This is a genomic window from Sorangium sp. So ce381 (assembly GCF_051473845.1).
GTDB lineage: Bacteria > Myxococcota_A > Polyangia > Polyangiales > Polyangiaceae > Sorangium > Sorangium atrum.
The window spans coordinates 3,830,515-4,061,200 of the sequence record NZ_CP150336.1; the positions used below are offsets into that span (position 1 = coordinate 3,830,515).

The 230,686-nt window shown below is 71.7% G+C and carries 181 protein-coding genes, 2 tRNA genes and 1 pseudogene (2 of these 184 running past the window's edge); 106 read left to right on the forward strand and 78 right to left on the reverse strand.

The window, feature by feature from the left end:
* The 3 genes in view from WMF29_RS14515 to WMF29_RS14525 are tightly spaced (at most 24 nt apart) and all read right to left on the reverse strand, a layout consistent with a single transcriptional unit that may run on beyond the window.
* Positions 1–433 carry the beginning of a hypothetical protein gene (locus WMF29_RS14515; protein WP_437329393.1) on the reverse strand. 1,925 nt of this gene lie to the left of the window's left edge, so 433 of the gene's 2,358 nt are visible here — the first part of the coding sequence; the start codon lies at positions 431–433; its stop codon lies off the left edge, out of view.
* Positions 434–457: 24 nt separating this feature from the next.
* The gene (locus WMF29_RS14520) at positions 458–1,117 is read right to left on the reverse strand and encodes a class I SAM-dependent methyltransferase (protein WP_437329394.1); all 660 of its coding nucleotides are present in this window, start codon (positions 1,115–1,117) and stop codon (positions 458–460) included.
* Positions 1,110–1,928, reverse strand: a complete 819-nt coding sequence (locus WMF29_RS14525; protein WP_272103694.1) for a class I SAM-dependent methyltransferase — start codon at positions 1,926–1,928, stop codon at positions 1,110–1,112. Before WMF29_RS14525 ends, WMF29_RS14520 begins: the two co-directional genes overlap by 8 nt.
* Before the next feature lie 400 nt (positions 1,929–2,328).
* Here WMF29_RS14525 and WMF29_RS14530 point away from each other — a divergent pair, with 400 nt between their 5' ends.
* The 4 genes from WMF29_RS14530 (at position 2,329) to WMF29_RS14545 (ending at position 8,804) form a co-directional block, all read left to right on the forward strand.
* Positions 2,329–2,904 (forward strand): hypothetical protein, encoded by a 576-nt coding sequence (locus WMF29_RS14530; RefSeq protein ID WP_437329395.1) that lies wholly within the window; start codon positions 2,329–2,331, stop codon positions 2,902–2,904.
* Positions 2,905–3,469: 565 nt separating this feature from the next.
* Positions 3,470–4,873 carry an SGNH/GDSL hydrolase family protein gene (locus tag WMF29_RS14535; protein ID WP_437329396.1) on the forward strand — a complete coding sequence of 468 codons (1,404 nt, stop codon included), beginning with the start codon at positions 3,470–3,472 and terminating at the stop codon, positions 4,871–4,873.
* 316 nt (positions 4,874–5,189) lie between these two features.
* Positions 5,190–6,587, forward strand: a complete 1,398-nt coding sequence (locus tag WMF29_RS14540) for a sigma-54-dependent transcriptional regulator (protein WP_437329397.1) — start codon at positions 5,190–5,192, stop codon at positions 6,585–6,587.
* A gap of 483 nt (positions 6,588–7,070) precedes the next feature.
* Complete coding sequence (locus WMF29_RS14545; protein WP_437329398.1) at positions 7,071–8,804, forward strand: glycoside hydrolase family 43 protein; 1,734 nt, start codon at positions 7,071–7,073, stop codon at positions 8,802–8,804.
* Between the two features lie 223 nt (positions 8,805–9,027).
* Here the strand turns inward: WMF29_RS14545 and WMF29_RS14550 are convergent, their stop codons facing one another.
* A complete protein-coding gene (locus tag WMF29_RS14550) occupies positions 9,028–10,449 on the reverse strand; it encodes a hypothetical protein (RefSeq protein ID WP_437329399.1) in 1,422 nt (473 codons plus the stop codon).
* Positions 10,450–11,281: 832 nt separating this feature from the next.
* Here WMF29_RS14550 and WMF29_RS14555 point away from each other — a divergent pair.
* From WMF29_RS14555 to WMF29_RS14585, 7 genes are all read left to right on the forward strand, one after another.
* On the forward strand, positions 11,282–11,539 hold the full coding sequence (locus WMF29_RS14555; RefSeq protein WP_437329400.1) for a hypothetical protein: 258 nt from the start codon (positions 11,282–11,284) through the stop codon (positions 11,537–11,539).
* Positions 11,536–12,351 (forward strand): hypothetical protein, encoded by an 816-nt coding sequence (locus tag WMF29_RS14560; RefSeq protein WP_437329401.1) that lies wholly within the window; start codon positions 11,536–11,538, stop codon positions 12,349–12,351. The genes WMF29_RS14555 and WMF29_RS14560 overlap by 4 nt, the downstream gene beginning before the upstream one ends.
* A gap of 454 nt (positions 12,352–12,805) precedes the next feature.
* Entirely contained in the window at positions 12,806–13,216 is a 411-nt protein-coding gene (locus tag WMF29_RS14565) for a hypothetical protein (RefSeq protein ID WP_437329402.1), read from the forward strand.
* Positions 13,213–14,046 carry a class I SAM-dependent methyltransferase gene (locus WMF29_RS14570; RefSeq protein WP_437329403.1) on the forward strand — a complete coding sequence of 278 codons (834 nt, stop codon included), beginning with the start codon at positions 13,213–13,215 and terminating at the stop codon, positions 14,044–14,046. Before WMF29_RS14565 ends, WMF29_RS14570 begins: the two co-directional genes overlap by 4 nt.
* 147 nt (positions 14,047–14,193) lie before the next feature.
* Positions 14,194–16,200 carry a type VI secretion system Vgr family protein gene (locus WMF29_RS14575; RefSeq protein WP_437329404.1) on the forward strand — a complete coding sequence of 669 codons (2,007 nt, stop codon included), beginning with the start codon at positions 14,194–14,196 and terminating at the stop codon, positions 16,198–16,200.
* A 19-nt stretch (positions 16,201–16,219) separates the two neighbouring features.
* The gene (locus WMF29_RS14580) at positions 16,220–16,576 is read left to right on the forward strand and encodes a PAAR domain-containing protein (protein WP_272103715.1); all 357 of its coding nucleotides are present in this window, start codon (positions 16,220–16,222) and stop codon (positions 16,574–16,576) included.
* Positions 16,577–16,590: 14 nt separating this feature from the next.
* Positions 16,591–17,415, forward strand: a complete 825-nt coding sequence (locus WMF29_RS14585; protein ID WP_437329405.1) for a DUF4123 domain-containing protein — start codon at positions 16,591–16,593, stop codon at positions 17,413–17,415.
* Between the two features lie 88 nt (positions 17,416–17,503).
* Here the strand turns inward: WMF29_RS14585 and WMF29_RS14590 are convergent, their stop codons facing one another.
* The 12 genes from WMF29_RS14590 to WMF29_RS14645 all read right to left on the reverse strand — a co-directional run bounded on the left by WMF29_RS14590 (position 17,504) and on the right by WMF29_RS14645 (position 30,406).
* Positions 17,504–19,861 carry a DUF2169 family type VI secretion system accessory protein gene (locus WMF29_RS14590; RefSeq protein ID WP_437329406.1) on the reverse strand — a complete coding sequence of 786 codons (2,358 nt, stop codon included), beginning with the start codon at positions 19,859–19,861 and terminating at the stop codon, positions 17,504–17,506.
* 248 nt (positions 19,862–20,109) lie between these two features.
* Entirely contained in the window at positions 20,110–21,138 is a 1,029-nt protein-coding gene (gene hypE / locus WMF29_RS14595; protein WP_437329407.1) for a hydrogenase expression/formation protein HypE, read from the reverse strand.
* Positions 21,135–22,298: a hydrogenase formation protein HypD gene (gene hypD / locus WMF29_RS14600; RefSeq protein WP_437329408.1), complete on the reverse strand. Its 1,164-nt coding sequence runs from the start codon at positions 22,296–22,298 to the stop codon at positions 21,135–21,137. Before hypD ends, hypE begins: the two co-directional genes overlap by 4 nt.
* The gene (locus WMF29_RS14605; RefSeq protein ID WP_272103886.1) at positions 22,295–22,540 is read right to left on the reverse strand and encodes a HypC/HybG/HupF family hydrogenase formation chaperone; all 246 of its coding nucleotides are present in this window, start codon (positions 22,538–22,540) and stop codon (positions 22,295–22,297) included. The genes hypD and WMF29_RS14605 overlap by 4 nt, the downstream gene beginning before the upstream one ends.
* A gap of 2 nt (positions 22,541–22,542) precedes the next feature.
* Complete coding sequence (hypF, locus tag WMF29_RS14610; RefSeq protein WP_437329409.1) at positions 22,543–24,918, reverse strand: carbamoyltransferase HypF; 2,376 nt, start codon at positions 24,916–24,918, stop codon at positions 22,543–22,545.
* A gap of 2 nt (positions 24,919–24,920) precedes the next feature.
* Positions 24,921–25,262, reverse strand: a complete 342-nt coding sequence (locus WMF29_RS14615) for a hydrogenase maturation nickel metallochaperone HypA (RefSeq protein WP_437329410.1) — start codon at positions 25,260–25,262, stop codon at positions 24,921–24,923.
* Between the two features lie 4 nt (positions 25,263–25,266).
* Positions 25,267–25,749 carry a hydrogenase maturation protease gene (locus WMF29_RS14620; protein WP_437329411.1) on the reverse strand — a complete coding sequence of 161 codons (483 nt, stop codon included), beginning with the start codon at positions 25,747–25,749 and terminating at the stop codon, positions 25,267–25,269.
* Positions 25,746–27,050: a Ni/Fe hydrogenase subunit alpha gene (locus tag WMF29_RS14625; protein ID WP_437329412.1), complete on the reverse strand. Its 1,305-nt coding sequence runs from the start codon at positions 27,048–27,050 to the stop codon at positions 25,746–25,748. The genes WMF29_RS14620 and WMF29_RS14625 overlap by 4 nt, the downstream gene beginning before the upstream one ends.
* Positions 27,040–27,816 (reverse strand): oxidoreductase, encoded by a 777-nt coding sequence (locus WMF29_RS14630; RefSeq protein ID WP_437329413.1) that lies wholly within the window; start codon positions 27,814–27,816, stop codon positions 27,040–27,042. The genes WMF29_RS14625 and WMF29_RS14630 overlap by 11 nt, the downstream gene beginning before the upstream one ends.
* A gap of 5 nt (positions 27,817–27,821) precedes the next feature.
* Positions 27,822–28,748: an FAD/NAD(P)-binding protein gene (locus tag WMF29_RS14635; RefSeq protein ID WP_437329414.1), complete on the reverse strand. Its 927-nt coding sequence runs from the start codon at positions 28,746–28,748 to the stop codon at positions 27,822–27,824.
* Entirely contained in the window at positions 28,745–29,212 is a 468-nt protein-coding gene (locus tag WMF29_RS14640) for a cyclic nucleotide-binding domain-containing protein (RefSeq protein WP_437329415.1), read from the reverse strand. Before WMF29_RS14640 ends, WMF29_RS14635 begins: the two co-directional genes overlap by 4 nt.
* A gap of 6 nt (positions 29,213–29,218) precedes the next feature.
* On the reverse strand, positions 29,219–30,406 hold the full coding sequence (locus WMF29_RS14645) for a 4Fe-4S dicluster domain-containing protein (RefSeq protein ID WP_437329416.1): 1,188 nt from the start codon (positions 30,404–30,406) through the stop codon (positions 29,219–29,221).
* A 165-nt stretch (positions 30,407–30,571) separates the two neighbouring features.
* On the opposite strand from WMF29_RS14645, the gene ppsA reads away from it, so the two are divergent.
* Positions 30,572–32,899, forward strand: coding sequence for a phosphoenolpyruvate synthase (gene ppsA, locus WMF29_RS14650; RefSeq protein WP_437329417.1), 2,328 nt, complete (start codon positions 30,572–30,574; stop codon positions 32,897–32,899).
* A 20-nt stretch (positions 32,900–32,919) separates the two neighbouring features.
* Here ppsA and WMF29_RS14655 read toward each other — a convergent pair whose 3' ends face one another.
* Positions 32,920–33,930 (reverse strand): proline racemase family protein, encoded by a 1,011-nt coding sequence (locus tag WMF29_RS14655; protein WP_437329418.1) that lies wholly within the window; start codon positions 33,928–33,930, stop codon positions 32,920–32,922.
* 231 nt (positions 33,931–34,161) lie between these two features.
* Here WMF29_RS14655 and WMF29_RS14660 point away from each other — a divergent pair, with 231 nt between their 5' ends.
* Genes WMF29_RS14660 through WMF29_RS14675 form a run of 4 tightly spaced genes read left to right on the forward strand, consistent with a single transcriptional unit; the run spans position 34,162 to position 38,767 of the window.
* Complete coding sequence (locus WMF29_RS14660) at positions 34,162–36,312, forward strand: ABC transporter substrate-binding protein (protein ID WP_437329419.1); 2,151 nt, start codon at positions 34,162–34,164, stop codon at positions 36,310–36,312.
* A 2-nt stretch (positions 36,313–36,314) separates the two neighbouring features.
* Positions 36,315–37,271 (forward strand): branched-chain amino acid ABC transporter permease, encoded by a 957-nt coding sequence (locus tag WMF29_RS14665; protein ID WP_437329420.1) that lies wholly within the window; start codon positions 36,315–36,317, stop codon positions 37,269–37,271.
* A gap of 4 nt (positions 37,272–37,275) precedes the next feature.
* Entirely contained in the window at positions 37,276–38,061 is a 786-nt protein-coding gene (locus WMF29_RS14670) for an ABC transporter ATP-binding protein (RefSeq protein ID WP_437329421.1), read from the forward strand.
* Positions 38,036–38,767, forward strand: coding sequence for an ABC transporter ATP-binding protein (locus WMF29_RS14675; RefSeq protein ID WP_437329422.1), 732 nt, complete (start codon positions 38,036–38,038; stop codon positions 38,765–38,767). The genes WMF29_RS14670 and WMF29_RS14675 overlap by 26 nt, the downstream gene beginning before the upstream one ends.
* Positions 38,768–38,831: 64 nt before the next feature.
* On the opposite strand, the gene WMF29_RS14680 is transcribed toward WMF29_RS14675, so the two are convergent.
* Entirely contained in the window at positions 38,832–39,464 is a 633-nt protein-coding gene (locus WMF29_RS14680) for a pyruvoyl-dependent arginine decarboxylase (RefSeq protein ID WP_437329423.1), read from the reverse strand.
* Positions 39,465–39,725: 261 nt separating this feature from the next.
* Here WMF29_RS14680 and speB point away from each other — a divergent pair, with 261 nt between their 5' ends.
* Positions 39,726–40,676 carry an agmatinase gene (gene speB / locus WMF29_RS14685; RefSeq protein WP_437329424.1) on the forward strand — a complete coding sequence of 317 codons (951 nt, stop codon included), beginning with the start codon at positions 39,726–39,728 and terminating at the stop codon, positions 40,674–40,676.
* Positions 40,677–40,853: 177 nt separating this feature from the next.
* Here speB and WMF29_RS14690 read toward each other — a convergent pair whose 3' ends face one another.
* Together WMF29_RS14690 and WMF29_RS14695 are read right to left on the reverse strand one after the other, a co-directional pair.
* Complete coding sequence (locus WMF29_RS14690) at positions 40,854–41,534, reverse strand: hypothetical protein (RefSeq protein WP_437329425.1); 681 nt, start codon at positions 41,532–41,534, stop codon at positions 40,854–40,856.
* 322 nt (positions 41,535–41,856) lie between these two features.
* On the reverse strand, positions 41,857–43,509 hold the full coding sequence (locus WMF29_RS14695) for a pyridoxal-dependent decarboxylase (protein ID WP_437329426.1): 1,653 nt from the start codon (positions 43,507–43,509) through the stop codon (positions 41,857–41,859).
* Between the two features lie 548 nt (positions 43,510–44,057).
* On the opposite strand from WMF29_RS14695, the gene WMF29_RS14700 reads away from it, so the two are divergent.
* On the forward strand, positions 44,058–44,375 hold the full coding sequence (locus WMF29_RS14700; RefSeq protein WP_437331119.1) for an acetyl-CoA hydrolase/transferase C-terminal domain-containing protein: 318 nt from the start codon (positions 44,058–44,060) through the stop codon (positions 44,373–44,375).
* Between the two features lie 34 nt (positions 44,376–44,409).
* On the opposite strand, the gene WMF29_RS14705 is transcribed toward WMF29_RS14700, so the two are convergent.
* Both WMF29_RS14705 and WMF29_RS14710 read right to left on the reverse strand, forming a co-directional pair.
* Positions 44,410–44,895: a hemerythrin domain-containing protein gene (locus tag WMF29_RS14705; RefSeq protein ID WP_437329427.1), complete on the reverse strand. Its 486-nt coding sequence runs from the start codon at positions 44,893–44,895 to the stop codon at positions 44,410–44,412.
* 268 nt (positions 44,896–45,163) lie between these two features.
* Positions 45,164–47,824 carry a cation-translocating P-type ATPase gene (locus WMF29_RS14710; RefSeq protein ID WP_437329428.1) on the reverse strand — a complete coding sequence of 887 codons (2,661 nt, stop codon included), beginning with the start codon at positions 47,822–47,824 and terminating at the stop codon, positions 45,164–45,166.
* Between the two features lie 800 nt (positions 47,825–48,624).
* Between WMF29_RS14710 and WMF29_RS14715 the strand changes: the two genes are divergently transcribed.
* From WMF29_RS14715 to WMF29_RS14730, 4 genes are all read left to right on the forward strand, one after another.
* Entirely contained in the window at positions 48,625–49,134 is a 510-nt protein-coding gene (locus WMF29_RS14715) for a hypothetical protein (protein ID WP_437329429.1), read from the forward strand.
* 383 nt (positions 49,135–49,517) lie between these two features.
* Entirely contained in the window at positions 49,518–49,931 is a 414-nt protein-coding gene (locus tag WMF29_RS14720; protein WP_437329430.1) for a sensor histidine kinase, read from the forward strand.
* Between the two features lie 215 nt (positions 49,932–50,146).
* Complete coding sequence (locus WMF29_RS14725) at positions 50,147–51,004, forward strand: 2-oxo acid dehydrogenase subunit E2 (RefSeq protein WP_437329431.1); 858 nt, start codon at positions 50,147–50,149, stop codon at positions 51,002–51,004.
* 128 nt (positions 51,005–51,132) lie between these two features.
* Positions 51,133–51,723, forward strand: a complete 591-nt coding sequence (locus WMF29_RS14730; RefSeq protein ID WP_437329432.1) for a DUF981 family protein — start codon at positions 51,133–51,135, stop codon at positions 51,721–51,723.
* 85 nt (positions 51,724–51,808) lie between these two features.
* Here WMF29_RS14730 and WMF29_RS14735 read toward each other — a convergent pair whose 3' ends face one another.
* Positions 51,809–52,303: an Hsp20/alpha crystallin family protein gene (locus WMF29_RS14735; protein WP_437329433.1), complete on the reverse strand. Its 495-nt coding sequence runs from the start codon at positions 52,301–52,303 to the stop codon at positions 51,809–51,811.
* 447 nt (positions 52,304–52,750) lie between these two features.
* On the opposite strand from WMF29_RS14735, the gene groL (WMF29_RS14740) reads away from it, so the two are divergent.
* Positions 52,751–54,370 (forward strand): chaperonin GroEL, encoded by a 1,620-nt coding sequence (groL, locus tag WMF29_RS14740; protein WP_437329434.1) that lies wholly within the window; start codon positions 52,751–52,753, stop codon positions 54,368–54,370.
* Between the two features lie 24 nt (positions 54,371–54,394).
* Here groL (WMF29_RS14740) and WMF29_RS14745 read toward each other — a convergent pair whose 3' ends face one another.
* From WMF29_RS14745 to WMF29_RS14775, 7 genes are all read right to left on the reverse strand, one after another.
* Positions 54,395–55,351, reverse strand: coding sequence for a cytochrome P450 (locus WMF29_RS14745; RefSeq protein ID WP_437329435.1), 957 nt, complete (start codon positions 55,349–55,351; stop codon positions 54,395–54,397).
* Positions 55,352–55,455: 104 nt separating this feature from the next.
* On the reverse strand, positions 55,456–56,688 hold the full coding sequence (locus WMF29_RS14750) for a class I SAM-dependent methyltransferase (protein ID WP_437329436.1): 1,233 nt from the start codon (positions 56,686–56,688) through the stop codon (positions 55,456–55,458).
* 302 nt (positions 56,689–56,990) lie between these two features.
* Positions 56,991–58,382 carry a glycoside hydrolase family 15 protein gene (locus tag WMF29_RS14755; protein ID WP_437329437.1) on the reverse strand — a complete coding sequence of 464 codons (1,392 nt, stop codon included), beginning with the start codon at positions 58,380–58,382 and terminating at the stop codon, positions 56,991–56,993.
* 416 nt (positions 58,383–58,798) lie between these two features.
* Positions 58,799–59,806 carry a universal stress protein gene (locus WMF29_RS14760; protein ID WP_437329438.1) on the reverse strand — a complete coding sequence of 336 codons (1,008 nt, stop codon included), beginning with the start codon at positions 59,804–59,806 and terminating at the stop codon, positions 58,799–58,801.
* Between the two features lie 176 nt (positions 59,807–59,982).
* On the reverse strand, positions 59,983–60,411 hold the full coding sequence (locus WMF29_RS14765; RefSeq protein WP_437329439.1) for a CBS domain-containing protein: 429 nt from the start codon (positions 60,409–60,411) through the stop codon (positions 59,983–59,985).
* Between the two features lie 93 nt (positions 60,412–60,504).
* Positions 60,505–61,974 carry an RtcB family protein gene (locus WMF29_RS14770; RefSeq protein ID WP_437329440.1) on the reverse strand — a complete coding sequence of 490 codons (1,470 nt, stop codon included), beginning with the start codon at positions 61,972–61,974 and terminating at the stop codon, positions 60,505–60,507.
* Positions 61,940–62,371, reverse strand: coding sequence for an archease (locus tag WMF29_RS14775; RefSeq protein ID WP_437329441.1), 432 nt, complete (start codon positions 62,369–62,371; stop codon positions 61,940–61,942). The genes WMF29_RS14770 and WMF29_RS14775 overlap by 35 nt, the downstream gene beginning before the upstream one ends.
* 166 nt (positions 62,372–62,537) lie before the next feature.
* Between WMF29_RS14775 and ligA the strand changes: the two genes are divergently transcribed.
* Positions 62,538–64,598 (forward strand): NAD-dependent DNA ligase LigA, encoded by a 2,061-nt coding sequence (gene ligA / locus WMF29_RS14780; RefSeq protein WP_437329442.1) that lies wholly within the window; start codon positions 62,538–62,540, stop codon positions 64,596–64,598.
* Between the two features lie 11 nt (positions 64,599–64,609).
* Positions 64,610–66,361 carry a DNA polymerase/3'-5' exonuclease PolX gene (polX, locus tag WMF29_RS14785; protein ID WP_437329443.1) on the forward strand — a complete coding sequence of 584 codons (1,752 nt, stop codon included), beginning with the start codon at positions 64,610–64,612 and terminating at the stop codon, positions 66,359–66,361.
* Positions 66,362–66,414: 53 nt separating this feature from the next.
* On the opposite strand, the gene WMF29_RS14790 is transcribed toward polX, so the two are convergent.
* From WMF29_RS14790 to WMF29_RS14800, 3 genes are all read right to left on the reverse strand, one after another.
* Positions 66,415–67,809 (reverse strand): glycoside hydrolase family 15 protein, encoded by a 1,395-nt coding sequence (locus tag WMF29_RS14790; RefSeq protein ID WP_437329444.1) that lies wholly within the window; start codon positions 67,807–67,809, stop codon positions 66,415–66,417.
* A gap of 423 nt (positions 67,810–68,232) precedes the next feature.
* Positions 68,233–69,006, reverse strand: coding sequence for a DUF72 domain-containing protein (locus tag WMF29_RS14795; RefSeq protein WP_437329445.1), 774 nt, complete (start codon positions 69,004–69,006; stop codon positions 68,233–68,235).
* Positions 69,007–69,082: 76 nt separating this feature from the next.
* Positions 69,083–70,291: an RNA polymerase sigma factor RpoD/SigA gene (locus tag WMF29_RS14800; RefSeq protein WP_437329446.1), complete on the reverse strand. Its 1,209-nt coding sequence runs from the start codon at positions 70,289–70,291 to the stop codon at positions 69,083–69,085.
* A 385-nt stretch (positions 70,292–70,676) separates the two neighbouring features.
* Here WMF29_RS14800 and WMF29_RS14805 point away from each other — a divergent pair, with 385 nt between their 5' ends.
* On the forward strand, positions 70,677–71,234 hold the full coding sequence (locus WMF29_RS14805; protein WP_437329447.1) for an HPF/RaiA family ribosome-associated protein: 558 nt from the start codon (positions 70,677–70,679) through the stop codon (positions 71,232–71,234).
* A gap of 295 nt (positions 71,235–71,529) precedes the next feature.
* Complete coding sequence (nusG, locus tag WMF29_RS14810) at positions 71,530–72,078, forward strand: transcription termination/antitermination protein NusG (protein ID WP_437329448.1); 549 nt, start codon at positions 71,530–71,532, stop codon at positions 72,076–72,078.
* Between the two features lie 214 nt (positions 72,079–72,292).
* Here the strand turns inward: nusG and WMF29_RS14815 are convergent, their stop codons facing one another.
* Positions 72,293–73,033, reverse strand: a complete 741-nt coding sequence (locus WMF29_RS14815; protein ID WP_437329449.1) for a CBS domain-containing protein — start codon at positions 73,031–73,033, stop codon at positions 72,293–72,295.
* On the opposite strand from WMF29_RS14815, the gene WMF29_RS14820 reads away from it, so the two are divergent.
* Together WMF29_RS14820 and WMF29_RS14825 are read left to right on the forward strand one after the other, a co-directional pair.
* Positions 72,930–74,240 carry a hemolysin family protein gene (locus tag WMF29_RS14820; RefSeq protein WP_437329450.1) on the forward strand — a complete coding sequence of 437 codons (1,311 nt, stop codon included), beginning with the start codon at positions 72,930–72,932 and terminating at the stop codon, positions 74,238–74,240. The genes WMF29_RS14815 and WMF29_RS14820 overlap by 104 nt on opposite strands.
* Positions 74,241–74,336: 96 nt before the next feature.
* Complete coding sequence (locus WMF29_RS14825) at positions 74,337–75,488, forward strand: CapA family protein (RefSeq protein ID WP_437329451.1); 1,152 nt, start codon at positions 74,337–74,339, stop codon at positions 75,486–75,488.
* Positions 75,489–75,521: 33 nt separating this feature from the next.
* Here the strand turns inward: WMF29_RS14825 and WMF29_RS14830 are convergent, their stop codons facing one another.
* On the reverse strand, positions 75,522–76,877 hold the full coding sequence (locus WMF29_RS14830) for a phosphoribosyltransferase family protein (RefSeq protein WP_437329452.1): 1,356 nt from the start codon (positions 76,875–76,877) through the stop codon (positions 75,522–75,524).
* Between the two features lie 64 nt (positions 76,878–76,941).
* Positions 76,942–77,397, reverse strand: coding sequence for a CBS domain-containing protein (locus WMF29_RS14835; RefSeq protein WP_437329453.1), 456 nt, complete (start codon positions 77,395–77,397; stop codon positions 76,942–76,944).
* Between the two features lie 255 nt (positions 77,398–77,652).
* On the opposite strand from WMF29_RS14835, the gene WMF29_RS14840 reads away from it, so the two are divergent.
* The 6 genes from WMF29_RS14840 to WMF29_RS14865 all read left to right on the forward strand — a co-directional run bounded on the left by WMF29_RS14840 (position 77,653) and on the right by WMF29_RS14865 (position 85,006).
* On the forward strand, positions 77,653–78,612 hold the full coding sequence (locus WMF29_RS14840; RefSeq protein WP_437329454.1) for a ribose-phosphate diphosphokinase: 960 nt from the start codon (positions 77,653–77,655) through the stop codon (positions 78,610–78,612).
* A 153-nt stretch (positions 78,613–78,765) separates the two neighbouring features.
* Positions 78,766–79,746: a pyruvate dehydrogenase (acetyl-transferring) E1 component subunit alpha gene (gene pdhA / locus WMF29_RS14845; protein ID WP_437329455.1), complete on the forward strand. Its 981-nt coding sequence runs from the start codon at positions 78,766–78,768 to the stop codon at positions 79,744–79,746.
* 46 nt (positions 79,747–79,792) lie between these two features.
* A complete protein-coding gene (gene mgtA, locus WMF29_RS14850; RefSeq protein WP_437329456.1) occupies positions 79,793–82,360 on the forward strand; it encodes a magnesium-translocating P-type ATPase in 2,568 nt (855 codons plus the stop codon).
* Positions 82,361–82,566: 206 nt separating this feature from the next.
* Positions 82,567–83,553: an alpha-ketoacid dehydrogenase subunit beta gene (locus WMF29_RS14855; protein WP_437329457.1), complete on the forward strand. Its 987-nt coding sequence runs from the start codon at positions 82,567–82,569 to the stop codon at positions 83,551–83,553.
* Positions 83,546–84,745, forward strand: a complete 1,200-nt coding sequence (locus WMF29_RS14860) for a dihydrolipoamide acetyltransferase family protein (RefSeq protein WP_437329458.1) — start codon at positions 83,546–83,548, stop codon at positions 84,743–84,745. The genes WMF29_RS14855 and WMF29_RS14860 overlap by 8 nt, the downstream gene beginning before the upstream one ends.
* Before the next feature lie 3 nt (positions 84,746–84,748).
* On the forward strand, positions 84,749–85,006 hold the full coding sequence (locus tag WMF29_RS14865) for an acyl carrier protein (RefSeq protein WP_437329459.1): 258 nt from the start codon (positions 84,749–84,751) through the stop codon (positions 85,004–85,006).
* Positions 85,007–85,008: 2 nt separating this feature from the next.
* Here WMF29_RS14865 and WMF29_RS14870 read toward each other — a convergent pair whose 3' ends face one another.
* From WMF29_RS14870 to WMF29_RS14910, 9 genes and pseudogenes are all read right to left on the reverse strand, one after another.
* Entirely contained in the window at positions 85,009–85,341 is a 333-nt protein-coding gene (locus WMF29_RS14870) for an AtpZ/AtpI family protein (protein ID WP_437331120.1), read from the reverse strand.
* On the reverse strand, positions 85,338–85,769 hold the full coding sequence (locus WMF29_RS14875; RefSeq protein WP_437331121.1) for a F0F1 ATP synthase subunit epsilon: 432 nt from the start codon (positions 85,767–85,769) through the stop codon (positions 85,338–85,340). Before WMF29_RS14875 ends, WMF29_RS14870 begins: the two co-directional genes overlap by 4 nt.
* Positions 85,660–87,184: pseudogene (gene atpD / locus WMF29_RS14880) on the reverse strand (F0F1 ATP synthase subunit beta); the annotation flags it as partial. The gene WMF29_RS14875 and the pseudogene atpD, both read right to left, overlap by 110 nt.
* 2 nt (positions 87,185–87,186) lie before the next feature.
* Entirely contained in the window at positions 87,187–88,062 is an 876-nt protein-coding gene (locus WMF29_RS14885) for a F0F1 ATP synthase subunit gamma (RefSeq protein ID WP_437329460.1), read from the reverse strand.
* Positions 88,049–89,608, reverse strand: coding sequence for a F0F1 ATP synthase subunit alpha (locus tag WMF29_RS14890; RefSeq protein ID WP_437329461.1), 1,560 nt, complete (start codon positions 89,606–89,608; stop codon positions 88,049–88,051). The genes WMF29_RS14885 and WMF29_RS14890 overlap by 14 nt, the downstream gene beginning before the upstream one ends.
* On the reverse strand, positions 89,595–90,347 hold the full coding sequence (atpF, locus tag WMF29_RS14895) for a F0F1 ATP synthase subunit B (protein WP_437329462.1): 753 nt from the start codon (positions 90,345–90,347) through the stop codon (positions 89,595–89,597). The genes WMF29_RS14890 and atpF overlap by 14 nt, the downstream gene beginning before the upstream one ends.
* Before the next feature lie 3 nt (positions 90,348–90,350).
* Entirely contained in the window at positions 90,351–90,593 is a 243-nt protein-coding gene (locus WMF29_RS14900) for a F0F1 ATP synthase subunit C (protein WP_437329463.1), read from the reverse strand.
* Positions 90,590–91,267: a F0F1 ATP synthase subunit A gene (gene atpB, locus WMF29_RS14905; protein WP_437329464.1), complete on the reverse strand. Its 678-nt coding sequence runs from the start codon at positions 91,265–91,267 to the stop codon at positions 90,590–90,592. The genes WMF29_RS14900 and atpB overlap by 4 nt, the downstream gene beginning before the upstream one ends.
* On the reverse strand, positions 91,264–91,545 hold the full coding sequence (locus WMF29_RS14910) for an N-ATPase subunit AtpR (RefSeq protein WP_437329465.1): 282 nt from the start codon (positions 91,543–91,545) through the stop codon (positions 91,264–91,266). The genes atpB and WMF29_RS14910 overlap by 4 nt, the downstream gene beginning before the upstream one ends.
* Positions 91,546–91,876: 331 nt before the next feature.
* Between WMF29_RS14910 and acsA the strand changes: the two genes are divergently transcribed.
* From acsA to WMF29_RS14925, 3 genes are all read left to right on the forward strand, one after another.
* Positions 91,877–93,664, forward strand: a complete 1,788-nt coding sequence (gene acsA / locus WMF29_RS14915; RefSeq protein WP_437331122.1) for an acetate--CoA ligase — start codon at positions 91,877–91,879, stop codon at positions 93,662–93,664.
* Between the two features lie 474 nt (positions 93,665–94,138).
* Positions 94,139–94,927, forward strand: coding sequence for a bacterioferritin (gene bfr, locus WMF29_RS14920; RefSeq protein WP_437329466.1), 789 nt, complete (start codon positions 94,139–94,141; stop codon positions 94,925–94,927).
* 23 nt (positions 94,928–94,950) lie between these two features.
* Positions 94,951–95,859, forward strand: coding sequence for a PLP-dependent cysteine synthase family protein (locus WMF29_RS14925; RefSeq protein WP_437329467.1), 909 nt, complete (start codon positions 94,951–94,953; stop codon positions 95,857–95,859).
* Between the two features lie 47 nt (positions 95,860–95,906).
* Here the strand turns inward: WMF29_RS14925 and WMF29_RS14930 are convergent, their stop codons facing one another.
* Positions 95,907–97,385 carry a ferredoxin reductase family protein gene (locus WMF29_RS14930; protein WP_437331123.1) on the reverse strand — a complete coding sequence of 493 codons (1,479 nt, stop codon included), beginning with the start codon at positions 97,383–97,385 and terminating at the stop codon, positions 95,907–95,909.
* 123 nt (positions 97,386–97,508) lie between these two features.
* On the opposite strand from WMF29_RS14930, the gene WMF29_RS14935 reads away from it, so the two are divergent.
* The 3 genes from WMF29_RS14935 (at position 97,509) to WMF29_RS14945 (ending at position 100,713) form a co-directional block, all read left to right on the forward strand.
* Positions 97,509–97,799 carry a hypothetical protein gene (locus tag WMF29_RS14935; protein ID WP_437329468.1) on the forward strand — a complete coding sequence of 97 codons (291 nt, stop codon included), beginning with the start codon at positions 97,509–97,511 and terminating at the stop codon, positions 97,797–97,799.
* Between the two features lie 271 nt (positions 97,800–98,070).
* Positions 98,071–99,873: an arsenical pump-driving ATPase gene (gene arsA, locus WMF29_RS14940; protein WP_437329469.1), complete on the forward strand. Its 1,803-nt coding sequence runs from the start codon at positions 98,071–98,073 to the stop codon at positions 99,871–99,873.
* A 171-nt stretch (positions 99,874–100,044) separates the two neighbouring features.
* Positions 100,045–100,713 (forward strand): phosphoribosyltransferase, encoded by a 669-nt coding sequence (locus WMF29_RS14945; protein ID WP_437329470.1) that lies wholly within the window; start codon positions 100,045–100,047, stop codon positions 100,711–100,713.
* Here the strand turns inward: WMF29_RS14945 and WMF29_RS14950 are convergent.
* Complete coding sequence (locus WMF29_RS14950; protein ID WP_437329471.1) at positions 100,676–102,937, reverse strand: heavy metal translocating P-type ATPase; 2,262 nt, start codon at positions 102,935–102,937, stop codon at positions 100,676–100,678. The genes WMF29_RS14945 and WMF29_RS14950 overlap by 38 nt on opposite strands.
* 162 nt (positions 102,938–103,099) lie before the next feature.
* Here WMF29_RS14950 and WMF29_RS14955 point away from each other — a divergent pair, with 162 nt between their 5' ends.
* The 7 genes from WMF29_RS14955 (at position 103,100) to WMF29_RS14985 (ending at position 113,072) form a co-directional block, all read left to right on the forward strand.
* Complete coding sequence (locus WMF29_RS14955) at positions 103,100–104,350, forward strand: NrdH-redoxin (RefSeq protein WP_437329472.1); 1,251 nt, start codon at positions 103,100–103,102, stop codon at positions 104,348–104,350.
* A 132-nt stretch (positions 104,351–104,482) separates the two neighbouring features.
* A complete protein-coding gene (locus tag WMF29_RS14960) occupies positions 104,483–104,887 on the forward strand; it encodes a hypothetical protein (RefSeq protein ID WP_437329473.1) in 405 nt (134 codons plus the stop codon).
* 111 nt (positions 104,888–104,998) lie between these two features.
* Positions 104,999–105,532, forward strand: a complete 534-nt coding sequence (locus tag WMF29_RS14965) for an LEA type 2 family protein (RefSeq protein ID WP_437329474.1) — start codon at positions 104,999–105,001, stop codon at positions 105,530–105,532.
* A gap of 545 nt (positions 105,533–106,077) precedes the next feature.
* Positions 106,078–107,043 (forward strand): sigma-54 interaction domain-containing protein, encoded by a 966-nt coding sequence (locus tag WMF29_RS14970; RefSeq protein ID WP_437329475.1) that lies wholly within the window; start codon positions 106,078–106,080, stop codon positions 107,041–107,043.
* A 1-nt stretch (position 107,044) separates the two neighbouring features.
* On the forward strand, positions 107,045–108,196 hold the full coding sequence (locus WMF29_RS14975) for an HlyD family secretion protein (RefSeq protein WP_437329476.1): 1,152 nt from the start codon (positions 107,045–107,047) through the stop codon (positions 108,194–108,196).
* Positions 108,193–110,964, forward strand: coding sequence for an ATP-binding cassette domain-containing protein (locus tag WMF29_RS14980; RefSeq protein WP_437329477.1), 2,772 nt, complete (start codon positions 108,193–108,195; stop codon positions 110,962–110,964). Before WMF29_RS14975 ends, WMF29_RS14980 begins: the two co-directional genes overlap by 4 nt.
* Entirely contained in the window at positions 110,961–113,072 is a 2,112-nt protein-coding gene (locus WMF29_RS14985; RefSeq protein WP_437329478.1) for an ATP-binding cassette domain-containing protein, read from the forward strand. Before WMF29_RS14980 ends, WMF29_RS14985 begins: the two co-directional genes overlap by 4 nt.
* Positions 113,073–113,190: 118 nt before the next feature.
* On the opposite strand, the gene WMF29_RS14990 is transcribed toward WMF29_RS14985, so the two are convergent.
* On the reverse strand, positions 113,191–114,519 hold the full coding sequence (locus WMF29_RS14990; protein WP_437329479.1) for an extracellular catalytic domain type 1 short-chain-length polyhydroxyalkanoate depolymerase: 1,329 nt from the start codon (positions 114,517–114,519) through the stop codon (positions 113,191–113,193).
* Positions 114,520–114,539: 20 nt separating this feature from the next.
* Here WMF29_RS14990 and WMF29_RS14995 point away from each other — a divergent pair, with 20 nt between their 5' ends.
* The 4 genes from WMF29_RS14995 to rnk all read left to right on the forward strand — a co-directional run bounded on the left by WMF29_RS14995 (position 114,540) and on the right by rnk (position 120,169).
* A complete protein-coding gene (locus WMF29_RS14995; protein WP_437329480.1) occupies positions 114,540–114,941 on the forward strand; it encodes a hypothetical protein in 402 nt (133 codons plus the stop codon).
* 342 nt (positions 114,942–115,283) lie between these two features.
* Positions 115,284–116,801, forward strand: coding sequence for a hypothetical protein (locus tag WMF29_RS15000; RefSeq protein WP_437329481.1), 1,518 nt, complete (start codon positions 115,284–115,286; stop codon positions 116,799–116,801).
* A gap of 41 nt (positions 116,802–116,842) precedes the next feature.
* On the forward strand, positions 116,843–119,152 hold the full coding sequence (locus tag WMF29_RS15005; RefSeq protein WP_437329482.1) for a family 43 glycosylhydrolase: 2,310 nt from the start codon (positions 116,843–116,845) through the stop codon (positions 119,150–119,152).
* Between the two features lie 477 nt (positions 119,153–119,629).
* The gene (rnk, locus tag WMF29_RS15010) at positions 119,630–120,169 is read left to right on the forward strand and encodes a nucleoside diphosphate kinase regulator (protein ID WP_437329483.1); all 540 of its coding nucleotides are present in this window, start codon (positions 119,630–119,632) and stop codon (positions 120,167–120,169) included.
* A gap of 156 nt (positions 120,170–120,325) precedes the next feature.
* On the opposite strand, the gene WMF29_RS15015 is transcribed toward rnk, so the two are convergent.
* Positions 120,326–120,481 (reverse strand): hypothetical protein, encoded by a 156-nt coding sequence (locus tag WMF29_RS15015; protein ID WP_272103759.1) that lies wholly within the window; start codon positions 120,479–120,481, stop codon positions 120,326–120,328.
* A gap of 370 nt (positions 120,482–120,851) precedes the next feature.
* Between WMF29_RS15015 and WMF29_RS15020 the strand changes: the two genes are divergently transcribed.
* The 3 genes from WMF29_RS15020 to WMF29_RS15030 are packed head-to-tail and all read left to right on the forward strand — an operon-like array spanning position 120,852 to position 123,211.
* On the forward strand, positions 120,852–121,505 hold the full coding sequence (locus WMF29_RS15020) for a hypothetical protein (RefSeq protein WP_437329484.1): 654 nt from the start codon (positions 120,852–120,854) through the stop codon (positions 121,503–121,505).
* Positions 121,502–122,515, forward strand: coding sequence for a hypothetical protein (locus WMF29_RS15025; protein WP_437329485.1), 1,014 nt, complete (start codon positions 121,502–121,504; stop codon positions 122,513–122,515). Before WMF29_RS15020 ends, WMF29_RS15025 begins: the two co-directional genes overlap by 4 nt.
* 3 nt (positions 122,516–122,518) lie before the next feature.
* Positions 122,519–123,211, forward strand: a complete 693-nt coding sequence (locus tag WMF29_RS15030; RefSeq protein WP_437329486.1) for a glycine-rich domain-containing protein — start codon at positions 122,519–122,521, stop codon at positions 123,209–123,211.
* 122 nt (positions 123,212–123,333) lie between these two features.
* On the opposite strand, the gene WMF29_RS15035 is transcribed toward WMF29_RS15030, so the two are convergent.
* Both WMF29_RS15035 and WMF29_RS15040 read right to left on the reverse strand, forming a co-directional pair.
* Positions 123,334–124,143 carry a class I SAM-dependent methyltransferase gene (locus tag WMF29_RS15035; RefSeq protein WP_437329487.1) on the reverse strand — a complete coding sequence of 270 codons (810 nt, stop codon included), beginning with the start codon at positions 124,141–124,143 and terminating at the stop codon, positions 123,334–123,336.
* A 151-nt stretch (positions 124,144–124,294) separates the two neighbouring features.
* Positions 124,295–124,612, reverse strand: coding sequence for a hypothetical protein (locus tag WMF29_RS15040; protein ID WP_437329488.1), 318 nt, complete (start codon positions 124,610–124,612; stop codon positions 124,295–124,297).
* A gap of 478 nt (positions 124,613–125,090) precedes the next feature.
* On the opposite strand from WMF29_RS15040, the gene WMF29_RS15045 reads away from it, so the two are divergent.
* Positions 125,091–126,590 (forward strand): M14 family metallopeptidase, encoded by a 1,500-nt coding sequence (locus tag WMF29_RS15045; RefSeq protein WP_437329489.1) that lies wholly within the window; start codon positions 125,091–125,093, stop codon positions 126,588–126,590.
* A 19-nt stretch (positions 126,591–126,609) separates the two neighbouring features.
* Here the strand turns inward: WMF29_RS15045 and WMF29_RS15050 are convergent, their stop codons facing one another.
* Positions 126,610–127,473, reverse strand: a complete 864-nt coding sequence (locus tag WMF29_RS15050) for a PAS domain-containing protein (protein ID WP_437329490.1) — start codon at positions 127,471–127,473, stop codon at positions 126,610–126,612.
* A 214-nt stretch (positions 127,474–127,687) separates the two neighbouring features.
* On the opposite strand from WMF29_RS15050, the gene WMF29_RS15055 reads away from it, so the two are divergent.
* The 13 genes from WMF29_RS15055 (at position 127,688) to WMF29_RS15115 (ending at position 145,088) form a co-directional block, all read left to right on the forward strand.
* Entirely contained in the window at positions 127,688–128,140 is a 453-nt protein-coding gene (locus tag WMF29_RS15055) for a VOC family protein (protein ID WP_437329491.1), read from the forward strand.
* The gene (gene scpA / locus WMF29_RS15060) at positions 128,133–130,781 is read left to right on the forward strand and encodes a methylmalonyl-CoA mutase (RefSeq protein WP_437329492.1); all 2,649 of its coding nucleotides are present in this window, start codon (positions 128,133–128,135) and stop codon (positions 130,779–130,781) included. The genes WMF29_RS15055 and scpA overlap by 8 nt, the downstream gene beginning before the upstream one ends.
* A gap of 1 nt (position 130,782) precedes the next feature.
* Positions 130,783–131,772 (forward strand): methylmalonyl Co-A mutase-associated GTPase MeaB, encoded by a 990-nt coding sequence (gene meaB / locus WMF29_RS15065; RefSeq protein WP_437329493.1) that lies wholly within the window; start codon positions 130,783–130,785, stop codon positions 131,770–131,772.
* A gap of 12 nt (positions 131,773–131,784) precedes the next feature.
* On the forward strand, positions 131,785–132,942 hold the full coding sequence (locus WMF29_RS15070; RefSeq protein ID WP_437329494.1) for a DTW domain-containing protein: 1,158 nt from the start codon (positions 131,785–131,787) through the stop codon (positions 132,940–132,942).
* A gap of 456 nt (positions 132,943–133,398) precedes the next feature.
* Positions 133,399–133,623: a hypothetical protein gene (locus WMF29_RS15075; RefSeq protein ID WP_437329495.1), complete on the forward strand. Its 225-nt coding sequence runs from the start codon at positions 133,399–133,401 to the stop codon at positions 133,621–133,623.
* A gap of 19 nt (positions 133,624–133,642) precedes the next feature.
* Positions 133,643–134,707: a hypothetical protein gene (locus WMF29_RS15080; protein WP_437329496.1), complete on the forward strand. Its 1,065-nt coding sequence runs from the start codon at positions 133,643–133,645 to the stop codon at positions 134,705–134,707.
* Positions 134,677–135,051 carry a hypothetical protein gene (locus tag WMF29_RS15085; RefSeq protein WP_437329497.1) on the forward strand — a complete coding sequence of 125 codons (375 nt, stop codon included), beginning with the start codon at positions 134,677–134,679 and terminating at the stop codon, positions 135,049–135,051. The genes WMF29_RS15080 and WMF29_RS15085 overlap by 31 nt, the downstream gene beginning before the upstream one ends.
* Before the next feature lie 391 nt (positions 135,052–135,442).
* Complete coding sequence (locus WMF29_RS15090; RefSeq protein ID WP_437329498.1) at positions 135,443–136,405, forward strand: macrolide 2'-phosphotransferase; 963 nt, start codon at positions 135,443–135,445, stop codon at positions 136,403–136,405.
* 100 nt (positions 136,406–136,505) lie between these two features.
* Complete coding sequence (locus tag WMF29_RS15095) at positions 136,506–136,781, forward strand: hypothetical protein (protein WP_437329499.1); 276 nt, start codon at positions 136,506–136,508, stop codon at positions 136,779–136,781.
* On the forward strand, positions 136,778–139,786 hold the full coding sequence (locus tag WMF29_RS15100; RefSeq protein ID WP_437329500.1) for an ATP-binding protein: 3,009 nt from the start codon (positions 136,778–136,780) through the stop codon (positions 139,784–139,786). The genes WMF29_RS15095 and WMF29_RS15100 overlap by 4 nt, the downstream gene beginning before the upstream one ends.
* Before the next feature lie 320 nt (positions 139,787–140,106).
* A complete protein-coding gene (locus WMF29_RS15105; RefSeq protein WP_437329501.1) occupies positions 140,107–141,489 on the forward strand; it encodes an MFS transporter in 1,383 nt (460 codons plus the stop codon).
* A gap of 977 nt (positions 141,490–142,466) precedes the next feature.
* Entirely contained in the window at positions 142,467–144,008 is a 1,542-nt protein-coding gene (locus WMF29_RS15110) for a cellulose binding domain-containing protein (protein WP_437329502.1), read from the forward strand.
* 360 nt (positions 144,009–144,368) lie between these two features.
* Positions 144,369–145,088 carry a hypothetical protein gene (locus tag WMF29_RS15115; RefSeq protein WP_437329503.1) on the forward strand — a complete coding sequence of 240 codons (720 nt, stop codon included), beginning with the start codon at positions 144,369–144,371 and terminating at the stop codon, positions 145,086–145,088.
* 236 nt (positions 145,089–145,324) lie between these two features.
* Here the strand turns inward: WMF29_RS15115 and WMF29_RS15120 are convergent, their stop codons facing one another.
* The 3 genes from WMF29_RS15120 to WMF29_RS15130 all read right to left on the reverse strand — a co-directional run bounded on the left by WMF29_RS15120 (position 145,325) and on the right by WMF29_RS15130 (position 150,398).
* Positions 145,325–145,669, reverse strand: a complete 345-nt coding sequence (locus WMF29_RS15120; RefSeq protein ID WP_437329504.1) for a hypothetical protein — start codon at positions 145,667–145,669, stop codon at positions 145,325–145,327.
* Between the two features lie 647 nt (positions 145,670–146,316).
* Positions 146,317–148,884 (reverse strand): polynucleotide kinase-phosphatase, encoded by a 2,568-nt coding sequence (locus WMF29_RS15125; protein WP_437329505.1) that lies wholly within the window; start codon positions 148,882–148,884, stop codon positions 146,317–146,319.
* Positions 148,881–150,398, reverse strand: a complete 1,518-nt coding sequence (locus WMF29_RS15130; RefSeq protein ID WP_437329506.1) for a 3' terminal RNA ribose 2'-O-methyltransferase Hen1 — start codon at positions 150,396–150,398, stop codon at positions 148,881–148,883. The genes WMF29_RS15125 and WMF29_RS15130 overlap by 4 nt, the downstream gene beginning before the upstream one ends.
* Positions 150,399–150,430: 32 nt before the next feature.
* Between WMF29_RS15130 and WMF29_RS15135 the strand changes: the two genes are divergently transcribed.
* Together WMF29_RS15135 and WMF29_RS15140 are read left to right on the forward strand one after the other, a co-directional pair.
* The gene (locus WMF29_RS15135; RefSeq protein WP_437329507.1) at positions 150,431–151,465 is read left to right on the forward strand and encodes a sensor histidine kinase; all 1,035 of its coding nucleotides are present in this window, start codon (positions 150,431–150,433) and stop codon (positions 151,463–151,465) included.
* The gene (locus tag WMF29_RS15140; protein ID WP_437329508.1) at positions 151,462–152,217 is read left to right on the forward strand and encodes a LytR/AlgR family response regulator transcription factor; all 756 of its coding nucleotides are present in this window, start codon (positions 151,462–151,464) and stop codon (positions 152,215–152,217) included. Before WMF29_RS15135 ends, WMF29_RS15140 begins: the two co-directional genes overlap by 4 nt.
* On the opposite strand, the gene WMF29_RS15145 is transcribed toward WMF29_RS15140, so the two are convergent.
* Positions 152,201–153,268 (reverse strand): serine hydrolase domain-containing protein, encoded by a 1,068-nt coding sequence (locus tag WMF29_RS15145; RefSeq protein ID WP_437329509.1) that lies wholly within the window; start codon positions 153,266–153,268, stop codon positions 152,201–152,203. The genes WMF29_RS15140 and WMF29_RS15145 overlap by 17 nt on opposite strands.
* 272 nt (positions 153,269–153,540) lie before the next feature.
* On the opposite strand from WMF29_RS15145, the gene WMF29_RS15150 reads away from it, so the two are divergent.
* The 5 genes from WMF29_RS15150 to WMF29_RS15170 all read left to right on the forward strand — a co-directional run bounded on the left by WMF29_RS15150 (position 153,541) and on the right by WMF29_RS15170 (position 160,277).
* On the forward strand, positions 153,541–154,656 hold the full coding sequence (locus tag WMF29_RS15150) for an STAS domain-containing protein (RefSeq protein ID WP_437329510.1): 1,116 nt from the start codon (positions 153,541–153,543) through the stop codon (positions 154,654–154,656).
* Positions 154,657–154,857: 201 nt separating this feature from the next.
* Complete coding sequence (locus WMF29_RS15155; protein WP_437329511.1) at positions 154,858–155,187, forward strand: hypothetical protein; 330 nt, start codon at positions 154,858–154,860, stop codon at positions 155,185–155,187.
* Position 155,188: 1 nt separating this feature from the next.
* Complete coding sequence (locus tag WMF29_RS15160; RefSeq protein ID WP_437329512.1) at positions 155,189–156,553, forward strand: efflux RND transporter periplasmic adaptor subunit; 1,365 nt, start codon at positions 155,189–155,191, stop codon at positions 156,551–156,553.
* Between the two features lie 10 nt (positions 156,554–156,563).
* Positions 156,564–159,695, forward strand: a complete 3,132-nt coding sequence (locus WMF29_RS15165) for an efflux RND transporter permease subunit (RefSeq protein ID WP_437329513.1) — start codon at positions 156,564–156,566, stop codon at positions 159,693–159,695.
* 3 nt (positions 159,696–159,698) lie between these two features.
* The gene (locus WMF29_RS15170) at positions 159,699–160,277 is read left to right on the forward strand and encodes a redoxin family protein (RefSeq protein WP_437329514.1); all 579 of its coding nucleotides are present in this window, start codon (positions 159,699–159,701) and stop codon (positions 160,275–160,277) included.
* 205 nt (positions 160,278–160,482) lie between these two features.
* Here WMF29_RS15170 and WMF29_RS15175 read toward each other — a convergent pair whose 3' ends face one another.
* Complete coding sequence (locus WMF29_RS15175) at positions 160,483–162,039, reverse strand: hypothetical protein (RefSeq protein ID WP_437329515.1); 1,557 nt, start codon at positions 162,037–162,039, stop codon at positions 160,483–160,485.
* Positions 162,040–162,195: 156 nt separating this feature from the next.
* Entirely contained in the window at positions 162,196–163,326 is a 1,131-nt protein-coding gene (locus WMF29_RS15180; protein WP_437329516.1) for a hypothetical protein, read from the reverse strand.
* A 274-nt stretch (positions 163,327–163,600) separates the two neighbouring features.
* Between WMF29_RS15180 and WMF29_RS15185 the strand changes: the two genes are divergently transcribed.
* Positions 163,601–165,499: a hypothetical protein gene (locus WMF29_RS15185; RefSeq protein ID WP_437329517.1), complete on the forward strand. Its 1,899-nt coding sequence runs from the start codon at positions 163,601–163,603 to the stop codon at positions 165,497–165,499.
* Positions 165,500–165,556: 57 nt separating this feature from the next.
* On the opposite strand, the gene WMF29_RS15190 is transcribed toward WMF29_RS15185, so the two are convergent.
* Positions 165,557–166,600, reverse strand: a complete 1,044-nt coding sequence (locus WMF29_RS15190; protein WP_437329518.1) for an MBL fold metallo-hydrolase — start codon at positions 166,598–166,600, stop codon at positions 165,557–165,559.
* 51 nt (positions 166,601–166,651) lie between these two features.
* Between WMF29_RS15190 and WMF29_RS15195 the strand changes: the two genes are divergently transcribed.
* Both WMF29_RS15195 and WMF29_RS15200 read left to right on the forward strand, forming a co-directional pair.
* Positions 166,652–166,786 carry a hypothetical protein gene (locus WMF29_RS15195; RefSeq protein ID WP_437329519.1) on the forward strand — a complete coding sequence of 45 codons (135 nt, stop codon included), beginning with the start codon at positions 166,652–166,654 and terminating at the stop codon, positions 166,784–166,786.
* An 839-nt stretch (positions 166,787–167,625) separates the two neighbouring features.
* Positions 167,626–170,406: an RICIN domain-containing protein gene (locus WMF29_RS15200; RefSeq protein ID WP_437329520.1), complete on the forward strand. Its 2,781-nt coding sequence runs from the start codon at positions 167,626–167,628 to the stop codon at positions 170,404–170,406.
* Positions 170,407–170,903: 497 nt separating this feature from the next.
* Here the strand turns inward: WMF29_RS15200 and WMF29_RS15205 are convergent, their stop codons facing one another.
* Both WMF29_RS15205 and WMF29_RS15210 read right to left on the reverse strand, forming a co-directional pair.
* A complete protein-coding gene (locus WMF29_RS15205; RefSeq protein WP_437329521.1) occupies positions 170,904–172,277 on the reverse strand; it encodes a FecR domain-containing protein in 1,374 nt (457 codons plus the stop codon).
* The gene (locus tag WMF29_RS15210; RefSeq protein WP_437329522.1) at positions 172,270–172,896 is read right to left on the reverse strand and encodes an RNA polymerase sigma factor; all 627 of its coding nucleotides are present in this window, start codon (positions 172,894–172,896) and stop codon (positions 172,270–172,272) included. The genes WMF29_RS15205 and WMF29_RS15210 overlap by 8 nt, the downstream gene beginning before the upstream one ends.
* Before the next feature lie 180 nt (positions 172,897–173,076).
* On the opposite strand from WMF29_RS15210, the gene WMF29_RS15215 reads away from it, so the two are divergent.
* Positions 173,077–173,253, forward strand: a complete 177-nt coding sequence (locus WMF29_RS15215; protein WP_437329523.1) for a hypothetical protein — start codon at positions 173,077–173,079, stop codon at positions 173,251–173,253.
* Between the two features lie 41 nt (positions 173,254–173,294).
* On the opposite strand, the gene WMF29_RS15220 is transcribed toward WMF29_RS15215, so the two are convergent.
* Positions 173,295–173,651 (reverse strand): hypothetical protein, encoded by a 357-nt coding sequence (locus WMF29_RS15220; protein ID WP_272103839.1) that lies wholly within the window; start codon positions 173,649–173,651, stop codon positions 173,295–173,297.
* 272 nt (positions 173,652–173,923) lie between these two features.
* Between WMF29_RS15220 and WMF29_RS15225 the strand changes: the two genes are divergently transcribed.
* The 3 genes from WMF29_RS15225 (at position 173,924) to WMF29_RS15235 (ending at position 177,182) form a co-directional block, all read left to right on the forward strand.
* A complete protein-coding gene (locus tag WMF29_RS15225; RefSeq protein WP_437329524.1) occupies positions 173,924–176,233 on the forward strand; it encodes a PilZ domain-containing protein in 2,310 nt (769 codons plus the stop codon).
* A 64-nt stretch (positions 176,234–176,297) separates the two neighbouring features.
* On the forward strand, positions 176,298–176,654 hold the full coding sequence (locus WMF29_RS15230; protein ID WP_012235381.1) for a hypothetical protein: 357 nt from the start codon (positions 176,298–176,300) through the stop codon (positions 176,652–176,654).
* Between the two features lie 12 nt (positions 176,655–176,666).
* Entirely contained in the window at positions 176,667–177,182 is a 516-nt protein-coding gene (locus WMF29_RS15235) for an HNH endonuclease (RefSeq protein WP_437329525.1), read from the forward strand.
* Between the two features lie 467 nt (positions 177,183–177,649).
* On the opposite strand, the gene WMF29_RS15240 is transcribed toward WMF29_RS15235, so the two are convergent.
* Complete coding sequence (locus WMF29_RS15240) at positions 177,650–178,936, reverse strand: patatin-like phospholipase family protein (RefSeq protein ID WP_437329526.1); 1,287 nt, start codon at positions 178,934–178,936, stop codon at positions 177,650–177,652.
* The gene (locus WMF29_RS15245) at positions 178,933–183,426 is read right to left on the reverse strand and encodes a serine/threonine-protein kinase (RefSeq protein ID WP_437329527.1); all 4,494 of its coding nucleotides are present in this window, start codon (positions 183,424–183,426) and stop codon (positions 178,933–178,935) included. The genes WMF29_RS15240 and WMF29_RS15245 overlap by 4 nt, the downstream gene beginning before the upstream one ends.
* Positions 183,427–183,916: 490 nt before the next feature.
* Here WMF29_RS15245 and WMF29_RS15250 point away from each other — a divergent pair, with 490 nt between their 5' ends.
* The 11 genes from WMF29_RS15250 (at position 183,917) to WMF29_RS15300 (ending at position 198,564) form a co-directional block, all read left to right on the forward strand.
* Positions 183,917–185,650, forward strand: coding sequence for a fumarate reductase/succinate dehydrogenase flavoprotein subunit (locus tag WMF29_RS15250; RefSeq protein WP_437329528.1), 1,734 nt, complete (start codon positions 183,917–183,919; stop codon positions 185,648–185,650).
* Between the two features lie 40 nt (positions 185,651–185,690).
* Positions 185,691–185,975 (forward strand): 4Fe-4S dicluster domain-containing protein, encoded by a 285-nt coding sequence (locus WMF29_RS15255; RefSeq protein ID WP_437329529.1) that lies wholly within the window; start codon positions 185,691–185,693, stop codon positions 185,973–185,975.
* Between the two features lie 21 nt (positions 185,976–185,996).
* Complete coding sequence (locus WMF29_RS15260) at positions 185,997–186,989, forward strand: HEAT repeat domain-containing protein (protein WP_437329530.1); 993 nt, start codon at positions 185,997–185,999, stop codon at positions 186,987–186,989.
* 4 nt (positions 186,990–186,993) lie between these two features.
* A complete protein-coding gene (locus WMF29_RS15265) occupies positions 186,994–188,433 on the forward strand; it encodes an ABC transporter substrate-binding protein (RefSeq protein ID WP_437329531.1) in 1,440 nt (479 codons plus the stop codon).
* Entirely contained in the window at positions 188,430–189,377 is a 948-nt protein-coding gene (locus WMF29_RS15270) for an ABC transporter permease (protein ID WP_437329532.1), read from the forward strand. The genes WMF29_RS15265 and WMF29_RS15270 overlap by 4 nt, the downstream gene beginning before the upstream one ends.
* Positions 189,374–190,222 carry an ABC transporter ATP-binding protein gene (locus WMF29_RS15275; RefSeq protein ID WP_437329533.1) on the forward strand — a complete coding sequence of 283 codons (849 nt, stop codon included), beginning with the start codon at positions 189,374–189,376 and terminating at the stop codon, positions 190,220–190,222. Before WMF29_RS15270 ends, WMF29_RS15275 begins: the two co-directional genes overlap by 4 nt.
* Positions 190,223–190,351: 129 nt before the next feature.
* Complete coding sequence (locus tag WMF29_RS15280; RefSeq protein WP_437329534.1) at positions 190,352–190,777, forward strand: DoxX family protein; 426 nt, start codon at positions 190,352–190,354, stop codon at positions 190,775–190,777.
* A gap of 232 nt (positions 190,778–191,009) precedes the next feature.
* Positions 191,010–193,391 (forward strand): PAS domain-containing sensor histidine kinase, encoded by a 2,382-nt coding sequence (locus tag WMF29_RS15285; protein WP_437329535.1) that lies wholly within the window; start codon positions 191,010–191,012, stop codon positions 193,389–193,391.
* A 354-nt stretch (positions 193,392–193,745) separates the two neighbouring features.
* Positions 193,746–195,533, forward strand: a complete 1,788-nt coding sequence (gene ftsH, locus WMF29_RS15290; protein ID WP_437329536.1) for an ATP-dependent zinc metalloprotease FtsH — start codon at positions 193,746–193,748, stop codon at positions 195,531–195,533.
* A 515-nt stretch (positions 195,534–196,048) separates the two neighbouring features.
* Entirely contained in the window at positions 196,049–197,185 is a 1,137-nt protein-coding gene (locus WMF29_RS15295) for a D-alanine--D-alanine ligase family protein (RefSeq protein WP_437329537.1), read from the forward strand.
* Positions 197,182–198,564: a GNAT family N-acetyltransferase gene (locus tag WMF29_RS15300; protein ID WP_437329538.1), complete on the forward strand. Its 1,383-nt coding sequence runs from the start codon at positions 197,182–197,184 to the stop codon at positions 198,562–198,564. The genes WMF29_RS15295 and WMF29_RS15300 overlap by 4 nt, the downstream gene beginning before the upstream one ends.
* 42 nt (positions 198,565–198,606) lie before the next feature.
* On the opposite strand, the gene WMF29_RS15305 is transcribed toward WMF29_RS15300, so the two are convergent.
* Positions 198,607–199,650 carry a serine/threonine protein kinase gene (locus tag WMF29_RS15305; RefSeq protein ID WP_437329539.1) on the reverse strand — a complete coding sequence of 348 codons (1,044 nt, stop codon included), beginning with the start codon at positions 199,648–199,650 and terminating at the stop codon, positions 198,607–198,609.
* 180 nt (positions 199,651–199,830) lie between these two features.
* Between WMF29_RS15305 and WMF29_RS15310 the strand changes: the two genes are divergently transcribed.
* The gene (locus tag WMF29_RS15310; protein WP_437329540.1) at positions 199,831–200,253 is read left to right on the forward strand and encodes a tellurite resistance TerB family protein; all 423 of its coding nucleotides are present in this window, start codon (positions 199,831–199,833) and stop codon (positions 200,251–200,253) included.
* 830 nt (positions 200,254–201,083) lie between these two features.
* Positions 201,084–201,977: a serine/threonine-protein kinase gene (locus tag WMF29_RS15315; RefSeq protein WP_437331124.1), complete on the forward strand. Its 894-nt coding sequence runs from the start codon at positions 201,084–201,086 to the stop codon at positions 201,975–201,977.
* 9 nt (positions 201,978–201,986) lie between these two features.
* On the opposite strand, the gene WMF29_RS15320 is transcribed toward WMF29_RS15315, so the two are convergent.
* Entirely contained in the window at positions 201,987–203,204 is a 1,218-nt protein-coding gene (locus WMF29_RS15320) for a hypothetical protein (protein ID WP_437329541.1), read from the reverse strand.
* A 247-nt stretch (positions 203,205–203,451) separates the two neighbouring features.
* Here WMF29_RS15320 and WMF29_RS15325 point away from each other — a divergent pair, with 247 nt between their 5' ends.
* The 3 genes from WMF29_RS15325 to WMF29_RS15335 all read left to right on the forward strand — a co-directional run bounded on the left by WMF29_RS15325 (position 203,452) and on the right by WMF29_RS15335 (position 207,257).
* The gene (locus WMF29_RS15325) at positions 203,452–204,564 is read left to right on the forward strand and encodes an S-(hydroxymethyl)glutathione dehydrogenase/class III alcohol dehydrogenase (RefSeq protein WP_437329542.1); all 1,113 of its coding nucleotides are present in this window, start codon (positions 203,452–203,454) and stop codon (positions 204,562–204,564) included.
* Between the two features lie 225 nt (positions 204,565–204,789).
* Positions 204,790–206,337 (forward strand): aminopeptidase, encoded by a 1,548-nt coding sequence (locus tag WMF29_RS15330; RefSeq protein WP_272097979.1) that lies wholly within the window; start codon positions 204,790–204,792, stop codon positions 206,335–206,337.
* A gap of 197 nt (positions 206,338–206,534) precedes the next feature.
* Entirely contained in the window at positions 206,535–207,257 is a 723-nt protein-coding gene (locus WMF29_RS15335; protein WP_437329543.1) for a type II toxin-antitoxin system RatA family toxin, read from the forward strand.
* A 31-nt stretch (positions 207,258–207,288) separates the two neighbouring features.
* Here WMF29_RS15335 and WMF29_RS15340 read toward each other — a convergent pair whose 3' ends face one another.
* Positions 207,289–208,344, reverse strand: coding sequence for an aldo/keto reductase (locus WMF29_RS15340; protein WP_437331125.1), 1,056 nt, complete (start codon positions 208,342–208,344; stop codon positions 207,289–207,291).
* A gap of 155 nt (positions 208,345–208,499) precedes the next feature.
* Between WMF29_RS15340 and WMF29_RS15345 the strand changes: the two genes are divergently transcribed.
* The gene (locus tag WMF29_RS15345) at positions 208,500–209,402 is read left to right on the forward strand and encodes a helix-turn-helix domain-containing protein (RefSeq protein WP_437329544.1); all 903 of its coding nucleotides are present in this window, start codon (positions 208,500–208,502) and stop codon (positions 209,400–209,402) included.
* A gap of 25 nt (positions 209,403–209,427) precedes the next feature.
* Here WMF29_RS15345 and WMF29_RS15350 read toward each other — a convergent pair whose 3' ends face one another.
* The 4 genes from WMF29_RS15350 to WMF29_RS15365 all read right to left on the reverse strand — a co-directional run bounded on the left by WMF29_RS15350 (position 209,428) and on the right by WMF29_RS15365 (position 218,092).
* Positions 209,428–211,119, reverse strand: a complete 1,692-nt coding sequence (locus WMF29_RS15350) for a right-handed parallel beta-helix repeat-containing protein (protein WP_437329545.1) — start codon at positions 211,117–211,119, stop codon at positions 209,428–209,430.
* 62 nt (positions 211,120–211,181) lie between these two features.
* The gene (locus tag WMF29_RS15355; protein WP_437329546.1) at positions 211,182–212,075 is read right to left on the reverse strand and encodes a LysR family transcriptional regulator; all 894 of its coding nucleotides are present in this window, start codon (positions 212,073–212,075) and stop codon (positions 211,182–211,184) included.
* A gap of 130 nt (positions 212,076–212,205) precedes the next feature.
* Complete coding sequence (locus WMF29_RS15360) at positions 212,206–213,444, reverse strand: choice-of-anchor L domain-containing protein (protein ID WP_437329547.1); 1,239 nt, start codon at positions 213,442–213,444, stop codon at positions 212,206–212,208.
* A gap of 76 nt (positions 213,445–213,520) precedes the next feature.
* Entirely contained in the window at positions 213,521–218,092 is a 4,572-nt protein-coding gene (locus tag WMF29_RS15365) for a DUF2339 domain-containing protein (RefSeq protein WP_437329548.1), read from the reverse strand.
* 295 nt (positions 218,093–218,387) lie between these two features.
* Here WMF29_RS15365 and WMF29_RS15370 point away from each other — a divergent pair, with 295 nt between their 5' ends.
* Positions 218,388–218,654, forward strand: coding sequence for a hypothetical protein (locus WMF29_RS15370; RefSeq protein WP_437329549.1), 267 nt, complete (start codon positions 218,388–218,390; stop codon positions 218,652–218,654).
* 28 nt (positions 218,655–218,682) lie between these two features.
* Here WMF29_RS15370 and WMF29_RS15375 read toward each other — a convergent pair whose 3' ends face one another.
* A complete protein-coding gene (locus WMF29_RS15375) occupies positions 218,683–219,570 on the reverse strand; it encodes a DNA adenine methylase (protein ID WP_437329550.1) in 888 nt (295 codons plus the stop codon).
* Between the two features lie 575 nt (positions 219,571–220,145).
* Here WMF29_RS15375 and WMF29_RS15380 point away from each other — a divergent pair.
* On the forward strand, positions 220,146–221,117 hold the full coding sequence (locus WMF29_RS15380) for a hypothetical protein (protein WP_437329551.1): 972 nt from the start codon (positions 220,146–220,148) through the stop codon (positions 221,115–221,117).
* A gap of 32 nt (positions 221,118–221,149) precedes the next feature.
* Here the strand turns inward: WMF29_RS15380 and WMF29_RS15385 are convergent, their stop codons facing one another.
* The 3 genes from WMF29_RS15385 to WMF29_RS15395 all read right to left on the reverse strand — a co-directional run bounded on the left by WMF29_RS15385 (position 221,150) and on the right by WMF29_RS15395 (position 222,198).
* Positions 221,150–221,860, reverse strand: a complete 711-nt coding sequence (locus tag WMF29_RS15385; protein WP_437329552.1) for an NUDIX hydrolase — start codon at positions 221,858–221,860, stop codon at positions 221,150–221,152.
* Between the two features lie 150 nt (positions 221,861–222,010).
* Positions 222,011–222,085, reverse strand: a tRNA-Glu gene (locus WMF29_RS15390).
* 39 nt (positions 222,086–222,124) lie between these two features.
* Positions 222,125–222,198 (reverse strand) — tRNA-Gln (locus WMF29_RS15395).
* Between the two features lie 625 nt (positions 222,199–222,823).
* Here WMF29_RS15395 and groES point away from each other — a divergent pair.
* From groES to WMF29_RS15415, 4 genes are all read left to right on the forward strand, one after another.
* Entirely contained in the window at positions 222,824–223,123 is a 300-nt protein-coding gene (gene groES, locus WMF29_RS15400) for a co-chaperone GroES (RefSeq protein WP_437329553.1), read from the forward strand.
* A 68-nt stretch (positions 223,124–223,191) separates the two neighbouring features.
* Positions 223,192–224,880, forward strand: coding sequence for a chaperonin GroEL (gene groL, locus WMF29_RS15405; protein WP_437329554.1), 1,689 nt, complete (start codon positions 223,192–223,194; stop codon positions 224,878–224,880).
* 196 nt (positions 224,881–225,076) lie between these two features.
* On the forward strand, positions 225,077–225,733 hold the full coding sequence (locus WMF29_RS15410) for a Crp/Fnr family transcriptional regulator (protein WP_437329555.1): 657 nt from the start codon (positions 225,077–225,079) through the stop codon (positions 225,731–225,733).
* 4 nt (positions 225,734–225,737) lie between these two features.
* A complete protein-coding gene (locus tag WMF29_RS15415) occupies positions 225,738–226,505 on the forward strand; it encodes an MBL fold metallo-hydrolase (RefSeq protein ID WP_272097994.1) in 768 nt (255 codons plus the stop codon).
* Between the two features lie 196 nt (positions 226,506–226,701).
* Here the strand turns inward: WMF29_RS15415 and WMF29_RS15420 are convergent, their stop codons facing one another.
* The 3 genes from WMF29_RS15420 to WMF29_RS15430 form a co-directional block, all read right to left on the reverse strand.
* Positions 226,702–227,520 carry a PP2C family protein-serine/threonine phosphatase gene (locus tag WMF29_RS15420; protein ID WP_012235416.1) on the reverse strand — a complete coding sequence of 273 codons (819 nt, stop codon included), beginning with the start codon at positions 227,518–227,520 and terminating at the stop codon, positions 226,702–226,704.
* A 238-nt stretch (positions 227,521–227,758) separates the two neighbouring features.
* The gene (locus WMF29_RS15425; RefSeq protein WP_437329556.1) at positions 227,759–229,396 is read right to left on the reverse strand and encodes an FAD-dependent oxidoreductase; all 1,638 of its coding nucleotides are present in this window, start codon (positions 229,394–229,396) and stop codon (positions 227,759–227,761) included.
* Positions 229,397–229,400: 4 nt separating this feature from the next.
* On the reverse strand, positions 229,401–230,686 hold the 3' portion of the coding sequence (locus WMF29_RS15430) for a polyamine aminopropyltransferase (protein WP_437329557.1). It continues 319 nt past the right edge of the window; the window shows 1,286 of its 1,605 coding nt (coding positions 320–1,605); its start codon lies beyond the right edge, outside the window — the gene reads right to left on this strand; it ends in the stop codon at positions 229,401–229,403.

Below are 230,686 nucleotides of genomic sequence, written 5' to 3' on the forward strand. Positions count from 1 at the left end.
GCAGCCAGCCGACCGGCGGGTAGTGCAGCGCGATCGGGAAGCCGCCGTTGTTCGTGGCGATCCACCCGTGCGGCAGGCCGCTCGTCGCGATGTCGTAGGCGATGGCGAGGTGCGAGATCGTGTCCTTCGACAGCGCGGCGCCGGGCCCGGCGAGCGCGGGCGCGTCGCGCAGCGCGGGCAGGAGCGCGACCGCCACCGCCACGACGGCGGCGAGCCAGGCGAGGCGCGGCGCGGCCCCGGGCGTGGCGGCCATGGCCGGCGCGGGCCCGGGCGCGGCGGCTACGGCCGGCGCGGGCCCGGGCGCGGCGGCTACGGCCGGCGAGGGCCCGGGCGCGGCGGCTACGGCCGTCGCGGCAGGGCCGGCGGCCGCGCCGGCGCGGAGCTCGGCCAGCCGGAGGACGAGGACGCCGAGCGCGAGCAGGAGGTAGAGCATCAACGGAGCTCGCCGGCGCCCGGGTCAGCCCGGGGCGCGTTGCCAGGTGCCGAGGAGCGACCAGCCGGTGAGCGTGCGCCGCACCGACACGAGCCGCATCCGCTCCCCGACGTCGAGCGCCGCGAGGCTGCGCTCGTCGAACTTGCTCGGGTGGATGTGCTTGCGCGAGAAGCCGTCGCGGCGCGCGATCCACTCGAGCACCGTGGCCTCGAGGAGCGGCAGCGTGGACAGCCGGCCGTAGTTCGGGGTCGTGAGCAGCAGCGCGCCGCCCGGCGCGAGGCGCGCCGAGAGCCCGCGCGCCCAGCGCGACGGATCGAGGGTGTGCTCGACGACCTCCTTCGCGAGCACGACGTCGAACGGGCCGTCGAACCCGCCGCCCGTCGGGAGCTCGTACGGGCCCGGACAGACGGCGAAGCGCTCCGCGCGCGCCGGGTAGAGGCGCCGGCACGCCTCGATGGCGCGCGCGTCGAGATCGCAGCCGTAGAGCTCGGTCGCGGGCGGGGCGCCGGGGATCTCCCCTTCGAGGCCGCAGCCGACGAGGAGCACGCGCGGGCGCGGGCCGCGCGCGGCGATGGCGCGCGCGAGGGAGCGGGTGAGCGCGCCGTGGTAGAGCGACCACGGGAACCGCTCGCGGCGGCGGTGGTTCGAGAAGTAGTCGCCGGGCGGCGCCGCCGGGTCAGCCATCGGGCCCTGCCTGCGCCACGAGCAGGTACTCGGCGGCCGCGTCGCCGCCCGGGGCTAGGCGCCCGAGCGCGTTGACCACGGCGCGCGCCACGTCGACGGTGAGCGGGCGGAGCGCTGGCATCGCGATCCAGCGGCCGGTGAGCTTGCGCATCACGTAGCCGAGCAGGCTCGGGTACAGCATGAAGTCGAACGCCCACGAGGTCGGCCGGCCCGCGATGGGGCGCGTCTCCACGAGGTCGAAGCCCGCGCGCGCGAGGTGATCGCGCCAGCCCGCCTCGTCGTAGAGGTGGACGTGCGAGAAGACGCGATCGAGCGCGTCGCCGTACGCCCGCGAGAGGCCGACAAGGCCCACGGAGCGGAGCGCCTCGGGCAGGGCGAGCTGGTACGTCCAGTCGGGCGTCGGCACGATGAGCACGAACCGCGCCCCGGGCCTGAGCGCGCGCCGGATGTTCACGAGGGCGCCGTGGAGATCGGGCACGTGCTCGAGGCTGCAGTTGGCGATGGCGCTGCCGAAGAACCCCTCCGGCAGGTGGACGTTGACGATGTTGCCGCAGATGAGCGTGCGGTACGACGCGGTCCGCTGCGCGCGCTGCACCTCGGTCGGGTTGATGTCGATGCCCCACGCCTGCTTGTCCGGGTAGGCGAGGCGCGCGAACAGGCCGTCGCCGCAGCCGACGTCGAGCAGCGGCTCCGGCAGATCGAGCTCGCGCACGGCGCGCAGCCGCACGCACTCGCGGATGGCGAGCGCCGCGGGCGCGAAGGCGTAGTAGGCGGAGAAGTCGTCCGCGTCGAGCGGCCACTCTCGGTCCATCGGAGCGCCCATCACCCGCGGAGGCGCAAGGAGCGCCGGTACGCGCGGACCGCTCCGGTCGGGTGCAACCCGTCGGTCGATTCGACGATGGCCTCGAGGGCTCCGGGATCGAGGTGCGGCAGGGACATGCGCCGCATCCTAACATCGGAGCGGCGCTCCTCGGGTGCGGCCGAGTTTCTCGGGCACGGGGATCGGCCCCTCACGACCGCGTCTGGGCACACCTCCACGGCGCCGGCGCGCTTTCGGTCGAGCCCCCACCTGCGCCGCCAAGCGCGACACCGCCTCCGCGATCTCCGCCGGCACCGGCACGGCGGTCGCGATCAAGAAGCCGACGGGCTGCCAGGTAAGGTGGCGTACGGCCGCCTTGCAGCGAAGAACGCGCGTCGATAGGCTGGCACACATGTGGATGCGTGTTGTGGCGGCGATGTCGATAACCGGCTGTGCGTCGAACGGGCAGACATACGCGTACGTCATCGAGTCGACCGACGCCGGCCTCGTCGTGGAGGCCAAAGGGATCTTCTTCGCCACTGAGAAGGACACGATCGCCAAGGCGCACGAGAGAGCCCGCGAGGCCTGTCCGGAGGGCTACACCGTGCTGTCCTCCAACGAGGGAATGGGCATGAGGACGGAGCGTGGCATCGTATTCCGGCTCCGCTTCCGGTGCGGTCGGGAACCGGTCGCGCGACCCGTTGACCCTCCCTGGTTCTGCGGCCGGCAGTCTCAGGAGTGCTTCTCTTCGAGCGACGGGTGCCAGCTGCGCCTCCGCGAGCGGTGCGAATCCCTACCACTCGACTGCCACGACTCGTGCGCATCGCAGGACGTCGCGGCGTGCTACGACGTGAGCGACCTCAGCAGCGGCGTTCGGGTAGCCACGCGGTGCAGCAGCGACCTGGGCATCTGCGAGCGCCGAAGGTTCGACGAGTTCAATCACGGAACAGTGCTTGCCCGGGTGAGCGAGTGCATGGAGCGCCGCTGACCCGTCGACCCAGCCGGCGCGAATGCCATCGCAGCCGGTCTCGTGGCGCGGTGCTCTTGCGACCTGCTCGGCGGCGGGCGCCTGGCTGGCCGGAGCGCCGCCCGCGCGACCCACGGCGGCCTCGGGTCATGGGCCGAAGCGCCTAGACGACGCGTCGTGCCGGGTGTTACCAAACGTAACGCGCGCGCATCGAAGCGTTACCGAACGTAACGTCACGTGGCCGGACGACGCCACCCGGGCGTCCTCCCGGCGATGAACCGAGTAGTATATTGAGTCCTCATGTGACACAGTCGACCGCGCGTGTGAGGGGCATGGCATCGGCCCGCGCTCTCCCGCGCGCCTCCGGACATCGACGGTGGGCAGCGCAGCCATCCAGACGAGCTCTTCGATGGATCCGAGCTCGATCCAGGCGACGCTGCGCGCACGAGCGAACCGGCGCGCTCTCGGCTGAAATCAAGGAAATTCGAAAGTTCGAATGCGCTGAAGGAGCTGCTGATCGGGGGCGGTGCGCCGAGGGGCAATTCGAACGATCGCGAACACGGCAATCTTTCGAGCGTCGAGGACCATGCGAAGAATACTTTGTGCTCTTCTGTTTTTGGCTGTCGCCGGCTGCGGCGATGACACGGACACGACGACTTCGAGCAGCACGTCCAGCTCGACGTCCAGCTCGAGCAGCGCGGCGGCGAGCTCCGGCGGGGGTGATGCCTCTGGCGGCGGCGGCGGCGGTGGCGGCGGCGACACCGGCGGGGGCGGCGCTGGCGCCACCGGCGGCGGCGAGGCCACGGGCGGCGGGGGCGGCGCCGGCGGCGGCGGTGGCGCCGGCGGCGCGGCGGAGGCGCACTGGGTCGGGACGTGGACGACCGGTCCGCAGCTGACCGAGACCAACAACAACCCGCCCGAGCCGGGCCTGGCCAACAACACGCTGCGCCAGGTGATCTATACCTCGATCGGCGGCAAGGGCGTGCGGCTGCTGCTCTCGAACGAGTTCGGCGATGGGCCGGTGACCATGGAGTCGGTCCACATCGCGGAGTCGACGACCGCCGACGGCATCAACGTGGCCACCGATCACGGCCTGAAGTTCGCGGGCGCCGATGCGGTGACCATCCCGGTGGGCAAGACCGTCTTCTCCGATCCGATCGAGTACACCATCAAGCCCAACACCAAGATGGCGGTGACCATCAAGTTCGGCGCCGTGCCGGCCGGGATCACCGGGCACCCGGGCTCGCGGACCAACTCGTACATCCAGACCGGCAACGGGGTCTCGGCGGCGAGCCTGACCTCCCCTGTGTCCACGGCTCACTGGTACTACATCACGGGCCTCGACGTCGATGCGGCTCCCGAGGCGGCGGCGGTCGTCATCCTCGGTGACTCGATCACCGATGGCCGCGGCTCGGACACGGACGGGAACACCCGCTGGCCGGACTTCCTGTCTCGCCGGCTGCGGTCCAATCAGGGGACCCAGCAGGTCGCCGTGCTGAACCTGGGCATCGGCGGGGGCACCGTGCTCGCCGGCGGGCTCGGGCCGACGGCCAAGGCCCGCTTCCAGCGCGACGTCCTGGACCAGCGCGGCGCGAAATGGCTGATCACGTTCATCGGCGTGAACGACATCGGCAACGACAGCCAGCCGCCCGTCGCCGACAACCTGATCGCGGCCTATGGCGAGTTCATCACCAAGGCGCACGACAAAGGGATGCTCGTTTACGGGGCGCCCATCACGCCGTTCGGTGGCAACGGGTACTACTCCGCCGCGCACGAGGCCACCCGCCAGACGGTCAACACCTGGATCCGCACGAGCAACAAGTTCGACAAGGTCATCGATTTCGAGCCGGCCGTCGTCGACCCCAACGATGCTACCAAGCTGAAGGCGGACCTCGACTTCCAGGATGACGGGCTGCACTTCAACCCGACCGGCCTGGAGGCGCTGGCGAACACCATCGACCTCTTGCTGTTCGTCCCCCAGCCCAAGTAGAGCGGAGGCCGCTCTGGGGGGCGCCCGATCGGGCGCGCGGAGCTCCGAGCTCCCGCGCGCCCGGCGAAGGCCACCTGCTCCCCTGGCGGAGAAAGCGCCTCGGCACCCGTAGGGCGCCATGGCCTGTAGCCCGGATAACTGAGCCGCCCATGTTGACGCGTTGCGCTATGCGTCCTCGCGTATTCAGCCGCAGCGGTCCTGAGTAGCCTTGTCCCATGCGCGGAGGAGACGACGCGGAGGCCAGCGCGACGGATGGCGCGCCCGTGCTCGTGGCGGCGGCCGCGATCGGGGCGAGGCGCGAGATCGAGGTGGCGCCGTGAGCCGGATCCTGCTGGTCGAGGACGAGGTCGTCATCCGGACGGAGCTCCGGCGGCTGCTCGCTCGGCATGGTCACGACGTCATCGAGGCGGGGTCGGTCGAGGATGCCTCGGCGGATCACGATCTGCGCACGTTCGATCTGGTGCTGGCCGACGTGCGCCTGCCGGGGGCGCCGGGCACCGCGCTCGTCGGGCAGTGCGGCGGCGCGCCGGTCGTGCTCATGACGAGCTACGCCACGGTGAAGGCGGCCGTGGACGCCGTGAAGCGCGGCGCCGCGGATTACCTGTCGAAGCCGTTCGATCACGCCGAGCTGGTCGCCCTCGTCGACCACCACCTCCCCGGCGCGCGCTCGGAGCGGGGCGCGCCGTCCGACGTCGCGCCGCGCGCCTCGGTGCCCGCGCCGCCCGTGCCGCCCGCGCCGCCCACATCGGAAGACGACGAGCTCGAGGGCATGGTCGGCGGCTCTGCGGCGATGCGGGAGGTGTTCGCGCGGGTGCGCAAGGTCGCGCCGAGCGAGGCGACGCTGCTCGTCCTCGGCGAGAGCGGCACGGGCAAGGAGACGCTCGCCCGCGCCGTGCACCGGCTGAGCCCGCGCCGGCAGATGGCGTTCGTTCCGGTCCACTGCGCGGCCATCCCCGAGGGGCAGATCGAGGGGGAGCTCTTCGGATACGAGCGCGGCGCCGTCCCCGGCGCGATCTCGGCGCGCGCCGGGCTGTGCGAGGCCGCGGAGGGCGGGACGCTGCTGCTCGACGAGATCGGCGAGCTGCCGCCGAAGGTCCAGGCGCGGCTCCTCCGCTTCCTCCAGACGGGCGAGGTGCGGCGCGTGGGCGCGACCCGCGCCCGGCGCGTCGACGTGCGCCTCATCGCGGCGACGCGCCGAGATCTCGTGGCGATGGTGCGCGACGGATCGTTCATGAGCGACCTCTACTTCCGGCTGCGGGTCCTCGAGATCCGCCTCCCGCCGCTGCGCGAGCGGCCGGGCGATGCGGTGCGCCTCGCGGAGTCGCTGCTGAGGCGGCGCGCGTGGGCGATGGGCCGCGCGCCGCTGACGCTGACGCCGGAGGCGCGCGCCGCCATCGCGGCGGCCCCCTGGCCTGGCAACATCCGGGAGCTGGAGAACGCCGTTCACCGCGCGACGGTCCTCGCCGATGCGAGCGAGATCGGGCTGGAGCTGCTCGGGCTCGACGCGCCCCCTCAACCGCCTCCGCCCGGGCCTGCCGCGGACGCGCACGAGGGAGAGCCCCCGTCCGACTCCCTCGAGGGCTATTTCCGCCGCTTCGTCCTCGAGCACCAGCACGAGCTGACGGAGACCGAGATCGCCCGCCGGCTCGGCATCAGCCGCAAGGCGCTGTGGGAGCGGCGCCAGCGGCTCGGGATCCCCCGGCCGCGATCCTGAGCCGCCATCGACGGCGACGCGCGCCTGTCAATTTGGGTTGACTCGCTTGATGTGAACGTTCACAATTGACTCAGGTGCGCTCGGGCAGGGCGGTGACCTGACCAGGCCCCTCCTGGGTTCGGCATTCTTGGCGGAAAATTGAACAGGGAGACGGGGAGGCGGGGAGATTGGTGGGAGTTGACTCCCCGTCTTCTCACCTCCCGGTGAACTCCCCCGAAAGACTTGTGGCGATGCTTCAGGGCGGCCGCCGCGCGACCACGGCGGGTCGTCCCGGCCAAGGAGCAGCGTCGCCTGGACGCGTTCATTTTCATTTTTCTGAAAGCCGCGCGCCGCGCGCTCAACGCTGACACCTCTTATCGGGCCATGACCATGCACTTCTCTTCCCAACCTCCCAGCACCCGCTCTCTCAACCGACGTGCAGGCGGTACGGCGTCCGCTGTCTGTCTTCTCGCTCTCCTTGCAGGGTGTAGCGGGGAGTCGCAGGTGGGCGACGGCGATGGCGGCAGCGGCGGCGGCGGCACCACGGGCGCGACGACCGGCCCCGGGATGGGCGTTTCGAGCAGCAGCGGCTCGGGCGGGAGCAATGGCCAGACGACGAGCGTCGGTTCGACGAGCGCCAGCGGAGGCTCGGACGCGACCGGAGGCGGTGACCCCGGTACCGGCGGCGGCGGTGACGGCGGCGACGGCGGCGGCGCCCCGGCTGTCTGCCCCGAGACCTACTCCAATCCTCTCCTCTGGCAGGACCTCCCCGACCTCGAGGTCATTCGCGTCGACGACACCTACTACTACACGGCGTCCACGTTCCACCATGCGCCGGGCGCGCCCCTGCTCCGCTCCTACGATCTGGTCCACTGGGAGTACGTTTCACACTCCGTTCCTCTGCTGGACGTCGACCCGTCGTACGACCTGAACGGGGGTCGATCCTATGTCAACGGCATCTGGGCGTCGACGCTCCAGTACCGGGAGAGCAACAAGACCTTCTACTGGATGGGCTGCATGCACAACAAGGGCGGCGGCTGGGTCTTCACATCCAAGTCCCCGGAAGGTCCGTGGGAAAAGCACAAGGGTGGCTGTTACTACGACATGGGGTTGTTGATCGACGACGACGACACCATGTACGTGGCCTCCGGAAACAACACGATCAGCGTGGCGCAGCTGAGCGCGGACGGCTTCAGCCAGGTCAAGAGTCAGACGGTGTTCCAGACGCCGGGCGACCTCTCCGGACCGCTGGAGGGCTCTCGCTTCATCAAGAAGGATGGAAACTACTACATCTTCACCACGCAATACGCGAACGGTGAGTATGTGCTGCGCTCGACGAAGGGGCCCTTTGGTCCCTACGAGCTGCGGCCCTTCGCGGTGAGGCTGCCCTACGCCGGCGCTCCGGGCTCCGGCGGCTCCCCGCACCAAGGCGGCATCGTCCAGACGCAGAACGGCGACTGGTACTACCTGGGATTCAATGACTCGTACCCGGCTGGCCGCATCCCGGTGATGGCACCGATGACCTGGAAAGACGGCTGGCCCTCGCTCACCCTGGTGGACGGCAAGTGGGGAGGTACGTACCCCTTCCCGAACCTGCCTTGCGGATCGAATCGAGTGAAGCCGCCTGTGACCAAGGACACCTTCGCGGAGGCGACCCTGCGTCCAGAGTGGGAGTGGAACCACAACCCCGACAGCACCAAGTGGTCCTCAGGGGCTGGGCTGACGCTGCAGACGGCGACGGTGACCGACGATCTGTACGCCGCTCGAAACACGCTGACGCGCCGTATCGAAGGGCCCGTCTCGATCGGGACGATCGAGCTCGACTACAGCAAGATGCAGAACGGCGACGTCGCCGGCCTGGCCGCCCTGCGCGACGTATCGGCGTGGATCGGGGTCAAGAAGACCAGCGGGGGAGCGCGCGTCGTGATGACCAACGGCGTCAACATGAACACCTCCTGGGCCACGACGGGCAAGGGCACCGAGGCGGCTGGCGCCGACGTGTCCGGCGGCAAGATCTGGCTGCGCGTGGAGGCCAACGTCCGCTCGGATGGCGGCGGCGCGCAGGCGCGCTTCTCCTACAGCACGGACGGCACCCGCTTCACCAACCTGGGCAACACGCTCAGCATGAACAAGAACTGGCAGTACTTCCTCGGCTACCGGTTCGGCATCTTCAACTACGCCACGCAGTCGCTGGGCGGCTCGGTGAAGGTCGCGTCCTTCGAGGTAACCAAGCCGTAAGATGCGAGCCGACCGCCTGCATGGTCATCGGCGTGACCGAGAGCGAGAGCCCCACGGGCCCGCTCGAGGGCGCGTTGGATCGCCAGCCGGCTCGTGCGCCGTGTGGGGCGGCGTCGAGCCGGCGGCGTTCATCGATGGCGATGGAGAGGCGCGTGTTGACGGGGGATTGCCCCCCAGGGGCCGCTCATGCAGCGGGCCGCGGGGAGGGCGGAGCGGGGCGAGCCTACTTCTTCGTCGGCGCGGGCGCGCCGCTCTGGATCCAGCTGCGGAGGGCCGAAAGCTCGGCGCTCGTCAGGCTCGGCTTGCCGTCCGCGGCCTGCGGCATGACGCCCGTCTGGCAGGTGCCGCCGGCGGAAGGCCTGCATCCGGCGTTCCCGGCCGTCCCTGCGACCTTGAGGTAGAGCCAGCTCTGGTCCGGGTTTCCCGGGACCACGAGCTTGAACTGCCCGCCGCCCTTGGCCGTCTTGTTGACGAGGCCCGCGACGATGTCCGCCGAGCTGATGTCGCCGCCGAGCGACAGACCTGCTTGCGGACCGGTCGACGGAGCAGCGTGGCAGCCGCTGCACTTGTGGATCGCGCTCTCGAAGATAGGACGGACGGTCTCGTGGAAGACGCCGGACTCCTCGGGCAGGGGATTTCCGGGATCCGGATCCGGCGTCAGGTCGGGATTGATGACCTGAGCGATCGCGTCCATCTCGTAACACTGGGCGGCGACCGCGTCCTTCAGCTTCTGATCGGTGGGCGACATGCCCTTGGCGACACGGTACTTCTCCCAGACATTGTCGATCCAGCCGTGCAGCTTCCAGAACATGTAGTTGTCGATGTTCGTGAACTGGTTGCCGAGGCCGTGGTCGGTGTTCTGGGAGCGCACCCACTTGAAGTGGAGATCGCCGTGCAGGCCGCTGGCCTGCTGGTTGGTGCCCGGGATGGCCTGGCCGGCGAAGCACTGGAGCCACATGCCGAGCGCGCCCTCGTCCGGGAAGCGGCTCAGGTTCTCCGGCTTGTCGATCTCGTCGCCGATCTTCGCGTTGGCGAGCGTCGTGGCGCTCCAGGGCTTGAAGTCCGATCTCCACTGCTGGGGCACCTCCTCCGCCGTCGTGGGGAACTTCTTGAAGCCCTCGAACTGCTCCGAGTGCTTCGGCCAGAGCTGCTTCAGCGACTGGATCATGTGCCGGTGCATGGCGAGAAACTGGAAGCCGTCGCCCGTGCTCTTGCACTCCTGATCCGCCGGGACCGGGACCGCGGATTTGCAGATATTGACCCTGCTCATGCCCATGCCGCCGGTGCAGCGCCGGATGCTATGCCACTCGAAGTGGGCGGCCTGCCATTCGTTCTCTTCCATCCAGGAGATGACTTCCGGCTGAACCGTGAGATCGATCTGGCCGTTCTTCACGAACTCCGCCGAACCGTCCTTCATCGTCGCGTCGGTGGGATGGGGATCGTAACCGTCCACGCAATGATCCTTCGGGTGCGTGTCGCCCGTTCCGCTCGATCCGCCGGTGCCGCCGGCGGGATCTCCGGTGGACGAGGAGGAGCCCGTCGTCGCGGTGGAGGTGGAGGGGACGCCGGCGCCGGCGCCGCTGGTGCTGGCGCCGGGACCGGTGCCGGTGCCGGTCAACGAGGAAGTCGAGGTGGAGGTGGGCACGTCGCTGCCGCCTGCTCCACCGGTGCCCCCGGCGTCGGGATCTTCGCCGCTACAGGCTCCCAGCACCAAGGCGGTAATGCACGAGAGTAATCCGAATGTGCGTTGCGAGATCTTGCCCAATGACACGGTGGACGGACCTGCCTGATCGTTGATTCGCATGGTGCTCCTCGTTACCGCTGGATGCCGGACCGCTGGGTGCCGGGCGCATGCTTCCGCGCGGCCGCTGAGCCAGACGCCAGATGGAGCATCGGCCAACCGCCGGTAGCATTTGCGTAGCACGAGGTTTTCGAGCGGAGAAGCGGGTGTAAATTTGCTGCGAAACGATCGTCGCCGTCTTTGAATGAGCCGCTGGGGAGGGGAAAGTAAAGAGTTTTTAATAAGTCAAGGGTGATTCGCCGCTCACCCCAGGTGATGAAAGGCGCGTTGCGCCATCCGGCTTCCGCCTGGAAAAGTGAAGCTGTACCGATGGCTGATCGTCGTCATGAGCTGTCGACCCCGCTCAGGCCGGTGACGGATCAGGTCATCGCGATGCCGCTGGTCGGCTCCCTGGACGCGCCTCGGCGGCCTCGTGACGCCTCGAACCCTGAAGGAGGGTATCGCGTTCACCCTGCGGCGCGAGCGCCGCGGCTCTCGGGCGCCGGCGCGCGAGTGGGCTGCTCGATGAGCTCTCGGCGATCGTCACGGAGCATGTCGGGCGGCCCGCGGGCGCATCTTCTGGCTCGTTGACCCTCTCGCGCGACGCGATCTACCGTGCGACCGCCCCCATGAACCTCCACGTCGTCTGCCAGGGCGAGCACCCGGCTGCCATGGCGCGTCGCTGCTGAGCGAGGCGATGCTTCCGGCGGACGAGGTCATCAAGAAGCTCGTGCACGTGCTCGCGCCGTACCTCGGCGAGAACATGGCGCGCGCGGCCGTGCGCAGCCAGGCGGACAAGCTGGGGTTCAAGCACGGGCGCCTGTCCCCGGCCGACGTGGAGCGCCTGCTCGCCGCGGTCGCGCCGGGGCTCGGCGTGTTCGTCGGGCGCGACAAGGCGCAGCGGATCCTCGACCAGGCGCGCGCCGCCATCGGCGCGCCGGGAGGAGCTCCATGACGCGAGTCCCCGTTCGCCGCGTGGCGCCGGTGGTGGTGACGATCGTGTGCGCGGTGTACGTCCCGCGCCTCGTGCCGCAGGCCGCGGCGCTCTCGGAGCGGCTCCTCCCCACGCCGGTCGTCGATACCGTGGGTCCGCTCGTGCGGCTCGCGTGCCTCGCGGTCGCCGCCGTGTTCGGCCTGCGCAGCGCCGCGCGCCTCGAGCGCGACAACCCGGCGCGCGGCCCGTGGTTCCTCCTCGGCGCCTGGCTCGCGCTCTTCACCCTGGGCCAGGTCGGGCTCGTGTACTACCCGCTCGTCGCGCGCGCGCCCACGCCGCTGCCGTCGATCGCGGACGCCGCGTTCCTCCTCGGATATGCGCTGCTGATCGCCGCGTCGGCGCGCTTCGTCTTCGTGTACCGCGCCGCCGGCTTCCCCGTCGGCAGCGCGCGCGAGCACCTCGGCATCGCCGCGGGCGCGGCGGCGGCGATGGCGATCGTCGGTTATCCCGTGCTCGCCCCCATCGCGCGCGCGCCGGTGCCGCTCGGCGAGCGGCTCATCAACATCGCCTATCCCATCCTCGATCTGATCGCGCTCGTCCCCGCGCTGGTGATGCTGCGGATCACCCGGGCCTTCCGCGGCGGCAAGGTGTGGGCCATCTGGGGATCGCTGCTCGCGGGCTGCGCGCTCATGGCCGCGGGAGACATCCTGTTCGCGTTCTTCTCCTCGGCGAATATGACGGCGTTCGGGCCGGGCGTGGACATGATGTTGCTCCTCGGGTATTTCGCCGCGGCGTGCGGGACGATGCTGCAATACGAGACGATCACCGACTGACGACGGGGGGGCGGTACATGCCGCAGGGGAGCCGTCGCCGAGGCGCAGACCGTTCCAGGCAGCGCGCGATGTCACGGTGAGGGCGTGACATCGGGTGTGACATGTCACGCCCCCGGCCGTGACATGTCGCGCCGCTGTCACGGCCGGGGGTGTGACATGTCACGGCGGCTCGCCGGGCGGAGAGGTCGACCCGCTGGCCAGCGCGCGCCGCGGCTCGCCTAGTTCGGCCGGATTTGCCCCATCGGTACGCGTGCGCTGCCCCAATCCACGTCACGCCGGCGAGGGCGCGCCTGGCGGCATGCGCGTTGCAAAGTCACTCGATGATTCGATGATTCGATGATTCGATGACTCGATGACTCGATGGCTCGCAACACCCGTCCAGGGGCGCGCGGCACCGCCGCGCCATCACACGGAGCGGAGCGTCATGATGTCTGCGCCGATACCGATGACGACAATGAATCTCCTCACGAGGTCCCTCTCTGTCGAAGAGCCGATCGACGGGGCGCTCCTCCGCGCCAACGTGCCGCGCCCGCTGTCCTCTGTCGCGTTTCATGAGGACGTCGAGTGCATCCGCAGGTCGTTCGCCGCGGGGTTCCCGGTTCACCTGGCGATCCACCGGGTGGACAGCGCCGAGGCGGCGCGCCGGGACTACACGGCGCTGCACACCCACGACGGCCCGGAGATCAACGTGATCCTCCCTGATCCCACGGGCCTCGAGTACCGCATCGAGCTCGGTTCCCGCGTCCACCACGTCACCGAGAGCACGAGCATCTGGATCCCGCCGGGCGTCCCGCACTCCGCGAACGTGGTCCGGGGCTCTGGCTACCTCATCGCCGTGCGCTTCGATGACGGGGGGGCGAGATGAGACGTGACCTTCCTCGGAACCTCGACAGGGACGCCGGCGTGAGGGGGCCCGCCGTGGCCGCGTCGAGCGCCGCGCAGGCCTACCGGAACGCGAGCCTCTGGCAGAGGGGGCGCGGCCAGCGCCTCATCGCGTTCGCCGGCGTGAGGCCGGGCGAGCTCGTGCTCGACCTCGGCTGCGGCACCGGCGGCCTCACGCGGCAGCTCGCCGAGCTCGTGGGCCCCGACGGGCGCGTCCTGGGGATCGATCCGGACGAGGCGCGGATCGAGCTCGCCCGGCGCACCGCCGGCGCGCCCAACCTGGAGTTCCAGGTGGCGGCGGCCGAGACCCTCGGCGAGGTCGTCCGGGACCGCCCCTTCGATCTCGTCTTCTCGAACTTCGTGTTCCACTGGATCCGCGACAAGCGAGCGGTCCTCCGCCTCCTGCGCGACCTGCTCCGCCCCGCGGGGCGCATCCTCGTCCAGTGCGTCTCGTCGCTCCCTGCGCTCGTCGGGGAGCTCTCGCGGCTCGCCGACCCTTCGGGGGAGCGGATCCTGCGGGACTTCGCCTTCGAGGAGGCCGCGGCGCTCGCGCACCACGTCGAGGGCGCCGGGCTGCAGCTGCTCCGCCTGGAGGAGCAGCATGGAACTCACGTGTATCCGACGCTCGACGCGCTGCTGAGGTGGTGGCAGGCGACGACCCACGACCGGTTCGACCCGCGGACCGTCGAGCCCGCGGCGCTCTCGCGGTTCGCCGAGCAGCACGGCGACGGCGGCGCGTTCCGGGTGCGCGAGACGTTCTGCTGGTTCGAGGCGCGGCTCGCCCCGGCGCACTCGTGGGGACGCGGCGGCTGACCCCGGCCCCGTGTTCGACGAGCGCGGCGCTCCGGTGCGGCCCGATTCGCTCGACCCCGTTGCCACGTCCCCGTTCTCTCCTGAGGTGGGCTACCATCCGCTCCCCGCAGCCTCCCGCGGCGGCGCTCGCACCCAGGACCGATCCGAATGTCGATCTTCGAGCTCTCGTTCCAGTCCGGGGAGGCCTCGCTCTCCGTGCGCCGTGTCGTGATCCAGGAGGCCGTCTCCGAGCTCTTCACCGTCTCGGTGTGGGCCCGGTCCAGGCTCTCGGATCTCGAGCTGGAGCCGCTCGTCGGCCAGAGCGCGTCGCTCCAGATCCAGCCCGACGCCGAGCACCTCCACTGGCTGAGCAGCAGGCTCTGGCAGGGCGTGTGCAGCCACGTGGAGCAGGTGCAGGCCGAGCCGACGGGGCTCTCGACATACTACCTCCGCATCGTGCCGCGCCTCTGGCTGCTCACCCAGCGCCGCGGACACCGCATCTACCAGCACCTCTCCATCCCCGACATCGTCGACGCGCTCCTCGGCGAGTGGGCGATCGAGCCGGCGTGGAAGATCGATCGCGGCGCGTATCCCAGGCTCGAGTACAAGGTCCAGCACGGCGAGAGCGACCACGCCTTTCTCTGTCGCCTCCTCGAAGAGGCAGGCATCGCCTACACCTTCCCGGACAGCGGGAAGGACGCCAAGCTCACCCTGAGCGACAAGCTCGAGTCGGAGCCGCTGCGGCCGGGGCCGCCGCTGCCTTACGTCGACAACCCCCTCGAGACATCGGAGCGCGAGTTCGTCACCAGGGTGCGGCTCGGCCACGAGGTCCGGCCCGGCGCGAGCACGATCCGCGGCCACGACTTCCGCAAACCCTCGTTCGCGCTCACCGGCGAGGCGCCCCCGGCGCCCGCGCCCGAGGCGAAGTACGAGCAGTACCGCTACGAGCCCGGCGCGTTCCTCGCCGCGAGCGCCGGGGGCGGCGCGCCCGTCGGCGACGCCAAGGGCGTTTACCGCCACGACCCGAAGCACGGAGCCGATCTGTCGACACGGGTCCTCGCGGCGATGCGCGCCGACAAGCGCGCCGTGCTCTTCGAGGCCAACGTGATCGACCTCTACCCGGGCCGGGTCTTCTCCGTCGATCAGCACCCGCACCCGGAGGTGGGAAAAGGGCCGCTGATGGTGGCCGAGCTCGAGATCGCGGCCTCGCTCGACGAGCCGTGGAGCGTGCGCGGGCGCGCGCTCTTCGCCGATTCCAAGGTCCCGTACCGGCCTGCGCGCAAGACGCCCAGGCCGGTCGCGCCCGGGCTGCAGAGCGCGACCGTGGTAGGGCCGCCGGGCGCCGAGATCCACACCGACGAGCTCGGGCGGGTGCGCGTGCAGTTTCCGTGGGATCGCGAGGGCAAGCTCGACGACAACAGCTCGTGCTGGATGCGCGTGAGCCAGGGCTGGGCGGGAGCCGGCTTCGGGATGTTCATGCTCCCCCGCGTCGGCCAGGAGGTGCTCGTGGCCTTCCTCGACGGCGATCCCGACCTCCCCATCGTGGCCGGGCGCGCCTTCAACGGCCGTGAGCTCGTGCCGTACAAGCTGCCCGATCACAAGACGGTGAGCACCTGGAAGAGCAGCTCGTCGCCCGGCGGCGCGGGCTACAACGAGATCAAGTTCGAGGACCAGGCGGGTCAGGAGCTCGTCTACATGCAGGCGCAGCGCGACAGGAACCAGCTCGTCAAGCGCGATGAGGTCGAGCGCACCGCGCGCCACAAGCGGAGCACCGTGGGAGGCGACGAGCACGTGGTCGTGAAGGGCGCGCGGAAACAGCTCGTCCACGGGGGCGACCACGTGCACGTGAAGCTGGATCAGCGACAGGCGGTCGACGGCTCGGTGTCGCTCACGGTCGCCGTGAACCGGGACGAGCGTGTGGGCGGGAACCACGCGCTCGAGGCCGGCGGGCAGCTCCACATCAAGGCGGGCGCGACCCTGGTGCTCGAGGCGGGCCAGCGGCTCACCATCAAGGGGCCTGGAGGCTTCATCGACATCCACCCGGGGGGCGTCGACATCGTGGGAACCGTCGTCAACATCAACAGCGGCGGCGCGCCGGGCGCCGGCCAGGGCGCGAACCCGGCGGCGCCGCTCCAGGCCGAAGAGGCGCACCCCAAGGACACGCCGTCTCCCTGAGACGAGGAGGAGCGAGATCATGCCCGCCGCCGCGCGCCTCACCGATCTGCACACCTGCCAGACGCACCCTGGGCCCACGCCGATCGTCACGTCGGCCAGGACGGTGAACATCGGCTTCCAGCCCGCGGCGCGGGTCGGCGACCGCGCCGCGTGCCCGGCCAGCGCCGCGATCGTCGAGGGCTCGGCGACCGTGTTCATCGAGGGCGCCATGGCCGCGCGGCTCGGCGACGAGACGGCGCCGAAGGGCGCGATCGTGACCGGGTGTCCGACGGTGAACATCGGCTCGACCCCTGAGATCGACGCATTGCTCGCCGCGTCCGCGTCGGGGACTCCATTCCTCGATTGCGAGAGCTGCCGGATGGGCGGCGCCGGGTGAAGGCGCTGCTCCACGTGACATCAGGGCTGCTCGCCGGGCGGCGCGTGCGCCTCCAGGCCGGCGAGGCGCTGCGCGTGGGGCGCCTCGGGCGGGCCGGACTCGTGATCTCGCAGGACGAGCAGATGGCGCCTGTGCACTTCGAGGTGGCCTGGGACGGCGCTGTCTGCAGGCTCCTCGATCGGAGCCGCCGGGGGACGCAGGTCGACGGCAAGGCGGTCGCCGAGGCCACGATCGGCGACGGCGCCCTCGTCGTCGCGGGGCAAACCCACTTCCTGCTGCGGCTCGTGCCCGACGATCAGGGCGCCGATCTCCCGCCCGCGCTGCCGCGCCCGCCGCCGTCGCAGGAGCTGCTCGCCGCGCGGGCCGCCGCGCTCGCGGCGCTGCAGAGCGAGCCGGAGCCGCTCTTCGCCCTCCTCGACGCCGCCCGCGACCGGCGCATCCTCACGCTGCTGCGCGCCTGCGAAGAGGAGAATCGCTCGCTCTTCGAGGGGGTCGCGGGCGAGGCGATGGCCCGGGCGGCGCCGCACCTCGTGCGGATCGAGAAGGGGTCGGCGCTCTTGCCGGTGCTTGTGAACGAGGGGTGGGGCGAGAGCTGGGGAGTCTACCTGACCGGGCGGAGGCCGCTCCGAGAAGTGCGGCAGAGACTGCGGCGGTCGCTGATCGTGAGGGATGAAGAGACGGGGAAGAGGCTCTATTTCCGCTTCTACGATCCGCGGGTGCTGCGGTCGTTCCTGCCGTCGTGTTCGGTGAGGCAGCGGAGCGAGATCGTGGGGACGGAGATCGGCGGATTCCTTGTCGAGGGCGAGGCGGGCGAGGTGCTGCGGCTCGGGTGCGGCTGACGGCGCTGGGCGCCGAGCGTCGAGGACCTCCGCCATCGCGGGCCGCGGACGGGCAGGGGGCGCGAGCGCCTCTCCCGCTGTCGTCACCTCATGATGCGCGGCTCTGCCTGACCTGCACCACCCGCCCCAGCGCGACCGCCTGGAGCGCCACCGGCTCCGCCTCCCGCTCGTCCATCGCCGGGTGCACCGCCGCGATCGCCCGCGCCCGGAAGCGCGCCGAGAGCGGCAGCGCCTCGGCGATCGAGGCCGGCAGGTAGATCACGAGCGGCTGCGTCTCTCCCGCCACGTGCAAGAGGGCGCGCAGGTGCGGCCCGCCCAGCACCTTGCGCTTCTGGTAGTGCCGCTGCTCCAGGAGCGCGCGCTCCACCTGCTCGCTCGCGAGCTCCACCCGGCCTCTCTTTCCGTGGGCGAGCGCCTCGCGGATCCTCCCGCACAGCGCTGCGGCCACGGCGGGCGCGGTCGAGACGCCCGGCGTGGCGAGGAATCTCTCGGCGGTCTCGAGCGCCGCCGCGAGCGCGTCGTCGCCGGTCGCGAGCGGCGTCGCGGTGGAGACCAGCGCCTTCAGCGTCTCGACCTCGTCGAAGGACAGCGAGAGCTCGCCCTCGACCAGCTCGAGCGGCGGCAGCGGCATGCCGCGCTTGCCGGCGGCGCGCGCGAGCGCCCCGTGCACGCCCGCGACGTCGGTGGCCGCGCCGCGATCGAGGATCTCGAAGACCTGCGCCCGATCCTCGATCTCGGCGGGCTCGTCGGAGAGGGCCGGATCGTCGGCCTCCGGATCGAGGGGCTCGTCCTCCATCGCGTCGAGCAGGCGCTGCCAGGCCGGCTTGCGGACGATGCGCGGCACGCTCTTCCGATCGAACCAGACGAGCGTCAGCGCGTCCCGCCGCGCCGCCGCCGGCGCGAACGAGGCGCTCGCGTCCGCCGCCCCGCCCGTGCCCGCGAACATCGCGCCGATGGTCTGCGGCGCCGCCGGCGCGTGCGGGATCATGCCCGCGGCGCCCGACCCGGGCTGCGGAGCGCCGGCCGCCCAGGGGCTCAACGGCTCGCCGGGCGAGGCCCTGGCGATCGGCGGGGCAGGGATCGGAGAAGGGGTGTTCGAAGGAGGGGTGTTCGAAGGAGGGGTGTTGGATGCGGCGGCGGGGGGCGGCGCCGAGGACGGGGCGACGAAGGGGAGAGGCACCTTCGTCGCCTCCTCGGTGATGTCGCCGGTCTCGCCCTCGATCGAGCTCCGCTTCGACCGGAAACGGGGCGGCTCGGCCGGCCGCGGAGCGGGCGCCTCGGGGGGGGGCGGCGCAGGCGGTCCCGCGCGAAAGGGCATGATCGTCGCCTGCGGCGCGTCGGGCGACTTCGCGTGGATGTCGAGGGTCAACGTCGACGGGCCGAGGGAGGGAGGCTTCACCTTGGGCCCGGCCGGGCCCACCCGCGGCGGCGGCTGGGGCCCCGGGGCCGAGGGGGTGGCTGCCTCGGCGGGCGCCTGCCTCGCCGGCCGCTCCAGCGAGACGCGGATCTGCCCTGACTCCTTGGGGGTCGCGAGCGGGAGCTGGCCTCGCCAGGTCAGCGTGCAGAGGAGGCGATCGGTGTCGATCAGGAGCGTGTCGCAGCGCATGGAGAGATCGCGCGGCCCGCCGGCGCGGCCGGTGACGGTCGCCCGCGGGCGGACGCCGGGAAGGCTGGTGACGAGGCGCGGGTGGCGGGGATGGAGGTTCTCGAGCACGAGCTGCTCGTCCTCGCGGAGCTGCAGCAGGCGCTGATCGAGCGGAGCGACGTTGAAGAAGGTGCGGTCGAAATCCTCCGGCAGCGGGCTCGAGAGGAGCGCTCCCGACGACCAGGCCGCCGCGTGTTTGCCGAGCCTGCGGTGCCGCAAAGGCCAGGTGGGGCCGATGGGCCCGAAGCCCACCGCCGCGATGGGGTCGTCCAGGCTGGTCACGGCCCGATCCACGGGGAGGAGGTTCGGGACGGCGGCCCTGCCGCGGGCGTCGCGCGCCTCGCGATGGATGCCCGCAGGGTTGTCCGTGTCCGGCCCGCCCGCGGCGCGCTCGTAGGCGAGCGGCATCGTCGTGAAGTGCGCTCCTTCCAGGAGCTCGCCCTCCTGGGTGAACAGGCGATCGCAGAACACCTGAATGGGTTTATCGATCTCGCCCACCGCCATCCGCGCGATCAGCGACCGCGCGGGGCTCCCGCCGGGCGCGTGGGCGTGGCCGACGAGGACGACATCGGCGCCCTGCTTGAGCGGCGCGAGATCGCTCGCCTCGATCAGGCTGCGCGCGGGGTCGTCGTCCAGGTGCGCGTCGCGCTCGCGGATCGGCTCCTGCGCGGGCGCGAGCGGCGACTCGCCCGGCGCGAGCGTGAAGGTCGCCTTGCAGACGACGGTGAGCACCCAGGTCAAGGAGCGCACCTGCCAGAGGAGCGAGGCGACGGGGAGCGGCCCGTCGGAGACGACATCCATAGGTGGGCCGACGGTACCACCACTCCGGCGGCTCGACTACGAGGCGACCGCCGACATCGCCGCTCGCCATGGCGGGGACACGCTCCTTCGGTGGACATAGAGCAAGATAGGTAAGAAGCGCGCACGACATGGGGTGATGAGGTCGTGACCAGCTCGACGGGCAACGATCTCGGCGCCCACGGCGCCGTGTCGCTCAGCCCTGCACGGCTCGCCCGACACGAATGCTCCGCGCGCTCCGATCCGCGGCCTCAGCAGATCCGCGGGAGCTGCTCGCCGGAGAGCAGATCGAGCGTGCGCCGGGTCCCGAGCCGGGTCCTCAGGACAACGCTCCCTTTCCCGTCCCCGACGATCCGACCGATGCGCGCGGCCCCCGGGCCGAGCGGGTGGTCGCGCAGGCTCGCCAGGGCGCGCTCCGTCTGGGCTTCCGGCAGGAACGCGACGAGCCGGCCCTCGCACGCCACGTAAAGCGGGTCGAGCCCGAGGAGCTCGCACGCCCCGAGGACCGCAGGTTCCACGGGGATCTGCGCTTCCTCCACCTCGACGTGGACGCCCGCGTCGAGCGCGATCTCGTTCAATACGGCCGCGAGCCCGCCCCGGGTCGGATCCCGCAGGCAGTGGACGTCGATCCCCGCGTCGATCAGCGCCGCAGCGAGGCCTTGGACCGGCGCGCAGTCGCTCTCCACGGGCTCCTCGAACGCGAGCGCCTCACGCACGGACAGCACCGCGATCCCATGCCGCCCCACGTCGCCGGACACGAGCACGGCATCGCCCGGCCGGACCCGGCGCGGCGCGATGACCACGCCCTCGGGCACCACGCCGATGCCGGCGGTGTTGATGAACAGCCCATCTCCCTTGCCCCGGTCGACCACCTTGGTGTCGCCCGTCACGAGCTCGACCCCGCACGCGTCCGCAGCAGCGCGCATCGACAGCGCGATCTGCTGGAGCTCGCCGATGGGCAGCCCCTCCTCGACGATGAAGCCGGCGCTCAGGTAAGCGGGCCGGGCGCCCGTCATGGCCAGGTCGTTCACCGTGCCATAGACGGACAGCTTGCCGATGTCGCCTCCGGGGAAGAAGCGCGGATGCACGACGTAGGTGTCCGTGGTGAACGCCAGGGACGCGCCGCCGAGCCGCACCACGGCGCCGTCATGACGGGTCGAGAGAGGAGCGCTGTCGAAGGCGGGCAGGAAGACGCGCTCGATGAGCTCACGCATGAGCCGCCCGCCGCCGCCGTGGGCAAGCTGGATCGTCCTCTCGCGCAGCGGCGCGGGGCAGCTCATCTCGAACCGCACGGCGGGGCCGCCCTCCGGTAACGGTAGTAGGCCGCGCACGCGCCTTCCGAGGAGACCATCGTGGCGCCCAGCGGGGTCTCCGGCGTGCAGCGTGTGCCGAACGCGGGGCAGTCCGGCGGCTTGATCACCCCCTGGAGCACGAGGCCGCTCTTGCAGTTGGTCGACGCTCGGGGCTCCGGGTCGCCTGACGGCGCCCTGCGCCCCGAACCGCGGTCCGACGCTCGGGGCTCCGGTTCGCCTGACGGCGCCCACCGCCGCTCTGCATCGTGGTCCGCGTACGGCGCCCGGAGCCGGAGCCCGCTCCCGGCGATGGGACCGATGCCTCGCCAGGTCCGGGGAACGATCTCGAAGACCTCCCGGATCATGCGCTGCGCGGCCTCGTTGCCGGCCTCGCGCACCGAGCGGGCGTACTGGTTCTCCACGTCGGTGCGGCCCTCCTCGAGCTGCCGGACGCACATGAAAATGCCCTGGAGGATGTCCATCGGCTCGAAGCCCGTGACCACGATGGGGACGCGGTGCTCGGCGGCGAGCGGACGGTAAGCGTCGATGCCCATCACCGTGCACACGTGGCCCGCGGCGAGGAACCCGTCGACGCGCCGATCCGGCGCCCGGAGGATCACCTCCATCGCGGGCGGCACGAGCACGTGCGACACGAGGAGCGAGAAGTTCCGGATGCCGCGGCGCCGCGCCTGGAACACCGCCATCGCGTTCGCGGGCGCCGTGGTCTCGAAGCCGACCGCGAAGAAGACGACCTCACGATCCGGCAGGCGCTCGGCGAGCGCGAGCGCGTCGAGCGGCGAGTAGACGATGCGCACGTCGCCGCCCCTCGACTTCACCGCGAACAGGTCGTCGCTCGATCCGGGGACGCGCAGCATGTCGCCGAACGAGCAGAACGTGACCTCGCGCCGCGAGGCGATCTCGAGCGCACGATCGATGAGCTCGACCGGCGTGACGCACACCGGGCAGCCAGGGCCGTGGAGGAGCGAGATCTCCGGAGGCAGGAGCTCGTCCAGGCCGAATCGGACGATGGCGTGCGTCTGACCGCCGCAGACTTCCATGATCGCCCAGGGGCGAGAGACCACCCGCCGGATCGCCTCCACGTACGGCCCGACGCGCTGAGCGTCGCGGTACTCGTCGATGAATTTCATCGCGGCTCCTCCCCCTCGCGCGCCGCGCCGAGCTCGTCGAGGTAGGAGAGCGTCCGTCGCGCCGACGCCTCGTCGATGCGGCTGATGGCGAAGCCCGCGTGCACGATCACGTAATCGCCGGCCTCCGCCTCCGGCACGTAGGCGAGGCAGATCTCCTTGACGATCCCGCCGAAAGCGACGCGGCCGAGCCGGAGATCGCCACCCGCGACGCCGAGGACCTTGCCGGGGATGCCGAGGCACATCGTCACATCTCCATCGCGTGCGATTCCACGTCCGATTCCACGTCTGATTCCACGTCCGATTCCACGTCCGATTCCGCGTCCGCACCGCGCCGCGCGGCCACGAGGACCTGGCCGAGCGACAGGCCGCCGTCGCCCGGCGGGTAGAGCCTCGGCGCGTAGACCTCCACGCCTCGCGCCGCGAGGCGCTCGCGGATCGACGCGGCGAGGAGCGCATTCTGGAAGCACCCGCCCGCGAGCACGATGCGCCCGAGGCCGCTCGCGGCAGCGAGCGCCTCGGCGACGTCCGCGAGCGCCGCGTGAAAGCGGGCCGCGATGACGCCCGGCGGCGCGCCGTCACGCCGATCGTCGAGCACCGCGTCGATCAGCGGTCCGAAGTCGAGCACCGCCGGCACACCGGGCGCGCCGGCGCGCAGCGGCAGCGGATAGCCCGCCTGCGCGCCGGCCGCCTCGGCCAGGCACTCCAGCTCCATGGCGGCCTGCCCCTCGAAGCTCGCCGCCCCGCGCAGGCCCGCGAGCGCCGCTACCCCGTCGAACAGGCGCCCCACGCTCGTCGTGCGCGGCGAGCTCGTCCCGCGCGCGAGCATGGAGAGCAGCGGGCCGAGCTCGGCCTCGCGGAACCAGGAGCGCGCGTGGTCCCGGGCGCCCTCGCCGCGGAGCTCCCACAGCAGGCCGAGCGCGGAGCGGCGCGGCTCCCTCATGGCGCGCTCGCCGCCCGGCAGCGGGAAGGAGCGGAGGTGCGCCGTGCGGCGGAACGACGCCCCGTCCACGACCAGCGCCTCGCCGCCCCAGAGGGCGCCGTCGAGCCCGTAGCCGGCTCCGTCCCACGCGAGGCCGAGGACAGGTCCGTCGAGGCCGTGCTCGGCCACGCAGGCGGCGACGTGCGCGTGGTGGTGCTGCACCCGGACGAGCGGCGCGCGGAAGGCCGCCGCGAGCTGCTCGGCGATGCGGCTGGACGCGTAGTCGGGGTGGAGATCGCAGGCGACGCGCTCCGGCCGCACCCGGAACAGGCGCGCGAGGTCGAGGGCCGTGCGCTCGATGAGCGCGGCGCCCTCCGCGGTGTGCGCGTCGCCGAGGTGCTGGCTGACGACCACCTGGCCGTCGAAGAAGAGCGCCGTCGTGCTCTTCAGGTGGCCGCCGAGGGCGAGGATCGGCGGGGCGTCGACCCGCAGCGGGAGAGGCAGCGGGGTGAAGCCGCGCGCGCGGCGGAGGAGCTCGACGCCGGCCGGCCCGACGCGGGCCACGGAGTCGTCGAGGGGGCGCACGATCGGCCGGTCGTGCACGAGGAACAGGTCGGCGATGCCGCTCAGGCGCTCCAGCGCGTCCGATGTGTCGGTGCAGATAGGCTCGTCCGAGAGGTTGCCGCTCGTGCAGACCACGGGCCGACCGACGAGCTGGAGCACCAGCCGGTGGAGCGGCGTGTAGGGCAGCAGCGCACCCAGGCGCGGCGTCCCCGGCGCGACAGCGTCGGCGACGGCGACCCGCGCGGCGGCGGGCGAGAGGCGCCGCAGCAGCACGATCGGCGCCTCGGGGCCGCGCAGCGCGTCCGCCTCCGCGGGAGACACACGGCAGGCGCCGCGCACGTCGTCGAGCGAGCCGAACATCACCGCGAACGGCTTGGCGTCGCGGCGCTTCCGCCGGCGCAGGAGCGCGACAGCGTCCGGCGATGTCGCGTCGACCAGCAGGTGGAAACCACCGAGCCCCTTCACGGCGACCACCTTCCCCGCCAGCACCGCGGCCGCGGCCTCGCGGAGCGCGCCATCAGGCGACCCGGAGCCCCGAATGCCGGGCTCCAGCGGGTCTCCGGCTGCGGCGACGAGCTGGACGCGCGGGCCGCATGCAGGGCAGGCGATGGGCTCCGCGTGGAAGCGCCGGTCCGAGGGGTCCGCGTACTCCGCGGCGCACGCGGGGCACATCGGGAAGCGATCCATCGTGGTCCTGGCCCGGTCGTACGGGATCCCCGAGAGGATCGTGTAGCGGGGGCCGCACTGCGCGCAGCTCGTGAAGGGGTAGCCGCGGCGGCGGCCGGTCTCGCTGTCCACCTCGCGGGCGCACTCCTCGCAGACGGCGAGATCCGCGGGCACCGACGGGCGCGCCCCGCTCCCCGCCTCGCTGGCGAGGATCTGGAACGGGCCGGCATCTTCCTCGGCCCGCCGCTCGATCTCGATGCGCTCGACGCGCGCGGGCGCGCTGGGCTCGCGGGTCAGGCCGGCGATGAAGGCGTGCAGGCTGCGCTCCGGCCCCTGCACCTCGATTTCGACCCCGCCGGGGCGGTTCCGCACCCAGCCGCCCAGGCCGAGCGCGGACGCGCGCCGGTACACGAACGGCCGGAAGCCGACCCCCTGGACGATGCCGTCCACGCGGAGCGCGAGGCGCGGCACGGCTACTCCACCTCCATGGCATCCAGGCCGAGCCCCAAACGCCCGAGGAGCGTCGCCTGGTCGCCGCCGCAGCGCGGGCAGAGCAGCACGTGATGGTCGGGCGCGTACGTGCCGCCGCAGGAGAGGCAGCGCGCCTCGACGCGGTGGAGCCGCAGATCGAGGCGCGCCCCCTCGGCCGGCGTGCCGCGCGCGTGCGCCGCGAAGTGGAGCGAGAGGCTCTCCGGCGAGAGCGCCTCGGCCTCGGCCACCCAGCCGCGCACCGAGACGACCCGCGTCGCCCCCTCGGCCGCGGCGCGGTCCAGCGCGGCGGAGAGCAGCTGTCGAGCGATGGAGGACTCGTGCACGGGGTCACCCTCCAAGGAACGAGAGGACGCGGGCGGCAGCCCGGGGGACCGCCGCGGCCACGTCGGGCGACAGGCCGGGCTCGTCCATCGATCCGGGCTCCGGGTCGCGTGACGGCGCCCTGCGCCCGCCGATGCTCACGCCGACGATGCGGATGTCGGGTGAGAGCCGGTCCGGCGCCGTGATGCGAGCGAGCTCGATGGCCTGCCCGACGCCGAGGCCGTGCGTCGAGACCGGGACAGGCGCACCGGCGGCGAGGTCCGAGGGCGAGAGATCGAGCACCTCCCCGGGCGGCGACGCGAGCACGGCGTCGACGACCACGACCGTCGAGGGCGTCTGGAGGAGCGCGACGAGCGCGGTCGTGTCCCTCGCCTCGACGACCTCCGCGTCGCTCGGCAGACCCCGGCGGCGCAGCGCCTCGAGCACGGCGAGGCCGGCAGCGTCGTCCCCGGCGGCGCGTTGCCCGAGGCCGATGATCCGCGTGGTCACCGCGGCGCCTCCTCGACGCGCAGGGTGAGGAAGTGCGTCGCGCAGGAGATGCAGGGGTCGTGGTTGCGCACGGCCTGCTCGGCGCGCGCGGTCGCCTCGCCGAGCGGCAGCGACGCCAAGGACGGCGACAGCGCGCAGAGGTCCTCCTCGATCGAGAGCTGGTTCTGCGACGTGGGCGGGACGATCTTGGCGTCCAGGATCGTCCCCTCGGCGTCGAGCGTGTAGCGGTGGTACAGGAAGCCGCGCGGCGCCTCGGAGCCGCCGTAGCCCGTGCCCGCGCGGAGCGCAGGAGGCGCGACGAACGGCGCCGGCGGGGGCGCGTACGCCTCGATGATCCGGATCGACTCCTCGAACGCTTGAAGGATCTCCACGAGGCGCACGAGCAGGCTCCGGAACGGGTTGCGGCACGGGAGGGCGAGGCCGGCGGCGCGCGCTGCGTCCTGGACCTCGGGGAGCAGGCGATCGAAGCTCAGGTTGAAGCGCGCGAGCGGGCCGCACAGGTAGCTGCCGCTGCCGTGGATCCTCGACCTCAGCGCGGTCGACCAGGAGACGTGCTCCTCGATGAAATGTGCGTCGTAGTCGCGCACCTCGATGCCGAGCCCGCCCGAGGAGACGAGGCGCCCCTCGGTGATCGCGTACACGTCGTCGCTGCGGAGCGCGACGAACTCGTAGGGCCGATCGAGCTCCGGGCACGGCAGCGTCGCCATCCAGGAGAGGCACGCGCGCGTGCGCTCACTCCCGGCGCGCAGCTCGGGGAGCAGGCCCTCGAGGTCCGCGCGGGACGGCGCGCTGTAGAAGCCGCCGACGCGGGTGTTGACCGGGTGGATCTCGCGGCCCCCGAGGAGCGCGACGATGGCGTTGCCCGCCTTCTTGATGGCGAGGCCCTTCGCGACCCAGTCGCGGTGATCGCGCGCCATGGCGACCGCGTCCGGGTAGCCGAGGAAGTCGGGCGCGTGCAGCAGGAAGACGTGCAGGGCGTGGCTCTCGATCCACTCGCCGCAGTAGAGGAGGCGCCTGAGCGCGCGGAGCTCGGGGCCGAGCTCGATGCCGAGCGCGTCCTCCATCGCGCGGCACGCGCTCGTGATGTACGCGACCGGGCAGATGCCGCAGATGCGGGACGTGATGTCGGGCGCCTCCGCGTAGCCCCGGCCGCGGAGGAACGCCTCGAAGAACCGCGGCGGCTCGAAGATCGAGAGGCGCGCCTCCTTCGCCCGCCCGTCCTCGATCACGAGCGTCAGCGAGCCCTCGCCCTCGACGCGGGCGAGGTAGTCGACCGCGATCGTGCGCGTCTCAGCGCTCATGCCGCTCGCTCTCCGCGCGGAACGCCGGGGCGTTCGCGTTGAAGGTGCGGTGGAGCCGCACGAGGTCGCGCTCCGGCACGCCCGCCGCCCGGAACGCGCGCGAGAGCGACTCCATGTTCGGCGCCTCCATGGGCCCGAAGCAGCCGTAGCAGCCGCGCTGGTAGGTCGGGCAGAGCGCGCCGCAGCCCGCGTGCGTCACCGGGCCGAGGCAAGGCGTCCCGGTCACCATCACGCACACGTTGCCGCGGCTCTTGCACTCGACGCAGACGCTGTGGCTCGCGACATTGGGCCGGCGCTCGTGGAGAAAGGCGCTGATCACCTCCAGGAGCTGGCGCTTGTCCACCGGGCAGCCGCGCAGCTCGAAGTCGACGGGGACGTGGTCGGCGATCGCCGTGGAGGTGGCGAGGGTCTCGATGTACGCGGGCGAGGCGTACACGACCGACAGAAACTCACGTACATCCGCGAAGTTGCGCAGCGCCTGGATGCCCCCGGCCGTGGCGCAGGCGCCGATCGTGACGAGCGACTTCGACAGCCGCCGGACCTCGCGGATCCGCTCGGCGTCGGCGGGCGTCGTGATCGACCCCTCGACCAGCGACAGGTCGAACGGCCCCTCGCGCTCGAGGCTCGTGGCCTCCTTGAAGTAGGCGATGTCGATCGCGGCGGCGAGCGCCAGGAGCTCGTCCTCGAGGTCGAGGACGCTGAGCTGACAGCCGTCGCACGAGGCGAACTTCCACACGGCGAGCTTCGGCTTCGCGCCGCGCGCCATGGCGCTCACAGCTCCCGGACCGCGAGCAGCGGTCCCACGCGGTCGTAACGGAGCACGGGGCCGTCCTTGCAGATGAAGCTCGGCCCGAGCTGGCAGCGGCCGCAGATCCCCACGGCGCACTTCATGTTCCGCTCCAGCGAGGCGTGGACGCGCTCGCCGGGGACGCCGCGGCGCTCGAGCTCGCGCGCCGTGAAGCGCATCATCACCTCCGGCCCGCAGACGAACGCGACCGCGCGGCCCGGCTCGAAGTCCGCGAGTCGCAGGAGGGCCGGCACGACCCCGACGTGCCCGCGCCACCCGGGCCCTGCGCGATCCACGGTCACGAGCACCTGCAGGTCGGCGCGACGGCTCCAGCGATCGAGCTCCCTGCGGTAGAGCAGGTCCTCGGGCCCGCGGGCGCCGTAGAGCAGCGCGACGCGGCCATAGGCGTCCCGGTGCCGGAGGATGTGGCAGAGCGCCGGCCGCAGCGGCGCCATCCCGAGCCCGCCGGCGAGGAGCAGCACGTCCGCGCCGCGCGCCTCGTCGACGGGCCACGGGCTCCCGAACGGGCCGCGCAGCCCGAGCGCCATGCCCGCGCGGAGGCGCCCGAGCGCGCGCGTGACCGGGCCGACCTCGCGGATCGTGTGCAGGAGCCGATCGGGCCGCGCGGGATCCCCGCTGATCGAGATCGCGACCTCGCCGACCCCGAAGGCGTAGAGCATGTTGAACTGGCCGGGCGCGAACACGAGGCCGCCCGGGCGGCCCGGCAGGTCGATCGTCGCCGTGAAGGTCGTCGCCGTGTCGCGGTGGACGCGCCGCACGCGCGCCGGCTCCGGCGCCCAGGGGTTCGGCGCCGCCGGGCGACCCGCAGCCCCAGGCGGCGAGCCGGGGCTCCTGGGGATGGCGGCGTCCGGCGCGAAGGGCAGCGGGATGTCCCGCGGCACGAAGGTCATGGCTCGGCCCTGTAGACGTCGAGCCGCTGCAGCCGCACGCGCTCCAGCCGCGCGTAGAGCTGCCGCAGGAGGCGCAGGGACACGGCGTACCCGAGCGCGGGATCGGCGTCCGAGCACGCCCGCAGGTGCGCCGCGTCGAGCCCGATCGAGCGGACCGGCGTGACCGCCCGCGCGTCGAGCACCCATCGCCGCGGCGGGAAGAGCCAGTGCAGGCCCAGGATGTCCCCGCCCACAAGGCTCTCGACCTGCACCGGATCGCGGCCGGGGCGGTGGATCTCGAGCGTCACGCGCCCCTGCGCGAGCAGGTAGAGCGTGTCCGCCTCGCCTCCCTCCCGGAGGAGGAACGCCCCCTCCGGGAAGCTCCGCGCAAACGCGCCCTCGGCCAGGCACGCGAGGTGCGCGGCCGGGAGCCCGTCCAGGAACGGGTGGGCTCCGAGAATGGAGAGGAGCTCCTCCGCCTTCATCGGCTCCTACCCCTTCCCGGCGGCGACGGCGCCGTCTCCGGCCCGGATGGCGGCCGCCTCTTCGGTGATGTCGATCCCGACGGGGCACCACGTGATGCACCGGCCGCAGCCGACACAGCCGGACGTGCCGAACTGATCGATCCACGTGGCCAGCTTGTGCGTGAGCCATTGCCTGTAGCGGGCCCGGAGCGAGGCGCGGACGCTGCCGCCGTGCAGGTACGAGTGGTCGAGGGAGAAGCACGAGTCCCAGCGCCGGAAGCGCTCGGCCGTCTCGCCGGAGGGACCCAGGTCCCCGCCCTCGTCGACCGGGAGATCTGTCGCGTCCTCGATCGTGCTGCAGAAGCACGTCGGGCACGCGAGCGTGCAGTTCGTGCATCCGAGGCAGCGCTCGGCCACGTCATCCCAGCGGGGGTGCTCGAGGTTGCGATAGAAGAGCTCCTTGATGCCGTCCGTATCGAGCTTCCTGCCCATCTGGGTCGCCGTGCGGCGCGAGATCTCGAAGGCTGCGCGGGCGTCGTCCTCGCCCGCGGTGGAAGCGCCAGCGCGAGCGAGCAAGGAAGCGCCGGCGTCGCTGCCCACCTCGACGAAGAAACGGTGGCCATCGTCGAGCAGCTCGGTCAGCGCGAGGTCGAAGCCACGCTCTGCGCGCGGCCCCGCACGCATCGACACACAGAAGCACGTCCCGCCGGCCTGTCCGCACTGCACCGCGATCACGAAGAGGCCCCTGCGGCGCGCCACGTAGTCGGGATCCGGATGCGGGCCGTCGATGAAGACGCGGTCCTGCACGTCGATCGCGGCAAGATCACACGCCCGAGCGCCGAGGACGGCGAGGCGCGGAGGGGCCTCGGCCTCGTCGGTCCGCGAGATGGATCCGCCTCGCCGCCTGAGCTGCACCAGGCGAAGCCGGGGGACGAACAGGAGGTGCTTGAGCGACCGAGGCCCGACCGCGTAGCCGAACAGAGCCTCGTCGGCGCGCCTGGCGAGCCGGTAGCGGCCGGCATCCTGCTGCTCGGTCCAGCCGGCTGGGAGCTCCTCCGCGCCCTGGATCTCGTCGTACACGATGGCCCCGCCGCGGAGCGTGGGACCGATGAGGCGGTATCCCTCCTCCCGCAGGCCCTGGAGGAGCGCCGCGATCCCCGGCCGGCCGAGCACCGCGTGATCGCCAGGATGAAAGCCGGTCTCTGCGCCGCTCATGCGGGGCCGGTGAGCACGGTACGTGCCGCTGGATTCGAGCAGCAGACGACCAACACCCGCACCGCGGCGGGTCCGCTTGTTGCTCCGATGCACGCACGGGCGATCGAGCGTCCGCCGGCGCAGTAGCGGCGAGCGGAGGCATCCAGATCTCGATGAGGAGACACGGTGACCGCACACGTCCTCTGGTTCGATTCTTTGTCTCGCGCGGATGTCGCGTCCGCCGGCGGAAAAGGCAGCAACCTCGGGGAGCTCACGCGCGCCGGCCTGCCCGTGCCTCCGGGCTTCGTCATCACCGCGGACGCGTACCTCGCGGCGATGGACGCCGCGGGCGTGCGAAAGCAGCTCGTCGCGCTCTTCACCGAGGCCGATCCGAGCGACCCGGCCGGGCTGCGCGCGACCTGCGCCGCGCTGCGGCGCCTCGTCCGGGCCGCGCCGCTCCCGGCAGCGATCCAGGCGGAGATCGTCGATGCCTACCGGAGGCTGGGGATTGACGGCATCGTGGCCGTCCGATCGTCCGCTACCTCGGAGGACTCGGCCTCGACCTCGTTCGCCGGCATGCACGAGACGTACACCCACGTGACCGGCGAGCAAGCGCTGCTGGATCGGGTGCGCGACTGCTGGGCCTCCGCCTTCGGCGAGCGCGTGGTCAGCTACCGGAAATCCCAGCGCCTGACGGAGGAGCCCGCCCTGGCGGTCGTCGTGCAGCGCATGGTGAGCTCCGAGCGCTCCGGCGTCATCTTCACCGCGGATCCCGCCACGAAGGACACGTCACGCATCGTCATCGAGGCGGCGTTCGGGCTCGGCGAGGTCGTGGTCGGCGGGCAGGTCGAGCCGGACACGTACACGGTCGCGAAGCGCGGACCGCGGCTCCTGGAGGCGCGCATCGGCCACAAGGCGTTCAAGCTGGTGCGCGCGCTGGACGGCGGAGAGCAGCGCGTGGATCTGCCGGAGGACGAGGGCGCGCGGCGCGTGCTCGACGACGACGAGGTGCTCGAGCTCGCGCGCCTCGCGCTGCAGGTCGAAGCGCATTACGACGCCCCCCAGGACATCGAGTGGGCCGTCGAAGGGGGGGCGACGTACCTGGTGCAAACCCGCCCGATCACCACGCTGGGCGCGCCGCACCCCGCCGCCGGAGAGCTCCTCGTCTCGGGGCTCGGCGCGTCCCCGGGCACGGCCTCCGGGACGGTGCGCGTGCTCCGCTCGCCGGAGGAGGGGCAACGGCTGAAGGCCGGCGAGGTCCTCGTGGCGCCCATGACGTCGCCCGACTGGGTGCCCGCCATCCGGCGCGCGGCGGCCCTCGTCACGGACAGCGGCGGGATGACCTGCCACGCCGCGATCGTCAGCCGCGAGCTCCGCATCCCCTGTGTCGTGGGCACGCGCGCCGCCACGCGGATCCTGCGGGACGGCGAGATCGTCACCGTCGACGGCGCGCACGGCAAGGTCCTCGAAGGGGCCCGGGCCGCCGCGGAGGCGCCCGGCGCCGCTCCGGACGGGGCGCCCGCGGATGCGGGAGCCGGGCCCGCCGCGAAGGCCGAGGCGCGGGTCGAACGCGCGCCGGCCGCCGCCGGCTCGCGCGCGGCTTCGCCGGCGGTGCTCGGCACGCGGCTCTACGTGAACCTGGCGATCGCCGAGCGCGCCGAGGAGGTGGCCGCGTTGCCCGTGGACGGCGTGGGGCTGCTCCGGGCCGAGTTCATGCTGCTCGACGCGCTCGGCGGCGTGCACCCGAAGGCCCTGATCGCGTCCGGCGGCCGCGACGAGTTCCTCCAGAAGATGTCGGCCGCGCTGCTCCGCATCACCCGCGCCTTCCAGCCCCGTCCGGTCATCTACCGGACCTACGATTTCCGTACGAACGAGTTCCGCGGGCTCAAGGGGGGTGAGCAATTCGAGCCCGCCGAGGAGAACCCGATGATCGGATACCGCGGCTGCTACCGGTATGTCCGCGAGCCGGAGCTGTTCGCGCTCGAGCTCGAGGTGCTCGCCCGCGTCCGCGAGGAGACGCCGAACCTGCATGTCATGATCCCCTTCGTCCGCACGCGCTGGGAGCTCGCCGCCTGCCTGGAGCTCATCGACCGGAGCCCGCTCGGCCGCCAGCGCGGGCTGCACCGGTGGGTCATGGCCGAGGTGCCCTCCGTCGCGTTCTGGATCCCGGAGTACGCGCGCATGGGCGTCGACGGCGTCTCGATCGGCTCGAACGATCTGACCCAGCTCATGCTCGGGGTGGACCGCGACTCCGCGGTGTGCGCCGAGCTGTTCGACGAGTCCGACGCCGCGGTGCTCGACGCCATCGGGCGGATCATCACGGCGTGCAGGGCGGCCGGGATCACCTCCTCGCTCTGCGGCCAGGCGCCGTCGAACCGCCCCGAGTTCGCCGAGCACCTCGTGCGGCTCGGCATCACCTCCGTCTCGGTGAACCCGGACGCCGAGCCCGCGGCGCGCCAGGTCATCGCGGCGGCCGAGCGGCGGCTCTTGCTCGATGCGGCGCGGCGGCCCTGAGGGCCGGAGAGGGGCGCCCGCTATCGTCCCAGGACGAAGCCGAACTTGAAGGGATCGAGCGGGTCGACGAGCAGCTGCTGGAGGCCGGTGAGGTACGCCCGTCCGATGAAGACCGGCTCGACCGCGCGCGTCTCGCCCAGCTGCGCTTGCCGGACGAGCCTCCCGACGAACCTCGTCCCCAGGATACTCTCGTTGACGAACTCGGCGCCCAGAGCGAGCTCCCCCCGCGCGTGGAGCATGGCCATGGCGGCCGAGGTGCCCGTACCGCACGGCGAGCGGTCGAGCTGGCCCGCTCCGAAGATGACGGCGTTCTTCGCGCGGCGGCCCCCGGGTGCCGCCTCGTAGATCTCGACCATCTCGACCGTGGTGATGTGCGGCGCCGTCGGGTGGTACACCCGGATCGCCTCGTTGACGGCCCTCCTCAGCCTCACGCCCAGCTCGATCAGCTTCGCTGCGTTCTCCGGACGGATCGAGACCCCGAGGTCCTCCGCCCTGACCAAGGCGAAGAAGTTGCCACCGAACGCCACGGCGACGCCGACCTCCCCGCAGCCGGGGACCTCGACCTCGACGCCGTCGGCATAGAGGAAGGATGGGACATTGACCACCTCCACATCGGCCACCTGCTGCCCTTCCACCCGCGCGTGCGTCTCTACGGTCCCTGCGGGCGTATCGAATACCAGGACGCTCTCCTGCGCGTGGTGCAGGGCTGCGCCGGTCTCGAGGAGCGCGGTCGCGACGCAGATGATCCCGTGGCCGCACATGTCGGGGTAGCCTCTTCCTTCCATGAAGATCACGCCGTGATGGGCGCCGGCCGTCACAGGCGGCGTGAGCACGGCGCCGAGCATGTCGCCGTGACCCCTGGGCTCCTGTACGACCAGCGTGCGGAGGTGATCCAGGTGCGCGCGCATGTACTCCTTTCTATCGGCCATGGTGGCTCCCGGTAGGGGCGGCAAACCGCTCATGATGATGCGGTTCGGCTCGCCACCGCTGTGGGTGTCGATGGCAGAGAGGACATGTGACAGACTTGCCATGGGTGCTCCTGGGTCCGCCTGCTCGCGCCAGCTCGTTCTGGCGTGCTCCGCTGCTGCGTAACCGCCAAGTGCGCATATGGGACGCGCCGCGGCGGACGTCACGTCGGGCGCGTGGCGACAGGCGTTCCGAGGCGCCGGACAGGCGTGGTTAAGAGGGGCGATGGATCTGCCCGGTCATGCGCGGCGGTCAGCTTGACATCCACGCCATGCGCTCAATAGGCGCTCGGCGATATGGTCCCTGGCCAACCCCCTTCGCCCCGTCGCCGGCTGCGCCTGTTTGCCGCCTGCGCGGCGCTCGCCGCCGGGGCGTGCGGCTCGAACCGCGGCGAACGCAGCTCGGGGGACGGGCGCGACGCCATCGTCATCGGCTCGGCGGTCCCGCTCACCGGCTCCAGCGCCAAGATGGGGCAGGACATGAGACAGGCCATCGAGATGGCCGTCGACGAGATCAACGGTCGCGGCGGCGTGCTGGATCGCAGGCTGGAGGTCAGGTTCGAGGACGACGCCTGCGACGCAGAGGCCGCGGTGGCCGCGGCCCACAAGCTCGCCGCGCGGGGCGCCGTCGCGGCCATCTCCGGCTATTGCAGCGGCGCCCTCCTGCCCGCCGAGCCTGTCTATCACGGCGCCCGCATGGGCGCTGTCGTCCCGGCGGCCAACGCGGTCAAGCTGACGATGCAGGGGTTTGACAACATCAACCTGATGCTCCCGAACAACCAGGTCCAGGCCCGCACGGCCGCCGACTTCCTCACCTCCACGCTGGGCAAACGGAGGATCGCCATCCTCCACGACAACTCCGCGTTCGCGAGGGAGCTGGCCGATCTCACGCGGGAGGAGCTCCGCGGAAAGGCCAGCGTCGTCGCCTTCGATGCGGTGACGCCCGGCGAGCGGGACTTCTCCGCCGTGCTGACGCACCTCAAGGCCAGGCGCCCGGACGCCATCTACTGGACTGGATACTACGCCGAGGGGGGCCTCATCATCAGGCAGGCCCGTGGTCAGGGCATCGACGCCTCAATCATGGTCGGCGACGGCTCGCGCGACGCCGCCCTCATCGCCACCGCCGGCCTCGCCAGCGCAGAGGGCGTGTTCGTCACGAGCCCCCCGAGCGCGGCCGAGCTCCCGGGCGCCGCGGGCTGGGCGCGGCGCTACGCGGCGGCTCACGGCGAGCCAGGCCCTTACAGCGCGCAGGCGTACGACGCCGCGCACATCGTCGCAGCGGCCATCCAGGCGGCGGGCTCCACCGACCGCGCCGCGGTCGCCGCGGCCATTCGCGCCATTCACCACGATGGCGTGACCGGCGCGGTCTCCTTCGACGCCTCCGGCAGGCGCCAGAACGCGGCCTTCGTGGTCCTCGAGATCAGGAAGGGCAGATTCGCGCTCGTCCAGGGGCCCGCCGCCCCGCGCGCCGATGCCGCGCCCTCTCCGCCGCCGCGCGCGGCGGCGGAGCCCGGGCCCCCCGCTCGCTCCACGAGCCGCCTCTCGAACGCGCTCGAGCAGCTCTTGAACGCGCTGGTCATCGGTTCGTTCTACGCCCTGGTCGCCCTGGGATACAGCATGGTTTACGGGATCATGCGCATGATCAACTTCGCTCACGGCGACCTCTACGCGCTCGGCGCCTTCGTCGGCTACAGCGCCCTCGCACTCGCGAGCGGGTCCTTCCTCGGCGCGGGCGCGCTCGGGATCGGCCTCGCCTTGCTCGCCGCCATGGCCGTCACGGGCGGCGTGGGCGCGCTGATGGAGCGGGTCGCCTATCGCCCGCTGCGCCGCTCTCCCAAGCTCGTCCTCCTCATCACGGCCGTCGGCATGTCGCTCCTCCTGGAGAATGCCATCATGCTCTTCGAGCCCTGGGGGCCCAGCTTCCGTGTATATCCCGTCACCCTGACGCGAGCCGGGACGTCGCTGCTGGGCGTCCACGTGGGATATGCCCACATGGCCATCCTGGCGACCGCGCTCGCGCTGATGTGGGCCTTGCGCAGGATCATCGGGGGGTCCACCGTCGGCCTGGCCATGCGGGCCACGGCCTTCGACGCCGAGACAGCCCAGCTGATGGGCATCGACGTCGACAGGATGATCTCCCTCGCGTTCCTCCTGGGAGCCGTCATGGCGGCGGCGGGTGGCGTGATGGCCGGCCTGTATTATGGCCAGATCAACTTCCTGATGGGCTTCATCGTCGGGATCAAGGCGTTCACCGCCTCGGTCCTTGGTGGGATCGGGAACCTCTCGGGCGCCGTGGTGGGCGGGATGATGCTCGGGCTCCTGGAGGTCATCGGGACGCGGAGCGTGGGCGGCCAGTGGAAGGATGTCTTCGCGTTCGCCGCCCTCATCGCGATCCTGCTCATCAAGCCCACCGGGCTGCTCGGCGAGCGCGTCGGCAAGAGGATGTGAGGGTGGGGCGCCTCGCTGCGCTCGGCTCCGGCGCAGGGCGGCTCGCCCGGCGGTGGGGGGCCGCAGCGCTGCTGTTGCTCGCGGTCGCCTTGCCGCTCGGGGTGCAGGATCCTTATTTCATGGACATCGCGGTCATGGCCCTCATTTACATGACGGTGGCCGTGGGCCTGAACGTCGTCGTCGGTTATGCCGGCCTCCTCGATCTCGGGCACGCAGCATACTTCGCCGTCGGCGCGTACACGGCGGCGCTCCTCACCCAGCGCGCCGGGCTTTCCTTCACGCTGGCCTTGCCCGCCAGCGGCGCCGTCGCCATGGCGCTGGGCTCCCTCATCGGCCTCCTCGTGCTCCGGCTCCGCCGCGATTATCTGGCCATCGTGACGCTGGGCTTCGGCGAGATCACCAGGATCACCGCCACCAACCTGGACGCGCTCGGCGGCCCCAGCGGCATCTTCGGCCTCGCTCCTCCGTCGCTCCTCGGGCTCCGGCTGGAGCGACCCGTGCACTACTACTACACGACGCTGGCATTGCTGGTCATCGCCGCGTGCGCCGCGGCTCGCCTGCGCGAATCCCGCATCGGACGAGCCTGGGCCTTCTTGCGGGAAGACGAGGAGGCCGCAGAGGCCATGGGCATTCGCACGTTGAGCTACCGGCTCCTCGCCTACCAGATAGGCACCTTCTGCGCCGGCGTCGCCGGCGCGATCTTCGCGATGAAGATGACCGCCGTCGCCCCGGCGAGCTTCGGCTTCATGCGCTCCGTCCTCTTTCTCCTGGCCGTGATCGTGGGCGGCGCCGGCAGCGTGCCCGGCGCCATCCTGGGCGGCGCGCTGGTCACGATCCTCCCCGAGCTCCTCCGGCCGGTCGCCGGGTTCCGCTATCTGATCTTCGGCGCGGCGCTCGTGCTGCTCATGCTCTTCCGCCCGACCGGGCTGTGGCCCGCTCCGAGGGGAGCAGAGGAGTAGCGCCGTGGCGCTGCTGGAGGTCGAGGAAATGAGCCTTCGTTTCGGCGGCCACACCGCGATCCGGTCCCTGAGCTTCTCCGTGGAGGCGGGAGAGACGCTGGGGCTCATCGGCCCGAACGGCGCCGGCAAGACGTGCGTGTTCAACTGCATCAGCGGCTTTTATCGTCCCTCCGCCGGCTCGATCGTGTTCGGCGGGAGATCGCTGTTGCGCCTGCGCCCCGACGAGCGCGCGGCCCTGGGGCTGGCCCGCACCTTCCAGAACCTGCGCCTGTTCCCCCAGCTCTCTGCGGAGGAGAACGTCCTGTCCGGCACGCACTGCCGCACCCGGGCCAGGCTCGTCTCCTCCGTGCTGCGCCTGCCCTCGCAGGTGCGCGAGGAGCGGGAGGCCCGAGCGCAGGCCCGGCGCTGGCTGGAGTTCGTCGGCCTCGCCGGCGAGGCCAGGCGGGCGGCCGGCAACCTGCCCTACGGCGCCCAGCGCCGCCTGGAGATCGCCCGCGCCATGGCGGTCCGCCCCACGCTGCTGCTCCTCGACGAGCCGGCCGCGGGGCTGAGCACGCCGGAGAAGATCGCGCTCACGGATGTCATCCACAGGATCCGCGACGCCGGCGTCACCCTCCTCCTCATCGATCACGACATGACCCTGATCATGTCGATCACCTCCAGGCTGATCGTGCTGGATCATGGAGAGAAGCTCGCCGAGGGGGCGCCGGCCGAGATCCGGCGCGACCCGAGGGTGATCGATGCCTACCTCGGGAGGGAGTCGGATGAGGACATCGAACAAGCTCCTTGAGCTGAAGGGCGTCCATGCCTTCCATGGCACGGTCGAGGCGCTCAAGGGCGTCGACCTCCACGTCGACGAGGGGGAGATCGTGACCCTCCTGGGCAACAACGGCGCTGGCAAGAGCACGGTCCTCGGGGCCATCTCGGGCATCGTGAAGCCCGCACAGGGCGAGATCTGGTTTCGGGGCAAGGACATCTCCGGGCGTCGCCCCGAAGACATCGTCCGCATGGGCGTCGTGCAAGCGCCCGAGGGCCGGCGCGTCTTCGAGCCGCTCACCGTCGAGGAGAACCTCCTCGTGGGGGCGTTCTCGGTCCGAGCGCAGCGGGAGCGCGTGAAGGAGGACATGCGCAGGATCTACGCGATGTTCCCCCAGCTCATCGGGCTGCGGAGCCACCTGGCAGGCACGCTCTCCGGAGGCGAGCAGCAGATGCTCGCCCTCGGCCGCGCGCTGATGGCCCGCCCCGTGCTCCTCATGCTCGACGAGTCGTCCATGGGGCTCTCGCCGAACCTGCGGCGCTTCATCTTCCGGACGGTCCGGGAGATCAACGAGGCAGGCACGACCGTGCTCATGGTCGAGCAGCACGCCCGCGCGGCGCTCCGCGTGGCGAGCCGCGCGTATGTCCTGGAGGCGGGCCGCATCACCCTGCAGGGCTCCGCTGGCGAGCTGAGCACGGACCTGGCCGTGAGCTCCGCCTACCTCGGCGGTCGAGGATAGCCCATAGCGTGCCTCCGCCGCGGCGCCCGTCCACGCGAATTCGAGCGCATCGGCCGGGGCGCCTTCACCGATTCGCGCGGGCCGGAGACCAACGATCCACCTTCGCCGCGGCGCGCAGCGCCTCGCGCTGCGGCTCGGTCAGCTGCGGGAGCGAATAGGTGAGCCAGCACAGCGCGGCGATGGCGGTGCCGTACCTGTTCTGTACCTGGCGCGAAGCGATCGCCGGCTCGGCGTACTCGAGGTCCACCTGCGCGGCGCCGTAGCGGCGCAGCGCTATTCCCTCCAGCTCGCGACGGAGCGTGCTTGCGGCCGTGGCGGCGTCGTCGTGCCCCTCGTACTCGGCGGCGAACCCGCCGATACAGGCGCCGGTCAACCGATCGCGGACGCGGACGCGGCCCAGCCCCGCCGTGACGGTCTCGCCGGCCCTCCCGTTCACCGAGGCCATGATCACCTCCATCACCGCGCCGTGGCGGAAGTGGGGCTTTGCGACCTCGATGGGGATCTCGTACGCCTCCGGCGGGATCACCGAGCTGCAGAGGACGATATTGAAGTTCTCGATCCCGCCCATCGCCAGGGCCAGATCGAACGACCCTGTATGCCATGGATCGAGCCCACCACCGTAGTCGGTGTCTCCATATCCAGAGGTGACGAAATAGGCCAGCGGCACGCGGGTGAGGTAATCTGGTTCTCGCTGCATCGTCCTCGCCTCCGGGACGTCCGGGTTCCGCGCGGCACGTCTCGGCGTTTGCGCGCGAGAGCCGTGGTGGTCGCGCGCACGCCCGGGCCCGCGCCCCGGCAGCATGAGATGCCGGCGCTGCCCCCCGCGTCTCCGGCGCCCGCGAGGACCAGGGCGACGGACTCGCGCTGTCCGCGCTGTCCGGCGCGTCGATCGGAGCGCTGGCTGGAGCGTGCGGGAGCGGTCAGGATGGCGCGGGTCCCCTCACCGCAGGAGCGCCTCATGACCACACCGGAATCCGGCTTTGGCGCCGAGCTCGAGCCCTTCGCCGGGATAACGTCGTTCATGCGCCTTCCGGTCACACGCGACCTGACCGGCGTGGACGTGGCCGTCGTCGGCGTACCGTACGACGGCGGCACGTCCTACCGCAGCGGCGCTCGCCTCGGGCCGCGACGGATCCGCGAGGCGTCCGTGGTGCTGTGGGGGTACAACAACGCTCTCGCGGTCAAGCCCCTCGACGTGCTCAAGGCGGTGGACTACGGCGACGTGAACGTCATTCCTCCATCCATCACCGAGTCGATGGCCAACATCGAGGCCAGAGCCGACGCCGTGCTGGCGGCGGGCGCGACGGTGCTGGCGCTCGGCGGCGATCACTCGGTCAGCCTGCCGCTGATGCGCGCTCACGCCAGGAAGTTCGGCCCGCTCGGGGTCGTGCACTTCGATGCCCACCCGGACACCTGGCACCGCGAGTTCGACGAGCAGCCCTACAGCCACGGGACGTCGTTTCGCCGCGCCATCGAGGAGAAGATCATCGATCCTTCGCGCTATGTCCAGGTGGGGCTGCGCGGTCCGACGCCCGAGGCGATAGACTGGCAGTGGGCGCGCGAGCGCGGCGTGCGCGCGATCACGATGGATGACGTCGTGGAGCTCGGCATGCCCGCCGTCGTCCGGATGATGCGAGAGGCCCTCCGCGGCCCGATCTACGTCTCGCTCGACATCGACGCCGCCGACCCGGCCTTCGCGCCGGGCACCGGCACGCCGGAGGTGGGCGGCTTCACCAGCCAGCAGATGCTGCAGCTCGTGCGAGGGCTGCGCGGGGTCGAGCTCGTGGGGTGCGATGTCGTGGAGGTGTCCCCGCCGTACGATCATGGCGATATCACCTCGATCCTGGCCGCCAACCTGGCGTTCGAGCTGCTGTCGCTGATGGCCGTCCGGCGGGCGCGGCGGTCCTGAAGGCAACGGCGAGCCCAGAGGATTCTCCATGCGAGCCGGCTGACGTCGCTCTAGCCGGAGGCGATCGCGAACGACGCGATCGGCGTCGGAGAGGTCGAGACGCCCTGAGCTCCGCATCGGCGCGAGCCCACCGGGCGCTCGACCTCGCGCAGGTCGAGCGCCTCGTGCGTCGCCCCGTCAAGCCGCGGGGTCAAGCACGCGCTCGAAGATGGCAAACGTCGTGTGCGGCTCAGGAATGGAGGCGAAGACCGGTCGCCCCTGGAACCGATAGTCCTTGTAGACGACGCGCGCGATTTCGCGAAAACCAACCTTGATGGCGCAACGCTGGGAGAAGTGGCCGGTGCATTCGGCGACGCAACGCTGGAAACCGTTGTGCCGCGCCACGTCGACGCTCGCCTGGAAGAGGGCGCCGGCGATTCCATGGCGGGCGAATCGGCTGCCGGGCTCGACGCCCATCATCCACAGGTCCATCACTTCGCCGCGCTTCAGTCCGGGGCGGAGAGCCTCGTACTGTGAATCGATGCTCGCCAGCGCGTCTATGGATGGGGCGAACCTGGGCAGCTCGTCGGGGAATCCCGGCGGGAACGGCTCCTTGAAATCACGGCTGATAAGGGCGCCGGCGAGCGAGCCCGGCTCCTGTTCAGGCACGGCGATGACGGACAGGCCGTTGGTCATGCACTCGTGGCTGAAGTAGGACACGAAGCGAGCCCAGTCCTCGACGGTGGCTCCAAGCGCGCGGCCCATGGGCTCGTGGAGAAAGCTGGCGCTCAGGAGGCGAGTGACGGCCTCGCCATCCTCTTCGTTCGCGATGCGATAAATGACGCCGCTTTCTCGGCGCACTTCCTCGGTGTACCCCATGGTGATATCCCTGGTTCAGCTGCGGCGGCCGCCCGTGGAGCTGCGCCGGGCCGCTCGCTTCCGCCTGGTATGAAACTTCAGCGAAGTCGCCGGCGAAGGCGCGCGAGCCGGCGCTTGCGCAGCCGGCGAGCCGATCCCAGCTCCAGGAGCGCAACGAGCTCCGATTCGGTCGGCGTTCACATGGCCCCAACCTGCGTCTACCGCCATGTCATGGCAAGGCCAGGACATGACGGTCGATCACTGGCTGTTCCATCCATTGTGGCAGGGCGCGCCTGCGGGTGGAAGCAGGCGCTTTACCGGCCAAACGGACGCGCGCGGTATGTCAGTCCCGGAAGCCGCGTCCGGTGTGCGGTACGTGGAGCAGCCCGCCGTGCTCGTTGGCGAGGTCAAGGTCGTTCGGCGGCGGGGGCACCGCGGTCTCTTGCGCCGGGAACGCGCCTGGCTGCGACAGATCTTCGATGAACGCGTCGAGCAGCTCGGCGGTCACGTGCTCCATCGCATAGATATGGTTGTAAGTCCGCTTCTCGCCCTCCACGTAGATCGTCTCGACCGCCAGGGTGTACTTGAATTCCAGCTCGGCGTTCACGGCCTTGAAGCGGATCGCCAGCGATAGAGGGGCACGCGCGACCCACAGATCCTGCCCGAGCCGGGCCTGGAGCTCGAGCAGCCTCCGGTGCGCGTATGCGGCGATGGACTCGGTGTAGAGCGCCTGGCCCACCAGATCCTCGTACGAGCGGCGCGCCAGGTTGTCCCAGAGGACGACGGCCGACAGCCCGTTCCTCGACCCGGCGAACGTCGTATCCGGCGAGCCGATGTACTCCGGGACGCTGGGAGGGCGCAGCAGGTACTTCGTCCTCGTCATGTAGACGCCGCAGGGCCAGGGCGCGCCGATCCACTTGTGTCCGCTCATCACGATCGAGTGCACGAATGGCAGACGAAAGTCGAAATTGGGCCCTCGTCGAGCGATCTTGCCCGAGTCGTGGGCCATCTCGAGGAAGGGCATGTAAGCGGCGCCGAGCGCGCCGTCGACGTGGAACCAGTAGCCCGTACGGACGTCGTACTTCTCCGGCCTCCTGGGATCGCAGTGGACCTTGCGCTCGTCGAGCCCGTACCTGCGCAAGATCGGGAGAAGCACGTTGCCCGCCTCCTCCACATCGTCGTAGGCGCCTTTGAAGGTCGTCCCGTAATTGAAGCACACGAGGATCGGGTGGCCCTTCGACGCGAAGAACTCCACGAGCCTGGCGAGCGCGGCGATGTCGATGACGCCGGGGCCGCCGGGGCCGCCGACGGAGGGCACCTCTCGCGGCCAGGGGCGCCCGGGCGCGAGCGGGTTGTCGTTCGGATAGCGCGTGGCGCCGATCTCGTAGAATGTCCGGATGTCGAGGGCCTGCACCGCCTTGACGATGGAGTAGTGCGTGTCCTCCGAGTAGAACGCGAGAGGAGCGTAGGCGTTCGGGCTTTCGGCCGGCGCCGGCGCCTGCGCGACCACGAGGCGCCGCGGCGCCGCGCGGCGCTCGCCGCTCACCTCGGCGCGCGATGCGTCTCGCTCCGCTTCCGGCTCCTCGAGCAGGCACCGCCCTGCCAGGTAGTCCCTGCCGCTCCACAGGCTGTAGAGGTTGCCCTCCGTCGACCCCATGGTCAGCACAAAGCCCCAGTAGGACTCGCCGTCGAGGCGATCGTGCGGCCAGCGCGCTCGCCACAGCGCGGCGTAGTAGTCGAGCACCGCGCGCTCTATCCACTTGACGTTCGTCGTGACCCTGCTGCCGCGGAACGGATCGCCGATGTTGTTCAGGTGATAATCGAGGAAGCGGCCCAGATCTTCTGCATAGCGGGGACGCAGGTTGTTCTGGTAGCCGAGGAAAGTCGCCTTTTGACGAGATTCATGCTCGTACAGCTGCCGGAGCGCCTCGGCGCGCTGCTCGGGCGACAGGCCCTGCCGGGAGAGACGGAATGCCTCACAGTCGATTCCTCGCATCGCGGGGTACACGGCGCACGGGTCCGCGACGGGAGGCGTGGGGGGCGGACCGCACGCGGCCTCGACCGCCGAGCTCGGGGCCGGTTCGCCTCCAGGGCAAGCCTCCGCGCCAGCTCGCGCCCTCTCCTTTTCATGGTCTGCGCTCATGCCTGCTCCCCCGCGCGTTCCGCAGCGCTGTCGAGCTGTCGGCAACGCATCACTGCACATACGGTTGAGCCCGCCAGCCATGTCGTCAATCGGTCGGAGGCGCGGGAATCTTCTCTTTCGCCTCGCATGGGCTCGCCCGGCGGCCGCGAGGCTCTTCCCCGCCGAGCCTCCCTGGCTCGGCGGCGGCCTGAGCCGCCGCGCGGTCCCGCCTGTCGAACGGCTTGCGCTCGCCCGCAGCCGCTGCACGCGCGCTCGGGGGCGGCGTGGCCCGATGTGGCCGGCGTGGCGCAGGATGCGCGCTGGATGCGGGTTATCGCCCCGCCCCGATGATGAAGAGGGGACCGGGCGCGCCGAGCTCCGGCCGGTGGACCGCTTCCTGCTGAAACCCGCGCAGCACGGGAATCAGCCGGATCCAGCCGGCGTTCGAGCAGGGCGCCGGCATCGTGACGAGCCGCGGAGACGTGCACTACGCGGTGACGGAGCACGGCGTCGCCGATCTCTGGGGCCGGAACATCCGGCAGCGCGCGCTCGCGCTCCCGGACCGCGCCAAGCGTGACTCGCCGCGCTCATCGCAACGATGTAGCCACGAAGCCCTCCGCCCTCTCGGCGCGAACAGACGATGCGGTATGTCGGCGCCGTGTTGGAGCCGGAGGGGTCCTGACGGGGCGCGCGCGCTGGCGGCGCTGCACGGAGGGGCCTTGACGGGGCGTGCGACCTGAAGCGGCGCGGTCCGGACGGGCAGCGCCGGCGCCCTCAAGGAGCCGGAGGTCCTGGCCTCGCCTTCGAGGACCGGTGAGCGGTGCGCTTCACTGCGTCGAGTGCCGCTGCGAGCCGCTCGTACAGGCGCTCCGCGACCGGCTTCGGCAGCTCCCGGTCAGCCCACGGGTACAGCCCCGCCTCCTCGTGGGCGGCGTGCTGCCGCAGCGCCCGGATGAACTTCTCCACCTTCTCCTCTCGCAGCGTGTGGAGATCGATCGCCGTCCCCATGTCGGCGAGCTGCGCGCGGATGCCGAGGTGCTCGGCGCGGATGGTGCCCGCCTCCTCCGGGTCGAAGCGATCGAACAGCGGCAGGAGCATCGTCTCCTCTGCCTCCATGTGCGCCAGCAGCTCGCGTTCGAACGTGCCCCAGGTCTCGCGCGCCGCCTCCACATCGCCGGCGTGCATCCGGTTGAGCAGGGTCTCGAACACTTCGTCCAGGCGCTGATGATCCCGGTGCAGTGTGTCGTAAAGGCCATTCATGATGTTCTCCCGCCCAGGGACACAGCATGATGCGTGCCGCCGCGGAGCCCCGCAGACAACGCCCGAGCGCGCGACGACGCGCAGCGCAGAGGCTGCGCTCCGGCGCAACGCGAGCCCCGCATGGCCGTCCAGGACCTCTTCGGCGAGCTCCTTGTGCCGGGGGAGCGTGCTCTACTCTCCGGCGCCGTCAGCCAAGAAACGGGGGCAACCGGACCTCGCGCGGCACCGGGAGGACTCCCCGCTGCGCAGCGCGCTGCGAGCTCCAGGCCTACGAGCCCGACGAAGGCGGCTCCGTCCTGACGCGCCGCAGGCCATCGATGAGCATCATCACCGCCGCGCCTCCGGGCAGCACGAGGAGCCACGCAGGCTCCACGGACGTCATCGCGAACAGCCCGTTCAGCCCCGGCACGTAGATGAGAGCGATGGCCAGCGCGACCTCGATCGAGAGCCCGGCGGCACCCCATGGGTTCGACCAGAACACGAGGCGCTTCCGGAGAGGCCCGTCGCGCTGAGCGAACAGACACCCTATCTGACCCGAGACGATTCCGATGAAGGTCAGGGTGGCAGCCTCTCGCTCCAGCGCGCGAAGCGGATCGAGCGAGTCGAACGGGCTCCAGCCATGCGCCCAATAAAAGCCGAAATACGCCAGAACGCCGAGCAGCGCCTCCACGGTCCCATAAAGGAAGAACGTCCGAAGCGCGAGCGCCCGGGTGAGGATCGGCTTGCGGGGCGGCTCCGGAGGGACGAGCAAGGTCGCGGGCGACGGGGGCTCCACGCCGAGCGCCAGCGCGGGGAGCACGTCGGTCCCCAGGTCGATCGCGAGCACCTGCACGATCGCGAGCGGGAGAGGGATCGGAAAGAAGATGTAGAGAAGGAACGGGACGAGCTCCGCGACGTTGCTCGTGAACACATAGCTCACGAAGCGACGGATGTTCTGCTTGATGGCCCGGCCTTCCTCGATGGCCGCGACGATCGTGGCGAAGTTGTCGTCGGACAGGATGATGTCCGACGCCTGCTTGGCCACCTCCGTGCCGCGCAGGCCCATGGCCACGCCGACGTCGGCAGCGCGGAGCGCGGGGGCGTCGTTCACGCCGTCGCCGGTCGCCACGACCACCTCGCCGGACCGCCGCAGCACCTGCACGACCCGCAGCTTCTGCTCCGGCGTCGTGCGCGCGAGGCTCGCGCCGGCCTGGAGCAGACCGAGCAGCGTCCGGTCGTCCATCGCGTCGATCTCGGGCCCCTCGACCATGCGACCCGCCGCATCCAGTCCGATGCTGGCGGCCACGGAGCGCGCGGTCGCAGGGTGATCGCCTGTCAGGATCACGACCCGCACGCCCGCGCGCCTGCACGCGGCGATCGCTGCGGGGACCTCCGGCCGCGTCGGGTCGTGCAGGCAGGCGAGGCCCAGGCACGTGAGCGGGCCGCCGGCCTCCCTCACGGCGAGCAGGAGGACGCGCTCGCCGCGCTCGGCCGCGCCCACGACCGCCTCGTCGAGGCCCGCGGGCGCCGGCGCGCCGGTCAGCGCGACGACCGCCTCGGGCGCCCCCTTCACGAAGTCCCGCGTGGCGCCGCCTTCCGCGCACGTCACCGCCATGTAGCGCCGGCGCGCGTCGAACGCGGTGTCGGCGATCCGCGGCCACCGGGCGCGCGCCTCGGCGAGGTCCACCCCGCCGGTCGCGGCCCAGTGCGCGAGGGCCACGTCCACCGGATCGCCCTCGTAATCGCCGCCCGCCGGCGCCGGGCGCGCGTTGTTGCACAGCGCGGCCGCGAGCCGCGCCGCCTGCTCCGCGTCCGGGGGCGCGCCGCGCGCGGGGATGAAGCAGCGCACCGAGAGCGCGTTCTGCGTCAGGGTCCCCGTCTTGTCCGTGCAGATGGTCGTCACCGACCCGACCACCTCGACCGCGGAGAGGCGCCGCACCGGGGCCCCGCGCGCCGCCATCCGCTGCGCGCCGATCGCGAGCGAGACGCTGAGCGTCGGGAGCAGCCCCTCGGGGACGAGCGCCACGATCACGCCGATCGCGAACGTGAGCGCGCCGAGCGCACCGACGCGGTGGAACGCCTGCGCGAGCACCAGCGTGGCCGCGCCGGCGATCACCGCGATGGCCGCGGTGACGTGCGAGAGCTGCGCGACCTGGCGCTCGAGCAGCGAGCCCTCGCGCCCGCCCTGCTCGAGGAGCCTGGCGATCTTGCCCGCGGCGCTCTCCGCGCCTGTCGCGAACACGAGCGCCTCGCCCGCGCCGGTCACCACGGACGCGCCGCTCGGGAGCAGGCTCGGGAGCGTGAGCTCCTCCGCGCCTCGGCCCGGCGAGGCGAGCGGCGCGGCGTCGCGATCGACCGGCGCCGTCTCGCCCGTGAGCATCGAGAGGTCGAGCGAGAGGCTGTCTGCGCCGAGCAAGATGCAGTCGGCCGGGACGATCTCGCCTGCCGCGAGCCGGACCACGTCGCCCGGGACGAGCTCGCGCGCCGGCACTCGCCGCTCGACGCCCGCCCGGACGACGCGGGCGCGCACGGCCACCCGGCGCATCAGGCTGCTCACGACCTGCTCGGCGCGGTGCTCCTGGATGAACGCAAACGCGCCGTTGAGCACCACGACAGCGACGATCGCGAACCCGAGCTCCGGGGCGCCCGCTGCGAAGGCCAGCCCGGCGCCGAGCCAGAGCAGCAGCGCGAGCGTGTGCGTGAACTGCGCGACCAGCGTCCGGAGCGGACGTGATCGCCTGGGCGGCGCGGGCTCGTTGTCGCCGCAAGCGAGCCGCCTCCTCGCCGCATCGACGTCCGTCAATCCAGTTGGATTGGATCGCAATGCCTGGATTCGCCCCTCGACGGAGAGCGCGGCGAGCTCCGAGGGATGGATGCGCGGTTTAGCGCCGGTGGCGTGAGACGGCTTTGCCTGTCCGGCCGCGGCGACAGGAGAGGACGATCGACTCACTTCCGAGGCCTCGGCAACGGCGTAGCAAGCAACAAGCCCCGAGGCTCTTCGCCCGCCATTACCGGACGAGCGAGGCGAAGGCAGGATGCGCCGCCGGGCTGGGCCTCGGGCTCTACGTCCGAGGGCTCGTTTACCGGGCCCACAGGTTGTCCGGATACCGCTGGTGAAGCGCGTGCGCGTGTCGTTCGCGTTGACGCAAGAACTGCAGGTCGCTGCCCATGATCACCGCTGCGGATCCTCGGCAACGCCACCTTGCCAGCTCGCGATGAAGCCCGGTGGGACGTCCGCGCGCGGGTTACCCCGGGCCTGGAGGTGGACACGGAGCCCAGGCCAGCGCGCTCCGGACGGCTGGGGTCAGGCAGCCCCGGCGTGGCTCGACGCGGCCGGGGCGATCGCTGGCACGTGCCCTGCAACACGGTACCGATACGATTGCGGAGCACCACGGTTCACGTGGGCGCCGCGTCAGGCTCCGTGGCACCCGGCGCGCCTCGCCTGCGCGGGGCGGCCCGGCAGCAGCAGGCTCCTCGAGCGACGCCGATGTGCGTGACCACGATCGCCGCATCGTGCGACTGCAACTAGCGACAAACGGGTTGAAATTGCCTGAAAAGCGAGGAATTTCGAACCGCCAAGACACCAAGAGCGCCAAGAAGAGAATCTTATCTTGGCGTCCTTGGTGTCTTGGCGGTTAATTTCTCGCTTGAACAACGTGATCGCTATTCTGGCAACACTGTACAGCGCACACAACATCGTCTCACAAGGGGCATGCCGTGAGTCAAGTGCGACCAACGCTTCTCGAGATCGTGGTCAAGACGGCCGTGGCCCACTCTGTCACCTACACCCTCGTGGGTCTTCTGGCGTCTTCGCTGCTCGATTATACACGGTTCTTCGCAGAGTCGAGCCTGAACCTCCTGATGCGGCCGACGAACGATCCCTGGGTGATGGCGGGACCGCTGTTTCAACCCATCCGGGGAGTGATGTTCGGGGGGGTCTTCCACCTGCTGCGCGAGCCGTTCTTCGGGGAGAGGAACGGATGGCTGGTGATGTGGATCTCCCTGGTGGTGATAGGCATCCTCGGCACGTTCGGACCGGCTCCGGGCTCCATCGAGGGGATGCTCTATACAACGTTGCCGACATGGGTCCACCTCAGGGGTCTTCCAGAGGTCCTCCTGCAGTCCCTGTCTCTGTCGCTGCTGCTGTTTTACTGGGTCCAACATCCGCAGAAGAGATGGATGCGCTGGATGATGGGAATTTCCTCCTCGGTCCTGCTCTCGTTCCCCATCATCGGCCTGCTGGCAGGTCAGCCACGGTAGCCCAGCCCACCTCCGTTGAGCGGCGAGCGGCCCAGGCTGGGTTCGCGCGCCTCCTCACCGCTTCGGCCTCGGTCAGGCCGTTCGGAGTGGACGCCAATGCTGGAGTCACCCCTCGAGGGAGGGGGCGGCGTGGCTGTGGGTCTCGTGCAACTATCGGCCGATCGAGGCGGGGTCATGGTGTGGACACATAATATGGATCCGTCGGGAGCCCGCGAAGACGAGGGGGCCTGCGCGTCCTCGCCCTGCCGGAGCGGGCCCCACGAGGCCGGCGCGGCGCCGCGCGAGGTCACGGAGCGCGCCGCACCGGAGGGGCGCGACATCAATCGCGTCGGCTGGATCTCAGGCACGTCGAGGTCGATCTGCCAGCGCTCATCCGGGCGACGGTGGAGCGGACGGCCGACGCGACGAAGGGACATCGGGTCGACGTCGAGGTGCTGGACGGCGTCCCGCCGCTTTGGGCCGATCCCGGGCGCCTGGAGCAGGTGCTCACCAACCTGCTGTCCAACGCGGCCAAGTACGGCGCGCCCGGGACGCCGATCCGGATCGGGGTGGAACGGCGGAGCGGCGAGGTGCTCGTGGCGGTCGAGAACGAGGGGAAGGGGATCGCCCCGGACGAGCTGCCGAGGCTCTTCGCCCGCTATTACCGGACGAGCGAGGCGAAGGCAGGAGGCGCCGCCGGGCTGGGCCTCGGGCTCTACATCGTGCGAGGGCTCGTCGAGGCCCACGGGGGGCGGATCTGGGCGGAGAGCGAGCCCGGGAAGGCGACCTTCCGGTTCACGCTGCCCTGTCCTGACTAGGCCCGGGCCGCTCGACGCGGGGGTGGCTTCGATCTCCGCGGCGTTCCGCCGGCTCCCGTGCTTCGGGGGGCGACCGGCAAGGCCGGCCAGGAGGCGCGGTGAGCAACGCTGGATGCTGACTCCCAGGCGCTGTTGCTCCGCTCGCGAGAGGACCCGGAGCGCGCTGCGCGCCTTGGCCCGAGCCGTGCAGCCCGCGGGCCATGGCCGGGTGGATCATGCCCAATCTTGATCTCGTGCCCCAACAGAAGATCTCCAGCTTCCGCAAGCTGGCCATAGGCACCTGGCGCACCGCGTACGATCCGTCGGTGTACGGCACGCTCACGCTGCGCATGGACCGCGCGCTCGACTACATCCAGGCGTTCCGGCGCAGCACCGGCCGCCGGCTCACGGTGACGCACCTGGTCGCCAAGGCCTGCGCCGAGGCGCTGCGCCGCTGCCCCGACGCCAACGCGATCTTGCGCTGGAACAAGATCTACCTCCGGCGCGGCGTCACGGTCTCGGTGCTGGTCGTGCAGGCGGCCAGCGGCGACGGCGAGGTGGATCTCACCGTGACCACGATCGAGCGGGCCCATGAGAAGAACCTGGTGCAGATCGTCGACGAGCTGGACCGGACGATCGAGCGTGCACGCCAGCGGCGCGACAGGGCGGTGGAAGAGACGAAGCGAACGATCCGACACGTCCCGTTCCTCTTCATGAACGTCTTCCTGCGCCTGCTCTCGTTCGTGATGTACACGCTCAACCTGGACCTGTCGAAACTCGGGCTTCCGCGCGATCCGTTCGGCGCGCTCACGGTGACCAACGTCGGCTCGCTCGGCCTGGAGAACGCCTATGTGCCGCTCGTGCCCTATACGCGGACGCCGGTCCTCGTCGTCCCGGGCATGGTGAGCGATGAGCCGGTGGTCGAGGACGGCAAGGTGGTGCCCGGCAAGGTGATGCGCGTGAGCGCCACGTTCGATCACCGCTTCATCGACGGCTTCCACGCCAGCGTGCTGGCGCGCACCGTGCGCGAGATGCTGGAGGACCCGTTCCGTTGCTTTGATCGGCTGGACGCGGACGCGCCCACGCCTGGCTGACGTACGTCGCGTCTCCCGCGGGCGTCGCCGCGCTGCCGGCACGGCTACGCCGGCGCTACGTTCTCCGGCGCGGCTCGGCAGCGTCGGGTGCTGGCTCGGCGACGACCAGCTCGCACGACGAGGAATCCATGTATATCAACTATCTCACGCTTCCGCTCGTCACGGCGGCGGCGGCGCTGGCGCTCGGGGCCTGGTATCTCTTCGGCACGCCCGCCCCCGGTGACTCGCAGGCTCGCCGCCGCAGCTTTGCCTGGGCGTTCGGGGCGTGCGGGCTCATCCTGCTCATCACGGGCCTCCACCTCGTGCTGACATGGCCCATCCCGGGCGGGTACAACATCGTCTTCGGAGAGCCGCTCGTTTATTTCGGGACATTGCTCGTGATCGGCGCACCGGCGCTGTCGCTCGGCGAGCGCCTGGGACCCCTGCTCCTGCTCGGAGCCCTCGGGGGCATCACCAACCTGGTGCTCGCGCTGGCCATCGCGCGCCACGGGATGACGCAGAACCCGGCGCTCGCCGCGGCGATGTACAGCGCGAGCGGCCTCGGGTTGCTGATCGCTCCGGCGATGGGCAGGTCCGCGCTGGCGCGGCGCGCAGCAGGCGCGCTGCTCGCCGCTTCGGCGGCGCTGTTCGCGCTGTTCGGCTATGTGGCCTACGTGAAGCACACGGGCCTCGACGCGTTCGGGAAATGGGTGCCGCTCGAGATGCGCTTGTGGCGATAGCCCGCACGGCGAGCGCCGCGCCTGCAGCAGCGTCGAGGATGCGGACAGGCCCACCGTGACCGCGCGCGATCGCCGGGACGGCTCTTCAGGCGGCCTTCTTGGCCTCGCCCTTCTTCGCCTCGACCGCCCCTTCCGCGCTCGGCTCCTTGGCGGCGCTGATCGGGATCTGCTTCGGCTGGACCCCGGCTGCCTTGGGTACGACGATCTCGAGCACGCCGTGCTTCAGCTCTGCCTGGATCTTGTCGAGATCGGCGCCCTCGGGCAGCGTGAACGAGCGGCAGAAGCTGCCGTACGCGCGCTCGTACGTGTAGAAGCGCTCGCCTTCCCGCTCCTCCCGCTCCTCATCGCGCTTGCCGCTGATCGTCAGCTGGCGCCCGCTCACCGAGATGTCGACGTCACTCTCCTTCACGCCCGGCAGGTCGGCGCGGAACACGAAGCGGTCCTTGGTTTCTCTGAAATCGATGTCCGGTGAGAACCAGCCTTCCGGCTGGCGGAGCTGGGCGAAAGGCGCCATCTCCGCAAACGGATCCCACTGCAACATCTCGCGCATCATGCGCTCCGGGTCGAGCGCACGCATCATCGATCCGATTCTACGGGGCTCTCGCCAACGTGCGAGCAGCGTCATGGGTGACCTCCTTTGAAATCCAGATGACCTTTCTCGTTCACCTGCAACACGCAGAGCTTCACACGCCCGGAGCGCCTTCACCCGAGCGACAGAGCCAGGCTCATGCCTGACGGCGGCTCGTGCAGTTGTTGCCGAGGATGGAGGTGCAGGATCCGTGCTCGGGAGGCGTGTACCAGGGTGGGCCGGGTCGCCGTATCCGAGGATGAGCCCGTGCCCTGATGGCGCCTCCGACAGGAATCACGGCAGCCGGCGCCACGGTCCCAGGCGAGCCGTCGATCTCTCGGGCGCTCGTGAGACGACGAACGGAGCGCGCGATCGGCACCCGAAAAAGCAGGCCCTGAGGTTGCATCCTGGAGGGCGGCCACAGAAGGGCGGCCGGAGCCGCCCAGGAGATCTTCCGCGATGCCCCACAAGCAACTCCTTTTCCACGCCGCTGCTCGCGAAAAGGTCCTGCGCGGCGCCACGGCGCTCGCCGACGCGGTCCGCGTGACGCTCGGCCCGAAGTCGAAGAGCGTGCTCATCGGACGCGCGTGGGGGCGCCCCACCGTGTGCAACGACGGCGTCTCGATCGCCAAGGAGCTGAGCCTCAAGGACCCCGAAGAGGACGTCGGGGTACAGATCATCCGCGAGGCGGCCGAGCGCACGGGCGATGCGGTCGGCGACGGCACGACGACGTCCACGCTGCTGGCTCACGCGATCTTCGCGGACGGGCTCCGCAACATCGCCGCGGGCGCGAGCGCGATCGACCTCAAGCGCGGCATCGAGCGGGGGCTTCACGCGGCCGTCGAAGCGGTGCGAACGCTCTCCCGCCCTGTGCAGAGCCGCAAGGAGAAGGTCCAGGTCGCCACGGTCGCGGCGCACAACGACGCGACCATCGGCGAGCTCGTCGGCGACGCGGTGGAGAAGATCGGTGGAGAGGGCGTCATCAGCGTCGAGGAGGCGAAGGGGACAGAGACGGCGGTCGAGGTCGTGCAAGGCATGCAGTTCGACCGCGGCTATCTCTCGCCGTATTTCGTGACCGACCCGGAGCGCATGGAGTGCGTGCTGGAGGAGCCGCTCATCCTGATCCACGAGAAGCGGATCGGCGTGATGAAAGACCTGCTCCCCCTGCTCGAGCAGGTCGCAAAAGAGGGACAGAGCTTCCTGCTCATCGCGGAGGAGGTCGAGGGCGACGCGCTGGCCACGCTCGTCGTGAACAAGCTGCGCGGGACGCTCGCGTGCGTCGCGGTCAAGGCGCCCGGCTTCGGGGACCGGCGCAAGGCGATGCTCGAGGACATCGCGATCCTGACCGGTGGAGAGGTGATCGCCGAAGAAGCGGGGGTGAAGCTGGAGCACGTGACGCGGGACCAGCTCGGGCGGGCGGCGCGGGTCGTCGTGAAGCAGGAGAACACGACGATCATCGGCGGCGCCGGCGACCCGCACGCCATCCACGCGAGGGTCGAGCTGCTCCGGCGGCAGATGAGGGAGACGAAGAGCGACTACGACCGCGAGAAGCTGGAGGAGCGCCTGGCGAAGCTCGTCGGCGGCGTGGCGGTCGTCCGGGTCGGGGCGCCGTCCGAAACGGAGATGAAGTCTCGGAAAGAGGCTATCGAGGACGCGATCAGCGCGACCAAGGCGGCGGTGGTCGAGGGCGTCGTGCCCGGCGCGGGGCTCGCGCTCCTGCGCGCGAGCGTCGCGGTGGAGCACGAGGAGCAGCGCTGCGACGGCGACGAGCGCACCGGCGTGCGCATCCTGCGCCGCGCGCTCGAGGCCCCGACGCGGCAGATCGCGGAGAACTCCGGCGTCGACGCCGGCGTCGTGATCGAGCGGATGCGCGCCGGCAGCGGAAATCTCGGGTTCGACGCGGCGAGCGGCGCGTACGTCGATCTCGTCGAGTCGGGCATCATCGACCCGACCAAGGTGGTGCGCGTCGCGCTCGAGAACGCCGTGTCGGTGGCGAGCGTGCTGCTCTTGACGGAGGCGACGATGACCGATGTGCCCGAGCCGGCGAAGGAGCGGGCGGCCGCGCCACCGCTCGAATGAGCGGCGCGTCGGGTTCATCAGCCATCAGGCGATCTTGTCCGTCTGGGCTCTCGAGAATACGACCGGCAATCTACGAAAACCGCGGAACATGACGCTCTCGCATCTCCGCACCGACGGGCTCTGGTCGTCGAGCTTCAGGCCTGGCATGCGGCGAATCAGGCTGACGAGCCCTATCTCGAGCTCCCGGCGCGCCAAGCCGGCACCCAGACACCCGTGCGGACCAAAACCGAACGCAATGTGCTTGCCCGGCGCGCGCGTGATGTCGAAACGATCGGGCTCGTCGAAGATCTCTGGATCCCGGTTTGCCGATGCTATGCCGAGGAAGACCGTCTGGCATCGCTGGATGTGCTTATCGCGGATCTTCAAGTCTTCTGCCGCGACCCGGCAAACGAACGGCACCGATCCGTCGTAGCGCAGGCACTCCTCTACAGCGCACATGATGAGCGCCGGGTTCTCACGCAGCTGATTCAACTGGTCTGGGTGCATGAGGAGCGCATGGACCGCATTGCCAAGCTGGTCGATGGTCGTGACGTGTCCGGCCGCGAGGACCAATATGCACTGAGCCGTGACCTCCTCCGCGGACAGCTTTTCATCCTGCTGCCCGGCCACGAAGATGCTCACCAGGTCGTTGCTCGGGCGCATGCGCCGCTCGTCGATGATGGTGAGAAAATAGCGCTCCAGATTGCATGTCGCTTCGTTGGCTGATTTGGCGTCCTCCTCGGCGTCCAGAGTCGTGTCGCCGAAGAACCGCGCGGCGTCCTCAGACCACTTCTGGAACAACCCCCGATCTGCGTCAGGGATGCCGAACATGTTGGCGATCGCCGTGGCTGGCAATGGCTGAGCCAAGTCGCGCACGACATCCATGCGACCGAGCGGCTCTACCTTGTCGAGGATCTCGTCCGTCACGCGCTGGAGGATCGGCCGGAACCCGTCGAGAACGCCCTGCGTGAACCCCTGTATGCTTGCTCGCTTGGCGCTCATCGCTGCTCCTCCCGACGCAGTGCGCCAGGTTCTCGCTGTCCGAAGGCGATCGAGGGAGACCTGGTGACGCGACGCCTCGCTGTCATCGGCTGGACGAGAGCTCCCTACGCCGCGCGCTCCAGCCGGGCTTCCTGCGAGCACGCGGCCTCGAACAGGTAATCGCGGGTGAGCGGCACGGCGTCCATGCGCTTCGCGAGCTGCACCTGGAACACCATCAGCCGGCACCGGCGGAAGCCCACCTCGCTCGAGGCGAGATAGAACTCCCACATCCGGCGAAAGCGCGCGCCGTGGGTCCTGGCCACCGCCTCGGCATTGGCGAGGAAACGCCGGCGCCAGTGCCGCAGCGTCTCGGCGTAGTGCAGCCGGAGGATCTCCAGGTCCGTCACCCACAGGCCCGCACGCTCGATCGACGGCAAGACCTCGGAGAGGGCGGGGATATGCGCGCCCGGGAAGATGTGCTTCTGAAGCCACGGGTCCATGTCGCTCGGCCCCTCCATGCGCCCGATCGCGTGCAGGACGGCCACGCCGTCATCGGCCAGCAGATCGCGCACTTTCCGGAAAAAGGAGTCGTAGTGCGGGATGCCGACATGCTCGAACATGCCGACCGAGACGATGCGATCGTACTCGCCGACCTCACCCCGGTAATCGCAGAGATGGAAGCGCACCCGGCCCTCGAGGCCCGCCTCCGCGGCGCGCCGGCGCGCTGCCGCGACCTGGCGGGTCGAGAGCGAGATCCCGGTCACGTCGACGTCCGCGACCCGGGCGAGGTGCAGGCACAGGCCGCCCCAGCCGCTACCGATGTCCAGCACCCTCTGCCCGGGCCGGAGGAGGAGCTTGGTCGTGAGATGGCGCTTCTTGGCTTCCTGCGCCTCCTCGAGCGTCATGTGGGGGGCGGCGAAATAGGCACATGAATATTGTCGATCCGGATCGAGGAAATGGTCGAAGAGGGCCTCGGGTAGATCGTAGTGATGGGCGACGTTGCGACGCGCGCGGACGGGCGGGTTGTACTGCTGGAGGAAGGTCCACGATCGACCCAGGATGCGGCGGAGGCGCGCCGCCTGGAGCGGCTTCAGCCGGGCGATGTTCCTTGCGCCGAGATCGAGCAAGTCGTACACGCTGCCGCGCTCGACGGTGAGTGAGCCGTCCGTGTACGCCTCGCCCAGGGACAGGCCCGGGTTGAGCAAGAGCTTCCAGTGCAGGCGCCGGTCGGAGAGCCTCACCACGACCTCGCCGCTGTCATCGGCGCACCGACCGAACCGGTGGGCCACACCGCGCGCGTCGATCAACGTGAGCGCGCCCTCGTCGATGAGCATATCCAGGATCTTCACCAGGAGCATCGACCCCCCTCGGACATTGCCTGCCAGCGATCTACCTCGCGCCGCTTCTCCCGGCTCACGAGAGCCCGTCCGGCCGACGTTGACCATCAGCGACGTTGACCATGAGCGCCTCCCCGGTGGGTACCTAGGTCGCGGAGGCCGCGCCGAGAAGCCCTCGCCCGGGGGGCGGGGCAGGCGCTGGCCGAGGTTGCCGAGGAGGCTGGCGCACCCATGGTTGAAGCGCGCCGGGAGCCCCGTCCACGCGAGGCACGTACGCAACCTCCTGATGCGCGCGACGCGCGACGACCGATTCTCTTCGAAGATCAACGAGAAGAGGGCTGATGCCCGCCGATTTCAGCTGCAAGAATGTAGGCGGCATAGTTCATGCTCAGATCGGGGGCTCCTTGTTGGCAACCGGTGTATCGATTCATTTGCTCTGACAGCGATCCATCGGGATTGATGTGGTGATGCACTCGTTCCAGGAACGCATCTCCTTTGCGCCGGAGCGCATCGACGACCTGGTCGAAGCGCGGGGCGCCGAGGAGGAGCTCCTCGCCTGGGTGGAAGCGCGCATCTTCCAGCGGCAGCCTCTGGAAGAACGGCAGGTTCGTGGAGGTCAGGGCGGCCCTCTCCAGCCTCAGGTAGCGTTCGGCCAGCTTGTAGTAATACGACGCGAAGCCGATCGTGAGACTTGGCCACGGATTACCGAGCGAATCCGTGCGATATCCATCGTATCGGTCTTCCGGATAGCGGCCGATGGCGATCCCCTCGATCCGCTTCGACGGATCGTTGATCGGGTACATGGCCTCGAAGGTCCTCTCCAGCGCTGCGGCCGTCGCGAGCACCTGCTCCTGGTCCACTGGATAAGCACAGCCTCCTTCGAGGTGAATATCTTCTTCCGTGGCATATCCGCCCAACGTCGCGACGATGACCGAGCTGTCCAGGCCGCTCCGAGGGCTCGGCCATCCATCCTGATCACGCGTCGCGACGAGGTGATTGCGCCCGGGATCCCAATGCAAGAACAATTCATCGCGCAGCGCCCGGGACTGCTCGAGATACCAGCGAGCCGCGCCAGCATCCTCGAGCCTCGTCGCCAGCGCGGCTCCCTCGACGAGCGCCGTTCGCTCCAGGAGTCGCGGGAAGAAATGGTGTCCCCACACCTCTTCCCAGGGATCGAAGCAGGGCTCGCGCCAGTGGTGCGAGATGTATTCCAGGTCCGTCTTGATCGCCGAGTCTGTCGGCAGCTTCGCATCATAGAGCTTTTCACGCACCAGCTCCCGTTTGCCCTCGTTCAGGAGGACGAAGGCCAGACGAGTGAGCTCGATGGCTCGAATGGCAGGTCCGTCGTGCTGCGGACGTCCCCATGGCCCGGAGTAGGGCTCTCCGTCTATCGTGAACTTCGGTTCACCCAGCCCGGCAGGGCTGCGAGCGGCAGTTCGCTGAATGTGCCTGGAAAAATCGACGAAGTCCATCAGCAGGTTGAAATACCGTTGCCGAGCCGCGGGCTGCGCCGCCGACTGGTACAGGGAGAGGACGGCCTTTACCGCGATGCCAGAGTCTCGAACCCAATGGAAATAGTAGTTCGGGTTCGATCGAGATGGGGAAGCCACGATGGCTCCGGGGATGGCTCCCGGAGGCGACACATTCTTCAGCAGGAGCTCCCTGGCGCGCTCCGTGTCCTGATGGAGGCATTTTCGCAGGCTCTGTGCTCTCACGTCGATCTCCTGGCCATCTCGCACGGAGGCGATCTCGCTGCGCCCGGCCTCGAAGCGGTCAATCCACGATGATTCGAAGGGCGATCCGGGAGGAGCCGCCCTCTCGGACGTCGGGGCGTGATCCGAGGGGAGCCATCGTTCTCGAGCCTTGCAAGGGCTGGGCTTGGCCGGCGGCCTCCTGATGTCCACGGAGAGCCCTCGAGAGGGTGTCTCAGACGTGACGATGGTCGCGGCCGCGCCGTCAGGGATCTCCGTGATCTCGAGATCGTACAGCGTCGCGGCTCGACCAGGGTTCGCGCCTTGGGAGCGCGCGCGCCACGGAGCCAGGCATCGCGGTCGCGGTCTGCGAAGCGCGTGAAGCGGAGCTCGCCGAAGACCCTGCCGTCGGCGCGGAAGATGAGGTCGTCCGCCGAGGTTCAGCGCATCTGATAGCGCCCCGTCTTCTCCACGGGCTCGATGCAACCGACGACCGCGCCGCGCGCCCCCACGTAGGCCCGGTGGCCAAGCCTGTCGTCGGCGGACGCCTCGGACGGGCGGGGCCAGGCGTCCTCGGCGAGGGACGCCAGCCGGTCGTGGATGCGCCGCAGGCCTTCGACCGCCTCCTGGGCCGTGAGCTCGCGGAACACCCCGAACACGATGACGCTCTCCCAGTCAGCGAGGCTCTGGATGTGGTCGACCTGGAAGCAGACCTCCGGATTTTTACGCATCATCCGGACCTTGGTCCCCTCCGCCGAGCGCAGGTAAAGGAGGCCTTTCTCGTAGGCGTAGCTCATCGGCACGACGTACGTCCGTCCTTCGGCGTGGCAGCCCAGCCGGCCGAAGGCGCCGCGCTCGAGGAGCGCCTCGATCCGCTCCGCGCTGAGGGTGCCCGCCGCAGGACCCTCCGGAGGCCCCCCTCGTGCGGGCACATCGAACATGCGGAACTCGGCGCGGCACGCGGCGCAGAACTGGTACTCCGAGCGCACGCCGCAGCGCAGGCAGCGAAACCGCGAGGCGTACGGCGGCGGACCCATGATCACCCTGGTCCCGCGGGCTTCCTTCTCCGGGGGCACCACCAGCACGGGGCGGCTCGAGGTCCGCGCGACGCGCTCGGCGACGCTGCCCAGCAGTACGGCCGTGGTGCCGGTGTGCCCGTGGCGGCCCATCACGATCAGCTGGACGTCGTCTTCCTCAGCACACCTGACGATCTCCTCCGCGGCAGATCCCACCCGGACGAGCGGGACGATGCGAACCCCATCGCCGAGCTCTGCGACGACGCCGCGCAGCGCGTCTGCCGCGCTCGGCTGTGCCTGCGCGGACGCTGCGACGTGGAGGATCCGGAGCTCGGCGCTCCAGGAGCGCGCTTGTTCCAGGGCGACCCTCACGGCCGCGGCCGAGAGCTCCGAGAGATCCGTGGTGGCCAGAATCCGCTGCACAGGCTGCATGCTGCCCCCCTGCGGGGCCATGTCCCATCGCCGTGGGACCGGCGCTTTGCGTGTCGTATCCACCAATCGCAGCAATCGCCGTGCCCTGCCTCACCCCACCCGCACCTCCTGCTCTCGCGGCGTCCGCGGCGCAGCGGGTGGCTTCAGCGTGTCCTGCGCGCCAAGAAGACGACGGGTCACTCCTCCTCCTCGAGGAGCCCGCGAAAGACGTCCACATAGCTGACGATGCCGACCAGCGCACCTTCTCCGTCGACGACCGGGAGCGCGCCGATCTTGTTGTCGAGCATGAGCTCCATGAGCTCGGTCACGTCCGCGTCCGGACTGGCGCTCACGACATTGCCGCTCATGATCGTGGACACCGGCCCGCGGGCCTTCCGCAGCGCTCTGTCGACCACGGCGGCGTCCTCCGAGTAGGGCAACTGGAGCGCGCGCAGGTCGCGATCGCTGAGCATCCCGACCAGCTCACCCTGGTCGTCGACGACCGGCACGTGGCGGAAGTCCATCGTCTGGAGCACGTCCACCGCCTCGCCGATGGGGTCGTCGACCCGCACGGTCCGGGGGTTCTCGGTCATGAGCTCGGCGGCGCAGATCTTGGGTAACGACATCTCCTCCTCGCACAATGCAACTCGCGGACCAGCCGATCCCGCGACGATTTCGCCTGTCGAGATCGGCTCGCTGCCGCGCGGGCACGCCGGGCCTCACCCCTTCACGACGCCCATCGGCCGGAGCCGCGCCACCTTCCGCGCGATGCCCGCGCGGTGGACGACCTCGACGACGCGCTCGACGTCCTTGTAGGCGACGGGCGCCTCCTCCGCGAGCTCGGCGTTCGAGGGGCAGCGGACCACGATGCCGCGCCGCTCAAGCTCCTTGCGCAGCTCGTGGCCCGTCACCTGGCGCTTCGCCGCGCCGCGGCTCATGGTCCTGCCCGCGCCGTGGCAGGTGCTGCTGAACGACACCGCCGCCGACGCGTCCGTGCCCACGAGGACGAACGAGGCCGTCCCCATGCTGCCGGGGATGAACACGGGCTGGCCGAGCCCCCGGTAGCGCGCCGGGATCTCGGCGCTCGAGGGGCCGAGCGCGCGCGTCGCGCCCTTCCTGTGGACGCAGACCTCGTGGCCGGCGGCGCGCTCGATCTTCGCCGTGTTGTGGGCGACGTCGTAGACGAGGGCGAGCTCCCCGTCGCCCACGACGCGCGTGAACACGCGCCGCGCCGTCTCGGCGATGACCTGCCGGTTGGCGAAGCCGAAGTTCGCCGCGGCGCACATGGCCGCGAAGTAGCGGCGGCCCTCCGGCGAGGACAGCGGCGCGCAGGCGAGCTGGCGGTCCGGAAGCTCGATCCCGAGGCGCCCGGCCGCCTCGTCCATCAGGCGCACGTGGTCGGTGCACACCTGGTGGCCGAGGCCGCGCGAGCCGGTGTGGATCAGCACGGCGACGCGGCCGCTCGCGAGGCCGAGCCGCGCCGCCGCGGCCTCGTCGAAGATCTCCTCGACCACCTGGACCTCGAGGAAGTGGTTGCCGCTGCCGAGCGAGCCGAGCTGACCGCGGCCTCGCTGCTTGGCGCGCGAGGAGACGTGCGCCGCGTCGGCCCCGGGCAGGCAGCCGCCCGCCTCGATGACCTCCAGATCTTCGGGCCGACCGAGGCCGTGCGCCCGGATGAGCCAGGGCACGCCCTCGTTGAGCAACCGATCGAGCTCGTCGTCCGACAGCATCAGCGGGCCGCCGCGCCCCGCGCCCGTGGGTACGCTGCGGCTGAGCTCGTGCACGACCGCCTCGAGGTGCGGCGCGAACGTCGCCTGGTCGATGCGTGATACGAGCAAGCGGACACCGCAGTTGATATCGAAGCCGATCCCGCCGGGCGAGATCACCCCGTCGGGCAGGAGCGTCGCGGCGACGCCGCCCACGGGGAAGCCATACCCCTCGTGCATGTCCGGCATGCCCAGCGCGGCGCCGACGATGCCGGGGAGGGTGGTGACGTTGACGAGCTGCTCGAGGCTCCGGTCGCGCTCGATCGCCGCGAGCTGCTCCGGATCCGCGAACACGCGCGCGGGGACGCGCATGTCGCGGCGGTAGGAGGTCGGTATCTCGTACGCGAAGGGGCCGAGCCGCGTGAGCGGGACGCCGCGGGCGGGCGCCTCAGACGTCGAGGACGACGGTTGCGGATATGCCATGAGAGGTCTCCGTGATCTCGAGATCGTGCAGCGTCGCAGCCTTGACCAGCGCCCGCGCCTCGGGCGCTCGCGCGCCGCGGATCCAGGCGTCGAGATCGCGATCGGTGAGGCGCGTGAAGCGGAACTCGCTGAAGACCCTGCCCTCGACCTCGGTGCGGAAGACGAGGTCGTTCAGCCAGTCGACGAGCAGGGCCGCTCGATCGCGCGATCGCAGGCTGACCGGCTGGGCTTCGCCCTCGGGCGGGGGCGGCGGCCGATCGCCGCACGCGATCCGGGCGAGCGCGCGGCCGGCCTCGGCGAAGAGCTCTGCGAGCGCGGGAGCGTCGATGCGGAGGCGGAGCTCGCCCGTGTGCTCCTCGAAGGCGTGCGAGGCAGCAGGGGTCGGATGCGGCGGCACGGGCAGATCACCTCCTCCGCGAGGAGCATGGTCGCGCCGACCGCGCCGACAAGGTGGTGGCGGCCGCGCGGGCCGGCCTCGTGGCACACCGCCTGCCTACGTGAACGGCGAACGGCACGGCGGCGAGCGCGATCGAGCGCGCCGCCGGCTGGAAGGGATCCGACGCATGAGCACGGCATCGCCGGCCGGGGTTACGCGCCAACCGCGCGAGGACACGCGCCGTCGGATCGAGGCGTTGCGCCGCGAGATCCGGGTCCACGACCACCTCTATTATGTGCTCGATCGCCCGGTCATCCCGGACGCCGAGTACGATCGCCGGCTCGACGAGCTGAAGCGGCTGGAAGGGCTCTATCCGGAGCTCGTGACCCCGGACTCGCCGACGCAGCGCGTGGCCGGAGCCCCGCTGCCGGCGTTCCCCGAGGTCCGCCACCTGGCGCCGATGCTCAGCCTCGACTCGGTGGTCCACGAGGAGGACGTGCGGCGCTTCATCGACCGCCTTCGCCAGGCGCTCGGCCAGGGCCGGCCCACGTTCGTGGCAGAGCCGAAGCTCGACGGCGCGTCGATCGAGGTGGTGTACGAGCGCGGCGCGCTCGTCCGCGCCGGGACGCGGGGGGACGGCGAGCGCGGCGAGGACGTCACCGCCAACGTGAAGACGATCCGCTCCGTGCCCCTCCGGCTCGTCGATGACGGACGGCCGCCTCCGGAGCGGCTGTCCGTGCGCGGCGAGGTGCTCATGGCCACGGCCGCCTTCCGCCGCCTCAACGAGCAGCTGGCGAGGGAGGGAAAGCCGCTGTTCGCCAACGCGCGCAACGCCGCCGCGGGGTCGCTCCGGCAGCTCGATCCGCGCGTCACCGCCGCGCGCCCGCTCGAGATCGTCTTCTACGATGTGCTGGCCATGGCGGGCGGCCCGGCGCTCACGAGGCACTGGGAGCGGCTGGAGGCCCTCCGCGGGTGGGGCCTCCGCGTCAGCCCGCACAACCGCCAGGTCGCGAGCGACGAGGAGATCCTCCGGTACCACCGCGAGATGGATCGGCGCCGCGACGCGCTCGGCGTCGAGGTCGACGGCATCGTCGTCAAGCTCGACGACCTGCTCGCGCGCGAGCGCCTCGGCACGACGGCGCGTCACCCGCGCTGGGCGCTCGCGTTCAAGTTCGCGCCGCGGCGCGAGGCGACGACGATCGAGGACATCGTGGTCCAGGTCGGCCGCACGGGCGTGCTCACGCCGGTCGCGGTGCTCGCGCCCATCTCGATCGGCGGCGTCACCGTGGCGCGCGCGACGCTCCACAACCGCGAGGAGCTCCGGCGCAAGGACCTGCGGGTCGGCGATACCGTGCGCGTGATCCGCGCCGGAGATGTCATCCCCGAGGTGATCGAGCGCATTCCCCGGGCGGGCGAGCGGCGGGGCCCGCCGTTCGCGATGCCGGCGCGGTGCCCTGCGTGCGGGGCGGTCGTGGAGCAGGACGGGCCGCTCGATCGGTGCCCTGCCGGCCTGGCTTGCCGTGCCCAGCTGGAGCGGTCGATCTGCCACTTCGCTTCGCGCAGCGCGCTCGACATCCGCGGCCTCGGGCGGGAGACCGTGACGGCCCTGATCGAGGGCGGCCTCGTCGAGAGCGTCGCCGACCTCTTCGCGGTGGAGGAGCAGGATCTGCTCCGGCTCCCGCGCTTCGGGGCCCGATCCGCGCAGAACCTGGTGCGCGCCATCGAGCGCGCGAAGCAGACCGAGCTGTGGCGCTTCCTGCACGCGCTCGGCATGCCCGGCGTCGGCGAGCGCACGGCGCAGGATCTCGCCGATCACTTCGGATCGATCGAGGCGGTGATGGCGGCCGACGAGCGCGCGCTGCAGCAGATCGAGGGGATCGGACCGAACGTTGCGGCCGGCATCGCCGGCTTCCTGGGGCGCCCCCAGCACCGGCGGGTCATCGCGCGCTGCCTCGAGCGCGGGGTCCGTCCGGCGCACCGGCCCCGCCGCGCAGGCGCCGCGCCCGCCGCAGCGGCCAGCCCGCTCGCCGGAAAGACCGTGGTGTTCACCGGCGCGCTCCCGTCGATGACGCGCCCCGAGGCCGAGGAGCTCGTCCGCCGCGCCGGCGGACGCACGTCCGGAAGCGTCGGAGCGTCGACGGACTACGTCGTGCTGGGCGAGAGCCCCGGCGAAAAGCTCCAGAAGGCAAGGGCGCTCGGCGTCGCCCTGCTGACGGAGGGCGAGCTCCGGAAGCTCGTCCAGGCGTGAACGGGGGGCGCATGGAGAACGTCGACATCGCGCGCATCTTCGAGGAGGTGGCGGATCTGCTCGAGATCCAGGACGAGAGCCCGTTCCGCGTGCGGGCCTACCGCACCGCGGCGCGCACGCTGGCGGCGCTCGGTGAGCCCGTGGCCGGGCTCGTGGAGCGCGAGGGCGCGGGCGCGCTCACCGCGCTGCCTGGAATCGGCAAGGATCTCGCGGGCAAGATCGTCGAGCTCCTCGAGACCGGCGAGCTGCCGCTGCTGAAGCAGCTGGCGGCGAAGACCCCCGAGAGCCTCGTCGAGATGATGCGGATCCCGTCGCTCGGGCCGAAGCGCGCGCGGCTGCTGTACGAGAGGCTCGGCGTCGAGACGGTGGACGAGCTCGAGCAGGCCGCGCGGTCGGGTCGCCTCCTCGAGGTGCGCGGCTTCGGCGAGAAGCTCGCCGCGACGATCCTCGACGGCTGCGTGAAGCGGCGGGCGACCGCCGGGCGCGTGCGGCTCGCGGACGCCGAGGCGCAGGTCGCGCCGCTGCTCGAGCACCTCCGGGCGGCGCGCGGGGCCCTGGCCGTCGAGGTGGCTGGCAGCCTCCGGCGCCGCAAGGAGACGGTGGGCGACGTCGACATCCTCGTGTCCGCCAGCCAGGGCGAGCCCGTCGCGTCGCGCCTGATGGCGTACCCGGACATCAAGCAGGTGCTCGCCCACGGCGCGACGAAGTGCTCGGTCGTGCTGCGGTCCGGGCTCCAGATCGACCTCCGCGTCGTGCCGCCGGAGTCCTACGGCGCGGCCCTCCATTACTTCACGGGCTCGAAGGCCCACAACATCGCCGTCCGCACGCTGGGCGTGAATCGCGGGCTCAAGATCAACGAATACGGGATCTTCCGGGACGATCGGCGGATCGCGGGGCGGGCGGAGGCGGACGTCTTTCGCGCGGTCGGATTGCCCTGGATCCCGCCCGAGCTGCGCGAGGACGCCGGCGAGATCGAGGCCGCGCGCGAGCGCCGGCTGCCCGAGCTCGTCGAGGTCGGCGCCATCCGGGGTGACCTGCACGTGCACACGACGACCACCGACGGGCGCGACGAGCTCGAGGCGATGGTCAGGGCGTGCAAGGCGCGCGGGTACGACTACGTGGCGATCACCGATCACACGCAGGCGGTCCGCGTGGCGCGCGGGCTCGACGCCCGCGGGCTCCGCGAGCAGGCGAGGGCGGTCGACAGGCTCCGCCGGACGATCGGCGGGATCGCGATCCTTCACGGTGCCGAGGTCGACATCCTCGAGGACGGGTCGCTCGACCTCGACGACGCGGCGCTGGCGGCGCTCGATTACGTCGTCGCCAGCGTGCACTCGAAGCTCACGATGCCGGAGCCCGCGATGACGCGCCGCGTCCTCCGCGCGCTCGAGAGCCCGTTCGTCACGGCCCTCGGCCACCCGACCGGGCGCCTCCTCGGCAAGCGCGAGCCGTACGCGCTGGACGTCGCGCGGATCGCGCGCGCCGCGCGCGAGCTCGGCGTGCTGCTCGAGATCAACGCGCAGCCCGAGCGCCTGGACCTCTGCGACGTCCACGTCCGCCTCGCGCGCGAGGCAGGCGCGAAGCTCGTTGTCGCCACCGACGCGCACGCCGTGGGGGAGCTCGACTTCATGCGCCACGGGATCGATCAGGCGCGGCGGGGCTGGTGCGCCGGGGCGGACATCGCGAACACCGCGCCTCGCGCGGAGTTCCTCGAGCTCATCGGCCGGCGCAGGCGCGACGCCTCGCTGTCATCGGCTGGATGAGCGCCCCCCACGCCGCGCGCTGCGCGGCGGCGACGACCGATTCTCTCCGCGGTTCAGCGAGAAGACGGCAGATGCCCGCTCATCTCGGCTGCGAGCATATAAGCAGCATAGTTCATGCTCAGATCGGGGGCCCCTTGTTGATGACCGGTGAATCGATTCGTCTGCTCTGACAGCGATCCTCCGGGATCGATGTGGTGATGCACTCGACCCAGGAACGCATCCCCTTTGCGCCGGAGCGCAAGGACGACCTCGTCGAAGCGCGGGTCGCCGAGGAGGAGCTCCTCGCCTGGGCGGAAGCGCGCGTCTTCCAGCGGCAGCCTCTGGAAGAACGGCAGGCTCGTGGAGGTGAGGACGGCCCTCTCCAGCCTCAGGTAGCGTTCGGCCAGCTTGTAGTAATACGCCGCGAAGGCGATCGTGAGACTTGGCCACGGGTTGCCGAGCGAATCCACGCGGTATCCGTCGTAGCGGTCTTCCGGGTAGCGGCCGATGGCAGTGCCCTCGATGCGCCTCGACGGATCGTTGATCGGGTACATGGCCTCGAAGGTACGCTCCAGCGCCGCGGCCGTCGCGAGCACCTGCTCCTGGTCCACTGGATAAACAGAGCCCCCTTCGAGGTGGAGATCTTCTTCCGTGGCATATCCGCCCAAGGTCGCGATGACGACCGAGCTGTCCAGGCCGCTCCGAGGGCTCGGCTGTCCGTCCTGCTCACGGGTCGCGACGAGGTGATTGCGCCCGGGATCCCAGTGCAAGAGCAATTCATCGCCCAGCGCTCGCGACTGCTCGAGATACCAGCGGGCCGCGCCGGCATCCTCGAGCTTCATCGCGAGCGCGGCCCCCTCGATGAGCGCCGTCCGCTCCAGGAGCCGCGTGAAGAAATGGTGTCCCCACACCTCTTCCCAGAGATCGAAGCAGGGCTCGCGCCAGTGGTGCGAGATGTATTCCAGGTCCGTCTTGATCACCGAGTCGGTCGGCAGCTTCGCGTCGTAGAGCTTTTCACGCACCAGCTCCCGCTTGCCCTCGCCCAGAAGGACGAAGGCCAGACGAGTGAGCTCGATGGCTCGAATGGCAGGTCCGTCGTGCTGCGGACGTCCCCAGGGCCCCGAGTAGGGCTCTCCGTCTATCGTGAACTTCGGCTCACCCAGCCCTGCAGGGCTGTGCAGGGCAGTTCGCTGGATGTGCCTGGAAAAATCCACGAAATCCATCAGCAGGTTGAAATGCCGTTGCCGGGCCGCGGGCCGCGTCGTCGCCGACTGGTACAGGGAGAGGACGGCCTTCACGGCGATGCCGGAGTCCCGAACCCAATGGAAATAGTAGTTCGGGTTCGATCGAGATGGGGACGCCACGATGGCTCCTGGGATGGATCCCGGAGGCGATACATTCTTCAACAAGAGCTCCTTGGCGCGCTCCGTGTCCTGCTGGAGCCATTTTCGCAGGTCCTGTGCTTTCACGTCGATCTCCTGGAGCTGCAAGCGGGTTAAAACCGCATGAAAAGCGCAGGACTTCGGACCACCAAGCGCACCGGGTACGCCAAGAACGGAGAGCTATCTTGGCGTCCTTGGTGTCTCGGCGGTTCATTTCTCGCTTGGTCAACGGGACCGGTGTCCTATCCACCTCGCACGGAGGCGATCTCACTGCGCCCGGCCTCGAACCGGTCGATCCACCATGATCCGAAGGGCGACCCGGGAGGAGCCATCGTTCCCGAGCATTGCAAGAGCTGGGCTTGGCCGGCGGTCTCCTGGGGGCCGCGGCGCGCCGTCGAGAGGGCGTCTCAGACGTCGAGGCGACGGTCACGGCTGCGCCGTGAGGGATCTCCGTGATCTCGAGGTCGTGCAGCGTCGCGGCCTCGACCAGGGTTCGCGCCGTGCTCTGCCTCACCCCACCCGCACCTCGCGCCGCGGGGGCACCCTGGTCGCCGTCAGCCCAGCTCGTTCCGCCGCACGTGCGAACACGATGGCATCGCGCACGGCGCACCCGGCGCCGTCGTTGTTGAAGAAGACGTAGGCGTCTGCGCCAGGGCCCCACGTGGAGGCGAGCCGCTCGGCCGCGGCGCGGAGGGCGGCCCCGCCGTAGCACGGGCTCGGCGTGGCGCACCCCGCATGGAATCTCAGGTAGGCCCACGTCGCCGTGCGATGGAAGGGTGTCTTGAACCACGGGCTGTCGGCGATGCACAGCGCGGCGTCATGCGCGGAGAGCAGCGCCGATATCTCCTCGGTGAACCACGAGGCGTCCCGGGGCTCGACGGCCACGCGGACGCACCGCGGGAAGCAGTCGAGGGCGGCCGCGAGCCGGCCCGCGTCGGCCTTCATCCGGGGCGGGAGCTGCAGCAGCACCGGGCCGAGCTTGCTGCCCAGGTGCCGCACGCGATCGAGGAACCGCGCCACCGGCTCGGCCGGCGCGCGGAGGCGACGCATGTGCGTGAGGAAGCGGCTCATCTTGACCGCCATTACGAAGTCCTCGGGCGTGCGGGCGGCCCAGTCTTCACATGTCGATGCCTCGGGGAGCCGGTAGAACGCGGCGTTCACCTCGACGGCCTGGAAGCGCTGGGCATAGTGCTCGAGCCAGCGCGAAGCGCTCAGGCGCTCGGGGTAGAAGCGCCCTCGCCAATGGGGATACTGCCACCCCGACGTGCCCACGAGCACCGGCATGACAAGCAAGAGCCATGGGCACGGAGGCGGCCGCCCTCGACCCGCCCTCCGCCCAGGGGGCCACGCGCCCCGAGCCTCACTGGGTGAGGTAGCTGCCGAGCTGCGCCTGCTTCGACCTGGCCTTGAGCTTGCGCAGCGCGCTCGCCTCGATCTGGCGGATGCGCTCGCGCGACAGCGACATCGACGCGCCGATCTCCGCGAGGGTGAGCTCGGGCGCGCCGTCGAGCCCGAACCGGCGCCGGAGCACGTCCTGCTCTCGCGGCGTGAGCTCGCCGATCAGCCGCATCGCCTGCGCGCGCATCCGGCCCTCGGCGACCTGCTCGTCCGGCGCCGGCGCGCTCGGGTCGGGGACGAAGTCGCCGACGCACGCCTCGCGGTCCTCACCGGCGGGGGCGTCGAGGCTGAGCGGCGCGGGCGCGAGCCCGAGGGCGAGCTCGATCTTCGCCTGGGAGAAGCCGGTCCGCTCGAGCAGCTCATCGCCCTCGGGCTCGCGTCCGTGCTCCTGGGCGAGCGCGCGCCGCGCGCGGAGGAGCTTCCGGCGGCTCTCCACCATGTGCACCGGCACGCGGATGGTCTGCGCCTGATCGGAGATCGCGCGCGCGATCTGCTGCTTGATCCACCACGCGGCGTAGGTGGAGAACCGGACTCCGCGGCGGAAGTCGAACTTGTCGGCCGCGCGGAGGAGGCCGATGTTGCCCTCCTGGATGAGGTCGTGGAGCGACAGGCCCGTGCGCGGGTACCTGGTCGCGAACCTGACCACGAGCGGGAGGCACGACGCGACAAGCTCGGCCCTGGCGAGATCGGCTGTCCGCCGGCCCTCCTCGACCGCCTCGATGGTGGCGCGCGCGGCCCCGTCCCTCGCCGGGGCTGCCCGGAGGGCGTCGACGACGCGGTCGAGGACGCGGCGGTGCAGCCGGGCGCGCTCGATCCCGGAGGCGAGCGCGTCGCGATCACGCCGCCGCGACCGGCCGGCCTCGAGCGCCCGGGCGAGCGTGCCGGCGCGCTCGAGCAGCGCGACGAGCGAGGCCTCGATCGGATCGGCGGCGGCTTCCTCCTCGTCGGCGGCGCGGAGGACGTAGCGCGCACGCAGCTTGTGCGCCGCGAGCTCTTCGCCGATCCTGGCGAGCTCCCGGAGCGCGACGGGCGAGCCCACCAGCGCGCGCAGGATGGCTGCCTCCCCCTCCTCGATGCGGCGGGCGAGCGCGATCTCTTCCTCGCGCGTCAGGGCGGGGCGCGCGCCGAAGCCGCCGAGATAGCGGCTCGCGCCCTCGCGCCCAGGCGTCACGCCGCGGCGCGGCCGGGCCACGCCCAGGGGCCATCGGGAGCGCGGCGCGGCAGGGGTGCGCCGGCGCGGCTCGCTGAACTCTTCAGGTCGGATAGCACTTTTGTTGGTGTCGAAAATGGAAGCGGTCTGTCTCATCGTGGGTAATTTGCGCGCATGCGCAGCGCGCAGCGTGTGGCGATTGCGGCGGAGCGTGCGCGGGCGCTCTGTCGTCCGACGCTCTACGCCGTGATGCATGATAACCACGTGAACGCCTCACGGAAGGCCCCGCGCGGTGGGCACGGTGGTTGCCGGTGTGGACCGGAGTGCTGAGGGTCGAAGCACGGTCGGGAGCACCTTCCAGACCGAGCGGACGCCGGGGCGGCGGCCTGGACGAGGGGGGCGACTCATGATCATCCCGCCTGAAGTGACCTTTCGTAACCTGGAGCGCTCGGACGCCATCGAGGCGGCGGTGCTCGAGCGCGTCGAGAAGCTCGACAGGTTCTACCCGCGCATCACGTCCTGCCGCGTGATCGTCGAGGCGTCGCACCGCCGAGCGAGGACGGCGGGCACCGTGTACCACGTGCGCGTCGATCTGACCGTGCCTGGCGGCGAGCTCGTCGGCCAGTACGAGCCGCAGCCGCAGCGCTTCCACGAGGACGTCTACATCGCGATCCGGGAAGCGTTCGACCAGGTGCGCCGGGAGCTCGAGGAATACGCGCGACGGCAGCGGGGAGACGTGAAGGCCCATGAGGAGCGGCCGCACGGCCGGGTCTCGAAGCTCTTCCCGGAGCGGGGGTACGGCTTCATCGAGACGCCCGACGGCCGCGAGGTGTATTTCCACGGCCATTGCGTCCACGGCCACGGGTTCAACCGGCTCTCGGTCGGCACCCAGGTGCGGTTCGTGGAGGAGGAGGGCGAGCAGGGGCCGCAGGCGAGCGTGGTCTTCATCGCCGGCAAAGGCTGACGACCGCCTGCGGCTCGGGTCCGTCGTCGATTCACGGCCGGCAGCCGCGCCTCGAACGGCTGCCGGTACGATGGGACCGCCGATTGGCGAGGTCGACGGCGATGGTTATCCTGTCCGGAGACGATCGCTCGCCGCGGGAGCGGCTCGAGCGAGCGCAGGCGAGACGCGGTCGAGCGCGCCACCGAGAGGATAGCCGCCGAAGCGCCCGACGTGGGCGCCGCCGACGTCGCGGTCCGGAGCGAGGACCGCCTGCGCGCGACAGGGGCCTCGTCATGCCCCAAGAGGTACGCGCACTATGAAGAAGTGGTATGTGATCCAGACGTATTCGGGCTTCGAGACGAAGGTGCGCGATGCGCTCCAGCAGCGCTTCAGGCAGCATGGCCTCGAGAGCGCGCTCGGCGAGATCCTGATCCCCAGCGAGGTGGTCAGGGAGCCGGCCTCGCGAAGCTACAGGGCGGGGGTCAAGCCGCGACGCACCTTTCCAGGCTATCTCTTCGCAGAGCTGGAGATGAACGACCGGGCGTTCGATCTCGTGAAGGGCACGCCGCGCGTGGTTCGCTTCCTCGGCGACCGGGCGCCGCGGCAGGTGCCGCGCGCCGAGATCGATGCCGTGCGGCGGGGCATCCGGGAGGGTGCGCTGAAGGCGAGGCCGCGGGTGGTATTCGCCGTCGGCGACGCGGTCCGCGTGAACGAGGGGCCCTTCGCGAACTTCACGGGCAAGGTCGAGTCGGTGGATCCGGACAAGCTCAAGCTCAAGGTCACGATCTCGATCTTCGGTCGACCGACGGCCATCGCTCTGAACACCACCGCGGTCGCGAAGCTCGAGGATCGGGCCGCAGCGTGAGCGTCCGAGTGCAGGGCGGATCGACGGCGATCCGGCATGTGAGGGCGCAGTCGCCGGGCGTCGGAGCGGCGAAGGCTCGGCGGCTGGGCGGCGGGTGGACGAGGAGCGGGCCGCCCGCGGAGGTCGACCATGGCGATCATTGGCATCGATCTGGGAACTTCGAATTCGGCCGCAGCGGCGCTTCGAGGCGGCCGCCGCAGCAACGGGAGACGGGTCACGCCTCCCCGAGGATCCCGCGAAAGACGTCCACATAGCTGACGATACCGAGCAACACACCTTCTCCGTCGACGACCGGGACCGCGCCGATCTTGTTGTCGAGCATGAGCTCCATGAGCTCGGTCACGTCCGCGTCCGGACTGGCGCTCACGACATTGCTGCTCATCATCACGGACACCGGCACGCGGGCCTTCTGCAGCGCTGCGTCCACCGTCGTGGTGTTCTCCGCGTAGGGCACCCATAGCGCGCGCAGGTCGCGATCGCTGAGCATCCCGACCAGCTCACCCAGCTCGTCGACGACCGGAAGGTGCCGAAAATCCGTCGTCTGGAGCACGTCCACCGCCTCGCCGATGGGGTCGTCGACCCGCACTGTCCGGGGGGTCTCGGTCATGAGCCTGGCGGCGCGGATCCTGGGCAATGGCATCTCGCTCCACGCTCGGTGCAACTCGCGGACCGATCGATCCGTCGATGAGCCGCGCCGCCCCTGTCCGGACGTTGCCTTTGCGTCGGGCCCCGCTGGTCGCTCCCGGAGGACGCGCCCGCATGCTGCGTCTCGCTCGAGTTGCGGATGCGCCGCGCCGCCGCCAAGAAACGTCGGCGGCGGCGCGGCGCTCGCGATCCGGAGCAAGCTGGCGATGACAAGCGCGGACTGGGCGGGCCTCGGGGCGGTGGCGGTCCTGATCCTTCTGGCGGCGCTGATGGCGGCCGCCGAGGTCGTGATCACGCGCATGAGCCGCATCCGCGCCTACCGGCTGCGCGAGGAGGACCGGCGCGGGGCGGCGTCGCTGGTGCGGCTGGTCGACGACCCAGCGCCTCACCTGAACGTCGTCCTCCTGCTCACCCTGCTCTTCCAGCTCGCGGGCACCACCCTCGCCGGCGCCGTGGCGCTGCGGGTCCTCGGCGGCTACGGCGACCTGGTCGCCACGCTGATCATGACGGTGCTCTTGTTCGTGCTCGCCGAGGCGATGCCCAAGACCTTCGCCGTGCAGCACACGGACCGGATCGCGCTCCGCCTCGCGCCGATGGTCGTCGCCCTGGGCGCAATGCTCGGGCCGGTCGCGCGCCTGCTCATCCGCGTCACCAACGTCATCCTGCCCGGCAAGGGGCTCAAGGAGGGGCCTTTCGTCACCGAGGCAGAGATCCGAGCCATGGCCGACGTGGCGTCGAAGGAGGAGGCCATCAAGGAAGAGGAGAAGCGGCTCATCCACTCGATCTTCGAGTTCGGCGACACCGTGGTCCGCGAGGTGATGACGCCGAGGCCCGACATCGTGGCCGCCCCCGCGAGCACGCCTCTGCCGGAGGCGATGAGCCTGTTCATCAACAGCGGCTACTCGCGCATCCCGATCTACGATGCTGGGCTCGATGATATCGTCGGTGTGCTGTATGCGAAGGACGTGGTGCGCGAGTTTCACGCCGGCCACGTCGAGCGACCGCTCTCCGGGATCGCCCAGGCGCCCCGCCTCGTCCCCGAGTCGAAGAAGGTCGCCGAGCTGCTCAAGGAGATGCAGCGCGACAAGTTCCACATGGCGCTCGTCGTGGACGAGCACGGGACGCTGGGCGGGCTCGTGACGTTGGAGGATGTGCTCGAGGAGATCGTCGGCGAGATCGCCGACGAGTACGACCGCGAGGAGCCGAACGTGAAGCCCGTCGGCGAGAAGGCCTATCGCGTGAACGCGCGCACGTCGGTGGACCAGCTGAGCGAGGTGCTCGACGTGAAGCTGCCGACGACCGAGTGGGACACGGTGGGCGGCCTCATGCTCGGCGTCCTCGGTCACCTGCCGGCCCAGGGGGAGCAGGTGGAGCTCGAGAGCCTGAGGTTCACGGCCGAACGCGTCCACGGCCGTCGGATCGCCGAGATCCTCGTCGAGGAGCTCGATCACGAGGGTCAGGAGGAGCGAGGGACGACCGACTCCGCCCGGGAGGATGAGGAGCCTCGCTGTCTGTGACGTCGCCGAGCGCGCTCACGCGGTCCGGAGGCCAAGGCCGCGCGCCGCACCTGGTCTCTTCCTTGCAGCTCGTGCAGCTCGATGGAGCGGCGACCCATGATGCAAGGCGTGGCGAGGGAGCGGCCCCAGGGCACGTCGGCTGCGGGTGCTGTCACCATCTCTCTCTGCGGTGACGTGATGACCGGCCGGGGGATCGATCAGATCCTGCCATGTCCGAGCGATCCGGTGCTGTACGAGCTGGCCGTGGAGGACGCGAGGGGGTACGTCGAGCTCGCCGAGCGCGCGAGCGGCTCCATTCCCCGGCCCGTCGATTCCTCGTACGTCTGGGGGGCCGCGCTCGAAGCGTGGAGCCGGCGGGCGCCCGCCGTCCGGCTGGTCAACCTCGAGACGGCGATCACGACCAGCGATGAGCCGTGTCTCAAGGGTATCAATTACCGGATGCACCCAGGGAACGTCTCGTGCCTCACTGCGGCGCAGATCGACTGCTGCGCGCTGGCCAACAACCACGTCCTCGACTGGGGAGTCGCCGGGCTGATCGACACGATCGCCGCGCTCCGGTCGGTGAACGTGACGACGGCCGGCGCGGGCCGCGACCTCGATGAGGCGGCGGCGCCGGCGCGCATCGAGATCGAGGGCAAGGGGAGGGTCCTCGTCTTCTCGCTCGGCTCGGAGACCAGCGGCATCCCGCGGCGCTGGGGCGCGTCGGCGGACCGTCCGGGCATCCACCTGGTCGATGAGTCATCTCCCGCGGAGGTCCGTCGCGTGCTGGACATGGTGCGGGCGGCCAGGCGGGAGGGCGACATCGTCGTGGCCTCGATCCACTGGGGCCCCAACTGGGGATACGAGGTCCCGGAGGAGCAGGTCACGCTCGCCCACGCCCTCGTCGACGTCGCCGACGTCGACGTGGTTCACGGGCACTCCTCGCATCATGCGAAGGCGATCGAGGTCCACGCGGGGCGGCTGATCCTCTACGGCTGTGGCGACTTCGTGAACGACTATGAGGGCATCAGCGGACACCAGGCCTATCGAGGCGATCTGGCCACGATGTACTTTGCCACGCTGCGCGCGGGGACCGGGGAGCTCGTCGGTCTGGAGCTGGTACCGCTGCGGATGAGCAAGTTTCGCCTCCACCGCGCCGCGCAAGAGGACGCGCTCTGGCTGAGGGACGTGCTGAGCCGAGAGGGCGCGCGGTTCGGGACGCGCGTCGAGCTCGGGGAGGAAGGCAGCCTGCTCCTGCGCTGGAGCTGATTCCGCGAGCATCGCGCCGCTGCCCTCGTGCAGCTACGCGGTCGCCTCGAGCGCCTGGGGCGCCAGGTAGCGGACCAACCAGGCGCTGGCCGCGCGCGCGACCTCTTCCAGCGTCCCTGGCTCCTCGAACAGGTGCGTCGCTCCCTCCACGATCGCGAGCTGTCGCGGTCCGCGCAGGAGCTGGAGCGCCTGCCGGTTCAACGCGAGCACCTCGGTGTCCGCGCTCCCGACGATGAGCAGCGTGGGCGCGCGGACCTGCTCGAGGTACGCGCCGGCGAGATCGGGGCGCCCGCCCCGCGACACCACGGCGTCCGCGAGATCCGGACGCCTCGCCGCGGCGATCAGCGCGGCCGCGGCGCCGGTGCTCGCGCCGAAGTAGCCGATCCGGAGCGCGCTCGTCTCGGGTTGCTCGCGCGTGGCCAGGGCCGCGCTCATGACCCGCCCCGCGAGGAGCTCGACGTCGAACCGGAGGTGGCCAGTCCGCTCGTCCACCGCCTCTTCCTCGCCGGTGAGGAGGTCGAAGAGCAGCGTGGCCAGCCCGGCGCTCTGGAGCACCTCGGCGACGTACCGGTTGCGCGGGCTATGCCGGCTGCTGCCGCTCCCGTGAGCGAACAGGACGAGGCCTGTCGCCCCGGCGGGGATCGTCAGGCTGCCCTGAAGGCGCGCGCCGTCATCGAGCTCGAGCTCGATGGGGAGCTCGTCTGCCGGCTCCGGCGGGCCCGCCGGCCCCTCCTCGCCTTCCGCGCCCGCGCCGCCGGTGCGCGCCCGCTCGAGCAGCTCCACGACATCGTCGTCCGTGGTCTGGCGGAAGTCCTGGTAATAGGCGCCTATCGCGAACAGCTGCGGATCCGCGTCGAGGCAGACCACCTCATCGACCTCGGGGCGCAGCGATTCGAGCGTCGTCGCAGACGCGACCGGGACCGCGAGGACGAGGCGCCTCGGCCCGCGCCGCCGGATGGCCCGGAGCGCGGCGCGCACGGTCCCGCCGGTCGCGATGCCGTCGTCGACGACGACGACGGTGCGGCCCTCGACGTCGACCGGCGGCCGGCCGCGCCGAAAGCGCCGCACGCGGTCCTCGACCTCGGCGACCTTGCGGTCCACGATCTCCGCGACCTCCTCCTGGGGGACGTCGATCTCCGCGAGCACCTGCTCATTGAGGTACACCTCTCCCCCCTCCGAGATGGCGCCCAGACCCAGCTCTTCGTACCCCGGAACGCCGAGCTTGCGCACCACCCAGACGTCGAGCGGCGCCTTGAGCGCCCGGGCGACCTCGTAGGCGACCGGGACGCCGCCGCGCGGGAGCCCGAGGACGACGGGCGCCTCGTCGCGGTAGCGCCTCAGCGCGAAGGCCAGGCGGCGCCCTGCATCAACGCGATCTCGAAACAACATGAACCCCCCTGCGCCGGTCGCGTGCTGACCGTGACCTCCTCGCCCCTGTGGATACACCCGGCACTCAGATCCTCCTCTGCGCTTCCCGCCGCTGCTGCCTCGTCACCAGCGCGCTCAGCTCGGAGAGCTCGTCCGACAGGAGCTCGAGGAGATCGTCGAAGGCGATGATCCCCTGGAGCACCCCCTCGTCGTTCACCACCGGCACGCGGCGGATGCCCTCGGCGCGCATCCTGCCGAGGACGTCCAGGAGGTCCTCCTGCTCTCGCGCTGTGACCAGCGGCTCGGTCGCGACATCCGCCACCTGGAGAGACTCCAGGTAGGGACTCGCGTTCGCCACCACGCCGACCACGATGTCGCGATCGGTGATGATGCCGGCAGGCACGGTCCTCCCGGCGGGCTCGTCGACGATGACCAGGCTGCCGACGTGATGCGCCCGCATGCGGCGGGCCGCCTCGATCACGGTCTCGGTCTTGCCGATGGTGACGACGCGCCGATTGCAGAGCTCTCCCGCAGTGGTCACGGCATTCCTCCCAACGAGCGCTCCATGGAGCCGGCGTCGGCTCCGGGAAGCCCATACCCAAGGGTCATGGAGGCCGGTGCGCTCCTATGGCACGTGGCGAGCAAACAGAGCAGGCGCAGAGGCGTGATGACGGCGGAGGCGAGCGGACGTCACCGGAGACATCAGGCCCTGGGGTTGCATCTGGAGAGCGGTCACAGCTCGAATGAGCGGCGCCATGAGCCCCCACGACACGGCAGGCGGCGCAGCGGAGCAGCCATGGAGATCTGCCTCTTCGCGGGCAACGCGAACCTCCCTCTCGCACAGGCCGTGGCGGAGCGCCTCGGCGTCGGCCTGGGCGACGCCCTGGTGCGCCGCTTCGCGGACGGCGAGCTTCACGTGCAGATCCGGGAGAGCGTGCGAGGGCGGGACGTGGTTCTCCTCCAGCCGACGAGCCCGCCGGTCGACGAGCACATCGCCGAGCTCCTGTTCCTCGCGGACGCGTGTCGCCGCGCAGGGGCTCCGCGCGTGACGGCCGTCGTGCCGTATTTCGGCTATGCCCGCCACGACCGCCGCGCCTCGGGAAGGGAGCCGGTAGGGGCCCGGCTCGTCGCCGATCTCTTCACGACGGCGGGCCTCTCGCGCGTGGTGGCCGTCGACCTCCACAATGCCGCGCTCGAGGGGTTCTTCTCCATCCCGCTCGAGCACCTGAGCGCGGTGCCGCTGCTCTCGGACGCGGCGAGACCCTGGATCTCCGAGCGCAGCGTCATCGTGGCGCCGGACCTGGGCGCCGCGAAGCTCGCGGATCGCCACGCCCGGCTCCTCCGCTTGCCGGTCGCCGTCGTGCACAAGACCCGCCTGAGCGGCGAGGACGTCAGCGTCCACGCCATCACGGGCGAGGTCCGGGGACGGTCGCCCCTCCTCGTCGACGACATGATCAGCACCGGCGGGACGATCGAGGCCGCCGTGAACGCCTTGCTCGCGGCGGGCTGCGCGCCGGACATCGCCGTCATCGCGACGCACGGCCTCTTCGTCGGCCCGGCGATGGCCCGGCTCTCCGCGCTCCCGGTGCGCCGTTTCCTCGTGACCGACAGCGTCGCTGCCGCCACGGGCGCGGCGATCCCCGTCGAGCTCGTCCGTCTGGACGTGCTCCTGGCCGAGGCGATCCGGCTCCTCCATGACGGCCGGTCGCTGGAGGCGCTGCTCGCGCGCGGCGAGGCCGCGAGGCCGCCGCGCTGAGCCAGCGTCCGAGCAGGAGGACCCATGAGCGGCATCGACGACGGGAGCGCCCGCGCCGGTACGATCGTTGCCCGAGCCGAGCCCTGTCGCGGAGGTGTGTTGGATGGAGGCGCTTGTGCCGAGCAGGAGGCTGCGTCGTTCGAAGGAGCCCTCATGAGCTCGCTCGGGATCCCTCCTGCCGAGGCGCTCGCCGTGCTGCGGGCGATGCTGCTCATCCGCCGCTTCGAGGAGCGGTGCGCCGAGCTGTACACGCTCCAGAAGATCCGCGGCTTCCTCCACCTGGTCATCGGCGAAGAGGCGGTCGTGGTCGGGGCGATGCGGGCGCTCGAGGACGACGACGCCGTGGTCGCCGCCTACCGCGAGCACGGCCATGCGCTGCAGCGCGGGGTCTCGCCCGCCGCGGCGATGGCCGAGATGTACGGGAAGGCGACGGGCTGCGCCCTCGGGCGCGGCGGGTCGATGCACCTGTTCTGCGCGGAGCGGCGCTTCTACGGTGGCTACGCCATCGTGGCCGGCGGCCTGCCCATCGCGGTGGGGCTCGCGCTCGCCGACAAGCTCGCCGGCCGGCGGCGGGTCACGGCGGTGTTCTTCGGCGACGGCGCGACCGACGAGGGGGAGTTCCACGAGTCGCTGAACCTCGCCGCGCTCTGGAGCCTGCCGGTGCTCTTCCTCTGCGAGAACAACCAGTACGCCATGGGGACGGCGCTCGCGCGCCACGCCGCCAACCCGCGGCTCATCGACGTCCCCGCGGCTCACCACGTGCCGGCCGAGCAGGTCGACGGCATGGATGTGCTCGCGGTGGAGCAGGCCACGCGGCGCGCGGCCGCGGCCGTGAGGGAGGCGGCCGGCCCCCGCTTTCTCGAGCTGCTGACGTACCGGTTCCGCGCGCACTCGATGTACGACGCCGAGAGATACCGGGACAAAAGCGAGGTGGCCGCCTGGCGGGAGCGCGACCCCATCGACCTGTTCGTCGCGCGGCTGCGCGCCGAGGGGCTGCTCGACGACGGCGCGCTCGCCCGGATCCTGGGCGAGGTCGCGGCCGAGGTCGAGGCGGCCGTGAAGGCCGCGGAGGAGGCGCCGCTCGAGCCGGTGGAGGACCTGACCCGCTTCGTCTACGCCCGGGAGGCGCCGTGATCGCGCCCGGGGAGTGCGGCGAGGAGAAGGCGGATATCGTGGGCGCATGGACGCGAATGCGCAGCGGCTCTCGGGCCTACCCCTCGCGGAGCTGCTCGAGCGGCTCGGGACCTCACCGGGCGGGCTGACGAGCGAGGAGGCGCGGCAGCGGCTCGGGCGGTTCGGCCCCAACGAGCCCGCGGCCACGACGAGGCGAGAGGCGGCCGTCGTCCAGGTGTTGCGCCGCTTCGCGAACCCGCTCGTGATCATCCTCCTGCTCGCCAGCGTGGTGTCGGCGGTCCTCGGCAACCTGACGAACGCGGCGGTCGTCGTGGTCATCGTGGCGCTGAGCGTCGCGGTCGAGTCGGTGCAGACGCGGCGGTCCCACCGCGCGGTCGAGCGGCTCCGCGCCCAGGTCGCGCCCACCGCGACCACGCTGCGAGACGGGGTGTTCCGCGAGCTCCCGCGGCGCGAGCTCGTGCCGGGCGACGTCCTGCGGCTCGCCGCGGGCGATCTGGTCCCCGCCGATGCGCGCCTGCTCACGGCCAAGGACCTGCACGTGCACCAGGCCGCGCTTACCGGCGAGCCGCTGCCCGCCGAGAAGAGCCCCGACCCTGGGCCCTCGACCGCGAAGAGCCCGGGCGAGATGACCCAGGCGGTGTTCCTCGGGTCGTCGGTGGTGAGCGGCACCGCGACCGCGGTCGTGTTCGCGACCGGCGCCGACACCGCCTTCGGCGGCATCGCCCGCGCCCTCGCGACCCGCCCTCCGCAGACCGAGTTCGAGCGGGGCATGGCGCAGTTCGGGGCGTTCATCTTCAAGCTCGTGCTCTTCCTGGTGCTCCTCGTCATCGCGCTCACGGCCGCGCTCGGGCGCCCGCCGCTCGAGTCGCTCCTCTTCGCGGTGGCCCTGGCCGTGGGGCTCACGCCCGAGTTCCTGCCGATGATCATCACCGTCACGCTCGCGCAGGGCGCCGTGCGGCTCGCGCGCGAGCGGGTCATCGTCACCAACCTCTCGGCCATCCAGAACTTCGGCAGCATCGACGTGCTCTGCAGCGACAAGACGGGGACCCTCACCACGGGCGAGATGGAGCTCGAGGCCCACGTGGACCCGCTCGGCGAGCCGTCGGAGAGGCCGTTCCTCCTCGCCTACCTGAACAGCTACTTCGAGAGCGGCGTGGACAACCCCGTCGACGCGGCCGTGCTCCGCAGAGCCGCGGTGAACCCGCTCGACGCGGCCGTGCTGCGCCACGAGCACCCCGACATCAACGGCTTCCACAAGCTCGACGAGCTGCCGTTCGACTTCGAGCGGCGCCGCGTGAGCGTGGTCGCCGAGCGCCAAGGAGAGCGGCTGCTCGTGACCAAGGGCGCGCCCGAGAGCGTCCTCGCGATCGCGACCTCGTACGAGGCCAGCGGCGAGGTGCGGCCGCTCGACGACGGCGCCCGCGCGCGGTGCGAGGCGGCGTTCCATGCGCTCGGCCAGCAGGGCTACCGGGTGCTCGCGGTCGCCTACCGCGGCGTGCCGGCCAGGCCGGCGTACCGGCGCGACGACGAGGTCGATCTCACGCTCGCGGGGCTGCTCGCGTTCGTCGATCCGCCGCTCCCCGACGCCGCCGGGATCGTGGGCGCGCTCCGTGAGGAAGGGGTCGACGTGAAGATCCTGACGGGCGACAGCGAGCTCGTCGCCGGGCACGTCTGCCGGCAGGTCGGCCTCGATCCCGGCGAGATCGTCCTCGGCGGCGCGATCGATCGCCTCGACGACCCGGCGCTCTCCCACCTCGCCGAGCGCACCCGCGTGTTCGCGCGCGTCTCGCCGGCGCAGAAGAACCGCGTCCTCCGCGCGCTCAAGGCCCGCGGCCACGTGGTCGGCTACGTCGGCGACGGCATCAACGACGCGCCGTCGCTGCACACCGCCGACGTAGGGATCTCCGTCGCCGGCGCCGTCGACGTGGCCAGGGACGCCGCGGAGATCGTGCTGCTCGACCGCAGGCTCGACGTGCTGCGCTCGGGCATCCTCGAGGGGCGGAAGGCCTTTGGCAACGTGATGAAGTACCTGCTCATGGGGACGAGCTCGAACTTCGGCAACATGTTCAGCATGGCCGGGGCCTCGGTGCTCCTCCCGTTCTTGCCGATGCTGCCCCCGCAGATCCTCCTGAACAACTTCCTCTACGATCTCGCGCAGATCACGATCCCGACGGACAACGTCGACGCGAGCTTCGTCCGGAAGCCGCGGCGGTGGGACATCGCCTTGATCCGCCGCTTCATGATGGTGATCGGGCCGATCAGCTCCCTGTACGACTTCCTCACCTTCTACGTGTTGCTCCGCGTGTTCCGCGCGCCGGCCTCGCTCTTCCACACCGGCTGGTTCGTCGAGTCGCTGGCCACGCAGACGCTGGTGATCTTCGTGATCCGCACGATGGGCAGCTCCTTCAAGAGCTCTCCGAGCCGCGCGCTCGCGGCGACCACGCTCGGCGTCGTGGCCGTGGCCCTCGTGCTGCCGTACAGCCCCTTCGCCGGGCTGCTCGGCTTCGTCCCGCTGCCGCCCGGCTTCTTCCTGTTCCTCGCGGGCGCGACGCTGACCTACCTCGCCATCGTCGAGGCGATCAAACGCGCGCTCATGCGGCGCATCTTCGGGTGACACGGGGCCGCCGTTCGGGATGACCGCACGAGCGCGCTCTTCCGCCGCACCTCGGCGCCGGTACGCTCGTTGCTCGGCCGCGTCTCTCGGAGCCTGAATGTGATGAGGGGAGGCACCCGGCCAGACCAGGAACGCGCGCAGCACGGCAGGGCCCGCCCCGCCGTAGGCCCTGACCCGCTTGCTCTGCGCCCGGGAGGCGCCGTGACGTGAAGCGGACGGCGACCTACCGCGAGGCGGTCCGCTCCGGGCTGCGCGAGGCGCTCCGGCGCGAGCCGCGGGCCTTCCTGATGGGCGAGGACGTGGGCCGCTACGGCGGCGCCTACGCGTGCAGCGCCGGCCTGCTCGAGGAGTTCGGCCCGGAGCGGGTCCGCGACACGCCGCTCGCCGAGTCGACCTTCGTCGGCGCCGGCATCGGCGCCGCCCTCGGCGGGGCGCGCCCGATCGTCGAGGTGATGACGGTCAACTTCAGCCTGCTCGCGCTCGACCAGATCGTGAACAACGCGGCGGCGCTCCGGCACATGTCCGGCGGCCAGTTCTCGATCCCGCTCGTCGTGCGCATGGCCACGGGGGGCGGCCGCCAGCTCGCCGCGCAGCACTCGCACAGCCTCGAGAACTGGTACGCGCACGTGCCCGGGCTCAAGGCGCTCGCGCCCGCGACGGTGCAGGACGCGCGCGACATGCTGCTCGCCGGGCTCGACGATCCCGACCCGGTGGTCGTCTTCGAGCACCAGTACCTCTACCCCATGGAGGGCGAGCTCGACGACGAGGCGCCCCCCGCGACTCCCTTCCGCGCGGCGGTGCGGCGCGCGGGCCGCCACGTGAGCCTGATCGCGCACGGCGGCTCGGTCCCGAAGGCGCTCGCCGCGGCCGAGCAGCTCGCGGGCCGCGGCGTCGAGGCCGAGGTGCTGGACCTCCGGTGCCTGCGGCCGCTCGACGAGGAGGCGATCCTCGCGACCGTACGGCGGACGCACCGCGCCGTGCTCGTCGACGAGGGGTGGCGGAGCGGGAGCCTCGCCGCCGAGGTGAGCGCGCGGATCATGGAGGGCGCGTTCTACGAGCTCGACGCGCCCGTCGCGCGGGTGTGCAGCGCCGAGGCGCCGATCCCCTACGCGCGCCACCTCGAGGAGGCGGCGCTGCCGCAGGTCCCGCGCATCGTCTCCGCCGTGGAGAGGACGGTGCGGCGCGATGGCTGAGTTCCTGATGCCCTCGCTCGGCGCGGACATGGAGGCCGGGACGCTGGTGAAGTGGCGCCGCGCGGTGGGGGATCGCGTCGCGCGCGACGACGTGATCGCCGAGGTCGAGACGGAGAAAGGGCTCGTGGAGGTCGAGGTGTTCACGAGCGGCGTCATCGACCGGCTCCTCGTGGAGCCCGGGCAGAAGGTGCCCGTCGGCACGGCGATGGCCGTGATCCTCGAGGGGCGTGAGGCAGCGGTCGGCGCGCCCCCACCCGCCGCGCCTGCCGCGCCCGCCATGCCCGCGCCGCCGGTTCCTCCCCCGGCGGCCGCCGTGGCGCCGCAGGAGGCCGCCGCGGCGCCGCCCGCGGCCCTCGCGCAGGGGCCACGCGTGTCTCCCCGCGCGAGGCGGCGGGCGCAGGAGCTCGGGGTCGACCTCACGCGGGTCCAGGGGACAGGACCGGACGGCGCCGTCGAGGCCGCGGATGTCGAGCGGGCGGCGGCGGCCGGCACGAAGGACGCGGCGGCCGATGCCATGACGAAGGAAGCGTCGGCCCGCATGCGCCGGGCGATCGCGGCGGCGATGACCCGATCGAAGCGCGAGGCGCCGCACTTCTACCTCGGCACGACCATCGACCTCCGCACGGCGATGTCCTGGATCGAGCGGGAGAACGCGGAGCGCAACGTGGCCGGGCGGCTCCTGCCGGGCGCGCTCCTCCTCAAGGCGGCGGCGCTCGCCCTGCGCGACGTCCCCGAGCTGAACGCCCGCTGGGAGGGGGATGAGGCCCCGCCCGCCCCGAGGATCCACCTCGGCGTGGCGGTGTCGCTCCGGGGCGGCGGGCTCGTGGCGCCGGCGCTGCACGACGCGGACCGGCTGCCGCTCGCCGAGCTGATGGCCGCCTTGAAGGACCTGGTCCAGCGCGCCCGGGCCGGGACGCTCCGGAGCTCCGAGATGAGCGACCCCACGATCACCGTCACGAGCCTCGGGGAGCGCGGCGTGGAGACGGTGTTTCCCGTCATCTTTCCGCCGCAGGTGGCCATCGTCGGGTTCGGCAAGATCGCCGAGCGGCCGTGGGTCGTCGAGGGCCGTGTGGTGCCGCGGCCGCTCGTGAACGCGACGCTCGCCGCGGACCACCGGGTGACGGACGGCCACCGCGCGGCCGCCTACCTCGCCTCGCTCGACGCGCTCCTGCAACGACCGGAGGGACTTTGACCGATGAACAAGGACGAGATCGAGGCCGTCGTGCGCCGGGAGCTCCTGCGCATCGCGCCGGAGGCGGACATCGGGGCGCTCGGCGTGGACCGTGACTTCCGCGAGGAGCTCGACATCGATTCGATGGATTTCCTTCGCTTCGTGACGGCCCTCGACGGCGAGCTCGGCGTGAGCGTGCCCGAGTCGGATTACCGGCGGATCGCGACGGTCCGCGGCTGCACCGACTACCTGGCGAAGACGCTCGCGCAGCGGGCGGCGTAGCGTCAGCCGTGCCCGCGGTCACCGCGCCGGAGCTGGCGCGCGACGTACCGCCACGCGCTCGCGCAGCCGAGCGAGAGCCCGAGCAGACCGAGACCGGCCCGGAGCATGACGCCTGTCCGCAAGCGCGCGTCGAGCCAGCTCCCCGCGAAGAGCCCGAGCAGGGCCGGCAGCACGACGAGCCACCCGAGGCCGACCAGGGACAGCGCGAGCCCCAGCGGTCGCCCCCGCTCCCACGCCCAGCGCCTGCGCCGCTCGCCGAACCGGACGACGCCCTCGTGCAAGGGATCGCGCTCCCTCGGCGCGCGCCCCGGCCCCTCGCTTCCCGGGGACGTCACCGCGGCTCCAGCCGAGGGACCCCATGGCGCGGCCCTGTGATCCGCAGGTGGTCGGCCACCCTGCACAGCAGCGCTCCCTCCAGCCGGCGCAGGCCGCGGGCGGCCTCCTCCTCGGCGGCGGCCGTGCGGCGATAGCGGACGAGCACGTCGCGCTCGAGCTGGTCCAGGTCGTCGCTCGCGACGGCCTCGCGGGTGAGGACCTCGACCGCCCGCCGCTCGCGGACGGTCAGCACACCGCCGCGCACCGCCACGAAGCGCTCGCGCCCCGCGTCGTCCCGGTACACGAGCACCGAGACGACGAGCACCGTGAGCAGGTCCGCGTGCCCCGGGAGGATCCCGAAGGAGCCCGTCGGGTCCTCGGCGCGGACGTGGCGGACCGGATCCACCTCCGCGATCAGCGCCGCCGGCGTCACGATCGTGAGCCTCACGATCCCTTCACCCGCGCGCGCGCCTCGTCGAGCGTGCCCACCATGTACAGCGCGGCCTCCGGCCAGTCGTCGCACTCTCCGGCGAGGATCGCGTCGCACCCCCGGATGCACTCGGCGACCTCGACCATCGCGCCCGCGCGCCCCGTGAACTGCTGGGTCACGACGAACGGCTGCGTGAGGAACCGCTGGAGCCGCCGCGCCCGCGCGACCGTGCGCCGGTCCTCCGGCGAGAGCTCCTCGATCCCGAGCATCGCGATGATGTCGGCGAGCTCCCGGTACTCCGCCAGCGTGCGGCGGACCTGCGCGCTGGTCCGGTAATGGCCCGCGCCGACGACGAGCGGATCCATCAAGATCGAGCTCGAGGTCAGGGGGTCGATCGCCGGATAGATCCCCTCGCTCGACAGCTTGCGCGAGAGCACGATCGCCGCGTCGAGGTGCGTGAGGATCTGCGCGACCGCCGGATCGGTCATGTCGTCGGCGGGGACGTACACGGCCTGGATCGACGTCATGGATGCGCGCGCGGTGGAGGCGATCCGCTCCTCGATCTCGGCGATCTCCGTGGCGAGCGTGGGCTGGTAGCCCACCCGGGAGGGCAGGCGCCCGAGGAGGCCGGAGACCTCGCTGCCGGCCTGGACGAAGCGGAAGATGTTGTCGATGAGCAGCAGCACGTCCTGCCCGCGTTCGTCGCGGAAGAACTCGGCGTGCGCCAGCGCCGTCATCCCGACGCGGAAGCGCGCGCCCGGCGGCTCGTTCATCTGGCCGAAGACCAGCACCGTCCGGTCGAGCACCCCCGAGGAGCGCATCTCGAGCCAGAGCTCGTTCCCCTCGCGCGATCGCTCGCCGATCCCCGCGAACACCGCGATGCCGCGCTGCTTCGAGATCGTGCTCCGGATGAGCTCCATCAAGAGCACCGTCTTGCCGACCCCGGCCCCGCCGAAGAGCCCTGCCTTCCCCCCGCGCGCGAGCGGCGCGAGCAGGTCGATCACCTTGATGCCCGTGGGGTAGACCTCGCGCGCCCGCACCTCGGCCTCGAGCGGCGGCGCCGGGCGGGAGATCGGGCGGCGCGGGGTGTCCGGCGGGAAAGCGCCGCGCCGATCGAGCGGGTCACCAAGGACGTCGACCAGCCGGCCCAGCGCGGCCTCTCCCACGGGCACCGAGATCGGCGCCCCGGCGGCCACGACGCGCGCCCCGCGCTGCAAGCCCCCGGTGAACCCGAGGGCCACCGTCCGCACGTGCTCGGGATCGAGCTGCTGCTGCACCTCGAGCACGAGGCGGCGGCCGCTGACCTCGAGCGTCAGCGCCTCGCCCGTGCGCGGGAGCGCCCCGGCGGGGAACGCGACGTCGACCACCGATCCCCGCACCCTGCACACGGCGCCCTCGGCCCGCCCCGCGCCGGCTCCGCCGCCGCCCGCCATCGTCACCCCTCCGCCTCGCGCAGCGGCTCCGCGCCGGCGGCGATCTCGAGGAGCTCGCTCGTGATCGCCTCCTGCCGCGCGGTGCGCTCCGCGCGCGAGAGCTCGTCGAGCTCCTCCCGCAGGCTGCGCTGCGACGCCTCCATCGCCGCGAGGCGCGCCGCGCGCTCACACGCGAACGCCTCGCCGAGCGCCCAGACCACCTGGGCCAGGCAGTGCTCCTCGATGATCCGCGCGACGAGCGCGGCCGCCGGCAACGTGCGCAGCGGGGGCTCGCCCCGCGCCGCCCCCGCGCCGGACCCGCGCTCCGGCGGGAACAGCCGGAGCGCCTCGGGCCGCCACCCGAGCGCGCCGGCGCGCCGCGCGAACACCAGATCGACGCAGGCGATCGCGCCGCCGGCGATCGCGCCGAACAGGTCCCGCGTGAGCCGGTCCGCGGCCGGTCCGACGCCCGAGATCGTCGACGGCAGCGGGCCCGAGGCCAGCGCGGCGACGCCGCGGTCGCGGCAGAGCCGGAGCCCCCGCGTGCCCAGCGCGGCGAGCTCCGCCGGCCCCGGATCGTCGCGGGCGACGCGGAGCGCCGCGTCGAGCAGCCGCTCGTTGAGCGCGCCGACGAACCCGTGCTCCGAGAAGAGGACCACGACGCGCCGGGCGCCGGCGGCGCCGGCGGGCTCCTCGAAGGGCACACGCCCCTCCTCCGCGTCGAGCAGCTCGAGCGCCTGGCCGAGCGCCTCCCGCGTCGCCGCGGCGTAACGCTCGAACCCCATGAAGGCGTCGTTGGCCTGCCGCCGGTGCGACGCGGCGACCGAGCGCATCGCGTCGACCACCTTCGCCGCCTGCGAGAGCGTGCGGATCCGCGCGGCGAGCTCAGCCGCGTCCATCGCCTCGCCCCTCGTCGCCGCGAGCGCCGACCTCGGCCGCCATCGCGGCCAGCTCGGCGAGGAGCGCGCGGCGCTCCTCCGGCGTGGGCTCGACGCCCGCCTCGAGCCGCGCGAGCGTCGCGGGACACCGCGCCGGGAGCCCGCGGTCGAGCGCCTCGCGGAGCGCGTCGATCGCCGCCACCGGGAGCGGGTCGAGCAGGCCCTCCTGGAGCGCCATCAGCAAGGCGATCTGCCGCCCCACCGACAGCGGCCGGTGCAGCGGCTGCGCCATCGCCGCGCGCGCTCGACGACCGCGCTCGAGCGCTCGCTTCGTGGCCTCCTCCGCGCCCCCGCCGACGCGCGCGAACAGCTCGAGCTCCAGGAACTGCGCGTACTCGAGCCGGAGGCTCTCCGCGACGGCGCGCATCGCGGGCGTCTGCGTCTTGCCGCCGACGCGGGACACGCTCTTGCCGACGTCGATCGCGGGCTTCCATCCCTCGTTGTAGAGGCGCGGGTCGAGGAAGATCTGCCCGTCGGTGATCGAGATGAGGTTGGTCGGGATGTACGCGCTCAGGTTGCTGGCCTGCGTCTCGGCGATGGGCAGCATGGTCAGCGAGCCGCCGCCTCGCGCCCCGGTCAGCTTCGCGGCGCGCTCCAGCAGCCGCGAGTGCAGGTAGAACACGTCGCCCGGGAACGCCTCGCGCCCCGGGGGCTGGCGCAGCAAGAGCGAGAGCTGCCGGTGCACGAGGGCATGGCTCGTGAGGTCGTCGAGGACGAGCAGCGCGTGCCCGCCGCGCTCGACGAAGTGCTCCGCCATCGAGCAGGCCGCGTAGGGGGTGAGCCACTGGAGCCCGGCCGTGGCGTCCGGCGCGGCGACGACGCACGTGGTCCGGTTCTTCGGGCCGTAGCGGCGAACGGCGTCGATCACCGCGCCGACCGAGGACGAGGTCTGGCCGATCGCCGCATAGATGCACACGACGTCGGTCTCCCGCTGGCTCAGGATTGCGTCGACCGCGATCGCGGTCTTTCCGGTGCCGCGGTCGCCGATGATGAGCTCGCGCTGGCCGCGCCCGAGCGGGAGCATCGCGTCGATGAGGAGGATCCCCGTGAAGAGCGGCTCGGCCACGGGGTCGCGATCGACGATGGACGGCGCACGGCGCTCGATCGGCGCGCGCGCGCGGGAGACCGCCGCCCCGCCGAGCGGGCCGCCCCCGTCGATCGGCGCGCCGAGCGGGTCGACGACGCGCCCGAGCAGCGCCTCCCCGACGGGCACGTCGATCACCGCGCCCGTCCCCTGGACGGCGGAGCCCGCGGCGATGCCCCTGTCCGGACCGAGCAGCACGCAGCCGATCGCGCCGGGATCGAGCGCCACCGCGAGGCCGCGCGTGCCGTCCTCGAAGACGAGGACCTCGTCGAGCCTCGCGCTGGGCAGGCCGCTGACGGTCGCGATGCCGTCGGCCACGCGGAGCACGCGCCCGACCTCCCGCGCCTCCGGTCCGAGAGGAAGGCCGCGCGCGCGGTCCCTCGCCCGCCCGACCCAGCCGCCGAGGTCCTCAGCAAGCCCCATCCCGCACCTCGAGGGCGGCCGCGATCCGCTGGAGCCACGCCCGGTAGCTGAGCTGCCACACCCCGTGGGGGAAGCGCAGCTCCAGGCCCGCGACCATCGACGGATCGACCTGGAACACCAGAGCCACGGGGCGCGCGGCGACCCCCGAGAGCCACGCGCGGAGCCGCTGCTCCGCGTCCTTCCCGAGCGGGCTCGCCGAGACCACCTCCACGCGCGCCTCGTCGAGCTGGTCGAGCTGCCGGGCGACGAGCCGCCGCTGCTCCGGCTCGTCCAGGGTCTGCATGGCCCGGGCGACCAGGAGGGCGTCCTGCCCCGCCGACGCCTCGCGGAGCAGCCTCTCCGCGATCGTGATCGCGAGCTCGGTGGCCTGCGCCTCGAGCTCGCGGAGCGCATGCGCCCGCTCCTCCGCGATCTCGGCCCGCGCCTGCTCGATCAGGCAGCGCGCCTTCTGCTCCGCCTCCTCGCGGACCCGCTGCGCCTCCCCGTCGGCGCGGCGCAGCGACGCCTCGAGCTCGCGGCGCCCCTCCTCGGCGAGCGCCGCGCGCCTGACCTGCGCCTCCTGCTCGGCCCGCTGCGCCCGCGCGCGCTCCTCGCGCGCATCGCCGAGCACGGCCGCGGCGTCCCGCTGCCGCGCCTCGACGATCCTGGCCACCGGCTTCCACAGGAAGCGCTGGAGGAGCCAGGCGAGCACGAGGAAATTGACCGTCTGCAGCGCGATGTTCCAGCCGGAGACGTGCATGGCTCAGCGCACGAACGGGTTGGCGAAGAGCAGGACGAGCGCGACCACGAGGCAGTAGATCGCCGTGGCCTCGATCATCGCGAGGCCGACGAACAGGGTCCGCGCGATCGTCGAGCTCGCCTCCGGCTGGCGGGCGATCGCCTCCATGGCCGCGACGATCGCGCGGCCCTCGGCGAACGCCGGCCCGACGGCCCCGGCGCTGACCGCGAGCACGGCGCCGAGGATGCTCAGGCTCTCCGCGCTCACGCGGCCCTCCCGTCGACCTGCTCCTCGATCGCCGCGCCGACGTAGACGGCCGCGAGCACGGTGAAGATGTACGACTGCACGATCCCCACGAACAGCGCGAACGCCATGACGGGGATGGGGACGAGGAGGCCGGCCACCGAGACGACCACGGCGAGCACGAGCCCGTGGCTCATGATGTTCCCGAGCAGGCGCATCATCAGGGAGAAGGTCCGGGTCGCCTGCGAGAGGAGGTGGATCGGCGCCAGCAGCGGGCTCGGCTCGAGGAAATGCTTGAGATAGCCGAGCAGGCCGTGCGCGCGGACGCCGTAGCCCGCGACGGAGAAGAAGACGATGAGCGCGAGCGCGAGCGGCGTCTCGATGCGCTCGGTCGGGGCATGGACCATGGGGAGCACGCCGGCGCAGTTGGCGGTGACGAGGAAGAGGAAGAGCGTGCCGAGGAGCGGCAGGTAGGGCGCGGGATCGCGCCGGAGGATGGCGCGGATCTGATCGCCGATCGCGGCGACGACGACCTCCGTGGCGGCCTGGAGCCTGCCTGGCCTCACGGACAGCCGCCGTCCGATCAGGGCGCTCGCGCCCCCGAGCGCCGCCGTGATGGCGACGCTCGTGAGCATGGTCTCCGTGAAGGGCACCGGACCGACGTGGAAGAGGACGGGCTCGGTGAGCGGCGAGCTCATGCGCGCCTGTCCTCCGTCGGACGCAGGCATCCCCGTGCGACCATGCAAGCCACGGCCTGGACGAGCGCGAACCCTGCCACGACGGGCAGGAGGGCGCGGCCGTGGAGCCGCGCGATCGCGGTGAGCGCCGAGAGCAGCAGGAGCCACCGCCCCGCGTGCAGCAGCAGCGCCCGCGCGGTGGCGCCCTCGGCGAGGAGCCGGCGGACGGATCGGGCGAGCGCACCGAAGAAGGCCGCCGCGAGCGACGCGCCGACCAGGGACCAGATGAGGGACGACATGCCGTTCTCCTTGCGCTCCGGGCCGCCCGCTCCGCGCGCCGGCGGCGCGCCGGACCGAGTCGGATCAATAAGAGAGCGGCGCCCGATCGAAAGGCGTGATCCCACGGCCCCGGAACGGAGGTGACGGCGACCCCGAGCTCCGGGGCGCTCGCGGCGAAGGCCAGCCCGGCGCTGCGGAAGCGCCGCAGCGCGCGTGTGCGTGCGCTGCGCGAGCAGCGTGTGGAGCGGCCGTGGCCGCCTGGGCGGCGTGGGCTCTTTGTCGCCACTTCAGCGCCGAGGGCAAGAGCCCGCGCCGGGTACGGTGGTTGCGTGCCGGTCAGGGGAGGTGATGATGGAGGCGCCGAGGCAGATCAAGAAGCTTCGCGGCGCGGGAGAGCCGCCGCCGAACCTCGCCGACTACACGGAGGCGTGCCGCCGCTTCTCGTGGGCGGAGGCGCGGGCCGAGCTGACCGGGTTGCCCGGCGGACAGGGGCTCAACATGGCCTACGAAGCCGTGGACCGCCATGCTGCGGGCGCTGGCAGGGATCGCGTCGCGATCCGCTGGCTCGGCAAGGACGGAGAGCGGGTGGACATCCGCTACGGAGAGCTCGCCGAGCTCACGGCCCGCTTCGCCGGCGCGCTCGCCGGCCTGGGGGTCCGGCCGGGAGATCGCGTCTATACGCTGCTCGGCAGGACGCCGGAGCTCTACGTCGCCGCGCTCGGCGCGCTCAGGCACCGGGCGATCTTCTGTCCGCTGTTCTCGGCCTTCGGCCCCGAGCCGCTGCGCGCGCGGATGAGCATCGGCGAGGCGCGCGTGCTGGTGACCACTTCGCGGCTCTACGCGCGCAGGGTCGCGCCGATCCGCGGCGAGCTCCCGTGGCTCGAGCATGTGATCCTCGTGGACGGCGAGGCGCCGGGGACGCTCTCCTACCGGAGGTTGCTCGACGGGGCGCCCGCCGCGGCGCCGGTCCCGCCGACCGACCCGGAAACGCCGGCCCTGCTGCACTTCACGAGCGGGACGACGGGCACGCCGAAGGGCGCCCTCCACGTCCACGCAGCGGTGCTGATGCACCATGTGACCGGGAGGCTCGCCCTCGACCTCCATCCGGACGACATCTTCTGGTGCACGGCGGACCCGGGATGGGTGACAGGCACCTCGTACGGCATCCTCGCGCCGCTGACGAACGGCGTGACCCTGGTCGTCGACGAGGCCGATTTCGACGCCGAGCGCTGGTACGAGATCCTCGAGCGAGAGCGCGTCACGGTCTGGTACACCGCGCCGACGGCGATCAGGATGCTCATGAAAGCCGGCGTGGAGCCGCTCCGCGCCCGCGACCTCCGCGCGCTCCGCTTCATGGCCAGCGTGGGCGAGCCCCTGAATCCGGACGCGGTGTCATGGAGCAATGATGTGTTTGGTCGCCCCTTCCATGACGGCTGGTGGCAAACCGAGACGGGCGGGATCATGATCGCCAACCTCGCCTCCGTGGATGTCCGCCCGGGATCCATGGGGCGCCCGCTGCCTGGCGTGGAGGCGGCGATCGTCCGCCGCACGCCCGAGGGGGGTGTCGAGGTGATCGAGCAGCCTGACGTGGAGGGGGAGATCGCGCTGCGCCCCGGCTGGCCATCGATGTTTCGCGCCTACTGGAATAACCCAGAGCGTTATGCGAAGTGCTTCGCGGGCGGCTGGTACCTGAGCGGAGATCTCGCCCGGCGCGACGAGGATGGGTATTATTGGTTCGTCGGGCGCGACGACGACGTCATCAAGAGCGCTGGGCACCTCATCGGTCCCTTCGAGGTGGAGAGCACGCTGCTCATGCACCCCGCCGTGGCCGAGGCCGCCGTCATCGGGCGGCCGGATCCGATCGCCGGCGAGGTCGTCAAGGCGTTCGTCGCGCTGAAGCCCGGGCACGCTCCGTCCCCGGACGTCGAGCGGGAGCTCATCGGCTTCGCGCGCAAGCACCTCGGGCCGGCGGTCGCGCCGCGCGAGATCGCCTTCGCCGGCTCGGTGCCGCGGACGCGCAGCGGCAAGATCATGCGGCGGCTGCTCCGGGCGCGCGAGCTCGGTCTGCCCGAGGGCGACCTGTCCACGCTCGAGGCGGCCACGGGGGCGACCGGCACGGCCGGGGAGGAGGCGCCGTGAGCGCCGTGCGGGCACGACCCGTCTCTCCGGTCGGCCGCGCAGGTTAGCTCAGCCGCGCGCCGCGTCCGCGCTCGCGGTGCGCCCGGCCGCCGGGCTCACCGCGCCCGGCGAGCTCATTCCCCGCACCTCGGCGCCGGTAGGGTCGTGGCTCTGGATGAGGGACTTGCTTGGCCGAGAGGGCGCGCGGTTCGGGTCGCGCTGGCGTCGTACATGACGCCGGAGCAGGCATCGCGGCCGCAGCGTCGAGGAGGACGCCGGCGAGCTAGGGGCGGCCGTGCGGGTGTCGATGGCCACGTCGGGCGCTGGTGCGTGGACACCGGTGCTCAGCGCCGGCGAGCTCGGGGCCGCCCGAGGACGGCCGCGCCCTCCACCAGGAATTCTGCGTATTCAGCGCTGCGGACGAACTGGTGGATAGGATATTAACCGATCTTCTTGTCGGAGTGATACCCCAGAGTCACCGACGGATTGTCGAGGATGGCGATAGGCGGCATTGGAAACTCGGGACGATGGGGTCGGTCGCGAGAGCCCGTATCGGCGCTCTCGATCTCTGCCCGTTCGCGTCGTGGGGGACAGCGCGCCCCGCCCGGCGTAGACGAGGGTGCGCCGCCGGCACGAGCGTGCCGTGGAGTCGTAAAAGGCCTAATTGACACCGGGTCTTTGGCAACTCAGATTTGTAGAGCAGCGCCCGCAGACTTCGGCGCGAGGCGCATCGAGGCAGGGCTGTACGAGGGGGAGGTCTATATGAGAGGTTCCAAGCAGGTTGTTGATGTTCTGAACGACGTTCTCGCTGCCGAGCTGCTCGCTGTCAGCCAGTACTTCATGCATTCCAAGCTCAACAGGAACCGCGGGTTCATGCGCCTCGCCGATGTCCTGCAGAGGGAATCGAACGATGAGATGTCGCACGCCGGCCGCGTGACAGAGCGTATCCTCTTCCTGGAAGGCACACCGGAGCCGCGGATGAAGGATAACCCGAAGGTCGGCGAGACCGTCACCGAGCAGATGCAGAACGACCTCGCGCTCGAGCACCGCGCCGTGAAGCGCCTGAACGAGGGGATCGCGATCGCGCGCCAGCAGGGGGACAACGCGAGCGCGGAGCTGTTCACCAGGATCCTCACTGACGAGGAGGAGCACGTCGCCTGGATCCAGACGCAGCTCTTCCTCATCGAGAAGCTCGGCGAGAGCACCTACCTCCAGAGTCAACTCACGTCAGGCGGCGACGCAGGAACAGCCGCCCCGACTGGGGCAGCCGCCAAGGGCGGGTGACGGCGACGACCACATCTATCGACATGAAGACGATACTCGACGCGATAGGCAAAACGCCCCTGCTGACGCTCGACGGCATTCACGTGAAATGCGAGCACCTCAACCCCTCTGGATCCATCAAGGACAGGCTCGCCAAGTACGTCGTCGAGAGGGCGGAGATGGCAGGGCTCCTGAAGAAGGACACCACGATCGTCGAGGCCTCGTCCGGAAACACGGGAACAGCCGTCTCCATGGTCGGCGCCGTGAAAGGGTACAAGGTGACGATCTTCATCCCCGAGGGCCTGTCCGCGGAGCGCTACAAGATGATGAGGGCGTTCGGCGCCGACGTGCGGACCGTCCCGCGGGACCGGATGGATCTCGCGGTGCAAAGCGCGATCGCCCTGGGAAAGCAGGAGGATCACTTCCACGTGAACCAGTTCGCGAGCCCCTGGAACGTGGAAGATCATGAAGAGCACCTCGGCGGGGAGATCCTGCGCGCCCTCCGGCGCCGGCGGATCGACGCGGTCGTCGCGGCGATCGGCTCCGGAGGGACCCTGATCGGCCTCGCGAGGGCCTTCAGGCGGGTCAACCCGGACGTCATGGTCCTCGGCGTCGAGCCTGCCCGGTGCGCCCTCGTCCACGGGCGTCTGCATCGACTGCCCACGGTGTGCCGACCTCACCGGATCGAGGGCATCGGCGAAGGGTTCGTGCCCCCGCTCATCGAGGACAACATCGAGCTCATCGACGATGTCCTCCTGATCGAGGACGAAGACGCGATCCAGGAGGCGAGGCGGATCGCGCGTGTGCACGGCTGCTTCGTCGGGGTCTCCTCCGGTGCGAACCTCCTGGCCGCCAGGCGGGTCAAGGAGAAGCGCCCCGAGCTGAGGAACGTGGTCACCTTGTTCCCGGACGAAGGGGAGAAATACCTGAGCGAGCCGTGGTTCTCGCGCTGAGCGCGAGCTCGGCCCGCCCTCGGCGCCGGGCTCCTCGTCTGCTCTGGTCAATGTGGACTCGCGGAGCCCGCAGGCGCGGCGCGGAGCGCGGCGACGAGGAGCACGGCCACGAGAAGGATCAGCGCGATGCCCGCCGAGAGGGCGCGGATGTGCCCCTCCCGCATCGATCGCCGCCCGGGCGGCCTCGATCCGACGAGCACGAAGTGCTCTGCGTGCACGCGCCCGCCGGGCACGGCGCGGTCGCGGAGCGCCCGCTCCACGACATTCATCATCGGCTCGGGGCCGCACACGAAGACCTCCGCGCCCTCGTACCGGTCCGTCAGGTAGCGGTCGAGGAGCTCGCGTCCGATGAGCCCGCCCTGCCCGCTCCAGCCGGGGGCCGGTCTCTCGATGACGTGTACGACGCGGAGGTCCATGGCGCGGGCGAGCTCTTCGAGCTCCTGCGCGAACACGATCTTGTCGACGGTGCTGCTCGCGTACACGAGGAGGACCGGGCGCCGATCGCCCCGGTCGTGCAGCGTGCGGATCATGCTCATCATCGGCGTGACGCCGATCCCGCCGGCGATGCAGACGAGCGGGCGCCGAGCCCGGAGATCGAGCGCGAAGGCGCCGTACGGCCCGGCGAGGTACGCCCGCGTCCCCACGGGGGTCTGCCCGATCGTGCGCGTGAAGTCGCCGAGCTCCTTGATCGTGAGCTCCACGCGCCGCGGCGAGGCCGCGCTCGACGCGATGGTGAAGGGGTGCTGCCGGGGCGAGAACGGCGACCGGCCCAGCGTGAGCCAGACCGATTGGCCGGGCTGGAACCGGAGCCCGTCATGCCCGGCCGCCTCGAGGACCAGGGTCCAGACGCCATCCCGCTCGCGGCGCACCTCGGCGACACGCCACGGTCGCCGGAGCGCCAGCAGCGGACGCAGCAGGTGGGACGCGACCAGCGCCGCCGCCGGGACAGCGACGAGCGCCGTGACGGCGGCCTGCTTCGCCGGCGTCGCGCTCGAGCGTCCGATCATGAGCACGTGCCAGAGCGCGACGCCCACGACGATCACCGCCAGCAGCCCATGCCCGACGCGCCACGCCTCGTAGGGGATGCGCAGCCGGGTCAGCTGGCGCGGGACGAGCACGAGCAGCAGGAGACCCATCAGCGCGAAGGCGAGGGCCAGCGCGCGCGGCGCGCTCGCGGAGAGGTCCAGGAGGTGCGCGACGTACCAGGGCTCGGCGGCGGCGAGGAGCACGACGTGCGCGGCGACGAAGGCCGCGGTCCACAGCCCGGCCTGCCGGTGGAAGAGGAGCACCGCGTCCAGGCCGAGCGCGTTGACGACGCGCCGTACCCGCGCCCCCAGCGCGAGCTGGAGCGAAAGGAGCGCCAGCGCGACGTAGCCGAGCCCTGCCGCGATCTCCACCGCGAGATCTCGTCCTTTCGGGACGGCGCCGACGAGCAGCAGCAAGAGGACGCTCGCGGCGAGCGCCAGGTAGACGGCGATCCAGAGCAGCCGAGCGACGCGCGTGCGCGCTGCCCCCCACGCTTCCACGGCCAAGGCTACTCCGGCGCGCCCGCTTCGATCCACGCGCGCACCAGCCCGGCAGCGTCTCCCCACGCGGCCGGATGGCGCTCCGGCAGGGTGTAGTAAAGGCTCTCGTCGGGCTTGCCGGGCGTGACCAACGATCTCGCGGTGCGGTATGCCGCCATGGATCCGCCCGGCGCCGTGGCGTGGCATCCGTCACATCGCTCGGCGGCCAGCGGAGCGATCCGATCGGCGAACCGCGCCGGCTCCGGCGAGGGGGTCGAGTGGGTCTCGCTGCACGCCGCGAGACCTACGCAGGCCGCGCAGGCGATCAAGCCCCGCTTGAAAGGCATCGAGGTCGGCGCGACCGAGCGCCTGGCCTGCCGCGCAGCGGCCGACGGCTCGGCGGCGATCGGGCTCGGGCGGGTGGTCATCACATGAGCTCCGGGGCTACGCCGCAGACGTGCGTCCACGCCGTCATGCAGCCCGCGGGCCATGCATGAAGCGGTCACGCACGCTCAGCTGATGGCAGCGCGGATCGGATACCCGCGTCCAGCGCACCCGGCGAGTTCGGCAGACCTGCGTGTCGGGCTCCTCCGCTCCTCACTGGACGTGAGGTGGGGGAGATCGCCGCCTTGCCGTCTCGAATTCATGATGGCATCTCTCCCCGCGCAGCGGCGATGAAGGCGGCGCGCATCGAGGAGGTGGTCGCTTGACAAGCTTTCTGGAGCAGCCGAGCCGTTTCCTCTTCTTCACGGGGAAGGGGGGCGTCGGCAAGACAGCGCTTGCGTGCGCGGCTGCGATCCGGCTCGCCGACGCCGGTAAGCGCGTCCTCCTCGTCAGCACCGACCCAGCGTCGAACCTGGACGAGATGCTCGGCGCCGCACTCTCCCATCGCCCTACGCCGATCTCCGGCGTCGACGGGCTCTCCGCGTTCAACATCGATTCCGAGAGCGCGGCCGACGCGTATCGAGAGCGCGTGATCGCGCCGTACCGCGACGTCTGGACCGGGCCCCAGATCGCCGAGCTGCGCGAGCAGCTCGCCGGCGCCTGCACCGTGGAGATCGCGGCGTTCGACGAGTTCGCCGCGCTCCTCGCCGGTGACGAGCAGAGCGCGCCGTTCGATCACATCCTGTTCGACACGGCGCCGACCGGACACACGCTGAGGCTGCTCAGCTTGCCGCGCGCCTGGTCCAGCTTCCTCGGGTCGGCCGCGCACGGCGCCTCGTGTCTGGGCCCGCACTCGGGGTTGAAGATGCAAGCGACGCGGTTCGCCGCCGCGGTCGAGGCGCTGGCTGACGGTGAACGCACGACCATCGTCCTCGTGACGCGGCCTGATCGCGCTGCGCTGCGCGAGGTGGAGCGGACATCGGGCGAGCTCGAGGCGCTGGGCCTCCAGAACCAGCACCTCGTCGTCAACGCTGTGTTCGAGGCGAGAGACCCGGCCGATCCGATCGCCGTCGCGCTCGAGCAGCGGGGGCGAGCGGCGCTCCGCGAGCTGCCCCCGCGGCTGCGGCGACTGCCTATGACGCAGATCCCTCTGCGCGCCTTCAACATGGTCGGTTTGCCGGCTCTCCGCGCGCTTCTGGACGAGCGTGCGTCCGCAGCGCTCACGCGCGCTGTGCCTCCGCTCGTGACGCCATCGCTACCACCCCTTCGGTCGCTCATCGACGAGATCGCGGCGCCTGGCCGCGGGCTGGTGATGGTGATGGGCAAGGGCGGCGTGGGGAAGACGACGATCGCCGCATCGATCGCCGCGGAGCTCGCGTCGCGCGGCCACCAGGTTCATCTCAGCACCACCGATCCCGCTGCTCACGTCGCTGCGACGCTCGATGGCCAGCTCGACGGTTTGAAGGTCAGCCGCATCGATCCGGTCGCCGAGACGAAGGTGTACGTGGAGCGCGTGATGGCGAGCCGCGGGGCCAACCTCGACGAGGCGGGACGAGCCCTGCTGGCCGAGGATCTCCGCTCGCCCTGCTACGAAGAGGTGGCGGTCTTCACGGCCTTTTCCCGGGTCGTCTCCCAGGCGCGCTCGAGCTTCGTCGTCCTCGATACGGCACCTACTGGGCACACGCTCCTCCTCCTCGACGCGACGGGCTCGTATCACCGGCAGACGATGGCCGTCGACGCTGACGCGAAGCACGCGTCGGCGCGGCTCGTCACTCCTCTCATGAGGCTGCGTGATCCGCTGTACACCAAGATCCTGCTGGTGACGCTCGCGGAGACGACGCCCGTCTCGGAAGCGGCGCGGCTGCAGGCTGACCTGCGTCGCGCTCAGATCGAGCCCTTCGCCTGGGTCATCAACAGCAGCCTCGCAGCCGCGGGTGTCACGGACCCTTGCCTCAAGCAGCGCGTCGCGGCCGAGCTCGACCAGATCGAGGCGGTTTGCGAGCGGCACGCCCGAAGGATCGCGATCGTCCCCTGGATGACTGAGCAGCCGGTCGGCCCTGCTCGCCTGCTCGCCTTGGCAGGCGGCCGGGGAGCGGAGGAGCACCCGATCGTGGCGAGCACGTGAGGAAGAGGACCAGAGGTCGCGGTGAGTCGCGGCGCATGGGCGCCAGGGGGCGAGCAGGCCTCCACGCGAGCAGAGCGCCCCGGCGGTGTCAGGCGCGGCGCCTGGCGAGACAATTGCACCATGCACCGAGCGCCGTCGGGGATCCCTGCGACGCCGGATGGGGAGAACGACATGCCGTTTCGAGATCGGGCCGACGCCGGCCGCCAGCTCGCGTCGCGGCTGACCGCCTACGCGGGGCGGGAGGACGTGACCCTCCTGGCGCTGCCGCGGGGCGGGGTGCCGGTGGGCTTCGAGATAGCGAAGCTCCTGCGGGTGCCGCTGGACGTGCTGATCGCGCGCCGGATCGTGGCGCCGGACAATCATCACATGACGATCGGCGCCGTCGCGAGCGGCGGCGTTCGGGTCGTCGATGAAGAGCTCTGCCGAGCGCTGGGCGTCTCCGACAGGACGGTGCAATGGCTCGCCGATGTGGAGGCCCGGGCGGTGGAGCGCCTGGAGCGCGTCTATTACGGCTGCCACAGGGCGCCTGACATCCGGGATCGGACGCTCCTCCTCGTCGACGACGGCGTGGCGACCGGAGCGAGCATGCGCGCCGCCGTGACAGCCGTCGAGCAAGGCGGCCCGGCGGGCATCGTCATCGCGGTCCCCGTCGCATCGTATGCGGCGTACGCGCAGCTCTCGGGGCGGGCACGCGAGTTCGTGTACTGCTATATCCGCGATCCCGTCTATTCGGTCGGGCTCTGGTACGAGGACTACTCGCCGGTGTCCGAGCAGGATGTCTGTCGGCTGCTCCAGGAGGCCCTCAACCGGAGCGCGTCGCGTGCGCCAGAGGCGTTTTGAGGGTGCCCGGAGCCGGCTCGCCCGGGGCTCCTGCGTGGTAGCGCTCGCTCAGCGACGCATAGAGCTCCTCCTCCTGCGCGAAATGGAGCCGCAGCACCGCGTGGAGCCCATAGAGGATCCGCTGGAAATCCTGCACATCCGCGCCCGTGGGCCCGCGCGGGTCGAGCTCTCCGAGCAGCTGCTCGTACAGCCGGATCAGCCGGAAGATCTCCCGGTGCGTCGCGCTCATGGACGCCAGAGGATCCTCGCCGCCGAGCAGCCGGGAGATGACCGGATAGACCTCGGCGTCGTCGGCGCGCTCGTGCGGGAGGAGCCGCTCGCGGAGGAAGCGGTCGAGCGCATCGAGCTCCGCGCGCGCCGCCTCCCCCGCCAGGTGGTCGATGCGCTCGGCGACGACCCGCACCCGATCGAGCATCGGGATGAGCTGGTCGTGCTCGAGCTCCAGCCGGCGGCTCATGGCCTCCCCGAGGGCTGGCCTCCTCGCGCCGCGCCCGCCGCTCTGCGCCCGCAGCGCGCTGAGGATCGCGGCGACGTCGATCGCCTCCTGCAGGAGCGCGCCGGCGGCGGCTGGCAGGAAGCCGAACGCCGCCGCGCCCATCGCGAAGAGCGACAGCCCCATGCCGAGGATCGCGCTTTGCACAGCGATCGCGCGGGCGCGGCGCGCAATGGTCACGGCCTCGGCGAAGCGATCGAGCCTGTCCACCAGCAGCACCACGTCGGCCGCCTCGGCGGACGAGGTGGCCCCGCGCGCGCCCATCGCGACGCCGACGTCGGCGGCGGCGAGCGCTGGAGCGTCGTTGATCCCGTCGCCGATCATCACGGTCAGCCCCTCGGCGCGCGCCTCGCGCACGGCGGCGACCTTCTCCTCCGGCGAGCGCTGGGCGAGCACGCGATCCACGCCGAGCGTCGCGCCGACCGTCTCGGCGACGAGGGGGTGGTCGCCCGTCACCATCACGACGCGGCGAATGCCGACCCGCCGCAGCGCCCGCAAGGTCCGCGGGGCATCGGGGCGGATCGGGTCGTCGAGCGTCAGCGCGCCGATGACGCTGCCGTCCACGGCCACGAACACGGTCATCGCACCGGCGCGGGACGCGCGGCGCCGGAAGGCGCGGGCGTCCTCCGGAAGCGGCGCGCCCTGCGCCGCCCATTCGGCGCTCCCCACGCGGACGGCGCGCCCGTCCACCCGGCCCGTCATTCCGGCGCCGGGCGCCTCCTGAGCGCCCTCCGGGAAGGACAGCCCGAGGCGACGCTCGCGGGCAGCGTGCACAAGGGCCGCGGAGAGCGGGTGCGACGAGATCTGCTCGAGGGACGCCGCCAGGCGGAGCACCTCCGTGTCGTCCTCGATCGACCGGAAGCACGTCACTCCGGTCACGCGCGGGCCGCCGAACGTGAGCGTGCCTGTCTTGTCGAGGAGCAGGATCTCCGCCCGGGCGAGGGCCTCGAGCGCGGCGCCGCCCTTCACCACGATACCGCGCCGCGCCGAGCGCGAGATGCCGCCGACGATCGCGATGGGCACCGCGAGGAGCAGCGGGCAGGGCGTCGCGACGACGAGCACGGCGAGCCCGCGGCCGGCGTCGCCGGTGAGGCCCCACGCCGCGGCCGCCATGGCGAGCGAGAGCGCGGCGAACGCCAGGGCGTGGCGGTCCGCGAGGCGGGCGAGCGGGGCCTTCGAGGCGGACGCCTGCTGCACGAGGCGGACGATGCCGGCGTACGTGCTCTCGTCCGCGCTCGCGACGGCGCGGAGCTCGAAGGCCGCGCCGGCGTTCGTGGTCCCGCTGCCCACGCGGTCGCCGGGGGCCTTTTCCACCGGCCGCGGCTCGCCGGTCAGCGCCGATTCATCGAGGATCGCCTGAGGACCCACGACGACCCCATCGACTGGCACGATCTCGCCCGCCTTGACCAGCAGAAGGTCGCCGGGGGTGACAGCGCCGATCGGGACGGTCGTGATGTCGGCCCCCTCGCGGCGGTGCGCGACGCGGGGGGCGCGTGCGAGGAGGGCGGAGAGCTCGCGCCGGGCGCGCGCGGCCGCGTACCCTTCCAGGGCGCTGCCCGTCGCCATCATCGCGCCGATCAGCGCTCCGGCCAGGTACTCCCGGAGCAAGAGCGCGCCGCCGATGGCGAGGAGCGCGATGACGTCGACGCCGGCCCGCTTCTTCAGCACGTCCGCCAGGATGCGCGCGCCCACGATGGCGAGCGCGATCATCGCGCTGGCCGCCCAGAACATGTCTCCTAGACGCGCGTGTCCTTCGAGGTGCGCCGCGGCTCCGCCCAGCAAGCCGGAGAGCGTCGACACGACGAGCGCACCCCTCCTCAGAGACGGCCGCTCGAGTCGAGGTGTGTCGCGCTGTGACTGTGGACTGATCACGTGATCCGCTGAGCATGCATCGTGCGACAGCCGCTCTGCATGCGACCTGCCGTCGTCGTGCGAGCGCTGGTGATGTGCGCGCTCGCCTTCTCGCTTCTCTGGAGCGACTCCGGGCGAGCTGCGCCGATCGAGCCGCGCGCCGATGTGGAGCTGTTCGCGCGCGAGGGGTGCCCTCGCTGCGACGAGGCCAAGCGCTTCGTGGCCGAGCTCGCGGGCCGTCGACCCGGCCTGCGCACGATCGTCTCGGATGTTGTCGAGGACCGCACGGCGCTCGATCGGCTGAGGGCGATCGCCGAGGGGCAGTCGACCGCTGCCGTGAGCGTCCCCGCGTTCTATGTGCGCGGGGTGCTCGTCGTTGGGTACGCGGGGCGCGACGCGACGGGCCGGCGCATCGAGGCGTTGCTCGACAACGCGCCGCCGCCGCCCACCGCGGCCGGCGAGTCTGCTGCGTCATGCCCTCTCACGCCTCCGACGTCTCCCACGTCGGAGCAGCCACCGTGCCCGGCAGACGGCGCCGGCCCGAGCGCGGGAGTTGTCGATGTGCCCCTCTTCGGGCGGCTGGACGTCCGCGATCTTGGCTTGCCGGCGTTCACCGTCCTGCTGGGGCTCGTGGACGGCTTCAACCCGTGCGCCACGTGGGTGCTCCTCTTTCTCCTCTCCTTCCTCGCCACGCTGCGGAGCCGGGCGAAGATGCTGCTGATTGCCGGCGTATTCGTGCTCGTGAGCGGTCTCGCTTACTTCGCCTTCATGGCTGCCTGGCTGAACTTCTTTCTCCTGGTCGGCGCCTCGCGCGCCGTGCAGATCGCGCTGGGAGCCATCGCCGTGCTTGCCGGTTCGGTCCACGTCAAAGACTTCTTCGCATGGAAGCGAGGGGTGTCGCTCAGCATCCCTGAGTCGGTGAAGCCAGGGATCTACGCGAGGATGCGGGCCGTCGTCAGGGCGGAGAGCCTGCCCGCGGCGCTCGCCGCCGCGTGCCTCCTCGCCGTCATGGTCAACGTCGTCGAGCTCCTCTGCACCGCGGGCCTGCCGGCGCTCTACACCCAGCTCCTCGTCGAGAAGCGCCTCCCCGCGTGGAAGCACTATGCCTATCTCGGGCTCTACAACGTGGCCTATATGGCGGACGACATCGTCATGGTCGGCGTCGCGGTGGTGACGTTGAGCCGCCGCAGGCTGCAGGAAAAGGAGGGACGATGGCTCAAGCTGCTGAGCGGAGCGATCATGGTGCTCCTCGGTCTCCTCCTGCTGTTCAAGCCCGCCTGGCTGGCGACATGATCGCCCCGGAGGGCACAGCGGCCCTGAGACCCGCCACGCGGTAAGCCGGCGACCGTCTCGGGGCGCCTGCGTCCGGCACGCACCACCGCTCAAGCGAGGGCCCTGATACGTCAGGGATCGTTGATCCGGCCAATGAGCGGACGCGCGCTCCGACAGGCGATCGACGACCCCCGGCGGCCGCTGCACGCGGCGTCCGGGCGCGACATCGCGTTCGGTCCGCTGCTACGCTCGCGGGCGGAGGTCGCCGAGCGCGGGCCGGCGACGCGGGAGGAAGGGGAGTCCGTGATGGCCAGGAAGGAACTCGTCGGGCAATTCATCGAGCAGGGGCGAGCCGAGGGGATGGCGCAGGCGATGGCGCAGGCGACGATCGAGCTCTACGAAGAGCGGTTCGGCCTCATGCCGCCGGCGCTGAAGTCCGCCGTGGAGGCCACGCACGACCTGAAGACGCTCCAGACATGGCTGCTCGTCGCCGGCGCCGGGACACGCGAGGTGCTTCACGACAGCGTCTCCGCCAGCTCCTCCGGGCGCTCGTCCTGACCGGCGGCCGACGACCCCTGCGAACGTGGATCCGGCGCGCCGCCGTTCGACGCGCCGGCCCCGCCACGCCGCGAGGTGACGGCGTGGCCCTGCGCGGCTAAGCTCGCGCTCGTGCCGTTTCCCCGGAAGACCACCCGCCTGCGCCGCCTGCCCGCGCTCGCGCTCGCAGCGCTGACGGCGATCGCCGGCGCCGCCTGCGTGAGCAAGCCGACGATGCAGCTCGATCACGCCGAGATCACAGGGATCCGCATCGCCTTCCCGCCGAGCCTCGGCATCCTCATGACCATCGTCGTCAACGTCCACAACCCGAACTCGTACGACGTGGCGGTGCGCGCTGTCCGCGGCCAGGTCGTGCTCGCCGGCCGCTACCCGCTGCCGGTCGACTTCCGGGCCGACGGCGACGGCGTGTGGCTCCCTTCCGACCGCACGACGCAGGTCCGCGTCCCCGTCAGCGTCCCCGTCGATCTCGGCCTCCAGCTGCTCCGGGAGACGCTCACGTCGCCCGTCATCCCGTACCGCTTCAGCGGCAGGGCGGACGTGACAGCGACGCGCACCTTCCGGCTCGAGGCCGACGATTACTCGGTCGACGATCACGGCGTCGTCGCCCGCAACCAGATCGAGACCGCACTCGGCATCCTGCGATAACACCCGCCGCGCCCGGAGCCTGCTGGCTGCACGCCAGCGGTCCAGAAGGCGCCCCCGGGCGGACGGACACACGCTCGGCCTCCGGCGAGGACCATTCACCGAGGTGTCCACCACGCTGGCGCACTACGTGCCGATGTTGCGCAAGTCGCGCCGACCTGGCGCGGCTGCCCTCGACGTAGGCGCCCGCGCTGGCCGGCCGGCCGGCCAGATCGACGCTCGATGCAATAACAGGTCATGACAGCAGCGCGCTCGCGCCGCGAGCGTCTCCCTCGCTCCTGGTGGCGGCTCCCGCCATCAGGTGGAGGCTCCGGCCTCCAGGCGGCGCGGCGAGCCTCGTCGCGCGGCCTCCGCGCGGGACAGCCTGCGACTTCATACGCGCTCTCCTCGGCGATGCCTCGCGCCGCCGAGGAGCATGGAGGGCATCCTGGCCAGCTCGTTCATGGACGGAGCGGCGCGTTGGCCACCGACTTGCTTCGGCTCGCTCCTGAACTCGGTCGCACTTGCGACACGCGCGTCCCGCGCCTTCGGCGCGAGGGGGAGCTTTCATGGTGGATGACTGTTCCAGCGGTTTTCTCGCGCTCGATCCGGAGATGAGGCGCCTGCGCGAGGCCCTCGAGACCGTGGCGCCCACGCCGCTGCCGGTCCTGATCCTCGGCGAGACCGGGACGGGAAAAGAGGTGGTGGCGGAGTGGATCGCCGGCATGTCACGGCACCCGCGCGAGCGCTTCGTGAAGGTCAACTGCGCGAGCCTGTCGGAGTCGCTCGTCGAGAGCGAGCTCTTCGGCCATGAGCGCGGCGCGTTCACCGGGGCGGTGGCGCCGCGCGAAGGGCTGTTCGAGGCCGCCCACGAGGGCACGCTCTTCCTCGACGAGGTGGGGGAGCTGTCCCCGCGCACGCAGGCGAAGCTGCTCCGCACGCTGGAGTACGGCGAGATCGTCCGCGTCGGGAGCACGCGCCCGCGGCGCGTGGACGTCCGGGTGATCGCGGCGACGCACCGCGATCTCGAGCAGATGGTGGGGGAGGGGAGCTTCCGCCAGGACCTCTACTTCCGGCTCAACGCGATCACCCTGCGGATCCCGCCGCTCCGGGCCCGCACCTCCGAGATCCTGCCGCTCGCGGCGCTCTTCGCGGCGCGCCTCTCGCAGCGGCTCGCGCGCCCGGCGCCGCCGCTCGCGAAGGAGGCGACCGCCGCGCTCCTCTCGCACGCCTGGCCGGGGAACGTCCGGGAGCTGCGCCACGTGGTCGAGCGCGCGGTCGTGATGTCGAAGGGCGGGCCGATCGGCGCGGACCACCTGATGCTGGAGCCGCCGCGCGCGCCGGTCGAGGCCGGGATCAAGGGCGATCTGCGCTCCTTCGAGCGGGACCGCATCGTCGCCGCGCTCGAGCAGGCCCGCCAGAACCAGACGCGCGCCGCCGAGCTGCTCGGCGTCTCGCGGCGCACCCTCACCAACAAGCTCAACGCGTACGGCATCGCGCGGCCCCGCAAGAAGGTCGCGCTGGAGGAGTGCTGACGTGGCCTCGCCGTTCTTCCGCACGATGCGGTCGCTCGAGACCGAGCGCGGGCCGAGGACCTGGATCCGCCTCGCCGTGATCCTCGCGGTGCTCGGCGCCTGGGCGGCCTGGATGCACGCGGCGCGCGTCTCGGTTTACGCGACGACCGGGAAGGCGCGCCTGGAGGTCAGCCGGATGGCCCACCGCGTGGCCGCCGTCGAGCCCGGGCGCGTGTCGGTCGTGCAGGTCTCGCTCGGGCGCCACGTCGAGCAAGGGGAGGTGCTCGTCGAGGTGGACGCCTCCGTCGAGGAGAAGCGCCTGGAGGAGGAGCGGACGAGGGCGGCCGCGCTCGCGCCGAAGATCGAGGCGCTGCAGCACCAGATCACGGTCGAGGAGGAGGTGCGCGCGTGGCAGGTGAAGCTGTCCGACGCCTCTGTCGCGCGCGCCAGGATCGACCTGCGCCAGCGCGATCTCTCCGCCGCGCACGGCGAGGAGCTCCGCGCGATCTCCGAGCGCCTGCACGACGAGCGGCTCGCGTCGACGGCCGACCACCTCGAGGCGAAGAGCCGCGCCGCCGACGAGCGGCTCAAGGCGGAGGGGGCGCGCGCCGATCTCCGGCGGCTCTCGGTCGCGGGGCACCACGACGAGCGGCAGACGGCGGCCCGCCTCGCGGAGCTGGCGCGCGCGCTCGGGGATCTGGTGGCCGAGCAGCAGGAGGCCGAGGCGGCCGTGGCCACGGCGCTCGCGCAGATCGAGCGGCGCAAGGTCCGCGCCCCCATCGCGGGCAAGCTCGGGAACATCGCGGCGCTCCAGGTGGGGGACGTGCTCAAGCCGGGCGACCTCGTGGCGACGGTCGTCCCGGGCGACGACCTCCACGCGGTCGCGCTCTTCGCGCCGTCCGACGCCGTGGGGCGCATCGTCCCCGGGCAGAGGGCGCGGATGCGCCTCGACGGGTTCGCGTGGACGCAGTTCGGCATGATCGAGGGGGAGGTCTCCCACGTGGCGAGCGAGCCGTACGACGGCGCGATCCGCGTCGAGCTCCTGGTGCGGCCGGAGAGCGCGGCGTCGATCCCGGTGCAGCACGGGATGCCGGGGACCACCGAGGTCGAGGTGGAGCGCGTCTCTCCGTGGGCGCTCCTCCTGCGCGCCGTGGCGCCGGGAGGCGCGCGATGAAGCGCGCGTTCCTCGTCCCCGAGGTGCTGCAGGCGTCGCTCATGGACTGCGGCCCCGCCGCGCTCAAGGCGGTGCTGCAGGGGTTCGGCGTCGACGTGCACTACGAGTGGCTCCGCGACCGCTGCCAGACGGACGTGGACGGGACCTCCATCGACGCGCTCGCCGCGCTCGGGCAGGAGCTCGGGCTCGCGACCGCCGAGGTGGTGGTCCCCCACGACAGCTTCCTCCTGCCAGAGGCCGACTGCCTGCCCGCGATCGTGGTCAAGCGCGGCGCGGGCGGCGCGCTCCACTTCGTGGTCGTCTGGCGCCGGCTCGGGCCGTTCGTGCAGATCCTCGACCCCGGGAGCGGGCGCCGCTGGGTGCGCGCAGCGCGCTTCATGGAGGACATGCCGCACTTCCCGATCCCGATCTCGATCGAGCGGTGGCGTCGGTGGGCGTCGTCCGCGGACTCGCTCGGCCCGCTCCGCGCGAAGCTGCGCGCGCTGCGAGCGGACGGGGAGGCGCTGATCGCCCGGGCCGACGCGGACCCGGGGTGGAAGCCGTTCGCGGCGCTCGACGCGGCCGTGCGGATGGTGGCGCGCCTCGTCCGCGGCGGCGCGATCGCGCGCGGGGGCGAGGCGGAGCGCGTGCTCCACGGCGTCTTCGAGCGCGCCCTCGCCGGGGAGGCGGGCGCCATCCCGAAGGGGTTCTTCTGGGCCACGGAGGGCAAGGCGCCGGGGAAGCTCCTCGTGCACGGCGCCGTCATCGTCCACGTCGGCCCGCGTCAGCGCGGCGCGGGCGAGGTCAGCGAGGCCGCGCGCGCGCCTGCGCCCCCCGCCGCGGCGCCGCCGCCGAGCTACCGCGGCAGCGCCGCGGCCGAGGCCGCGCGCGGGGTTGCGCCGGGCCGGCCCGCGCCGCGCGCGACCGCGACGGCGGCGCTGCCGGCGTCCGTTCGCCGGGAGCTCGAGCTGCCGACGCCATCCCCCTCGCGCCTGTTCTTCTGGATGCTGCGCGCCGACGCGGGCGGGGCGCTCGCGCTCGTCGGGGTGGCGCTCGCGGCGAGCGCCGCCATCGCGGCGATCGACGTGGTCGTCCTCCGCGGGCTGTTCGACGCGGTGAAGAGCGTCACCGTCGCGTACCAGCGCGCGCTCGGGCTCCTCGCCCTCGTCGCGTTCGCCGTCGGGGGCCTGGCGCTCGAGATCTTCGTGGCCCACGCCGTGTCGCGCCTCGGGCGCGCCCTCGAGGTGCGCTTCCGCGCGGCGTTCCTGGAGAAGCTGCCGCGCCTCGAGGATCGCTACCTGCGCAGCCGGCCGACCTCGGACATGACCGCGCGCGGCCACGCGATGCACCTGATGCGCGAGGCCCCGGCGCTCTTCGCCCGCATCGCGCGCGCGGCGCTGTCGTTCGCCGCGACGCTCCTGGGCGTCGTCTGGCTCTACCCGGGCGGCGCGTGGCTGTCGCTCGTGGCAGCGGCGGTCGCGCTCGCCGCCCCGTACCTCGCGCGGCGGCCGCTCGTGGAGAGCCTCATGCGCCTGCGCACGCACGCGGCGTCGCTCGAGCGGTTCTACCTCGACGCCCTGCTCGGCGTCGTGCCCATCCGCGTCCACGGCGCGGAGCGGGCGGTGCGGCGCGAGCACGAGGCGCTGCTCGTCGAGTGGGCGCGGACCGGCCGGCTCGTGCACGCGCAGTCCACCGCCATGCAGGCCGCCCAGGGGATCGCGAGCACGGCCGTGGCGGTCGCGATCGTCGGCGGTTACGTCGCCTCCGGCGGCCCGGCCGCGGCGCTGCTCCTGCTCGTGTTCTGGTCGCTGCGCCTCCCCGCGGCGGCGCAGGAGCTGGTCGCGGCGCTGCTCGGCTGGAAGAACGTGCGCAACGCCTCCGTGCGCCTCTTCGCGCCGCTCGCGGCGCCGGAGGTGGACCTGCCCCGCGCGCCCGCCGAAGACGCTGTCGACGCAGCGCGCGCCGCGCAGGGCGCCGCGTGCGCCGCGTCGATCGACCTCCGGGGCGTGAGCGTGAAGGCCGGAGGGCACACGCTCCTGTCCGACGTCTCGCTGAGCGTCCCGGCGGGGGCGCACGTCGCGATCGTGGGGGCCTCGGGCGCGGGGAAATCGTCGCTGCTCTCGCTGCTCCTCGGGTGGCTGCGGGCGTCCGGGGGGGAGGTCCTCGTCGACGGGCGCCCCTTCGACGACGCGGCGGTCGAGCGCCTCCGCCGCGCGACCGCGTGGGTGGACCCGGCGATCCAGCTCTGGAACCGCACGCTCCTCGAGAACATCACCTTCGGCCACGCCGGCGACGCCCTCGCGCGCGTGCCCCTGTCCATGAGCCAGGCCGAGCTCACCGGCGTCCTGGAGAGCCTTCCCGACGGCTTGCAGGCGTCGATCGGCGAGGGGGGCGCGCGCCTGTCGGGCGGGCAGGGGCAGCGCGTCCGCCTCGCGCGGGCGCTCATGAAGGGCGATGCGCGCCTCGTGCTCCTCGACGAGCCGTTCCGCGGGCTCGAGCGCGAGCGGCGCCGGGAGCTGCTCGCGCGCGCGCGCGAGCACTGGGGGCGCTCGACGCTCGTCCTCGTCAGCCATGACGTCATGGACACGCTCGGCTTCGATCGCGTGCTGGTCGTCGAGGGGGGCAGGGTCGTCGAGGACGGCGCGCCGCGCGAGCTCATGGACGACCCGCGGAGCCGCTACCGCGCGCTCGCCGAGGCGGACGCGCGGGCGCGCGACGAGGTCTGGTCGAAGGAGCGCTTCAGGAGCGCGACGATGGAGGGCGGCCGGCTCATCCAGGGGGCGGCGTGAAGGCGGGCGAGGGCGCGCAGGCGGCGCTGGCGGGGCTCGCGTGGCAGCCGTCCGCGCTCGGCCACGCGATGAGCGCGCTCACGGCCGCGTGCGGGCTCGCGACCGGCGCGGTCCCGTCGCCCGGCGCGCCGCCGGAGGGCGACCCCACCGCGTGGATCGAGGCATACGCGGGGTGCATGGGCGTCGAGGCGGAGGCGGTTCAGTGCAGCTTCGCCGAGCTCGGGGGCACGCTCGCGTCCCTCGGCCCCTCGATCGTCCGCGTCGAGCAGGGCTACCTCGCGGTGACGTCCGCGGGCCGGCGGGGGCTCTCGGTGCTGACGCCGGCGCTCACGCCGGCGCGGATCCCGCTGGAGACCGTGCGCCGGGCGCTCACCGCCCACCTCGAGGACCGCCCCGCGTCGCACGTCGACAAGTGGCTCGCCGCGGCGCAGGTCCCGCCGCGGCGCGCCGCGCGGGCGCGCGACGAGCTGCTCGCCCAGCTCGTCGCGGATCGCCCCATCGACGGCGTGTGGCTGCTCCGTTCCGATCCGGGGTCGAGCTTCCGGCGCCTGCTCTCGAGGCGCGGGGTGCTCCGCCGGGGAGCGATCTTCCTCGCGGCCGCCGCCTCGCAGATCGCGCTCGGCGTCTTCGCCTGGTGGCTGATCGGCGCGGGCGCGCTCGACGGCGACGTGCAGCCGGGGTGGCTGTTCGCGTGGGTGCTCCTGTCGCTCTCGGCGCTCTTCGTGCAGCTGTTCGCCTCGTTCACGGGGGGCATGCTCACGATCGACGTCGCCGCGCTCCTCAAGCAGCGCCTGCTGTGCGGCGCGCTCCGCATGGATCCTGCCGCGATCCGGGCGCGCGGCTCGGGCGAGCTGCTGGCCATGGTCTCCGAGTCCGAGGCGGTCGAGACGGCCGGGCTCGGCGGCGCGCTCGGGGCGATCGTCGCGCTCGTGCAGCTCGCGAGCGCCGCGGCGGTCCTCGCCGCCGGCGCCGGCGGCGGCCTCCACGTCGCGCTGCTCCTCGGGTGGACGCTCGCCGTGGCGCTTCTCGGGCGCCGCTTCGCCCGGGAGCGGGCGGCGTGGACGGGCGAGCGGTTCGCGATCACGAGCGGCTTCGTCGAGCACGTCGTCGGGCACCGGACGCGCGTCGCCCAGCAGGCCTCGCACCTCCACCACCTGGAGGAGGACGCGGCGCTCGAGCGCTACCACCGCGCCGCGCGGGGGATGGATGGCGTGGGCGATCTCCTCGCGTCGCTCCCGGCGCGCGGCTGGCTCGCGCTCGGGCTGCTCGGCCTGGTCCCGGCGGTCCTGGGCGGGGTGGGCGCGGGCCCGCTCGTCGTCGCGACCGGCGGCATCCTCCAGGCGCAGGCCGCGTTCGCGACGCTGGCGACGAGCCTCGGCGCGCTCCTCTCCGCCGCCGTCTCGTGGCGCTCGATCGCCCGGCTCTTCACGGCGGCCGAGGGCCGCGAGCCCGCCGGGATCCCGCAGGCCGTGCTCGGGCGCCCCGCGACGTCGGGCGTCGTGATCGAGGCGCGGGGCGTCTCGTTCCGCTACGACGGGGAGCGCGGCGAGCCTGTCCTCCGCGGCTGCGACCTGGTGCTCTCGAAGGGCGACCGGCTGCTGCTCGAGGGGCGCTCCGGCGGCGGCAAGTCGACGCTCGCGGCCGTGCTCAGCGGCCTTCACGCGCCGTCGTCGGGGCTCTTGCTGCTGCGCGGCCTCGACCGGCGGACGCTGGGCGGGGCCGCGTGGCGCAGCCGTGTCGCGAGCGCGCCGCAGTTCCACGACAACCACGTGCTCTCCGGGACGCTCGCGTTCAACCTGCTGATGGGCCGCGCGTGGCCCGCGCCGCCCGAGGACCGGCGGGAGGCGGAGGTCGTCTGCCGCAAGCTGGGCCTCGGGCCGCTGCTGGACAGGATGCCCTCGGGGCTCGATCAGGTCGTGGGCGAGACGGGGTGGCAGCTCTCGCACGGAGAGCGGAGCCGGCTGTTCCTGGCGCGCGCGCTGCTCCAGCGCTCGGACGCCGTGATCCTCGACGAGAGCTTTGGCGCGCTGGATCCGCTGACGGCCCGCGAGTGCGTTGGCGCCGTGCTGGAGCGGGCGCCGGCGCTGATCGTCATCGCGCACCCGTGAACGTGAGGGAGCGGAGTACGGCCTCGACATAGGGGTGTCGTCGCCAGCGTGAGTGCTGCCGCGTCGCCCGCGGTGATCGGCGCGGGCCGTTCGCGGATCTCCCCTCGGTGGTCCCGGTTCAGGTGGACCCCACCGCCGTCCTCCGACGACGACGGATCAAGGTCGAAAGTGCGACTGCCAGAGCAACCAGGGAAGTCCCGACGGACTCCCCCGAATCGGCCCCGCCGACCGCGCACGATCCAGAATCAGCGCTACCGGCCGAGCCACCCGCCGTGACGGCTCCACCCGTTCCACTGCTCCCGCCTGCGGTGCCGCTTCCGCCTGCGGTGCCGCTTCCGCCTACGGTGCCGCTTCCGCCTGCGGAGCCGCTCGACCCCGTGCTCCCAGCGGTCCCGCCGCTCATGCCGCCCTGCCCCTGTCCGCCACCCGCACCATCTCCACCGGTTCCGCCTGCACCGCCGCTTCCGCCCGCCCCACCGCTGCACTGCTCTATCTCGGGATCGACCGGCCCGGTCTTGTCGAGACCCAGAAAGGGGATGACGTACTCAGCGGGGAATAACGCGTCGGATGGGCCGTGATCGCCGCCAATCGAGGTGAACGCGTCGAGGACCACGTAGCCGCACTCATTCTCCCAGCGCTGCCGCGTCGCATCGTGGTTGCCGAGCCGAACTCCCGTATCGGTCGACGTCGGGCTCGCGCCCACGCCCAGAACATTGGTCCATTGCTTGATGGCCTCCGTGTGGTTCGGGTACCTGATGATGGTGTCCGCGTCGCCGTGGAAAAGCTGCAGCCGCGGGCGATGTCCCGCATACCCCGGGGCCAGCGTACGGGCGATGTCGCCCCATTCTTGCGCTGTGTGGGTCACCGAGCCTCCCGCGCACGCTCCGCTATATCCGCCGTTGTTGCCTGATTCGTTGGCTCCGCGGCACCCGGCCGGCATGCCCGCCAACGCGGCGCCTGCTTTGAAGACGTCCGGGTAGAGGGCAAGCAGGAGCTCGGTCATCATGCCGCCGGACGAATCTCCCGTCGCATAGACGCGATCCGCGTTGCCTCCGTACGTGTCGAGCGCGTACTTCACCATCTGCCTGATGGCGTGACTGTCGCCACCGCCTTCGCGCGTGCGAGTCTTGTCCGACACGACGTCCCAGCATCTTCCGCTGCTGGGGACGACCATGATGAAGCCATGGTCGTCCGCCGCGTCGACGATGCCCCCGCCCCGCGCCTGACCAAACACTGCACTGGCGGTCCCGCCGCAGTAGTGCACCAGCGTCAGAATCGGAGGATTCGGCGCCACGCGGTCCGGGACATAGACGTACATGCTCACGTCACCAGGCAGACCGCTCACCCCCCAGCCGTTGACCTGATGCAACGTCGCCGCTCCCGCGGAGGGTACCGATCCCAGCATGGCTGCCAGCAAGGCGCCCCAGGCAGTCCAATTTCGGCTCATGATGGAGTTCTCTCCTGTGTGTGAACTGGCTCTGTCGAACCAAGCAAGGCCGCGACGACATGACGCCGGCGATGTCAATGGCGAATCGCCACGCTCACCTCAGGCGACAGAAGGTTCCTTACGGGATCCGCCTTCCTCTTGCTGATGATGGCGAAGCAGATCATCCGGACGGAGGCGGCGCCGAGATCGATCGGATGACGAAGGTCGCCGTGTTCACGACGACCCATCCATGGCGAAGCAAGAGGATACCGATCGGGTCGATTGTGAACGCTCACATGGGCAACGTCAATTCCAATCGACCGGCCCGCGGGGTCGTCCAGCTGGGCGAGCCGCGTCGGACCTGCGTCGAGGCGGATGGGCTCCAGGGGAACGGCGGCCGTGAGCTCGTCGTCGGGCCATTTCGGTTGACGCCGCCGATGTGAGCGCTCACAGTCGCTCGCGACCCACCCTTTCGCTTTTTCCAGGACAGGCCGTCGTGCGCGCAGGGCGCTCGTCCTCGGGATCGATCCCCGCACGGCTCCGCTCGCTCGGTCATCGCGGACAAAGGTGCGTGATTCACTGCGCCGCGCGACAGGGGTGGGCTCTCCGCGGTCCGACATCGTCGCACGAAAGCCCCTGAGCTCCCGAGACGATCGGGGTCAGGGGGCCCCCGGCGCGTCGAGCTACAGCCTGTTCGACGTCTGGACCAAGGCGTCGCGCAACATCGACAGAAACCGAGGAGCGAGATGGCACGTTTGGGAAGCAGATCGAGAGCACGATTCCTGGTGGCGCTCTTATGGACTTCCGGGTGCAGCGACCCGGTGACGACGACCGGCGGAGACGCAGGGCACGATGCCGAGCCCCCCGCGTGCTCCGAGGGCACCTGGGATCACGACGGCGACAGCGCGACGGGCTGCGTCGCATGGACAGGCTGCTCCGCAGGCACCTTCGCGAGCGCCGAGGGCTCGCCTACGGCGGACCGGCGGTGCACGGCGTGCCCGGAGGACACCTTCAGCGACACGATGAACGCGCCGAGCTGCAGGATGCACACGCCCTGCGCGCCTGGGACGAGGCAGACCGCGCCTGGGACGAGCACCACGCCCGCGCAGTGTGACGGCTGCTCGCCGGGCACGTACTGCGCAGGCGGGACCGCCGCGTCTGTCGAGTGCGCGGATGGCACTTGGGACGACGACGCCGATCCCGCGACGACATGCGTCGCGTGGACCGACTGCGTGCCAGGGGAGCGCGTCGGTACGGAGGGGAGCAGCACCGCGGACCGCAGCTGCCTCAAGTGTACGAACGGCGAGCTCACGGCCACGATGAATGCAACCAGCTGCTCCCCGGGTGCCTGGGTGATGAGCTACTTCGGGCCGAATCAGGACGTGGCGAGCGATTCGCTGCATCTCGCCTACAGCACCGACGGGCTCCACTGGTCGGCCCTCGCCGATGGACAGCCGGCGTACCAGCTCACCGGGATGGGCACGAATCACATCCGAGATCCGTTCCTGTTCCGCAAGAACGATGGAACGTACATCTATATCGCCACGGACTGGACGCTCTCGGAAAACGACTCGAACTACTGGAACCATCCGAGCTCCAAGATCTTCGTGGCCGACTCGACCGATCTCATCACCTTCACGAATCCCCGGTTGATCACGCTCACGAACCTCTCGGGCCCCAGCGCCACCCCGATGCACGCCTGGGCCCCGGAGGCTTACTACGATCCCGATCGCGAGCTCTATGCGATCATCTGGTCGGGGAACGACACCACGGGCGCGAACCGCATCTACGTCAGCTACACCGAGGACTTCGTCACCATCGTCAACCCGACCCCCGACGTGCTCTTCGATCCGGGCTACAGCGTCATCGACGCGACGATCACGCAATGGAATGACCGCAACTACCTCTTCTTCAAGGACGAGACGGACAGCAGCGGGAGCGCGCTCACCGGATCGGGCAAGGACATCCAGATCGCGCGCTCCTCGACGCTCGCGCTCGATCCGGCGACGTTCACGCGATGGAGTCCGGACTACATCACACGCGGGTCGACCCAGAGCAGGAGACGAGCGACCGAGGGACCGTTCGTCATCAAGGATCCGCGGGAGAGTCGATGGTACCTCTTCGCCGACTACTACCTGAACGGCGGTGTGTTCGGGTGCTGGAGCACGACGGATCTCGACACGGATCCGGGCTCTTGGACCGAGCTCCCGAGCGCGCAGTACCGCTTTCCGTCCGGCGTGCGCCACGCGAACGCGGTCCGGGTCACGCAGGCGGAGCTCGACGCGATCATCGCCCACTACTGAACATCCTACCGGACCCACGGATGGGTACAGGTTCCCTCATCATGCGCGCACCGAGTTCTTCCCATCCAGAGCGCACTTCCCTCTCTGCGCCACGCGTCGCGCTCACGGCGGCAGCTGGCGCCTTCGCCGCGCTGCTCGTGGTGGTCGGGTGCTCGGATGGGCCCTCGACCGATGCGCCGGACGCGTCGACCAATTCATTGCGGATCATGCCGGCGGTCACGGCGCTCAGCACCTCGGAGTCCGGCGGGCGGGTGACCGTGAGCGTGGCGCTCGACCGCGCGCCGAGCGGGCCTGTCATGGTGCCGGTCTCGAGCTCGGATGCGACCGAAGGCTCCGTCTCACCGGCGACCATCTCCTTCACGGTGGAGGATTGGAGCGTCCCTCGAGAGATCACGGTCACGGGGGTGGACGATGCGGACGGCGACGGGGATCAGATCTTCCGCGTCCGCTTCGGGCCCTCGGTCTCTGCAGACCCAGCCTGCGACGGCCTCGTCGCGGAGTCCGCTGACATCACGAACACGGACGACGACGGTCCAGGGACGGCGGCGATCGTCGTCAGCGACCCGTCGGGGACCCTCGCCGAGCGCGGCGCGCCCGTGACGTTCACCGTGCTCCTCGCGTCGCAGCCGAGCGCGCCCGTGACGATCGCCCTCAGCGTCAGCGACACGACCGAGGCGACGCTGAGCCACGCGGACCTGACGTTCACGGAGGCGAACTGGAGCACGGCGCAGACCGTTACCTTGAGCAGCGTCGATGACTGGCAGGCCGACGGAGCTCAGCCCGTACGTGTCGTCTTCGGCTCACCGGCCAGCGAGGACCCCGAGTATGCGGCCCTCGCCGCCCCCGCTGCTCTCGAGCTATCCAATCTCGACGACGATGTCGGAGGGGGGTACCAGCTTCGCACGACGCACGAGGAGGACGCCCCGCTCTACGTCGCGCACTCCTATTATCACGCGATGATCACCCACCTCGACGATAGGGCAAACAACCAGCTTCCTGCCGACTTCCAGTGGAGAGTGGTGCCCGGCCTGGCGAACCCGGATGATCCGACGCTGGTGTCGTTCGAGCCTGTGGGTTTCGGCGGTCGCTACCTGCACGTCGACAGGATGAATTCGACCCGGTACCCGCTGCAGAGCGAGACGGCCAACCGGGCTGGCGGGCTCTGGCAGACTCCACCCGAAGAGAGGAGTCACCTTCTGTGGATCGACGTGTTCACGGATACCACCACGTTCCGGAGCGACGCCACGTTCCGGATCGTGCCCGCGCTGAACGGGGATCCGACGATGGTCTCGCTGCAGTGGTACTCGGATCCGACACGTCATCTCCGGCGCCTGAACTACCAGATCTATGCGCACGTGCTCGACGGCACGGCGGTCGAGAACTCGGAGGCGTCGTTCGCGCTCGAGCCGCTCGGCTATTTGATCTCGCAGCGCGCCGATCCCCACATCAAGCGGCATACGGACGGGTACTACTACTTCACCGCGAGCGTGCCGACGTACGATCGCATCGAGATCAGGCGCGCGACCACGATACGAGGCCTGGCCAGCGCGACCCCGAAGGTCGTCTGGACGAAGCACGCGACCGGCCCGATGGCGGCGCACATCTGGGCGCCCGAGCTACATTTCATCGACGGCAAGTGGTACATCTATTTCGCCGCCGGAAGCTCGACCAACATCTGGGCCATTCGCATGTATGTGCTCGAGAACTCATCGGCCAACCCGATGGATGGCACGTGGATCGAGCGAGGGCAGATCGTGACGGACTCGGACACGTTCGCGCTCGACGCGACGACGTTCGAGCACGACGGCAAGCGCTATCTCGTGTGGGCGCAGGAGGACCCCAGCGTCGAGGGCGACAACAGCAGCTTGTTCATCGCGGCCATGATGAACCCGTGGACGCTGGCCGGGCCCAACGTGCGGATCGCCAGACCCGAGCACGCCTGGGAGACGGCGGGGTTCGCGGTCAACGAAGGTGCTGCCGTGCTCGAGCGGAATGGGCGGATCTTCATCAGCTACTCAGCGAGCGCGACGGACGATCGCTACTGCCTCGGCCTGCTCACGGCGAGCGCGACGGACGACCTGCTGAGCGCCAGCTCATGGACGAAGAACGAGAATCCAGTGTTCGTCAGCGCAAACGGGCTGTATGGCCCGGGCCACAACTCGTTCACGACCTCGGCGGATGGATCGATCGACGTGCTCGTGTACCACGCGCGGAACTACGAGAAGATCACGGGGGACCCGCTCTACGACCCGAACCGTCACACGCGCGTCCAGCGGCTCGAGTGGAATGCAGACGGAACGCCGAACTTCGGCGTACCGCTCCTGAACGGCGCGAATACGATTGGCGACTGACTGTTTCGCGGAGGAATCGAGCGCGAGCAGCGAGGTGGGGAGCTCGGCACGAGGCTCTCCCAAAATCCCGGAAAATCCGACGGATTGTGACGGTTCGCCCCCGCCGAACAGTGCCGCCAGACACACCGGTCGATGGCGAGCGATCGCCGGAAGCAGCGGGCTCTGCGATGAATCGGCGGGAGAGGGGGACCCGCCTGGGAGTGATGAAAGGTCGGACGGACGACGACGGCAAATCATGAGGACCGCTTCCCCGACGCGCCGCCCCTTGTCTTGGCCCTGGGGGAACCGTCGTGTTACCATGCCCATGGAATGAGCGCCTGCCTGCTCCCCGTCGCGTCGCGTCCGTGGCCTTGCCGCGGCGCGCGTAGCGCGCTCATTCCCCTGCGATCCCGGCTGCTCTGCCGGAGGTCGCCCGCACGCTCGTAGGGGAGCGGCCTTCCGGCGTCTTTCGCTGGCCGCTCCCGGAAGGAAGCGGGCATGGCATCGAAGGCGCCTGCGCGGGCGACCTGGGCGAGCACTCGCGCCGCCCAGCTCGCCGGCGCGGACCTTCAGCCGAGCCCGGATCGCACCGACGACACAAGGAGATCCCAGCTCATGGCACCTCACTCGAACCCCATCGTCCTCACCGAATTTGACCGCGATCGCCTCGCGCGCCTGCTCGAGGCGCTGCGCGCGCGGCCCGGGGGCGACTCCCCGAACCTGGAGGCGCTCGAGATCGAGATCGAGCGCGCCGACGTCGTGAAGCCGGCGGATATCCCGCCGAACGTGGTCACCATGAACTCCAAGGTCGAGCTCTTCGATCTCGACACAGAGGAGCGGCTCTGCGTGACCGTGGTGTTTCCCGGGATCGCCGACGTGAAGAGCGGCCGCATCTCGGTGCTCGCGCCGATGGGGCTCGCGCTGCTCGGCTGTCGAGAGTCCGACGAGGTGGAGTGGCCCACGCCGAGCCGCACCCGGCGGCTCCGGATCGAGCGCATCGTCTATCAGCCCGAGGCGTCGGGTCGCTTCGATCTGTGAGCCTCCGGCGCGAACGGCCGGCCTCGCCGGCGCGTCGTGCGCCTTGAACGCGAAAGGCCCGACGCTGCTCATCGCAGCGCGGGCCTCCGCGGTCGTGTCGTCAGGTTCGAGGTGCCGGTCGCCGCGGGCCGCGGTCCCCCGCGCCTCGACGCCGGCTCAGCAGCCGCAACAGCCGGGCGGGCAGGTGCAAACCTGCGGGGCAAGGCCCGCCTGGAGCTCCGTGGGGACCTCCACCGTCAGGCGCGCAGGGCGCTCCTCGACGGTCTCCTGCTTCGACTCGACCTCGACCTCGACCTTGATCTGCTCGTTCATGGCGATTGCTCCGTAGTGAGTTGGTTATTTCCATCCGGGGACTCGACGTCCCGCGAGGAGGGCTATTGCAGTCGCCGTGCCACGCCGTTTTGCCGCGATATCGGCCGCTTTGGCGCGGTAGCGGCCGCGCTTGAGCAACCCCTTTCCCAGTTGGGGAAACCGGTCTGGCATCGCCCTTCCCTTCCAACCAGCTCCGGTACACCCGATGGGATCCCCGAGCGGCGCTCGCCCGCACAGGAGACGGGCTCAGATCGGCGTTTTCGGCGCGCAGGCGCACTCCGGTGCGCCGAGCACCGAAAACGTCGAGATGGGCCCGTATCCGAAGCGGGCGAGCGCCGCTCGGCACGGAGCTCGCAACGCACGGGGGGTGATGGACACGTCAATCATCCCCGAACTGCTCTCCTTCCGTGCGCCGTGGCTCGAAGAGAAGCTCGTCAAGGACCGGGTGGTCCCTTCCTGCGAGGAGGCGGCGCGGCTCCTCGACGAGGTAAAGAAATACCTCTTCCTCTGCGAGGCGAACCGGACCCGGCAAGTCCCCATGTTCTCCCGGAGGATCGACGAGGTCTGGCACCAGTTCGTCCTCTTCACCGAGGAGTATGCGGCCTTCGGACACCGCTTCTTCGGCGAGTTCGTCCACCACACCGCCAACACGGCTCCTCGCGGCCCCGGATCGCGCCCCGAGATGACCCGCGCCGAGTTTCGCGCCGAGTACGAGGCGTTCTTCGGGCCCGTCTCCGCGGCGTGGAGCGACGAGCTCGCCGTGACGCCCGACACGCGGCTCATCCGCGTCACGTTCGGCCGCCCCATCTTCGTTCGGGTAGAGGAGGGGAGGGCGGATCTCGTGTGGTCGCTGGAGCCGCCGCGCGTGCTCCTGCGCATCGACGCGTGGGCGAAGGACGCGCTGCAGTTCATCGTCGACTGCGATCACTTCTATGTCCGCGAGCTCCCCGGCCTCGAGGACGGCGAGCGCGTGGCGCTCTGCCGTCCGCTCGTGAAGGGCGACTTCCTCCGGGTCGCGCCATGAGGCTCGCCGAGCTCACCGCCCTCTTCGGGCGGCTCGATTTCCCGGGCCCCGAGGGCCGCGGCCATCCGCCGCGCGATCACGTCCGCGCGATCGAGGGCGCGGTCCGCGCCGGGCTCTCGGACGACGAGCTCCTGCTCGATCTCTTCGCGCTCGAGATCGAGCGTCGCGACGGCGCGCCGGATCTCGCGCCGTTCCACGTTATCCCCGAGCTCGGCGTGCGCCTCGCGTTCGCGTACTGGCGGCCCGGGCGCGCGGCCGGCGCCCACGAGCACTCGGACTGGACGGTCACGGCGGTCGTCCACAACACGCTCGACGTCGCGACCTTCGACTGGGACGCGACGGCCCGCGCGCGGCGGCTCGTGCCGAAGCGGCTGTTCTCCGCGGAGGCCGGTCGGGTCGGTCACATCTACGGGCCGTGCATCCACGATCCCCGGAACCCGACGGGGAGCTGGTCCATCTCGCTGCACCTGTTCGGCCCTCACGACGGTCCTGTCATCGAGGCGCAGGTGGGCCCCATCGAGGGCCTGACCCCCGCGGCGCCCCGAGCGGAGCCGGACGACGCGCTCTCGGCGGCGCTCCTCGCGCACGAGCGGGAGTGCGTGCGCCGGGCGCAGATCGACGCCCTCGAGCGGCGGGGCCCGCTGGCCGCCGCGCTCCTCGCGCGCCTCCACGCCCGCGGCGACGCGGGGACCCGGCGGCGCGCCGCCCGGGCGCTCGGCCGGACCGAGGCCCTCGGCGCGCACGCCGTCCTCGCACGCCGCTGGCCGGGCGTGGATCTCGACGTGGCGCCACGCGCGGGCCGCGCCGAGCTCGTCGCGCGGTGCGGCCCGCGCGCCCAGGTCCTTCTCCGCGTCGACCCGTGGGCCGGGCCTGCGCTCCGCGCGGTGTCGACCGCCCGGGAGCTCCGCCCCAGCGACATCCCCGGTCTCGCGGAGGCGGAGCAGCTCGCGCTCGCCCGCGCCCTCGTCGACTGGGGGACCTTTCAGCCCTTCGAAGCCCAGGAGAACTGAGCCATGCAAACCACGCAGCCCATGCAGCCCACGCAATCCGCGCAGACAGACATCGTGACGCCGAGCGCCCGCAGGCGGCCTGATCTCCTTGCCTACCGGGCGCCGTTCGTCATCAGCAAGCTGCTCATGAACAAGACCGTGGCCACCGAGCGCGAGGCAGAGGCGCTGTTCCGGGAGCTCGTGCGCTATCTCTGGCTCGTCGACTCCGACCGCACCCGCGCTTACCCGATGTTCTCGCTGCGCGTCGACGAGGCCTGGCACCAGTTTGCTCTCTTTACAATCGAATATGCCGACTTCTGCCGGCGTTTCTTCGGGCGCTTCCTCCACCACGCGCCGAGCAATGCGCCCGCCACGCACGCCTGCCGCGAGGCGACGTGGGACGAGTTCGCGGACGCGTACAGCGCCCTGTACGGCGAGCCGCCGCCCGAGCTGTGGAGCGACGCTTCGTCCGTCTGCGGCCCCCGCCGCGTGATCCGCGACCGCGAGGTGTCGGTCCGGCTGAGCGACGGCAAGGCGGAGCTCGTCGACGGCGACGCGGTGCTCGTCCGCGTCGACGCCTGGGGCGAGCCCGCGCTGCGCTTCATCGCCCGGTACGGCATCTTCTACGTGCGCGAGCTGCCCGGGCTCGACCTGGACGACCGGATCGCCCTCTGCCGGGCGCTCGTGGCGTCGCGGACGCTCCGCGTCGCTCCGTAGCCGGTGCGGCTGCGCTGCGACGCGCGATGATTTGTTCTTTTTCGCGGCTTTGCGGCTTTGCGGCTTTGCGACTTTGCGTTGAAATCTCTCCGGATCCTTGGACGGATTCCAGGTGGGCGTCGCTAGCGCGAACCGGCGCCCAGGAGGGCGGTCATCGAGAGCTGCTGAGGACCGTCGCCGAACCGCGCCTGCAGCCTGCCGAGGATCGCCTTACCGAACGCTTCCCAGCGCTCGTCGCCCAGCTTGTCCCGCAGCAGCACAAGCGGCGCGTTCGTCCGGGAAACCGAGCGCCAGAACTCCTCGGTCGAGGGCGACTCGCGGGAGTGCTCCACCTCGCGCACCGAGACGTCTCGGAACCCGGCAGCCTCCATCTCGGCGCGGAGCTCGTCGGGCTCTCCGAGCGGCGCCTTGCCCTCGCCGAAGGGCAGCCCGGGCAGCTCGGCGCCGATCGCCGAGAAGAGCTCTCCGAGGATGGGCGTCCTGTCCATCGGCGCCCAGCTCCCGACGACGGCGCGGCCACCGGGGCGCAGCACCCGGAGGAGCTCGCGGAAGCCGCGGTCGCGGTCGGGGAAGAACATCAGCCCGAACATCGAGAAGGCGGCGTCGAAGGAGCCGTCCTCGAAGGGCAGCGCCATGCCGTCGCCGACGCGGGCGTCCACCGCGAGCCCCGCGCGCGCGGCGCGCTCGCGCAGCTGCTCGACCATCGCGGGGGCGAAATCGATCGCGGTCACGCGCGCCTCCCCGGCGGCGAGGAGGGACAGGGTGCCTGGCCCGGCGGCCACGTCGAGCACGCGGGCGCCCGGGCCGACGCCGGCGAGCCGGAGGGCGTCGGCGGCATACTTCTCGAAGTGAGGGACGATGTCGGCCGCGTAGTCGTCGGCGACCATGTTCCACGCGACAGGGATGGCGAGGGGGCTCGGAGGCTGGGTCATCGGCAGAGGTGCTACCACGTGCGCGCCGAGCGGATCCAGCCGCAGGCGTCCTGGCGCGGCGTTCCCTTGGCCGGCGCTCACGCCCTCGCGGCGAGGCGACGGCCGCCGCGCGTCCGCGCGAGGGAGATGCCGTGATGAGGTGATGCGGTGATCACCGCGCGACCGCGCTCTCGCGTCGACTCGCCATGCGCGCCTGCGCCAGCGCCTTCGGCGCGCCCCTCGCGCCGGCGGGGCTTGCAGCCGCCTCCGACGAGCTCGGATCAGCGTCCGAGTCCGCGCTCTGCTCCTCATCTGCCTTGTCGCCGCCCTCGGTCGCGTCATGGCGGGGCAGCACGGTCCTCGCGGTCGACACGAGCAGCACGCTGGTCAGCGCGACGACGCTCGCAGATCCAGCGACGAGCACCGCGATATGCATCATTGTGCGCTGGAGGAGGCTCCCTTCATTCAACTTCCGGAGGATCTTCAACATCGTGCTACCTGCCTCGTTCGCGAGCGCCCGCTCGCTGCCAGCGTCCCTGTGACGACTCCTGCGAGTGCGAGCGTCGTGCCAGCAGCCATCCGCTGGAACCAGCGCATGGATCGAGGGGCTTCTTGCGCCGCTCTGCCAAAGCTGACAAGTCCGCCACCTGTACAATGGCTCATCCTGCCAAAATGACAATCCGTTCTTTGAGCGTTTGGTCACCGTGTGCACCGCGCGCGGACCGCGCGCGCCGGCGACCGTGGCAAAGGGAAGACATGCGTCTCTGACGCGCCTGCCGAGCCTTCCACGCTTTCGGGTCGCATCCTGTCCTGTCGATCTGACCAGCCTGGACGAGGACTCCGGCGCTTCGTCCACCACACCCGCCACACCACCACACGTCCGGGCTCTTCCGGCGGGCGCGCGGTCGTCGCGCGGTCGTCGCCGATCGCTGCCCCCTCCTGCGGGCGGCGGGGTAGAGATCGGGCCCATGCTGCTCACCCGCGCCGAAGCCACAGGATTCCGGGAGACCTCCCTGCACGCCGACGTGATGCGGTTCGTCCGCGCGCTCGAAGGCCGCAACGACCCGCGCCTGCACGTGACCACCTTCGGGACCAGCCCGGGCGGGAGGGAGCTGCCGCTCCTCGTGCTGTCCAAGGACGGCGTGCGATCCCCGGACGAGGCCCGCCGCGCCGGGCGCCCCGTGGTGCTGATGCTCGACGGGATCCACCCCGGCGAGGTGGAGGGCAAGGAGGCCAGCCTCGCGCTCGTCCGCGATCTGCTCGACGGTCGCCACCCGGACTGGCTCGACGCCCTCGTGCTCCTCGTCGTTCCTCTGTTCAACGCCGATGGCAACGACGCGCTCGACCCGCGGAACCGCCGCCTCGACCTCAAGAAGCTCACCGGCCAGCCAGGTCCCGTCGTGGGCACCCGCACCCAGAGCCAGGGCATCAACCTGAACCGCGACTACCTCCGCCAGGCCGCGCCCGAGATGCGCCTGCTCCAGCAGCGCGTGTGCATCCCCTGGGCGCCCGATCTCACGATCGACAACCACGCGACCAACGGGTCGGTGCACCGGTTCCAGATGACGGTCGACGTGCCGCACACCATCGAGTCCGGCCGCCCCGAGCCGATCGCGATGGTGCGCGACCGCCTGGTCCCCGACGTGATCGCCGCGGTCCGGCGGCGCGGCTTCGAGAGCGGCTGGTACGGCAACTTCGTCGAGGACGAGCGGGTGCTCGACGCGGACGGCGAGGTCGACCCGGCCTCGCCCGTCGGCCTCGGCTGGATGACCTACCCGCACCACCCGCGGTTCGGCTCGAACTACCGCGGGCTCACGGGGCGGCTCGACCTGCTCCTCGAGTGCTATAGCTATCTCCCGTTCGAGGAGCGCGTCCAGACCGCCTCGGCGTGGCAGATCGAGGCCCTCTCCTGGGTGGCCGCCCACGCCGACGCGGTCCGCGAGGTCGTGGCCGCGAGCGCCCGGCCGCCGGAGCGCGTCGCGGTCCGGTACCGCCTCGAGGCGACCGGGGCCCCGATCGACATCCTGACGCGCAGCCCGCGCGCGTTCGACGGCCAGCCTGTCACCCTGCGGATCCCGCACCACGCGCGGTTCGTCGGGACCACGGTGGTGGATCGCCCGAGGGCGTACCTCGTGCCGCCGGCGATCGCCGAGGCCCTGCGCCGGCACGGCCTCCGCGTCGAGCCGGCCGGGGGCATCTACGACGTCGAGGTCGCCCGGGTGGCGTCGCTCGGCGCCGAGGGCGGACGGGCGATCCTGGAGGCGGCCCGGGTCGGCGAGGTGTCGGTGCGGTGGCGCGAGGAGGCCCGGCGGGCCCCCGAGGGCTGGTCCCGGGTCGACACCGAGCAGCCGCTCGGCGCGATCGCCGTGTACCTGTGCGAGCCGGAGAGCGACGACGGGGCGGTCGAGAACGGCCTGGTGGAGGCGCCCGCCATCGGGGACGAGCACCCGGCATGGCGGGTCCGGTGAGCCCGGAGGGATCGGGCGGTCAGGGCTTCTTGGCCGCCATCGCGAACGCGATCCCGTGGGAGAGGTCGCGGCGCGTGACGATGCTTCTGAGCTCCACCTCCAGGGCGACCAGCGCCTGAGCGACCTCGGGCCGGATGCCCGTCAACACCACCTCGACGCCGAGCAGCCGCACCGCCTGCGCGATCCGCGCGAGCGCGCTCGCTGCCCGCGTATCGAAGGCGGAGACGCCCGTGAGGTCGACGATGCATATCTGCGCTCCCTTGTCGGAGATCTTGTCGAGGAGCGCCTCCGTCAGCTGCTGCGAGCGGCGCTCGTCCAGCGTGCCGATGAGCGGCAGGACAAGCACCTCGTCGCAGATGGGGATGAGCGGCGTCGACAGCTCGCGAAGGGCGGCAGACTGCACGCGCAGCCGATCCTGGAGCTCCTTCTGCTTGGTGATGACCTCGGTGAACATCATGATGCCGCCGATCCCCCCGCGCTCGTCGTGCCACGGGAAGACCTGCCAGCGCACCCACTCGATGCGCCCGTCGGCCCGCTGGAACGGGTCCTCCTCGTGGCGCTCGCTCGCCCCTGCGAGGCAGCGCTGGTGGATGTCCTTCCATCGCTGCGGGATGTCGGGGAAGACCTCGTAGTGCGAGAGACCGATGATCTCGCGCGGCGCGAGGCCATAGTCTTCGAGCCAGCGCTTGCTCGTCAGCAGGTAACGCATGTCGCGGTCGAACAGCGCGACCGCCGCCGGCATGTAACTCGTCAGGAGCCGCACGTAGTCTGCGAGCCGTTCCACCCCCGCGTCGCGACGGCCCCTGTCCTTCTCGAGCTCGCTCACGCGCCGGCGCAGCCGCTCGATTTCCGCGACGAGCTCGTCGTGATCCCGTCCCTTCATGTCGCACGCTCCCCCCTCTGTTTGCCCAGGGCGCGCTCGCGCTCTCGCGCGTCGTCGCGAGTCTATAGCGACCCCGGCCCACGCCCGCAGCCCGTCGCGCGTCGCGCGGCTCTTGCCGCCGCCCCGCTTCGCGGCTCAAGCTGCGCGCACGGCGCGCCCCTCGACACGGGCGGCCCCTGCAGCCCCGACCGGCCTCCCGACCCAACGAGAGCCCATGAAAGACCAGATTCCCGGGTTTCTGTTCATCGACCACATCGCCATGGCGGTGCCCGCCGGGCAGCTCGACGCGCAGGTGAAGGCGTACGAGATGCTCGGCTTCCGCGAGGTGCACCGGGAGGAGGTGAGGGGCACGGATCAGGTCCGCGAGGTGATGCTCCGCATCGGCGACAGCGACAACCACGTCCAGCTCCTGGAGCCGCTCTCTGCCGAGTCTCCCGTCCAGAAGCTCATCGACAAGAACGGTGGTCGCGGGGGCTTCGCCCACGTCGCCTACAGGGTCAGCGACGTCCAGGCCGCCTTCGACGAGCTCAAGGCGCGCGGCTTCCGCATCATCGACGCGGCGCCGCGGCCGGGCTCCCGGGGCACGACGATCTTCTTCGTGCACCCCCGATCGCGCGACGACGCGCCGTTCGGTCACCTCATCGAGGTCGTGCAGTCCCATGGATGACAGGCTCTTCGCCGAGTTCGCGCCGGTCGCGCTCGCGACGTGGAAGCAGGCGCTCCACCGCGATCTCAAGGGCAAGACCGCGGACGACCTCTCCTGGGCGAGCGCCGAGGGGCTCCTCGTGCCGCCGATCTTCGCGCCGGACAGCCCCTCGCTCCCGCCGGCCACGGGCGGCCCGCTCGTGGCGTCGCTGGTCGCCGAGCTCGGGAGCGGCGCGCCGGAGCTGCGCTTCACGATGGGATGCAGCTATTTCCTGGAGATCGCCCGCCTGCGCGCCGCGCGCCTCCTGGCCGAGCGCCTGCGGCCGGGCGCCACGATCACCGCCGTCATCCCGTCGGCCGCGGTCCCTGGCGACGAGGAGCACAAGAACCTCCTCCGCGGCATCGTCGGGATGATGGCGGCCATCGCGGGCGGCGCGGACGACATCGTGGTCACGCCGCCCGAGCGCCTGCTCGGCAACGCCCGGGTCATCCTCCGCGAGGAGGCCCGCTTCGACGCCGGAGACAGCCCTGCGGCCGGCTGCTGGACCATCGAGCAGCTCTCGCGGAGCCTCGCGCGCGCGGCGATGCGGCAGCTCGGCGATACGAGGGAGATCCCGGAGCCGGGCGCGGCCCCGTCGGACGTCGCGTCGCTCGAGCACCTCGGCTTCTCCGCCGGCGCGCCGCCGTTCCTGCGCGGGCCGTATACCAGCATGTACGTGGTCCGGCCGTGGACCGTCCGGCAGTACGCCGGCTACTCGACGGCCGAGGAGTCGAACGCGTTCTACCGCCGCAACCTGGCCGCAGGGCAGACCGGGCTCTCGGTGGCCTTCGACCTCGCGACCCACCGCGGCTACGACTCGGATCACCCGCGCGTGGTCGGCGATGTGGGGAAGGCCGGTGTGGCCATCGACACCGTCGAGGACATGAAGATCCTCTTCGACCAGATCCCGCTCGATACGATGAGCGTGTCGATGACCATGAACGGCGCCGTGCTCCCCATCATGGCCTTCTACATCGTCGCCGCCGAGGAGCAGGGCGTGCGCCCCGAGCTGCTCTCCGGGACCATCCAGAACGACATCCTCAAGGAGTTCATGGTCCGGAACACCTATATCTACCCTCCGGCGCCGTCGATGAGGATCGTCGCCGACATCTTCCGTTACACCGCCGAGAAGACACCCAGGTTCAACTCGATCAGCATCAGCGGCTATCACATGCAGGAGGCCGGCGCGACCGCCGAGCTGGAGCTCGCGTACACGCTCGCCGACGGCCTCGAGTACCTGCGCACCGGGATCGCGTCGGGCATGGATATCGACGATTTCGCCGGGCGGTTCTCGTTCTTCTTCGGCATCGGCATGGACCATTTCACCGAGATCGCCAAGCTGCGGGCCGCGCGGCTCCTGTGGGCGAAGATCGTGAAGGGGTTCCACCCGAAGAACCCGAAGACCATGGCGCTGAGGACCCACTGCCAGACGTCGGGCTGGAGCCTCACCGAGCAGGACCCGTTCAACAACGTCACGCGGACGGCCATCGAGGCGCTCGCGGCCGTGCTCGGCGGCACGCAGTCGCTGCACACGAACGCGCTGGACGAGGCGCTGGCGCTCCCCTCGGACTTCTCGGCGAAGATCGCGCGCGACACCCAGCTCCTCTTGCAGCGGGAGACCGATATCTGTCGGGTCGTCGATCCGTGGGGCGGCTCCTACCACGTCGAGCGCCTGACGGACCGGCTCGCGCGGAGAGCGTGGCAGTTCATCCAGGAGGTGGAGTCCCTGGGCGGCATGGTCAAGGCCATCGAGAACGGCCTTCCCAAGCTGCGCATCGAGGAGGCGGCGGCCCGCAAGCAGGCCCGGATCGACGCGGGCCGCGACATCATCGTCGGGGTCAACGCGTACAGGCTGGAGAGAGAGGCGCCACTCTCGCTCCGCGAGGTGGACAACACGGCGGTTCGCGAGAAGCAGCTCGCGCGGCTGCGCGAGGTGAAGGCCGCCCGCGCGGAGGCCGCCGTGGGCGAGTCGCTCGCCGCGCTCACCCGCGCTGCCGAGACGGGCGAGGGGAACCTGCTGGCGCTCGCCGTCGACGCCGCGCGCCGCCGCGCGACGCTCGGCGAGATCTCCGACGCGCTCGAGCGCGTCTTCGGCCGCTACGAGGCCCCGGTGCGCACGGTGAGCGGCGTCTACGGCGCGGAGATCCGCGATGCGGCCGCCGGCCGCGAGGTGGAGGCGCTCGTCCAGCAGTTCGCGGCCCTCGAGGGCCGGCGCCCGCGCATCCTCGTCGCCAAGATGGGTCAAGACGGGCACGACCGGGGGATGAAGGTCATCGCCACCGCCTTTGCGGATCTCGGGTTCGACGTCGATATCGGTCCGCTCTTCCAGACCCCGGACGAGGTGGCTCGCCACGCCGTCGAGAACGACGTGCACGTGGTCGGGGTCTCCTCGCTCGCCGGCGGCCACAAGACCCTGGTCCCACAGCTCATCGACGCGCTCGGGCAGGCGGGCCGAGGGGACATCCTCGTCGTGGCGGGCGGCGTGATCCCGCCGCAGGACTACCGGTATCTGGAGGAGCGCGGCGTCGCGGGGATCTTCGGGCCCGGGACGGTCATCCCCGAGGCCGCCGCGCGGATCGTCCGGACGCTCCTTGGGAGCCTCTCGTCGCAGGAGGCGCGCTAGGTTGAAGGCGAGCCCGAGGCAGCTCGTCGACGGTCTCCTCGCGGGCGACCGGGCGGCGCTCGCGCGCGCGATCACGCTCGCCGAGAGCTCGCTCCCCCGCCACCAGGAGCTCGCCGAGGAGGTACTGGAGCGCTGCCTGCCTCACGCCGGCGGCGCCACGCGCCTCGGCATCACCGGCGTGCCCGGGGTCGGCAAGAGCACGTTCGTCGACGCCCTCGGCGTTCACCTCGTGCGCGATCGGGGAGAGACGGTGGCCGTGCTCGCTGTCGACCCGAGCAGCCCTGTCCACGGCGGGAGCATCCTTGGCGACAAGACCCGGATGCCACGGCTGGCGAGCGACCCGCGGGCCTTCATCCGGCCCTCGCCGTCGGGCGGCTCGCTCGGCGGCGTGGCGCGGGCCACGCGCCAGGCCATCGTGCTCTGCGAGGCGGCGGGATACCGCAACATCCTCGTCGAGACGGTGGGAGTCGGGCAATCCGAGGTCGCCGTCGCCGACATGACGGATTGCTTCCTGCTCCTCATGCTGCCCGGGGCCGGCGACGAGCTGCAAGGCGTGAAGCGCGGCATCATGGAGCTTGTCGATCTCGTGATCATCAACAAGGCCGACGGCGGGAACGTCGACAGGGCCGCGCGAGCGCGCCGCGATTATGAGAGCGCCTTGCACCTGTTCCCTCCGGCGCCTCACGGCTGGGCGCCCGTCGTCGGCGTCTGCTCGGCCCAGGAGGGCCGAGGCGTCAGCGAGGCATGGGAGAACGTGCTGCGCCACCGCGCGCACATGCAGGCCAGCGGCTGGCTCCTGCGCCGCCGCGCGGGGCAGGCGCGCCGCTGGCTGTTCGAGCTCATCGAGGGGCACCTGCGGGAGGCGTTCCTGCGCAGCGCTGCCGTGCGAGAGCGCCTGTCCGGCGTGGAGGCCCTCGTCGAGGCGGGATCGCTCAGCCCGCTGCGCGCCGCGCGGCAGCTGCTGGAGGCCTGGGGCCAGCGCGGCCTATAAGGGGGCCCTCCCATGCGCGATGTCTGCTGGCGCTGCCGGCGCCCCCGTCCGGTCTGCTATTGCGCGCTCCTGCCCTCCTTGCCGACGCGGACCCGGGTCGTGCTCCTCCAGCACCCGCGCGAGCGCCGGGTGGGGATCGGCACGGCGCGCATGACCCACCTGGCGCTGCCCAACTCCGAGCTGCACGAGGGGGTGGTCTTCGAGGATGACGCCCGGATCGCCGCCCTCGCGAGCGATCCGACCACGGCCGTGCTCTTTCCTGGGGGCGACGCGCACCCGGCGAGCGGGCCGCCGGTGCGCTCGCTCATCGTGGTCGACGGCACGTGGTGGCAGGCGAGGAAGATGCTCGCGCTGAACCCGCGCCTGGCGGCGGTGCGCCGCATCGGCGTGGCGCCCCGGGCGCCGGGCAACTACCGCATCCGCAAGGAGCCCCGGCCCGAGTGCCTCGCCACGGTCGAGGCGGTGGCCAGCGCGCTCGGCGCGCTCGAGGGCGAGCCCGCGCGCTTCGAGGAGATGCTGCGGGCCTTCACATTCATGGTCGACCGGCAGATCGAGCACCAGGCGAGGAGCGACGCCCCGCGGCGGCGGCGCGCGAAGGCGGCCCCGCGGCTCGCGCCGCTGCGCCCCTACCTCGCCGAGCCGGCGAGGGTGGTGCTCGTCGACGGCGGGGCCAGCTCCGGATGGCCGGCGGGCGCCGGCGCGGCCGAGCCGAGCTCAGAGCTCGTCCACCTCGTGGCCTGCCGCGCGCCGGGCGAGCGCTTCGAGGCGTTCCTCCGCCCGCGGCGCCCGCTGGGCCCGAGCGTCTCGCACCAGCTCGAGGTGCCCGAGGCCCGCCTGCAGGGCGGCGAGGACGTCGGCGCGGCCCTGACCCGCTTCCGCGCCTTCGTCGGCCCGGACGGCGTGCTGGGCACCTGGGGCTGCTTCACGCTGGACCTGCTCGCGCAGGAGGGCCTCGGGCGCCTGCCGTTCCTCGACCTGCGCGACCTCTGCGCGCGGCACCTCGGGCGGCGGCCGGGCGGCATCGCCGACGGGGCGCGGGCGCTCCGGGCCGGGGAGCCGGCGCCGCAGGGGGCCGGTCGGTGCGGGCGCACGGTGGGGTGGCTCGAGGTCGTCCTTGCGCGCCTGCTCGATCTCGCGGGAGAGGACCACGGCGCCGGTCTTCCGGGATGATGAGCGCCCGCCGCAGCGAGCGGGCGGGCGCGCTGGCGGATAGAGCTCGTCTTCTCCGGCGCCGGGGCGACACGGTCGACGACGAGCCCGAAGGGCACGAGCACCGCGGCTTTGCTCGTTGACGCAACGTCTGGCGCGAGCGAGCAAAAGCCGGCGAGCTCCCATCGAGCGAACCCTCGATCGCCCGCCGCGCAGCGGACGCACCAAACACGCTTTTCTCGTCGGTCCGGGGCCACGCCGCGGCGCAGCCGACCGAGCTGCGCGAGTGCTCTGATGGTCGCTCCGCGCGGCTCGGAGAGCGAGGCAAGATCCCTTCTCCCACGCGCGTCTTTCATGGCACTGCCAATGCATGTGGCCAGGTAAGCAACGAATCGTTGCTGGGCCAGAGAAGCCAGAGAAGGCGTTTCCTGGCTCGGCTGCAACAAGCAACAACCCGAAGCTGGAGGACTGAACACCATGAAATCTGTACATCGTCTCATCGCGTCGGCGGTCGTGGCATCCGGATGGCTCGGCGCTACCAGCCTGGCGTACGCGGACGTCATTCCCCCCGCCAGCGGCGGAGGCGGCCCCGCCGCCCTGGCGACGCCGGTGGCCGCTTCCGTGATGAGCTTCCTGGCCATCGCCGGACTCGTGGGGTTGCCCCTCGCGCTCCGGCGGCGGCATCGCGAAGCCCTCGGGTGACGCAGCGCGAGCGCCCGTCATGATGGACGTCCTCCTCTCGCCGCTCGACCGCCTGCGGCGCGCCTGCTTCCGCCTCCTGGGCCGCCACGTGGCCACCTGGGTCGCTCGGCGGGACGTCCGCGTGTCGGCGCTGGGGACCATCGCCGTCGTGACGGCGCTCTCGGGCGCGCTGCTGGCGCCGACATGGCTTCTGGCGCTCGGTCCCATCGTTCTCGGCGTCCCTCACGTGCTCGCGGACGTCCGTTACCTCGTCGCGCGCCCGGGCCTCCACCGGCGCGGGCTCGCGGCGCTCGCCGTGGCCGCGCCGCTCGCCGCCGGCGCGGTGACGAGCCGCCTCGCGTGCGGGCTCCTGGCGGCGGTGGCGGCGGCCTTCGTCGCGAGGGGCACGCGCTGCCGCCGCGCCATCGCGATTGCCTGCCTGGCGCCGCTCGTCCCCGTCGCCGTGGCCTTCCGCGGCTGGTCCGAGCTGGTGTTCGCGCACGCCCACAATGCGATCGCCGTCGCGTTATGGTGCGCCTGGCGGCCGCGGCGGACACGCTGGCACCTCGTGCCCCTCGCGCTGTTCCTCGGGTCGTCTGTCGCGCTCGCGACAGGCCTCCTCGATCCGCTCTGGCGCGCCGCGGCCGCGGCGCTGCCCGGGCTCGGAGCGCCGATCCACGCCCACGTGCGCGACCTCGCGCCGCGCGCGCCGGGCGACCTCGGCGTCCGCCTCGTGCTGCTCTACGCCTTCGCGCAGTCGGTGCATTATGCGGTCTGGCTGCGGCTCGTCCCGGAGGACGATCGCCCCCGCCCCGCTCCGCGCGGGTTCGTGAGCAGCTGGCGAGCGCTCGCGGACGATCTCGGGCGCCCGTTCCTCGGGCTCACGGCGGCCGCCGCGCTCGCGTTGATCGCGTGGGCCTGCTTCGATCTCCTGGCTGCGCGCGCCGGCTACCTTCGATTCGCGGTCTTCCACGGGCACCTCGAGCTCGCGGCCGCGACATGGCTCTTCATCGAGCGGCGCCGGATGGCCGGGGCCGGCGACCCGGGGCAGCAGCGGCGCTGGCCGAGCCCTCGATGCACGGCCCTCGCGCCGTCGTGCGCATGATGCGCTGGGCGGTCGCCTTTGCGTTCACGCAGCTCGTCGAGGTGCCCGTGTACCTCGCCGCGATGCGCCGACAGCGCTTCGACGCGCGGCGCGCGGTGCGCTTCTGCGCCGCGTTCGGCGCGAGCGCGCTCACACACCCGATCGTCTGGTTCGTCTTCCCGCGCCTCCTGTCGCGCCAGGGCTACTGGACCCTGTTCGCGGCGGCCGAGGCGTTCGCCGTCGTGGCCGAAGGCTGCTATCTCGGCCTCTTCGGCCTACGCCGCGCGTTCCGCTGGTCGCTCTGCGCGAACGCGCTGAGCGTGGGGCTCGGCCTTGCGCTGCGGAGCTGCATGGGCTGGCCCTGAGATGACTGGCTGTCTGGGGCACCCTCATCGAGAGCGCCCTTGCGGTGAGGTGCGCAATGGGCGTCGGCGTCGGGCCGAGCGCCCTGAACGCCGTTGCGGCCAGGGGCGCCGCGTGAGATGCTCCGGCCGTGGCATTCATCCGGCTGCGCTGAGCCCGGCATCCTCGTCCTCCCCGTAGCCCCGGCGCGACCGGGTCGGCGTGGCGAGCGCGCGGGTGCCCGTCCGTGCCCTGTCTTCCCCCATGACGCGGAAGACCGGGGCGCGGAGCCTCACGCCCGGCAGCCCGGAAGGAGCATGCCACGCACGCCTGGCCGGTCGTGAGCTCGCGCCGCGAGTCTTCCCCATCCACGCGCGCCGCCCTGGAAAGGCGGCGCGAAAGAGGCTCGCTCTCATGACCGAACGTACAAGCACCCCATCCACGTCTCCTTCGTCCTTTGCGCCCATCGACTCCGTCGCTGCGCTCCTCGATGCGGCGCGCCGCGAGGGGCTCCGTCTCGTCACGTCCCACGCCGACTTCGACACGAGCGGGCTCGATTTCCTCGTCGTGCACGCCCACGACGAGGACGGCGTTCCGTGGGTCGTGCGCACGCCGCGCCGCCTCGCGGTGGTCGCGTCGGCCCGCGTCGAGGCCCGCGTGCTGGCGCTGGTAGGCCCGCGCTTGCCGGTGGCCGTGCCGGACTGGCGCGTGCACACCGACCACGTGATCGCCTATCCGCGCCTCGGCGACGTGCCCGCCGTCTCCTTCGATCCCGAGGCGGGCCCGCGCTGGAGCCGCGTCGATCCCGCGGCGCCGTCCGAGGTGTTCGTCGCGTCGGTGGCCGAGGCGCTCGCGGCGCTCCAGCGCGTGGACGCGGCAGAGGTCCGTTCGGCGGGCGTCCCCGTGAAGTCCATCGACGAGGCGCGCGAGCTCCACGCGCGGGCCATGGACGAGACGCGCGCCGCGCTGGCGCCCCCGGACGCGCTGTGGGCCCGGTGGCAGCGCTGGCTCGAGGACGACGCGATCTGGCCGCGCCACCTCGCCCTCGTGCACGGCGATCTCCACCCCGGCCACATGCTCCTCGACGAGGGCGGCCGTCTCACGGGGATCCTGGACTGGACCGAGGCCCACCTCGGCGATCCCTCGGTCGACTTCGCGCTCTTCGTCGGCGCCTTCGGCAAAGCCGCGCTCGACGCGTGCATCGCGCGCTTCGAGGTCGCCGGCGGCAAGACGTGGCCGGGACTCGCGGCCCACGCCGGCGAGCGCTGGGCGGCGTTCCCCGCGATCGCGGCGAAGTGGGGAGTCGAGTCCGGCGATGAGGGCGTGATCGCCCACGCGCGCAACCTGCTCGCAGGGATCGCGGCCGAGAGCGGGTGAACGCCGGCGCGCGCGACGCGCCCCATCAGCCACTGAAATAATGCGCTGCGTTGTGAGCCCGCGCATGTTCAGCCGCTGCGGCCCTGGGTAGCCTCTCCGCATGAGCGGAGGACACGGCGCGGATACCGGTGCCGCGGATCGCGCGCTCGTGCTCATGCTGCTGGGCACGGTGCTGCTCGTGTCGCCTGCGCGGCTGCTCTGGGCCCGCGGCCTGCTCGCGGTCGCCGCCGTCTTCGCGGTGTGGGCCGCGCTGATCGCGCTCGCCGTGCTCGCGACGCGCGCCGACCGCGCCGACCGCGATCGCGGCGAGCCCCCCCGCGACGAGCGCGAGCGCGGCGGCTCCGCGCCCGGTGACCGTGATCGAGGGCCGCCGTGATCGACGTCGGCGTCCTCCTCTTCGCCACGGTGGCCTGGCTCGCCGTGCTCGCCGCGATCGCGCTCGCCGCGCAGCGCGAGCGGATCCCCCGCGCGCTGGCGCGCCACCCGCTCGTCCTCGCCCTCTCGCTCGGCGTCTACGCCTCGTCGTGGACCTACTACGGCGGCGTCGGCTTCGCGCAGCGCCACGGCCTCGTCTTCCTCGCGGTCTACCTCGGCCCGACGCTCGCGTGCATCGCCACCCCGCTCCTCTGGTCGCGCGTCCTGCGGATCACGCGCGAGCAGCGCCTCTCCTCGCTTGCAGACCTGTTCGCCTTCCGCTTCCAGAGCCCCGCGGCGGGGGCGGTCGTCGCCGCCTTCTCCGTCGTCGCCAGCGTGCCCTACGTCGCGCAGCAGTTCCGCGCGACCGAGCAGTCGGTCCGCGTGCTCTCCGGGCCCGGGCACGAGGAGGCCGTCGGCGCCGTCTTCTGGGCGCTGCTCACGCTCTTCACGGCGTTCTTCGGCGCCCGCCCGGCCGCCGAGCAGGGGCGCGAGGACGGCCTCGCGGCGGCGGTCGCGTTCGAGTCGGCGGCGAAGCTCGCCGTGCTCGCGGCCGTGGGCCTCGTCGCCGTGCTCGGGGCCTTCGGCGGAGCGGGCGGGCTCGCGGGCTGGCTCGGCGATCACGCCGCCGAGGTCGAGGCGCTCGGCCGCCCCGTGCGCGAGGACAGCGGCTGGACGTCGATGCTCGTCATCAGCTTCGCCGCCGCCTTCCTGCTGCCGAGGCAGTGGCACATGGCGTTCGCCAGCGGCGCCGGCGACCGCGCGCTCGCCAAGGCGGCCTGGGCCTTCCCGCTCTTCCTGCTAGCCCTCAACCTGCCCGTCCTGCCCGTCCTCTGGGCCGGGACCCGCCTCGCGCCGGCCGAGCCCGCCGACAGCTACGTGCTGCTCGTGCCGCAGCTGCTCGGCCAGGGCTGGCTCGCCCTCGCCGCGTTCATCGGCGGCATCTCCGCGGCGAGCGCCATGGTCATGGTCACGGCCGTCGCCCTCGCGAGCGCCAGCGCCACGCACCTGCTCCTGCCGCTCGCCCGGAGGACGCTGCGCCGCAACGTCTACGCGCGCGTGCTGTGGCTCCGCCGCGGGCTCCTGATCGTCATCCTCACCGGCGGGTGGCTCTTCCACCGCGCGCAGCCGCACCGCGGGCTGCTCGTCGAGAGCGGCATCGTGTCGTTCGTCGCCTTCGCGCAGTTCCTGCCGGGGCTCTTCGCCGCGCTCTTCTGGGAGCGCGCGACGCGCGCCGGGTTCCTCGCCGGGCTCGTGGCCGGCATCGGCACCTGGACCGCCACCTGCCTCGCGCCCTTCCTGCCCGAGCTGTCCGGGCTCGACCCGGGGTGGCTCGATCTCCTGCGCGAGGGCGCGGGCCGGGCCGACCCCGCCGTGTACGTGACGGTCACGGACACCTGGTCGCTGCCCACGTTCGTGTCGCTCGCCGTCAACGGCGCCACGCTCGGGCTCGTATCGCTCCTGCGCCCCCCGGCCGAGGAGGAGCGCGAGGCGGCGCGCCTGTGCACGCGCCGCGAGATCGGCCCGTCGGTCGAGCGCGCGACCGTGGCCTCGAGCGTTGGCGCGCTGGAGGAGCGGCTCGCGCGGCTGCTCGGCCGCGAGGCGGCCGCGCTCGAGGTCACGCGCGCCCGGATCGAGCTCGACATCCCGCGCGACGAGACGCGGTCCACGGAGCTCCACGCGCTCCAGGAGCGCCTGCACCGCAACCTGTCGCCGCTCGTCGGCCCGGTGCTCGCGAGGACCGTCGCGGAGGCGGACGCGCAGGGCGCCCCCGCGGCGTTCGGCAGCCGAGCGGCGAGCGGCGCGCTCACCGAGGAGCTCCGGTGGCTGGAGCGGCGCCTCGCGCGCGGGGAGGCCACGACGACGTTCGTCGGCGCCGCGAAGGAGCTCGACCTCCTGCGGCGCTGGCTCCGCTCGGTGCTCGCGCAGCTCCCCCTCGGCGTCTGCGCCGTGGGCTCCGACGGCGCGATCAGCCTCGTGAACCGCCGCCTCGAGGCGCTCGTCGGCGCCGAGGAGCGCGACCTCGTCGGGGCGCCGCTCGACCGGCTGCCGGCCCCGTTCGCGGAGCTGTTCGCGCGCGCCGCCCGCGCCGCCTCCGCGGGCGAGGGCGGCGCGGACGAGATCGAGGCGCACGTGGCCGGCCGCGCGCGCTCGCTGCGCGTCCACCGCGCCGCGCTCGACCCGCTCGACGCGCGCGCCGCCTCGGGGGGCGTGGTCCTCCTCGTGGAGGACCGCACCGAGCAGCGCGCGCTCGAGGCGCAGCTCGCCCACCGCGACCGCCTCGCCCAGCTCGGCCGCCTCGCCGCCGGCGTGGCCCACGAGGTCGGCAACCCGCTCACCGGCATCGCCTGCCTCGCGCAGAACCTCCGCGCCGAGTCCGACAGCGACGAGATCCGCGCGCGGGCGGGCCTCATCCTCGGCGAGGCGGCGCGCATCGAGGCCATCCTGCGCTCCCTGCTCGACCACAGCCGCACCGGCGCCGTGCAGAAGCCCGGCGAGGGCGCGCGCGCGCGGGTCGGGCGCGTGGCGCTCTCCGAGGTGGTCGCCGAGGCCGTGCGGCTCATCCGGCTCGACCGCGCGGCGCCCCACGTCCGGGTGGACCAGGCCTGTCCCGACTCGCTCGTCGTCATCGGCGACCGGCGCGAGCTCGTCCAGGTCTTCGTCAACCTGCTCGCGAACGCCCGCGACGCGTCCGAGGCCGGCGCGCTCATCGCCGTCCGAGGGTGGATCGAGGCCGGCCAGATCGTCGTCGAGGTCGAGGACCACGGCAGCGGCATCCCCGAGGAGCTCCTCGCCGCGGTGCTGGAGCCGTTCGTGACGACGAAGCGCGACCCGAGCGGCACGGGGCTCGGCTTGCCGCTCTCGCGCTCGATCGTCGAGGATCACGGCGGGACCCTCGCGCTGCGGAGCGCGGTGGGGCGGGGGACGACGGTCGTCGTCCGGCTGCCGCTCGCGGGCGCGGGGTGAAGCGGTCGGCGCGGGACGTCGGGTGTTACCGATCGTAACGAGACGTGGCCGAACGAGCCTGCCAACGTGCTTGCCCCGTGGACGAACAGGTATTCTCAAGGCTGCTTGCGTGGTATTCAGATCAAAGAGAGCAGCATTCCGCGAGCCGGGGGTGACAGGGGCATCGCCCCGCGCGCTGCCCGGCCCCTCCTCCGCCATCGCGTGCGAGGGAGGACGAGCCATGAATGACACCCTGGCTGCCTCTTTACCGCTCGGCGCGCCTGTAAGCCCGTCTCCGGCCCTCTCGACAAGCGCTGGAACTCCTCCGAGGAACCGTTCCCATGGCACAGACGTCTCCCCAAACCTTCGCCGTGAACCCCACGAGCCCGGCCCCCGCGGCCGCCGGGCGTGAGGTCGTCGACAGCTCCACGCTCTGGAAGGTCATCTTCGCGTCCGCTGGCGGTACGATGATCGAGTGGTACGACTTCTATATCTTCGGGAGTCTCGCCGCGATCATCTCGACCCACTTCTTCCCGAAGGACAACCCGACCGCGAGCTTCCTCTTGACGCTCGGCACGTTCGCCACGGGCTTCGTCGTCCGCCCGTTCGGCGCGCTCGTGTTCGGGCGCGTCGGCGATATCGTCGGCCGGAAGTACGCATTTCTCGTGACGCTGCTGCTCATGGGCGGCGCGACGGCGGTGATCGGCCTCCTCCCCACGTACGAGAAGATTGGGCTCTTCGCCCCGCTCGCGCTCGTCCTGATCCGCCTCGTGCAGGGCCTCGCGCTTGGCGGTGAGTACGGCGGCGCGGCGGTGTACGTCGCCGAGCACTCGCCCGACGAGAAGCGCGGCTTCTACACCTCGTTCATCCAGATCACGGCGACGCTCGGCCTGTTCGTCTCGCTGGCGGTGATCCTCGGGACCCGCCTTGTCGTGGGCGAGGACACGTTCAAGGACTGGGGCTGGCGTATCCCGTTCCTCCTGTCGGTGTTCCTCGTCGCCGTGTCCTTCTACGTGCGTACCCGCCTCAAGGAGTCGCCGATCTTCGCCAAGCTCAAGGCCGAGGGGAAGACGTCGGCCGCGCCCATCAAGGACAGCCTCGGCAACAAGCGCAACTGGAAGGTCATCCTCGTCGCCCTGTTCGGCGCCACGGCAGGTCAGGGCGTGGTCTGGTACACGGGGCAGTTCTACGCGCTCTACTTCCTGCAGAACACGCTGAAGGTCCCGTTCGTCACGGCCACCATCGTGGTCGCCGCCGCGCTCGCCCTCGGCATGCCGTTCTTCGTGTTCTTCGGCTCGCTCTCGGATCGCATCGGCCGGAAGAAGATCATGCTCGCGGGCAACCTGTGCGGCGCGATCGGCTTCTTCCCCGTGTTCTGGGCGATGAAGCAGAACGCGGACAACCCGGTCGTGCTCACCGCGCTCGTGTTCGTGCTCGTGCTGTTCGTCACGATGGTCTATGGCCCGATCGCGGCCTACCTGGTCGAGGCCTTCCCTGCGAAGGTGCGTTACACGTCGCTGTCGATCCCGTACCACGTCGGCAACGGCGTGTTCGGCGGGCTCTTGCCGCTCATCGCCTCGTCGGTGACGGTCGCGACGGGCAACATCTATGCGGGGCTCCTCTATCCGATCGCGGTGGCGCTCATCACCGTTGTCGTCGGCGGGCTCTTCCTGAAAGAGCGGAGCGACGTGCGCCTCTGGGACGAGCTCGATCGCCCGGCTTGACGGCGATCTCCGGGCGGACGGAGCGCTGCTCGCGCGCCGTCCGCCGCCTCCCGCTCCTTGCAGATCCGTGAGATACGGGCTCAGCCGTCAGGCTCCGGAGCGAGGCATACGAAGGTACGCCGCCGCGAGCCGAACGACGCGGATGAGCCTGTGGAGCTGAGGCATCTCCTCGAATTTTCGCGCTCACCTTGTCTCCGTAATATACCTGTCATTTCGGCTCTCTAGGCGCCGGGCATCGTCCACGCAGAGCTGGTGGGGGCTCGGGCCCGGTGGCGCGGGAGGCCTCGGCGAACGGCCCGGCCCCCGTGGGGTGTGGTCGTCGCGCGCGGCACGGACGGGCTGAACTCGCCTGGGACGTCCTGTGCCCGACGTGCTGCGCACGCCGGACACAGGACGTCATTGGGGCTCAAACATCAGCCCGTCCGTTCCGCGCGCGACGACCACACCCCACGGGGGCCTACGGGATGTGGGACGGCATGGGGTGAGCCTGGGCGACGAGGCGATTCAGCTGAGAGGCGCTCTGTTACCGCGTCGCTCGAGCGCGGCCCTGATTTCGAGCACGAGCCACAGAGGTCGCGAAGGCACAGAGAGGTGCACCCGTGTGCTCTGTGCACCCATGGTTCAAATAGTTTCTCTCGAAGGAACCTGGATGACCGTGGGAGACGCGATGTTGGTGAATCGCGTCGATGAATAGTTTTGTTGCTACTGATGGGCTTCAAGGCCTCCGATGTGCACTGTGCTTCTTCGTTACATCGAACCACAGCATGGTATTGACGCATCGCCTGCTTGAGAGAGCAATTGTGCTTGACTCGGTACGTGGTGTGATCGAAGGGTCTCTCGTCGGGAATCTGGAAATCGGGGGCTGCGAAACAAAGATAGGTTGAGCGCGCCGTGTCATCTGCTTTGCGCGCGGCGCGTCGGCGTGGCATCTTACTGAACTTGCTTGCGGCCATCCGGCCGCTCCTAGGAGAAAATTTATGCGCTTTGCTAGCTCGCTGAGCTTCGGCTTGGTTTCGATCGCTTGCTGCCTGGCTGCCTGCATTGCTTCGTCTCCAGATGACGAGGAGATCCTGTCGCTGGAGGACGAGCTGCTCAGCTCGGACGGGACGATGTCGGCGGAGCTGTCGTACCAGTCGCAGTGGCCGACGGGGTACTGCGCCAACGTGACCGTGAAGAACGGGAGCTCCAAGGCGAGCACCTCGTGGGGACTGGCGATCGGGCTCAACGGAGCGACGCTGGCCAACTCGTGGAACGCGCGGGTCACGCAGTCGAATGGGACGCTGAACGTGACCAACGAGAGCTACAACGGCTCGCTGGGAGCAGGAGCGTCGACGACCTGGGGGTTCTGCGCGAACGGCACGGGGAAGCCCTCGATCACGTCGGTCAACGGCAACGGGAACGGCGGCTCGACGTCAGTGAGCTCCAGCAGCAGCGCTTCGAGCAGCTCCAGCAGCGCTTCGAGCAGCTCGAGCAGCAGCACCTCGGCCAGCTCTGGCGGAGGCGGGAGCGGAGGCGCGGGCGGGAGCGGCGGCGCGGGCGGGAGCGGAGGCGCGGGCGGCAGCGGAGGCTCGGGCGGCAGCGGTGGAGGCCCGGTGGTCAATTCCGGCCTCCCGACGCCCCCAGGCCCCAGCAACGTGGCGAAGCCGTCGGGCGCGGCCGGCGGGTTCAGGGTCATCAACTGGGCCGGCTTCACGGGCGCCGTGTCGTACACGTTCGACGACTCGAACTCGAGCCAGATCCAGAACTACGACACGCTGAACGCGCTCGACGTTCCGTTCACCTTCTACCTCCAGACCGGCAAGACCGAATCGACCAATTCGGTGTGGCAAAGGGCGCTGAACGACGGGCACGAGCTCGGCAACCACACGAAGAGCCATTCGAGCAACGACAGCGGCTCCGATACGGACGCCGCGACGCAGTTCATCGAGAGCAGGTTCGGCACCAAGGTGTGGACGATGGCGGCTCCGAACGGCTCGTCCGTGTACTCGAGCATCGCCAGGACGCGCTTCCTCATCAACCGCGGCGTGGCCAACAACCTCATCGGCCCGAACGACTCGACCGATCCGTTCACGCTGCCCTGCTACATCCCGCCGACCGGCGCCTCCACGGCGACGCTGGATCAGCAGGTCACGAGCGCGCGGGACGCCAAGAAGTGGCGCACCGTCCTGGTGCACGGCTTCACCGGCGGCTCCGATGGCGCCTATCAGCCCGTACAGCTCCAGGCCTTCGTCGATCACGTCAAGCACTCCAAGGCGCTCGGCGACATGTGGCTCGACAGCGTGGTCAACGTCGGCGCTTACTGGCGCGGCCAGAAGGCGGTCTCCTCCGCCTCCTCGTCGACGTCCGGCGGCGCGACGACCTACACGTGGCAGCTGCCCGACCACTTCCCGCCGGGCAAGTACCTGCGCGTGACGGTCACCGGCGGCACGCTCAAGCAGAACGGCGTTCCGCTGAGCTGGGATCCGCACGGCTATTACGAAGTGGCGCTCGACGCGAAGTCCGTGACGCTGTCGCCGTGACGAAGCGGGCCCGCGCCCGGCGGGCCCCCTCCCGCCGCGACGCGCGCGGGCCGAGCCATCCGGACCCGAGTCAGCCGCGGAGCGCTCTGTCGCCGAGCGGCTGCAGCTCGCTCCTGGCCTCGTGAGAGAAGGAATCGACGAGGCGCAGAGGGCACGGACGAGAGCGCGAAGGGGTGGTGGGGGCTTTGGCAGAAGGTGGGGACGTTGAACCGCCAAGACGCCAAAAGACGCCAAGAGAAAAATTAATAATCTTGGCGTATTTGGCGTCTTTTGGCGCCTTGGCGGTTCCATCGTTCCGGCAGGGTAGGGGAGTTCCCCCGCCTCCCCGCGAAGGCGCTCTGTGTCCTCCGCGGGTCCAACGTGGCATCTTATGGAGTTTGCTTGCTCTGGTCGGACTACAACGCCGATCTCAAGCCGCTGACCGGGCAGACCCGATCGATCCCGATGTTCGTGTCGCAGCAGCACACCTATCCGAGCGGCTCGAACCAGCGGTCGGCAGCCACGCTCGCGCAGTGGCAGGCCGGGATCGACCGCCCGGGCGACATCATCTGCTCCGGGCCGAAGTACCAGTACCCGTACGCGAGCGACAACATCCACATGACCGCGATCGGGTACGAGCGGCTCGGCGAGAAGCTCGGGCAGATCTATAGCGAGAAGGTCGTGCAGGGCCGTGACTGGCAGCCGCTCCAGCCGACGCGGGTCGAGCGCAGCGGTCGCGTGATCACGGTGCACTTCCACGTGCCCGTGCCGCCGCTCGCGTGGGACAGCTCGCTCCCCTCGCCGCACCAGAGCGCGCTCACCGAGTGGGCGCAGGGGCGCGGCTTCGAGGTCCGCACGGCGAGCACCAGGATCCCGATCAGCTCCGTCGCGATCTCGGGCGACACGGTGCGCATCACGGTCGGCAACGATCTCCCCGCGACCGGCGTCTGGGTCGGCTACGCCATGACCAGCGACGGCACGGCGTTCTCCGGCCGGACGTGGCGCTCGGGCCAGCTGCGCGACTCCGATCCCTTCGTCGGCTCGATGACGGGGACCGCGCAGCCGAACTACGCGGTGGCGTTCGAGATGGCCGTGCCCTGAGCCTCGCCGGCGCGGCGCGCCATCGGGATTGCGCCGCCGAACTCGACGGCCAGACGTCTGGTGACGGACCGTCAGAGGTGACCGCCCTCCATCGGCGCCCTCTACCCGTTCGGCCCGTTCCATCATCGTCGTCACCTCTTGCTCCGCGGCGATGGGAACAACAACGGGCGACGCGGGCGGTGACGACGCCCTTGGCCGGGTGATATCTGTATCAGCAACAGAGCTGCTGATATAAGTCACGTGCACGTATTGTTTCTGGCCCTCCACATCTGCTCGTACTTGCCTGACTGCTCGAGTCTCTGTTGGCACGACTGGTTGCTGTCGATATAATTGTCGTAGCCCATCTTGCATGCTTGCTTGAATTCTTCGGTGATATTTCTGGCGCCGCGACTGCCCATCACTGCGAACAGCTCGCGGCGCGGCCCGGGAATAAGGCTCTGGCAGTACCTGTTAGCGGCGCTCCAGCCAGTGTCATAGGCCGCCTGCTCCAGCTCGGACAGGGATTCCTCGTCACTTGCGTATGCGACGTTCGTAGAGGCAAACAGTGTGCACAAAGCTGCGGCACATAGCTGCATCTTCATCGACTTTCTCCTTTTTCATGGACTCCATCGCGTATGATCTGTGCTCGCCGTCAGCCTACTGCCGTCGGCGGCGTATCCATTGTGACCCCGCGGCGTGTGCCAAGGGGCACGGATGTTCAAAAATGACGGACGAGCTCCGCGCGTGATCGTGGCAGCCGGCCTGAGTGCGGCGTGCGTGGGACAAGACTCCGCTTGTCCGGCGCGCTCGCACCGGCGGAGGAGTGCGCGCCACGCGACGGGTGCAAGCTGAGCTTAGCCGGGCATCATCCCTCGCTTGCGCCGTTGGCGAGCCGACGCTGCCACCCGTTCCGCGCCGTCGACCTCGGCGGGAGCGGCAAATGGCTACGCCTCATGGCCATGGCCGGGCGGTTACGGTCAGATATCTGACCACGGGCGACGCTGGCCACCCGCGCAGCGCGCTCTCGTTGGCGCGCGCCAAGCAAGAGAGGCATGCAGTCCATGCGAACTCCCATGCACACGGTATCTCGATCTGTCGAGTGGCCTCGGTCCGGGACACACTCGTGACGCGGGCGCTGTTCGCGAAGGCGCCATGACGCCGTGACGTTGCGTCTCCAGCATCTGATCCGCGCGGTGCCGATCGACATCCCCGAGGCGCGGGATGACGAGCACCGCTTTCCCGCGCCTGTTCACAGCCGCGGATCGATCGGCTCGCTCTCCAGCGCCAGCACCCCGAACACACACTCGTGCACGCGATGGAGCGGCTCGCCCTCCACGAAGCGGTGGAGCGCCTCCAGGCCGAGCGCGTACTCCCGCAGCGCGAGCGCGCGCTTCCCCGACACGCTGCGGTTCCGCAGCCGCGCGAGGTGCTGCGGCATCAGGTACTCCGGTCCATAAATAATCCGCAGGTACTCCGGCCCGCGACACTTGATCGCCGGCTGGACGAGCCCGCGCGGGCCGCGCACGACCCACTCCCACGACTTCACCACCATGCCCTCGCCGCCGCGCTCGACCATCTCCGTCCAGAAGGCCACCGCCTGCGCCTCGCTCTGCGGGTCCGAGAGGTCGACCACGCGGTGCGGGGTCTCCACGAAGAACGCCGGATCGACCTCGGCGAGCCGCGCGAGCTGCCGCAGGTGGAAGCCGTGGTCCCGCGCCGCGTGCACCGCGCCCTCGCTCGCGAGCAGGTGGAACGGCGCCAGACGGATGTCCGCCAGCGACCGCACCGGCCAGCAGTAGCGCCGGTAGGCCGCCACGTACCCGTCCATCGCCGCCTTCCGGGCCGCGTGGCGCTCGAGCAGCACCCGCGCGCTCTCGTCGCGCGCGGCGGCCTTCTCCAGCGCCCGCACCGTCGCGTCGAGCGACGCGCGGCCCGACGAGCCCACGGCGGCGTACTGGCCGCGCAGGAGATCCTGGGCCTTCGCCGACCAGGGCAGGAGCTCCGCGTCGAGGCAGACCCAGTCCGTGCGCAGCTCGGCCCACAGATCCGCCCGATCCATCGCCGCCCGCACCCGGTCGATGAGCTCCCGGCTCCGCGCCTCGTCCGAGAAGAACGGCCTGCCCGTGCGCGTCGTGCACACGCCGAGCGGCCCCTCGTCGAGGCGGAACCGCCGCCGCCGCGCGGCCTCGTCGCGGCACACGACGAGCACCGCGCGCGACCCCATGTGCTTCTCCTCGCAGACCACGCGGCCCACGCCGTTCTGCCGGAAGTACGCGAACGCCTCGCGCGGGTGCTCGAGCAGGCCCCCGTCCTTCGACGTCTCGCTCGGCGACATCGTCGGCGGCAGGTAGATGAGCCACCGGGGATCCACGGCGAAGCGGCTCATCGCCTCGAGCGCCGCCGCCGCGTTCTCCTCGCGGATCGTCACCATGCCGTGCACCCGCGTCCGGATCGCGCGCCGGCCGCGCACGTCGTCGATGTCGAGCACGTCGTAGGCCTGCCCGCGCGATCCGGCCTTCGGCTCGCCCGCGAGCGGCGCGAGCGGCTTCGCGGGCTCGTAGTACACGCGGCGCGCCTTGACCTCGACGAGCTCGCGCTCCGGGTAGCGGAGCGCCGTGAGCGCGCCGCCGAACACGCACCCCGTGTCGATGCAGATCGTGCGGTTCTCCCACTCGGCCACCGTCGTCGGCGTGTGGCCGTAGACCACCATCGCCTTGCCGCGGTACTCCGAGGCCCAGTTGTACCGCACGGGCAGGCCGTACTCGTCGGTCTCGCCCGTGGTCTCGCCGTACAGGCAGAACTCGCGCACCGCGCCCGAGCCGCGGCCCTGGAACGCCTCCTTCACCCCCGCGTGCGCGACCGCGAGGTTGCCGTCGTCGAGCACGTAGTGGCTGACGAGCCCGTCGATGAAGTCCGCCGCCTTCGCCTTGAACGCGTCCGTCTCCGCCTCGAGCTGCTCGAGCGTCCGCTCGAGCCCGTGCGTCGCCCGCACGTCGCGCCCGCGCAGCTTCTTGAGCAGCTTCACGTCGTGGTTGCCGGGCACGCAGAGCGCGGCGCCCGACTCGACCATCGCCATCGCGAGGCGCAGCACGTCGGGCGAGCGCGGCCCGCGGTCCACGAGGTCGCCGAGGAAGATCGCGCGCCGGCCCTCGGGGTGCGACGCGCGCGGCGCGTCCGGCAGCCCCTCCAGCTTGTAGCCGAGCGCCTCGAGCAGCTCGACAAGCTCGTCGAAGCAGCCGTGGACGTCGCCGATGATGTCGAACGGCCCGCGCTCGTCGCGGCGGTCGGTCCACAGGCGCTGCCGCTCGATCGTGGCCGCCGCCACCTCCTCGGGCGAGGAGAGCACGTGCACGTAGCGGAAGCCCTCGCGCCGGAGCTCCTTGAGCGAGCGGCGCAGCTCGCGGCTCTGGCCCCGCACGACGTGGGGGCCGAACTGCCGGTCCGGCCGGCCGGCGTTGCGCGCGTGGCAGAGCTTCTCCGGCATGTCGAGCACGATGGCCACCGGCAGCACGTGGTGCTCGCGCGCGAGCGCGACGAGCGGCCTGCGCGCGTCCGCCTGCACGTTGGTCGCGTCGACGACGGCGAGCCGCCCCGACGCGAGCCGCTTGCCCGCGATGAAGTGCAGGACCTCGAAGGCGGCCGCGCTCGCGGACTGGTCGTTCTCGTCGTCGGACACGACGCCGCGGTAGTGGTCCGACGAGAGGATCTCGGTCGGCTTGAAGTGCGCCCTCGCGAACGTGCTCTTGCCGGAGCCGGAAGCGCCGACGAGCACGACCAGCGAGAGGGAAGGGACGATGAGGGGTGCCTGCTCGCTCACGACGCCGCCTCCATCGCCTGCGCGAGGGCGCTGCCCCCGCCGCCCGCGCCGCCGTCCTGGGCATCTCCGCCGCCCGCGCCGTTGGTGCTGCTGGCGCCGCCCGCGCTGCCCCCGCCGCCCTCACGCGTGAAGATCGCCATCTGCGTCGGCGCGCCGAGCGAGGGATCCATCGGGCCGATGGGCAGGTGCTCGACGGCGTAGCCGTGCGCGGCCGCGACCCCCTCGCAGAAGGCGTGGAACTCGGCGCGCGTCCACTCGAAGCGGTGGTCGCCGTGGCGGAGCGCGCCGCGCGGCAGCCCCTCGAACAGCGCGTTGTACTCGGCGTTCGGGGTGGTCACGAGGACGACGCGCGGCCGCGCGTGCTCGAAGACGCTGCGCGTGAGCGCGCCGAGCCGCGAGAGGTCCACGTGCTCGATGACCTCGACGAGGGTCGCGGCGTCGTAGCCCGAGAAGCGCGCGTCGCGGTAGGTGACCGACGCCTGGAAGAGCTGGATGCGCCGCCGCTGCTTGTCGGGCAGGTCGTCGAGGCGCAGCCGGTTCCTGGCGATCTCGAGGCTGCGCATGGAGACGTCGGCGCCCGCCACGCGCTCGAAGACGCGCTCGTCGACGAGGCGCTTCAGCAGCTTGCCCTCGCCGCAGCCGAGGTCGAGCACGCTCCTCGCCTCGGCCCGGCGGAGCGCCGCGACCACGGCCTCGCGCCGCGCCTCGTCGAGGCTCATCCGCGCCTCACCGCGGTCCTCGGGCGCGGCCTTCTCGTCCTCGGCCTCCTCCGGGCTCGCCTCGTCGTCGGCCACGAGCCGCGCGAGCGCGGCCCGGAAGAGCGGCCGGCTGTGCTTCAGGTAGCGGAGCGCGATCGCCTCTCGCTCCGGGTGCTCCGCGAGCCACCCCTTGCCCTTGGCGAGGAGGTTGTCGACCTCGGCGTCGCCCACGTAGTAGTGCTTCTTGTCGTCGAGCACGGGCACGAGCACGTAGAGGTGCGCGAGCAGCTCCCTGAGCCGGCACGTCCTCGCGAGCGAGACGCGCAGGTACGCGCTCTGGCCCCACTCCGGGAACGTCTCGTCGAGCGGGAGGCGCTCGGCCGCGATCTCGTAGCCCAGCGGCTCGAAGAGCCGCCGGAGCAGCGCCTCTCCGCCGCGGCACGGGAGGGCCTCGATCGTGGCGGAGAGGGGGATCGGCGCGTCGGCGAGCTCCGGGCGGTCGCGGCACTTGCCGCCGAGCGCCGAGCCGAAGACCTGCGCGATCGCCACGGAGAGGAACGACGAGGCGACGTAGGGCCGGTCGTTCACGTACTGCGCGAGCGTCCCGGGCTCGCCCGCGCCGCGCCCGCGCACGAGGTCCACGGGGTCGACGTCGAGCAGCAGCGCCGCGGTGCACCGCTCCTCGGTCGCCTCGGGATAGAACACGTGCGCCTTGCCGAACGACAGCGGGAACGACTGCGTGTACGCAGGGTTCTTGACGAGCAGGTAGCCAAGATCGGTCGCCGGCCTGTGCGTGGTGGTGAGCGTGAGGAGCATCGGGGGCCGCAGTCTACGCTAGTGTTGGACGGGTGACGCAGGAGCCCGCAAGCGAGGGAAAGGCTCACGTCGGCAAGGCCGTGGTGATCACCACGGCCGTGCTCTGGCTCCTCGGCTGGATCGACCAGGGGAGCTTCGAACTCTGGCGCGGGCTGGGCATCGCGGTGTGGGTCGCGGCGGTCCTCGGCGCGCTCACGCTGGTGGCGCGCCGCATCGGACCGCAGCGCGCGCCGATCTGGCGTCAGCTCGTCGTGCTCGCGTTCACCGCCGGGATCGCCAGCTCCATCACCAACACCTTCTTCTTCCTGGTCGCCACGGCGCTGCCCGAGGTGTTCCCAGAAGGACCGCGACGGCCGCTCGTGGCCACCGCCGTCGTGGGCTTCTTCGACGGCGACGCCTTGTTCGGCTTCTGGGCCCTCCTGATCGAGCTGCCTCGACAGATCGGCGCCGAGCGGCGGCTCGAGCACGAGCAGCGCGCGCTGCGCCAGGAGGTCGAGCTCGCGCACATCCGCGCCGCGCTCGAGCCTCACTTCGTGTTGAACACGCTCAACACGATCGCCGGCCTGGTGACCGAGGAGCCGGCCGAGGCGCGCACCCTGATCGCGACGCTCGGCGACCTGCTGCGGGACATCATGCAGGGATCGCGGCGATCCCATCACACGGTCCGCGAGGAAGTGAGCTGGCTGCGGGGCTTCGCGCGCATCCTGGAGTCTCGGCACTTCGGGCGGCTCGCGTTCGAATGGGACGTGGACGCCTCGGTGGAGGACTGCATGCTCCCGGTGATGCTCCTTCAGCCCCTGCTGGAGAACGCGGTGCACCACGGCGCGCTGCGCCGACGGGAGCGCGGCCGTGTCGTCCTGCAGATCACCGGGGAGGCAGGACACCTGCGCTGCGCCGTCGAGGACGAGGGCCCCGGCTTCGACCTTGCCGCTGTCCCGCCGGAGGGGCGGGGGCTCGCGCTGGTGCGGCGCCGCGTCGCCCTGGAATCGGCCGACGCGTCGCTGCGCATCGACTCGAAGCCCGGCCGGACGCGCCTGGAGGTCACGCTGCCCAGGAGGACCGCATGAAGCCGCTCTCTGCTCTCGTCGTCGAGGACGAGTGGCCGGCGCGCAACTTCCTCGTGGAGCTGCTGCGCGATACCGGGAGATTCGGAACCATCGCCGCGGTGACGAACGTCGAGGCTGCTCGAGAGGCGCTCGATCGCGTCGAGCTCGGCATCGATGCCGTATTCGTCGATGTCCGGCTCGTCGATCGCCCTGGAGACACGTCGGGCCTCGACTTCGCCCGCTCCCTCTCGGATCTCGCGAGCCCGCCGGCGGTGGTGCTCGCCACCGCGCTGGCGCATCACGCGCTCGATGGGTTCGAGATGGGCGCTGTCGACTATCTGCTCAAGCCGTTCACGCTCGACCGCGTCACCACGTGTGTGGCGCGGCTCCTCGAGCGACGCCGGGCGCCGTCCCCGAGCGCGGGAGAGCCGCGCCTGGTCGCGCGACAAGAGAGCCGCCTGGTCTTCCTGGACCTCGACGGGATGCTGGCGTTTCAGGCGGCGGAGCGGCTCACCTCTCTCCACCACGTCGACGGCGTGTTCTCGGTGGATCTCTCGCTCAACGCGCTCGGGGCCACGCTGGGCGATCGTGTGCTTCGCGTGCACCGCAACTGGCTCGTCGCCCCGGCGCACGTGCACGGGCTCGGCCGGCTCGACGGAGAGCTGGTCCTCGAGGTCGGTCCACGGCTCCGCGTGCCCGTCTCGCGCGATCGCGCGCGAGAGGTCCGGCAGCGGCTCCTGGAGAACACCGTCGGCATCACTCTGCCCGACTGAGCTCGCCTCTCTCGGCCGAGAGGACCAGCTTCCCCAGCTCGAGCCCAAAGCCCTCGATGTCGAACACGTCGTACGTGTTCGTCCCGAGGATCACGCGCGTGTTCGCCGCCGGGCAGTCGATCGCGACCCCTCCAAGGCCATAGTCGCCGGCTCCGGCCGCGGCGTAGACCGTCTTGCCCTCGAGGTCGTGGGCGCCGCCCGAGAGGTAATGCGCCTCGTACGACGCGAACGCGGCCGGACCGAGCACCTCCCCCTTCCAGACGGCGACCAGCCAGCGCTCGAGGTCGGAGACGGTCGTCACCAGCCCGCCATTGCCGACGAGCGACCAGGTGTACGGCCATCCGGCGGGGTCGTTCTCCCCGAAGGTCGAGGCGTCGTATCCGATCGCGGTGTCGACCTGCTCCCAGATAGGGTCACCGAAGAACCCGCTCTGTTGCATGTGGGCGGGAGCGAAGAGCTCGTCACGCACGTAGTCCGTGAACGCTCGTCCCGAGACGGTCTCCACGACGTCGGCGAGCAGCGTGTAGCCGGAGTTGGAGTATCCCTCGTCGCTCCCCGGCTCGAACAGCAGCTCCTGCGCGAAGATCCGCTGGCGTGCTTCGAGCCGCGTCATCGGCTCGAAGTCGCCCTCCGTGTCGTGGTACTCATCGAACCCGGCGCGATGCTGGAGGATCTGAACGAGCGTGATCTCGGCCTTGTCGGCCGGCACATCATCGAAGAGGGTCGCGAGCGAGTCGGTGACGGCGAGCTTGTGGTCGCCTTCGAGCTTGAAGATGGCCGTCGCGGTCAGGTCCTTCATCACGGAGCCGAAGTCGTACGCCGTGTCGGCGACATTGGGGATGTTGTGGTCTCGATCCGCCAAGCCGTAGCCGCGCGCGAGCACCTCGGCCCCGTCGACCGTGACCAAGACCGACCCGGAGAACCCGGCCGCGGCCGCGTCCGAGAGGCGACGCTCGAGCTCCTCGCGGAGCTCGTCCCGCTCGGGAAGTGCGGGCGACTCGCCGCTGCACCCAGTTTGTGGGACAGCCAGCGTGACCAGGCCGGCTGCCATAAGCCATTGCGAGATTGGTTTCATGCCGCGCCAGGCTGCCAGCCGAGCTCGCGAAGATCAGGGACGAACCGACGAGCGCCAGGTTCTCGGCCACGAGCGGCGGGTTCTGCGGGACGAGCACGTGGGGGCGGCGGCAGCGCGTCCCGAGCCCCGGAGCGCTGTCTTGGCCGGATCGAGGCCAGCCGTGGCTCGCCCGTCGAGGGCGACGCGCGCCGGGTCGAGCCGGTACACTGCGGCGGGCGCGCGGGCGCGTTCGTGGACTCGGAGAATTTATGAGCACAAGCTCTGAGCTTCTGGACAAGAGGATCCGCGTCGTCGTCGAGGGGATGGCGATCGAGTGGGATCTCGAGAACGGGCAGTGCACCTGGGCCGGCGTCCCCTCGGTGTCGATGTTCCTGCCGAGCAGCGTGGTTGGCCTGATGTCCGGCTTCCAGCGGATGGCGGGGACCGAGCGCTTCAACCTCGCCGTGGAGAGCGGGGGGCGGCTCAGCATCGATGACGACTGGAAATACATCTCCGGTTATCCGACGTTCGAGGAGGGCTTCAAGGCGCTCGGGCTCGGCGCGGCCACGGCGGGCTGGGGCGTGTGGCACGTGCTCTCCCTGGACCGGGAGCGGAAGGAGGCCCGCTTCCGCGTGGTGAACGGGTGGGAGTCGGTCTACCAGAAGGAGCTCGATGTCTGCTGGGGCAGCAGCATGATCGCGGGCAAGCTGGCCGGGCTCTGCACCCGGCTCTTCGGGGAGGAGTGCGACGTCGAGCAGACGTCGTTCGCCGCGCGGGGCGACGCCCACGACGAGTTCACGGTGCGCCCCGCCACGACCAGCCTGGAGGACCGGCTGCAGGGCCTGCTCGACGAGGAGCGGGCGACGAAGACGGATCTGGCCATCGCGCTGCACAAGCTGAAGCGCGAGGTCGAGGAGCGCGCCCGCATCGCCGAGGAGCTCCAGAGGACCGAGCAGGAGCTCCGCGACAAGCTGTCGTTGATCGAGCGGCAGCAGCACGAGCTCCGCGCGCTCGCCACGCCGATCATCCAGGTGTGGGACGGCGTGCTGACGCTCCCGTTGATCGGCACGCTCGACGGCGTGCGGGCCGGGGTGATCACCGAGGAGCTGCTCGACGCCATCGTCAGGACAGGCTCCCGCTATGCGATCCTCGACATGACCGGCGTGGACAGCATCGACGGCGAGACCGCCGATCACGTGATCCGGATCATCCGCGCGGTCGAGCTGCTCGGCGCCAAGGGGGTCATCACCGGCGTGCGCCCCGCGGTGGCCGCGCTGATCACGTCGCTCGGCCTGGAGCTGTCCGCCGTGACCACGCTGCGGAACCTCCGCGAGGGGCTGCGGATGTGCATCCAATCGCTCTCGGACAAGGCTGCAGGGGTGTGAAGGCGGCGGGCGGTGGGGAGCCGCCCTCCGGCGATAGCTCTGCCCGCCAGTGATCCGGCCAGGGATGGCCGGACCTCGTCCCCACCTCGCGCTCTACGCTTGCGGCCAGGGTCAGCGGCGGTAACGGTGGTGGCGGTGCGCTGGCGCGCGCCCGAGGCGCTTCCGTCGCGTGACGTCGCGAACAACCAAGAGAAAAGGTCCATGAAGCTTCGTTCCATCTCGGTCCTGATCTGCGTTCTCGCCCTCGGCGCCGCGTCGTGCTCGAAGGAGGCGCCGAGCGCCGGCAAGGCCGCGCCTGAGCAGACGCAGGCGAACGCGGCGCACGCCCCCGCGGACGTGAAGCCCGGCTCCCACGAGGACTGGTGCGGAGAGCACCAGGTGCCCGAGTCGCAGTGCACCCGCTGCAACCCGGATCTGATCCCGGCCTTCAAGGCCACCGGCGACTGGTGCGCGGAGCACGGGCTGCCGGAGTCGCAGTGCCTCAAGTGCAATCCCGATCTGAAGATCGTCCGGCCGCCGAAGGAGAGCTGACGTGTCAGGCCGCGTTGGCATCGCGGTGCTCCTGCTCCTCGCCGCGCTCCCGGGTTGCGGGGGCAAAGGGACCGACAACGCCGCGGCGGAGAAGGCCGGGGCGAAGCGGAGCGCGGCGTCGGCCGTCGAGGGCGCCATGTGCAAGGAGCACGGCGTGCTGGAAGCCCTCTGCACGAAGTGCAACCCGAAGCTCGTCCCCGTCTTCCAGGCCAAGGGAGACTGGTGCAAGGAGCACCAGTTCCCGGAGTCCATCTGCCCCATCTGCCACCCCGAGCGCGGAGGCAAGCCGGCGGCCGACGTGGCGAGCGACGGCGCGCCGGCGGACGGGACGAAGGTCAAGTTCAAGACCAAGGACACGGCCCGCCTCGCCGGGATCCTCACCGCGAAGGCCGTCGAGCGTCAGGGCGGCGGCGGCATCCCCGTGACCGCCAGGATCGTCTACGACGCGCTCAAGGTGGCGGAGATCAACGCCCGCGCCCCGGGGGTCGTCCGGCAGCTCCACGTGGACGTGGGCACGGAGATCAAGAAGGGCGCGCCGCTCGCGATCATCGACAGCGCCGACGTGGGCGCCGATCGCTCGCGGCTGGCCAGCGCGCAGTCGCGCCTCACGATCGCCGAGGAGAACCTGAAGCGCGAGGAGCAGCTCGAAAAGGAGGGGATCTCGTCGCGCCGGAGCGTGCTCGCCGCGCAGCAGGAGCTCGACGCCGCCCGCGCCGAGCGCGCCTCCTTCGCGGCCTCGCTGGCCGTCGTGGGCGCGAGCGCGGGCGGGAGCGGGGGCTACACGCTCACCACCCCGCTCGCCGGCGTCGTGACGCAGCGGAAGGCGACCGTGGGCAGGCTGGTCGGCGTCGAGGAGACCCTGTTCGAGGTGGTCGACGTCTCGAGCATGTGGGCCGAGCTCGACGTCCCCGAGACCGATCTACCGGCCGTCTCGCTGAAGCAGCCGGTGGTCATCGAGGTCGACGGCATCGAGGGACGCGAGCTCCGAGGGGAGATCACGTACGTGGCCCCGGCCATCGACCCGGCCACGCGCACGGCCAAGGCGCGCGTCCCGCTCGCGAACCCGGGCGGCGCGCTGCGGGCCAACATGTTCGGCAGGGCGCGCATCCTCGCCCCGTCCCGCGCGGCGGTCGTGGTGCCCCGCGCCGCGGTGCAGCGCGCGAAGACGGTGAAGCTCGTGTTCGTGCGGCTCGCGGACGACCAGTTCGAGGCGCGCCGGGTCGAGATCGGGGCGACCGAGGGCGACCTGGTAGAGGTGACCAAGGGCGTGCGCCCGGGCGAGGAGGTCGCGACCGAGGGGAGCTTCCTGCTCAAGACCGAGACGCTCAAGGAGAGCATCGGCGCAGGTTGCTGCGGCGAGGACTGAGGCGGAGGCCATGCTGAACGCCGTCATCACGTGGTCGCTCCGCCACCGGTTCCTCGTGATCCTGGCCTCGATCGGCCTCTCCCTGGCGGGCATCCTCGCCTTCCGCCGCCTGCCGATCGACGCCTTCCCGGACACGACGCCTGTGCAGGTGCAGATCAACACGGTTGCGCCTGCCCTCTCCCCCGTCGAGATCGAGCGCCAGATCACCGCCCCCGTCGAGCAGGCGATCTCGGGCCTGCCCAGGCTCGAAGAGGTCCGCTCGCTCTCTCGCTTCGGCCTCTCCCAGGTCACCGCCCGCTTCGAGGACGACACGGACATCTACCTGGCCCGCCAGGTCGTCATGGAGCGGCTCCAGACCGTGACGCTGCCGCCGGGGATCCATCGCCCTGAGCTCGGCCCGGTCGCCACCGGGCTCGGTGAGGTGTTCCACTACGTGGTCACGGGCAAGGGCAAGTCGCTGAGCGAGCTGCGGACGGTCCACGACTGGGTCATCGCGCCGCAGCTCCGCTCGGTGCGCGGCGTGGCCGAGGTCAACGCGTGGGGCGGCGATGAGCGGCAGATCCAGGTGCTCGTCGACCCGGCGGAGCTCACGGCGCGGGGGCTCTCGCTCCACGACCTCTCCGAAGCCCTGGAGCGCAACAACGCGAACGTGGGCGGGGGCAACCTGGACCAGGCCGGCGAGTCCGCGCTGATCCAGGGCATCGGCATCGCCACGCGCGTGAGCGACATCGAGGACATCGTGGTCGCCGCCAAGGGCGGGGCGCCCATCCGCGTGCGCGACGTCGCCCGGGTGGTCGAGGGGCGCGAGATCCGGCGGGGCGCGGTCACCGCCGACGGCCAGGGGGAGGTCGTGCTCGGCCTCGGCTTCATGCTGATGGGCGAGAACAGCCACGACGTCACGACGCGGCTCAAGGCGCGCCTGGAGGAGGTCAAGAAGAGCCTCCCGAGAGGCGTCGACGTCGCCGTCGTGTACGACCGCACCGAGCTCATCGACAAGGTGCTCGGCACCGTGGAGAAGAACCTGCTCGAGGGCGCGCTGCTCGTCGTCGCGGTGCTCTTCGCCTTCCTCGGCAACCTCCGCGCCGGGCTCATCGTGGCCTCGGCCATCCCGCTGTCGATGCTCTTCGCCTTCGATCTGATGCTGCGCGCGGGCGTCGCGGGGAGCCTGATGAGCCTCGGCGCGATCGATTTCGGCCTCGTCGTCGACAGCTCGGTGATCATGGTCGAGAACTCGGTCCGGCGGCTCTCGGAGGACGCGAGCGACCGGAGCACGACGGACGTCGTGCGCGACGCCTCGATCGAGGTGCGCAAGCCGACGATGTTCGGCGAGCTCATCATCATGATCGTCTACCTGCCGATCCTCGCGCTCGAGGGGGCGGAGGGGAAGCTGTTCCGGCCGATGGCGCTCACCGTCATCTTCGCGCTCATCGGCTCGATGATCCTGTCGCTCACGCTCATGCCGGCGCTCGCGAGCCTGCTCCTGCCGCGGCGTATGAAGGAGCGCGAGAACGTGCTCGTCCGCCTGCTCAAGCGGGCCTACCGGCCCGCGCTGCAGCTCGCGCTGCGGTGGCGCTGGGCGGTGCTCGCCGGCGCCGCGCTGCTCCTCGGCAACGCGGCCTTCCTCGCGACGCGGCTCGGCGCCGAGTTCGTGCCGCGGCTCCGTGAGGGGACGATCGTCGCCAACACCGTGCGGCTCTCGGGTGTCTCGGCTGGCGAGTCGATCCGCTACGGCACCCGGCTCGAGCGGGTCCTCCTCGACAGGTTTCCGGACGAGATCGAGCGCGTCTGGACGCGCACGGGCACGGCGGAGGTGGCGACGGACCCGATGGGGCTCGAGCTGTCGGACATGTTCATCACGCTCAAGCCGCGAGAGGCATGGAAGCGCGCCGCCACGCAGGACGAGCTCGTCCAGGCGATGGAGTCGGAGCTCTCGGGGATGCCGGGCATGCGCGTCATCTACACGCAGCCGATCGAGATGCGGGTGAACGAGATGGTCGCGGGGATCCGGGCCGATCTGGGGGTGAAGCTGTTCGGCGACGACTTCGACACGCTCAAGCAGAAGGCGCGCGAGATCGAGGCCGCCCTCAAGAAGATCCCCGGCGCCGCGGACGTGGTGACCGAGCAGGTGACAGGCCAGCCCGTGCTCGAGATCGAGGTCGACCGCGCCGCCATCGCCCGCCACGGCATCGCGGCCGCCGACGTCCTGGATGTCGTCGAGGCCCTCGGCGCGCGGGAGGTGGGGCAGCTCCAGGAGGGCGAGCGCCGCTTCCCCGTGGTGCTGCGCATCGACGATCGCTACCGAGAGGACCCCGCCTCCATCGGCCGCATCCTGGTCACCGCGGCCGGCGGCGAGCGCATCCCGCTCGCGCGGCTCGCGAAGATCCGCACGACCGAGGGGCCGGCCGCGATCAACCGCGAGTGGGCCAAGCGCCGGATCGTCGTGCAGGCGAACGTCCGGGGCCGCGACGTGGGCACCTTCGTCGAGGAGGCGAGGGCGAGGCTCGACGAGGTCGAGCTCCCGCCCGGCTATTACGTCCGCTTCGGCGGGCAGTTCGAGCACCTCGAGCGGGCGCAGGCGCGCCTGCTCGTCGTCGTGCCCATCGCGCTCGGGCTGATCCTGCTCCTGCTCTACCTCACGTACGGGCGGCTCCTGGATGCGGTCCGCGTCTTCACGGGTGTCCCGTTCGCGGCGATCGGCGGCGTCGTCGCGCTCTGGCTTTGCGACCTGCCCTTCAGCATCTCCGCGGGCGTCGGGTTCGTGGCGCTGTCAGGCGTCGCGGTGCTCGGGGACATGGTGCTCGTCTCGACCATCCGGCAGCTCACAGCGGCCGGGATGCCGGTGCGGGATGCCATCGAGCTGGCAGCCGAGCGGCGACTCCGCCCGGTCCTCATGACGGCGCTGGTCGCCTCCCTGGGCTTCGTGCCGATGGCGCTGAACACGGGTGTCGGCGCCGAGGTCCAGCGCCCGCTCGCGACCGTCGTGATCGGCGGCGTGATCTCCTCCACGCTGCTGACGCTGCTCGTCCTACCGGCGCTCTACAGCGTGGTCGGCGGGAGGCTCCGCGCGGACGCCGCCGGCGAGACGGGCGCCTCCGAGCCTCCGCGGCCCGCTGGCCCGGCCCTGTCGCCTGCGGCGGAGTAGCCGATGCCCGCGCGCTCCCGCCTGCGCGCGATCGCCGCCGCCGCGGGCGTCCTGGTCCTCGTCCAGGCGCTCGCGGTGGGGCTCTACTGGGCCGTGGAGCGTCGCCGCGGCGCCGAGCGGCCAGGTCGCCCTTTCGCGCACGAGCGGCTCCACGACGGCCAGCGCATGCCGGACGCCACCTTCGAGCACCCGGACGGGACCTTGCTCGACGCGGCCGCCTTGCGCGGCCGGCCGGTGCTGCTCCACTTCTGGGCCACGTGGTGCGCCCCCTGCCGCGCCGAGCTCCCGCGCTTGCTGGCGCTCGGCCGGCAGCTGGAGAAGGCCGGGAGGCTCCATCTCGTGGCCGTGAGCGTCGACGAGAACTGGGACGTCGTGCGCGCCTTCTTCGGGGGCGAGGTCCCTCCCGGCGTCGTGCGGGCCGGATCGCCTGCGGTGCAGCGGCGGTTCGGGGTCTCGACGTTGCCCGACACCTTCCTGGTGGAGGCGGACGGCAGGATGTCCCTCCGCTTCACGGGCGCGAGGGACTGGCGTGCGCCCGAAGCGACGACGCTGCTCCTTGGACAGGAGCGGCCAGCGCCCTGATCGCGCTTCCCCCGGGAAATCCCTGGCGAGGGCCACGCCGCCTGCTGCGTGAAGACGGAGCGCTCTCTGCCGGGTCCTGGCATCGAATGAAAATAATTAGCAATTACAAACGCTTGTGCGTATGCGCCGCACGCTGGCCGAGCGTTCGCCTGCCGGCCTGGCGGCCTGGCGGGAAGGCTCCACGGGAAAAGTGCCCAGCCCGAGGCTACTCGGCGCCCCCGGCAGACACCGACGACCCATCGAGGGAGCCGCCTGCGCCACCCGAGGCATCCGTGCCGCCGATGCCATCCGTGCCGCCTGCTCCACTCGTGCCGCCTGCGCCATTGGTGCCGCCTGCGCCGCCCGCGGCATCCGTGCCGCCTGCGCCGCCCGCGCTGCTCGTACTGCTCGCGGCATCCGTGCCGCCCGCGCCGCTGGTGCTGCTCGCGGCATCCGTGCCGCCTGCGCCGCCCGCGCTGCTCGTACTGCTCGCGGCATCCGTGCCGCCCGCGCCGCTGGTGCTGCTCGCGGCATCCGTGCCGCCCGCGCCGCTGGTGCTGCTCGCGGCATCCGCGCCGCCCGCGCCGCTCGTGCTGCTCGTGCTGCTCGCGGCATCCGCGCCGCCCATTCCACCGGCGCCGCCGCCGCCACCCGCACCGCCTGTGCCCGGGTCCTCCAGGGGGTAATTCTCGTCGAGGCACAGACGGCCCTTGGGCGTCAGGGTGCAGACCTCGCCGTCCGCGCAGGACGACTGGCCTCTCGGGCACTTCGTCACGCCGAAGAGACAGAATCCATTGGTCTCCACGCCAAGGAACACGCACGCGGAGGTCGGCAGCAAGCAGTCGCTGTGGCTCGTGCACGCGTTGGTGCACATACCGACGTCGCCGACCCCGGGCTCGTCCGCGAAAGGATACGCACAGAGGCCCTTCTCCAGGCCTCCGCAGTCCTCGTTGGCGGCGTCCCCGCCGAGCCCGCACAGGCCGGCGCACACGCCGAGATTGGTGCCGACTTCGATGCACCACCCCGCGCAGGGATCCGTGCCGTCGGCCTTGATCGCGCACTGGGCCCCTGTGGGCAGCCCTCGCGCGGGCTCGTCGACGCAAACGTTCATCCGGGGGTCGCACACCCGGCCGCCGCCGCACTGGCTGTCGGAGCCGCAGTTCGGCAGGCACACGGACACGTCATCGATGTCCTCGCAGCGCAGCTCCTCGCGGCCGTGGCACTTCGCCGGATCGAGCTTGTCGACGATGCTCATGAGCGGGGGCTCGCCCGCGGCGCAGCCCAGAAAGCAGAGGCCGTCGAAGCACGCGCTGCCTTCGCCCTCGCAGTCGCTGTCCTGTTCGCACGCGGTCGTGCAGTACCCGCCCGCCGGGCCTCCGCCGAAGAGGTCGTCGCCCGATTCCGTGAAGCAGTGGCCGCGCGGGCCGCAGTCCGCGTCTTTCGCGCACCGAGCGCCGAGCCCGCGCGCTTCACCGGAGCCGCCGTCGCCAGAGCCGCCGTCGCCGGAGCCGCCGTCGCCGCCCCCGGCGCCGCTGTGGGCGCTGGAGCCGCCGTCGCCGCTGCCGGAGCCCCCGTCGCCAGGGCCGCCGTCGCCGGAGCCCCCGTCGCCGGAGCCGCCGCCGCCGCCATTGCCCGCCGTGCCCGCGCCGTCGCTCCCCGCGCCCGCGCCTTCGCTCGTCGATGTTCCTCCCGGGCCTTCGTCGGAGTCGTCAGAGCAGCCGAGAAATCCCGTCGAGACGGCGACCGTGGTGAGCAAAGCCGCCGCAATTCTTCGCACTCTCATCGCTGTCACCCGAACCAGGAGGCCGCGCCCCCATCGGGCGCGCCATCGACTGATTCACAGACGGTACCGGAATCGACGCCTCTCCAACATCGGCAACCGCCTTGTGCCGGCGTCCGCCGTCCTCCCGCGCCGGGCCAGCCCGGGCGCGGCCCCGCCTCAGAGCCGCACGAGCAGCCCCAGAAACCCGGCGAACGTCGGTCTCCCCGCGGTGCCTAGCCGCTCGCCGCCGAGCGTCACGACGGCGCGGGGCTCGGCGAAGATCGCGTGTACATCCACCAGGAGGGTCGCGCGGTCGGTCAGGCGCAGACCGGTGCCCCCGCCCAGGGCCGCGGCGACCGACCAGACATCGCCCGTCGCGCTCCGCAGCGGGGGCAGGGGATCACCGCTGACGAACAGGTGAATTCCGCCCACGCCGGCCGAGAGCACAGGCGAGAGCGCGCCGCCCGTGTCCAGCGCCCATACCGCCTCCAGAAAGGCCATCTCCTGACGGACGGACACCGTGCCGAGCTCGCCCTCGAGCGTGGGCCCCAGCGTCGGCCCAGCGAACGTCAGCCGCGCCGCGAGCCCCGCGGGCAGCGCGCCGCCGTGGCCGTCCGCGCCGACCCCGTACGACAGCCGCAGCGCGGGCCCCAGCGCCGGCCCGATGCCATCCACGCTCAGGAGCGCCGCGAAGCCGGCCTCGACGCCGACGCCCGCGAGCACCCCGGCCCGCCCAGGCGGAGGGGTCATCCCGGCGGCCCGCCTCCGGACCGGCGCCATCCACCGCTGCACGTCGTCGGGAACGGCGGCGCTGCCGCCCTCCGCGGCGCGCCGGGGCGGCTCCTGCAGGCTCGCCTCCAGCAGGCTCGCCTGCAGGAGCTCGACCGCGCGCACGGCCATCACCGAGGGCGCCGACGCGCCGGCCGCCTCCACGGCGCGCACCACCGTCTTCTGCGTCACCCGGTCGACGATCCAGAGGTCGGCGGTCGCGCCCGTCCGCGAGCGGACGATCGTCGCGGCCGCGAACGCGCCGGCCTCCTTCGCGGCGCGCTCCAGCCCTGCGCGCGGATCGCCCTCGGGCGCTCGCACGACGCGCACCACCTCGAACCCCGCCGCGCCGAGCTCGGCCCGCAGCCGCGTGGCTGCCTCGAGCACGAGCGCATCGTCCACGCCGGCCTCGACGATCACCACCCGCGACGCGGCCGCCTCCGCCTTCTGCGAAGGCGCGCCAGGCGGCGCCGCGTCGGCCCGCGCCGCGGCGGGCGCCGACGCGAGGAGGACCCAGAGCAGGAGAGTGGGGGAGCGCACGCGCCAGGGGTCTATCAGATCGCCAGCGGGGGTGGAGGCGCATGGCAGCGAAGGGGGAGGGGGCGGGGGCAGGGGCCCGGCGACGTACCCGAAGGGCCGAGCCATGGAGATCCGGCGGCGTCCGTCCGGACGGACCACGGCTGGGAGGACCTCCACCATGCGGCGCGCTCTCGCGGAGGAGCGTCGATGTGAATATGCTCGACTGGGCCCCACCCTGCCGTCGAGACGCCGCCGCAGGGATCAGGGGCGGCCGCGCAGACCGAAGGGAAACGCCATGGCAGATGGGGAGATCGAGGATCTGCAGCAGCTGCCGTCGCGCCAACACAGCGGCTCGGAGTCGAAGCGCGACGACGCTCCGCCGGTGCTCGTGGGTCCGACGGCCGGCGGGCGGCAGGCGCAGTCAGGCCCCACGGATGCCTCGCCGGAAGCAGGGCAGCCGCCCTCCAGGCGAGAGCAGGCCCGGCCGCCGCCCTGCCGGCGAGGGGACCTGCGGCAGCCGCCGCCCGCCGAGGAGATCGAGCTCGTCAACAAGACGGCTCGCCGGATCTGCATCAGGCGCGATGGCAGCGATCTCGTCGTGGCGCCTTTCGACGTGGTGCGCACGACCGAGGCGGCGGCGCAGGGGCTGGATCTCAGCGTCTGGCTCGAGCGTGGTTATGTGGAGAAGCGCGCCCCGCTCCATGTCGAGGAGCCGAGCCTCGACGCCGCCGCCATCGCGGGGGTGCTGCTCCTCGGGGGGCTCACGTTGCTGTTCATGGTCACCCTGGACGGCTGGGCCCGCTTGACCTTCGGCGCGGTCGGCGTCGGGATGATCGCGTTCACCGTGTTCCCGTCGCTGGAGCGCTGGGCCCAGCATCGCCATCGCAGCACCGCGCTGATGCTGCGCGACCAGTTCTGGCGCGCGATCGGCATGCTGGCGGTGTGCCTGGTGGGGCTCGGCATCCCCGCCGCCACGGTCCTCTTGCAGGCCGAGAAGCAGCTTCACGAGATCTTCAAGCAATCGATGCGCAGCATGGCATTGCTGCTCCTCTTCGCGCTGTTCATCGGCACCGCGGCGACGTTGCCCGCGCTCCTGTTCTTCCTGTTCGCGGAGCAGCGCAGGAACGTGGTGAAGGAGCAGTTCCACCGCGACGTGCTGCGGCTCGACCCCGCGCTCCGCACGATCGACGAGGCGGAGCGGGCCTACTCGCCGCTGATGAAGGACGCGCTGGACACCCGGCGCGGTCCGCTGTTCTTCGTCCCGATCATCCTCAGCACGTTCCTCCTCTCGGTCGGCTGGGTGATCTCGGCGCTGCCGACGGTGGCGTCCGTGGCGGAGACGCTGGGCGACAAGCCGGTCGAGCTCCATACCCTGTTCATCCCCAACCGGACCGCGTTCACATTCGCGTTCCTCGGCACGTATTTCTTCGCGCTCAACATGGTATTCCGCCGCTATGTGCGGGCGGATCTCGGGCCCAAGGCGTACAGCCACATCTCCGTGCGCATCATCATCGCCACGATCCTGGCCTGGGTCATGAGCAAGACGTTCGAGGGCGCCTCGCCCTCGGGCGGCGCGGCGCCCATCGACAACGCGCCCTGGCACCTGCTCGTGCTCGCGTTCTTCATTGGCATCGTCCCGGACACCGGGCTCGCCGTGCTCCATGACCTGCTCAAGACGCGCATGGTCACCTTCTTCGTCCCTACGTTGAAGGACCGCGACCCGCTCACACATCTCGAGGGCATCACGCTCTACGACAAGGCGCGCCTGCTCGAGGAGGGCATCGAGAACATCGAGAACCTCGCGCATCACAACCTCATCGAGCTGATCCTGCGCACGCGCATCCCGGCCCCGCGCCTGGTCGATCTCGTGGACCAGGCGATCCTGTACCTCCACGCGCGAGACGAGGCCGAGCCCGCCCGCAACGCGCCGTCGAGCATCCTCTCGAAGCTCAAGGCGCATGGCATCCGCACGGCGACCGATCTCGAGCTCTGCATGGCGACGAAGGAGACGCGCGACGCCGTGGTACGGCTGTCCTCCGAGTCGCGCATCCTGCTCCTGCTGAGCGCGCTGCGGGACGACGAGTGGATGCCGCAGCTCCGGAGCTGGCGCGAGTTCCGCAAGACCTACGAGTACGCGTACACCGTCGAGCAGCTCACTCCGCCCTCGCCCGAGGCGAGGCCCCGGGCGGCGTGACCGCGCGTGACGTGGCGCGACGCGGCCTTCCGGGTGAACGGGGCTGGCCGCCGTCCGTCACCGCGGGCCGGCGACCGCTCGCCACCACGGGGTCGGCGCGCCGGCGCGCTCGGGCTCGAACGCGGCGCCGATCTGGGGGGTCACCACGCGCGCGCCCCGCTCGGTGGCCAGGGAGAGCAGCGTCTCGGCCGGCTCGTCCCAGTCGTGGAGGGCGAGGTTGAAGGTGCCCCAGTGGACGGGCAGGAGCGTGCCGCCGCCGAGCATCTCGAACGCGGTCAGCGCGTTCTCGGGGCCGAGGTGGATGGTCCCCCACGCAGGGTGATACGCGCCGACCTCGAGCATCACCAGGTCGAAGGGGCCGTGTTGCCGCCCGATGTCCTCGAACCCGGGGAACAGCCCGGTATCGCCGGAGAAGAAGACCTTGCGCCGCTCCGTCTCGATGACCCATGAAGCCCAGAGCGTCGCGTTGCGGCTGGTCGGCCCGCGGCCCGAGAAGTGCTGAGAGGGCGTCGCGGTGAAGCGCACGCCGCCGATCTCCGCGCGCTCGTGCCAGTCGAGCTCGGTGATCCGCGCCGGGTCGACGCCGAGCGCCTCGAGCAGCGCGCCCACGCCGAGGGGCGTGACGATGGGGACGCGCGTGCGGGCCAGCGCCTCGATCGTCGGAGCGCAGAGGTGATCGAAGTGGTCGTGGGAGAGCAGGACAGCGTCGAGCGGCGGCAGCTCGTCGAGCGCGGCCGGGACCGGGTGGAAGCGCAGCGGGCCGGCAAAGGAGACCGGCGAGGCGCGCTCGCCGAACACCGGATCGGTGAGGACCCGGCGGCCATCGAGCTCGAGGAGGACGGTGCTGTGGCCGAGCCAGGTGACCCGCAGGCCGGTGTCGCTCTGCCGGGCCCACGCCTCGTGGGGCCTCACGACGGGCAGCGGCGCGGGCGGCTCCCGCCGGCCCCGGCGGAAGAAGAACTCGCCGAGCACGGGAAGCGTCGAGCCCTTGGTCATGGTGGGGCCGGCGCCCGAAGGGTTCTCGAACTTGCCGTCCTTGAACTGAGCTGAAGCGCGCGCCCGCTCGAGCCGCAGCCCTTTGCGACGCCGTGAATCGTTCATGAGAGGACGACCTCCTGCCAGGCGCGGTGCCTGGCGAGACAGAACACGACCTTGAAGGGGACCATCCTGCGGCCCGGTCGCCGGAGGAGGCGTGGGCTCCGCCTGGCGGCGCGCGCGCTCGGCCAGGGTGGCTCGCTCACGCACCGGACGAGCTTTGCGATCGGCGTGAAGACCGTCAAGGCCTGAACTTGACAAGTTGTTCTGAACTTGTCAATGTTGACCATCGCCTGAGGCCTTCTCCTCGCCCTCCTCGCCCTGGCCCCGCGGCGATTCGCCCCGTGCCCCTCCGGGTACCGTCTCGGGGGAGCGACCTGCCTGGATTTGTGCAGGAATCGACGCACGGCGAGGCCCTGGTCATCCGATGATCCAAGGGGGCCGCGGCGACTCTCGTTCAGGCGAGACTCGACCCGTTCAGTGACACGGGCGAAAAGGGCGCGAGAAGCCAAATGTCTCGGTCGATGTAGGACACCGCGGCACAGGCTATTGGCCAGCAACTGCCGCTGTCGTGGCTTCGTAAATAGTCGTTCATAAATGCCGGCAAATTGAAATAAATGGATAGATGCGCGGCAAAGTGAAGAGAGTCGGCGGCGGGAGACCGGCGCAGAGATGCGCAGATTTGTGTGTGTTTGCGCGGACTTATAAACGACCACGCAAGCGATCGTGTGAACGATCATGCGAGCGACCAAGCAAGCGATCACGTGAACTACCATGTGAACGTTCACGCGAACTACCATGCAAACGAACGTGCAAATGACGCGGCGGGACGCATGATTGGCTTGACTCGCAACCCGATACGCGACAAGAGTAATCCTCTTAGCGGTGCCTGACCGCCTGTCGAACGAGTCCTCCAGCTCCGCACCTCGTGATCGAGATCTCGTGGCGGGACGATGACCGATGACCACCGCGGCCGTCCCTCCGGAGCCTCCATCGCGCATTGCGTGTCGAGAGCCCCTGACCAGCGCAAGGGCAGCGTCGAGCTGTAGGCTGTAGATAGACCGTATTCTTACTTGACAGAGGAGAACAACATGAGATTCGCATCAAGGAGCGCCTTGCTTGCCTCCGCGACGAGCCTTCTCGCCGTCTCATGCATCGCTGGTCTGGACGACACCGGCAGCGAGGAAGGCGACGCGCTCGGGGAGAGCCTTACGATCGATCCGAACGCGGTCTACACGCTCGTCGGCGTGCAGAGCAACAAGTGCGTCGAGATCCGCGGGGGCAGCACGGCGAGCTCGGCAGCTGCGCAGATCGCGACGTGCAATGGCTCCACGCGACAGCAGTTCCGGGCGGAGTCCGCGGGGGGCGGATACTTCCGGCTGAAGAACGTGAACAGCGGCCTCTGCCTCGGGATCAACGGTGGATCGACGGCGAACGGTGCCACCGTCGTCCAATCCAGCTGCGGCAACGCCACGAGCCAGCAGTTCTCGTTCGTGGATGTCGGCAACAACGCCCAGCGGATCATGGCCCGAAACAGCAACAAGGCGCTCGACGTCATCGGGCGATCGACCGCAGATGGCGCCGGCCTCCAGCAGTACAGCTGGGCGAACGGCGACAACCAGAAGTTCACGTTCAAGGTCGTGGGGGGCAGCTCAAGCAGCGCGAGCAGCAGTTCAAGCAGCGCGAGCAGCAGCTCAAGCAGCGCGAGCACCGGCGTCGGTGGTTCAGGCGGCGCGGGCGGCGCTGGTGGCGCTGGCGGCTCGACCAGCTCAAGCAGCTCGACCAGCTCAAGCAGCGCGAGCACCGGCGTCGGTGGTTCGGGCGGTGCGGGCGGCTCCGGCGGTGCTGGCGGCTCGGGCGGCTCCGGTGGCGCTGGCGGCGGCGACGCCGACACGGGGGTCAACCCGGCGTCGGGCTGCACGCTCGGCTATAGCCAGATCCCGGACGGGAAGGGCGGCAAGAACGTCGAGGCTGTCTGCCTTCCGAAGGAGATGAACTTCAACATGGCCGCGTCGCTGGAGGCCTTCAAGACGACGGTCTACCCGCTCTTGACCGCCAACTGCTCCGGCTGCCACAGCTCGACGGGCAAGGCCCAGGCGCCCATGCACTCCGACGTCGATCCGGCGCTGGCCCACGAGTACGCGCTCACGCGCGTCAACTTCAAGAAGCCGGCGGACTCCAAGCTCGTGGTCCGGATGGGCATCGACCGGCACAACTGCTTCGGAACGAGCTGCAAGGACGCGAACACGCAGATGCTGAACGCCGTCACGGCGTGGGCGAACGCCGTCGCGCCGACCCTGCCGGCCACCCCGCGCCCCGTCGCGGCCGGCGAGAAGGTCACCGAGGACCAGGTCAAGGCGTGGATCGCGACGGACAAGGCCACCGTCGCCGCGGCGGACGCGGAGTTCATCAAGTACGCCTCGCTGCACGAGCTCCACAACGCGGGCGTCAGCGCGGAGGAGCTCAACGTGGCCCGCGTGGGTCTGTCGAAGGCCCTGAACTCGACCGCGCGCTGGGCCCCCACGATCGTCAATCCGGTGGACATCAACGGCAAGGGCATGGTCTACCGCTTCGATATCCGCAACTACTGGGGCTACAACAAGGGGGTTACGAAGCTCCACTTCGGCGGATCGGACGACGACGTCTTCTTCGGGAGGACCTCCGTCAACTACCTGGGTGAGCCCGTCGGCTCCGACGTCACGTTCAGGGAGCGCTACAGGTACACCTCGACGGTCCAGGTGGATCCGAGCTTCGCCAGGCTCGTCTGGGGGCGCGTGCTCGCCGGCAACGTGGAGGGCGCCACGGACAGCCAGGTGCTCCCGCCCAACGTCAACGGCTTCAAGACCGATTACATCGAGGCGAGTCAGCTCGTCTACACGCTGACGCGCCCGGACGTCTACAACTCCATCATGGCGATCCCCTGGTACGCGCAGGATCTCGAGGCCGAGCTCGGCGTCAACCACGACGCGGGGGTGAAGTCGTACGAGTACATGCTCACGAAGCAGGCCATCACCGTCGATTCCCGCATGTACTTCAGGGCCAAGACGAAGAGCGGCGGGTACTACTGGAAGACGTGGGACGTCTTCAGCGGGCAGCTCGACGGCGTGACCACCATCGAGCAGGCGTACGAGACGGGCCAGATCCGGTTCCCCTTCTGGGCGCATCCGATCCCCAAGTTCATCAGCGGCGCCGGCGGCTCGGCGAGCAACTACAGCTTCATCGCGACGCTGGCTCAGCCGAACGGCACGGAGCCTGAGGGGTGCGACGGGGCGCCGAGCTACGCCGGCGGCAGCTACATCAACTGCCGCTACTACACCGGGACCGACGGCCTCCAGCAGTCGGCGGAAGAGGTCATCTGGGATCTGCCGAACGGCCTGCAGGGGTACTCCCTCTGGGGCGGCATCAACCAGCGCCGCGTCGACGCCTTCGTCAACATCGTGCGCGATCCGCGGCTCCAGCGGAGCGCCACGGACGCGCAGATCAACAGCACGGTGGGCTTCGCCACCCAGGACCGCCGCCTGAACACCGGCAGCTCCTGCATCGGCTGCCACGCCGACGGCATGAACCGAGGCAACAACGATCTGCGCGACTGGCTCGACGCCGGCGGCTCGCGCCTCCCGAAGGGCGAGCACGGGGTCGACGGGTGGATCAACGACGCGGCGACGGTCGCTCAGGTCAAGGAGCTGTATCCGCCGTCGACCGTGATGCGGCCGCGCATGGAGGACGATCGCAAGGTCTTCCTGACGGCGATGGGGAAGATCAAGCGGGGGATGGCCCTCGGCGCGGACAAGAACGTGTACGTGGAGCCGACGATCTGGACCATCGAGTGGGCGCAGAACTTCTACAAGTACCCGCTGAGCCGCTCGAACTAGCTAGCGCCTCCACGCGCGAGCTCGCCGCTGGTCTCCAAATCTTGGTGTCTCGTGGCGGATCCATCATTCTGGCAGGGTGGGGTAAGTCCCCATAGGCGTTAGCCAAGCTCGTTCGGTCACGGTCAGGGCACGACGCCCGCTCCCGCCGCCTCCACCCCCCATCCGCCACCAACGTGAACGTTTGCGACGTGAACGTTTTGCGTGGTCGTGAACGTTTACGTGGTCGTTTACGTGGTCGTTTACGTGGTCGTGGTCGTGGTCGTGGTCGTCAACGATAGGCCGTGAACGACCACGACCACGACCACGACCACGTAAACGTTCACGACCACGTAAACGTTTACGTAAACGACTACGTAAACGTTTACGTAAACGTTCGGATGTAGGCGAACGTCGCGCGAGGCCTGGTTGACGCTTGTGGGGGGAAGCACCCCACCTGAACGTTCTCCCGACGGGATCAAACGACGGATACCAGAACGGCGTGAGTCACCCGCCGGGCTTCACGGCGTGAGGAGATCGCGCGCCACGGGCTCGTGCGCGCCGCGCGGGTGGCGCTTCAGGTAGAGCTCCGCGATGGGGCGCGCCGCCGCCCGGCCGGCCGTGCGCTCGACCGCCACCATCTTGCGGCCGAGCGCCTCGGCCGCGAACGGGCCGCCCGGCGACTCGGTGAGGTACGTGTCGTACCAGGCGACGGCCGCCCCGGGCGAGCCGCCGTCGTCGACCAGGCGGCCGAGCAGGAAGGCCGCCGCCTTGCCCTGGCTCGTCCCCGGGAACCGCTTGCGCGTCGCGGAGAGCGCGCGCTGCGCCACGTCGCCGCGCCGCGCGTACCGCGCCGCGTCCCCGAGGGCGACCAGGTCGTCCAGCGAGCCGCGCTCCAGCACCCCCCCGAGGCCGCGCTGCTCCGCCTCGGCCAGGACCGCCCGGAAATCCCCCGCCGCCACGCGCTGGGCCCAGCTCGGCGCCGCCGCGGCGCCGGCCGGCGCCGCCGGCCCCGCACCGTCCGTCGGAGGGCTCGCGGGCGCCCCCTCTGCCCGCGAGCCCTCCGACCGTACGGCCCCGGCGTCGCCGACCACGGCGTCGCCAGGTCCGGTGATCTTCTCCTCCCGGGGCTGCGCCGCCGTGCCCGCGGGCGGCAGCACCTCCGGCGCCGGGTCCGCCGCGCTCGCGGCGTCGCTGCTCGAGATCTGCACGTCGCCCTCGCGCATCCGCGCCACGAGCCGCTGGCCGGCGCGGAGCGGCAGCCCGTCGGGCGCGAGCGGCCCGCGCACGGTCACGCTCCCCTCGTGCAGATCGACGCGCAGGGTGCCGTCGCTGCGGCTCCAGGACACGTCGAACACCGTGCCGGTGACCAGCACCGCGAACGGCCCCGCCTCGACGGACCAGCGCGCCTTCGGCCGCCGCGTGACGCGCAGGGACGCGCGGCCGTCCTCGAGCAGCATGCGCGCCCCGGCCGCGTCGACGTCCACCACGCGCATCGCGCTGCCCGCCGAGAGCGCGACGGAGGTGCCGTCCGTGAAGCGGAGCCGCGCCTCTCCGCCGGCCGTCGCGGCGATGTACCGGCCTGCGGTCGAAGGCGCGCCCTCGACGGCGTAGTCGAGCGGCCGCGCCGGCCAGAGCGCGACGAGCGCGAGCGCGAGCGCCGCCGCGCCGGCGAGCGCGAAGCTCCACCGCGGCCGCCCCGAGAGCGCGCTCCACAGGGGCGAGGCGCGCAGCCACGCGCCCACGCGGCCCAGGGCTCCCGCGCGGCCCGTACCGCGGCTCACCGCCTCCACGAAGCGGGCGCGCTCGGCGGCGTCGTGCGCCGCGTCGACGTCCGCGGGGACGCCGCTCCGCACGAGGTCCGCGAGCCGGCTCAGCTTCTCCGCTTCATTCATCGCGCTCTCCTCCGTCGGCGGGGAGGGTCCCGGGCCGATCGAGGTCCTGCGGGGCCTTGGTGAGGTAGGCCGAGAGCGCGGGATCGCGCTCCGCGGCGGTGAGGATCCGGTGGGACGCGCGCGCGAGGTGGCGCTTCGTCGTGGCCAGGGAGCAGCCGAGCGCGGCGGCGATCTCGGTGAGCTCGAGCCCCTCGATGAACCGCAGCACGAAGAGCGTCCGCGACCTGTCGTCGACCTGGTCGAGGATGCGGTAGAGCCGCGTGAGCGCCGCGCGCCCCTGAGGATCCTGCTGCGCGCCCCCCATGTCCGGGAGCTCGCCCGAGGGCGACAGCTGGAGCCAGCGCCGCACGCGCCTGCGCCGCAGCTCGGCGCGCGCCACGCGCACCGCGATGCCGACGATGAAGCTCGAGAGCAGCGAAGGATCCCTGAGGTCCTTGGCCACGCGGAAGAAACGCAGGAACGTGTCCTGCACATGGTCGTCGACCTCGTCGCCCGGCCCGAGGGTGCGCGTCAGGATCCGGCGCACGAGCGGCGCGAACCGCTGCCAGAGGACGGGCGCGGCGCCCGGGTGCCCCTGCGCGGCGGCGCGCGCGAGCGCCTCGTCGTCGGTCGCGGCCAACGGTAGCGCCTGCACCCCCCGCCTTTGCGTGGAGGGCGCGACCGCTGTCAAGGGCGGGACGGTCGACCGGCGGGGTTGGACCACGCCCAGCAGTGTTCCCCGGGAGGCCTCCGCGGCTCAAGATTCGGTACGAGGGGCGCGCGGTGGGCGGCGCTACCTCGGGACCATGGACGCGGGGGGGTGGGCGAGGCGCTCGAGACGGCGATGAGCGGCGTGGCGGACACGTCGGCGCAGGTCGTCGCCCTGGACATCACGGGCGTGAAGGGCGTGGACAGCTGCGTCGCCGCGACGCTCGCGCGGGGCGCCGGGTCCGCGCCGGAAGCCGCCGGTCGCGCGGGAAGGATGGGATATCGATGAGCGCTGGAGCCTGCCCCGGCAGGGCGGACCGAGGCAGGCGCTCAGTTGGCGAGCTTGTTCGGCTCTCGCGGGCCGAAGATCGCCTCCCAGTTCGAGCGGTAGGCGTCGGTCGCGACCTGCGCGGGGCCCGACCGGGACGACTCGCGCGGCCCCGGGAGGAGCACCTCCACGTCGAAGAGCCGCGCGTGCTCGGACCGCTGCGTCAGCTTCACGAGCTCCCCGTTCAGCGGGCGCCCGTGCTCGGTGGGTCGCAGCTCGCCGATCTCGAGCCGGTCCTCCCGGCTGCGGATCACCCGGAAGCCCTCCCCCTGCTCGACGGGGCTATGGATGAAGACGACATCCTGATTCGCCGCGGGCGCGGGCGTGTCCTGGTTCTGCGGGGGCTCGTCCTTGCCCATCGCGAGAGTTTCCCACGTTTGCCCCCCGGAGCGCCAGGTGGAGCGAGCGGTCAATCGCCGCCTGCTGCCCATCGCACACCGCCTCCCGCCCTCCCGAGCCGCAACGCTGCGCATCACGGCGGCGCGCTTTGAGATGACGCACGTGGCGCGTGGCCGGAGCCTCCAAAACTTGGCCAGCGCGGGGCTTACGCCGTACTGCCGGCCAATGGGCCCTCTGCAACCGCGGAGGGCTCGCGACGGCGGACGCGGCTTCGCGGCGGAGGAATGGGCGTATGAACGGTCGAGGCGCAGAGGGAGAGGGCGTTCGCAAGGCGCCGGAATCCTTGGACAGGGAGCGCGAGGGCGGCGGCGAGCGGCGCGCTGGCGCCGGGCAGCGGGTCCGCATCGAGGCGCTCGTCGCGGTCGGCGAGACGTCGGGCGGCGGCTTCGAGGCCGAGTCGATCGACATGTCCCCCGACGGGATGCGCCTGCGCACGGCGTACCTGCCGCGGGTCGGCGACGCCCTGATCTGTCGGTTCGACGGGCTCGGCAAGGAGCTGGTCGTCGAGGGCGAGGTCTGCTGGCGCGCCGAGCAGGCGCGCGGCGGCGAGTTCGGCTTGCGGTTCACCGGCCTCGACGCCGAGTCGGAGGAGGCGGTGCGCGCGATGTGCTCGTCGATCGACGCGGGCGCAGCGGGCCCCGCGCCGGCGCTCGCCGTCCAGGCCGGCGCCGCGTCGCCCGGGGCGGCGCAGCGGGGCGCCCGCGTGCGGCTCCACATCGACGGGCTGGGCTCGCCCATGAAGGCGCGCGTGCGCGGCGGCGGGCTCGACGACCTGGAGGTCGGCTCCAACCTGGAGTTCCTCAAGGTGGGCCGCTCCCTCGAGCTGGAGGAGGTCGATCAGGGAACGCGCCGCGAGGCGTACATCGACCACGTGAAGGTCGAGGTCGACCCCGCGACGAGCGTGCCGCAGCTCGTGGTCACGCTGTGCTACGAGGCGCCCCGCGCGGCCAAGGCGCCGCGGCCGCGGCCCTCGTCGCCCGAGGCGCTCCCCCCGGGGCGATCTTCCCACGACGCCGGCGCGCCGGCGCGGGCACCGTCGTTGCCGCCGCAGGGCGAGCGCCCGGCTGCGCGGGCGTCGTCGGCGCCGACCGTTCCGGTGCGCGATCATCAGAGCGAGCGCGCGGCTGCGCGGCCTTCCTCGGCGCCGACGGTTCCGGCGCGCGATCATCAGAGCGAGCGCGCGGCTGCGCGGCCTTCCTCGGCGCCGGCGGCCGAGCCTCGGGGCGAGCGCGCCTCCTCGGGCGCGAACGGCGGCGCGGCCGCCCACGCGGACGACGATCACGACAGCGACGTGTCGCCGGCGCTCTCGGCCCGGGAGGCGCGTGCGGGGGCCGAGGCGGCCCCGCCCTCCGTGGACGGCGGGGCGCCGTCCTCTGCGCGGAGCGAGGCCGAGGAGGAGGGCGCCGAGGCGGCCGCCGACGCGCAGCCGGGCCGGCTGCGCGAGGTCGGCGAGAAGGCCGCGATGGCGGGCAAGGCGGTGGCGGGCAAGATCGCGCCCGCGCTCGCCGGCGCCGGGGCGCGCGCCGCCACGGCGATGGCGGGCATCGTGGCGAGGATCAAGGCGCGGCGCGCCGAGCGCGCGGGCGACGCCGACGGGTCGGGCAAGGACGGCGGTCCGCGCCGCAAGACGGCGCCGCCGCCGGCTGGCGCGCTGAAGTCCGGCGGTCGCCGGCTGGTGCGCGAGGAGCCCGAGGAGGCGGCGGGCGAGGGCGGGGAGCCGCCGCGCTTCAACAAGAAGGCGGCGGCGGTCGGCAGCTTCCTTGGGCTGGCGGCGGTGCTCGTGGTGTTCGGGGCGGCCCGCTTCTTCGGCCTGCGGGGCGGCGACGCGCCCGCGGCCGGGGCCGAGTCGGCCGCGGGCACGCCGGCGCTGCCGGCGTCGGCGTCCTCCGGCGCGCCTGCCCTCGCGGCGGCCGCGGGGCCGGCTGCGGCGCCGGGCGGCGCGCTCACCGCGAACGTCCCGCTGTTTGGCGCGACGCCGCTGTCGACGACGGAGCCCGTGCCGCCGACGCCGCCGGCGGAGCCGAGCGCGCTGGCCGGCGACGCGCTCGCGCCGGGCGCGGCGGTCCCGGGCGGCCCGGGCGAGGAAGACGAGGCGGAATCGGCGGACGACGGGGACAAGGAGGGGCCGCGGGAGTGGGGGCAGGGGTCGGTGAGGAACCCCATCGTGCTGAAGCTGAAGATGGACGGCCCGATCGAGGAGCTGAACGGCGCGGCCGGCGCGATGGGCTTCACGGTATCGCTGCCCGATCGGCGCGCGCTGTCGTCGGGCAGCGGCCTTGCCCGCAAGGACAAGCGCATCGCGTCGGTGCGCGTGGTCAACACGGCGCACGGCGCGGAGATCACCCTGCAGTTCAAGGACGGCGTGCCCGCCTACAAGGCGAAGGCGCGCGGCGATCGCCTGGAGATCTCGCTCGGCCGCGGCGAGTCGAAGAAGGTGGCGTCGAAGTCGAAGCCCGAGAAGAACGAGAAGCACGAGAAGAAGACCGACGACGCCAAGAAGAAGGGCGGGAAGGGGAGCGGCAAGAAGGACAAGGAGCGCTGAGGGGCGCGGGCCGGGCGGAACTAGCCAACTTGGCGCGCCGTCGTCGGCGTGGCATTCTCCTGGGGTGCGGTGGAACGACGAGAAGAGCCGGCGTTTCCAGGCGCTCCGTGCGGCCGAGGCGCGGGGGACGTTGACGGACCCCGAGCGCGCGGAGCTCTCTCGTCTGTTCGAGGATCTCGACGCGGAAGAGGCCGACGCGCTTCGCCCGGCGATGGAGCTGGCGGCGGCGCGCGCGGAGGACCTCGCGGCGCAGAAGGCACAGCTCGAATCCCAGGCTGACGCGTTGGCGCGCATCGTGGCCGAGCAGGAAGGGCTCCTGGCAGATGCCACCGCCTACCTCCAGAAGCTGCGGGAGAAGAACGCGGCCCTGGCGGAGGACTACCGGCGCCTCATGGGGCACGATCTCGCCCCTGCCCGCTGAGGGTGTGGTCGCGTGGCCGACGAGTTACGCGCGCTGGTCCGGGAGGGCTTTCGAGCACGCTGTGCGTACTGCGGGGTGCACGAGGATGCGGTCGGGGCCACCCTGACGGTCGACCACCATCGCCCGCGCGCGCATGGAGGTACTGACGACGTGGCGAACCTCGTTTACTGCTGCGCCAGGTGCAACGAGCACAAGGGCGCCTACTGGCACGAGCGGGATCCTCCTTATGTCCGCCTGCTTCATCCCGGGCGAGATAATCTGGCGCAGCACCTGCACGAGAGCGACGGACACCTCGTTGGCCTCACCCCCGCAGGCGAGTTCTTCGTCCGGCGCATGCGATTGAATCGCCCACAGCTCGTGGCCTATCGGCGCGCGCGGCAAGCGGAGGTGACGCTCACGGCTGAGCTCGCGGCGAGCCGCCAGCGCGTCGAGGAGCTGGAGCGTGCGGTGCTCGATCTGCGTGCGGCGCTGGAATCGACGGCGGATGAGATCGAGCGCCGGTCGAAGGGGCGCCCCGGGGAGCCCTGAACCGTTCGAATCCGGGTTCGGCCACTTCTTCTCCTCCTCAGAGGAAGAAGTGGCCTGTCAGGTTGACGGACCCGCTGCAGGGATGCGCAGGAGCTTGGCGGTGGGCCGACCTGCGCATGTCTCTGTTGCGGGTTCAGGTGTTGCGGGCGGCGCTTCCCTTCGCCGATAAGGCCGGCTTCGACGCCGTGACGATGCGGGTTGTCGGCCAGCGCCTGCACGTCGACGCCCTGTCCCTCGATAAGCATCTCACTCACAAGACGATATGTTCGACGGTCTCGTCGAGATCGTTTTCCCCGAGATACTTCGCCTTCGGGGCTGCCGGGGCCCCGCCATGCGCTGACCGCGCGCGCTCCGGGCCCACGTCGCCGCAGGTCCTCCTTGGTCCCCCATCCACGGGGGCCGGGCAGCTCGGCACGCCCTCCTTCCCTCCGTCCCACGCCCCCAGCGCCGACCTCCGCCGCCCCCCGCTACACGGATCTCCCCGGCCCCACCGGCGGCGGGATTGACCACTCCGCGCTGTCCGACAGCCTCGGCTCCGCCTCCTCCGCCGCGCTCCCGAAGAAGTCCGCGACGTCGTGCCGCCTCGCCTCCGCGTCCGCGCGCCCCAGCTCGATCAGCTTCCGCGTGAACGAGCCGTCGAACAGGAGGTAGCTCGCGAGATCCGCGTCGTTCTCCGCGCCCACGTCCACCAGCGAGAGCAGCCGTCGCATCATCGCCGGCCCCCCCTGCAGCTTGCCCGCCCGCACGTGCTCCGCCGCCAGGCGCCCGAGATCCGCGCTCGGCCGCACCACCAGCGTCTCCACCCGCCGGTACGGCAGCGCCCCGCGCAGCGCCGCGGCCCCGTTGATCGATTGCAGGAAATCCGGGCCGAACGCCTGCTCCCCGTCCTCGATCATGTGGTTCACCCGCGTCAGCACCTCGAAATCGGTCTGGATGTGGTCGAGCAGGAACGCGTTCAGCACCTTGCCGAGCACGAGCGCCATCCCCGGCGGCTTGCCGCTGTCCCCCGCGTCGATGCTCCGCACCTCGCGCGACAGCCCGATCGCCAGGACGTGCGTCGCCCCCAGCCGCAGCGCAGGCGCGATCGGCGTGTTCTGCCGCACGCCCCCGTCCATGTACAGATCGCGGCCGATCCGCACCGGCGGGAACAGGATCGGGATCGCCGCCGACGCGAGCGCGTGCTGCGGGCCTATCAGCGCCCCCCGGATGATCGTCCGCGGCGGCGCCGTCGTCGGCAGCGCCCCGTCCGGGCCCGTCTGCATGAAGATCACCGTCCGGCCCGTCCCGATCTCCGTCGCCGACACGCTCACCGCCGAGAGGTAGCCGTGGCGCAGCGTCCGCGCGATCGCGCGCCACGGGATCTCCCGCTCGACGAGCCGCTGCATCGGCGACACGTCGAACAGGCCCACCCCCTCGGACCCGCCCCCGAACAGCAGCTTCGGCATCGAGATCGCCTGCCGGACCCCGAAGCCGAGCACCGTCTCCAGCTTCAGCTGCGTCCACAGGTTGACGAGCCGCCGCACCCCCAGCGTCGGATCGTCGAGGTGCGCCGCCAGGTAACACGCGTTCACCGCGCCCACCGACGTCCCGCACAGGATGTCGATGCGCGGCGGCGCCCCGCGCAGGCGCGCGAACGCGTCGAGCACGTACGACAGGACCCCGACCTCGTAGGCCCCCCGAGCGCCGCCGCCCGAGAGGATCACCGCCACCTTGCGCCGCTGCTTCGCCCCGGTCCTCGCGCCCGTTCCCGTCATGCCATCTCCCCGCGGCGGAGCGGGTCGTGCCCCGCCGCCGGACCGTCCGCCTCCGCGGCGAGGACCCGCCGCACCACGGTGCGCTCCAGGAACAGCGCCCTGAGCCGCGCGTCGCGGATGTAGCCCGCCACCCTCCGCACGTGCGCCGCCGCGCGGTGGTACGCGTCCGTCGAGCTCGCCGGCGCGCCCTTCTGCAGCGCCTCGCAGCAGAGGTCGCGCACCTCGATGCCGTACTCCGAGCTGCCCGCCTCGACCGCGCCGAGCGCCGTCCGCGCGAGCAGCACCCCGGAGTGGACCTCGCCCGCGTCCACCCGAGACGCCGCCTCGATCGCCGTCGCGTGGGCGTGGTAGCTCATCAGCCCCTGCGACTCGGCGAGCTGCCGCGCCTCGGAGGCGTTCGCGATCGCGCCCTGGATGTCGCCTCGCGCCCTCGCCAGGAGGCCGCGGACGTTGCGCTCGTGGATCATGTCGTAGACGCTGCCGGTCACCGCGATGAGCGCGCCCGCATCGGCGCAGAGCGTGTGCGCGGCGTCGACGTCGCCTGCCTCGAGGAGGATCCCCGCCGAGCAGAGGAGCGTGTCGGCCCGCGCGTCCTGATCGTCATAGCGCTCGTGGGCCTCGCGCGCCCGCTTCATGTACGCGAGGCTCCGCGGTACGTCCCCGAGCTTCGCGTACGCGTGGCCGATGTTGCTCAGCGTCTTCGCGATCTGGAACCGGCCGCCGATCGCGAGATCGATGGAGATCGACGAGAGCCCGACCGCGATCGCGTCCTCGAACCGCTCGAGCACGAACATCGCCACCGCGAGCGAGTTCTTCGCGCGCGCCTCGCTGCGGCGCGCCCCCACCGCGCGGAACACCGCGATGGCCTCGGCGTAGGCCTCCACCGCCTCCTGCACGCGGCCGACCCGGCGCAGGAGCACCCCCTTCGTGCGCAGCACCTCCGCGCGCGCCCGCGGCGTCAGCCCGCCCGCCTGCGTCACCCGGAGCGCGCGATCCGCCGCGTTGATCGCGCCCTGGATGTCGCCGAGCTCGCGCAGCACCTCCGACAGGATCGTGAGCGCCTCGACCTCGAGCGCGGGCCGGCGCGCGATGCGCGCGATCTCGGCCGCGCGCTGCGCGACCGGCAGGCCGCGGGCGAGGTAGCCGTCGTCGAGGTCGAACCGCGCGGTGCGCACGAGCGCGAGCGCCGCCCAGCGCGCCTGGCCGCTCTCCTTCGCGAGCTGGCGCAGCGCCGCGAGGTGCCGCCGCCGATCGCGGCGGCGGCCGAGGTGGCGGAAGATCGCCTCCAGCGCCTCGTGCGCGATCATCACGCGGGCGTCGCCGGCCGGCAGGAGCGACAGCGCCCGCTCGTAGTACCGCCGCGACAGCTGCGCCTGGTGCCCCGCGCGCGCGGCCCGCGCCGCGTCGAGGTAGAGCTCCGCCGCCTGCACGGGCGCCTCGCCCCGCGCGAGGTGCTGCGCCACGATCGCCGCCGAGAGCCCCTGCGAGAGCGGCGTCGTCGAGAGGTGCTCGCCGAGCCGCCGGTGCATGCGCACGCGGCTCGCGCCGTCGAGCGCGAGGTAGGCGACGTCGCGCACGAGCGGGTGCCGGAAGTCCACCGCCCCGGCGCGGCGATCGCACAGGCCGCGGGCGCAGAGGCGCGTCACCGCCTCGTCGTCGGCGAGCCGCGTCAGGTTCAGGATGTCGTCCTTGAGCAGCGGCCCCCCCGCGACCGCCAGCCAGTTCACGACGTCGTGCTCCGCCGGCGGCAGCTCGCGCAGGCGGTCGCCGATGAGCTGCTCCAGCGTCGAGGGCAGCGGCTCGCCGCGATCCCCCGTCCGGTCGTGGCGCACGAGCTCGTGCCGCCCGCCCGGGTGCTCGACGATCTCCAGCGTGCCCCGCTCGAGGAGCGCGTCGATCATCTCGAGCAGGAAGAACGGGTTGCCGGCGACGCGCGGCACGAGCTCGCCGCAGACGGTCGCCACCCCGTCGCGCACGCCGAGGCGCGCCTCCACGAGGCGCATCTGCTCCTCGGCGCTGAGGCCGCGGAGCTCGATCCGCACGAGCCCCTCGATGAACGGGGTCACGCGCTCCTCGGGGCGCGTGAGGAGCAGCACGAGCACCGGCAGCCGCTCTGCGCGCTGCTTCAGGAGCTCCGAGAGGAGCTCCAGGCTCGGCCGGTCGGCCCACTGGAGGCCGTCGATGACGACGACGAGCGGCTGGTGCCGCGCCAGCGAGCCGAGCAGGTACTTCACGCCCCGCACCACCACGTCGCGGCCGTAGGCGGCCGCGTCCTCCTCGGGGTGCTCGAGCTGCTTGCCCGTGACGAGCTCGGCGAGCCGCGTGACGATGCGCGCGCCGAGCGGCGAGCGCGCGATGGGCCCGAGCAGGGCGCGGATCACGTGGGACGCGTCGTCGATCGCGTGGTCGAGCCCCATCCCGGTGACGTCGCGGAGCACGTCGCAGACCGTGGCGAGCGGCAGCTCGCTCTTCACGGGCGAGCACTCGACGTGGAGCACGCGCGCGTCGCCCGGGAGCTCCGAGAGGAACGTGGAGATGAGCGCGCTCTTGCCGATGCCCATCTCGCCGACGATGACGCGCGCCACGGACTGGCCGCGGAGCGCGCCGACCGGCGGGCTCGATGGCCTGCTCGGCCGGCTCGGGGGCTTGCTCTGCCGGCTCCCCGGCGGCTCGCTCTCGCCGAAGCGCGCGGGCGGCTCGACGTTGCCCTTCACGGGCGGCGAGATCGCCCGGTGGTAGGCCGCGTGCAGATCGGCCCGCTCCGCGTCGCGCCCCACGAGGTCGTTCGGCGAGAGCGCGATCTCCGCCATCCGCTCCTCGCGGGTGAGCGGGCGCTGCAGCGCGTAGAGCCGCATCTGGTGCGGGACCGGGTAGCCGCGGGCGTCGTCGAGGTCGAGCGAGGGCGCGTCGCCCCAGCGGAAGTCCCGTCGGACGAGGCGGTAGACGCCGCCCGCGACCCACGTCTTGCCGAACGGGGTGCGGATGCCGATGCGCTCGGCGAGGAAGTTCGCGGGCTCCTTGAGCGCGTGGTTGATGAGGTGCCCCTGCTCGTCGCGCTCGCCGTACGCGATGCCGCGGACGATGCCGATCGCGGCGCGGAGCTCGACGGGCAGGTCCTCCGACGCGCCCGCGAGCGCCTCGTGCACGTCGACCGCGAGCGAGGCGGCGTCGGCCGCGGCGCGCGAGGGGTTCGCGAGCAGCCCGACCACCGCGCGCGCGCTCGCGTGCGACTCCCACGACCAGATCGCCCCGTGCTTGAAGGCGATCGCGTCGAGGGTCGTGCGGATCGAGCGCCCGCTGCGCTTGCCGGCGAGCCGGCCCTGCGCCCCGAGCAGCGCGTCGACGCCCTCGATGCGCAGCGTGACCACGGCGACGTGGCGCACCTCGCGCACGGCGCGCGGCGCGCCGGTGCCCTCGGCGTCGCCGCCCGTGCGCGCGGCCGGCACCGCCGCGAGCGTCTGCGGCTGCGCCACGGAGCCGTCGTCCGCGGGCTGCTCCTCCGCGCCCTCCGCGCCCTCCGCGCCCTCCATGCGGCGCGCGGCGCCCTCGCGCGCCTCCTCCGCGCGGTCGCGGCCGAGCAGGTGGGCCACGGTCTGCTCGACCGAGGCGTTGTCGACGAGCTCCTGCCTCGCGAGCAGCGCGCGCGCGACCGCCCCGGCCAGGTCGCGCGCGGTCTGGAAGCGGGCCTCGGGCTCGCGCTCCATGGCGCGCATCACGATCGCCTCGAGCTCCGCGGGGATGTCGCGCGCGTGCGCCGAAGGGGGGTCGAACCGGCCCTCCTTCACGGCCTGGAGGAGCGCCTCGTCGTCGAGCTTGCCGTACGGCGAGCGCATGGCGAGCATCTCGTAGAGCACGACGCCGAGCGCGTAGATGTCGCTGCGCCGGTCGACGCGCTCGCCGCGCGCCTGCTCGGGCGACATGTACCCGAACTTGCCCTTCAGCACGCCGGTCTCCTCGCGGAAGAGGTTGGCGCTGGCGATGCCGAAGTCGGCGATCTTCACGACGCCCTCGAGCGAGAGCAGGATGTTCTGCGGCGACACGTCGCGGTGGACGATGGCGAGCGGCATGCCGCCCTCGTCCTTGCGCTCGTGGGCGTAGTGCAGCCCCTTCGCCGCCTCGGAGACGATGAACGCCGACACGAGCGGCGGGATCCGCGACTCCTTCTGCTGGGCGGCCCGCATCAGCTTGCCGAGGTCGAAGCCCTCGACGTACTCCATCGAGAGGAGCAGCCCGTCCTCGCCGTGGTCGGAGAACTCGTAGACCTGGACGATGTTCGGGTGGTTCAGGCGCGTGGCGAGGTGCGCCTCCTCCACGAACATCGCGCGGAAGCGCCGCGAGGCCCCGTGCGCGGGGAGGATGCGCTTGACGACGAGGAGCTTGTACGTCCCCTCGGCGCCCCGCTTCTTGGCGAGGAAGACCTCCGCCATGCCGCCAGCGCCCAGGCGGCGCTGGATCTCTAGGTCGGCGAGCTGGGACGGGTGCTTGGCCATGCAGCGAAGCGGCGCGCGGGCGCCCTGGCTGGGAGGCGCCGGGCGCGGTGAATCGGGTGACCGGTGTTGAACAAGGTCCGCGCTCGGTTCCCCCGATCCATGGAAGGACGACGGGTTGACCCGCATGGTAGCGTCCCGCCCGCGTCTCCGGGGAGACAACCAGGGTGGAAAGGCGAATCTTTCTGGGTGGCTCGGGGATCCCCGCCGGGGGTGAGCCTGCCCGCGCGCCGCACATCCGCGATAGCGGCGCCGCCAGACCCCGGCCCTGACGTCTCGCTTGCAAGGCACCCTCCCACGGCGCCCGACACCCGGCCGCTGCTGCGCCAGCAACAACAAAGCTGTTGCCGAAGCACAGGTCGTCTGTTAAAACGGATGTCGCGTCTGTGATGAGAGACGCCGGGCGTCCGACCCCGGCCGCTGGCCGTTGGCCACTGGGCCGAGAGGCGGTGGGGTCGTCGTGTGCGCGCGCCTGAAACCTTGAGGGCTTGTAATGGACATTCGCGTGACAGAGGCGGACGTCGTCGTCGTGGGCGGCGGCAGCGCAGGCTCCACTGCAGCGGTGGAGGCGCAACAGCGGTTGCCCCGGGGGAGGGTGGTCCTCCTCGAAAAGGCGCATATCAAGCGGAGCGGCGCCATCGCGATAGGCATGGATGGTCTGAACAACGCCATCCTGCCAGGGCACGCGACGCCGGAGCAGTACGTGAAGGAGATCACGGTGGCCAACGATGGCATCGTGAACCAGCGCGCCGTCTATGAATACGCGCGGAACAGCTTCGCGATGATCCAGGAGCTCGACTCCTGGGGCGTGAAGTTCCAGAAGACACGATCGGGCGATTTCGACGTCAAGAAGGTCCACCACAACGGGAGCTACGTGCTCCCGATGCCCGAGGGCTACGACCTCAAGAAGATCCTGACGCGCATGGTCAAGCGCGCCGGCGTGAAGGTCGTCAACCGCGTGATGGCGACGCGGATCCTCGTGACCGACGGGCACGTCGCCGGGGTGATCGGCTTCGACACCCGGCAAGGGCATATCGAGATCATCAAGGCGAGGGCGGTCATCCTGTGCTGCGGCGCCTCGGGGCGGCTCGGGCTGCCGGCGTCCGGCTACCTCCACGGGACGTACGAGAACCCGTCGAACGCGGGAGACGGCTACTCGATGGCGTACCACGCGGGCGCCGAGCTCTCGGGCATCGAGTGCTTCCAGGTGAACCCGCTCATCAAGGACTACAACGGTCCGGCGTGCGCGTACGTGACAGGCCCGCTCGGCGGGCACACGGTCAACGCGCGGGGGCACCGCTTCATCGAGAGCGATTACTGGAGCGGGCAGATGATGCTCGAGTTCTACCGGGAGCTCCACTCCGCGAACGGCCCCGTGTACCTGAAGCTCACCCACCTCGCCCCGGAGACGATCACCGAGGTCGAGCGGGTCCTGCACCAGACGGAGCGCCCGAGCCGCGGGCGCTTCCACGAGGGCAGGGGGCACAGCTACGCGAGCGATCTCGTCGAGATGCACATCTCCGAGATCGGCCTGTGCAGCGGGCACAGCGCGTCGGGCGTCTGGGTCAACGAGAAGGGCGAGACCACGGTGCCCGGGCTCTACGCCGCCGGCGACATGGCGTGCGTGCCGCACAACTACCTGCTCGGCGCGCTCACCTACGGGAAGATCTGCGCCCAGAGCGCGCTCGATTACCTCGAGCGCGCGCCCGCGGTCGAGCCGCTCGCCGCCGCGGTCGACGCCGAGCGAGAGCGCATCCTCGCCCCCCTCTCTCGACGAAGCGGCGTTGCGCCGCACCAGTACGAATACAAGGTGCGGCGCCTGGTGAACGATTATCTCCAGCCGCCCAAGACCGGGAACAAGATGACGCTCGGGCTCGAGTACTTCCTGCGGGCGAAGGAGGAGCTCGAGGAGGTCACCGCGGAGAGCCCCCACGAGCTCATGCGGGTGATGGAGTGCCATTTCATCCGTGACTGCGCGGAGATGGCGGCGCGCGCGTCGCTGTACCGGACCGAGAGCCGGTGGGGCCTCTACCACTACCGGCTCGATTACCCCGAGATGGACGACCAGCGCTGGTTCACGCACGTGAACCTGAAGAAGGACGAGCGCGGCGAGATGGTCGCCTTCAAGAGGCCGGTGGATCCTTATCTCTTCCCGATCGACGACGGCGAGCGCACGGCCTACCACCGGCTGCGCATCCCGGTCGAGGAGCCGCGCGCGTCGGTCTGACGAGCGCCCGAGAACGCGAGAACACGAGGTCAATCAAGCGATGGGTCACCTGCTCAACCGCGAATCCGTCAAGGCGCAGAGCGCCAGGTCCGTGGGCCACGCCGAGGCCGCCGTGCGGCTCGATCTGCCTGTCGTCATCGACGAGGCGTCGTGCATCAAGGGCTGCCGCATCTGCATCGACTCGTGCCCGGTCGATTGCCTCGCCATCGATCCCGAGACGAAGAAGGCCCACATGGCCTACGACGAGTGCTGGTATTGCCTCGCGTGCGAGATCGATTGCCCCAAAGAGGCCATCACCGTGAAGATCCCCTTTCTCATCCGATAACGACCCCACGGCAGAGACGACATGACACAGCCTTCGCTCGCGCGGGATCTCGAGGGCATCCTCGGGGATCCCGACCCCGGCGCGCGCCAGCTGGCGCTGACGCAGATAGAGGATCTCTCGGATCCGGAGATCATCCACCCCCTCATCGCGGCCGTCCGCGACGAGGATCCGACGGTGCGGGCGCTCGCGCTCGGGCACCTCGAGGATCTCGGCGACGCCCGCTCGGTGCCCGCCGTCGTCGGGGCGCTCGACGACGAGGACGCCCGCGTGCGGGAGGCGGCCGCCACGGCGCTCCGGGAGATCCGCGGGGCGGACGCCGCCACGCACCTCATCGAGGCGCTGGGGCACACGAGCCCGTTCGTCCGCACCTCGGTGATCGTGGCGCTCCGGGAGATCCGCGACCCGCGGGCGCTCGCGCCCCTCGAAGGGGCGCTCGGCGACCCGGATCCCGAGGTGCGGCGCGAGGCGGTCCTCTCCCTGGCCTACCTGCGGCGGCCCGAGTCGGCGCCGGCGCTCCGCCCGAGCCTGCGCGATCCCGACGCGCGGGTGCGGCAGGTCGCGATCGGCGCGCTCGAGTCGCTCGACGCGCCGGGGCTCGTCCAGGACCTCGTGGGGCTGCTCTCCGATCCGGACTGGCGGGTCCGGGTCGAGGCCGCCATCGTGCTCGGTCGCTCGGCGCACGGCCACGGCCTCGCGGCGCCGCACCTCCGGAGCGCGCTCGACGACGGCGCCTGGCAGGTCCGGAAGGAGGCGGCGCTCGCGCTCGGGCGGCTCCGGGCCGCCTCGGCCACGGAGGACCTGGTCGGGCTGCTCGGGAGCGACCTCGCGGATCTGCGCAAGGCGGCTGCGCAGGCGCTCGGCGAGATCGAGGCGGCGGCCGCGGAGGCGCCGCTCCGCCGGCTGCTCGGCGACGCCGACGTCGAGGTGCGGAAGGCGGTCGGCCGCGCGCTCGAGGCCATCCGGGCGGGAACCGGACGGGGAAACGAACGACATGAGACCTTTGCGAGGGATTGAACCGATGACAAGGGCACTTCGCGCGCTCGCCTTCCTCACGTTGCTCGCTGCGATCCTCACCGGGCTGTCGTGCAAGCCGGAGGCGAAGCAGACGATCCGGATCGCGATCGGGACGCAGGACACGACCATCAATTGCGCCACCGGCGGGCTGCTCATCCGGGAGCTCAAGCTGCTCGAGAAGCACCTGCCGAGGGACGGCAAGTACAAGGACGTCACGTACGAGATCGAGTGGAAGGACTTCACCTCCGGGCCGCCGCTGACGACCGAGATGGTGGCCGAGAAGCTCGATGTCGGCGCGATGGCCGACTTCCCCGGCGTGCTGAACGGCGTGGCGTTCCAGAAGCAGGGGAGCCGCAGCCGCTTCATCGCCACGCTCTCCGGCAGCGCGCTGGGGAGCGGCAACGGGATCGTCGTGCCGAGCGACTCCCCGGTTCAGGGCCTGAAGGACCTCAAGGGCAAGCAGATCTCGGTGCCGTTCGGGTCGTCGGCCCACGGCATGCTGCTCCGGGCGATCCGAGATCTCGGCTGGGACCCGGACAAGGACGTGACGCTCGTCTCGCAGTCGCCGGAAGTGGGCGGCTCGTCGCTCAAGGCGAACAAGATCGACGCGCACGCGGATTTCGTCCCGTTCGCGGAGCTGTTCCCCTTCCGCGGCTTCGCCAGGAAGATCTACGACGGCTCCAGCGTGAAGGTGCCGACGGTGCACGGCGTGCTGGTGCGCGAGGCGTACGCTTCGAAATACCCGGAGATCGTCGTGGCCTTCCTCAAGGCGGCGCTCGAGGCCGACCGCCTGTTCGCGGAGGAGCCCGAGAAATACAGCGAGCTCATCGAGAAGGTGACCGGGGTGGACGCCGAGGTCGCCTACATGTTCCACGGCCCGCTCGGCATCCAGACGCGGGACTTCACGATCAAGCCCGAGGTCCGCCGCGCCCTCCAGGTGGCGGTGGACACGCTCACGCTGCTGAAGCGCACGGACACGACCCTCGATGTCGGCACGTTCGTGGACGACCGGTACATCCGGCGCGCGGCCGCGGAGCTCGGGCTCGACTACGAGGCGCGGCTCGCGAGCTACGCGAAGCTCCCGCTGTCCGGGAAGGACGCGCTGTCCGGGGAGCCGATCGCCGAGCCGACGCTGGCCGCGCAGATCTGGGTCGCGGGCGAGCCGAAGGTGCGCGCGTACGCGAGCCCCGGCACGGCGCTCGCCGCCCTGGGGCAGCTGAAGACCGAGGGCAAGGAGATCCGCGCGGTGTTCGTGCACGATCGCGCGAGCGGGGTGAAGCTCCTCGCCGATCGCGCGTGGTACGCGAGGCGCCCGGACGGCGGCCTGTCGGCGTTCCTGGCGAAGGAGGACGCGGAGCGGTGGGCCGCGGAGAACGGCGCGGCGGTCGTCGACCTCGCGACCCTGCAGGCCGAGCGCGCGAAGCTCACGGCGGCGGCGCCATGACGATGATCTCCGAGCGCAGCGCGTCGGCCGGGGCGGAGCTCGGCGGCGGCGCGGCGTTCGCGCCCGCCCCGGCGAGCGCGAAGGCTGCGTCCGCCCCGGCGAGCGCGGCCCGGCGGGGCGCGTCCCCCGCGCCGGGCGGCGCGCGCCGCGAGGGGCGCCCGCGCCGCGACCTCCGCCGCGCCTTCCTGCGCGCCCTGTCCGTGGCGGCTTGCGTCGGCCTCTGGCAGTGGGCGTCGACGACACGCGCGCAACTCGGCGTCGTCACGTTCCTCAACGTGCCCGCGCCGACCGACGTCCTCGCCGCGGCGCGGGAGCTCTTCGCCTCGCCGAAGCTCTGGCAGCACCTCGGGAACAGCGTGTTCCGCGTCCTCGCGGGGTTCGCCGCCGCGGGCGCCACGGGGGTCGTGCTCGGGCTCCTCATCGGCAGGTCGCGGCTCGCCGAGGACACCCTCCTGCCGCCGCTCGAGATCCTGCGCCCCATCCCGGGCGTCGCCTGGCTCCCGCTCGCGATCCTGATGTTCCCGTCGGCCGAGCTGAGCATGATCTTCATCACGTACATGGGGGCGCTGTTCCCGATCCTGATCGCGACGATCCACGGCGTGGGCGCCCTCGATCCGCGGCTCATCGCGAGCTCCCGCAGCCTGGGCGCGCGCCCGCTCCGCCTGTTCCTCGAGGTGGTCCTGCCGGGCGCGCTGCCGAGCATCGTCACGGGGATGAGCATCGGCATGGGGACGTCCTGGTTCTGCCTCGTGACCGCCGAGATGATCGGGGGTCAGTACGGCATCGGCTACTTCACCTGGGAGTCGTACAACTTGCAGCGCTATCCGGACATCGTCCTCGGCATGCTGCTCATCGGCCTGCTCGGCATGCTCAGCAGCGCGCTCGTCCTGCGGGTCGGCGCGTGGCTCACCCCGTGGCAGCAGCCCCAGGAGAAGGGCCGATGACGCGCGACGCGAGCCGCGCGGCGGCGCGCCGGGAGAGCCCGGGGGGCGCCGTGGAGATCAGCGGCCTGTCCGTGGCCCTCGGGGTGGGCGCCCGCCGCGTCGAGGCGGTGCGGGATCTCGACCTCCGCGTCGAGGGCGGCGAGCTCGTGAGCCTCCTCGGCCCGTCCGGGTGCGGGAAGTCGACGATCCTGAACGCCGTCGCCGGGTACGTGGCGCCGGAGCGCGGCAGCATCGTCGTCGGCGGCGAGCGGGTCGACGGGCCGGGGCCGGCGCGCGGCATGGTCTTCCAGCAGAGCTCTCTGCTCCCCTGGAAGACGGTGCTGAACAACGTCGGCTTCGGCCTCAAGGTGCGCGGCGTCCCCGAGCGCGAGCGCAGCGAGGCGTCCCGGCGCCTGCTCTCGCTGGTCGGGCTGTCGGGGTTCGAGGACGCCTACCCGGCGCAGCTCTCCGGCGGCATGCAGCAGCGCGTGGAGATCGCGCGCGTGCTGATCACGGAGCCGCGCGTCGTGCTGATGGACGAGCCGTTCAGCGCGCTGGACGCCCAGACCAGGCTCTCGATGCAGGAGCTGCTGCTCGACGTCTTCCGCCAGGTCCGCACGACGGTGCTGTTCGTCACGCACGACATCGACGAGGCCATCTTCCTGTCCGACCGCATCGCCCTGATGACCCGCCGCCCCTGCCGCGTCGGCGCGGAGATCCCGGTGCCGTTCGGGAGGCCGAGGACCGCGGCGATCGTGGGCTCCGGCGAGTTCGCGGCGATCAAGCGGCGGTGCCTCGAGGCCCTCCGCGACGAGCGCGCGGCCGCCGCGCACCGCCACGACCTGGAGGCCCAGATCAGCGCGTGAGGCGCGGGCCGGCGCCCCGCGCTCGGGCCACGGGGGCGCGGCGCCTCACGTCCGGCGGCACCGGCCTCTCCTACGCGCTTGATGTCCCGGGCGTTCCTCCTTACTACCGAGCGGAGAGGAGTGATCGGAATGCTCAAGAGATTCCTGCGAGTGACCGACGTGCCGTTCTCGGCTTCGATCGGGCTGCTCGCGCTTCGCGTCGTCATCGGCGTCGCGTTCATGTTTCACGGCTGGGGGAAGATCCAGGCCCCGTTCAGCTGGATGCCCCCCGGCGCGCCCGTTCCGGGGTTCTTGCAGGCGCTGGCTGCGCTCTCGGAGTTCGGGGGCGGCCTTGCCTGGATCCTCGGCCTCCTGACGCCGGTCGCGTCGCTGGGCCTCGCCGTCACCATGGCCGTCGCGGTCGCGATGCACGTATCGCAGGGCGATCCGTTTGTCTCGATGAGCGGACACTCCTACGAGGCGGCGGCCGTCTACCTCGGCATCTCCCTCGCGCTCCTCCTCGTCGGGCCAGGGAGGCTCTCCGTCGACGCGGCGATCTTCGGGACGAAGCGCTGAGCGCTCGCGCGCGCCCTCGCCCGATCCGTGCGAGGGCGTCGCCGCTCGATCTCGCGCGGCCGATCTGTGCCGCGCTACCCTGCTGCGTCCGGCCGGGCGGGTGATGTCGGCGCGCGCTGGAGCGCCCTGATCCATCTGGGTTGGACAGCGTGCGCGCCGGCCAATGTGCGCGCTTGAATTGCGCATGTGAAGCCGCGCCGTCCCCACACTATGCTCCGGTCGGGAGGACCCGATGAGAGACGCCGAGGCGATGGCGCCTTCGAGCAGCGCGCGACGCGGTGTCGTCATCGCAGCGACCTGTTCGTTCGCCGTTGGGTGCGTGGCGCTGCTCGGCTGGTGGATCGGGGCGACCGCCCTCGTCGCCGTCGCGGACGGCCTGCCGCTCATGGTGCCCAACACCGCCGTCGCCCTCGTCCTGGCGGGGGTCTCGCTCTGGGCGCTCGGCGTGCGAGAGTGTCCGGCGCCGCTCCGCTGGCTGGGACAGGCGTGCGCCGCCGTCGTCGTCGCGCTCGGCCTCGTGGTCCTCGCGCAGTACCTCTTCGCCTGGGATCTCGGCACCGATCGCGTCCTGTTCGCGGGGCGCGTGGATTTCCCGAGCAAGTTCCCCGGCAGGCCCCCGCCCAACACCGCGCTCTGCTGCGTCCTGATCGGCCTTTCGCTCCTCTCGCTGCGCGTGAAGACGAGGCGAGCGTGCCTGTTCTCGGAATGGAGCGCGCTCCTGGCCGCGGCGCTCGCGCTGACGGCGCTGACCGGCTACGTGTTCGGCGTCGGCTACTTCTACGGGCTGCCGCCGCTGTTTCCGTTCACGGGCATGGCGCTCCACGCGGCGATCGCGCACCTCGCCCTCTGCGCCGGGCTCCTCATGGCGCGGCCCGATTGCACGGCGTTCGCCACGCTGACGGCCAGCCGGTCCGGAGGCATGCTGCTGCGGCGCTTCCTGCCCTACGTCGTCCTCGTTCCGCTCGTCATCGGCCGCCTCTTCCTGTTCGGCGCGGCTCGCGGGGCGTACCCCATCGCGGCGTCGTTATCGCTCGCCTCCGCCATCACGACGCTCCTGCTCGGGGCCATGCTCTGGGTCAGCGCGGCGCGCATGAACCTCCTCGACGAGGCGCGGCAGCGCGCCGAGGAGGCGCGCGCCTTCCTCGCGACCGTCGCGCAGGCCTCGGACGACGCCGTGATTGGCACCTCCCTCGACGGGACCATCCTGAGCTGGAACCCGGCGGCGGAGCGCCTTTACGGCTACTGCGTCTGCGAGGCGATCGGGAAGAAGCTGCCCCTCCTGTGCCTGCCCGAGCGCGCCGCCGATGCGGAGGACGTCCTCGCGCGCCTGCGCCGCGGCGAGCACGTCGAGCGCTTCGAGGCCGTGAGCCGGACCAAGGGCGGCAAGACCATCGATATCGAGGTCACCGTGTCGTCGATCGTGGACGCGTCGGGCCGCGTCACCGGCGTCTCGACGATCTGCCGCGACATCGGGCGCCGCAAGGCGATGGAGGCCGAGGTCTCGAGGGCGCACGAGGCGGAGCGGCGCATCCGCTCGCAGCTCGAGGCGGTCGTCGAGCAGCTGCCCGAAGCGGCGATCCTTGTCGACGCCGAGGGGCGGCTCATCAGCTGCAACAAGCTGGCTTTCCAGTACGCGTCGAGCGCCGAGGACGATCCCGATCCCTGGGGCAACCGGCTGTGTTTCGAGCACAGGACGCCGGCGGGAGAGCCCCTCGTCTGGGACGAGCGCCCGCTGATCCGGGCCCTCGAGCGCGGGGAGGCCGTGACGGGCGTCGAAGCGCTCTTGCGGCGCGCCGACCGGGGGCTCGTCCCGGTGCTGGTCAACGCTGCGCCGGTGCGCTCGGACGACGGTGAGCTCCAGGGCGCCGTCGCCGTCTTTCATGACATCTCGGCGTTCAAGGAGATGGAGCGGCAGCGCCAGGAGTGGATCGGCGTCATCGCTCACGATCTCCGCCAGCCCATCCAGGTGATCGCGACCGCGAGCCAGCTCCTGGGTCGCGCGGCCGGCGAGCGGCCCGTCGCGGACTGCCGGAAGCAGCTCGACAGGATCACCTCGTCCATCGAGCGGCTGCGCCGCATGATCGACGATCTCCTCGATGCCTCGCGGATCGAGGCGCGGCAGCTCACGCTGGATCGTTCGCCGGTCGATCTCCGCGCGCAGCTCGGCGAGATCCTCGAGAAATCGGCCGATGTGACCGCGGGCCACGCCGTGCGCCTGGCGGTGAAGGGCGTGGTGCCCGCCGTCCTGGCGGACCCAGGGCGGATCGAGCAGATCGTCACCAACCTGCTCTCCAACGCCGCCAAATACGGTCGGCCGGAGGGGGACATCGTGGTCGCGGTCGACGCCGGGCCGGGCAGCGCGCACGTCGCGGTGACCAACTGGGGCGGCGGTATCCCGGAGGCGTCCCTCCCGCACCTGTTCAAGCGCTTCTGGCGCGCGCCCGATGCCGTTCCGCGCAGCGTCCGTGGCGTGGGTCTCGGCCTCTACATCACGAAGGGCCTCGTGGAGGCCCACGGGGGCAGCATCTCCGTCGAGAGCAGCCCCGGCGGCGCGACGACATTCCGCTTCTCGCTGCCGTTCGCGCCCGATACCGCGCGAGCCGTCGGGGCGTAGCGCGCAGACAACCCCTCTCAGCCCCTCTCTGCGCCTCTCTCCTGCTTCCTGCTCCACCGGCGACCCATCTCGAAAAGCGGCTTTCAGGCGAGCTCGTCAATCCATGGCCGGCGAGCTCGTCAATCGTTCCTCCCGGTCCTCCCAGGATTGAAGAGACGTTTGTCCTGCCGCTGTACGTTGTCCGTATTCCGTTTTGCGGTGCTGCCATTCTTTCGCAGGTTTCTACGGCTCAGATCGTCAGAATGATTGCAGAAGGAACTTCCTGAGGTTCGTATCCTTGCTACACCTGAGATCCGCTCCGGCCCGACGCCGGGGCAGTAAGGTGGCGCAGCAGTGAATTCCTGGTTCTTGCAGGTGAGTAAGCGGCTGGGGCCCGCGGGGCGCCGGCTCTGGGTGCTTGGGTTCATGGGGGTGGTGCTTGCGGTCACGCTCGGGCTCGCGCTGCGCGCGGCGCGCGAGTCGTCCGCGCAACGTGCGGCGACGTACACCGAGCTCCTCCAGATCGCGCAGGCAGGGCAGGCGACCGCGGTCGAGGTGACGGGGGATCGCTTCCTCGTACGTCAGGCGGGCGGCGCCGCGGTGACGGCCGTCGTCGACGAGCCGACGCTCCGGCAGGAGCTGGTCTCCCGGTTCGCGGGCGCCGGCGCCTCTGTCGACTTCGCCTCCCGGGAGGATCCGTCGCGCGCCGCGTCCGCGGTGCTCCCGGTGGTCGTGCTGGCCGTGGTCGGCTTCGCGCTCTTCACGGTGAGCCGGCGGCGCAGCCCGAAGGTCTTCTCCGACGTCAAGGCCGGGGCCGCGCGGGCGTCCGTGCGCTTCGCCGACGTCGCGGGGATGCACGAGGTCAAGCAGGAGCTCGCCGAGACGGTCGAGTTCCTGAAGAGCCCCGATCGCTTCGCGCGCCTCGGCGGCCGCCCGCCGCGCGGCGTGCTGCTGACGGGCGAGCCCGGGACCGGAAAGACGCTGCTCGCGCGCGCCGTCGCGTGCGAGGCGGGCGTGCGGTTCCTCTCGGCGTCTGGGTCGAGCTTCCAGGAGATGTTCGTCGGCGTGGGCGCCTCCCGTGTCCGCGCGCTCTTCGCCGAGGCGCGCAAGTCCGCGCCGTGCATCGTCTTCATCGACGAGATCGACGCCGTGGGGCGGGCCCGCGCGAAGGGGCACGGCGACTCCGCCTCCGCGGAGCACGACCAGACGCTGAACCAGCTGCTCGTCGAGATGGACGGGTTCGACCACGAGACCGGCATCGTGGTGATCGCGTCGACCAACCGCGTCGACATGCTCGACCCGGCGCTGCTCCGGCCGGGGCGCTTCGACCGCAAGGTCACCGTGCCGCTCCCCGACGTGCGCGGCCGCGAGGAGATCCTCAACGTCCACGCCGGGCCGATCCCGCTCCAGGGCGAGGTCGACCTCGGCTACATCGCCCGCGGCACGCCGGGCTTCTCGGGCGCCGACCTGGCCAACCTCCTGAACGAGGCGGCCATCCTCGCGGCCCGCGAGGGCGCCGACGCGGTCGACCCGACGCACATCGACCGCGCGCGCGACCGGGTGCTCATGGGGCTCGAGCGCAAGGGGGTGCTCGTCGACGAGGACGAGCGTTATGCGACCGCCGTCCACGAGGCCGGGCACGTCGCGGTCGGGCTCCTCGCGCCGAGCTGCGATCCCGTGCACAAGGTGTCGATCCTGCCGCGGGGCCGCGCGCTCGGCGTGACCCAGGCGCTGCCCGAGAAGGATCGGCTGATGTACCGGAAAGAGTACCTCGAGGATCAGATCTGCATGCTGATGGGCGGCCGCGCCGCCGAGATGGTGATCCTCGGGACGATGACGGCGGGCGCCTCGGACGACATCCAGCGCGCCTCGACGATCGCCTGGAAGATGGTCGCGGAGCTCGGCATGAGCCACCTCGGCCCCATCTGCGTCGGCGACGGGCACCCCTCGCGGAGCCCGGCGCTGCTCGACCGGGTCGACGAGACGGCGCGGGCGCTCACGGAAGCGCAGCTCTCGCGCGCCGTCGAGATCGTGAGGTCCCGGCGAGGCGAGATCGAGGCGCTCGTCAAGGCGCTCCTCGAGAAGGAGACGCTCGGCATGGACGAGATCCACGCCTGTTTCCCGGCCGATCGCAGGCCGCGCCCCGAAGGCCAGGCCGCCTGACCGGCGGAGGCTCGAGGACGCCGGGAAGGGAAGTCCTTTCAGGCGTCCTCGGCGACAGGCCGCCCCGCTCGCCGCGAGCGCGTCCGGCGCTCTCCCTCTCGCCGCCGGACTCGACCCAACTCCCCCCACAGCTCAGCCATCTTTTCTCGTCTTCGACGCTTCCGGCGCTCCCGCGCGTGTGGCCGGCGTGTGAAGCGCCTGTTGTCCGAGATACGTTGTGCTCGGAAAGCTCGCTTCACGGCTGCGCGCGCCGGATCCGAACCCGGCGCGGGGGCATTCAGCCGCGGCGCGTCGCGCCTTCTTTTCCGTCCGGAGATGGCAAATCTCCCCTTGCGATTGCCGGGCAAGCTGGTGAAGTGTGGCCACTTGCATGCATGGATTCCGTTTCGTTCGCGTGTCTCTCGACAGGGCACCCCCTCCGCGTTCGCCGATGGCCAGGCCTCTCTCCGGCCGCTCCCTGAGCTCGGCGCGGCCGTCGCGGGCTCTCCTGCCGCGCGTAGGCTCGGAGGCGTGCGGTGCCTGAGCCTCGGATACTGATCCTGTCCAACAGAGATCCGGAGGAAGCCGTCGATGAGCCGCCACTCGCGCAGCGGGTGGGGAGCGGGCGGCTCCGGCTCGGTCGCGAGGACGGCAGCGCGGTGGTCGCGGAGAGCGTGCTCGCGACCCTCGCCGCGGCTCCGGGCGTGCGCGTGGCGCACCGGCCTGTGCTCCGGCCGAGCGAGGTGCTCGCGGCCATCGGCGACCATCGCCCGGACGTGATCTTCAACCTGTGCGAGGCGCTCGACGGCGACAGCCGCCACGAGGTCATGTGCGCGTGGCTGCTCGCGGGGCTCGATCTCGGCTTCACGGGCAGCGATCACGTCGCCCTCCGGAGCTGCCTGCACAAGGCCGAGGCGAACAGGATCCTCGCGCGCGCCGGCGTGCGCGTGCCGGCGACGGTGCGGGTCGAAGGCCCGGATCGCATCCCGGAGGTCGCGTTCCCGGTCATCGTCAAGCCGGAGCGCGAGGACGGCTCGATGGGGATCGATCGGGGCTCGGTCGTCCACGATCGCAAGGCGCTCCGCGACCAGGTCGCCTCGGTCGTCGCGCAGTGCCGCCAGCCGGTGGTGGTGCAGAGTTACGTGCACGGGCGGGAGATCTCGGTCTCGCTGCTCGGGTGGCCGACGCCGCGCGTGCTGCCGCCCGGCGAGGTCACCTTCCAGGGCCTGCCCGAGGGGCACCCGCACGTGATCACGTACGAGTCGAAGTGGCGCCCGGAGACCGCCGCGTCGATCGGGACGCCCTCCTCTGCGGCGGTGCTGCGGCCGCTCGATCTGCGCCGGGTCGTCGCCGTGGGGCGCCGCGCGTTCGAGGTGCTCGGGCTGCGCGACTACGGCCGCGTCGACGTGCGGCTCGACGAGCGCGGCACGCCGTACGTCATCGACGTCAACCCGAACTGCGATCTCTCGCCGGACGCCGGCTTCGCGCGGGCGGCGGCGCGCGCCGGCCTGTCGTACGCCGACGTCATCTGGGAGATCCTCCGCGCGGCGCTCGCCCGCGGCGCGCGCCACGACGATCTGCTTCACGCGCGCGGCCGCGCGCCGGCGCGCGGCCGCGCCGCGGCGCGCTCCGCTGCCCGCGGCGCCCTCGCCGCCGCGCCCGAGGCGCCGTGATCACCCAGCGCGGCCTCCGCGCGGAAGATCGGCCGCTCATCGCGGCGCTGCTCGAGTCGGTCCCGGCGTTCACCGACGACGAGCGCGCGGTGGCGCTGGAGCTCGTCGACGTGACGCTCGGCCAGCCCTCGACGGACGGTTATGGCTACCGGTTCGTGCTGAGCTTCCAGGGCGCCCCGGGCGGCGACGGGGCGCCGCGGCTCCTCGGCTACCTCTGCTACGGCCGCACGCCGATGACGCAGTCCACGTACGACCTGTACTGGATCGCGACCTCGCCCGATTTCGCCCGGTCGGGGGTGGCGCGGGGGCTGGTGTCCACGATGGAGAGCGAGATCGCGCGCGAGGGCGGCGGCCTCGTGCGCGTGGAGACGGGCAGCCGGGAGGGGCACGGCGCGGCGGTGCGCTTCTACGACGCGGTGCAGTTCACGCGGTCCGCGGTCCTCGCCGACTTCTACGCGCCGGGCGACGATCTCATCATCTACACGAGGCGGGTCGCCCCGGCGCGCGCCTCGGCGGCGTCCTCGGCCGGCGAGACGTCCGCGCGCGGCGAGGCGCCGGCGCGCGGCGAGGCGCCCGCGCGCAGCGATACGCGGCCGCCGGGCGAGCCTGCGCTCTACGACGCGGCGTTCGGCTACCGCGACTACGCCGCGGAGCGCGACTTCCTGCTCGCGTGCGCGCGCCGCTTCGGCGGTCGCCCGGTGCAGCGCGTCCTCTCGTGGGCCTGCGGGCCCGCGCGGCACCTGGAGGCGTTCGCCGAGCTCGGCGTCGGCTGCGCCGGCGCGGACGGCTCGGCGGCGATGATCGCCTATGCGGAGCGCGCCGCGTGCGCCCGCGGCGCCGGGGCGGGCATCCGCTTCTCGTGCGCGGAGCTCGACGAGCGCCCGGACGTCGCGCCGGTCGATCTCTCGTTCGTGCCGCTCTCGGCGATCCACCAGCTGGCCACGCCGGCGGCGCTCGAGCGCCACCTCCGGCTCGCCGCCTCGCTGCTCTTGCCGGGCGGCGTCCACGTCATCGAGGCGACCCACCCCGCCGATCTCACGCCGTCCGGCGTGAACAGGACGGAGTGGACCGAGCTGCGCGGCGAGCAGTCGATCGACGCGCGGTTCCGCATCCACATCGAGCGGTCGACGCCCGATCGCGTGGTGCCCGTGACGCTCGAGGTGGTGTGCTCGGCCCGGCGCAACGGCGGCGCGCCGAGGGAGCTCTCGTCGATCCGCCAGGAGGTGACGTGGTACATCCCGGACCTCGCCGGGTGGCGGCGCGTCGCGGAGCGGGTGCCGGAGCTCTCGCTGGTGGCGACGCTCGGCGATTTCAACGTCGACGTGCCGTTCGAGCACGCCGCGGCGTGGCGGCTGATCCTGGTGCTGAAGCGCCTCTGATCGCCCGCGCCGCGCGCGCGGCGGCGGGCGCTCGTGGCGGGATCAGTTGAGGTCCCAGAAGTACTTGCCCCCGCTCGGCGGCGGCTCGTCCGCGCCGCCGCCGGGGCCGCCCGCGTCCCCGGTGCGCGTCAGCTGGAGCACCTCCTCGAGCGAGCTCGCCTCCTCGCGCCAGTACGCCTCCGTGCCGAAGTGCGGAAAGGTCCTCGGGAAGATGGGGTCGTGCCACCGCCGCGCGATCCATGCGGCGTAGTGGATCATGCGGAGCCCTCGGAGGGGCTCGATCAGCCCGAGGGTGGAGCGGTCGAAGCGGCGGAGCTCCTCGTAGCCCTCGATGAAGAGCTCGCGCTGCTGCCGGGCGGCCTCGTCGCGGCCGGGGAGGAGGAGCCACAGATCCTGCACGGCGGGGCCGACGACCATGTCGTCGAAGTCGAGCACGCGGAGCGCGCCGTCGCGCAGGAGCAGGTTGCCCGGGTGCAGATCGCCGTGGATGCGGTGCACGTCGACGCCGCGCAGGCGCTCCTCGGCCGCGTCCGCGACGGCGCGCGCGGCCGCGAGGTACCGCCGCTCGACGGCCGCGGGGATGAGCTTGCGCTCGACGAGCCAGCCGAGGTCCTCGCGCGCGTAGGTGTCGGCGGAGAGCCGGACGCGGTGCTCGGCGGCGCTGGCCGCGCCCACGTTGTGGATGCGGGCGGCGAGCCTGCCGAGGCGCACGAACAGCTCGTCGCCGAGCTCGTCAGGGGCGCGGCCGCCCATGCGCTCGAAGAGGCAGTACGGGATGTGGTCGATCTGCTTGAGCGTCTCGCCGTCGGGGAACTGGCGCGTCGGGCAGACGGGGATCTCGGCGTCCGCGAGCTCCGTGAGGAACCGGTGCTCCTCGAGGATCTGCTCCCGCGTCCAGCGCCCCGGCCGGTAGAACTTGGCGATGACGCGGGTGCGATCCTCGCGCTCGACCTCGTAGACGCGGTTCTCGAACGAGTTCAGCGGGTAGCAGACGCGGTTGCAGGGGACGCCCGCGGCCTCGACGGCCTCGATCACCTTGTGCGGAGTCAGCGACAGGAAGAGGTCGGTCGGGGTGGTGGTGCTCATGGTGGGGAGAGTTGAGCACCGACCGGCGTCGCGCTCGACGAGAACTTTCGCCGCGCGCTGCCGGAGGCCGTTGCCGCGCGGCGAGCGCCGTTGCCGCGCGGCGAGCGCCGTGACCGCTCGCCGGGCGGGCCCAGGGGCGCTGTGTCGTGCACCGCCGAGATACGCTATCCTGAGCACCTCATGATGGAAGAAACGCAGCTTTCGTTTCGTCACCTCGAGATCACCAGGCTCGAGGCGATGGTCGAGATCATGTTCCTCGCCGCATACGCTGACGGCTCCATCAACGAGGCCGAGCGCGCCGAGCTCGCGCGGCACGTGGCGGCCATGAGCGAGGGGCGCGTCGGGGCCGACCTCGTCGAGTCGCTCATCTCCATCATCGAGCGCTCGGTGCGTGACGAGGGCAGGAGCGGCCGCTTCGCCGCGCTGCGCGCCCGCCTGCCCGACGTGCGGATGCGCGAGGCCGCGATCGAGCTGGCCGTCCGCCTCGTGGCCGCCGACGGCGTGATCCACGAGAGCGAGCACGCGCTGCTCGTCGAGGCGGCCACGGCCCTCGAGGTGCCGATCGCGTTCAAGGGGCGCGTCGTGCCCGGCTCGGCCCGCTAGCTCCGCCCGCCAGCAGTCCGGCCGGGGATGGCCGGACTGCTGCGCCGCTTCGCGCGGGCGGCCCTGGCTTCGTCTCCTCGGGGCTCCGCCCCGAACCCCAGCGTCCGCTTCGCGGCGACGCCGGCGCGCGCCCCGTGGTGCCTCGCTGGCCACGACGCGATCCGGACCGACATCCACCGTCGATGTACCCGTAGAGCGCCGGTGTTGCGCGCAGGGAATGCGTCGTGCGACGACCGTTGCGCCGACGGATCGGCCGCGCGCTCGTCCCGGGACCGCGCCGGCGGACGACGCGCCGCGCGCCGGTCGCGGCGGACGGCGCGCTGCCCTCGGGCGAGCCGATGGCGGCGGGCGCCGATCTGATGCCTCCACACCGCAATCTCGGCGCCGCGGCGAGCGGGAAAGGGGCGGATCTGCGGCGATTTTCATCGGCCTGCTCCTTGCAGTACCCGTGAGCGAAGGACATGGACAGCCACCGAACTGACAGCTCCACGACGCCACATGGCGCCTCGATGGATCCCGCGTCGAATCGATCCCGCCCTCCGAGTGGGGGCCGAGCCTCTCAGCGTGCGTACCGCTCGCCGCGGTCTCCGCGCTGGCCTTCGTCTCACCGCCCTCCGTTCGAGCCTGTCGACCTCCGGACGTCGGGCCGCCTGTCGCGGCCGTCTGGCTCGGCCTTCCGTCACGGCGGGGACGTCGCGCCGCTGGAGGCGCCGAGCGACGCTCCGGCCACCCCGGCGAGCGTACCGCCCGCCACGCTGCGGACCGGCCTCGCCGGCTCGCCCGCGGCTGCCGCCCGGGCGGTCCCCGCGATCGACCCGCGCTCCGCCGCGCTGCGGCGCTACGCCCCAGGCGACGTCCTCGGTGGGCGCTATCGCCTCACGGAGCTCATTGGAGAGGGCAGCATGGGCGCCGTGTGGAAGGCGCGGAATCTCGCCTTGAGCCTCGATGTCGCGCTCAAGCTCATCCGTCGCGACTGCGCCGTCCCGGAAGCCGCCTCGCGGCTGACCCGGGAGGCGCAGGCGACGGCGCGGGTGTCGCACCGCGCCGCGGTGCGGATCTTCGATCTCTGCTTCACGGAGGAGGGAGAGCCGTTCGCGGTGATGGAGCTCCTCCAGGGCCGGTCGCTCGCCCAGGTGCTCGCCGAGTCGGGCGCGATGTCGCCGATCTCCGCGGTCCAGCTGCTCCTTCCCGTGATCGGCGCGCTCGGCGCGGCGCACGGCGCGGGGGTCGTGCACCGGGACGTGAAGCCGGCGAACATCGTCCTCGTGCGCGAGGGCCGCCGCACCGTCCCCAAGCTGATCGACTTCGGGATCGCCTCCACGGCGGTGCGCGCGGCGGGCGACGAGCGGAGCGAGACGCTGGTCGGGAGCCCGGCCTACATGGCGCCCGAGCAGGTCCGCGGCGGGCAGGAGTCGGACGCGCGCGGCGACGTGTGGAGCGCGTGCGTCGTGCTCTACGAGCTCGTGAGCAGCCGCCGCCCGTTCGGTGGCCCGAGCAGCATCTCCATCGTGCACGACGTGCTGCGCGCCGCCCCGCCGCGCCCGGAGGCCCTCGATCTGCACCCGCGGCTCTGGGAGATCATCGAACGCGGCCTGGCCAAGGACCCTGAAGGGCGCTTCTCTACCATGGCGGCGCTGGGCCGCGCGCTGGCCCAGTGGGCGATCGCGGCCGGGGTCGCCCACGATGTGACGGGCGCGTCCCTCGTCGACTACTGGCTGTCTTGAGAGGGGTTCTCAGTACTTCACGTCGCAGCCCTTCGCGTCGGAGAAGGCCTTGATCGCGTCGAGCTCGGTCGTGGTCGCGTCGCTGTAGGCCCAGCTGATCGCGCCCGCATATCCGTGGCTGTACCAGCTCTCCAGGAGGGTCGGCAAGGCGGCCGTGGCCAGGCCGGCGATGGGGAAATCTCCCATGATGACGGGCTTGTCGGTGATGCCGTAGTCCTTGGGCGACTGGTTGTATGGCCAGTACAGGTTGACCCGGTCGTTGATATGAAAGGTGTAGAAATCGACGTCGGTGTCTCGCCAGGATCGCGCCCACTTCATCGACGCCGAGCCGATCGTGATGAGCGCCGCGCTCTCCGCGCGCAGCGCCCGGATGGTGTCGCCGAGGAAGGCCGCCATCTGCGCGTGCTCGATCGGCTCCACCTGGGGGTCGGGTTCGTAGCGAGGGCCGTCGTCCGGGCTCGATCCGGTCATGGCCAGCTCGGGCTCGTTGATCACGTCCCACGCGACCATCCGGTGCTGGTAGGGGCTCTGCGCCACGGCCTTGGCGATCGGCCGGACGACCTTGTCTATGAGCTTCGCGCGCCGCTTCGCGTCCTTCACGATGGAGGTGATACCGACGGTCTTCACGTCGGCGTCGAGCCGGGTCGGGTGGAAGTTGTCGAAGGAGAACAGGCAGAACACCAGGTTGACGTCCGCCTGCTCGGCGAGCTCTAGCGCCTTCTGGACGTCGCGCCGCGTCGTCCCGCCGAGGCCTGTCGGGTTCTCGCTCGTGTCGAAGACGACGCTCTCGCCCCGGATCTCCGGCAGCATCCACCACCGCACGACGCTCGCCCCGTGAGCACGGATGTCGGCGAGGTTCTTCGCGTGCGTCTCCGCCTCGGCCGCGACGCCGCGCTTGTCCCACGCGGCGATGCCGCCGAAGTCGCCGGCGAAGTTGTGCCACGCATAGTTCATTCCGAACATGAAGCGCTTCTTGCAGCCGATCGTGATACCCGCGCTCTCAGCGGGGCACTCGTCGACACACTCCATGGCGTCGCCCGGACCGCCTCCCTGTCCTCCGTGGCCACCGTCGGAGGGGGCGCTCTCGCCACCGCCGCCGCCCGCGCCGCCAGCGCCCTTGCCGGACGCCCCGCCGGCGGGCGAGCTCACGCCGGAGCAGGCGACGAGGACCAGCGCGGCTGTTGCGACGAGCGCGCGGAGACCGGGTGGGCAACGGAGTGCGTTCATAAGGACAGCGGGGTGATCGTACGCGTGCTGTCACGCGAACGCCATCGTCGGGTGGCGTCGCGGGCAGCGAGCGAGCCGCGAGACGCGGGCAGGCCGGGCGGCGAGATGCGGGCAGGCTGGACGGCGGGCGGCGCGGGGCGTCGCCAGCGGGGTCCCCCTTGAAACCTGCTTCCCCGCCCGGCTATTGGAGGGGCTCGGGCGCCGCTCGGCCCCGAACGCCCCGCTTGCGGGAGGAGAACCACCGATCATGAAAGCGCGCGCAGCCGTGGCCCACAAGGCCGGCGAGAAGCTGACGGTCGAGGACGTTCAGGTGGAGGGCCCTCGCGAGGGCGAGGTCCTCATCGAGATCAAGGCGACCGGCGTCTGTCACACCGACGCTTACACGCTCTCAGGCAAGGATCCGGAGGGCCTCTTCCCCGCGATCCTCGGCCACGAGGGCGCGGGCGTCGTCGTCGACGTCGGGCCGTCTGTGAAGAGCCTCAAGAAGGGCGATCACGTGATTCCCCTCTACACGCCCGAGTGCCGGCAGTGCTCGTATTGCACGAGCGGAAAGACCAACCTGTGCCAGGCCATCCGCGCCACGCAGGGGCGCGGGCTCATGCCGGACGGGACGAGCCGGTTCTCGATCGGCGAGGAGCGGATTCACCATTACATGGGCACGTCGACCTTCTCGAGCTTCACCGTCCTTCCCGAGATCGCCGTCGCCAAGATCCGCGAGGACGCGCCGTTCGACAAGGTCTGTTATATCGGCTGCGGCGTGACGACGGGTATCGGCGCCGTCATCAACACCGCGCAGGTGAGGCCCGGAGACAACGTGGTGGTCTTCGGCCTCGGCGGCATCGGGCTGAACGTGATCCAGGGCGCCCGGATGGCCGGCGCCGACATCATCGTCGGCGTCGACATCAACCCGAAGCGCCGCGAGCTGGCCGAGAGGTTCGGCATGACCCACTTCGTCAACCCGAACGAGGTCGCGGGGGATCTCGTGCCCTACCTCGTCGATCTGACCCGGGGCGGCGCCGATTTCAGCTTCGAGTGCATCGGCAACGTCAAGGTGATGCGCCAGGCGCTCGAGTGCTGCCACAAGGGCTGGGGGACGAGCATCATCATCGGCGTCGCGGGGGCCGGCGAGGAGATCGCCACGCGCCCCTTCCAGCTCGTCACCGGGCGGGTCTGGAAGGGCACCGCGTTCGGCGGCGCCAAGGGGCGCACCGACGTTCCCAAGATCGTCGACTGGTACATGGAGGGCAAGATCAAGATCGACGAGCTCATCACCCACACGATGCCGCTCGACGACATCAACCACTCCTTCGACCTCATGCACGAAGGCGAGTCGATCCGCAGCGTCGTGCTCTTCTCCTGAAGCTGCGCGGAGCTCGACGCGGGCCGCCTCGCGCGTGACCGCAGGGGCGGACGAGCGCACCAGGCCGCTCGGCGCGCGGTCATGGCGCGCGCCGAGCGCGGCGCGCGCGCCATGCCCGCGCGCGCCAGGCCTGCTCCTCGGGGCGCGTGTCGGTGCCATGTCGGTGCCCTATCGGCGGCGACGGGTGCTGCAAAAATGCTGACCCCTGTGACATCATTCGCCGCCATGGTCCATGTCACCTCCCTGGCGGGGCTGCCCGCCAACGCCCTCGCGGAGTCGACCGCGGCGATCGCGGCCTGCGATGCTGTCGTCCTCGTCGCGCCATCGCCCATCGCGAAGTACGCGGGGGGGCTCGGCTCCGCCGTGGGCGCGGTGGTCGAGGCTGCGGCGCGCGTCGACTCCGCGCTCGAGGGCAAGTGTGCTCCGCTCGTCCTGCCGGCGCCGGGGGTGCCTGGCGGGCGCCTGGTGCTCGCGCCGATGGGGCCGCTCTCGGAAGACGTCGATGACGTCCGCTCCGTCGCGGAGGCGGCGGCGGCCGGCTTCGCGCGGGCGGTGGACGCGGGGGCGAGCCGGCCGCTGCTCGTCGTGCGCGCTCCGGTGGGCGCTGCGCCGCGGTTCGCGCGGGCCGTGGAGGTGGGCGCGCTCGCCGCGCTCGGGAGCCAGTGGACGCCGCTCGAGGCGCGCGAGGCCGAGATGGCCCCGCGCTCGGCCGAGTCGGTCGCGGTGCTCGGGCTGTCGGAGGCGCGCGCCCGCGAGATCGCGGCCATCGAGGTCGGTCGGGCGCTCTGCCGCGACATCACGGGCACCGAGCCGGAGCGGATGGCGCCCCGCCGCGTCGCCGAGATGTGCGAGGCGGCATTCGCCAGGACGGGGGTGCTCGTCAAGATCGAGCGCAACGTCGATGACTATCCGCTCATCAGCGCGGTCTCGCGGGCGTCGCGGGTCGTCGAGCGGCACCGGCCGTGCGTCGTGCGGCTCGACTACAGGCCTCGCGGGGAGATCCGGCGAACGGTGCTGCTCGCGGGCAAGGGCGTCACCTACGACACGGGCGGCGTCGATCTGAAGACCGACGGGCACATGGCGGGGATGTCCCGGGACAAGGGCGGCGCCGGCGCGGTCGCCGGCCTCGTGCGCGCGGCCGCGGCGCTCGGCCTGGAGGGCGTGCGCATCGTCGGGCTCCTCGGGCTCGTGCGCAACAGCATCGGCGAGGAGTCTTATGTGAGCGACGAGATCATCCGCAGCCGCGCCGGCGTGCGCGTGCGGATCGGCAACACCGACGCCGAGGGGCGCCTCATCCTGGCTGACCTGCTCGCGCTCTCGCGGGAGCTCGCCATGAGCGGCGCCGCGGACCCTATCGTGTTCTCGGTCGCGACGCTGACCGGGCACGTCTACCGCGCCCATGGGCCTTATACCGGCGCGATCGGCAACTCCGCCGCGCGCGAGGAGCTCGATCGGCTCGACGTCCTCGCGGAGCGCTGGGGCGAGCCGATGGAGCGCGTCCGGCCGCGGCGCGAGGACTACACGTTCGTGGCGCCCCGCTCGAGCGCCGAGGACGTGGTCTCCTCGAACCGCCTCGCCTCCGTGAACACGCCGCGCGGGCACCAGTTCCCCTTCGCGTTCCTCGACATCGCCTCGGGGCTCAAGGGGGGGGCGCTGCCGTTCATCCACCTCGACATCGGCGGCGTCGGGGTCGAGTCGGCGGACTGGCAGTTCGGCCGCCCGACAGGCGTCCCCATTCCGAGCCTGACAGCCTATCTCTCAGGCGAATCTTAATCGATAGCAGCGGGAAGGAGGAGAGTGGGGCCTTCCGAGCTCTCGTGGAGAACCGGGAGGGAGCTCGTGGTGTTCCGCGCTCGATGGGCGCATGATCCGTTCCTGGTGGCAGGGGCGGGGGCGGCCCGAGCGGATGTGTTGCACGGTATCATCGGGCGATGGGGGCGGCCGGCACGTCGCTGGCAAGCTGGGCCTCCATGCGGAGAACTCGCTCGACCACGACCGGCCATCGCGCACCGATCCCGCGCGCGCTCGCCGGGGGACTCGCCCTCGCGGCCGCCGCGTGCAGCACGGGGGAACCGGGGATCAACCTGGATGTACCGCGCCTGCCGGCACAGCGCGCCAGAGGCGATGTCCTGCCGGCCGCCACGAGCGACGGCGAGCAGGCCGAAAGCGCGCAGCCGGCGCCCGATACGACCGGGATCACGAGCATGGCAGTCCCGATAGGAAGCACCGGATTTGCGCGTGGACGGTCGACGGTGGTCGTGAAGGGCTCGCTGGAGCGCGTGCGCGCCGCGGTGCTCTCGTTCGAGCGTTATCCCGAGTTCATGCCGCACTACAAGAAGTGCCGCTTGCTCGGGCGCACGCCCGCGGGCGGGTGGGATCTCTACATGGAGGTCTCGGCCCTCTCGGGCGCAGTCACGATGTGGGCGCGCATCGAGATCCAGAAGCCGGTCGTCGAGGATGGCGTCGAGACCTACGCGTCCCGCTTCATCTCCGGCAATGTGCAAGATCTCCAGGCCACCTGGCGGCTCGAGAAGGTCGACGCCCAGTCGATGCGCCTGTCCCTCGAGGTGTTCCTCCGGCCGAAGCTGCCGCTGCCGAAGAGCCTCCTCAACGCGGAGAACCTGGACGGTTCGGCGCGCGCCGTCGGGGCCATTCGGGCGCGCGTCGAGCAGGCGCAGGACGGGAATCGCTGACGCGCGCGCGATCGAGGCGGCGAGGCCGGCGTCACCCGCCCGAGGCGAGCCGCCGGACGGGGTTGGGCACGTCGAGCCGCGCCGCCGTGGCGCCGTAGACGACCCGCTCGGTGCCGGGGTCGCCCAGGAACTCGTAAGGAAAGCCGAGCGGCACCCGGCTCGCCGCGTCGAGCCCCTCGAGGGCCGCGGCGGGCAAGACGACGTCGAGGCAGCCCAGGCAGTCCTGCATCTGCTCGGGCTTCCGGGCGCCGATGATGGGGATGACCTGCGCCGGGCGCGACCTGAGCCACGCGAGCGCCACCTGCGCCGAGGAGCACCCGAGCTCGTCGGCCACCGCGTCGACCGCGCGCGCGACGCGCAGGCCCCGGTCGTCCAGGCGCCCCTGGTTCATCGCCGCGCGCGCTGCGTCCTTGCCGCCACCCCGCGTGTATTTGCCCGTGAGCACCCCGCCGGCCATGGGCGCCCACGCGAGCACGCCCAGGCCGAGCCGGGACGCCATCGGGACGAGCTCCCGCTCCACCGTGCGCTCGATCAGGCTGTACTCGATCTCGATGCCGATGAATCGCGACCAGCCCCGGAGCTCGGCGATCGCGTTCGCCCGGGAGACGACCCAGGCAGGCGCGTCGGACATGCCGACATAGAGCACCTTGCCCGCGCGCACCACGTCGTCGAGCGCGCGCATGAGCTCGGCCTCCGGCGTCGTCCAGTCCCACGCATGGACCCAGAGCAGATCGATGTAGTCCGTCCCCAGGCGCTTGAGGCTCGCCTCGACGGACTGGACAAGGTTCTTCCTGCCGTTGCCGCTCGCGCTCGGATCGGCGTCGTTCATCGAGAGCGAGTACTTCGTCGCGATGACCCACGCGCCGCGGTCGCCGCGGACGAGCTCCCCGACGATCCGCTCGGCGCTGCCGTTCGTGTACTTGTTGGCGGTGTCGATGAAGTTGCCGCCGCGGGCGCGGTACGCCTCGAGGATGCCGCGGCACGCCTCGGCCGAGGCGCCGAAGCCCCAGTCCTCGCCGAAGGTCATCGTGCCAAGGCTGATCTCCGAGACCTTGAGCCCGCTGCCGCCGAGCAGCTTGTAACGCATCTCCATGGTCGTCCTCCTCGGGCGCAGTCGTCGCCCGGCGACGGGCAGCCTAGGGCGGGCGGGAAGGGCGCTATAGAACGCCGCTGCGCTCCCTGGAACCCGGCTGCTGCGTTGACCGGCCCCGCGCCGCAGGCGCATGCTGGGCCGGCTCTCCAATGGCATCTCGCGCCTCTCGCGCCTTCCGCAGCGCCATCCCGTTCGTCCGCGCCGGCACCCGCGAGCCCATCGAGGCGCTCCGGCAGGCGGAGATCCGCGCGTCCAGCCGCTCGCTGCGCTGGACCGGCATGGTGGCCGAGCTCGGCGTGAACCCGTCCTGGGAGACAGACCACCTCGCCGTCGCCGGCCATTACCTCGCCATCAACCTCGCGGACGCGCCGCTGCGCTTCGAGCGAAAGGGCCAGCGCGGCTTCGAGCGCGTGGAGATGCCGCCCGGCAGCCTCTGGCTCCAGCCCGCGGAGGTGCCTTTCTCCCATCGCGTGAGCGAGACCACGATCTATGGCGCGCTCGTGCTCGACCCTGCGCGGCTCGCGCGGCTCGCCGGGGTGCGGGAGCTGCTGCTGGAGCCCCGCGTGGGGCTCGTGGACGCCCAGATCGAGCACGTGCTGCGCGCGCTGCTGGTCGAGGTCTCGCGCGGCGGCGCCACGGGCGCGCTCTTTGCGGACGCGATGCTCTCCGGGCTCGCGGCGCGGCTCGGCGCCCGCCATGCGGCCCGGCCGGAGCGGCCGGCTCGGGGCGGGCTGTCCCCTGCGACGCTGCGGCGCTTGCTCGACTACATCGAGGCGCACCTCGGCGACGATTTCGGGCTGGAGGCGCTCTCCGGCGTGGCCGGGCTGAGCCCCGCGCACATGGCGCGGGAGTTCAAGCGAGCGCTGGGGGAGCCGCCGCTCGCCTACGTGACGCGGCGGCGGCTCGACCGCGCCCGCGAGGCGCTGCTCGCCGGCGGCCGCCCGATCGGGGAGCTCGCGGGCGCGCTCGGCTTCGCCGACCAGAGCCACCTGACACGGCTCTTCAAGCGGCGGTTCGGGATCACCCCGGGCGCGCTCGCCCGTGGCCGGTGATCGCCGCGAGGCGCTCGAGGACCTTTCAGGGCAGCCGGGTGCTGAGGTTGGCGATCCCGTCCGGCGGGCCGTCGAGGGGAGGGGAGCCGAGCGTCCATTTGCGGACCGGCGTGCCCGGCGGCAGGCCGACGTAGTTGTGGCGGTGCCTGGACCCGTTGAGGTGCGCCCGGTTGCCGGTGAAGGCGCTGAGCCCTGCGGGATCCTCGTTCTGGATGCCGAAGAGCGCGTTCCTCGACAGCGTGTTTCCCTCGACCAGCGCGCGCGCGCAGGCCCTCAGCCAGATCCCTTTGCCGTCGTTGTTCGCGGACTGGCAGCCGATGATCCTCGCGTCGCTCTGCCGCTCGAGCAGGAAGCCCGCGCCCTTCTGCGGGTCGCCGCGCGACGGGCCGGCGTCGACCGGGGGGGCCGGCGGCTGCACGAACAGGGGCGCGCGGTGGACGGTGTTGCCGTCGGCGATGCAGTCGACGAACGCGTTGCCCTCGCCGCCCACGAGGCCGCCCTGCGGATCCGCGAGCGGCGTCGAGGCGATGAACCCGGCCGCGAGCCCGTCGTCCTCGGCGGTCCCGCTCGCGTTCCTGTTCCCCACGGCCACGCAGCGCCTCAGCACCACGTGGCGGGTCGAGTGGAGCGCGAAGCCGCCAGCGGGCGCGTTCACGCTCGCGCCGTGGTTGCCGATCGCGCGGCAGCCCTCGAGCAGCCCGCGGTACACCGCCCTGCCGATGCGAAAGCCGAGCGCGGAGAAATCCTTGACCCCATCGGCCGACGCGGCCGGGTTCGCGTTGTAGTTCCCGTCCGCCTCGCACTCGACCATCTCCAGGTTGCTGGTGGTCGAGATGTTGAACCCGCACGCGCGGTTCCCGGTGAGCGTGAAGTTCCGGTTCGCCCTGCAGCGCAGGAACTTGTAGTTCTCTCCCCACGCGAAGAAGCCGGCCGGCTCTCCGCCCGACGTGTTGTCGTGCGCCTCGCAGTCCTCCACGAGCACGTTGCGGCAGATGACGAAGTCGACGCCGACGACGTTGAACTGCACGCCGCTCGGCTGGGCGCTGGTGTTCGCCGTGCGGTTGAACACGCACTCCTTGACCTGCACGTCGTCGCAGAACAGGACGAGCGCGCCCAGCGTCACGACGAAATCGAGCCGGCTCGTGTTCTCCGAGCACACGCAGTTGATCATCCGGATGCCTTCCGCGAAGGCGACGCCGCCGGCCGCGTCCCGGGCGCCCATCACGAAGATCCCGCCGTTGCGGCACAGGAAGCCCGTGTCGATCACGCCGTCGCCGCCGCAGCGCCGGACCGACAGATCGAGCAGATCCAGCTGGCTGCACGCCCTGGCGGCGATCCCGACCCCCTGGATCCCGAGCACGCTGCCATTCCTGATGACGAGCCGCGCCCTCCCCTCGGCGAACACGCCGACGTTCCCGGAGACGACCTCGCCCCGGCAAGGCCTCGCGCCCGGGTCGGGGGCGATGACGGGCGCCGGTGGGTCGATCTGCCGCAGCGTCCTGCCGCCCAGGTCGAGGGTGACGTCGTCGCTCGCGATCGTGATGGCACGCGCGTTCGCGTCCCGCGCCACCCAGTCGACGTCCTCCACGAGGGCGTACACGCCGGGCGCCGTGATGACGAAGGGGACGCGGCGCTCGGGGTCCGGTCCGCCGTTGATGTCCTGCGCCGTGATCGGCGTCGCGGGGAGGCGCGCGCTGGCGCCGGGGAGATCGCTCATGGTCCTCGGTCGGGAGTCTACGCCGTTCACCCTGCTCCGCGCGGCGCCGGCGAGCGCGCGCCTCACTGGATCGGCACCGCGCGCAGCGACTCGGCGAGCTTCGCGTAGAGCGAGCTCCGCGGGTCGTCGCGCCGGTAGACGAGCCGGAAATGATCGCGCGCGAGGGGCGCGGACGGCAGGATCCGCTTCAGCTTGCCGCCGCGGAGCTCGGCGGCGACCATGTGGCGCGGCAGCACGGCGACGCCCTCGCCGGCGAGGACCAGCGCCTTGATGGCGGCGCCGAGCCCCACCCAGCGGTGCCGCGCGAACGCGAAGCAGCCGGCGCCGCCCGCCTGATCCGCGAGGTACCGGAACAGCGGCATGGTCGGGTCGATGTCGAGCAGGCAGTGCCGCGACGCGTGCTCCGGGCGGGCGAACGCCTCGCGCCGGAGCAGCCTGGGGGAGGCGACGAACGCGTAGCGCTCCTCGTGCAGCGTCTCCGCCGCGAGGCTCGTGGCGCTCCAGCGGGCGCTGGTGACGACGCAATCGACGCTGCGGTCGTGGAGGCGCCTCAGCAGGTCGTCGGAGGCGCCGAAGTAGAGGTGGAGCGTCAGCTCGGGGCGCCGCCGCGTCAGCGCGCCGAGCTGGGGGACGATCCACGACATCCCGAGCTCGAACCGCGTGCCGAGCGTCAGCTCGATCGGCGCGGGCGCGGGGCGCATCGCGCTGCGGAGGCAGTCCTCGGCGAGCGCCAGGCACTGGCGGGCGCGCGGCAGCAAGGCGAGCCCGCGCGGCGTCAGCTGCACCCGGCGCGTGGTGCGCTCGAACAGCGGAGCGCCGACCTGCTCCTCGATCTGCCGGATGCGCTGTCCGAACGCGGCGGGGCTGAGCGCGACGGCGCGCGCTGCGGTCCGGAAGTTCAGCGTCCGCGCCGCGGCCTCGAAGCAGGCGAGGTTCTCCAAGGAAGGGAGCAGCATGGCGGCATTGTATCGCCCAGCGCAACAATCCTGACCATGAGAACCGGGAGCGCGCCGGCCACGGCGCGCGGCGCGCCGCGCGGCCGGCGCGCGTGCTCGGGAGGGCTCGGGTGGTCCGGACCCCGCGGCGCTACCGGGGATCCTCGACGGGCGCGGTCTCGAGCGGGACGGTGCCGCCGTTCGCCACCCACTTGAAGCCGTCGACGAGCGCGGTCGAGTCGAGCCTGTCGTCGCCGGTGTCGAAGATCATGAACCGGAGCTTGAGCTCCTCGCCGCCGGTCACCGGGGCCTGCGTGCGAAGCCAGCCGGTCGCGCCGGCGTCGTTCCAGAGCCCGAAGCCGGTGCCCTCGAGCTCGTCCGTCCCGAGCGGGCAGTCTTTGCAGACCTCGAAGAAGCTGATGTTGACGCTGACGGGGTTGCCCACGCTGTCGAACGACAGATTGCCGTTGAGCGACCCTGGCGGGGCCGGCGTCGCCAGGGCGACGAACTGGTCGTTGAAGGCGTCGCAGACGAACTCCGGGTATTCGAAGGTGTAGAACTTGAACGCGAACTCGTAGCCGGTCGCGTTCGTCGGCGTGCGGATGACGAGCTCGAGGGCGATGTCGTCGTTGATGTTCGCCGACGGAGAGCACGCGGGGTTGTCTTGCGGGAAGCCGGGCGGCGCCGTGCCCGCTCCGTAGTTCTTGCAGCTGTCCGCGTTGCACGCGCCCGGCCACTGGGCGATCCGGGCGCGGCCCGAGGACAGGACGAGCAGGCGGGTCCCGCCCTGCGGGCGCACGTTGGGGCCGAAGGAGTCGAGCACGCCCACAGCGGGCGACGGCGCCGCGGGCGAGCCGTCGCCGCGCACGTACTGCGCGCTCAGCACGCCCCACTTCCTGTCGCCGGGCGACGCCTTGGCGCAGAGGTCGATCGCGTGGGCCCCGTGGATGGCGTCGAAGTCGGCGGGAGCGATGTTCCTGTCGCAGGCCGTCGGCGCGTTGTCGATCACGCCGTCGCAGTCCTCGTCGACCGGCTCGGGCACCGCGCCGCTCTGGTCAGGCTCCGTGATCACGACCTCGACGGCGCCTGGGTTGACGTTCGGGTCGCCGTCGTTGCAGTCGCCGTCCTCGACGGTGAACCCGTCGCCGTCCTCGTCGGGTGAGGCCCCGTCCTCCGTCGGCGCGCCACCGTCGCCGAAATCAGCCCAGGAGCCCGTCGTACCGGTGGCTCCGCCGGCGCCCGCCTCCGCCGTCGTGGCGCTGGTCGCGCCCCCGCCGCCCTCGCCAGGCGCCTGCTGGAGGTGCGCCGTCGCGGAGCACGCGCCCGAGGACCAGAGCGCCGCCCCGATGCTCGCGCAGAGACCCAAGTAGACGAAGCGCCCGCCTCTCATGGTGCATCCACCTCGATGGTCGATCCCGACGCCGGAGCGCCGTGCTCCCGGCGACCCACGGCAACATGCGAGCACATCACGGCCTGGGCTCGCTGTCTGCTGTGCGCTGCCGTGGCGGCGTGGGGTCGTCGGGCGGCGCCCCTTGTCCTCCTTGTTCCTGTTCCCCTCGCTTCAGGAGCCGCGCGGCCCACAGCGAGAGCGCGAGCAGCCCGACGGCCAGCGCGCCCCCGATCGCCGTGCGGTGCCGCTCGGTGAACGGGAGGTCGCGCGCGACAGGGGCGGCGCCGAGCGCAAGGTTTGCGGCCGCGGCGCCGAGCCTCGCGGCGGGGGGACGCTCGCGCACGGTGTGGTCGAGGAGGTCGACCAGGTCGTAGCTTGGGCGCTTGCCGAGCGCGTCGCCGACGTAGAGCCGGTGCGGGCCCGGCTGCGCGGCGCGGAACACGACCTCGCGCGCCCGCACCTCGCCTTGCGCGCCCGAGAGGGAGAGCGGCGCCGAGTCACCGTCGTGGATCGTGAGCCGGAGGAAGCGCTTCCGGGTGGGGTTCAACGGGATGCGCGTCGACGCGAGCGAGGGCCCTGACTCTCCATGCGGACGGATGCGATGGATCATGCCGCTCCCCACGGCCGGCCAGACGGCGCGGTACGTGGTCGAGGCGACGTCGACGCGGCGGCTGAACTCCGGCGTGGAGACGTCGAGGAGGACGGCCTCCAGCGGCGCGCCGTCGGCGCCGGCGTCGAGCGTGACGAGGGTCGTCTTCGCCTCGCTGTCCCGCTGCGTCTCGACGATCGCGAGCGGCAGCAGCGCGGGGAGCTCCGCGGGGGCCTGCGTCTCGCACGAGACGGCGCCGCCCGTGATCCGGACGTCCGCGGCCGCGTCGCGCGCCGGGGCGCCCTCGGGGACAAGGCGGATCCGGACCAGGGCGGCGCGCGAGAGGGGATAGCGGACCGACAGGTGCTCGACCGTCTCCGATCCCTGGGGGATGCGGTACACGTAGGCGCCGCGCGCGACCTCGCTGAGCGACCTCGGATCCGTGCCGGTCTCGACCCGCGCCTCGCGGAGGAAGCTGCCGCCGATGACGCTGAGCTCGACGCGGCAGTGGCGCGTGCCGGGCGCGTCGAGCGCCCATGTCGCTTGCGCGACGCCGGCGGCGTCGACCCCCGGATCGAGCATCGTGGCCGCGATCCGCCCGGACGAGTGCGCGGCGCCTGGCTCGCGGAGCACGTAGGGCACCTCGGCGCCGTCGGGGCCGGCGATGCGGACGTCGGCGAGCAGCTCTTCTGCGCGGCTCTCGCGGTAGAGGTCGAGATCGACGTCGACGCGGTGATCGCCGGCGGCGTCCACGCCCTCGATGGGCCGGACGAGCGCGTGCTTCTCGATCGGGAGCGCCGCGCCGGTCTGCGCCTCGGAGGGCCGCGCGAGGGTCATCGCCGCGAGCAGCGCGAGCGGCCCGGCCGCGCCCCGCGATCCGGCGCGAAGGAGCGTCACGAGGCGCCGGCCGAACCGCGCGTAGAGGAACCCTCCGCCGACGAGCAGCGCCCCGACGCCCGTGAAGAGGGCGATCTGGTAGATGCGCTCGACGTGCCAGACGTCCCAGGCCACGAGCTTCGCGATGGTGACGGCGAACAGGGAGAGCCCGGCGTAGCGATGGAAGGCGTCGCGCGCCGCGAACCCCGCGGTGAGCAGCGCGATCGCCGCGAGGGCGAGCACGAGCGTCGTCGCCATCGCGAGGCTGCCTTGCTGGCCCTCCAGGGCGGCGCGGTGCTGCACGGTGAGCTCGGCGAACTCGGCCGCGTCGAGCGGGGCAGGGGGGGCGGCGGGGAGCGCGGTGATCGCGCTCCGCACCTCGAGGACGACGGTCGTGATGAGCAGGGCATACCCTGCGCCCAGCGCCGCGACCGCGGCGCCGCGCAGCTCGGCGCGCGCGGCGTCCAGGGGGCGGGCGAGCGCCGCGCGCGACAGCAGCCGCCCCGCGGCGAGCAGGGCGGCGCTCACGCCCGCGAACGCATAGGTCCTCGCGTTGAGCAGGACGGGGACCGCCATCGTCCCGTCGCGGCCGCGCGTCGCGAACCAGGTCGTCACGAGCGCCTCGGCCTCGGCCCGATCGACGACGAGCGCCCGCGTGAGGGCGGCGGCGAAGAGCAGCAGGGTGACGGCGAGCCAGACCCGCTCGCCGGTGCGCGCCGCGATCGCGGCCGCCACGGCCGCGAGGATGCTCCAGATCACGGTCACCGTCGCGCCGCCGAGCCCGAACGCGGCGGACGCGGCGAACAGGGCGAGCGCCTGTCCGAGGAGCAGGGCGATGCGATCGGCGGGGGGCGCGGCTTCGGCGCGGGTCACGCCTGCGCGGAGGAGCGCGGCGCCGAGCGCGAGGTCCAGGGCGCCGGCGCCCGCGGTGAGCAGCGCGCGGAGCGTCGGCGTGTCCTCCGGCGTGGCGCCGAGCGCGGCCGCGACGAACCCGAGCGTCGCCACGCACGCGGCGAGCGCGTCGGACCAGGAGAGCGCCGGCGCGCCGGGCTCGCGCGGGCGCCGCGCCGAGGCGCCCGCGGCGCCGAGGAACACCAGCATGACGAGCGCCGAGGCGCCGAGGAAGCTTGCGTCGACGGCGCCGGCGGCATCGATGGACGCCGAGGCGCCCGCGTCCGCCGGCGCGATCGCGAAATGCGCCGCCGCGGCGAGCGCGCCTGCCGAGAGGATCGCCGCGGCGAGGAGCAGGGCGGGGAGCGCGGCGCGCGCGGCCGTCCACGCCGCGAGGGCGGCCGCGAGCGCGAGCGCGAGCGCGAAGAGCGCCGCGTCGGCCTCGATCAGCAGCATGCCCGCCGTGCAGGCGAAGAGCGCCGCGCCGGCGGAGCACGCGATGGCGGTCTTCCGATCGAGCTGGCCCGCGAGCCCGGCCCCGCCGCGGAGCCACCCCGCGAGGTAGACGAGCGTCCAGGCCGCGATCAGCGCGACGAGCGTCGTGCGATGCGCGGCTGGCGCGTCCGCGAACGTCGCGGCGAAGGAAAGGAAGCCTGCGCCCATCGGCGCCAGCAGCCAGGCGCCCTCGTCGGGCGCGCGCAGGGCGACCAGCGCCGCGAGCGCGAGCGTGATCGCGGCGGCCGTGAGCGCGCGCGGCGCGTCGAAGAGCAGCGCGGCCGCGCCCGCGTGCGCGAGAACGAGCGCGGCGATGCTGGTCGCTGTCGCGTCCGCGCGCGCCGCGACGCGGAGGACGCCGGTCGCTTCCGCCCCGGTCGGCGGGACGCTTCGGTCGGGGCTCATGGCGGGCGCGCGGCGCAGCCACAGCGCGCGCAGGATGCCCTGCGCCGTGGCGAGCGCGACGAACGCGAGGGGCGCCGCGCGCGCGGCGAGCGCGAAGTAAGGCCCCGGGAGCGCCTGCGCAGGCGAGTCGAGCCACTGCACCGCGTCCGTGTCTCCGCCGGCCGGGGCGGCGCTGGCGTCGAAGTGCCTGGCGTACCAGCCCCAGAACAGCGCCGTGTGGCCTGCGATCGCGAGCCACGGCGCGACGCGGAAGCCGAGCCTCGCTGCGACGGCGTGGACGACGCTCGTCATGAGCAGGAGATAGCCGAACAGGACGAGCGGCCGGTCCTGCCCCGTCGACAGCACGACGGGGTTGAGGAATCCGGCGACGAGGCTGAGGATCAGGATGGCCTCGCCGCGGTGGCGGAGCGCGAGGCCGGCGCCGAGCAGGAGGAGCACCGTGTCCGCCGCGAATGCGGCGGGGATCGGGACGAGCTCGTACAGCGTGGCGCTCGCCCACACCGACGCGATCAGGACCGAGAGGCCGAGGCCGATGAGCGTGTGGACGAAACGACGCTGCGCGCGCCCGTGGAGCACCTCGGCGATCGCGAGGAGCGCGGCGCCGGTCGCGGCGCCGATCGCGACGCGCCCGAACGGCCCGATCCAGGCGTTGTCCGAGGCGTACTTGAAGAAGAAGAGCGCGCCGAGCAAGAAGGTGGTCGCGCCTGCGCGGGTGAGCCAGGTGAGGCCGAGCCGCTCCTCGATGGAGGGTCGCTCCTGGGCTTCGCGATGCGCGGGCGAGCCAGCGCCGAACGCGCTCGCCTCGAGCGTCGCCGCGGGGCGAGCCGCGCGAGGCGGTGGAGGAGCGGTGGGGCCGGGGAACGCGACGTCCGGGGGCGCCGTTGTCGAAGCGGCGGCGAACGCCGTGGACGCGACCGCCGGGGGCGCGGTGGCGATCGGATCCGCGATCCCAGGAGGGGCGCCGGCGGTCGCCGCGTCGAGCGCGGGCGGCGCGCCGGCGGTCGCCGCGTCGAGCGCGGGCGGCGCGCCGGCGGTCGCCGCGTCGAGCGCGGGCGGCGCGCCGGTGGTCGCCGCGTCGAGCGCGGGCGGTGCATCTGCGCCCTCGGCGTCGAGCGCGGGCCGGGCCGCCGCTGGGGGCGGGATCGCGCCCTGGGCAATCCTCTCTTGCTCCAGGTCGTGTGTGCTTCGCGGGCTCTCCGCCGCTGCGGTGAGCGCTGCGCGGCCACGATGCCCGGAGAGCTCGGCCACCCGGTGCTCCAGCGCGTGGATCCGCAGCAGCAGGTCCTCGTTGCGCCGGTTGGCCCGGACGGCGAACACGAAGGCGACGAGCGGGGCAACCAGGAGATAGCCGACGAGCGCGAGCCCGAAGAAGACGACGATTCCTGCCCCCATGCATGCTTCGTAGCATGCGGTGCGCGTCGCAGGCGCCGCCCGTCGGCGCGATGATGCCTGTGCTGTTCACGCTGCTCGCGCTGACGGCCCCGTCGGAAGGCGAGGACCTTTCGGCGCGCGCTGGGATTCGGGTAAGGTGCCTCCGCATGAGGAACACACGCCTGCCTGATCGCCGTGCGCCGGGCGCCTGCTATCTTCCCCGTGTTCCCGGACGGCGGCGTTGCTCGGGGGGGGAGCGCGGCCATTCGGGAACAGTTCTTCTGTCCTCTCGACCTTCTGCGCCGGAGACCTCGCGATGGTGAAGCACCCGACCGTCTCTGCATGGCAGCGGGATCACGAGGAAGGCGGTTATACGGCCGAGTTGCACGGCTGGACCTTGCGGGTCCGCTGGATACCCGAGCGCCCGGGTGAGCTCCGCGGCTTCGTGTGGGAGGCCGTCGATCCCTCGGGGAACAAGGTCACCTCGCCCGAGATCCACGAGGAGATCGAGGTGGCGATGGCGTACGCCGAGGAGCGCGCGGCCCCCGATCCGAAGAAGCACGAGGGGAAGACCGTCGATTGAGTGAGCCGCGCGCCGCGCGGCGCCGGGCTCAGCCCGCCTTGTCCGCGGGCGCCGCCTTGCGGCTCCGCTTGGCCCCGTAGTTCCGGATCACGATCTCCCCCACGCGGCCTCTGGCGTCGCTCTTCGCGTTGATGCTCCGGAGCGCCGCGACGCGGTCGATCTTGAACCGCTTGTAGAGCGGCGGGATCTCCGGAACATCGGAGTTCGAGAGCATCACCTGGACGCCTCGCCCGTCGAGCTCGGCGAAGAGCGCAGCGAGGCGCTCCTGGTCGCGGAAGCCGAAGCCGCCCGCGCTGTAGGACGTGAAGTTCGCGGTCGACGAGACGGGCGAGTACGGCGGGTCCAGGTACACGAAATCGCCTTCCTGGGCGTGGTCGAGCACGCGCTCGAAGTCGCGGACCTCGAGCTCGACGCCCCGCAGCGCCGCCGAGCAGGCCCGCAGCTGGGGCGGGTTGCAGATGGCCGGCTTCACGTAGCGGCCGAAAGGCACGTTGAAGCGGCCGGCGCTGTTGACCCGGTAGAGCCCGTTGAACCCCGTCTTGTTCAGGAAGATGGTCCGCGCGGCGCGCTCGGGCAGCGTGAGCGAGGCGGGATCGACGTCGCGAACCTTGTAGTAGTGCGCCTCCTCGTAGGCGTGGCTGCCCAGCGCGGCGATCACCTCCTCGACCCTGTCGCGCACGGCCCGGTAGCAGTCGATGAGCTCGGCGTTGACGTCCGTCAGCGTCGCGCGCTCCGGCTGCAGGCAGAAGAAGAGCGCGGCTCCCCCCACGAAGGGCTCGAAGTAGCGCCCGTACGACGCGGGGAGGAGCGGCTGGAACTGTCGGAGCAGCTGGCCCTTGCCGCCCGCCCATTTGAGGAACGGACGTGGCATCACGGGCGCGTCGTCGTCGGGTTGGGTGACAAGGGCGGTGGTCATCGCGCAATACTGGACGCCAACCTACCAGGGCGCGCGATCGTCCTCAACCACCGAAGGCCACCGTCCTCAACCACCGAAGGCCACGGCGAGCGAGCGCGGGCCCCCTGGTCCGGCGCCCCTCGCCGGTCCGCCCCCGACGCGCGGGTGCCCGGGGCCATGCGTCTCTCCAGGCTAGGTCGTTCTATGTCCACGCCGCGGCCCCGTCGGGCGGCGAGGTGCCTTGTGGGCGATGGTGGATGTTGGCCTGATTCGTTAGCGATTCCAGTTGCTTGTAAGCGTGCGTGAGCATGCGTGTCCCGGCTGGAGCGCTGCCCGGATCATGGCATGTCGCCGCTTGCGCGATCGCCGAGCAGGGATAAGTTGAAGTCTCGACACGCGGGCTGCACAGCCGCTGGTGGAGCGGAGTTCTCCCGCATTCGCGCACCGCCGCGTCAGGCCATCTCGCCGGTGGACCTGCGCGGCGCGGCAGGGGCTCGCCCGGGCGCTGGGCGCGGGCGTCCCGCGCCGGGTGGCGGCTCCTCGAGGGCCGCCATTCGTGGAAGCCGCCGTTGCTTCTCGACAGGAGGGATGCCGCCATGATGCTTGCCTTCGACCTCGATCGCGACGATGCCCCGCAGCAGCGCGGCCCCGCTCCGGCGGACGGACCGGGGTGTTTCGGTGAAGCTGCGGACTACCGTGCTCAGCGGATCCTGTACGCGGCCCGCGACTGGATCGGCGAGCAGGACGGCATCACCACCGACGGGCGCTCGCTGATCCTGCTGCACGCCCAGCGGACGCCGCCGGAGCGGCGCGAGGCGCTCGTGCGCTGCTTCGAGCGCGTGCTCCTGCACGCCCCCCGTCCGGAGCTCGCCGCGCTCTCGGCGTCGCTGCGCCAGGCGGGGCTCTCCGTGGACGAGGACTTCTCGGTGATGGGCGCCCCGGCCGGCGAGGTGCGCGCCGCCGTGCAGGGGCTCGGCCGGTTTCGCGCCTTCCCGCCGGGCCTGCGCCTGTCCAGGGTATCGCCGGACGACGACGAGGCCTCGATCCGCGCGATCCAGGAGCTCCAGGCGGAGAGCGGCCACGCGCCGCTCCCTGGGTGGTACCTGCGCGGCGGCGAGGGCCGCTCCTTGACGCTCGGGCTGCGCGACGGCGCGGGCGCGCTGATCGGCTGCACCACCCTGTGCGTCGTGACGCGGCCGCAGCCTGCCGAGGTCGGCGGCCGCGAGGCGCTCGCCCAGCTCGGGCTGCTGGGCGCCCCGCCGCTCTGGATCTCCGACGTCGGCGAGGCGCCGTCGTGGACGGCCATGCCAATCTGCACCTGTCTGCGCGAGGACCACCGCGGACGGGGGCTCGGGGCCCCCCTCCAGGCGGCGGCGCTCCGGGAAGGGCACGATCGCTTCGGGATCCGGTGGTTCTATGCGCTCGTCAGGGCCGGCGACGAGATCGCCAAGCGCATGAACGCGCGTTGCGGGCTCGCCCCGCACCGCGCTGAAGGGTTCCTCGTCGCGTCGGCGTTGCCTCCCGAGAAGCCCCGGCGGCCGGCGGACGCGCGTCGCGGCTCAGGCTGACGGCACGGGCGCGAGGAGAAAGCGCCGGCGTCCTACCCGAGGAGCCACGGGGCCGGCGCGTCGCCAGCAAGGCGCCGGCGGATGGTGTCGAGCGCGCGCTCGAAGTAGCCGTCGCGCGCGACCACGAACTCATCGAGCCGCACGTCGCGCGGCTCGACCTTCACCGCGCCCGCGGGGTCCGGCGGCCGCCGCACGAGGCCGCTCGCGCGGGGCACCTCGCCTCGGACGAGGCGCAGCGCCGCGTCGAGCGGGAGCGACAGCAGCGCGGTCACCTCGTGCGGATCGGGGCGCAGCTCCTCGAGCGCGCGGCGGGTCGTCGCGAGCAGCACGTCCTGCAGCTCGCGGTCGACGATCCCGGGCGCGTGATCGTCCTGGCTGCGGCGCGTGCCGAGCCGGACCACATCGCGCGGCGAGAGCGGCAGGCCGATCTCCTCCTCCGCCTCGCGCAGCGCCCCCGCGAGATCCTCTCCGGCGCGGTAGTGCCCCGACACGGCGACCTCGAGCGCGCCGGGCCAGGTGTCCTTGTCCGGGCTGCGCTGCTGGAAGAGCACCCAGGGATCCGCGGCGCTCTGGCGGCTGTCCAGCTCCGGGCCGTCGGGTCCCCGCTCGAGGAGCACCCACACGTGAACGCTCCGGTGCCAGTCGCCGTCGCGGTGAACGAGCCCGCGCGCCTTGCGCACGCCGAGCGGCCGGCCGCCGTCATCGAGGATGTCGAAGAGCTCCTCTACGTCCTGCGCGGCCATGCGCCGGAGGGTAGCGCAACGTGAACGCCGCAAGACGTCTTTGCTGCTCTGCGTGCTCGCGCGCTCGTCAGATGACGCTGTGCTTCGCGTCGTGCTCGACGCACGACATCGAGCGGAAGCAGCAGGAAACGAGGCGAAAGGGTGTGAAAGTGGCGATCCCAGCGGGAATCGAACCCGCGTTACCGGCGTGAGAGGCCGATGTCCTAACCGCTAGACGATGGGACCTTGTTCTGTGGAGAAGACCGACAGCAGAGCTGAGCGGCCTGGCTGGGGGACAAGGATTCGAACCTTGATAGCAAGAGCCAGAATCTTGCGTCCTGCCGTTAGACGATCCCCCAAGGGGTCAGCGCCGTGTTCATCAGCGCCACGGGCCGCGGAATCTACTTGGGCTGCCTGGATTGTCAAGCGATCAAAATCGGACCCGACGAAGAAAAATGCTCGGCACCAAAATCCCCGACGTTTCGCGCGCTTCGCGGGGCTCAGCAAGGCCTCCCGCTGCTCGACCCCCTCGCTCCCCTCGCTCAACCCGCTCCGCCCTCGTTGCATGCCGTCCGTCGTCGTCGCACGCCGCACTGTCGCCATGATCCGTCCAGGTTGTCTACAGCGTGCCCTGCGTGCTGTCGGAGAGGGGGCTCGTCCCTGGTCGGAGAAGGGGCTCGTCCCTGGAGGAGGCTTCACGACGTCGCGGCCGCTCCCTCGGCGTCGCTTCTCCAGACATCTCGGCTTCGCCCCCCCGGACTCTCGGCTCCGGAAAAGTCGCGGCTCCCTGCTGCGTGCCCTTGACGCGCCGGGTGACTGATTTACTTTCGGCCGCGGTTTAGCCACCGGCCTAGGAGAGTGCCAAGACACTGCGATCTCGGGCACTTAGCTCTTGTCGTGCGGGCGGAATGCCCCAGCGGGGGGGCGAACGGGACCTCCGGCGAGCCGATGGTCAGTCAACAAGCCGAGGACGAGGGAGCCAGCATGAAAATCAGGCCGCTGCAGGATCGGATTGTCGTCAAGCGCGTCGAGAGCGAGACGAAGACCAAGGGGGGCATCATCATCCCCGACGCCGCGAAGGAGAAGCCGATCGAGGGGCGCGTGGTCGCGGTGGGCAACGGCAAGGTCCTGAAGGACGGCAAGGTTCGCCCGCTCGATGTGAAGGTCGGGGACAAGGTGCTGTTCGGCAAGTACAGCGGCACCGAGGTGAAGCTCGACGGCGAGGAGCACGTGCTCATCCGCGAGGACGACGTGCTCGCCGTGACCGAGTCCGCCGGGACGTGAACCAGGCCTGAGGCAACCGAACGCAAGCGTTTGTACACGCGGCCGCGCGGCCGCGAGGGGATTGAGACATGGCTGCGAAGCAGATCGTTTTTAGCCGCGGCGCCCGCGCCGCGATCCTCAAGGGCGTGAACACGCTCGCCGATGCGGTCAAGGTGACCCTCGGGCCGAAGGGGCGGAACGTCGTCATCGAGAAGAGCTGGGGCTCCCCGGTCGTGACGAAGGACGGCGTCACGGTCGCCAAGGAGGTCGAGCTCGCCGGCAAGCTCGAGAACATGGGCGCCCAGATGGTGCGCGAGGTCGCCTCGAAGACCAGCGACAAGGCGGGCGACGGCACGACGACGGCGACGGTGCTGGCGCAGGCGATCTTCGGCGAGGGCCTCAAGCTCGTCGAGGCCGGCCACAACCCGATGGATCTGAAGCGCGGCATCGACGCGGCGGTCGCGAAGGTCATCGAGGCCGTGCAGCAGTTCGCCAAGCCGACCAAGGACAAGGACCAGATCGCCCAGGTCGCCACGGTCAGCGCCAACGGCGACAAGGAGATCGGCCAGATCCTCGCCGACGCCATGGAGAAGGTCGGCAAGGAGGGCGTGATCACGGTCGAGGAGAACAAGCGCATGACGACGGAGCTCGAGACCGTCGACGGCATGCAGTTCGACCGCGGCTACCTCTCGCCCTACTTCGTGACCGACCCCGAGAAGATGACCGCGGTGCTCACGAACCCGCTCATCCTCGTGCACGAGAAGAAGATCTCGGCCATGGCCGACCTCCTGCCGCTGCTCGAGCAGGTGGTGAAGCAGGGGCGCGAGCTGCTCATCCTCTCCGAGGACGTCGAGGGCGAGGCGCTCGCCACGCTCGTCGTGAACAAGCTGCGCGGCACGATCAAGGTCGCCGCCGTGAAGGCGCCCGGCTTCGGCGATCGCCGCAAGGACATGCTGAAGGACATCGCCATCCTCACGGGCGCGACGCCGTTCATGGAGGACCTCGGCCAGAAGCTCGAGAGCGCCACGCTGCGCGACCTCGGGACGGCCAAGCGGGTCGAGATCGACAAGGACAACACGGTCATCGTCGACGGCCAGGGCGACAAGGGCGCCATCAAGGGCCGCATCGAGGCGATCCGCAAGCAGATCGCGGACACGGCGAGCGACTACGATCGCGAGAAGCTCCAGGAGCGGCTCGCGAAGCTCGCCGGCGGCGTCGCGGTGGTGAAGGTCGGCGCGGCGACCGAGACCGAGATGAAGGAGAAGAAGGCGCGCGTCGAGGACGCGCTGCACGCGACCCGCGCGGCCGTCGAGGAAGGCATCGTGGTCGGCGGCGGCGTGGCCCTCTTCCGGGCGGCCGCCTCGCTGGAGTCGCTCAAGTTCAACGACGAGCGCGACGTCGGCGTGCGGCTCGTGCGCCGCGCCGTGGAGGCGCCGCTCCGCCAGATCGCCCAGAACGCGGGGGTCGACGGGACGGTGGTCGCGGAGAAGGTCCGGTCGGGCGCGCCGACGTTCGGCTACAACGCCGCGACCGACTCGTACGAGGACCTGCTCGCCGGCGGCGTCATCGATCCGGCCAAGGTCGTGCGGCACGCGCTCTCCAACGCGGCCAGCGTCGCCGCGCTGATGCTCACGACCGAGGCCCTCGTCGCCGAGAAGCCCAAGAAGGAGAAGGCCGCGGCCGGCGGCGCTCCCGGCGGCATGGGCGGCATGGGGGGGATGGGCGGCATGGGGGGGATGGGCGGCATGGGCGGCATGGGCGACTTCGACATGGGTTGATCGCCTGTCCGCGCCGCTCTCGGGCTGCTGCCGCCTCCGCGCGGCGCCGGCCCGCTGAGCGCGCTGCGCCCGACGAAGCGGGCCGAGGGGTCCTCCAAAGCATGATGGCTTGGGGGGCCCCTCTAGTTTTGTGAGGGCCAGCGCTCTTGCCCGGGTTTTTGACCCGCGGTCACGTGGGGCGCTAGACTCCCGGGCAATGTCGGAGTCGTCGTTCGCCCGCTATGGCCGCGAGTACGTGCCGGGCGACGTGCTCTTTCGTGAGGGGGACTCCGGCGACGTCATGTTCGTCATCCAGTCGGGCGCCGTGCGGATCACGAAGTCGGTCGCCGGCGAGGACAAGGTGCTCGCCGTGCTCGGGCCCGGCGAGTTCGTCGGCGAGATGGCGATCTTGAACGGCAAGCCCCGGAACGCGACGGCCACCGTGAGCGAGCCGTCCCGCTGCCTCGTGATCGACGCGCGGAAGCTGGAGGTCATGCTGCAGCGCGACGTCGAGATAGCGCTCCGTCTCCTCAAGAAGCTGGCGAAGCGGCTCGACGCGGCGAACTCGCTCGTCGAGATCCTCATGCACCGTGACCCGAAGGCGCGCGTGATGCTCGCGCTCGCCCGTCACGCCGAGGCCTTCGGGGAGGAGACGCCTGAAGGCATACGCGTCCGCTCCTCTCCCGAGGACATCGCGCGCGAGGTCGACGTCGAGCAAGAGACGGTGGACGAGGTGATGAAGCGGCTCCGCCGGCTGAGGCTCCTCTCGTACGGGCCGCCTGCACCCGCGGCGATCATGGTGACCGACATGCGCAGGTTCCGGGATTTCATCGAGTTCCTGGACATGCCGCAGAAGTTCGGCGGAGAGAGCTGAACCAGTGGAGCTGCGTGTCATCGGCTGCCACGGCGGTGAGACCCCCAGGCATCGCACGTGCGCGTTCGTCGTGGACGACGTCCTCGCGATCGACGCCGGCTCGCTGACGAGCGGGCTCGAGGTGAAGGACCAGGCGCGGATCGAGGCGTGCCTCGTGAGCCATGCGCACCTCGATCACATCCGCGACCTGGCCACGATCGCGGACAACCGTTGCCAGCTCGGGTGCCCGCCGCTCGTGATCGCGGGCACGCGCGAGACGCTGCGCACGCTCAAGAAGCACTTCTTCAACAACGTGCTCTGGCCCGATTTCGCGGTGATCCCGAGCGCCGGGCAGCCGACCATCCAGTACCTCGAGCTCAAGCCGGAGCGCCCCACGCCGGTCGCCGGGCGGCTCGTGCGGGCGGTCCACGTGACGCACACGATCGACGCGTCGGCGTTCGTGATCGAAGGGGACGGCGGCGCGATCGCGTACAGCGGCGACACCGGGCCCACGGAGCGGCTGTGGGAGGTGCTGAACCAGCAGCAGGACCTCCGCGCGCTGCTGATGGAGGTCAGCTTCCCCAACCGGGAGCAGCGCCTCGCCACCGTGAGCGGCCACCACACGCCGCAGACGCTCGCCGTCGAGCTCCAGAAGTTCCGCGCGCCGAGGGATCTGCCGACGATGCTCTACCACATCAAGCCGGTCTTCCAGGCCGAGGTGGAGCGGGAGTGCGCCGCGCTGAAGGGGCTGAACCTGGAGGTCCTTCAGCTCATGGATCACTTCGTCCTGTAGCCGACGCATCGGCGGCTCGGCGGGAGGGAGTGCGCGCGCGGGGGATGGGGGCGCTGGGGTCGATGGGAGCGTGGTGCCGAGCTGCCCGGCCCGAGGGGGCTAGCTCGCCGCCCCGAGCGAGAGCGCACCGCGCAGGAGGTGGGGCCTGCGCGGCTGCGGCGGGAGCCCACGCGCAACCGCCGAGCGGCGGCGCGGGCTAGCGGCTTTCCTGCGTGGGCTCGTCGTTGAAGGGGCGCTTGCCGTCGGGCACCTCTTCGACGCGGGCGAGGACGACCGTGATGTTGTCGGTGCCGCCGAAGTAGTTCGCCCGATCGATGAGCGCCTTGCACGCAGCGTCCAGCGAGCCGCTGGACATCACGAGCTCGAGGATTTGATCGTCGCTCACCAGCCCGGACAGGCCGTCCGAGCACAGGAGGTACACGTCACCGTGCCGCGTCTCGTCCGTCACGAGATCGACGAGGACGTCCTCGCGGATGCCGAGCGCGCGCGTGATGACGTTGGCCGGAAGCTGCCGGACCTCCTCCTCGGTCATCCACGGGGCCATGTGCGCCGCGTCGCTGACGAGCGAGTGGTCGCGGGTCAGCTGCGTGATCTGGCTGTCGCGCAGGCGATAGCAGCGGCTGTCCCCGACGTGACCCACCGTCACGTGCTCGGCGTCCTTGGAGAACATCGCCGCCACGATCGTCGTGCCCATGCCGAAGTCGGCGAGCGTCTTCAGCGAGCGATCGAAGATGCGCCGGTTCGCCAGCCTGAGGCCGGTGACGACGTAGTTCTCCTCCTCGGTCAGGTTCGGATCGGCAGGGAAGGGCCAGGTGGCGTCCCTCCCCACCGTCACGGACAGGAAGTCCGAGAGCGTGCTCACGGCAAGCTGGCTCGCGACATCGCCCGAGCGGTGTCCGCCCATTCCATCCGCCACGGCCACGACACGGTACTCCTCGCTGACGAGGAGGTTGTCCTCATTGTGGTCCCGGAGGAGCCCGGTATCCGTCATCCCGGCAAACCGGGTCCGCAACATGGGCAGAGAGTAGACGCGGAGCAGGGGGGCAGCGCAAGTTCAAGGCGAGGGCAAAGCTGAAATCCTGGGCCGGATCTCCCACAGCGACCGCTCCATGGCCGCCGGAAGCGGCCGGCGGCAGGGGTGGAGGACCGTTCCAGAGGCGCTCGCTCGCCGGACACACTTTGCTCTTGAAAGATGAGAGAGGACGTGGGGTTCCTCGCGGAGCGGCGCGCGCCGAGGCGACGAGCGCTCGAGCTCAGAGCCAGCTCTCGCCGATCGCGATCCCCGCCGAGGCCGCGATCGTCTCGGCGGCGCGCACGCCGCAGGCGTGCGCCTCCTCGAAGAGCGCCATCCCCGGCTGATCGACGTGAGCCCAGGCGACGCGCTCGGAGAGCGCGCAACGCGGCTCGAACGGCCGCGGGCCGAGGAAGCCGGGGCGCGGGCGCGGCATCGCGTGACCCCAGATCATGACGTCCATCCGCTCGACGTCGTCGCGCAGGTGCGGGTGCGCCGGCGCGAGATCGCGCAGCACGCCGTCGGCGAGCGACTCCCACGGCGCGCGGAGCAGCGCCGCGCGCGCGGCGGCCACGTCCGGCCCGCCGAAGGCGCGGTAGTAGGTCAGCACGGTGCGCTGCACCGGCGTCTCGAGGCGCGATCGCTGCGTCGTCGCCGCCGCGAGATCGGTGAGCTGGTGGCGCGCGTCGACGTAGCCGAGCCCCTCCGCGCCGTAGAGGACGGAATCCCACGCGTGGTTGGGGTCGATGGGCCGCTCGACGTGCAGGTTCGCCACGAGCCACGCCGACGCGATCCGCTCCGGCAGCTCGCCCGCCGCGCTCCCCGCGAAGATCCGGCGCACGACGAACGCGGGCGCCGCGAGGATGGCCGCGCGGGCCTCGATGCGGCGCGCCTCGCCGCGCTGCACGTCGACGTAGTCGATCTCGACGCGGCCGCCCGGCTGCGGGCGCACCGACGTGACGAGCGCGCCGAGCGACACGCGCGGCGCCGCGCGCTCGAGCAGCGCCTTCACGAGCCGGCCGTTGCCCTCGGGCCAGACGAGGTAGCGGCTGCCCGCGAGCTCCGGCGTGCGCGCCTTGCGCCCCGCGAAGTAGTGCAGCCCCGCCCAGGCCGAGATCTCCTCGGGCGCGCCGCCGAAGTCGTCGAGCATCGCGTAGCGCACGTACCAGCGAAGGAACGGCGTGCGGTACCCCTCGCGATCGAGCCACGCCGCCATGCTCATCCGGTCGAGCTGGAGGAGCTCGGGGTCGCGCGAGGAGCGATCGAGCGGGATCTGGAACGCCGGGCGCCCGTCGCTGCCGGTGAGCTCCGTGAGCTCCTCCTCGAACGCATGGAACCTCTCGAGCTCGTCCAGCGCCTCGCTCGAGAGCGCGTCGAGCGGCGCCAGGCCGCTGTGCCACGCGCCCTCGTAGAACAGCCGCTCGCCCGGCGCGTGGCACAGCCGCCGCGGATCGAACGTGGGGCGCCCCGCCGCGTCCCACCCGGTGACGACGCCCATCTGCTCGAGCAGCCGCAGCGTCGCGCGCGCCTCGACGTTCGGCGCGGCGAGGTAGTGCGCGCCCCACGGGTACGGCACGACGCCGTCGTCGCCCCACGCGCTCGTGCCGCCCGGCCTCGGCTCGAGCTCGAGGACCCGCAGATCGAGCCCGGCGCCGGCGAGCCGCCACGCGGCCGACAACCCGCTCACCCCGCCGCCGACGATCACGACGTCCGCGCGCTCGGCGGGGCCGCTCGCCGCGGGCAGCGGGCCGCCGCGGAGCAGGTGGCCCGCGCCGTGGGCCGCGCCGACGATCTCGCCGGCGATCGGCGCGCGCCCGGGTGCGGCCGTGTGCACGACCCAGCCCGCGGCCACGGAGCTCAGGAAGCCGCGGCGGTTCACCGGATCACCGGGTCCACTCGGCCCACTCGCGCGTGTACACGGAGACGAGCTTCTGGTCGTTCAGCCGGTTGATCGGCGCCTCGACGCGGCCGAGATCGCGAGGGAACCGGAAGAGCTCCGGCAGGCCGCTCGAGTCGAGGTAGCGGAGCCTCGACGGATCGATCCGGAGGGCGCCTGGCGCGGCGAGCCCCTCGCCGCCCGCCAGGATGAAGCCCCACTCGCCGAAGCTCGGCACGTAGACGTGGAGCGGCGCGGTCTTGAAGCCGGCCGCCTCGAGCGTCGTCACGACGCACCAGAACGACTCGCGCGCGTAGTGAGGCGACGTCGCCTGGACGACGGCGAGCCCGCGCACGGAGAGCCGCTGCCGGAGCAGGTGATAGAAGGCGTCGGTGTACAGCTTGCCGACGGCGTAGTTGCCCGGATCGGGGAAGTCGACGATCGCGAGATCGAACGACTCGGTCGACTCCTCGAGGTACTTGAACGCGTCCTCGTTGCGGACGGCGACGCGCGGGTCGCGGAGCGAGCCCTGGTTCAGCTCCGCGGCGAGCGGCAGATCGCGGAAGGCGCCGGTGACCGCGCCGTCCAGGTCGACGAGCAGGATCTGCTCGACCGACGGGTAACGGAGCAGCTCGCGCGCTGCGAGCCCGTCGCCGCCGCCGAGGATCAGCGCGCGCCGCGGCTCGCGCCCCAGCGCGGCGACGGCCGGGTGCACGAGCACCTCGTGGTACCGGTGCTCGTCGTCCGACGAGAACTGGAGGTTGCCGTTCAGGAAGAGGCGCGTCGTGCGCGGGCTCCTCGTGATGACGAGGCGCTGGTAGGGCGACTGCGCCGCGTAGACGATGGGCGCCCCGAAATAGAGCGCCTCCGAGCGCTCGACGAACCGCGAGACGAGCGCGAAGGCGACCCCGAGCGCGGCGATCACGATCAGGCAGAGCGCCCGCAGCCGGACGACGACGGCGCGATCGAGCGGGAACAGGAACGTGCTCGTGATCGCGACGGCCGCGTTGAGCATGCCGAAGAACAGGCTCGTCTGGTGGATCCCGAGGCGCGGCAGGAGGAGCGAGGGGAAGAGCAGGCTCGCGGCCAGCGCGCCGATGTAGTCGAGCGTGAGCACGCGCGCGACGAGCCGCTTGAGATCGAGCGAGAAGTTGAGCAGCCGGATGAGCAGCGGGATCTCGAGCCCCACGAGCACCCCGATGAGCAGCACGAGCGAGTAGAGCAGCGCGCGGAACGAACCGAGCGCCGTGTACACCCGGAAGAGCATCGGCGCGGAGAGCCCCCCGACGAGCG

Bases quoted from the DNA above. Each gene is read 5' to 3' on its own strand.
- WMF29_RS14960 (WP_437329473.1), top strand. From the start codon at position 104,483: ATGAGCGGACGCGCGCTCCGACAGGCGATCGACGACCCCCGGCGGCCG.
- WMF29_RS15035 (WP_437329487.1), bottom strand. From the start codon at position 124,143: ATGACCCAGCCTCCGAGCCCCCTCGCCATCCCTGTCGCGTGGAACATG.
- atpF (WP_437329462.1), bottom strand. From the start codon at position 90,347: ATGCACGTCTCCGGCTGGAACATCGCGCTGCAGACGGTCAATTTCCTC.
- atpB (WP_437329464.1), bottom strand. From the start codon at position 91,267: ATGAGCTCGCCGCTCACCGAGCCCGTCCTCTTCCACGTCGGTCCGGTG.
- WMF29_RS15275 (WP_437329533.1), top strand. From the start codon at position 189,374: ATGACGCGCGACGCGAGCCGCGCGGCGGCGCGCCGGGAGAGCCCGGGG.
- WMF29_RS15110 (WP_437329502.1), top strand. From the start codon at position 142,467: ATGCGCTTTGCTAGCTCGCTGAGCTTCGGCTTGGTTTCGATCGCTTGC.
- WMF29_RS14630 (WP_437329413.1), bottom strand. From the start codon at position 27,816: ATGGCGCGCGGCGCGAAGCCGAAGCTCGCCGTGTGGAAGTTCGCCTCG.
- WMF29_RS15030 (WP_437329486.1), top strand. From the start codon at position 122,519: ATGCAAACCACGCAGCCCATGCAGCCCACGCAATCCGCGCAGACAGAC.
- WMF29_RS15155 (WP_437329511.1), top strand. From the start codon at position 154,858: ATGAAGCTTCGTTCCATCTCGGTCCTGATCTGCGTTCTCGCCCTCGGC.
- WMF29_RS14535 (WP_437329396.1), top strand. From the start codon at position 3,470: ATGCGAAGAATACTTTGTGCTCTTCTGTTTTTGGCTGTCGCCGGCTGC.
- WMF29_RS15165 (WP_437329513.1), top strand. From the start codon at position 156,564: ATGCTGAACGCCGTCATCACGTGGTCGCTCCGCCACCGGTTCCTCGTG.
- WMF29_RS14820 (WP_437329450.1), top strand. From the start codon at position 72,930: ATGACAAGCGCGGACTGGGCGGGCCTCGGGGCGGTGGCGGTCCTGATC.
- WMF29_RS14890 (WP_437329461.1), bottom strand. From the start codon at position 89,608: ATGGGGCTTGCTGAGGACCTCGGCGGCTGGGTCGGGCGGGCGAGGGAC.
- WMF29_RS15270 (WP_437329532.1), top strand. From the start codon at position 188,430: ATGACGATGATCTCCGAGCGCAGCGCGTCGGCCGGGGCGGAGCTCGGC.
- WMF29_RS15360 (WP_437329547.1), bottom strand. From the start codon at position 213,444: ATGAGAGGCGGGCGCTTCGTCTACTTGGGTCTCTGCGCGAGCATCGGG.
- WMF29_RS15375 (WP_437329550.1), bottom strand. From the start codon at position 219,570: ATGACCACCGCCCTTGTCACCCAACCCGACGACGACGCGCCCGTGATG.
- WMF29_RS15420 (WP_012235416.1), bottom strand. From the start codon at position 227,520: ATGTTGCGGACCCGGTTTGCCGGGATGACGGATACCGGGCTCCTCCGG.
- WMF29_RS14760 (WP_437329438.1), bottom strand. From the start codon at position 59,806: ATGCAGCCTGTGCAGCGGATTCTGGCCACCACGGATCTCTCGGAGCTC.
- WMF29_RS14570 (WP_437329403.1), top strand. From the start codon at position 13,213: ATGAGACGTGACCTTCCTCGGAACCTCGACAGGGACGCCGGCGTGAGG.
- WMF29_RS14520 (WP_437329394.1), bottom strand. From the start codon at position 1,117: ATGGCTGACCCGGCGGCGCCGCCCGGCGACTACTTCTCGAACCACCGC.
- WMF29_RS14735 (WP_437329433.1), bottom strand. From the start codon at position 52,303: ATGATGCGTGCGCTCGACCCGGAGCGCATGATGCGCGAGATGTTGCAG.
- WMF29_RS15185 (WP_437329517.1), top strand. From the start codon at position 163,601: ATGGCAGATGGGGAGATCGAGGATCTGCAGCAGCTGCCGTCGCGCCAA.
- WMF29_RS14680 (WP_437329423.1), bottom strand. From the start codon at position 39,464: ATGCAGCGAGAACCAGATTACCTCACCCGCGTGCCGCTGGCCTATTTC.
- WMF29_RS15310 (WP_437329540.1), top strand. From the start codon at position 199,831: ATGATGGAAGAAACGCAGCTTTCGTTTCGTCACCTCGAGATCACCAGG.
- WMF29_RS15320 (WP_437329541.1), bottom strand. From the start codon at position 203,204: ATGAACGCACTCCGTTGCCCACCCGGTCTCCGCGCGCTCGTCGCAACA.
- WMF29_RS14865 (WP_437329459.1), top strand. From the start codon at position 84,749: ATGAACAAGGACGAGATCGAGGCCGTCGTGCGCCGGGAGCTCCTGCGC.
- WMF29_RS15045 (WP_437329489.1), top strand. From the start codon at position 125,091: ATGCTGCTCACCCGCGCCGAAGCCACAGGATTCCGGGAGACCTCCCTG.
- WMF29_RS15285 (WP_437329535.1), top strand. From the start codon at position 191,010: ATGAGAGACGCCGAGGCGATGGCGCCTTCGAGCAGCGCGCGACGCGGT.
- WMF29_RS15040 (WP_437329488.1), bottom strand. From the start codon at position 124,612: ATGTTGAAGATCCTCCGGAAGTTGAATGAAGGGAGCCTCCTCCAGCGC.
- WMF29_RS15410 (WP_437329555.1), top strand. From the start codon at position 225,077: ATGTCGGAGTCGTCGTTCGCCCGCTATGGCCGCGAGTACGTGCCGGGC.
- WMF29_RS14530 (WP_437329395.1), top strand. From the start codon at position 2,329: ATGTGGATGCGTGTTGTGGCGGCGATGTCGATAACCGGCTGTGCGTCG.
- WMF29_RS15220 (WP_272103839.1), bottom strand. From the start codon at position 173,651: ATGGGCAAGGACGAGCCCCCGCAGAACCAGGACACGCCCGCGCCCGCG.
- hypD (WP_437329408.1), bottom strand. From the start codon at position 22,298: ATGAAATTCATCGACGAGTACCGCGACGCTCAGCGCGTCGGGCCGTAC.
- WMF29_RS15120 (WP_437329504.1), bottom strand. From the start codon at position 145,669: ATGAAGATGCAGCTATGTGCCGCAGCTTTGTGCACACTGTTTGCCTCT.
- WMF29_RS14675 (WP_437329422.1), top strand. From the start codon at position 38,036: ATGAGGACATCGAACAAGCTCCTTGAGCTGAAGGGCGTCCATGCCTTC.
- WMF29_RS14660 (WP_437329419.1), top strand. From the start codon at position 34,162: ATGGTCCCTGGCCAACCCCCTTCGCCCCGTCGCCGGCTGCGCCTGTTT.
- WMF29_RS15205 (WP_437329521.1), bottom strand. From the start codon at position 172,277: ATGAATGAAGCGGAGAAGCTGAGCCGGCTCGCGGACCTCGTGCGGAGC.
- WMF29_RS14980 (WP_437329477.1), top strand. From the start codon at position 108,193: ATGAAGCGCGCGTTCCTCGTCCCCGAGGTGCTGCAGGCGTCGCTCATG.
- WMF29_RS15170 (WP_437329514.1), top strand. From the start codon at position 159,699: ATGCCCGCGCGCTCCCGCCTGCGCGCGATCGCCGCCGCCGCGGGCGTC.
- WMF29_RS15105 (WP_437329501.1), top strand. From the start codon at position 140,107: ATGGCACAGACGTCTCCCCAAACCTTCGCCGTGAACCCCACGAGCCCG.
- WMF29_RS15080 (WP_437329496.1), top strand. From the start codon at position 133,643: ATGATGGACGTCCTCCTCTCGCCGCTCGACCGCCTGCGGCGCGCCTGC.
- WMF29_RS15015 (WP_272103759.1), bottom strand. From the start codon at position 120,481: ATGAACGAGCAGATCAAGGTCGAGGTCGAGGTCGAGTCGAAGCAGGAG.
- WMF29_RS14910 (WP_437329465.1), bottom strand. From the start codon at position 91,545: ATGTCGTCCCTCATCTGGTCCCTGGTCGGCGCGTCGCTCGCGGCGGCC.
- WMF29_RS15280 (WP_437329534.1), top strand. From the start codon at position 190,352: ATGCTCAAGAGATTCCTGCGAGTGACCGACGTGCCGTTCTCGGCTTCG.
- WMF29_RS15330 (WP_272097979.1), top strand. From the start codon at position 204,790: ATGGTCCATGTCACCTCCCTGGCGGGGCTGCCCGCCAACGCCCTCGCG.
- pdhA (WP_437329455.1), top strand. From the start codon at position 78,766: ATGAGCTCGCTCGGGATCCCTCCTGCCGAGGCGCTCGCCGTGCTGCGG.
- WMF29_RS15055 (WP_437329491.1), top strand. From the start codon at position 127,688: ATGAAAGACCAGATTCCCGGGTTTCTGTTCATCGACCACATCGCCATG.
- WMF29_RS15225 (WP_437329524.1), top strand. From the start codon at position 173,924: ATGAACGGTCGAGGCGCAGAGGGAGAGGGCGTTCGCAAGGCGCCGGAA.
- WMF29_RS14950 (WP_437329471.1), bottom strand. From the start codon at position 102,937: ATGTTCTGGGCGGCCAGCGCGATGATCGCGCTCGCCATCGTGGGCGCG.
- polX (WP_437329443.1), top strand. From the start codon at position 64,610: ATGGAGAACGTCGACATCGCGCGCATCTTCGAGGAGGTGGCGGATCTG.
- WMF29_RS14605 (WP_272103886.1), bottom strand. From the start codon at position 22,540: ATGTGCCTCGGCATCCCCGGCAAGGTCCTCGGCGTCGCGGGTGGCGAT.
- speB (WP_437329424.1), top strand. From the start codon at position 39,726: ATGACCACACCGGAATCCGGCTTTGGCGCCGAGCTCGAGCCCTTCGCC.
- WMF29_RS14580 (WP_272103715.1), top strand. From the start codon at position 16,220: ATGCCCGCCGCCGCGCGCCTCACCGATCTGCACACCTGCCAGACGCAC.
- WMF29_RS15380 (WP_437329551.1), top strand. From the start codon at position 220,146: ATGATGCTTGCCTTCGACCTCGATCGCGACGATGCCCCGCAGCAGCGC.
- WMF29_RS15335 (WP_437329543.1), top strand. From the start codon at position 206,535: ATGCGGAGAACTCGCTCGACCACGACCGGCCATCGCGCACCGATCCCG.
- WMF29_RS14690 (WP_437329425.1), bottom strand. From the start codon at position 41,534: ATGGGGTACACCGAGGAAGTGCGCCGAGAAAGCGGCGTCATTTATCGC.
- WMF29_RS14990 (WP_437329479.1), bottom strand. From the start codon at position 114,519: ATGAGCCGAAATTGGACTGCCTGGGGCGCCTTGCTGGCAGCCATGCTG.
- WMF29_RS14825 (WP_437329451.1), top strand. From the start codon at position 74,337: ATGATGCAAGGCGTGGCGAGGGAGCGGCCCCAGGGCACGTCGGCTGCG.
- WMF29_RS15145 (WP_437329509.1), bottom strand. From the start codon at position 153,268: ATGGCAGCCGGCCTGGTCACGCTGGCTGTCCCACAAACTGGGTGCAGC.
- WMF29_RS14645 (WP_437329416.1), bottom strand. From the start codon at position 30,406: ATGAGCGGCGCAGAGACCGGCTTTCATCCTGGCGATCACGCGGTGCTC.
- WMF29_RS14805 (WP_437329447.1), top strand. From the start codon at position 70,677: ATGATCATCCCGCCTGAAGTGACCTTTCGTAACCTGGAGCGCTCGGAC.
- WMF29_RS15260 (WP_437329530.1), top strand. From the start codon at position 185,997: ATGACACAGCCTTCGCTCGCGCGGGATCTCGAGGGCATCCTCGGGGAT.
- WMF29_RS15095 (WP_437329499.1), top strand. From the start codon at position 136,506: ATGAGCGGAGGACACGGCGCGGATACCGGTGCCGCGGATCGCGCGCTC.
- WMF29_RS14640 (WP_437329415.1), bottom strand. From the start codon at position 29,212: ATGAAGGCGGAGGAGCTCCTCTCCATTCTCGGAGCCCACCCGTTCCTG.
- WMF29_RS14730 (WP_437329432.1), top strand. From the start codon at position 51,133: ATGTATATCAACTATCTCACGCTTCCGCTCGTCACGGCGGCGGCGGCG.
- WMF29_RS14695 (WP_437329426.1), bottom strand. From the start codon at position 43,509: ATGCGAGGAATCGACTGTGAGGCATTCCGTCTCTCCCGGCAGGGCCTG.
- WMF29_RS14725 (WP_437329431.1), top strand. From the start codon at position 50,147: ATGCCCAATCTTGATCTCGTGCCCCAACAGAAGATCTCCAGCTTCCGC.
- groL (WP_437329554.1), top strand. From the start codon at position 223,192: ATGGCTGCGAAGCAGATCGTTTTTAGCCGCGGCGCCCGCGCCGCGATC.
- groES (WP_437329553.1), top strand. From the start codon at position 222,824: ATGAAAATCAGGCCGCTGCAGGATCGGATTGTCGTCAAGCGCGTCGAG.
- WMF29_RS15130 (WP_437329506.1), bottom strand. From the start codon at position 150,398: ATGCTCCTCACGCTCACCACCACGCACAGGCCGGCGACCGATCTTGGC.
- WMF29_RS14925 (WP_437329467.1), top strand. From the start codon at position 94,951: ATGAAGACGATACTCGACGCGATAGGCAAAACGCCCCTGCTGACGCTC.
- acsA (WP_437331122.1), top strand. From the start codon at position 91,877: ATGGAGGCGCCGAGGCAGATCAAGAAGCTTCGCGGCGCGGGAGAGCCG.
- WMF29_RS15345 (WP_437329544.1), top strand. From the start codon at position 208,500: ATGGCATCTCGCGCCTCTCGCGCCTTCCGCAGCGCCATCCCGTTCGTC.
- WMF29_RS15265 (WP_437329531.1), top strand. From the start codon at position 186,994: ATGACAAGGGCACTTCGCGCGCTCGCCTTCCTCACGTTGCTCGCTGCG.
- ligA (WP_437329442.1), top strand. From the start codon at position 62,538: ATGAGCACGGCATCGCCGGCCGGGGTTACGCGCCAACCGCGCGAGGAC.
- WMF29_RS15355 (WP_437329546.1), bottom strand. From the start codon at position 212,075: ATGCTGCTCCCTTCCTTGGAGAACCTCGCCTGCTTCGAGGCCGCGGCG.
- WMF29_RS15340 (WP_437331125.1), bottom strand. From the start codon at position 208,344: ATGCGTTACAAGCTGCTCGGCGGCAGCGGGCTCAAGGTCTCGGAGATC.
- WMF29_RS14705 (WP_437329427.1), bottom strand. From the start codon at position 44,895: ATGAATGGCCTTTACGACACACTGCACCGGGATCATCAGCGCCTGGAC.
- WMF29_RS15240 (WP_437329526.1), bottom strand. From the start codon at position 178,936: ATGACGGGAACGGGCGCGAGGACCGGGGCGAAGCAGCGGCGCAAGGTG.
- nusG (WP_437329448.1), top strand. From the start codon at position 71,530: ATGAAGAAGTGGTATGTGATCCAGACGTATTCGGGCTTCGAGACGAAG.
- WMF29_RS14885 (WP_437329460.1), bottom strand. From the start codon at position 88,062: ATGGACGCGGCTGAGCTCGCCGCGCGGATCCGCACGCTCTCGCAGGCG.
- WMF29_RS15305 (WP_437329539.1), bottom strand. From the start codon at position 199,650: ATGAGCACCACCACCCCGACCGACCTCTTCCTGTCGCTGACTCCGCAC.
- WMF29_RS15075 (WP_437329495.1), top strand. From the start codon at position 133,399: ATGAAATCTGTACATCGTCTCATCGCGTCGGCGGTCGTGGCATCCGGA.
- WMF29_RS14830 (WP_437329452.1), bottom strand. From the start codon at position 76,877: ATGTTGTTTCGAGATCGCGTTGATGCAGGGCGCCGCCTGGCCTTCGCG.
- WMF29_RS15200 (WP_437329520.1), top strand. From the start codon at position 167,626: ATGAGATTCGCATCAAGGAGCGCCTTGCTTGCCTCCGCGACGAGCCTT.
- scpA (WP_437329492.1), top strand. From the start codon at position 128,133: ATGGATGACAGGCTCTTCGCCGAGTTCGCGCCGGTCGCGCTCGCGACG.
- bfr (WP_437329466.1), top strand. From the start codon at position 94,139: ATGGCGATAGGCGGCATTGGAAACTCGGGACGATGGGGTCGGTCGCGA.
- mgtA (WP_437329456.1), top strand. From the start codon at position 79,793: ATGGACGCGAATGCGCAGCGGCTCTCGGGCCTACCCCTCGCGGAGCTG.
- WMF29_RS14815 (WP_437329449.1), bottom strand. From the start codon at position 73,033: ATGCGGCTCATGCGCGTGATCACGACCTCGGCGGCCGCCATCAGCGCC.
- hypE (WP_437329407.1), bottom strand. From the start codon at position 21,138: ATGAGCTGCCCCGCGCCGCTGCGCGAGAGGACGATCCAGCTTGCCCAC.
- WMF29_RS14795 (WP_437329445.1), bottom strand. From the start codon at position 69,006: ATGCCGGTGCTCGTGGGCACGTCGGGGTGGCAGTATCCCCATTGGCGA.
- WMF29_RS14625 (WP_437329412.1), bottom strand. From the start codon at position 27,050: ATGAGCGCTGAGACGCGCACGATCGCGGTCGACTACCTCGCCCGCGTC.
- WMF29_RS14560 (WP_437329401.1), top strand. From the start codon at position 11,536: ATGACGCGAGTCCCCGTTCGCCGCGTGGCGCCGGTGGTGGTGACGATC.
- WMF29_RS15365 (WP_437329548.1), bottom strand. From the start codon at position 218,092: ATGGGGGCAGGAATCGTCGTCTTCTTCGGGCTCGCGCTCGTCGGCTAT.
- WMF29_RS14840 (WP_437329454.1), top strand. From the start codon at position 77,653: ATGGAGATCTGCCTCTTCGCGGGCAACGCGAACCTCCCTCTCGCACAG.
- WMF29_RS15175 (WP_437329515.1), bottom strand. From the start codon at position 162,039: ATGAGAGTGCGAAGAATTGCGGCGGCTTTGCTCACCACGGTCGCCGTC.
- WMF29_RS14575 (WP_437329404.1), top strand. From the start codon at position 14,194: ATGTCGATCTTCGAGCTCTCGTTCCAGTCCGGGGAGGCCTCGCTCTCC.
- WMF29_RS15090 (WP_437329498.1), top strand. From the start codon at position 135,443: ATGACCGAACGTACAAGCACCCCATCCACGTCTCCTTCGTCCTTTGCG.
- WMF29_RS14590 (WP_437329406.1), bottom strand. From the start codon at position 19,861: ATGGATGTCGTCTCCGACGGGCCGCTCCCCGTCGCCTCGCTCCTCTGG.
- groL (WP_437329434.1), top strand. From the start codon at position 52,751: ATGCCCCACAAGCAACTCCTTTTCCACGCCGCTGCTCGCGAAAAGGTC.
- WMF29_RS15250 (WP_437329528.1), top strand. From the start codon at position 183,917: ATGGACATTCGCGTGACAGAGGCGGACGTCGTCGTCGTGGGCGGCGGC.
- WMF29_RS15370 (WP_437329549.1), top strand. From the start codon at position 218,388: ATGGTGAAGCACCCGACCGTCTCTGCATGGCAGCGGGATCACGAGGAA.
- WMF29_RS15255 (WP_437329529.1), top strand. From the start codon at position 185,691: ATGGGTCACCTGCTCAACCGCGAATCCGTCAAGGCGCAGAGCGCCAGG.
- WMF29_RS15140 (WP_437329508.1), top strand. From the start codon at position 151,462: ATGAAGCCGCTCTCTGCTCTCGTCGTCGAGGACGAGTGGCCGGCGCGC.
- WMF29_RS15350 (WP_437329545.1), bottom strand. From the start codon at position 211,119: ATGAGCGATCTCCCCGGCGCCAGCGCGCGCCTCCCCGCGACGCCGATC.
- WMF29_RS14655 (WP_437329418.1), bottom strand. From the start codon at position 33,930: ATGGCAAGTCTGTCACATGTCCTCTCTGCCATCGACACCCACAGCGGT.
- WMF29_RS14970 (WP_437329475.1), top strand. From the start codon at position 106,078: ATGGTGGATGACTGTTCCAGCGGTTTTCTCGCGCTCGATCCGGAGATG.
- WMF29_RS14565 (WP_437329402.1), top strand. From the start codon at position 12,806: ATGAATCTCCTCACGAGGTCCCTCTCTGTCGAAGAGCCGATCGACGGG.
- WMF29_RS15245 (WP_437329527.1), bottom strand. From the start codon at position 183,426: ATGGCCAAGCACCCGTCCCAGCTCGCCGACCTAGAGATCCAGCGCCGC.
- WMF29_RS15005 (WP_437329482.1), top strand. From the start codon at position 116,843: ATGCGCGCACCGAGTTCTTCCCATCCAGAGCGCACTTCCCTCTCTGCG.
- WMF29_RS15070 (WP_437329494.1), top strand. From the start codon at position 131,785: ATGCGCGATGTCTGCTGGCGCTGCCGGCGCCCCCGTCCGGTCTGCTAT.
- WMF29_RS14635 (WP_437329414.1), bottom strand. From the start codon at position 28,748: ATGACCTTCGTGCCGCGGGACATCCCGCTGCCCTTCGCGCCGGACGCC.
- WMF29_RS14555 (WP_437329400.1), top strand. From the start codon at position 11,282: ATGCTTCCGGCGGACGAGGTCATCAAGAAGCTCGTGCACGTGCTCGCG.
- WMF29_RS14750 (WP_437329436.1), bottom strand. From the start codon at position 56,688: ATGCTCCTGGTGAAGATCCTGGATATGCTCATCGACGAGGGCGCGCTC.
- WMF29_RS15020 (WP_437329484.1), top strand. From the start codon at position 120,852: ATGGACACGTCAATCATCCCCGAACTGCTCTCCTTCCGTGCGCCGTGG.
- rnk (WP_437329483.1), top strand. From the start codon at position 119,630: ATGGCATCGAAGGCGCCTGCGCGGGCGACCTGGGCGAGCACTCGCGCC.
- WMF29_RS14745 (WP_437329435.1), bottom strand. From the start codon at position 55,351: ATGAGCGCCAAGCGAGCAAGCATACAGGGGTTCACGCAGGGCGTTCTC.
- WMF29_RS14525 (WP_272103694.1), bottom strand. From the start codon at position 1,928: ATGGACCGAGAGTGGCCGCTCGACGCGGACGACTTCTCCGCCTACTAC.
- WMF29_RS15085 (WP_437329497.1), top strand. From the start codon at position 134,677: ATGCACGGCCCTCGCGCCGTCGTGCGCATGATGCGCTGGGCGGTCGCC.
- WMF29_RS14945 (WP_437329470.1), top strand. From the start codon at position 100,045: ATGCCGTTTCGAGATCGGGCCGACGCCGGCCGCCAGCTCGCGTCGCGG.
- WMF29_RS15025 (WP_437329485.1), top strand. From the start codon at position 121,502: ATGAGGCTCGCCGAGCTCACCGCCCTCTTCGGGCGGCTCGATTTCCCG.
- WMF29_RS14770 (WP_437329440.1), bottom strand. From the start codon at position 61,974: ATGGCATATCCGCAACCGTCGTCCTCGACGTCTGAGGCGCCCGCCCGC.
- WMF29_RS15050 (WP_437329490.1), bottom strand. From the start codon at position 127,473: ATGAAGGGACGGGATCACGACGAGCTCGTCGCGGAAATCGAGCGGCTG.
- WMF29_RS14765 (WP_437329439.1), bottom strand. From the start codon at position 60,411: ATGTCGTTACCCAAGATCTGCGCCGCCGAGCTCATGACCGAGAACCCC.
- WMF29_RS15190 (WP_437329518.1), bottom strand. From the start codon at position 166,600: ATGAACGATTCACGGCGTCGCAAAGGGCTGCGGCTCGAGCGGGCGCGC.
- WMF29_RS15385 (WP_437329552.1), bottom strand. From the start codon at position 221,860: ATGGCCGCGCAGGACGTAGAGGAGCTCTTCGACATCCTCGATGACGGC.
- WMF29_RS15150 (WP_437329510.1), top strand. From the start codon at position 153,541: ATGAGCACAAGCTCTGAGCTTCTGGACAAGAGGATCCGCGTCGTCGTC.
- WMF29_RS15325 (WP_437329542.1), top strand. From the start codon at position 203,452: ATGAAAGCGCGCGCAGCCGTGGCCCACAAGGCCGGCGAGAAGCTGACG.
- WMF29_RS14860 (WP_437329458.1), top strand. From the start codon at position 83,546: ATGGCTGAGTTCCTGATGCCCTCGCTCGGCGCGGACATGGAGGCCGGG.